At 72.2% G+C, this 219,089-nt stretch carries 199 protein-coding genes, 7 tRNA genes, 1 other RNA gene, 3 pseudogenes and 1 riboswitch (1 of these 211 only partly in view); of the genes and pseudogenes, 67 read left to right on the top strand and 143 right to left on the bottom strand.

All coding sequences use genetic code 11. From position 1 onward, the window contains the following. Positions 1-2: 2 nt before the first annotated feature. Positions 3-470, top strand: a complete 468-nt coding sequence (locus ACIP6W_RS14395) for a GtrA family protein (protein WP_400430127.1) — start codon at positions 3-5, stop codon at positions 468-470. 34 nt (positions 471-504) lie between these two features. Here ACIP6W_RS14395 and ACIP6W_RS14390 read toward each other — a convergent pair whose 3' ends face one another. Then, on the bottom strand, positions 505-1,167 hold the full coding sequence (locus ACIP6W_RS14390; RefSeq protein WP_400430125.1) for a pentapeptide repeat-containing protein: 663 nt from the start codon (positions 1,165-1,167) through the stop codon (positions 505-507). After that, positions 1,164-2,807 carry an ArnT family glycosyltransferase gene (locus ACIP6W_RS14385; RefSeq protein ID WP_400430123.1) on the bottom strand — a complete coding sequence of 548 codons (1,644 nt, stop codon included), beginning with the start codon at positions 2,805-2,807 and terminating at the stop codon, positions 1,164-1,166. The genes ACIP6W_RS14390 and ACIP6W_RS14385 overlap by 4 nt, the downstream gene beginning before the upstream one ends. 224 nt (positions 2,808-3,031) lie before the next feature. Between ACIP6W_RS14385 and ACIP6W_RS14380 the strand changes: the two genes are divergently transcribed. Beyond that, a complete protein-coding gene (locus ACIP6W_RS14380; protein ID WP_400430121.1) occupies positions 3,032-4,810 on the top strand; it encodes a hypothetical protein in 1,779 nt (592 codons plus the stop codon). 110 nt (positions 4,811-4,920) lie between these two features. On the opposite strand, the gene ACIP6W_RS14375 is transcribed toward ACIP6W_RS14380, so the two are convergent. The 3 genes from ACIP6W_RS14375 to ACIP6W_RS14365 are packed head-to-tail and all read right to left on the bottom strand — an operon-like array spanning position 4,921 to position 7,698. Then, a complete protein-coding gene (locus ACIP6W_RS14375; RefSeq protein ID WP_400430119.1) occupies positions 4,921-6,228 on the bottom strand; it encodes a UDP-glucose dehydrogenase family protein in 1,308 nt (435 codons plus the stop codon). A 53-nt stretch (positions 6,229-6,281) separates the two neighbouring features. Beyond that, positions 6,282-6,830 carry a PH domain-containing protein gene (locus ACIP6W_RS14370; protein ID WP_251155541.1) on the bottom strand — a complete coding sequence of 183 codons (549 nt, stop codon included), beginning with the start codon at positions 6,828-6,830 and terminating at the stop codon, positions 6,282-6,284. Positions 6,831-6,834: 4 nt separating this feature from the next. Beyond that, positions 6,835-7,698 (bottom strand): biotin--[acetyl-CoA-carboxylase] ligase, encoded by an 864-nt coding sequence (locus tag ACIP6W_RS14365; protein ID WP_066655066.1) that lies wholly within the window; start codon positions 7,696-7,698, stop codon positions 6,835-6,837. Positions 7,699-7,772: 74 nt separating this feature from the next. Between ACIP6W_RS14365 and ACIP6W_RS14360 the strand changes: the two genes are divergently transcribed. Both ACIP6W_RS14360 and ACIP6W_RS14355 read left to right on the top strand, forming a co-directional pair. Further along, positions 7,773-9,368, top strand: a complete 1,596-nt coding sequence (locus tag ACIP6W_RS14360; protein WP_066655068.1) for an acyl-CoA carboxylase subunit beta — start codon at positions 7,773-7,775, stop codon at positions 9,366-9,368. Next, positions 9,368-9,643: an acyl-CoA carboxylase subunit epsilon gene (locus tag ACIP6W_RS14355; protein ID WP_251159531.1), complete on the top strand. Its 276-nt coding sequence runs from the start codon at positions 9,368-9,370 to the stop codon at positions 9,641-9,643. The genes ACIP6W_RS14360 and ACIP6W_RS14355 overlap by 1 nt, the downstream gene beginning before the upstream one ends. 473 nt (positions 9,644-10,116) lie before the next feature. Here the strand turns inward: ACIP6W_RS14355 and ACIP6W_RS14350 are convergent, their stop codons facing one another. From ACIP6W_RS14350 to ACIP6W_RS14335, 4 genes are all read right to left on the bottom strand, one after another. Next, positions 10,117-11,163 (bottom strand): hypothetical protein, encoded by a 1,047-nt coding sequence (locus ACIP6W_RS14350; RefSeq protein ID WP_400430117.1) that lies wholly within the window; start codon positions 11,161-11,163, stop codon positions 10,117-10,119. After that, positions 11,160-12,461, bottom strand: a complete 1,302-nt coding sequence (locus ACIP6W_RS14345; RefSeq protein ID WP_066655071.1) for a sensor histidine kinase — start codon at positions 12,459-12,461, stop codon at positions 11,160-11,162. The genes ACIP6W_RS14350 and ACIP6W_RS14345 overlap by 4 nt, the downstream gene beginning before the upstream one ends. Positions 12,462-12,466: 5 nt before the next feature. Beyond that, complete coding sequence (locus ACIP6W_RS14340) at positions 12,467-13,183, bottom strand: response regulator transcription factor (RefSeq protein WP_066655072.1); 717 nt, start codon at positions 13,181-13,183, stop codon at positions 12,467-12,469. Between the two features lie 122 nt (positions 13,184-13,305). Further along, a complete protein-coding gene (locus ACIP6W_RS14335) occupies positions 13,306-14,565 on the bottom strand; it encodes a class I SAM-dependent RNA methyltransferase (protein ID WP_400430115.1) in 1,260 nt (419 codons plus the stop codon). A gap of 14 nt (positions 14,566-14,579) precedes the next feature. Here ACIP6W_RS14335 and ACIP6W_RS14330 point away from each other — a divergent pair, with 14 nt between their 5' ends. Together ACIP6W_RS14330 and ACIP6W_RS14325 are read left to right on the top strand one after the other, a co-directional pair. Then, positions 14,580-15,389, top strand: coding sequence for a nucleoside triphosphate pyrophosphatase (locus ACIP6W_RS14330; protein WP_251159535.1), 810 nt, complete (start codon positions 14,580-14,582; stop codon positions 15,387-15,389). 79 nt (positions 15,390-15,468) lie between these two features. Beyond that, the gene (locus ACIP6W_RS14325) at positions 15,469-17,247 is read left to right on the top strand and encodes a biotin carboxylase N-terminal domain-containing protein (RefSeq protein ID WP_209685144.1); all 1,779 of its coding nucleotides are present in this window, start codon (positions 15,469-15,471) and stop codon (positions 17,245-17,247) included. 150 nt (positions 17,248-17,397) lie between these two features. On the opposite strand, the gene ACIP6W_RS14320 is transcribed toward ACIP6W_RS14325, so the two are convergent. The 17 genes from ACIP6W_RS14320 to ACIP6W_RS14240 form a co-directional block, all read right to left on the bottom strand. Then, positions 17,398-18,351, bottom strand: coding sequence for a hypothetical protein (locus ACIP6W_RS14320; RefSeq protein WP_400430112.1), 954 nt, complete (start codon positions 18,349-18,351; stop codon positions 17,398-17,400). A gap of 322 nt (positions 18,352-18,673) precedes the next feature. Beyond that, positions 18,674-20,320, bottom strand: a complete 1,647-nt coding sequence (locus tag ACIP6W_RS14315) for a phospho-sugar mutase (protein WP_400430144.1) — start codon at positions 20,318-20,320, stop codon at positions 18,674-18,676. 71 nt (positions 20,321-20,391) lie between these two features. Further along, positions 20,392-21,219, bottom strand: a complete 828-nt coding sequence (locus ACIP6W_RS14310) for a purine-nucleoside phosphorylase (protein ID WP_400430111.1) — start codon at positions 21,217-21,219, stop codon at positions 20,392-20,394. A gap of 32 nt (positions 21,220-21,251) precedes the next feature. Continuing rightward, a complete protein-coding gene (locus ACIP6W_RS14305; protein ID WP_209685140.1) occupies positions 21,252-21,530 on the bottom strand; it encodes a PTS sugar transporter subunit IIB in 279 nt (92 codons plus the stop codon). After that, positions 21,527-21,973: a PTS sugar transporter subunit IIA gene (locus tag ACIP6W_RS14300; RefSeq protein ID WP_066655083.1), complete on the bottom strand. Its 447-nt coding sequence runs from the start codon at positions 21,971-21,973 to the stop codon at positions 21,527-21,529. Before ACIP6W_RS14300 ends, ACIP6W_RS14305 begins: the two co-directional genes overlap by 4 nt. Before the next feature lie 2 nt (positions 21,974-21,975). After that, positions 21,976-23,088, bottom strand: coding sequence for an adenosine deaminase (locus tag ACIP6W_RS14295; protein ID WP_066655085.1), 1,113 nt, complete (start codon positions 23,086-23,088; stop codon positions 21,976-21,978). Positions 23,089-23,219: 131 nt separating this feature from the next. Continuing rightward, positions 23,220-24,509, bottom strand: coding sequence for a thymidine phosphorylase (locus ACIP6W_RS14290; protein ID WP_400430108.1), 1,290 nt, complete (start codon positions 24,507-24,509; stop codon positions 23,220-23,222). A 1-nt stretch (position 24,510) separates the two neighbouring features. Next, positions 24,511-24,930: a cytidine deaminase gene (locus ACIP6W_RS14285; RefSeq protein ID WP_066658412.1), complete on the bottom strand. Its 420-nt coding sequence runs from the start codon at positions 24,928-24,930 to the stop codon at positions 24,511-24,513. A gap of 127 nt (positions 24,931-25,057) precedes the next feature. Then, a complete protein-coding gene (locus tag ACIP6W_RS14280; RefSeq protein ID WP_066655089.1) occupies positions 25,058-26,344 on the bottom strand; it encodes an ABC transporter permease in 1,287 nt (428 codons plus the stop codon). After that, on the bottom strand, positions 26,341-27,687 hold the full coding sequence (locus ACIP6W_RS14275; protein WP_251159538.1) for an ABC transporter permease: 1,347 nt from the start codon (positions 27,685-27,687) through the stop codon (positions 26,341-26,343). The genes ACIP6W_RS14280 and ACIP6W_RS14275 overlap by 4 nt, the downstream gene beginning before the upstream one ends. Further along, positions 27,684-29,204, bottom strand: coding sequence for an ABC transporter ATP-binding protein (locus ACIP6W_RS14270; RefSeq protein ID WP_066655091.1), 1,521 nt, complete (start codon positions 29,202-29,204; stop codon positions 27,684-27,686). The genes ACIP6W_RS14275 and ACIP6W_RS14270 overlap by 4 nt, the downstream gene beginning before the upstream one ends. A 95-nt stretch (positions 29,205-29,299) precedes the next feature. After that, a complete protein-coding gene (locus ACIP6W_RS14265) occupies positions 29,300-30,370 on the bottom strand; it encodes a BMP family protein (RefSeq protein ID WP_066655092.1) in 1,071 nt (356 codons plus the stop codon). A 268-nt stretch (positions 30,371-30,638) separates the two neighbouring features. Further along, entirely contained in the window at positions 30,639-30,998 is a 360-nt protein-coding gene (locus tag ACIP6W_RS14260; protein WP_311206475.1) for a hypothetical protein, read from the bottom strand. Between the two features lie 286 nt (positions 30,999-31,284). Then, positions 31,285-31,689 (bottom strand): hypothetical protein, encoded by a 405-nt coding sequence (locus ACIP6W_RS14255; protein ID WP_400430105.1) that lies wholly within the window; start codon positions 31,687-31,689, stop codon positions 31,285-31,287. A 177-nt stretch (positions 31,690-31,866) separates the two neighbouring features. Then, entirely contained in the window at positions 31,867-32,262 is a 396-nt protein-coding gene (locus tag ACIP6W_RS14250; RefSeq protein WP_251159539.1) for a hypothetical protein, read from the bottom strand. Positions 32,263-32,423: 161 nt separating this feature from the next. Then, entirely contained in the window at positions 32,424-32,795 is a 372-nt protein-coding gene (locus ACIP6W_RS14245; RefSeq protein ID WP_066655099.1) for a hypothetical protein, read from the bottom strand. Between the two features lie 181 nt (positions 32,796-32,976). After that, positions 32,977-34,263: an alpha/beta hydrolase gene (locus tag ACIP6W_RS14240; RefSeq protein WP_400430103.1), complete on the bottom strand. Its 1,287-nt coding sequence runs from the start codon at positions 34,261-34,263 to the stop codon at positions 32,977-32,979. Positions 34,264-34,303: 40 nt separating this feature from the next. Here ACIP6W_RS14240 and ACIP6W_RS14235 point away from each other — a divergent pair, with 40 nt between their 5' ends. After that, complete coding sequence (locus ACIP6W_RS14235; protein WP_209685128.1) at positions 34,304-34,462, top strand: hypothetical protein; 159 nt, start codon at positions 34,304-34,306, stop codon at positions 34,460-34,462. Positions 34,463-34,735: 273 nt separating this feature from the next. Here ACIP6W_RS14235 and ACIP6W_RS14230 read toward each other — a convergent pair whose 3' ends face one another. Next, on the bottom strand, positions 34,736-35,851 hold the full coding sequence (locus tag ACIP6W_RS14230) for a mannose-1-phosphate guanylyltransferase (RefSeq protein ID WP_066655104.1): 1,116 nt from the start codon (positions 35,849-35,851) through the stop codon (positions 34,736-34,738). A 238-nt stretch (positions 35,852-36,089) separates the two neighbouring features. Between ACIP6W_RS14230 and ACIP6W_RS14225 the strand changes: the two genes are divergently transcribed. The 6 genes from ACIP6W_RS14225 to ACIP6W_RS14200 all read left to right on the top strand — a co-directional run bounded on the left by ACIP6W_RS14225 (position 36,090) and on the right by ACIP6W_RS14200 (position 41,694). Beyond that, complete coding sequence (locus tag ACIP6W_RS14225) at positions 36,090-37,328, top strand: glycosyltransferase family 1 protein (RefSeq protein WP_251159542.1); 1,239 nt, start codon at positions 36,090-36,092, stop codon at positions 37,326-37,328. Between the two features lie 78 nt (positions 37,329-37,406). Further along, positions 37,407-37,856 (top strand): succinate dehydrogenase, cytochrome b556 subunit, encoded by a 450-nt coding sequence (sdhC, locus tag ACIP6W_RS14220; RefSeq protein WP_209685124.1) that lies wholly within the window; start codon positions 37,407-37,409, stop codon positions 37,854-37,856. Positions 37,857-37,874: 18 nt separating this feature from the next. Further along, entirely contained in the window at positions 37,875-38,321 is a 447-nt protein-coding gene (gene sdhD, locus ACIP6W_RS14215; RefSeq protein WP_066655106.1) for a succinate dehydrogenase, hydrophobic membrane anchor protein, read from the top strand. Positions 38,322-38,412: 91 nt separating this feature from the next. Continuing rightward, the gene (gene sdhA / locus ACIP6W_RS14210) at positions 38,413-40,206 is read left to right on the top strand and encodes a succinate dehydrogenase flavoprotein subunit (RefSeq protein WP_066655109.1); all 1,794 of its coding nucleotides are present in this window, start codon (positions 38,413-38,415) and stop codon (positions 40,204-40,206) included. Continuing rightward, a complete protein-coding gene (locus ACIP6W_RS14205; protein ID WP_066655113.1) occupies positions 40,206-40,979 on the top strand; it encodes a succinate dehydrogenase iron-sulfur subunit in 774 nt (257 codons plus the stop codon). Before sdhA ends, ACIP6W_RS14205 begins: the two co-directional genes overlap by 1 nt. A gap of 70 nt (positions 40,980-41,049) precedes the next feature. Next, entirely contained in the window at positions 41,050-41,694 is a 645-nt protein-coding gene (locus tag ACIP6W_RS14200; protein ID WP_066655114.1) for a glycohydrolase toxin TNT-related protein, read from the top strand. A gap of 76 nt (positions 41,695-41,770) precedes the next feature. Here the strand turns inward: ACIP6W_RS14200 and ACIP6W_RS14195 are convergent, their stop codons facing one another. The 7 genes from ACIP6W_RS14195 to ptsP all read right to left on the bottom strand — a co-directional run bounded on the left by ACIP6W_RS14195 (position 41,771) and on the right by ptsP (position 49,244). After that, on the bottom strand, positions 41,771-42,388 hold the full coding sequence (locus ACIP6W_RS14195; protein WP_400430100.1) for a DUF805 domain-containing protein: 618 nt from the start codon (positions 42,386-42,388) through the stop codon (positions 41,771-41,773). Next, entirely contained in the window at positions 42,385-42,999 is a 615-nt protein-coding gene (locus ACIP6W_RS14190) for a DUF805 domain-containing protein (protein WP_400430098.1), read from the bottom strand. The genes ACIP6W_RS14195 and ACIP6W_RS14190 overlap by 4 nt, the downstream gene beginning before the upstream one ends. Before the next feature lie 64 nt (positions 43,000-43,063). Beyond that, positions 43,064-43,996, bottom strand: a complete 933-nt coding sequence (locus ACIP6W_RS14185; RefSeq protein ID WP_400430096.1) for an NADP-dependent oxidoreductase — start codon at positions 43,994-43,996, stop codon at positions 43,064-43,066. A gap of 239 nt (positions 43,997-44,235) precedes the next feature. Then, a complete protein-coding gene (locus tag ACIP6W_RS14180; RefSeq protein ID WP_400430094.1) occupies positions 44,236-45,390 on the bottom strand; it encodes a mannitol-1-phosphate 5-dehydrogenase in 1,155 nt (384 codons plus the stop codon). Further along, positions 45,387-45,824 carry a PTS sugar transporter subunit IIA gene (locus ACIP6W_RS14175; protein ID WP_022907882.1) on the bottom strand — a complete coding sequence of 146 codons (438 nt, stop codon included), beginning with the start codon at positions 45,822-45,824 and terminating at the stop codon, positions 45,387-45,389. The genes ACIP6W_RS14180 and ACIP6W_RS14175 overlap by 4 nt, the downstream gene beginning before the upstream one ends. A gap of 75 nt (positions 45,825-45,899) precedes the next feature. After that, positions 45,900-47,456 (bottom strand): PTS mannitol transporter subunit IICB, encoded by a 1,557-nt coding sequence (locus ACIP6W_RS14170; protein WP_066655119.1) that lies wholly within the window; start codon positions 47,454-47,456, stop codon positions 45,900-45,902. Between the two features lie 132 nt (positions 47,457-47,588). Continuing rightward, entirely contained in the window at positions 47,589-49,244 is a 1,656-nt protein-coding gene (gene ptsP, locus ACIP6W_RS14165) for a phosphoenolpyruvate--protein phosphotransferase (RefSeq protein ID WP_400339069.1), read from the bottom strand. A gap of 261 nt (positions 49,245-49,505) precedes the next feature. Here ptsP and ACIP6W_RS14160 point away from each other — a divergent pair, with 261 nt between their 5' ends. The 9 genes and pseudogenes from ACIP6W_RS14160 to ACIP6W_RS14120 all read left to right on the top strand — a co-directional run bounded on the left by ACIP6W_RS14160 (position 49,506) and on the right by ACIP6W_RS14120 (position 58,882). Further along, complete coding sequence (locus tag ACIP6W_RS14160; protein WP_058728882.1) at positions 49,506-50,276, top strand: DeoR/GlpR family DNA-binding transcription regulator; 771 nt, start codon at positions 49,506-49,508, stop codon at positions 50,274-50,276. Between the two features lie 75 nt (positions 50,277-50,351). After that, the gene (locus ACIP6W_RS14155) at positions 50,352-50,624 is read left to right on the top strand and encodes an HPr family phosphocarrier protein (protein WP_066655121.1); all 273 of its coding nucleotides are present in this window, start codon (positions 50,352-50,354) and stop codon (positions 50,622-50,624) included. A 139-nt stretch (positions 50,625-50,763) separates the two neighbouring features. After that, entirely contained in the window at positions 50,764-51,606 is an 843-nt protein-coding gene (locus tag ACIP6W_RS14150) for an exodeoxyribonuclease III (protein WP_066658424.1), read from the top strand. Positions 51,607-51,640: 34 nt separating this feature from the next. Continuing rightward, the gene (gene trpS / locus ACIP6W_RS14145) at positions 51,641-52,651 is read left to right on the top strand and encodes a tryptophan--tRNA ligase (RefSeq protein ID WP_111227094.1); all 1,011 of its coding nucleotides are present in this window, start codon (positions 51,641-51,643) and stop codon (positions 52,649-52,651) included. Positions 52,652-52,662: 11 nt separating this feature from the next. Next, positions 52,663-53,259 carry a GNAT family N-acetyltransferase gene (locus ACIP6W_RS14140; protein WP_209685114.1) on the top strand — a complete coding sequence of 199 codons (597 nt, stop codon included), beginning with the start codon at positions 52,663-52,665 and terminating at the stop codon, positions 53,257-53,259. A 12-nt stretch (positions 53,260-53,271) separates the two neighbouring features. Next, complete coding sequence (gene ribD, locus ACIP6W_RS14135) at positions 53,272-54,393, top strand: bifunctional diaminohydroxyphosphoribosylaminopyrimidine deaminase/5-amino-6-(5-phosphoribosylamino)uracil reductase RibD (RefSeq protein WP_081984948.1); 1,122 nt, start codon at positions 53,272-53,274, stop codon at positions 54,391-54,393. Positions 54,394-54,422: 29 nt separating this feature from the next. Continuing rightward, positions 54,423-55,046, top strand: a pseudogene (ribA, locus tag ACIP6W_RS14130) (GTP cyclohydrolase II); the annotation flags it as partial. 249 nt (positions 55,047-55,295) lie between these two features. Next, positions 55,296-56,717: an MFS transporter gene (locus ACIP6W_RS14125; RefSeq protein WP_066655129.1), complete on the top strand. Its 1,422-nt coding sequence runs from the start codon at positions 55,296-55,298 to the stop codon at positions 56,715-56,717. A gap of 272 nt (positions 56,718-56,989) precedes the next feature. Continuing rightward, positions 56,990-58,882 (top strand): ABC transporter ATP-binding protein, encoded by a 1,893-nt coding sequence (locus ACIP6W_RS14120; protein WP_066658427.1) that lies wholly within the window; start codon positions 56,990-56,992, stop codon positions 58,880-58,882. An 89-nt stretch (positions 58,883-58,971) separates the two neighbouring features. On the opposite strand, the gene ACIP6W_RS14115 is transcribed toward ACIP6W_RS14120, so the two are convergent. The 4 genes from ACIP6W_RS14115 to ACIP6W_RS14100 form a co-directional block, all read right to left on the bottom strand. Further along, the gene (locus ACIP6W_RS14115; RefSeq protein WP_066658430.1) at positions 58,972-60,393 is read right to left on the bottom strand and encodes an NAD-dependent succinate-semialdehyde dehydrogenase; all 1,422 of its coding nucleotides are present in this window, start codon (positions 60,391-60,393) and stop codon (positions 58,972-58,974) included. A 101-nt stretch (positions 60,394-60,494) separates the two neighbouring features. Further along, positions 60,495-61,115: an isochorismatase family protein gene (locus tag ACIP6W_RS14110; protein ID WP_400430090.1), complete on the bottom strand. Its 621-nt coding sequence runs from the start codon at positions 61,113-61,115 to the stop codon at positions 60,495-60,497. A gap of 40 nt (positions 61,116-61,155) precedes the next feature. Further along, positions 61,156-62,652, bottom strand: coding sequence for a D-alanyl-D-alanine carboxypeptidase/D-alanyl-D-alanine-endopeptidase (dacB, locus tag ACIP6W_RS14105; protein WP_400430089.1), 1,497 nt, complete (start codon positions 62,650-62,652; stop codon positions 61,156-61,158). A 73-nt stretch (positions 62,653-62,725) separates the two neighbouring features. Then, positions 62,726-63,733, bottom strand: coding sequence for a Gfo/Idh/MocA family protein (locus ACIP6W_RS14100; RefSeq protein WP_400430087.1), 1,008 nt, complete (start codon positions 63,731-63,733; stop codon positions 62,726-62,728). A gap of 144 nt (positions 63,734-63,877) precedes the next feature. Here ACIP6W_RS14100 and ACIP6W_RS14095 point away from each other — a divergent pair, with 144 nt between their 5' ends. Next, on the top strand, positions 63,878-65,536 hold the full coding sequence (locus tag ACIP6W_RS14095) for an HAD family acid phosphatase (RefSeq protein ID WP_400430085.1): 1,659 nt from the start codon (positions 63,878-63,880) through the stop codon (positions 65,534-65,536). Between the two features lie 64 nt (positions 65,537-65,600). Here ACIP6W_RS14095 and ACIP6W_RS14090 read toward each other — a convergent pair. From ACIP6W_RS14090 to ACIP6W_RS14050, 9 genes are all read right to left on the bottom strand, one after another. Further along, a tRNA-Thr gene (locus ACIP6W_RS14090) sits at positions 65,601-65,673 on the bottom strand. Between the two features lie 44 nt (positions 65,674-65,717). Further along, complete coding sequence (locus ACIP6W_RS14085; RefSeq protein WP_066655137.1) at positions 65,718-66,353, bottom strand: TetR/AcrR family transcriptional regulator; 636 nt, start codon at positions 66,351-66,353, stop codon at positions 65,718-65,720. A 226-nt stretch (positions 66,354-66,579) separates the two neighbouring features. Then, on the bottom strand, positions 66,580-67,722 hold the full coding sequence (locus ACIP6W_RS14080; protein ID WP_066655138.1) for a DNA polymerase III subunit delta': 1,143 nt from the start codon (positions 67,720-67,722) through the stop codon (positions 66,580-66,582). A 25-nt stretch (positions 67,723-67,747) separates the two neighbouring features. Then, complete coding sequence (gene tmk, locus ACIP6W_RS14075; RefSeq protein WP_066655139.1) at positions 67,748-68,395, bottom strand: dTMP kinase; 648 nt, start codon at positions 68,393-68,395, stop codon at positions 67,748-67,750. Then, positions 68,392-71,169 (bottom strand): type I DNA topoisomerase, encoded by a 2,778-nt coding sequence (topA, locus tag ACIP6W_RS14070; RefSeq protein ID WP_400430141.1) that lies wholly within the window; start codon positions 71,167-71,169, stop codon positions 68,392-68,394. Before topA ends, tmk begins: the two co-directional genes overlap by 4 nt. A 503-nt stretch (positions 71,170-71,672) precedes the next feature. Further along, on the bottom strand, positions 71,673-72,014 hold the full coding sequence (locus ACIP6W_RS14065) for a hypothetical protein (protein WP_400430082.1): 342 nt from the start codon (positions 72,012-72,014) through the stop codon (positions 71,673-71,675). Next, positions 72,011-72,205, bottom strand: a complete 195-nt coding sequence (locus ACIP6W_RS14060) for a DUF4244 domain-containing protein (protein ID WP_251154663.1) — start codon at positions 72,203-72,205, stop codon at positions 72,011-72,013. The genes ACIP6W_RS14065 and ACIP6W_RS14060 overlap by 4 nt, the downstream gene beginning before the upstream one ends. Before the next feature lie 174 nt (positions 72,206-72,379). Continuing rightward, the gene (locus ACIP6W_RS14055) at positions 72,380-73,222 is read right to left on the bottom strand and encodes a hypothetical protein (protein ID WP_400430080.1); all 843 of its coding nucleotides are present in this window, start codon (positions 73,220-73,222) and stop codon (positions 72,380-72,382) included. Continuing rightward, positions 73,219-74,277, bottom strand: a complete 1,059-nt coding sequence (locus ACIP6W_RS14050) for a CpaF family protein (protein ID WP_209685102.1) — start codon at positions 74,275-74,277, stop codon at positions 73,219-73,221. Before ACIP6W_RS14050 ends, ACIP6W_RS14055 begins: the two co-directional genes overlap by 4 nt. Positions 74,278-74,820: 543 nt before the next feature. On the opposite strand from ACIP6W_RS14050, the gene acs reads away from it, so the two are divergent. Beyond that, positions 74,821-76,773 carry an acetate--CoA ligase gene (acs, locus tag ACIP6W_RS14045; RefSeq protein WP_400430078.1) on the top strand — a complete coding sequence of 651 codons (1,953 nt, stop codon included), beginning with the start codon at positions 74,821-74,823 and terminating at the stop codon, positions 76,771-76,773. Between the two features lie 74 nt (positions 76,774-76,847). On the opposite strand, the gene ACIP6W_RS14040 is transcribed toward acs, so the two are convergent. Both ACIP6W_RS14040 and ACIP6W_RS14035 read right to left on the bottom strand, forming a co-directional pair. After that, entirely contained in the window at positions 76,848-77,309 is a 462-nt protein-coding gene (locus tag ACIP6W_RS14040; protein WP_251154643.1) for a RidA family protein, read from the bottom strand. Beyond that, positions 77,306-77,464 (bottom strand): hypothetical protein, encoded by a 159-nt coding sequence (locus ACIP6W_RS14035; protein ID WP_182046010.1) that lies wholly within the window; start codon positions 77,462-77,464, stop codon positions 77,306-77,308. The genes ACIP6W_RS14040 and ACIP6W_RS14035 overlap by 4 nt, the downstream gene beginning before the upstream one ends. Positions 77,465-77,514: 50 nt before the next feature. On the opposite strand from ACIP6W_RS14035, the gene ACIP6W_RS14030 reads away from it, so the two are divergent. From ACIP6W_RS14030 to ACIP6W_RS14010, 5 genes are all read left to right on the top strand, one after another. Then, the gene (locus ACIP6W_RS14030; RefSeq protein ID WP_251159558.1) at positions 77,515-80,076 is read left to right on the top strand and encodes a transglycosylase domain-containing protein; all 2,562 of its coding nucleotides are present in this window, start codon (positions 77,515-77,517) and stop codon (positions 80,074-80,076) included. Beyond that, positions 80,073-81,029 carry a metallophosphoesterase gene (locus ACIP6W_RS14025; protein WP_209685098.1) on the top strand — a complete coding sequence of 319 codons (957 nt, stop codon included), beginning with the start codon at positions 80,073-80,075 and terminating at the stop codon, positions 81,027-81,029. The genes ACIP6W_RS14030 and ACIP6W_RS14025 overlap by 4 nt, the downstream gene beginning before the upstream one ends. A gap of 103 nt (positions 81,030-81,132) precedes the next feature. Then, positions 81,133-81,206, top strand: a tRNA-Pro gene (locus tag ACIP6W_RS14020). 155 nt (positions 81,207-81,361) lie between these two features. After that, positions 81,362-82,390 carry a sensor histidine kinase gene (locus tag ACIP6W_RS14015; protein WP_400430075.1) on the top strand — a complete coding sequence of 343 codons (1,029 nt, stop codon included), beginning with the start codon at positions 81,362-81,364 and terminating at the stop codon, positions 82,388-82,390. Next, entirely contained in the window at positions 82,387-83,007 is a 621-nt protein-coding gene (locus tag ACIP6W_RS14010; protein WP_209685095.1) for a response regulator transcription factor, read from the top strand. The genes ACIP6W_RS14015 and ACIP6W_RS14010 overlap by 4 nt, the downstream gene beginning before the upstream one ends. Positions 83,008-83,047: 40 nt before the next feature. Here the strand turns inward: ACIP6W_RS14010 and ACIP6W_RS14005 are convergent, their stop codons facing one another. From ACIP6W_RS14005 to ACIP6W_RS13975, 7 genes and pseudogenes are all read right to left on the bottom strand, one after another. Next, positions 83,048-84,085: an LLM class flavin-dependent oxidoreductase gene (locus ACIP6W_RS14005; RefSeq protein ID WP_311206491.1), complete on the bottom strand. Its 1,038-nt coding sequence runs from the start codon at positions 84,083-84,085 to the stop codon at positions 83,048-83,050. A 121-nt stretch (positions 84,086-84,206) separates the two neighbouring features. Next, the gene (locus ACIP6W_RS14000) at positions 84,207-84,842 is read right to left on the bottom strand and encodes a thymidine kinase (protein WP_066655166.1); all 636 of its coding nucleotides are present in this window, start codon (positions 84,840-84,842) and stop codon (positions 84,207-84,209) included. Continuing rightward, on the bottom strand, positions 84,842-85,543 hold the full coding sequence (locus tag ACIP6W_RS13995; protein ID WP_235426346.1) for a response regulator transcription factor: 702 nt from the start codon (positions 85,541-85,543) through the stop codon (positions 84,842-84,844). The genes ACIP6W_RS14000 and ACIP6W_RS13995 overlap by 1 nt, the downstream gene beginning before the upstream one ends. Then, complete coding sequence (locus tag ACIP6W_RS13990) at positions 85,530-86,708, bottom strand: hypothetical protein (RefSeq protein ID WP_251154639.1); 1,179 nt, start codon at positions 86,706-86,708, stop codon at positions 85,530-85,532. The genes ACIP6W_RS13995 and ACIP6W_RS13990 overlap by 14 nt, the downstream gene beginning before the upstream one ends. Beyond that, positions 86,705-88,057, bottom strand: coding sequence for a sensor histidine kinase (locus ACIP6W_RS13985; protein ID WP_400430072.1), 1,353 nt, complete (start codon positions 88,055-88,057; stop codon positions 86,705-86,707). The genes ACIP6W_RS13990 and ACIP6W_RS13985 overlap by 4 nt, the downstream gene beginning before the upstream one ends. Positions 88,058-88,407: 350 nt before the next feature. Further along, a pseudogene (locus tag ACIP6W_RS13980) lies at positions 88,408-89,479 on the bottom strand (Rv2578c family radical SAM protein); the annotation flags it as partial. Positions 89,480-89,533: 54 nt separating this feature from the next. Continuing rightward, positions 89,534-91,021, bottom strand: a complete 1,488-nt coding sequence (locus tag ACIP6W_RS13975; RefSeq protein WP_209685089.1) for a malate:quinone oxidoreductase — start codon at positions 91,019-91,021, stop codon at positions 89,534-89,536. 155 nt (positions 91,022-91,176) lie between these two features. On the opposite strand from ACIP6W_RS13975, the gene ACIP6W_RS13970 reads away from it, so the two are divergent. Next, complete coding sequence (locus ACIP6W_RS13970; protein WP_251154636.1) at positions 91,177-92,301, top strand: hypothetical protein; 1,125 nt, start codon at positions 91,177-91,179, stop codon at positions 92,299-92,301. 84 nt (positions 92,302-92,385) lie between these two features. On the opposite strand, the gene ACIP6W_RS13965 is transcribed toward ACIP6W_RS13970, so the two are convergent. From ACIP6W_RS13965 to ffs, 6 genes are all read right to left on the bottom strand, one after another. Beyond that, positions 92,386-93,435, bottom strand: a complete 1,050-nt coding sequence (locus ACIP6W_RS13965; protein WP_251154635.1) for an aspartate-semialdehyde dehydrogenase — start codon at positions 93,433-93,435, stop codon at positions 92,386-92,388. Positions 93,436-93,472: 37 nt separating this feature from the next. Further along, a complete protein-coding gene (locus ACIP6W_RS13960) occupies positions 93,473-94,738 on the bottom strand; it encodes an aspartate kinase (protein ID WP_066655175.1) in 1,266 nt (421 codons plus the stop codon). A 121-nt stretch (positions 94,739-94,859) separates the two neighbouring features. Then, positions 94,860-95,459, bottom strand: coding sequence for a recombination mediator RecR (gene recR / locus ACIP6W_RS13955; protein ID WP_066655176.1), 600 nt, complete (start codon positions 95,457-95,459; stop codon positions 94,860-94,862). Next, positions 95,459-98,488, bottom strand: a complete 3,030-nt coding sequence (locus ACIP6W_RS13950) for a DNA polymerase III subunit gamma and tau (protein ID WP_400430070.1) — start codon at positions 98,486-98,488, stop codon at positions 95,459-95,461. The genes recR and ACIP6W_RS13950 overlap by 1 nt, the downstream gene beginning before the upstream one ends. Positions 98,489-98,633: 145 nt before the next feature. Further along, complete coding sequence (locus ACIP6W_RS13945; RefSeq protein ID WP_400430069.1) at positions 98,634-106,544, bottom strand: choice-of-anchor G family protein; 7,911 nt, start codon at positions 106,542-106,544, stop codon at positions 98,634-98,636. Between the two features lie 533 nt (positions 106,545-107,077). Then, positions 107,078-107,174, bottom strand: an RNA gene (ffs, locus tag ACIP6W_RS13940) — signal recognition particle sRNA small type. Positions 107,175-107,210: 36 nt separating this feature from the next. On the opposite strand from ffs, the gene ACIP6W_RS13935 reads away from it, so the two are divergent. Next, on the top strand, positions 107,211-107,885 hold the full coding sequence (locus ACIP6W_RS13935) for an SDR family oxidoreductase (RefSeq protein WP_066655180.1): 675 nt from the start codon (positions 107,211-107,213) through the stop codon (positions 107,883-107,885). A gap of 237 nt (positions 107,886-108,122) precedes the next feature. Here the strand turns inward: ACIP6W_RS13935 and ACIP6W_RS13930 are convergent, their stop codons facing one another. Both ACIP6W_RS13930 and pta read right to left on the bottom strand, forming a co-directional pair. Beyond that, positions 108,123-109,319: an acetate kinase gene (locus tag ACIP6W_RS13930; protein WP_251154631.1), complete on the bottom strand. Its 1,197-nt coding sequence runs from the start codon at positions 109,317-109,319 to the stop codon at positions 108,123-108,125. Between the two features lie 75 nt (positions 109,320-109,394). Continuing rightward, on the bottom strand, positions 109,395-111,503 hold the full coding sequence (gene pta, locus ACIP6W_RS13925) for a phosphate acetyltransferase (RefSeq protein WP_209685079.1): 2,109 nt from the start codon (positions 111,501-111,503) through the stop codon (positions 109,395-109,397). A 122-nt stretch (positions 111,504-111,625) separates the two neighbouring features. Here pta and ACIP6W_RS13920 point away from each other — a divergent pair. Continuing rightward, positions 111,626-111,713 (top strand) — tRNA-Ser (locus tag ACIP6W_RS13920). Positions 111,714-112,055: 342 nt separating this feature from the next. After that, positions 112,056-112,700 carry a hypothetical protein gene (locus tag ACIP6W_RS13915; RefSeq protein WP_251159564.1) on the top strand — a complete coding sequence of 215 codons (645 nt, stop codon included), beginning with the start codon at positions 112,056-112,058 and terminating at the stop codon, positions 112,698-112,700. 40 nt (positions 112,701-112,740) lie between these two features. Here the strand turns inward: ACIP6W_RS13915 and ACIP6W_RS13910 are convergent, their stop codons facing one another. Next, positions 112,741-114,732 (bottom strand): helicase HerA-like domain-containing protein, encoded by a 1,992-nt coding sequence (locus tag ACIP6W_RS13910; RefSeq protein WP_400430066.1) that lies wholly within the window; start codon positions 114,730-114,732, stop codon positions 112,741-112,743. A 67-nt stretch (positions 114,733-114,799) separates the two neighbouring features. Beyond that, on the bottom strand, positions 114,800-116,056 hold the full coding sequence (locus tag ACIP6W_RS13905) for a multidrug effflux MFS transporter (RefSeq protein WP_200884101.1): 1,257 nt from the start codon (positions 116,054-116,056) through the stop codon (positions 114,800-114,802). 283 nt (positions 116,057-116,339) lie between these two features. On the opposite strand from ACIP6W_RS13905, the gene ACIP6W_RS13900 reads away from it, so the two are divergent. Next, on the top strand, positions 116,340-116,921 hold the full coding sequence (locus ACIP6W_RS13900; RefSeq protein WP_251154626.1) for a TetR/AcrR family transcriptional regulator: 582 nt from the start codon (positions 116,340-116,342) through the stop codon (positions 116,919-116,921). An 87-nt stretch (positions 116,922-117,008) separates the two neighbouring features. On the opposite strand, the gene ACIP6W_RS13895 is transcribed toward ACIP6W_RS13900, so the two are convergent. The 5 genes from ACIP6W_RS13895 to ACIP6W_RS13875 form a co-directional block, all read right to left on the bottom strand. Then, complete coding sequence (locus ACIP6W_RS13895) at positions 117,009-117,578, bottom strand: substrate-binding domain-containing protein (RefSeq protein WP_400430064.1); 570 nt, start codon at positions 117,576-117,578, stop codon at positions 117,009-117,011. Positions 117,579-117,625: 47 nt separating this feature from the next. Further along, the gene (locus ACIP6W_RS13890) at positions 117,626-119,011 is read right to left on the bottom strand and encodes an MFS transporter (RefSeq protein ID WP_400430062.1); all 1,386 of its coding nucleotides are present in this window, start codon (positions 119,009-119,011) and stop codon (positions 117,626-117,628) included. Positions 119,012-119,142: 131 nt separating this feature from the next. Beyond that, positions 119,143-120,288: a cystathionine gamma-synthase gene (locus tag ACIP6W_RS13885; RefSeq protein WP_400430060.1), complete on the bottom strand. Its 1,146-nt coding sequence runs from the start codon at positions 120,286-120,288 to the stop codon at positions 119,143-119,145. Positions 120,289-120,417: 129 nt separating this feature from the next. Beyond that, positions 120,418-121,782, bottom strand: a complete 1,365-nt coding sequence (locus ACIP6W_RS13880; RefSeq protein ID WP_209685071.1) for a cystathionine beta-synthase — start codon at positions 121,780-121,782, stop codon at positions 120,418-120,420. A gap of 10 nt (positions 121,783-121,792) precedes the next feature. Further along, positions 121,793-123,694 carry an ABC transporter ATP-binding protein gene (locus ACIP6W_RS13875; protein ID WP_066658440.1) on the bottom strand — a complete coding sequence of 634 codons (1,902 nt, stop codon included), beginning with the start codon at positions 123,692-123,694 and terminating at the stop codon, positions 121,793-121,795. Between the two features lie 127 nt (positions 123,695-123,821). Between ACIP6W_RS13875 and ACIP6W_RS13870 the strand changes: the two genes are divergently transcribed. Then, entirely contained in the window at positions 123,822-125,246 is a 1,425-nt protein-coding gene (locus ACIP6W_RS13870) for an APC family permease (RefSeq protein ID WP_209685069.1), read from the top strand. A 210-nt stretch (positions 125,247-125,456) separates the two neighbouring features. Then, the gene (locus ACIP6W_RS13865; protein ID WP_400430058.1) at positions 125,457-126,380 is read left to right on the top strand and encodes a hypothetical protein; all 924 of its coding nucleotides are present in this window, start codon (positions 125,457-125,459) and stop codon (positions 126,378-126,380) included. A gap of 184 nt (positions 126,381-126,564) precedes the next feature. On the opposite strand, the gene rplL is transcribed toward ACIP6W_RS13865, so the two are convergent. The 4 genes from rplL to ACIP6W_RS13845 form a co-directional block, all read right to left on the bottom strand. Then, positions 126,565-126,948 (bottom strand): 50S ribosomal protein L7/L12, encoded by a 384-nt coding sequence (rplL, locus tag ACIP6W_RS13860; RefSeq protein ID WP_066655204.1) that lies wholly within the window; start codon positions 126,946-126,948, stop codon positions 126,565-126,567. Between the two features lie 51 nt (positions 126,949-126,999). Next, complete coding sequence (gene rplJ / locus ACIP6W_RS13855) at positions 127,000-127,515, bottom strand: 50S ribosomal protein L10 (protein WP_058727460.1); 516 nt, start codon at positions 127,513-127,515, stop codon at positions 127,000-127,002. A gap of 266 nt (positions 127,516-127,781) precedes the next feature. After that, positions 127,782-129,230, bottom strand: a complete 1,449-nt coding sequence (locus tag ACIP6W_RS13850) for a cell wall metabolism sensor histidine kinase WalK (RefSeq protein WP_066655205.1) — start codon at positions 129,228-129,230, stop codon at positions 127,782-127,784. After that, positions 129,227-129,967, bottom strand: coding sequence for a response regulator transcription factor (locus ACIP6W_RS13845; RefSeq protein WP_144411339.1), 741 nt, complete (start codon positions 129,965-129,967; stop codon positions 129,227-129,229). The genes ACIP6W_RS13850 and ACIP6W_RS13845 overlap by 4 nt, the downstream gene beginning before the upstream one ends. Positions 129,968-130,104: 137 nt before the next feature. Between ACIP6W_RS13845 and ACIP6W_RS13840 the strand changes: the two genes are divergently transcribed. From ACIP6W_RS13840 to ACIP6W_RS13830, 3 genes are read left to right on the top strand one after another with little or no spacing between them, the layout of a single operon-like run. Next, complete coding sequence (locus ACIP6W_RS13840) at positions 130,105-131,145, top strand: acyl-CoA dehydrogenase (protein WP_400430055.1); 1,041 nt, start codon at positions 130,105-130,107, stop codon at positions 131,143-131,145. Continuing rightward, a complete protein-coding gene (locus ACIP6W_RS13835; RefSeq protein ID WP_400430054.1) occupies positions 131,142-132,491 on the top strand; it encodes a PIG-L family deacetylase in 1,350 nt (449 codons plus the stop codon). The genes ACIP6W_RS13840 and ACIP6W_RS13835 overlap by 4 nt, the downstream gene beginning before the upstream one ends. Further along, positions 132,488-133,219: a glycosyltransferase gene (locus ACIP6W_RS13830; protein ID WP_400430052.1), complete on the top strand. Its 732-nt coding sequence runs from the start codon at positions 132,488-132,490 to the stop codon at positions 133,217-133,219. Before ACIP6W_RS13835 ends, ACIP6W_RS13830 begins: the two co-directional genes overlap by 4 nt. Before the next feature lie 145 nt (positions 133,220-133,364). Here ACIP6W_RS13830 and ACIP6W_RS13825 read toward each other — a convergent pair whose 3' ends face one another. From ACIP6W_RS13825 to ACIP6W_RS13800, 6 genes are all read right to left on the bottom strand, one after another. Next, on the bottom strand, positions 133,365-134,351 hold the full coding sequence (locus ACIP6W_RS13825) for a biopolymer transporter Tol (protein WP_400430050.1): 987 nt from the start codon (positions 134,349-134,351) through the stop codon (positions 133,365-133,367). Between the two features lie 151 nt (positions 134,352-134,502). After that, on the bottom strand, positions 134,503-135,342 hold the full coding sequence (locus tag ACIP6W_RS13820) for a carbohydrate ABC transporter permease (RefSeq protein ID WP_400430048.1): 840 nt from the start codon (positions 135,340-135,342) through the stop codon (positions 134,503-134,505). Beyond that, positions 135,335-136,330 carry a carbohydrate ABC transporter permease gene (locus ACIP6W_RS13815; protein ID WP_200884102.1) on the bottom strand — a complete coding sequence of 332 codons (996 nt, stop codon included), beginning with the start codon at positions 136,328-136,330 and terminating at the stop codon, positions 135,335-135,337. The genes ACIP6W_RS13820 and ACIP6W_RS13815 overlap by 8 nt, the downstream gene beginning before the upstream one ends. Before the next feature lie 170 nt (positions 136,331-136,500). Next, positions 136,501-137,802: a sugar ABC transporter substrate-binding protein gene (locus ACIP6W_RS13810; RefSeq protein WP_066655227.1), complete on the bottom strand. Its 1,302-nt coding sequence runs from the start codon at positions 137,800-137,802 to the stop codon at positions 136,501-136,503. A gap of 159 nt (positions 137,803-137,961) precedes the next feature. Further along, positions 137,962-139,119 carry a Gfo/Idh/MocA family protein gene (locus ACIP6W_RS13805; RefSeq protein ID WP_251159573.1) on the bottom strand — a complete coding sequence of 386 codons (1,158 nt, stop codon included), beginning with the start codon at positions 139,117-139,119 and terminating at the stop codon, positions 137,962-137,964. Then, positions 139,116-139,862 carry a sugar phosphate isomerase/epimerase gene (locus tag ACIP6W_RS13800; RefSeq protein WP_066655229.1) on the bottom strand — a complete coding sequence of 249 codons (747 nt, stop codon included), beginning with the start codon at positions 139,860-139,862 and terminating at the stop codon, positions 139,116-139,118. The genes ACIP6W_RS13805 and ACIP6W_RS13800 overlap by 4 nt, the downstream gene beginning before the upstream one ends. A gap of 143 nt (positions 139,863-140,005) precedes the next feature. Here ACIP6W_RS13800 and ACIP6W_RS13795 point away from each other — a divergent pair, with 143 nt between their 5' ends. Both ACIP6W_RS13795 and ACIP6W_RS13790 read left to right on the top strand, forming a co-directional pair. After that, positions 140,006-141,217, top strand: coding sequence for an ROK family transcriptional regulator (locus ACIP6W_RS13795; RefSeq protein ID WP_066655230.1), 1,212 nt, complete (start codon positions 140,006-140,008; stop codon positions 141,215-141,217). A gap of 59 nt (positions 141,218-141,276) precedes the next feature. After that, entirely contained in the window at positions 141,277-142,032 is a 756-nt protein-coding gene (locus tag ACIP6W_RS13790; RefSeq protein WP_066655232.1) for a YqaJ viral recombinase family protein, read from the top strand. Here ACIP6W_RS13790 and ACIP6W_RS13785 read toward each other — a convergent pair. From ACIP6W_RS13785 to ACIP6W_RS13760, 6 genes are all read right to left on the bottom strand, one after another. Further along, the gene (locus ACIP6W_RS13785) at positions 142,029-142,637 is read right to left on the bottom strand and encodes a Pr6Pr family membrane protein (protein ID WP_066655235.1); all 609 of its coding nucleotides are present in this window, start codon (positions 142,635-142,637) and stop codon (positions 142,029-142,031) included. The genes ACIP6W_RS13790 and ACIP6W_RS13785 overlap by 4 nt on opposite strands. An 84-nt stretch (positions 142,638-142,721) precedes the next feature. Next, positions 142,722-143,411: a 50S ribosomal protein L1 gene (gene rplA, locus ACIP6W_RS13780; RefSeq protein WP_066655236.1), complete on the bottom strand. Its 690-nt coding sequence runs from the start codon at positions 143,409-143,411 to the stop codon at positions 142,722-142,724. 84 nt (positions 143,412-143,495) lie between these two features. Continuing rightward, complete coding sequence (rplK, locus tag ACIP6W_RS13775; protein WP_017888638.1) at positions 143,496-143,927, bottom strand: 50S ribosomal protein L11; 432 nt, start codon at positions 143,925-143,927, stop codon at positions 143,496-143,498. A 122-nt stretch (positions 143,928-144,049) separates the two neighbouring features. Then, on the bottom strand, positions 144,050-145,102 hold the full coding sequence (gene nusG, locus ACIP6W_RS13770; RefSeq protein WP_209685055.1) for a transcription termination/antitermination protein NusG: 1,053 nt from the start codon (positions 145,100-145,102) through the stop codon (positions 144,050-144,052). 146 nt (positions 145,103-145,248) lie between these two features. Then, positions 145,249-145,527 (bottom strand): preprotein translocase subunit SecE, encoded by a 279-nt coding sequence (gene secE / locus ACIP6W_RS13765; RefSeq protein WP_066658449.1) that lies wholly within the window; start codon positions 145,525-145,527, stop codon positions 145,249-145,251. 20 nt (positions 145,528-145,547) lie between these two features. Next, a tRNA-Trp gene (locus ACIP6W_RS13760) sits at positions 145,548-145,620 on the bottom strand. Positions 145,621-145,835: 215 nt separating this feature from the next. On the opposite strand from ACIP6W_RS13760, the gene ACIP6W_RS13755 reads away from it, so the two are divergent. After that, positions 145,836-147,020: a pyridoxal phosphate-dependent aminotransferase gene (locus tag ACIP6W_RS13755; RefSeq protein WP_400430138.1), complete on the top strand. Its 1,185-nt coding sequence runs from the start codon at positions 145,836-145,838 to the stop codon at positions 147,018-147,020. 118 nt (positions 147,021-147,138) lie between these two features. Here ACIP6W_RS13755 and ACIP6W_RS13750 read toward each other — a convergent pair whose 3' ends face one another. From ACIP6W_RS13750 to ACIP6W_RS13740, 3 genes are read right to left on the bottom strand one after another with little or no spacing between them, the layout of a single operon-like run. After that, positions 147,139-148,176 (bottom strand): UDP-N-acetylmuramate dehydrogenase, encoded by a 1,038-nt coding sequence (locus ACIP6W_RS13750; protein ID WP_400430136.1) that lies wholly within the window; start codon positions 148,174-148,176, stop codon positions 147,139-147,141. Then, complete coding sequence (locus ACIP6W_RS13745) at positions 148,173-148,598, bottom strand: MaoC/PaaZ C-terminal domain-containing protein (protein ID WP_066655238.1); 426 nt, start codon at positions 148,596-148,598, stop codon at positions 148,173-148,175. The genes ACIP6W_RS13750 and ACIP6W_RS13745 overlap by 4 nt, the downstream gene beginning before the upstream one ends. Then, a complete protein-coding gene (locus ACIP6W_RS13740) occupies positions 148,595-149,044 on the bottom strand; it encodes a MaoC family dehydratase N-terminal domain-containing protein (RefSeq protein WP_081984962.1) in 450 nt (149 codons plus the stop codon). Before ACIP6W_RS13740 ends, ACIP6W_RS13745 begins: the two co-directional genes overlap by 4 nt. 119 nt (positions 149,045-149,163) lie before the next feature. Between ACIP6W_RS13740 and ACIP6W_RS13735 the strand changes: the two genes are divergently transcribed. After that, complete coding sequence (locus tag ACIP6W_RS13735; protein WP_251154616.1) at positions 149,164-149,541, top strand: hypothetical protein; 378 nt, start codon at positions 149,164-149,166, stop codon at positions 149,539-149,541. A 326-nt stretch (positions 149,542-149,867) separates the two neighbouring features. Here ACIP6W_RS13735 and ACIP6W_RS13730 read toward each other — a convergent pair. The 5 genes from ACIP6W_RS13730 to ACIP6W_RS13710 all read right to left on the bottom strand — a co-directional run bounded on the left by ACIP6W_RS13730 (position 149,868) and on the right by ACIP6W_RS13710 (position 152,522). Further along, positions 149,868-149,944 (bottom strand) — tRNA-Met (locus tag ACIP6W_RS13730). 32 nt (positions 149,945-149,976) lie between these two features. Continuing rightward, positions 149,977-150,048: transfer RNA gene (locus ACIP6W_RS13725), tRNA-Thr, on the bottom strand. A gap of 92 nt (positions 150,049-150,140) precedes the next feature. Continuing rightward, positions 150,141-151,352 (bottom strand): peptidoglycan DD-metalloendopeptidase family protein, encoded by a 1,212-nt coding sequence (locus tag ACIP6W_RS13720; RefSeq protein WP_400430044.1) that lies wholly within the window; start codon positions 151,350-151,352, stop codon positions 150,141-150,143. 179 nt (positions 151,353-151,531) lie between these two features. Then, positions 151,532-152,353 (bottom strand): inositol monophosphatase family protein, encoded by an 822-nt coding sequence (locus ACIP6W_RS13715; protein WP_066655248.1) that lies wholly within the window; start codon positions 152,351-152,353, stop codon positions 151,532-151,534. A gap of 87 nt (positions 152,354-152,440) precedes the next feature. Continuing rightward, positions 152,441-152,522 (bottom strand) — tRNA-Tyr (locus tag ACIP6W_RS13710). A 118-nt stretch (positions 152,523-152,640) separates the two neighbouring features. Here ACIP6W_RS13710 and ACIP6W_RS13705 point away from each other — a divergent pair. Together ACIP6W_RS13705 and cls are read left to right on the top strand one after the other, a co-directional pair. Beyond that, positions 152,641-153,129: a YajQ family cyclic di-GMP-binding protein gene (locus ACIP6W_RS13705; RefSeq protein ID WP_066655250.1), complete on the top strand. Its 489-nt coding sequence runs from the start codon at positions 152,641-152,643 to the stop codon at positions 153,127-153,129. An 11-nt stretch (positions 153,130-153,140) separates the two neighbouring features. Then, a complete protein-coding gene (gene cls / locus ACIP6W_RS13700; protein WP_400430042.1) occupies positions 153,141-154,601 on the top strand; it encodes a cardiolipin synthase in 1,461 nt (486 codons plus the stop codon). Between the two features lie 42 nt (positions 154,602-154,643). Here the strand turns inward: cls and ACIP6W_RS13695 are convergent, their stop codons facing one another. From ACIP6W_RS13695 to ACIP6W_RS13680, 4 genes are read right to left on the bottom strand one after another with little or no spacing between them, the layout of a single operon-like run. Next, positions 154,644-155,765, bottom strand: a complete 1,122-nt coding sequence (locus ACIP6W_RS13695) for a heparan-alpha-glucosaminide N-acetyltransferase domain-containing protein (protein WP_271825245.1) — start codon at positions 155,763-155,765, stop codon at positions 154,644-154,646. Positions 155,766-155,775: 10 nt separating this feature from the next. Next, positions 155,776-157,146, bottom strand: coding sequence for an FAD-dependent oxidoreductase (locus tag ACIP6W_RS13690; protein WP_066655254.1), 1,371 nt, complete (start codon positions 157,144-157,146; stop codon positions 155,776-155,778). Between the two features lie 57 nt (positions 157,147-157,203). Beyond that, positions 157,204-158,280, bottom strand: coding sequence for a polyprenyl synthetase family protein (locus ACIP6W_RS13685; RefSeq protein ID WP_066655261.1), 1,077 nt, complete (start codon positions 158,278-158,280; stop codon positions 157,204-157,206). Between the two features lie 32 nt (positions 158,281-158,312). Further along, positions 158,313-159,104 (bottom strand): demethylmenaquinone methyltransferase, encoded by a 792-nt coding sequence (locus tag ACIP6W_RS13680; protein ID WP_066655267.1) that lies wholly within the window; start codon positions 159,102-159,104, stop codon positions 158,313-158,315. An 84-nt stretch (positions 159,105-159,188) separates the two neighbouring features. On the opposite strand from ACIP6W_RS13680, the gene ACIP6W_RS13675 reads away from it, so the two are divergent. Continuing rightward, the gene (locus ACIP6W_RS13675) at positions 159,189-160,448 is read left to right on the top strand and encodes an isochorismate synthase MenF (RefSeq protein ID WP_400430039.1); all 1,260 of its coding nucleotides are present in this window, start codon (positions 159,189-159,191) and stop codon (positions 160,446-160,448) included. 44 nt (positions 160,449-160,492) lie between these two features. Here the strand turns inward: ACIP6W_RS13675 and menD are convergent, their stop codons facing one another. Further along, on the bottom strand, positions 160,493-162,280 hold the full coding sequence (menD, locus tag ACIP6W_RS13670) for a 2-succinyl-5-enolpyruvyl-6-hydroxy-3-cyclohexene-1-carboxylic-acid synthase (protein ID WP_400430037.1): 1,788 nt from the start codon (positions 162,278-162,280) through the stop codon (positions 160,493-160,495). Then, a complete protein-coding gene (locus ACIP6W_RS13665) occupies positions 162,228-162,605 on the bottom strand; it encodes a PLDc N-terminal domain-containing protein (RefSeq protein ID WP_066655273.1) in 378 nt (125 codons plus the stop codon). The genes menD and ACIP6W_RS13665 overlap by 53 nt, the downstream gene beginning before the upstream one ends. A 78-nt stretch (positions 162,606-162,683) precedes the next feature. Between ACIP6W_RS13665 and ACIP6W_RS13660 the strand changes: the two genes are divergently transcribed. Further along, the gene (locus tag ACIP6W_RS13660) at positions 162,684-163,025 is read left to right on the top strand and encodes a DUF4229 domain-containing protein (protein WP_400430035.1); all 342 of its coding nucleotides are present in this window, start codon (positions 162,684-162,686) and stop codon (positions 163,023-163,025) included. Positions 163,026-163,047: 22 nt separating this feature from the next. Here ACIP6W_RS13660 and ACIP6W_RS13655 read toward each other — a convergent pair whose 3' ends face one another. The 4 genes from ACIP6W_RS13655 to ACIP6W_RS13640 all read right to left on the bottom strand — a co-directional run bounded on the left by ACIP6W_RS13655 (position 163,048) and on the right by ACIP6W_RS13640 (position 166,822). Beyond that, positions 163,048-164,043, bottom strand: coding sequence for a 1,4-dihydroxy-2-naphthoate polyprenyltransferase (locus ACIP6W_RS13655; protein ID WP_400430033.1), 996 nt, complete (start codon positions 164,041-164,043; stop codon positions 163,048-163,050). 24 nt (positions 164,044-164,067) lie between these two features. Beyond that, a complete protein-coding gene (locus ACIP6W_RS13650) occupies positions 164,068-165,219 on the bottom strand; it encodes an AMP-binding protein (protein ID WP_400430031.1) in 1,152 nt (383 codons plus the stop codon). A 16-nt stretch (positions 165,220-165,235) separates the two neighbouring features. Next, positions 165,236-166,165 carry a 1,4-dihydroxy-2-naphthoyl-CoA synthase gene (locus ACIP6W_RS13645; protein ID WP_066655279.1) on the bottom strand — a complete coding sequence of 310 codons (930 nt, stop codon included), beginning with the start codon at positions 166,163-166,165 and terminating at the stop codon, positions 165,236-165,238. Between the two features lie 72 nt (positions 166,166-166,237). Next, the gene (locus tag ACIP6W_RS13640) at positions 166,238-166,822 is read right to left on the bottom strand and encodes a hypothetical protein (protein ID WP_400430029.1); all 585 of its coding nucleotides are present in this window, start codon (positions 166,820-166,822) and stop codon (positions 166,238-166,240) included. Positions 166,823-167,020: 198 nt separating this feature from the next. Here ACIP6W_RS13640 and ACIP6W_RS13635 point away from each other — a divergent pair, with 198 nt between their 5' ends. Then, positions 167,021-168,001 carry an o-succinylbenzoate synthase gene (locus ACIP6W_RS13635; RefSeq protein ID WP_066655283.1) on the top strand — a complete coding sequence of 327 codons (981 nt, stop codon included), beginning with the start codon at positions 167,021-167,023 and terminating at the stop codon, positions 167,999-168,001. A gap of 250 nt (positions 168,002-168,251) precedes the next feature. On the opposite strand, the gene ccsB is transcribed toward ACIP6W_RS13635, so the two are convergent. From ccsB to ACIP6W_RS13605, 6 genes are all read right to left on the bottom strand, one after another. Next, positions 168,252-169,232: a c-type cytochrome biogenesis protein CcsB gene (ccsB, locus tag ACIP6W_RS13630; RefSeq protein ID WP_209685265.1), complete on the bottom strand. Its 981-nt coding sequence runs from the start codon at positions 169,230-169,232 to the stop codon at positions 168,252-168,254. Between the two features lie 8 nt (positions 169,233-169,240). Next, positions 169,241-170,869: a cytochrome c biogenesis protein ResB gene (locus ACIP6W_RS13625; RefSeq protein ID WP_251154660.1), complete on the bottom strand. Its 1,629-nt coding sequence runs from the start codon at positions 170,867-170,869 to the stop codon at positions 169,241-169,243. Between the two features lie 73 nt (positions 170,870-170,942). Further along, entirely contained in the window at positions 170,943-171,641 is a 699-nt protein-coding gene (locus ACIP6W_RS13620; protein WP_251159651.1) for a cytochrome c biogenesis CcdA family protein, read from the bottom strand. A gap of 45 nt (positions 171,642-171,686) precedes the next feature. Next, positions 171,687-172,298 carry a TlpA disulfide reductase family protein gene (locus ACIP6W_RS13615; RefSeq protein WP_066655286.1) on the bottom strand — a complete coding sequence of 204 codons (612 nt, stop codon included), beginning with the start codon at positions 172,296-172,298 and terminating at the stop codon, positions 171,687-171,689. Continuing rightward, positions 172,298-172,954, bottom strand: coding sequence for a histidine phosphatase family protein (locus ACIP6W_RS13610; protein WP_251159584.1), 657 nt, complete (start codon positions 172,952-172,954; stop codon positions 172,298-172,300). Before ACIP6W_RS13610 ends, ACIP6W_RS13615 begins: the two co-directional genes overlap by 1 nt. Before the next feature lie 108 nt (positions 172,955-173,062). Beyond that, on the bottom strand, positions 173,063-174,553 hold the full coding sequence (locus ACIP6W_RS13605) for a SulP family inorganic anion transporter (RefSeq protein ID WP_066655289.1): 1,491 nt from the start codon (positions 174,551-174,553) through the stop codon (positions 173,063-173,065). 136 nt (positions 174,554-174,689) lie between these two features. Between ACIP6W_RS13605 and ACIP6W_RS13600 the strand changes: the two genes are divergently transcribed. Next, positions 174,690-175,064 (top strand): MerR family transcriptional regulator, encoded by a 375-nt coding sequence (locus tag ACIP6W_RS13600; RefSeq protein WP_400430134.1) that lies wholly within the window; start codon positions 174,690-174,692, stop codon positions 175,062-175,064. 39 nt (positions 175,065-175,103) lie between these two features. On the opposite strand, the gene ACIP6W_RS13595 is transcribed toward ACIP6W_RS13600, so the two are convergent. Then, complete coding sequence (locus ACIP6W_RS13595) at positions 175,104-175,316, bottom strand: hypothetical protein (RefSeq protein ID WP_251159585.1); 213 nt, start codon at positions 175,314-175,316, stop codon at positions 175,104-175,106. Then, the gene (locus tag ACIP6W_RS13590) at positions 175,306-175,650 is read right to left on the bottom strand and encodes a hypothetical protein (protein WP_251159586.1); all 345 of its coding nucleotides are present in this window, start codon (positions 175,648-175,650) and stop codon (positions 175,306-175,308) included. The genes ACIP6W_RS13595 and ACIP6W_RS13590 overlap by 11 nt, the downstream gene beginning before the upstream one ends. Positions 175,651-175,791: 141 nt before the next feature. Here ACIP6W_RS13590 and aspS point away from each other — a divergent pair, with 141 nt between their 5' ends. Further along, positions 175,792-177,132, top strand: a complete 1,341-nt coding sequence (gene aspS / locus ACIP6W_RS13585; protein ID WP_209685038.1) for an aspartate--tRNA(Asn) ligase — start codon at positions 175,792-175,794, stop codon at positions 177,130-177,132. A gap of 75 nt (positions 177,133-177,207) precedes the next feature. On the opposite strand, the gene ACIP6W_RS13580 is transcribed toward aspS, so the two are convergent. The 5 genes from ACIP6W_RS13580 to ACIP6W_RS13560 form a co-directional block, all read right to left on the bottom strand. Then, complete coding sequence (locus ACIP6W_RS13580) at positions 177,208-177,501, bottom strand: Dabb family protein (RefSeq protein WP_251159587.1); 294 nt, start codon at positions 177,499-177,501, stop codon at positions 177,208-177,210. Continuing rightward, a complete protein-coding gene (locus ACIP6W_RS13575; protein ID WP_251159588.1) occupies positions 177,498-177,770 on the bottom strand; it encodes a glutaredoxin family protein in 273 nt (90 codons plus the stop codon). The genes ACIP6W_RS13580 and ACIP6W_RS13575 overlap by 4 nt, the downstream gene beginning before the upstream one ends. Before the next feature lie 70 nt (positions 177,771-177,840). Further along, the gene (locus ACIP6W_RS13570) at positions 177,841-177,939 is read right to left on the bottom strand and encodes a 30S ribosomal protein bS22 (RefSeq protein WP_003792170.1); all 99 of its coding nucleotides are present in this window, start codon (positions 177,937-177,939) and stop codon (positions 177,841-177,843) included. 125 nt (positions 177,940-178,064) lie between these two features. Further along, the gene (locus ACIP6W_RS13565) at positions 178,065-178,259 is read right to left on the bottom strand and encodes a helix-turn-helix domain-containing protein (RefSeq protein ID WP_058729786.1); all 195 of its coding nucleotides are present in this window, start codon (positions 178,257-178,259) and stop codon (positions 178,065-178,067) included. Between the two features lie 146 nt (positions 178,260-178,405). Beyond that, a complete protein-coding gene (locus tag ACIP6W_RS13560) occupies positions 178,406-178,921 on the bottom strand; it encodes a helix-turn-helix transcriptional regulator (protein WP_066655298.1) in 516 nt (171 codons plus the stop codon). Positions 178,922-178,992: 71 nt separating this feature from the next. Between ACIP6W_RS13560 and ACIP6W_RS13555 the strand changes: the two genes are divergently transcribed. Together ACIP6W_RS13555 and ACIP6W_RS13550 are read left to right on the top strand one after the other, a co-directional pair. Beyond that, on the top strand, positions 178,993-180,432 hold the full coding sequence (locus tag ACIP6W_RS13555; RefSeq protein WP_066655299.1) for a TrkH family potassium uptake protein: 1,440 nt from the start codon (positions 178,993-178,995) through the stop codon (positions 180,430-180,432). A gap of 67 nt (positions 180,433-180,499) precedes the next feature. Further along, entirely contained in the window at positions 180,500-181,138 is a 639-nt protein-coding gene (locus ACIP6W_RS13550) for a TrkA family potassium uptake protein (RefSeq protein ID WP_066655303.1), read from the top strand. Positions 181,139-181,233: 95 nt separating this feature from the next. Here ACIP6W_RS13550 and proC read toward each other — a convergent pair whose 3' ends face one another. Then, positions 181,234-182,064, bottom strand: coding sequence for a pyrroline-5-carboxylate reductase (gene proC, locus ACIP6W_RS13545; protein WP_251159589.1), 831 nt, complete (start codon positions 182,062-182,064; stop codon positions 181,234-181,236). A gap of 95 nt (positions 182,065-182,159) precedes the next feature. Between proC and ACIP6W_RS13540 the strand changes: the two genes are divergently transcribed. Continuing rightward, positions 182,160-183,116 carry a cation diffusion facilitator family transporter gene (locus ACIP6W_RS13540; RefSeq protein WP_066655306.1) on the top strand — a complete coding sequence of 319 codons (957 nt, stop codon included), beginning with the start codon at positions 182,160-182,162 and terminating at the stop codon, positions 183,114-183,116. A 53-nt stretch (positions 183,117-183,169) separates the two neighbouring features. Here the strand turns inward: ACIP6W_RS13540 and ACIP6W_RS13535 are convergent, their stop codons facing one another. Beyond that, positions 183,170-183,601 (bottom strand): nucleoside deaminase, encoded by a 432-nt coding sequence (locus ACIP6W_RS13535; RefSeq protein WP_251159653.1) that lies wholly within the window; start codon positions 183,599-183,601, stop codon positions 183,170-183,172. A 75-nt stretch (positions 183,602-183,676) separates the two neighbouring features. On the opposite strand from ACIP6W_RS13535, the gene upp reads away from it, so the two are divergent. The 6 genes from upp to ACIP6W_RS13505 all read left to right on the top strand — a co-directional run bounded on the left by upp (position 183,677) and on the right by ACIP6W_RS13505 (position 190,095). Next, positions 183,677-184,312, top strand: coding sequence for a uracil phosphoribosyltransferase (gene upp, locus ACIP6W_RS13530; protein ID WP_066655308.1), 636 nt, complete (start codon positions 183,677-183,679; stop codon positions 184,310-184,312). Between the two features lie 709 nt (positions 184,313-185,021). Next, positions 185,022-185,792 carry a winged helix-turn-helix domain-containing protein gene (locus tag ACIP6W_RS13525; RefSeq protein WP_144411342.1) on the top strand — a complete coding sequence of 257 codons (771 nt, stop codon included), beginning with the start codon at positions 185,022-185,024 and terminating at the stop codon, positions 185,790-185,792. Positions 185,793-186,110: 318 nt separating this feature from the next. Then, positions 186,111-186,599 carry a MarR family winged helix-turn-helix transcriptional regulator gene (locus tag ACIP6W_RS13520; RefSeq protein WP_066658477.1) on the top strand — a complete coding sequence of 163 codons (489 nt, stop codon included), beginning with the start codon at positions 186,111-186,113 and terminating at the stop codon, positions 186,597-186,599. Beyond that, a complete protein-coding gene (locus ACIP6W_RS13515; RefSeq protein ID WP_066655310.1) occupies positions 186,596-187,945 on the top strand; it encodes a deoxyribodipyrimidine photo-lyase in 1,350 nt (449 codons plus the stop codon). The genes ACIP6W_RS13520 and ACIP6W_RS13515 overlap by 4 nt, the downstream gene beginning before the upstream one ends. Then, positions 187,942-189,432 carry a serine hydrolase gene (locus ACIP6W_RS13510; protein ID WP_066655312.1) on the top strand — a complete coding sequence of 497 codons (1,491 nt, stop codon included), beginning with the start codon at positions 187,942-187,944 and terminating at the stop codon, positions 189,430-189,432. The genes ACIP6W_RS13515 and ACIP6W_RS13510 overlap by 4 nt, the downstream gene beginning before the upstream one ends. Before the next feature lie 90 nt (positions 189,433-189,522). Next, the gene (locus ACIP6W_RS13505) at positions 189,523-190,095 is read left to right on the top strand and encodes a TetR/AcrR family transcriptional regulator (RefSeq protein ID WP_144411343.1); all 573 of its coding nucleotides are present in this window, start codon (positions 189,523-189,525) and stop codon (positions 190,093-190,095) included. A gap of 203 nt (positions 190,096-190,298) precedes the next feature. Here the strand turns inward: ACIP6W_RS13505 and ACIP6W_RS13500 are convergent, their stop codons facing one another. The 5 genes from ACIP6W_RS13500 to ACIP6W_RS13480 all read right to left on the bottom strand — a co-directional run bounded on the left by ACIP6W_RS13500 (position 190,299) and on the right by ACIP6W_RS13480 (position 196,411). Beyond that, the gene (locus ACIP6W_RS13500; protein WP_251154599.1) at positions 190,299-190,913 is read right to left on the bottom strand and encodes a superoxide dismutase; all 615 of its coding nucleotides are present in this window, start codon (positions 190,911-190,913) and stop codon (positions 190,299-190,301) included. A 44-nt stretch (positions 190,914-190,957) separates the two neighbouring features. Then, positions 190,958-191,467, bottom strand: a complete 510-nt coding sequence (locus tag ACIP6W_RS13495; protein ID WP_066655321.1) for a flavin reductase family protein — start codon at positions 191,465-191,467, stop codon at positions 190,958-190,960. Between the two features lie 131 nt (positions 191,468-191,598). After that, positions 191,599-193,122 (bottom strand): MFS transporter, encoded by a 1,524-nt coding sequence (locus ACIP6W_RS13490; protein WP_066658484.1) that lies wholly within the window; start codon positions 193,120-193,122, stop codon positions 191,599-191,601. 224 nt (positions 193,123-193,346) lie between these two features. Next, the gene (locus ACIP6W_RS13485; protein ID WP_251159594.1) at positions 193,347-194,369 is read right to left on the bottom strand and encodes a LacI family DNA-binding transcriptional regulator; all 1,023 of its coding nucleotides are present in this window, start codon (positions 194,367-194,369) and stop codon (positions 193,347-193,349) included. Beyond that, the gene (locus ACIP6W_RS13480; RefSeq protein WP_400430023.1) at positions 194,348-196,411 is read right to left on the bottom strand and encodes an aldo/keto reductase; all 2,064 of its coding nucleotides are present in this window, start codon (positions 196,409-196,411) and stop codon (positions 194,348-194,350) included. The genes ACIP6W_RS13485 and ACIP6W_RS13480 overlap by 22 nt, the downstream gene beginning before the upstream one ends. Before the next feature lie 136 nt (positions 196,412-196,547). Between ACIP6W_RS13480 and ACIP6W_RS13475 the strand changes: the two genes are divergently transcribed. Together ACIP6W_RS13475 and ACIP6W_RS13470 are read left to right on the top strand one after the other, a co-directional pair. Beyond that, positions 196,548-197,102 (top strand): TetR/AcrR family transcriptional regulator, encoded by a 555-nt coding sequence (locus ACIP6W_RS13475; protein ID WP_066655324.1) that lies wholly within the window; start codon positions 196,548-196,550, stop codon positions 197,100-197,102. A 91-nt stretch (positions 197,103-197,193) separates the two neighbouring features. Continuing rightward, the gene (locus ACIP6W_RS13470) at positions 197,194-197,364 is read left to right on the top strand and encodes a hypothetical protein (protein ID WP_400430021.1); all 171 of its coding nucleotides are present in this window, start codon (positions 197,194-197,196) and stop codon (positions 197,362-197,364) included. 281 nt (positions 197,365-197,645) lie between these two features. On the opposite strand, the gene ribH is transcribed toward ACIP6W_RS13470, so the two are convergent. From ribH to ACIP6W_RS13435, 7 genes and pseudogenes are all read right to left on the bottom strand, one after another. Continuing rightward, positions 197,646-198,125, bottom strand: a complete 480-nt coding sequence (gene ribH / locus ACIP6W_RS13465) for a 6,7-dimethyl-8-ribityllumazine synthase (RefSeq protein ID WP_066655326.1) — start codon at positions 198,123-198,125, stop codon at positions 197,646-197,648. 20 nt (positions 198,126-198,145) lie between these two features. Further along, positions 198,146-198,769: pseudogene (ribB, locus tag ACIP6W_RS13460) on the bottom strand (3,4-dihydroxy-2-butanone-4-phosphate synthase); the annotation flags it as partial. A gap of 44 nt (positions 198,770-198,813) precedes the next feature. Further along, complete coding sequence (locus ACIP6W_RS13455; RefSeq protein ID WP_066655327.1) at positions 198,814-199,455, bottom strand: riboflavin synthase; 642 nt, start codon at positions 199,453-199,455, stop codon at positions 198,814-198,816. A 96-nt stretch (positions 199,456-199,551) separates the two neighbouring features. Next, positions 199,552-199,685, bottom strand: a riboswitch (FMN riboswitch). 182 nt (positions 199,686-199,867) lie between these two features. Next, positions 199,868-202,312: a bifunctional lysylphosphatidylglycerol flippase/synthetase MprF gene (locus ACIP6W_RS13450; protein WP_400430019.1), complete on the bottom strand. Its 2,445-nt coding sequence runs from the start codon at positions 202,310-202,312 to the stop codon at positions 199,868-199,870. Beyond that, entirely contained in the window at positions 202,309-203,637 is a 1,329-nt protein-coding gene (locus ACIP6W_RS13445) for an esterase family protein (protein WP_235426350.1), read from the bottom strand. Before ACIP6W_RS13445 ends, ACIP6W_RS13450 begins: the two co-directional genes overlap by 4 nt. A gap of 171 nt (positions 203,638-203,808) precedes the next feature. Beyond that, on the bottom strand, positions 203,809-205,527 hold the full coding sequence (locus tag ACIP6W_RS13440; RefSeq protein ID WP_400430017.1) for a hypothetical protein: 1,719 nt from the start codon (positions 205,525-205,527) through the stop codon (positions 203,809-203,811). 92 nt (positions 205,528-205,619) lie between these two features. After that, the gene (locus ACIP6W_RS13435) at positions 205,620-207,053 is read right to left on the bottom strand and encodes a hypothetical protein (RefSeq protein WP_400430015.1); all 1,434 of its coding nucleotides are present in this window, start codon (positions 207,051-207,053) and stop codon (positions 205,620-205,622) included. Positions 207,054-207,164: 111 nt separating this feature from the next. Between ACIP6W_RS13435 and ACIP6W_RS13430 the strand changes: the two genes are divergently transcribed. Beyond that, a complete protein-coding gene (locus ACIP6W_RS13430) occupies positions 207,165-207,596 on the top strand; it encodes a GNAT family N-acetyltransferase (protein ID WP_126892230.1) in 432 nt (143 codons plus the stop codon). Between the two features lie 79 nt (positions 207,597-207,675). Here ACIP6W_RS13430 and ACIP6W_RS13425 read toward each other — a convergent pair whose 3' ends face one another. Genes ACIP6W_RS13425 through ACIP6W_RS13415 form a run of 3 tightly spaced genes read right to left on the bottom strand, consistent with a single transcriptional unit; the run spans position 207,676 to position 209,170 of the window. Then, entirely contained in the window at positions 207,676-208,203 is a 528-nt protein-coding gene (locus ACIP6W_RS13425) for an Lrp/AsnC family transcriptional regulator (RefSeq protein ID WP_400430013.1), read from the bottom strand. 31 nt (positions 208,204-208,234) lie between these two features. After that, positions 208,235-208,750 carry a hypothetical protein gene (locus ACIP6W_RS13420; protein WP_400338914.1) on the bottom strand — a complete coding sequence of 172 codons (516 nt, stop codon included), beginning with the start codon at positions 208,748-208,750 and terminating at the stop codon, positions 208,235-208,237. 30 nt (positions 208,751-208,780) lie between these two features. Next, a complete protein-coding gene (locus ACIP6W_RS13415; protein ID WP_066655342.1) occupies positions 208,781-209,170 on the bottom strand; it encodes a DUF5997 family protein in 390 nt (129 codons plus the stop codon). 33 nt (positions 209,171-209,203) lie between these two features. Here ACIP6W_RS13415 and ACIP6W_RS13410 point away from each other — a divergent pair, with 33 nt between their 5' ends. Together ACIP6W_RS13410 and ACIP6W_RS13405 are read left to right on the top strand one after the other, a co-directional pair. Next, positions 209,204-209,986, top strand: coding sequence for a LysR family transcriptional regulator substrate-binding protein (locus tag ACIP6W_RS13410; RefSeq protein WP_251154591.1), 783 nt, complete (start codon positions 209,204-209,206; stop codon positions 209,984-209,986). Then, complete coding sequence (locus ACIP6W_RS13405) at positions 209,983-210,453, top strand: N-acetyltransferase (protein WP_066655347.1); 471 nt, start codon at positions 209,983-209,985, stop codon at positions 210,451-210,453. The genes ACIP6W_RS13410 and ACIP6W_RS13405 overlap by 4 nt, the downstream gene beginning before the upstream one ends. 10 nt (positions 210,454-210,463) lie before the next feature. Here ACIP6W_RS13405 and ACIP6W_RS13400 read toward each other — a convergent pair whose 3' ends face one another. Both ACIP6W_RS13400 and ACIP6W_RS13395 read right to left on the bottom strand, forming a co-directional pair. Further along, positions 210,464-211,060 (bottom strand): DNA-3-methyladenine glycosylase I, encoded by a 597-nt coding sequence (locus tag ACIP6W_RS13400; RefSeq protein ID WP_251154658.1) that lies wholly within the window; start codon positions 211,058-211,060, stop codon positions 210,464-210,466. A gap of 55 nt (positions 211,061-211,115) precedes the next feature. Further along, the gene (locus ACIP6W_RS13395) at positions 211,116-211,523 is read right to left on the bottom strand and encodes a VOC family protein (RefSeq protein ID WP_245172227.1); all 408 of its coding nucleotides are present in this window, start codon (positions 211,521-211,523) and stop codon (positions 211,116-211,118) included. Between the two features lie 104 nt (positions 211,524-211,627). Between ACIP6W_RS13395 and ACIP6W_RS13390 the strand changes: the two genes are divergently transcribed. After that, the gene (locus tag ACIP6W_RS13390; RefSeq protein ID WP_251159600.1) at positions 211,628-212,158 is read left to right on the top strand and encodes a DUF3800 domain-containing protein; all 531 of its coding nucleotides are present in this window, start codon (positions 211,628-211,630) and stop codon (positions 212,156-212,158) included. Positions 212,159-212,487: 329 nt separating this feature from the next. Here the strand turns inward: ACIP6W_RS13390 and ACIP6W_RS13385 are convergent, their stop codons facing one another. Both ACIP6W_RS13385 and ACIP6W_RS13380 read right to left on the bottom strand, forming a co-directional pair. Beyond that, positions 212,488-212,814, bottom strand: coding sequence for a hypothetical protein (locus ACIP6W_RS13385; RefSeq protein ID WP_194074877.1), 327 nt, complete (start codon positions 212,812-212,814; stop codon positions 212,488-212,490). Between the two features lie 24 nt (positions 212,815-212,838). Further along, positions 212,839-214,509, bottom strand: a complete 1,671-nt coding sequence (locus ACIP6W_RS13380; RefSeq protein WP_066655354.1) for a sodium:solute symporter family protein — start codon at positions 214,507-214,509, stop codon at positions 212,839-212,841. 136 nt (positions 214,510-214,645) lie between these two features. On the opposite strand from ACIP6W_RS13380, the gene aroQ reads away from it, so the two are divergent. Continuing rightward, a complete protein-coding gene (gene aroQ / locus ACIP6W_RS13375) occupies positions 214,646-215,125 on the top strand; it encodes a type II 3-dehydroquinate dehydratase (protein ID WP_400430010.1) in 480 nt (159 codons plus the stop codon). A gap of 206 nt (positions 215,126-215,331) precedes the next feature. Here the strand turns inward: aroQ and ACIP6W_RS13370 are convergent, their stop codons facing one another. Beyond that, the gene (locus ACIP6W_RS13370; RefSeq protein WP_209685020.1) at positions 215,332-215,928 is read right to left on the bottom strand and encodes an NAD(P)H-dependent oxidoreductase; all 597 of its coding nucleotides are present in this window, start codon (positions 215,926-215,928) and stop codon (positions 215,332-215,334) included. Positions 215,929-216,015: 87 nt separating this feature from the next. Between ACIP6W_RS13370 and ACIP6W_RS13365 the strand changes: the two genes are divergently transcribed. Further along, positions 216,016-216,477, top strand: a complete 462-nt coding sequence (locus ACIP6W_RS13365; protein WP_400430008.1) for an MSMEG_6728 family protein — start codon at positions 216,016-216,018, stop codon at positions 216,475-216,477. Between the two features lie 285 nt (positions 216,478-216,762). Here ACIP6W_RS13365 and ACIP6W_RS13360 read toward each other — a convergent pair whose 3' ends face one another. From ACIP6W_RS13360 to nadC, 3 genes are all read right to left on the bottom strand, one after another. Beyond that, positions 216,763-217,029, bottom strand: coding sequence for a hypothetical protein (locus ACIP6W_RS13360; RefSeq protein ID WP_066655361.1), 267 nt, complete (start codon positions 217,027-217,029; stop codon positions 216,763-216,765). 79 nt (positions 217,030-217,108) lie between these two features. Beyond that, entirely contained in the window at positions 217,109-218,293 is a 1,185-nt protein-coding gene (locus tag ACIP6W_RS13355; protein WP_400430006.1) for a cysteine desulfurase family protein, read from the bottom strand. Positions 218,294-218,297: 4 nt separating this feature from the next. Then, positions 218,298-219,089, bottom strand: partial view of a carboxylating nicotinate-nucleotide diphosphorylase gene (gene nadC, locus ACIP6W_RS13350; RefSeq protein WP_400430004.1) — the 3' portion only. It continues 96 nt past the right edge of the window; the window shows 792 of its 888 coding nt (coding positions 97-888); its start codon lies beyond the right edge, outside the window — the gene reads right to left on this strand; its stop codon occupies positions 218,298-218,300.

Below are 219,089 nucleotides of genomic sequence, written 5' to 3'. Positions count from 1 at the left end.
TCATCGCCCAGCTCGCCCGCTTCGGCATCGTCGGGGCCGTCGGCTTCGTCGTCGACCTCGGGGTGTTCAACCTGCTGCGGGCGACGGTCCTGTCGCCGGACGAGATCCACTCGGGTCCGTTCTGGGCGAAGGTCGTGTCGACGATCGTCGCGATCTTCGTGAACTGGATGGGCAACCGCTACTGGACCTTCCGGAACCAGCGTCGCTCGGTCGCCGCGAAGGAGGGCCTGGAGTTCGTCGTGGTGTCCCTCGGCGGCATGGTGATCTCGCTCGGCTGCCTCGGGGTTTCCCACTACGTGCTCGGTTTCACGTCGGCGCTCGCGGACAACATCTCCGGCAACGTGATCGGCCTGGTGCTCGGCACCGTGTTCCGCTTCTGGCTCTACAAGGCGTGGGTGTACCACCCGGACCGCGTCGAGCGCGAAACCGACCGTGCCGCCGACGCGGAGGCCCCCGCAGCGCAGCGCTGACCGGATCGGTGCCGTCGGGACCGGTGTCGCGGCCTCAGCCCTCGCCCTGGTCGACCGACATCTCGATCGTGTACTCGAGCGTCTGTTCCGGGGACGGCCCGGTCTTCACGTAGCAGGTCACCGGGGTCGTGCCCGGGTAGAAGAGGCCCTCGCGGTCCACGCAGGTGTTGTCGACGATGCCGGGCTGCGTCCCGGACGTCCACCGGAGCAACACCGGGTCCTGGCCGTCCGTCGTCGCGGATCCGGCGACCGCGGCGAGCGGGGTACCGGAGATCCGCATGCTGCTGATCACGGCATCGGTGAACCGGGTGTCGCCGAGTCGCGCGTCCGTGATCGAGGCCCCGGTCAGGTCGGTCTGCGTGAGGTCGGTCCCCCGCAGGTCCGCGCCGGTCAGGTCGGCACCATACAGGATGGTGCCGGTCAGGTCGGCGCCGGACAGGTCCGCACCACGGAGGTCGGCGAGCCGGAGGTCACGCTGGCGCAGGTCGGCACCGGCGAGGTCCACGCGCGGGCAGTGCGTCCGGTGGTCCACGGACGGCGCGTCGACGACGGCGCAGCCGCCGATCGTCTCGGTGGCCGGATCGGCGGAGGTGCGGTCGAGGACGACCGCACCGGCTGCTGCGAGGAGCACGACCATGCCGACGACCGCCAGGGTCCGTGGCCGGGAACGGCGCCTGGTGCGCTGGACGTCCGTCATGCCCCGCCTCCCGACGATCCGGTGAGCCAGTCCGGCAGCACACGCAGGGCGACGTCCGAGTACCAGCTCGGGTCGCGGGCGTTGGCGAAGAAGGCCACCGGCGTCGAGTACAGGACGAGGACGACGAGCACGACCACCGCCAGTGGGACGCCCGCGACGCGTCGCACCCCGACGGGCAGGGATCGCCACGAGGCCAGCCCCGCTGCCAGGGCGAACGCGTAGACGATCGGCAGGACCGGCAACAGGTAGCGCCCGGAGAAGGCGAGCTCCTGGTCGAGCTGCAGGACCGTCCGCACGTTGAACACGAACATGGCGACCACGTACACCGCGGCGATCGCGAACGCCCAGACCGTGGCCCTGCTCCGCAGCAGCTTCCGGAGGGTGAGGAGCAGGGCGAGGCACGCGGCGACGAACACGACCGTGCCGAGCAGTGCCACGCCGGGATCGAGCACCCAGGCGGAGTTCCGGTCCCGGTAGAAGAAGATCGACTGCAGGTAGGTGGTGCACCAGCGTCCGACGAACTCAAGGGCGTCGACGGACGGCTGCGACTTCCCCGTGACGATGTCGAGGTCGTGCACGCGTTCGAAGGCGTAGTTGCGCGCGTAGATGTCGAAGGTCAGGCACTGCTGGTGCGTGTGCAGCTTGTCGCAGTCCGGGTTGACCTGGCGGTAGCGCACCAGGTTGATCCCGTACCGCTCGACGAGGACGACGGCCGCGACGACGAACGCGACGAGCCGAGCGGTCGTCCTGACGGTCCGGCGACGCAGGTCCGTCGCCAGGTCCGACGCCGCACGGCGGGGGTCGAGCGCGCGGCGGAGACCGTCGCGCTGTGCGACGAGGACGATCGCGAGGACGATCGCGACGACCACGAAGGGCAGGAACGTGTACTTCGTGATGATCGCCCATGCGCCGGCGACGACCGCTCCGCCCAGCGCCGCCGAAGCGGGGTCGCGGACGTACCGGACCGTGAGGAGCAGGCAGACCAGGAACAGGGTCGTGGCCGGGGCGTCGTAGCTGACCGCCGCCGACTGCCAGACGTAGCGGCCGGTGAAGGCCAGGAGCACGGTGGTCAGGACGGCCGTCGGCGCGGAGAACCCGATGGCCTCGACGAGACGCCGGACGGCGACGAGACCGAGCGCGCCGAACACCACGTTGACCAGCCGCAGGGACACGACCACCCAGCCGTACGGCACCGACTCGTGCAGCATCAGCTTCACCGGGAAGCTCATCACGTAGTAGTACGCGTAGCTCGGGAACCGCAGGACCTCACCCATCGCCAGGTCCCGGGTCGGCACGCTGTCGATGATCGGCCCCGCTACGACGGACCGCTGCGCGTAGAAGAGGATGTTCGCGATGTGCCGGTGTTCGTCGGGGGCGATGGTGCCGGCGTAGGGCACGTTGCCGTTCCCGTCGACCACCGGGTAGTGCAGCACCACCGCGAACACCACGCCGAGCAGCACGAAGGCCACGAGCGTCGCCCGGAGGACCCACGGGCGTGTGAGGAGCTCGCCGACCCACGCGAGCCGGTCGCCCGAGCTGCTGCCGGCTCCGGCCGGGCGGCCTCCGCCGTGCGGTCGGACCGCCGTCGCGTGCGCGACCGCACGACTCGACGGCGCGGTGTCGTGCGCGCTTCCGGACATCGGCTCGACGATATCCCGTCCACTCCCCCTCCCGCGACACTGACTGCCCGGCCGCGGCGCACGGGGAGTGCGTCGCCCCTCCCGCCGCGGCCGACCGGTATCGTGGACGACCGTGTGCCGGGACGCCGACCGGTCGCGGAAGAGAGGGTCCGATGAGTCACGCCGCCACCGCGGAATGTCCTGCGCGGAGTGACGCGAGCCCGGTCCCCGATCCGCTCCCGCAGGTGTCGCGGTCCGCGGTCGTGCTGAACGCCGTCCTCGTGGTCCTGCTCGCCGTCCCCGTCGTGTCGATGGCGTACCGGAGCCGACTGTCGATCACGAACATCGACGGCGTCTCCTACATGGGCATCGCGCGGCAGTACGCGGCCGGTGACCTCGGCGACGCCGTGAACGCCTACTGGTCGCCCCTGGTCTCGTGGCTCATGGCCCCGTTCGTCCGCGCCGGCCTCGGTCTCACGACGTCGTACGTGACCGTGAACGCCCTCGCCTGCGTCGCGATCCTGGTCCTCGGCGCCTGGCTCGTCCTCCGGGTGACGCGCAGCGGCTGGGCGGCTGCCTTCACCTCGGCGGCGACCACGCCGGTGCTCCTCGCGAACGTCGCACGGCAGACGCCGGACCTGCTGGTGCTGCTCTGGTTCGTCGCCTTCGTGTGGGTGCTCCTCGTCGCGGACGGCGCACGGAACGGCACGCTCCGGCGGCGGATCGTCGTCGGGGCCGGACTCGGCGCCCTCTGCGCGTTCGGCTTCTTCGCCAAGCTGTTCCTCGTCCCCGTCTTCGTCGTCGTGGTCCCGCTCTGGTTCGCCCTGCGCTGGTGGCAGACCGACCACCGGGACCGTGCCGCCCTCCGTCGCTCCGGCGTCCTGCTCACCGCAGCGCTCGTCGCCCTCGTGGTCGTGGCCGCACCCTGGGTGACCGCGCTGTCGCTCAAGTACCACACGGTCACCGCCGGTTCCTCCCTCGTCGTCAACACCGAGAGCAAGTTCACCGATGCCGCCGACGGGCCCGGCGACGACTACGTGTTCCCCCTGCCCCCGAACGCCACGGCGTTCTCACCCGCCGAGGACCGCACACCCAGCGTCTACGACGGACGCGCCCTGACGGCACCGCGGACGACACAGTCCGCTGACCCAGCCCCGACCGACGGCGCGACGGCGTCGGCGACGACGACGTTGGCCGGCAAGCTCACCTACTACGTCTCACAGCGGCTCGACGCGCTGCCGTACTACCAGATGCGGATCAGCTCGTTCGCGCCCTTCGCCACCTGGATCGGGGTGCTGTTCGCCGTCGGGCTCCTCCTCCGGGTCGTCGACACACGGCGGCACACGCTGGCCGTCGTCGCTGCCGTCGCCACCGGCGTGTACTGGCTCGGGTACGCGGGGATCGCGACCGTGGAGTCCTTCGGCGGGAACGCGCGCTACTACCTGCCGCTGTTCTCCGGCACCGTGATCATCGTGGCCACGCTCCTGCCCGACGTCTGGCGCCGCATCGGTCGGGGACACCTGCTCCGGCGTGTCGTGGCCGTCGCCGGCTGCCTGCTCGTGCTCACCGCCTCGGTGACGCAGAACGCGCTCGGGATCGCCGCGCCGTTCTCGTCAGTGAACGGCGGGTCGATCGGCGCCGAGCCGCTGGCCGTCACCGGGCCGACCCTGCGCCCGGACGAGCCCCTGGTCGACGCGCTGGCGGCGAGGGATGCAGTGCCCGCCGGCAGTCTCATCTCCGGCTCGAACGCGCGCGGCATGGTGCAGCTCGCGTTCCGCTTCGACGCGCAGGTCGCCGGGCGCGACTCCCAGCGGTACGACATCACGGACCCGTCCTTCGTCGGCCTGCTCGAGCGCGCCGGGGTGCAGTACTGGTTGCAGTTCACCCCGCAGGACGCCGTGGCCCCGGACCTCAGCGCCGTCGGGCAGGTGACCGAGGACTTCGTCATCGACAGCACCTGCCAGGACAGCAAGGGCGCCGCCGTCGAGCCGTGCCGCGTGCAGGTCGTGCGCGTCGGCGGCTGACCTGGGCCGTACCCGCCGGGACGGACCGCCCCGAGCGCGGGCAACACGGGGAGCACGGACGACGGACGGCCGGGCGGATCGCGTCCGCCCGGCCGTCCGTCACCGTCGTGCTAGCGCCCCATGCCCCGGTAGGTGAAGCCGGCGGCGGTCCAGGCCTCGCGGTCGAGGCAGTTCCGACCGTCGACCACGACCGGCGACGCGACGAGCGAGGCGACCTCGGCCGCGTCGAGCGCACGGAACACCGACCACTCGGTCAGCACGAGCACGATGTCCGCGCCGGTGACCGCCTCGGTCGGCGATCCGACGTACTCGAGCTCCGGGTGCAGCCGACGGGCGGTCTCGATCGCCTCCGGGTCGTACGCCGCCACCGATGCGCCGAGCTCGTGCAGGCGTGCCGCGATGTCGAGCGCCGGGGAGTCGCGGACGTCGTCCGAGTTCGGCTTGAAGGCCAGGCCCAGCACGGCGACGCGCTTCCCGGTGACCGTCCCACCGAGCATCTCCGTGGCGAGGTCGACCGCGTGCGCGCGTCGACGGAGGTTGGTGGCGTCCACGTCGGCCAGGAAGGCGAGGGACTCCCCCACGCCCAGCTCGTCGGCGCGGGCCTGGAACGCGCGGATGTCCTTCGGCAGGCAGCCGCCGCCGAAGCCGAGACCGGCGTTGAGGAACTTCCGACCGATCCGGTCGTCGTGCCCGATCGCGTCGGCGAGCGCCGTGACGTCGGCGCCGGCGACCTCGGCGATCTCGGCCATCGAGTTGATGAACGAGATCTTCGTCGCGAGGAACGCGTTCGCGCTGATCTTCACGAGCTCCGCCGTGGGCAGGTTCACCACGAGGCGGGGCGTCCCCGCGGCGAGCGCCTGCGCGTACACCTCGTCGAGGGCCGCGACGGCACGCTCGCCGGCCTCGCCCTCCGGGACGCCGTAGACGAAGCGGTCGGGCGAGATGGTGTCCTGCACGGCGAAGCCCTCGCGGAGGAACTCCGGGTTCCACACCAGGGTCGCACCGGGGACCGCCGCCTCGACCTCGGCGGCCAGGCGCGCGGCGGTGCCGACCGGGACGGTCGACTTGCCCACGACGAACTCACCGGCCGACAGGTGCGGCGTGAGCGAGGCGACCGCGGCGTCGACGTACCGCATGTCCGCGGCACCGGTGGGACCCTGCGGGGTGCCGACCGCGAGGAAGTGCACGGCGGACCCGGCGACCTCGGCCATCTCGGTGGTGAAGCGGATGCGACCGGACGCCAGGGCCTCGGTCAGGATCTCGGGCAGCCCGGGCTCGAAGAAGGGGGCCTCGCCGGCGGCGAGACGCTCGATCTTGGTCGGGTCGACGTCGACCGCGACGACCTCGTGTCCGAGCTTGGCCATGGAAGCGGCGTGCACGGCACCGAGGTACCCGCAGCCGATGACGGAGATACGCACGGGACGACGCTACCGGGTAACGAGGAAGACTCCCACTCCGGGCGCTCGGCACCTCACCGACCGGGGTCGCCCCAGGCGGGTCGCGAGGGTCCCCCGACGATCTCGTCCCAGTCCGGCTCGCGGTGCCGTCGGCGGGCCTCGTGCGCCTCGACCAGGTCGTGCAGCACGGCCACCACGAGGTCGGCGTGCGGGACGTCGGCGAGCACCACGGGCGTGTCCTCGCCGGGGAAGACGAGCACGTCACCGGACCGCCACACCCCCTGCAGGCCGCGGCGCCGCACCGTGACGTCGTACCCGCGGGAGTGCAGGAGCTCGCGACGGGTCCGGGTGCCGAGACCACGGACCACCACGAGCCGCCGGGTCGTCACCACGTACCGCTCGGACATCCACCGCAGCAGCGGGACGAGGCCGCCGAGCACGACGAGCAGGACCGTCAGTCCGGCGACGACCGCGTTCAGCCACGCGAGCTGTGCGCGGAACACGCCGAAGCCGAAGCCCCCTGCCAGTGCGACGACCACGACGAAGACGGCCGGACGGACGAGTCGGCGCGCGTGCGGCCGCAGCCGCGCGACCACGCGTTCGGGCGGCGGCTCGGCGGTCATGCCGTCATGCATAGCGCAGGTGGGTGAGGTCCCCCACCGCGACGCCCCTGGTTCGGCCGTCCCGATCCCGGATCGTGATGCGACCGTCGTCGTCGATGCCGGTGGCGTCGACCTCGTCGACGGTGCCGTCGGGCAGTTCCAGACGGACCCGGCGACCGATCGTGCCGCACGCTGCGCGGACGTGTGACCGGACGGCTCCGGCGGCCGCACCCCCGTCCACCAGCGCACGCACCGCCTCCAGGACGGCCGTCGTCCAGGTGGACAGCACCGCGTCCGCCAGGCCGTCGGCGTCACCGGTCGCACCGGCGACCGCCAACGACGTCGCGGTGGGCGTCGGCAGGGCGTCCTCCGGGATCGTCAGGTTCACGCCGGCGCCGACGACGACGCTGCCGTCGGCGGCGACCTGGCAGAGGATGCCGCACACCTTGCGTCCGTCGACGAGCACGTCGTTCGGCCACTTCACCAGGACACGCGGCTCCGGCACGGGCGTCGCGTCGTCGGCGTCGGCGGCCGGACGGGAGGCCCTGGTCGCCGCGTCGACGTCGCCCAGCACGGCGGACACCGCGTCGCGCATCGCGGCGCCGGCGACCAGGGGCAGCCACCCGCGGTCGCGGTCGGCCAGGTCGGCGCGGACGAGCAGGCTCACCGCGAGCGTCTGCCCGGTCGGCGCGCTCCACGACCGGTCGAGCCGCCCGCGCCCCGCCGTCTGGTCGAGCGTGACCACGGCGCTGCCGTGCGCCCGACCGGGAGCGACGTCCAGCAGGTCGGCGTTCGTGGAGCCGGTGCGCCCGACGGCGTCGAACACCCCACCGGCGGCCTCGACGACGGCACGGGCACGCGGCAGGACCGGCGGGACGGGTGTGGACATGCACGCAAATCTACGGGCAGGAACCGTGGGGGTCCTCCAACCGGCCCCGCCGTGGCCGCCGGTAGGGTGAGCGGGTGACCACAGGAGACACCCCCGACCTCTCGACCACGGCCGGTCGCCTCGCGGACCTGCGCGACCGCTACCACGAGGCCGTGACCGCCGCGGGCGAGGCCGCCATCGCGAAGCAGCACGCGAAGGGCAAGGGCACCGCCCGCGAGCGCATCGAGCAGCTCCTCGACGAGAACTCGTTCGTCGAGTTCGACGAGTTCGTGCGCCACCGCACGACGTCGTTCGGCATGGACGCGAAGCGCCCCTACGGCGACGCCGTCGTGACCGGCGTCGGCACGATCCACGGCCGCAACGTCGCGGTCTACGCGCAGGACTTCACGGTCTTCGGTGGCTCCCTCGGCGAGGTCGCCGGCGAGAAGATCGTCAAGGTGATGCAGCACGCGCTGAAGACGGGTGTGCCGATCATCGGCATCCTCGACTCCGGCGGCGCCCGGATCCAGGAGGGCGTCGTCGCCCTGGGCAAGTACGGCGAGATCTTCCGCCTGAACACCCAGGCCTCCGGGGTCATCCCGCAGATCTCCATCGTGATGGGGCCGGCAGCCGGTGGTGCGGTGTACTCCCCCGCGCTCACCGACTTCGTCATCATGGTGGACAAGACGAGCCACATGTTCGTCACCGGTCCGGACGTCATCAAGACCGTCACCGGCGAGGACGTCGGCTTCGAGGAGCTCGGCGGCGCGCAGACGCACAACGCCGTCTCGGGCGTCGCGCACTACCTGGCCGAGGACGAGACCGACGCGCTCGACTACGCGCGCTCCCTCGTCGGCTTCCTGCCGGACAACAACCTGTCCGACCCGCCGGCCTACGACGTCGCCCCGGAACTCGAGACGACCGACGCCGACCACGAGCTCGACGTCGTCATCCCCGACTCGACGAACCAGCCGTACGACGTCACCACGATCGTCGAGCACATCGTCGACGACGGTGAGTTCCTCGAGGTCCAGCCGCTCTTCGCCCCGAACATCATGGTCGGCTTCGGCCGCGTCGAGGGCCGCACCGTCGGCATCATCGCGAACCAGCCGCAGGCGATGGCCGGGACGCTGAACATCGACGCCGGCGAGAAGGCGGCCCGCTTCGTCCGGTTCTGCGACGCGTTCGGCATCCCGATCCTGACCCTCGTCGACGTCCCCGGCTACCTGCCCGGCACCGACCAGGAGTGGACCGGCGTGATCCGCCGCGGTGCGAAGCTGCTGTACGCGTACGCCGAGGCCACCGTGCCGCTCGTCACCGTCATCACGCGGAAGGCCTACGGCGGCGCGTACATCGTGATGGGCTCGAAGCAGCTCGGTGCGGACATCAACCTGGCGTGGCCGACGGCCGAGATCGCGGTGATGGGCGGCCAGGGTGCGGTCAACATCCTGTACCGGGCCGAGATCAAGCGCGCGGAGGAGGCGGGCGAGGACGTCGCCGCGGTGCGCACCAGGCTCGCGAACGAGTACACCTACAACGTGGCGTCACCGTACCTGGCGGCCGAGCGCGGCGAGCTCGACGGCATCATCCAGCCGCACGCGACCCGGGTCTCGGTGATCAAGGCGCTGCGGGCGCTGCGCGGGAAGCGCGCGTCGCTGCCGCCGAAGAAGCACGGGAACATCCCGCTCTGATGGGACGACACGCAGCACACCTCCCGGCGGACGCCGCGGTGCCGGCCGCGGCGGACGGCCCGGTCGGCGCCGACGTCCGGGTCGTCGCGGGCGACCCCTCGCCGGAGGAGCTGGCGGCCGTCGTCGCCGTGCTCCAGCGGCAGGCCGACGAGGTCGCCGCCACCGGTCGCGCCGAGGTCACCGACTCACCACGGACCGGGTGGGACGCGTCCGCCCGTGGCCTCCGCCGGCCGCTCGAGCACGGCTCCGGCGCCTGGGCCCGCTCGTTGCGCTGACCGACGGGCTGCGAGCGGCACGCCGCACGTCCCTCAACGGACCCCCGCCGTTCCCCGGCGGGGGTCTTGCGCGTCCGGGGGTATCGGCGGCACGATGTACCCCTGTCGCACCGCGCGACCCGGTCGTCGACCTTGGGTTGCGGGGTGCAATTCCCGGTCGGTCTCCCCTCGGCCGGGGGACACATCGACCGCGGAACCACCGGGAGGGCGTGGTTTGTCCCCCATAATGACGACTGACACGGCTTCGCGCAGCGGGCATAGTTGTCTGTGTTCGGTGTCCTTCCCAGAAGAACATCGTTGGTCGGTGGCCGACTAGGGTACGACGCCTCCGACCAGCTGCGAGCCAGGGCGACATTCGGGTTGTCGCTCAGGCTCGGGTCGTGAACGGGCCGGCCCCCCGGGACCGGCCCGTTCCCCCTTTCCCGGGTGGCCTTGCGCGCGCGTCACGCTGGACGGCGGCCGCCGGTGCCGCCTCAGACCGTCGCGCGGCGCGGGATCTCGGTCCAGAGCACCACCGAGTCGTCCTCGTCGCCGTCGTCGTCCGATCCGACGCCGAGCGCCGCGGACTCGCTCGCCGCGGTGTCCAGTCGCAGCCCGACGATGGTGACCGCCGCCTCCGACCCCTCGGCCACCGTCCGGACGATCACGTTGTCCGCCTCGCGGGCTCGGCGCAGCGCACCGGCGATCTCGGCGTGCACCCGGCGGAGCTCGTCGATCTCCAGGTCGTCGAGGCCACCGTCGTCGTGCAGCTGTACCGTGGCCCCCCGTCGCCGCAGGCGCATGACCTCGTCACGGACGTCGTCGGACAGCAGCGACCGTCCGCGGATCTCGTCGCGGATCGCCTGCTCGAGGTGCAGGCACTCGGCCCGCTCGGCGTCGGTCAGGTCCCCACCCCGATCGATCACCTGCTGCAGCATCGGCAGCGCCATCCGGGTGGTCTGGCTCAGGCGGAACTGCCGCTCGAACACGTGGGCGTCCTGCGCGGCCTGCCAGTCCGCGGTCTCCTGCTCGGCACGGATGAAGTCGCGCGTGGTGCGGGTCGCCCGGTCCATCGCGACGGCGAAGCCGGTGGCGACGGCGACCCACGTCAGGTTGCCGACCAGTCCGAGCGCCCCGAAGGCACCCGGTCCTGCCCAGACCACACCGAAGACCGTGACGAAGCCGACGCCGACCCACGCGAAGGCGCGTCGGCCCCGCACGACGAGCACGACCATGAGCGTGCCGACCGCGGCGACCCACCAGGTGATCGAGTCGTCCTTCACCGTCAGGTCGACGACCGGGGCGGCGATGACCGGCATGACCAGCGCGGTGGCGAGCGAGAAGCACGCCGCCCAGACCGGGAGGGTCCGACCGGGCAGGAAGATCGCGACGACGCTCGCGGCGGCGTAGAGCACCATGCACGTGAGCACCGGACCGACGTCACGGACGAACGGGAACGACGCCACGCCCAGCACGAGGTGGAAGACGGAGAACAGCGCGGCGAGCCCGATGGCGATCCTCGCCGGCAGGGACACCCTCATGCGGACACCTCCGGGTGCCACTCGAGGCGGACCCGCGTACCCGCCCCGGGGTTGCTCGCGACCACCGCCGTGCCGCCCACGGCCTGCACCCGCTCGATGATCGAGCGGCGGACGCCGAGCCTCGCGGCAGGGACGGCAGCGAGGTCGAACCCGGCGCCGTCGTCACCGACCTCGACGTGCACGGCGCCACCACGTTGCTCGACACGGACCCACCGCTCGACCCCTGCCCCGCCGGCGTGCTGCACGCTGTTGACGCACGCCTGCAACGCCGCGGATGCGAGCGCGTCCGCGATCGTCGCCGGGATGCGCAGCCCGCCGACCGGGGCGTCCCGCAGCCGGACGGGAGCGGCGAGCGCTCCGACGGCGTCGGTGATGCGGACGCGGAGGTCGTGCACCGTCACGGGCGGGGCCTCCCCCGGCAGGTCGGCTGCAGCGGCGCCGAGGTGGTCGATGGCGTTGCGCGCCATGCGGGCGGCGAGGGCCTTCGCCTCGGGCGTGTCCGCGCGTGCCGCCGAGAGCAGCGTGGTCAGGACGCTGTCGTGGACGATCGCGTCGACCTGCACCCGCTCGACCTCGGTCGCGTGCTCGCGGATCGCGAGCGAGTAGCGCCGCACCGCGGTGGCCTGTGCGGCGTCCACCGCAGCGGCGGCCCGACGGAGGAGCACGGCGATGACGAGGACCGCTCCGCTGAGGATCGCCGAGTACACGCCCTGGAGCACCGCGCTGGCCCCGGCGTCGCCACCGAGCGGCGTGAGGCGCACGACGACGTAGACGGCGGGCACGAGCGCGGTGTAGACGGTCGCGCGCCACGGTGCGAAGCCCATCGCCGCCGCCGTCGACCCCACGGTGAGGAACCACCACGGCCAGGGGTACTGACCGTCCGGGATCGGCTCGCGGACGGTGAGCGGCCACGTGACGAGCACGACGAGGAACAGCAGCGCGCACACGATCTGGGCGACCTGCGCGAACCGCTGCGCGAACGCGGACACCCCGACCGCCACGAACGACGCGCCGAGGACCGCCGCGGCGACCGGGCCCCACACGGGATCGAGCCACGTCAGCTGCCGCACGACGGCGGGCGCGTAGACCGCGCCGTACCCGACCGCGGCGACCGCGATGAGGATCGCGAAGAGTCGTTCGACCGATGCCTGCGTCAGCGCGGGTCGCACACCGCGCAGGGGGTCGACGCCGAACGGTGCCGCCTCGGTCGGCGCGACGTCGTCCGTCGCGGAGCCCGACCCGTCGGGCGCCCCGGCCGGGACACCCGCCGACCGTGCCGGTCCGGCCGTGGTGGCCATCGGGGTCAGCGGCCGTCGGTGTCGGGGTCGATGCCCGAGTCGAGCCCGGGCAGGATGCCGTCCTCGACCGCGCGGCGCAGCAGGTCGACCTTCGTCGGCGCCGGACGCCCCACCTCGACGTACTTCACACGGATGCGGTCGAGGTACTCACGCGCCGTCGAGTACCCGATGCCGAGCTGCTGCGCCGCGAGCTTGAGCGGCAGCCCGGAGGCGTAGAGGTGCAGGATCTCGCGCTCGCGGCGTCCGAGCTGCGCCTTGGCGAAGTCGCGGTCGGCGTCGATGGCGCTCGCCCACTCGAGGTTGTTGAGCACGTCGCCGCGGGCGACGGTCGCCACGGCCGCCATCACGGTCTTGGTCGCGGACGACTTGGGGATGACGCCGGCCGCCCCTGCGGCCAGTGCCTCGCGCACGCTCGCGACGCGGTCGGCGATCGAGTGGACGAGCACCGCGGAGCCGGTGCCCTGCACACCCTTGACGTTCGCGGTCACGGTCGAGCCGTCGCCGAGCGACAGGTCGAGCACGACGACGTCGACCTCACGCCCGCCGAGCTGGGCCACGTACTCGGGCACGCTCGCGGCGGTGAGCACCACCTCGAACCCCTCGTTCTGGCACGCCGCCTGGATGCCGAGCCGCACGGACTCGTGGTCGTCGACGATCGCGACGCGGACGGGCCTGGTGGCCAGTCCGGTCGTCCCGCTGCTGGTGTTCGTGTCTGCTGCCACGGTGACCTCTCGTTCCGATGCGCGCCCGGCCCCTGTCGCCGGGAGCGATCACCGACCAAGGATACCCAGGTCGGACCCAGGCTCCGAGTTGTGGGACACCGCGTCACACTGCGGACCCGGGGTCAGGCGATCGGGACCAGCCGCGCGACCGCCTCGAGGTGGTGGGTGTGCGGGAACAGGTCGAACGCACGCAGCGCCTCGAGCCGGTACCCGAGGTCGGCGAAGGTCGCGACGTCGCGCGCCAGGGCGACCGGGTCGCAGGCGACGTAGACGACCTGCGCGGGCTGGAGCGCGGCGACCTGCACGACGACCTCGCGGCCCGCGCCGGACCGCGGCGGGTCGAGCACGACGGTGCCTGCGCGGAAGCGCTGCAGCTCCGGTCGGGACGCGTCGGCGGCCGTCCGGGCGAGCCAGCGGTCCACGCGGCCGGTCTCGGCACGCGCGCCGATCCACTCCGCCAGGTTCTCCTGCGCGTGCTCGGTGGCCCGGGCCGCGCTCTCGACGCTCGTGATGCGGGCCTTCGGGCCGACGACGTCGCCGAGTGCCGCCGCGAGCAGTCCGACGCCGCCGTAGAGGTCGAGGTGCTGCCCCTCCGGGTCGAGCCGGTCACGGTCGACCAGGTCCTGCACGGCCGCGGTGAGCACGGCCGGCGCCTGTCGGTGGACCTGCCAGAAGCCGTTGTCGTCGACGGTGAACGAACGCTCCCCCACGAGCTCGGTCACGACGGTGGGCTTCTGCTCGTCGATGACGAGCCGGGCCCCCTCGGCGCCGCTCGGCGCGAGGACGTCGACGACCGACGCGCCCGGCATCGCACCGCGCCCGAGCGGCGCACTCTCCTGCACGCGCGCGGAGGCGAGCGGGAGCGAGGCCACCGGCACCACCGTGTGGGAGCGCGAGGCGAACGGGCCCGCCGTACCGTCCTCGTCGACGTGCAGCCGGACGCGCGTGCGCCAGCCGAGGCCGTTCGACTCCTCATCGCCGGGGGCGGCCTCGACGGTGATGTCGTGCCCGAGCACCTCGGTGAGGTCCGTGCGGGCGAACCGCGCGAAGGCGTCGACCAGGACGTCGTGCTTGAGGGTGCGCTGGTGCGGCAGGGCGATGTGCCCGAACTCCGCACCGCCGGCGCGCACGGCGGGGTCGCGGTCGAGGGCGGCCTCGGGCCAGACGTGGTCGACCCGGTGCTCGCTCGGCGACAGGACGGACACGGTGTCGGCACGCCAGAACGACTTCTTGCGGTCCTCGGTCACGCGCGCGACGACGCGCTCGCCCGGCACCGCGTCCGAGACGAAGACCACACGCCCCTCGTGCCGTGCCACCGAGATGCCGCCGTGGGCGATCCCGGTGACGTCGAGTTCGAGCAGCGTTCCGACGGATTCACCCATGGTTCGATGTTCCCATGCGTCTGTACCTCGCGAGTACCTCCCCCGCCCGCCGTGCGCTCCTGGCGCAGACCGGCATCGAGCCGGTGCTCGTCGCGCCGGGCGTGGACGAGGACGCCGCCGTCGCCGCCGCGCGGGCCGCGCTCGGCCGGGAGCTCACCGGTCCGGAGCTCGTCGGGCTCCTCGCGGTCGCCAAGGCGGACGCCGTCGCGAACGCCCGCGTCGCCGGGTCCGCCGTGGACGGCTTCGTGTTCGGCGGCGACTCCGCCTTCGAGGTGGACGGCGTCCTGCACGGCAAGCCCCACGACCCGGAGGTCGCGAAGGAACGGTGGCGGCAGATGCTCGCCGCGGGCGGCGGCACCCTGTGGAGCGGCCACTGCGTCGTGGACCGGCGCCTCGACCGCGGTCTCGACACGGCCCCGGACGCGACCGAGGACCGGCCTGGAGGCGCGGGGCGGACCGGCACCGCGCCTCCCGTCCGACGGGTGGACGCGGCAGACGGCGGGCCGCTGGGCATCGCCGGTCACCTCGGTGACGTCGCGCCGGGCGGGTCCACACTGGTCGCCGCCGGAGACCACGTCGTCGCCGTGGACAGCGCCGTGCTGACCTTCGCCGAGGACGTGTCGATCGAGGAGATCGACGCGTACGTCGCGACGGGCGAGCCCCTCGAGGTCGCGGGCGCCTTCACGATCGACGGACGGGCCGCGGCGTACATCACGCGCATCGACGGAGCACCGTCGGCCGTGGTCGGGCTGTCGCTGCCGGTCCTGCGGTCGATGCTGCTCCGTGGCTTCGGCGTCGCCTGGCACGATCTGTGGGCGCTGTAGACATCCACACTGCTGGACGCTGTTTCTTTGTACGTGCCGGTCAAAACCGGTCGCCGCTGCACGAATACGCTGACGTACCATGCCCCGTATCAGCAAGGTCCTCATCGCGAACCGCGGCGAGATCGCCGTCCGCATCATCCGCGCGGCCCGCGACGCTGGCAAGGCCTCGGTCGCGGTGTACGCCGACCAGGACCGCGACGCCCTCCACGCCCGCCTCGCCGACGAGGCCTACGCGCTGAACGGCACCACGAGCGCGGACACCTACCTCGTGATCGACAAGATCATCTCGGTGGCCCGCCGGTCCGGGGCCGACGCCGTGCACCCCGGGTACGGGTTCCTCGCCGAGAACGCCGACTTCGCCCGTGCCGTCATCGACGCCGGGCTCACCTGGATCGGCCCCTCGCCGGAGTCGATCGAGCAGCTCGGGGACAAGGTCTCCGCGCGCCACGTGGCCGAGAAGGTCGGCGCGCCGCTCGCGCCGGGCACCATCGAGCCCGTCGCGGACGCTGCCGAGGTCATCGCGTTCGCGGACGAGGTCGGTCTGCCGGTCGCCATCAAGGCGGCCTTCGGCGGCGGCGGCCGTGGCCTGAAGGTCGCACGCACGCGCGACGAGGTCGCCTCGCAGTTCGAATCGGCGACGCGCGAGGCCATCGCCGCGTTCGGTCGCGGTGAGTGCTTCGTCGAGAAGTACCTCGACAAGCCGCGCCACGTCGAGACCCAGTGCCTGGCCGACGAGCACGGCAACGTCGTCATCGTCTCCACCCGCGACTGCTCGCTGCAGCGTCGGCACCAGAAGCTCGTCGAGGAGGCCCCGGCGCCGTACCTGACGCCCGAGCAGCAGACGCGCCTGTACGAGTCGTCGAAGGCGATCCTCCGCGAGGTCGGCTACGTCGGAGCCGGCACGTGCGAGTTCCTCATCGGCGCGGACGGCACGGTCTCGTTCCTCGAGGTGAACACCCGCCTGCAGGTCGAGCACTGCGTCTCCGAGGAGGTCACGGGCATCGACCTCGTCCGCGAGCAGTTCCGCATCGCCGAGGGCGGCACGCTCGACTACGAGGACCCCACCCCGCGCGGTCACTCGTTCGAGTTCCGCATCAACGGCGAGGACCCGGGTCGGAACTTCTTCCCGGCACCCGGTCCCGTGCACGCGTTCACCGCGCCGTCGGGCCCCGGCGTCCGCGTCGACTCCGGTGTGGTCTCCGGCGACGTCGTCTCCGGCTCGTTCGACTCCATGCTCGCGAAGCTCATCGTCACCGGCGCCACCCGCGAAGAGGCGCTCGAGCGGTCGCGCCGCGCCCTGGCCGAGTTCGAGGTCACCGGACTGCCGACCGTGCTGCCCTTCCACCGTGCGGTCGTGTCGGACCCGGCGTTCGCGACGGACGACGAGACGCCGTTCAGCGTGTACACGCAGTGGATCGAGACGGACTTCCAGAACGACATCCCGGCCTGGAGCGGTTCCCCCGAGGAGCTCCCCGCACCGGCCGCCCGCGAGAGCGTCGTCGTCGAGGTCCAGGGCAAGCGCATCGAGGTCACCATGCCCTCGATCGTCGGCGGTGGCGCTGCCGGCGCCGCCGGTCGGCGTCCGGCCGGTCCCTCCGCTCCCCCGAAGCGCCGGTCGTCCGGCGTGAAGGGCGGGCTCGTGTCCTCGGGCTCGGTGACGTCCCCGATGCAGGCAACCGTCGTGAAGCTCGCGGTCGCCGAGGGTGACACCGTCGTGAAGGGCGACCTGCTCGTCGTCCTCGAGGCCATGAAGATGGAGCAGCCCGTCCAGGCCCCGCGCGACGGGGTCGTGACCGGCCTGAACGCCCCCGTCGGTCAGACGATCTCGTCCGGCCACGTGCTGCTCGAGCTCGCGTAGCGCGCCGCGGGGCGGGCACCGCGGCCGCGCCGCGCGCCGCGCGCCGCGCCGCACAACCGAAAGCACCTCGTACCACGCAGTTCCGTGGCGCGAGGTGCTTCCGGTTGTGTCCGGGCACGTCGCGCCGGCCGCCGTCCGCAAGAGGATCGCTCACCGGACGGTCGTGAAGTGGCCGCGCGCCGTCGGCACCCCGACGGCGCGCAGCACCGAGCGCAGCCGCTCCGTGTCGTCCGTCTCAACGACGCTGATCCGGCCGAGCGCTCGGACGTCAGGGTGGCGACGAAGCCGGTCCTCGCGCCGCTTCTCCGCGACGAGCACGTCCTCGGCCGACATGCCCGCGGCACGCATGGACGGGTCGGCGTACTTCACTCGACCGTCGAACTCGAGGACCACGCCCTGGTCGGCGAACCAGAAGTCGACGACGCCGATCGGCCCCGAGCCGTCACGGAACTCCTGCTGCAGCATCGGCCTCGGCGCCCCGACCTCGTCGAGCGCCACGCGGGCGACGGACTCCCCCGGAGACCCGGAGCGCGCGTCTGCGAGATCCAGAGCCCGCTCCGCCCTCGCTCGGAACTGTACGGCGGTGCTCTCGTCCAGTGTCGCGCGGAGTTCATCGAGGCTGGATCCGCGGGCGAGCGCACGGTCCACCGCAGGCACGCTCGTCCGCAGCGGGTACGCCACGGCGAGGTCGACCACCGTGCTCGCCAGGTCGGTCAGGGCTCGCCCGTTCGCCACCATGTACGACGTCCGGAGTGTGCGCCCCGCGCCGGCCCGCTTGTGCACGGAGCGCAGCGACTGACCGGTGGATCGCAGCGGATCGATCACCTCGACCGGGACCGGGAACTCGCCGGGCCAGGGCAGCCCGTGCAACGCCGCGGCTGAGGCGTGCGAGACGACCAGTCGCGGGGCGAGCCGATCGTGCAACGCCTTGATCCGAGCGATGTGCCGCTCCCCCGGGGTCGCCCGTCGCCAGTCGTCCGCGACGACGAACCGGCCCGGGGCCAGTCGTACGAGCTCTCCCCGCAGCGCGCGATCGCGGTGGTCCCGCCCGCGCCGCCCGGTCTCGTCCGCGCCGCCACCGACCAGGATCTCCAACGTCGCCATGTCCTGAGCGTGGCGCGCGCGCAGACCGGTCACGCGCCTCCCGGCCGTGCCTGTGAGCAGCGAGCGCTCGTCCCCGCTCTGTGCAGGAGGACCGGCCGCCCAACGAGGTCCGCGCTCGTCCTCGGTCCCGTGGTACGCGGATGCCTATCGGTGGTGTCAGCTGCTCGTGCACAACGGAAAGCACCTCGCGCCACGTGATTGCGTGGCGTGAGGTGCTTCCGGTTGTGCAGGTACCGGCGGCATCCGCACAGCGGCACGGGCGGCACCCGCACCGCAGGCGCGGCCGCCAGCGGCGGCAGCGCGGCGGACCAGCGCCGCGCCGCTACGACACGCGGGGCCGCACGTCGGCGGCGAGGGCGTCGACGAGCGCCTGCGCCTCGGCCGGCGAGGCCGCCACCGTGTCGATGTAGACCTTCACCTTGGGCTCGGTGCCGCTCGGGCGGACGATGACCCGCGCGCCGCCCTCGAGGTCGTAGCGCAGGATGTCGGACGGCGGGAAGCCCTCCACGCCGTCCGAGTAGTCCGTCACCCCGGTGACCGTACGGCCGCCGAGCGACGAGGGCGCCGACGACCGCAGCGACGTCATGATCTCCCCGATCCGCGACAGGTCGTCCACGCGGGTCGACACCTGTCCGGAGGCGAACGCCCCGAACTCGGCCGCGAAGGCGTCGAGCTGGTCGGCGACGGTCCTGCCCTCGGCTGCGAGCGAGACGGCGAGGTCGAGCAGCGCCAGGGCCGCCGAGATGCCGTCCTTGTCGCGGACGACGCCGGGGTCGACGAGGTAGCCGAGCGCCTCCTCGTACCCGAACACCAGGTCGGGCACGCGGGAGACCCACTTGAACCCGGTCAGGGTGTCCCGGTACCCGAGCCCGTACCGCTCCGCGACGCGGGCGAGCGCGGGCGAGGACACGATCGACGCCGCGAGCACACCCGACCCGTCCGACGAGCCCGCGGCCTGCGCACGAGCGGCGGCCCGCCAGCCGAGCAACCAACCGACCTCGTTGCCGGACAGGCGACGGAACGAGCCGGCACCGTCGGGGATCGCCAGGGCGAGGCGATCGGCGTCGGGGTCGTTCGCGATGACCAGGTCGGCCCCGACCGCGACACCACGCGCGATCGACAGGTCCATCGCACCCGGCTCCTCCGGGTTCGGGAACGACACCGTCGGGAACGCGCCGTCCGGCTCGATCTGCTCCGGCACGACGGCGGGCTCGGCGAACCCCGCCGCGGCGAACACGGCTCGCGCGGTCTCCCACCCGACGCCGTGCATCGCCGTGTAGACGACCTTCGGTTGCGCGTCGACCGGGAGGGTCGGGGCCGGCACCGTCGCGGCGGTCGCGTCGACGTAGGCCCGGGCGAGCTCCGGACCGGCGACCGTGTAGTCGGTGGAGCGCACGAGGTCGCGGACGTCCCCCGCGGCGACCGCGTCGATCGCCGCGGCGATCTCGCCGTCGACCGGCGGGACGATCTGCGAACCGTCGTCCTCGCCCCCGAGGTACACCTTGTAGCCGTTGTCCCGCGGCGGGTTGTGGCTCGCGGTCACCATGACGCCCGCGCCGACACCGAGGTGGCGCACCGCGAACGCGAGCACCGGCGTCGGGAGCGCGGACGGCAGGAGGGTGACCTCGAGCCCGAGGCCGCGCATGACCTCGGCGGAGTCGCGGGCGAAGACGTCGGAGTTGACCCGGCCGTCGTAGCCGATCACGACGCTGCGGTCACGACCGGTGTCGATCAGGAAGCGCGCGAGCCCCGCCGCGGCCTGCGTGACGACGACGCGGTTCATGCGCTGCGGCCCGGCGCCGAGCTCGGCGCGGAGGCCGGCGGTGCCGAACTGCAGGCGACCGGAGAACCGCGCGGCGAGCTCCTCGGCGTCGCCGCGGTCGATCAGCTGCTGGAGTTCCGCACGGGTCTCGTCGTCCGGGTCCTGCTCCACCCACGCGCGGGCGCGGGACAGGACGTCCTCGTCCACGGCGGCGAGGGCACCGCCGTCACCGAGGTCGCCGTCCGCGATGGCGCCGTCCGAGGCACCCTCGTGCCGGGTCACAGCGCCGCCACCACGCGGGCGAGGAGGTCCGCGATGACCGGCTCGGCCTCGCGCCCGGCCTCGAGCACCTCGGCGTGCGAGAGCGGGGTCTTCTGGATGCCCGCGGCGAGGTTCGTGATGAGCGAGAAGCCGAGGACCTCCATGCCCGCCTGACGGGCGGCGATCGCCTCGAGCGCGGTCGACATGCCGACGATGTGCCCGCCGATGGTCTTCGCCATCTGCACCTCGGCCGGGGTCTCGTAGTGCGGGCCGCGGAACTGCGTGTAGACGCCCTCGTCGAGGGTGGGGTCGATCGACTTCGCGACCTCGCGCAGCCGTGCCGAGTACAGGTCGGTCAGGTCGACGAACGTGGCGCCCTCGAGCGGGCTGTCCGCCGTCAGGTTGATGTGGTCGCTGATGAGGACCGGAGTGCCGGGCGACCAGTGCTCCTTGATGCCACCGGCGCCGTTGGTCAGCACCATGACCGACGCCCCGGTCGCCGCGGCGGTGCGGACGCTGTGCACCACGCGACGGACGCCGTGGTTCTCGTAGTAGTGGGTCCGTGCACCGATGACGAGTGCGTGCCGGCCGTCCTGCAGGCGGATCGACCGGACCGTGCCGGAGTGTCCGGGCACCGCAGAGGCGCTGAAGCCGGGGACCTCGGCCGCGGGGATCTCGGACACCGTCTCGCCGATGATGTCGGCGGCCTTGCCCCAGCCGGAGCCCAGGGTCAGGGCGATGTCGTGCCGCTCGATGCCGGACCGGTCGGCGATGACGGCGGCGGCGTCGCGGGCGACCTCGAACGGGTCGGCGGCGGGGTCGTTCAGCGGGTTCTCCGTGCTCATGCCCCAACTCTAGAGGCAGCGTCGGGAGCTGCTCAGTGCTCCCCGAGCGCCCGGTCGACCGCGGCCGTGATCTCGCCCTGGTCGAAGTGGTTCCGGATCACGATGACCTCGGCGTAGGTCTCCCCGATCGCCTCGACGAACTCCTGGCTGGTCAGGATCACGTTGGCGTCCTCGGCCACGGCGCGCACCGAGGCGACGTCCGCCGCGACGACCGACGCCGACAGCCCGAGCGTGCCGAGGGCCTTCTCCGCGTTCACCTTGAGGATCCCGCTGGACCCGATCCCCGCACCGCAGATCGTCACGATCTTCACGCCGACACCCCCATGATCGTCCGGACCTCGTCCGCGGAGCCCGCCGCCGCGAGCCGCGCGGTCACCGTGGCGTCGTTGAACGTGTTCGCGATGTCGCCGATCGACTCGAGGTGCGTCCCGACCTCGGCGACCGCGAGCCCGAGGACGACCGACACCGGGTCGTTGTGCGGGTGCCCGAACGACACCGGTTCGCGCAGGGTCACGACGGCCAACCCGTCCCGCAGCACCGCCGGTCCCGGCCGGGCGTGCGCGAACGCGAGTCCGGGCGAGATGACGATGTACGGGCCGTGCTCCTCGACCAGGTCGATCATCGCGTCGGTGTACGGCGGCGTCGCCGACCCCGAGGTGACGAGCGCGGCACCGGCGAGCCGGAGCGCGTCGCGCCACGAGGACGCGCTCGCTCCGAGCACGACGGCGTCGTCCGGCAGCGGCGGCAGGGACATCGCTAGGCCTCCTGGTGTCCGGCCGTGATGGTCGCGATGATCTCCTCGCGGTCCTCGAGCGGCAGGAACGAACCGAGCGCGGCGTTGATCTGGAACGCGGCGAGGTCGTCGAGGTCGTAGCCGAAGGTGCCGGCGAGCAGGGCGAGCTCGCGTGACAGCGACGTGCCGCTCATCAGGCGGTTGTCGGTGTTCACCGTCACGCGGAAGCCGAGCTGGTACAGCACGTCGAACGGGTGGTCGGCGAGGTCGTCGCCCCACGCGGCGATCGCACCGGTCTGCAGGTTCGACTGCGGGGCGACCTCGAGGGGGATCTCGCGGTCGCGGACCCACGACGCGATCTCGCCCAGCGACGCCAGCGTGGAGCCGTCACCGGCGTCCGACAGGGTGATGTCCTCGAAGATCCGGACGCCGTGGCCGAGGCGGAGCGCCCGACCGTCCACCAGCGCGGAGCGGATCGACGCCAGCCCGTCGGCCTCGCCGGCGTGGACCGTGACCGGGAACAGCTCGGATGCCAGGTACTCGAACGCCGCACGGTGGTTCGCGGGCGGGAAGCCTGCCTCGGCTCCCGCGATGTCGAAGCCGACCACGCCGCGGTCCCGGTGCCGGACGGCGAGCTCGGCGATCTCGAGCGACCGGTCCGCATGACGCATCGCGGTGACCAGCTGGCCGATCCGGATCGCGCCACCCGCGGCGTCGACCGCCTCCTCGATGCCGGCCTGCACCGCCTCGACCGTCTCGTCGAGCGTCAGCCCACCCCGCAGGTGCTGCTCCGGTGCCCACCTGATCTCGCCGTAGACCACCCCGTCGGCCACGAGGTCCTCGACGAACTCCTTCGCCACACGGTGCAGCTGCGGCGCGGTCTGCATCACCGACGTCGTGACGTCGAAGGTCTTCAGGTACTCGACGAGCGAGCCGCTGTTCGACTGCTCGGCGAACCACGCGCCGAGTGCCTCGGGGTCGGTCGTCGGCAGCTCGATGCCCGCCTCGTCCGCCAGGTCGACGATGGTCGCCGGGCGCAGACCCCCGTCGAGGTGGTCGTGCAGCGAGACCTTGGGCAGGTCGTCGATGACCGCTCCGGCGTCGGGCAGGCGGTAGGTCGGGGCGTCGGCGCTCATGCTCCCAGGCTAGCGGTGGTCGCCGACGCCGCGTCGGCACCTGTGCACAACAGACGGACGGACCGACTGGAGGCTCCCCACAGACGAGTGGGGAGCCTCCGGTCGGTGGGGCCGGGTGGCGGCCGCGGCGCTCAGCCGGTGATGCGCTCCCGCACGATGGGGCCGCGCTCGGGCGCGGACGACCCGATCGCCCACGCACCCTCGAGCGACTCCAGCGCGCGGTCGAAGCGCGCCGGCTCGTCGGTGTGGAGCGTCCAGAGCGGCTGGCCCGCGGTGACGGTGTCGCCGGGCTTGACGTGCAGCTCGATGCCGGCTCCCGCCTGCACCGGGTCCTGCGCGCGGGCCCGGCCGGCGCCGAGACGCCACGCGGCGATGCCGAACGGCAGGGCGTCCTGCTGGACGAGCACACCCGACTCCGTCGCCGTGACCACGTGCTGCTCGCGGGCGACCGGCAGGTCCGCAGCGGGGTCGCCGCCCTGAGCCTCGATCATCCGGCGCCACGTGTCCATCGCCCGACCGTCGGCCAGCGCTGCCGCCGGATCGGCGTCCGGCAGCCCGGCGAGCCGCAGCATCTCAGACGCGAGCTCGACCGTCAGCGAGACCACGTCGGACGGGCCGCCGCCGGCGAGGACCTCGACCGACTCCCGGACCTCGAGCGCGTTGCCGATCGTCAGGCCGAGCGGGACCTCCATGTCGGTGAGCAGCGCCGAGGTCGCCACGCCCGCGTCGTTGCCGAGGTCGACCATCGTCTGCGCGAGCTCCTTCGACGCCTCGTACGTCGGCATGAAGGCACCGGACCCGAACTTGACGTCGAGCACGAGCGCACCCGTGCCCTCGGCGATCTTCTTCGACATGATGCTCGACGCGATGAGCGGGATGCACTCGACGGTGCCGGTGATGTCACGGAGCGCGTAGAGCTTCTTGTCCGCCGGTGCCAGTCCCGAGCCGGCCGCGCAGATGACCGCCCCGACGTCGCGGAGCACCTCCATCATGCGGTCGTTCGAGATCGACGCCTGCCATCCGGCGATCGACTCGAGCTTGTCGAGCGTGCCGCCGGTGTGGCCGAGCCCGCGGCCGGAGAGCTGGGGCACCGCCACCCCGAACGACGCGACGAGCGGCGCGAGCGGCAGCGTGATCTTGTCCCCGACGCCTCCGGTGGAGTGCTTGTCCACCGTGGTCTTGCCGAGGGCGTCGAACGACATCCGCTTCCCCGACGCGATCATCGCGAGCGTCAGGTCCTTGATCTCCCGCCGTTCCATGCCGTTGAGGAAGATCGCCATCGCCAGGGCCGCCATCTGCGGGTCCTCGACGTACCCGCGCGTGTACGCGTCGACGAGCCAGTCGATCTCGGCGGTGGCCAGGGCCTCGCCGGAGCGCTTGGTGCGGATGAGGTCGACGGTGTCGAAGGGCTCGACTGCCATGTCAGTGCTCCTGCTGGTAGGTCGCGAGGGTGCGGGGCCCGAACGCGTCGGGGAGCACCTGGTCGATCGTGCGGATGCCCGAGACCGTCTCGAGGAGCATGCCCTCGGTCGAGTGCTCGAACAGCAGCTGCCGGCACCGGCCGCACGGCATGAGCGTCGCACCGTCGCCGTCCACGCAGGTGAACGCGACGAGCTTGCCGCCGCCGGTCATGTGCAGCTGCGAGACGAGCGAGCACTCGGCGCACAGGGTGACCCCGTACGACGCGTTCTCGATGTTGCAGCCCGAGACGATCCGTCCGTCGTCGGTGAGCGCAGCAGCGCCGACCGGGAACGACGAGTACGGCGCGTAGGCCCGCCGCATCGCGGCGGTCGCAGCGTCCCGCAGGGCGCTCCAGTCGACGTCGACGCTCGCGTCGATCACGGTGTCCGGGTCGGACGGGAGGCTCGTGGCCGGGTCCGTCCAGGACGGCTCGCCGGTCGCGGGGCCGGTGGTGACCCCCTGGCCACCGGAAGGGTTCGTGTCGGTCATGTGCCGCGCCTCCAGGCCGTCAGCTCTTGGTGTACGGCTTGCCGGCGGCCGCCGGTCCGCGCGACTGCCCGACCAGGCCGGCGACCGCGAAGATCGTGACCACGTAGGGCAGCATGAGCAGGAACTCGCTCGGCACCGGGGAGTCGATCGCGCCGAGGATGTTCTGCAGGTTCGACGCGAAGCCGAACAGCAGCGCCGCGAGCGTCGCGCGGATCGGGTCCCAGCGACCGAAGATGACGGCGGCCAGGGCGATGTAGCCCGCGCCCGCGGTCATGTCCTTCGTGAACGGGCCGACCGCGTCGAGCGTGAAGTACGCGCCGCCGAGACCGGCGATCGCGCCGGCGAGCGAGACGTTCCAGAAGCGCGTCCGCGCGACGTTGATGCCCACCGTGTCCGCGGCCTGCGGGTGCTCGCCGACCGCGCGGAGGCGCAGGCCCCAGCGGGTCTTGAACAGCGCGAAGGTGACGACCGCGACCGCGACGTAGGCGAGGTAGACGACGACCGTCTGCTCGAAGAACACCGGGCCGATGACCGGGATCTGGTGCAGGACCGGGATCTCGAGCTTCGGGAAGCGCACGCCGATGTTGAGCGTCTGCTCGTTCGGCGAGAGCACCTGCGAGTAGAGGAAGCCCGTCAGGCCCGAGATGAACGCGTTGATGACGACACCGACGATGACCTGGTCGACCAGGTACTTGATGCTGAACGCCGCCAGGAGGAACGAGACGAGCACGCCGGCGACGAGCGCACCGACGAGGCCGACCCACGCGGAACCGGTCAACGAGGCGATCATCGCCGAGGTGAACGCGCCGGCGAGGAACTGGCCCTCGATGGCGATGTTCACGACGCCGACACGCTCCGAGATGACGCCGCCGAGGGCACCGAACACGAGCGGGACGCTGAGTCCCAGGGCGCCCAGGAGCAGGCCCGGCACGGGGATGGTGTCCCCGGCGGCCGACCAGGCGAGGAAGCCGACGACGAAGACGACCGCGAAGACCGCGGTCAGCCAGAGCGGGATCCGGCGGTTCGCGCGGACCTCGACGACGGCGTACACGGTGGCGAGCGCCAGCAGGACGATGACGACGATGCCGGTACCGGTCGCGGGGAGCGGCACGTTCGGCAGCGCGAAGAAGTCGCCGCCGTTGGCGAGCCGGAACGTGGTGTCGCCGGCACGGTGGAGCACGCCGAAGAACAGCAGCGCGAGCAGGGTGAAGACGCCGAAGCCGATCGGGGCCTTCCAGCTCCGGGTCGTCTCGATCGGGCGGTCGGACAGCGCCGGTGCGGGCGCCGCGGTGGTGGTGGTGCTCATGCGGCGACCGCCTTCCGGGAGTTCTTCGCGGCACGACCGCGACGACGCGCACCCGGCTGCGGGATGCGGAAGATCGCGCGGACGAGCGGCGGTGCGGCGATGAACAGGACGATGAGCGCCTGGATCACGCCGACAATGTCGATCGGGATGTCGTTCGCGGCCTGCATGGCGTAGCCGCCGTTCTTCAGGACGCCGAACAGGATCGCGGCCCAGAACACGCCCCACGGCTTCGAACGGCCGAGGAGGGCGACCGTGATCGCGTCGAAGCCGATGCCGGCGTCGATGCCCGAGGTGAAGCCCGAGGTCACGGCGCCCTGCACCTGGTAGGCGCCGGCGATGCCGACGAGCGCACCGGAGATGACCATCACCCAGATGGTGAGCGCGGGGACGCTCATGCCGGCGACGCGGGCGGCGCGCGGGTTCTCACCGATCGTCCGGAAGCGGAAGCCGAGCGACGACTTGTTGACGAGCCACCACACCACGACCACGGCGATCAGCGCGACGACGAAGCCGAGGTCGATGCCGTACCGGGGACCGAACAGCGCCGGGAAGACCGCGCTCTCCTTCGTGGCGGGCGAGATCGGGTTCGAGCTGCCCGGCGCCTGCAGCAGCCCCGGCGTGCGGAGCAGGTAGCTGACGAGGTAGAGCGCGACGTAGTTGAGCATGATCGTCAGGACGACCTCGTTGGCACCGGTGCGGGCCTTGAGGACCCCGACCAGGCCGCCCCAGACCGCACCGCCGACGATGCCGGCGACGACGGTGAGCGGGATGTGGATCGCGGCGGGGCCGTCGAACGAGAAGCCGACCCAGCCGGCGGCTGCGGCACCGATGAGGATCTGACCCTGGCCGCCGATGTTGAAGAGGCCGGCCCGGAAGGACAGCGCGATGCCGAGGCCCGCGGCGATCAGCGGCACGGCGTAGTCGACCGAGCGCGTGATCGGCGCGATGGCCTGCGCGAAGGAGCTCGCGCCGAAGTTCACGACCGAGCCCTGGAAGAGCGACCGGTACGCGCCACCGACCGCGGTGCCGACGGCCTGGAAGGTGTCGGCGGGGCGGGCGAAGAAGTACCCGGCCGCCGCGCGGACGTTCTCGTCGGTGACGGCGATCAGGATGCCGCAGGCGACGAGGGCGAGGACGACGGCGAGGACGGTCACGAGCACGGAGCCGTTGACGATGCTCTGCAGCGCCGTGCTCCAGCGGTCACCGCCGGCAGCCCGACGCTCGGTGTCGTCCGCCGAGTCCGTCATGAGGTGCGGGGTGCCCTCGACGTCCTGCATGCGGTCGTCGGTGGGTGCCTCGGCCGGGGTCGCCGGCTGCGTGTTGTCTGGCGTGGGGGTGCTCACGCTGCCAGCTCCGTTCCTTCTGGGATCTCCCCGGCCATCATGAGGCCGAGGACGTCGCGCGGGGTGTCCGCGGGGACGATGCCGACGATGCCGCCGCGGTACATGACCGCGATCCGGTCGGCGAGCGCCACGACCTCGTCGAGCTCCGTGGAGACGACGATGACCGGGACGCCGGTGTCGCGGGTGGCGACGATGCGCTTGTGCACGAACTCGATCGAGCCGACGTCGATGCCGCGCGTGGGCTGCGCGGCGACGAACAGCCGCAGCTCGCGGCTCAGCTCGCGGGCGAGGACGATCTTCTGCTGGTTGCCGCCCGACAGCCGACCGGCCGCCGTGGTGCGGGACGGCGTGCGGATGTCGAACTCGGCGATCTTCTCGTCGGCGAACGCGTCGCGCTCGGCGGCGCGGATCGTGCCGGCGCGCACGAACTCGTCGTGGTCGGCGCGGTCGAGCATGAGGTTCTCGGCGATCGTGAACTCCCCGACCAGGCCGTCCTCCTTGCGGTCCTCGGGCACGAAGCCCACCCCCGCGTCGAGGACCTGCTTCACCGTGCGACCGGTGAGCTCCTTGCCGTCGAGCGTGATGCGACCCGCGTGCACGGGCTCGAGGCCGATGATCGCCTCGGTCAGCTCGGTCTGCCCGTTGCCCTGCACACCGGCGATGGCGAGGACCTCGCCGCGGCGGACGGTGAACGAGACGTCGTCGACGAGCACGACGCCCGACGGGTCGGTGACGGTCACGCCCTCGACCACGAGGGCGTCCTCGCCGCCGGACGCGGGCGTCTTGTCGACGACGAGCGAGACGGCCCGGCCGACCATGAGCGCAGCGAGCTCGTTGTTCGTCGCGGTCGGCGAGGCCTCGCCGACGACCTTGCCGAGGCGGATCACCGTGATCCGGTCGGCGACCTCGCGCACCTCGCGCAGCTTGTGCGTGATGAAGACGATCGCGGTGCCGGCCTCGCGGAGCTGGCGCATGATGCCCATCAGCTCGTCGGTCTCCTGCGGCGTCAGGACCGCCGTCGGCTCGTCGAAGACGAGGACCTTCGCGTCGCGGGACAGCGCCTTGATGATCTCGACGCGCTGCTGCACGCCGACGGGCAGGTCCTCGATGCGGGCGTCGGGGTCGACGTCGAACCCGAAACGGTCGCTGATCTCGCGCACGCGCTTGCGGGCGCCGGCGAGGTCGAGACGACCGCCGAAGGTCGTCTGCTCCTGACCGAGCATGACGTTCTCGGCGACGGTGAACACCGGCACGAGCATGAAGTGCTGGTGCACCATGCCGATGCCGGAGCGCATGGCGTCACCGGGGCCGTCGAAGTCCTGGACGACGTCGTCCAGCAGGATCTCGCCCTCGTCCGCCTGGTACAGGCCGTAGAGCACGTTCATCAGGGTGGACTTGCCCGCACCGTTCTCGCCCAGGAGGCAGTGCACCTCACCGGGTTCGACCGTGAGGGAGATGTGGTCGTTCGCGACCAGGGGGCCGAACCGCTTGGTGATTCCGCGGAGCTCGAGCTTCATGTTGTCTACTGCGTTCCTGTTGGTCAGCGCGTCACCCGTCGGTGGACGCGCGGAAACGCGGGCGGAGGATCGATCCCCCGCCCGCGTTCACCCGACTACTTGTCCGACTGCGTCTCGACCGTGATCGAGCCGTCGATGATGCCCGACTTGATCTTGTCGAGCTCGTCCTGCAGACCCGAGTCCACCTTGGACTCGTAGTCGTGGAACGGCGCGATGCCGACGCCGTCGTTCTTCAGGGTGCCGACGTACGGCTCCTTCGAGAACTTGTCGTCCGCCGCCTGCTCGACGACGTCCTTGACCGCCGGGCGCATGCCCTTCATCACCGAGGTGAAGGCGATGTCCTTGTAGCGGGGGTCGGCCTCGTAGAGGTCGCTGTCCGCGCCGATCAGGACCGAACCGTTGTTCGCGTCCTTGATCGCCTCGGCTGCCGACTGGTAGATCGGGCCACCGACGGGCAGGATCACGTCGGCGTCCTGGTCGAGCAGGGTCTGCGCGACCGACTTGGCCTGCGTGCCCGCCTCGAAGCCACCGGTGAAGGAGCCCTTGCCGGTCTCGACGTTCCAGCCGACGACCTTGACGTCCTTCTTCTTCTGCTCGTTGTAGTACTTCACGCCGTCCGCGAAGCCGTCCATGAAGATGGTGACGGTCGGGATCTGCATGCCGCCGAAGGTGCCGACGACGCCGGTCTTCGAGTAGGACGCCGCCGCGTAGCCGGCCAGGAAGGCGGCCTGCGAGGTGTCGAACGTGATCGGCTTGACGTTCTTCGCGTCGATCGAGTTGTCGTCGATGATCGCGAACTCGGTGTCGGGGTTCGCAGCTGCCTGCTTCTTCGTGGCGTCTGCGAGGTTGAAGCCGACCGTGATGATCATGTTGCAGTTCTGGTTGACGAGCTGCTCGATGTTCGAGTCGTAGACCGTGGCGTCCTTGGACTCGGCCTTGTTGTAGTCGGCGCCGAGCTCCTTCGCCGCGTCGACCATGCCGTCGAAGCCGAGCTGGTTGAAGGACTTGTCGTCGAAGCCACCGGCGTCGGAGACCATGCAGGGGCGGAAGTCGGTCTTCTTCGCCGAGGTGGTGTCGGACGGGGCAGCCGAGCAGCCGGCCAGGACGGCCATGGTGCCGGCGAGCGCGAGGCCGCTGAGCAGGACCTTGCGGGTACGAGATGTCACGGGTTGGTTCCTCCGGGGGGCGGTGCCCGGACCACGTGCGTTCCGGGCGATCGTGGCGACAGTACACGACCGTCGGGCCGGTACAGAACGCCCCTGAGGGACTCCTGGGATCAGTTACCCGATCGCGACCCCGACGAAACGCGCTCGTAACGCCGACGTCCCCCGGGGACCCGGTCCGGGGGACGATCCGAGGATTTCGTGGTGGAGCGCTACAGCGAGCGACACCTGCCGTCGTTCGTGCACGGAAGCACCAGACGACGGTCCTGCATCACTCGTCGGCCTGCTGCTCCGCAATGCGGTCGGCGTCGCCGGGGAAGCACAGGGACACTGCCTGGACCGTGGAGTTGCCGGGGGAGGCGTACGCACTGATCGAAGCGATCTGTTCACCGCCGCGCCCGAGCACCGCCGGTCCGTCGTCTGAATCACGGACGATGACCCGCAGCCCCTGCCCACGCCAGTGCTCCGCAATCCGGGCGCCGTCCTCGGACGGGTCACCCGCCAGCGTGCTCCCCGAGAGGTACCGCCACTGCGCACCCTGCTCGCCGTCGGACAGGACGCAGTCCTCGGGGTGGTCAGGTCCGGCTCGCGCCTTCCAGTGCCCGCCGAGGAGTCGGGTTGCATCGTCCACGGCGTCGATCATCTGCTGTTTCGCGGTCGCTGCATCCGGGTAGGACTCCGTTCGTCGGTCCGTCGCTGTGTCGGTCGCGCTGGGGACACAGCCGCGCAGCAGACCCGCGAGCGCGAAGACGACGGCGGAGCTCGCGACGATCCGCTCGCTGCTCCGGCGAACGGAGACCGCCGTGAACGATGCTCCGTGCGTCACCCGTCGGCCTGCTGCTCCTCGACCCGTGGTCGTGGTCAGACGACGCGCGGGCCGTCCTGCGTGCATGCGCATCCTCCTTCGACGGAGCGGATCAGGACCCGCTGCTCTGCTCCTCTTCGATCTCGTCGGCACTCCCCGGGAAGCAGAGCGATTCGGCCTCCAGCGTGTACTTGCCCGGGAACGCGTACAGATCGATCAGCGCGGTCGAGGCTCCACCCCGTCCGACGACGACCGGGCCGTCAGGATCCGCGACTCGTCCGACGGTCATGCCCGCGGACTGCCAGGTCTTCGTGACCGCCGCAGCATCGTCGTCCGGATTGCCCCCTCCGTCCGTCCTGGTGGTCAGGTAGACCCAGTTGGCTCCTTGTCCACCGTCGGGGAGCGTGCAGCTGTCGACGTAGTCCGGACCCTGCGTGGTGACCCATTCGCCCCCGAGCGCCGCAGCGGTCCTGTCGACGAGCTCGGTCATCTTCCGCTGAGCAGTCTCGGGGTCCACCTGGGCCGTCCTTCCATCGTCGGACAGCGTCTCGCCGACCGGAGGGTGTTGCGTGCAACCGCTGATGACGATCAGCAATGCGAGGGGTGTGAGGGCAACGCTCGTCAGGCGCCGCATGGTCAGCTCGGCAGACATTCGTCTCCTCTCGAGACGCTCCGGCGTCTCGTCCTCGGAGGCTCACTCGACCTCGTCGGCGTCGTCCTCGGCCATGCGGTCGGCGTCGCCGGGGAAGCACAGCGAGACGGCCTGGACGGTGTAGTTGCCGGAGACCGCGTAGAAGCTGATGGACGCGATGTCCCCGCCTCCCCCACCGAAGACCACCGGCCCGGTGCTCGTGTCCCGCGCGCTCACGCGCTTGCCCTGCGCACGCCAGTGGTCGGCCATCGCCGAGCCGTCTTCCTCCGGCCGCCCCTCGATCGCGCTCCCCGTCAGGTACCGCCAGTGTGCTCCGCGCTCCCCGTCCGGCAACGAGCACCGCTCCGCTGCGTCCGGTCCGGTCCGCGCCGTCCACACTCCGCCGAGGAGCTCGGTGGCGTCGTCCACAGCGGCGATCATCTGTTGCTTCGCGGTCACTGCGTCCACGATCGGATCCGTTGCGCTGGCCGTCCTCGTCTCGACCGCTCGGGACGCACACCCGGTGCTCAGTCCCGCGAGCGCGAGGACGACGATGAGGCTTGCGAGGTCGCGCGCGCTGATCCGGCACGGCCAGGACACCACGAACCCGGGATCGCGGGTCATTCGTCGGCCTGCTGCTCCTCGATCTCGTCTGCGTCGCCAGCGAAGCACATCGAGAGCGCTTGGATGCTGTAGTTGCCGGGGAAAGCGAAGAAACGGATCATCTCGACGCGATCGCCGCCGCGAGCGACCACCGCCGGCCCCTTGGAGTCAGCGAGTCGGTCCACGGTCAGACCGGCGGACCTCCAGACATCGGAGGCAGCAGCAGCGTCCGCCTCGACGTCGGCGGACTCTGCTCGAGCAACTCGGTACACCCACCGAGCTCCTTCTTCGTCGCTCGACAGCTGGCAGCTCTCGACGTAATCGGGAGACGTCCGCGTCTCCCATTCGCCGCCGAGCGCGGCCGTTGTCTGATCGACGATGTCGATCATGTTTCGCTTCGCAGTGTCTGCGTCCACGGAGGACGTCCTCTCAGTCGGTCGGGTTGCATCATGCTGCTGCCCGGCACATCCGGCGGTCACGACGACGACTGCCAGTAGCGCCGCCGTCGCCGCGAGTGCGCGACGAGCACGGTGTCGTGCGTTCATGTGCCTCCTCCTTCGTCGGACCGGGTCATCGATCTCGCGCCCCGGTCAGCAACTCGTCCTGACCTGTGGTGGCGAGTGCCACGTTGTGCAGTGACTCGGTACCACGGTCCAGGTAACCTCGGTGGTCCTTGAACACCGGGGCGTGATGCAGGACCGACGCAAGGGTCTGCCCCTCGCTCCCAGTCCCGCCGTCGGCGCCGAACACGGTCGCTCCGAAACCCTGCGCGGTCGGGTCGACGCGATGGGCGAGGCTCTTCTCCCGGCCGAACGTCGCCCATTCGTCACCCTGTCCGGACTCGCCGGTGGGGCCGTCCTTCGCCTGAGCCGCGAAGACCTGGTCTGCGTGCAGCTGCTGCGCATCGTCGAGACCATCGGGCAGCCCGGCAGAACCCAGTGCGACGAACCGATCAACGTGGACACCCCGGTCGGCCAGAGCCACAGCGCCCGCGGTCGTGCCGTAGGAGTGCGCCACGACGTTCGTCTGCACGTCATCAGTTCCGCGGACGGCTGAGAACCCGCGGATCGAATCTGCGAGACGCTTGCCGCCGTCCTTCGCCTTGGCCATGAGGAGCACATCCTGTGGTCCCGGGGTGGTGTAGCCGACCCAAGCGACGACTGCTCGATCCGAAGGGTCTGCGACGTCTGTGGTGTCCGCAACGTCCGTTTGCTCATCGGCGATGTTCTGAGCGGCCCTCGCCCACGTCGTCATGTCCGCTGTCGTGGTGTCCATACCAGGGACAGCCCAGGTCGCTGACTTCGCACGGTCCAGATCGCCGATCGAGACGGCAGCGAGCGGCGGTCGATCATCCGTGAGAGCGATGAGGAAGCGCTTCCCGTCGGAGCCCTTCTTCGTCAACGCAGCATTGACGTTCCGGAGGGCCTTGCGGTCCGCGTACAGCGCCGTCAGTTCCCGCGCCAACACCCGTGAGCCGTCACCCGCCGATGCGACCGTCCGCTCCAGCTGCTCGATCTGGCGCTCCACGTCGACCAGTCGCTGGTTCAGCACGAGGGCGTTCGCCGTACTCCGCGCCCAGTACGGGACACCCTCGAGGTTCCCGAGTCGCGCGAGCACGTCCGTCGGGAAACCGTCGAACACGCTGGCGTCGGCCGTCATCAGCCCGAGCGCAGCCCAGCGCTCCGCGACCTCCGTCGGCGTCAGGTGCTCCGCGAACAGCCGTTGGAGGGCAGGCGCCGCCTGTCCGGTCGCCGCGATGTCGAGAGCCGCGTTCGACAGCGACCCACTGCCGCCGGCGGCCTCGAAGGCGTCGGCGATCCTGCCGATCCAGCTCCGATCCTCGTCGTTCTCGCGCACGTAGCGCGCGAAACCCGCCGGCATGCTCGCGCGGTCGACCGTGACCCAGGCGCAGGAGGACCGGAAGGAGGACCACGCCGATCGCACGCGCTCGGACTCGGCCGACGCGGTCGTGTCCGGTCCCGAGGTCGTCGTCACGAAGGCCCGGAGCGCGCTCGGATCGGCAGAACTCCTGCCACGGCTCGCTCCGTCGCCGTAGCGCGCACGCTCCCGACCGCGGAACTCGGCGTCGACCTCCGGCCTCGGCTCGGGTTCGGTCGCCGGCTCGGGATCGGTGAAGCGCTCCAGTGCGTCGACGACCGATCGTCCTGCGGAACCGGCGAAGGCCTCGGCCACGGACGCCGCCCGCTTCCGGTCGGCGTCACGCGCGTTCCAGTCGGCGTGGTCACGCTGGCGCTCCCGTTCGCGCTCCGCAGCAGCGACCGCGGCGTCGATCTGGTCGGCGAGGTCGACCAGCAAGGTCGGCGGACCGTCAGAGCACGTCCCCCCGACCGCTCAGCTTCAGTGCGTCCACCACGCCCTTGACCCGCTGCGCGTTCGCGCTCGTGGTGACGAGCAGCGCGTCCGGGGTGTCGACGACGACGATGTCCTCGACCCCGATGAGCGAGATGAGTCGCTGGCTGTGCGCCACGACGATGCCGCTCGACGAGTCGGCGAGGATCCGCGCGCCGTCCCCGAGCACGGCGAGGTTGTTCGCCCGCCCGCCGGACTGCAGCTTCGCGAGCGAGGCGAAGTCGCCGACGTCGTCCCAGTCGAAGTCGCCGGGCACGACGGCCATGCGCCCCGCGGCGGCGGCGGGCTCGGCCACGGTGTAGTCGATCGCGATCTTCTCGAGCCCCGGCCAGATCGCGTCGACGACCGCGCCGCGCGAGGAGGTGTCCCACGCCGCGGCGAGCTCCTCGATGCCGGCGAGCAGCTCGGGCTTCGTGCGGCCGATCTCGGCGAGCAGCACGTCGGCCCGCGCGATGAACATGCCGGCGTTCCAGAGGTACGAGCCGTCCTCCAGGTAGCCGCGGGCGGTGTCGAGGTCGGGCTTCTCGACGAACGACTTCACCGCGTGCACCGTCGACGCACCCTCGACCGGGAGCGCAGCGCCGTCGGCGTGGATGTAGCCGAAGCCGATCGCCGGCTCGGTCGGGGTGATGCCGATGGTCGTCACGTACCCGGCGCGTGCGGCGGCGACGGCCTCGCGCACCGAGCGGCGGAAGCCCCGGGCGTCACCGATGACGTGGTCCGCCGCGAACGAGCCGATGACCACGTCCGGCTCACGGCGGCGCAGGATGGCGGCGGCGAGCCCGATGGCCGCGGTCGAGTCCTTCGGCTCGCTCTCGAGCACGACGTTGTGGTCGGCCACGCCGGGCAGCTGCGCCTCGACGGCTGCTCGGTGCGCCCGCCCGGTCACGACCATGATCCGCTGCTCGCCGGCGAGCGGTGCGAGCCGGTCCCAGGTCTGCCGCAGGAGCGACGCGCCGGACCCGGTCAGGTCGTGCAGGAACTTGGGCGCGTCGGCGCGCGAGAGCGGCCAGAGGCGGGAACCGATGCCGCCGGCCGGGATGATCGCGTAGAAGTCCTCGAGTGCGTCTGCCACCCGCTCACCGTACCGGTGTCGCCGGACGTGACCTGGACGCCACCCGGACGACCGCCGCACCGCTCCTGCGGGTGCCCGCAGCGGCCGCTCGCACCGGGACGGGCCGCAGCCGACGGGACGGCCGGGCCCCGCGCCTCCCGACCGGCTCGCAGCGCAGCGCGAGTTCACCGGCTGCGCGCCGCCCGTTCACCCGCGCCGCCCCGGCCGGTCACGGCGCGCGCGGACCATGGACAGCACCATGAGCGCACGCAGCGTGGAGCGCGGCACGTCCCAGCGGACCGTCGCCGTCGTGACCGAGAGCTTCCTGCCCACCCTGAACGGCGTCACCACCAGCGTCCTGGCGGTCCTCGACCACCTGGAGCGCCGCGGCCACCGCGCGGTGGTGATCGCCCCGGACACCCCCGGTCTCGCTCGGTTCCGCTCGGGGACCCGGGTCGAGCGCTACCGGTCATTCGACGTGCACCGGGTGCCCGCCGTGGCATACCGGCAGTTCCCGGTCGCGCTCCCCCACCCCGTGCTCGACACGATCCTCGCCGCCTCCGGCGCCGACGTGCTGCACGCTGCGAGTCCGTTCCTGCTGGGCGGTCGCGCGATCACGGCGGCCGGGAGGCTCGGCATCCCCTCCGTCGCCGTCTTCCAGACCGACGTGGCCGGGTTCGCCCGCCGCAACGGGCTGACCGCGACCGTCCCGTTGGTCAGGAGGATCCTGGGCCGCATCCACGCGGGGGCGTCGCTGACGCTCGCCCCGTCCAGCGCGACCGCGGCGATGCTCGCCGAGGACGGCGTGCCCCGCGTCGCCCGCTGGGGCCGCGGTGTCGACACCGACCTGTTCCACCCGGACCGGCGACGCTCGGCGCACGTCCGTGCGGCGCGGCGGCGGATCGCACCGGGTGGCGAGACCATCGTCGGCTACGTCGGTCGACTCGCGCCCGAGAAGGAGGTCGAGCGGCTCGCCGAGCTCGGCGGCGTCCCGGGCATCCGGCTGGTCGTCGCCGGCGGCGGGCCGTCGCGTGCGTCCCTCGAGCGTCGGCTGCGACACCTCGACGTCACGTTCACGGGACCCCTGCGCGGCGACGCCCTGGCCGACGCCTACGCGATGCTCGACGTCTTCGTGCACACGGGTCCGGCCGAGACCTTCGGGCAGACCCTGCAGGAGGCCCACGCGAGTGGCCTGCCGGTCGTCGCGCCGGCATCGGGCGGCCCGATCGACCTCGTCGCGCCCGGCCTCGACGGCGAGCTGTACGACCCCGACGTGCCCCAGGCACTCCGTCACGCCGTGCTCGGGCTCGTGACGGACCCGGCGGCGGCCGCACGGATGGGCTCGGCCGGGCGTCTCCGGGTCGAGGGCACCACGTGGGAGGCCGTCGGCGACCAGCTCCTCGCACACCACGACACCGCCCGCACGATCGGGGCTCCGCCGACCCTGTCCCGGACCCTCCGTGTCGGGTGGGACGAGAGTGTCAGCGCACGCGCATAGGATGGGTCGTGTTCCACACGAACACGAACGGCAAGGGCTCGCCGATCGGACGAGCCCGTCCTATGGGAGGACTCGCTCATGGCCGAGCAGACCGCAGGCGGGACGACGATCGTCGAACCGAGAGTGACGATCGAGGCGCCCCGTGCGTCCCGGAAGCTCGAAGGAACGCTGTACCGCGGGTCCACGGGGATGTGGTCCTGGGTGCTGCACCGCATCACCGGTGTCGCGATCTACTTCTTCCTGCTCGTGCACATCCTCGACACCGCGCTGGTGCGCCTGTCCCCCGAGGCGTACAACGCCGTGATCGGCACCTACAAGACGCCGATCATGAACATCGGTGAGATCGCGCTCGTGATGGCGATCGTCTTCCACGCGCTGAACGGGCTGCGGATCATCCTGGTCGACTTCTGGTCGAAGGGGCCGAAGTACCAGCGCGCCATGTTCTGGATCGTCCTGGTCGTGTGGGCCGTCCTGATCGCGGGCTTCCTGCCCCGTCAGCTCATGAACCTCGTCGCGGACTTCCAGTAGGCGAAGGGACCCACGGACATGACCACGCAGATCGTCGAGCCGCCTCGTTCGGCCGCAGCAGCCCGCCGCACCACCAACTGGGAGAAGTGGGGGTGGATCTACATGCGCGCCTCGGGCGTCCTGCTCGTCGTGCTGATCTTCGGCCACCTCTTCGTCAACATGGTCGCCGGCGAAGGCGTCAAGCAGATCGACTTCGCCTTCGTCGCCGGCAAGTGGGCGAACCCCTTCTGGCAGGTCTGGGACTCCCTGATGCTCGTCCTCGCCCTCGTGCACGGCTCGAACGGCATGCGGACGATCATCAACGACTACGTCGCGAAGCCCGGCATCCGGAAGACCCTGCTGCTCGCGGTGCTCATCGCGTGCGTCGCGCTGGTCGTGCTCGGCCTGCTCGTCTGCTGGACGTTCGACCCGTGCCCGGCCGGCGCCGCCGCTGCCGACCTGCCGTCGTTCTGCCCCGCGCAGTAGCAGCACGGCTCGGCCACGAGCACCGCGCCGTAGACCCACGCGCACGCCGCGACCACCCCGCCGGCGCGCTGACCCACCCCGAAAGGCCCCAGTGAGCGAGACCACCGTCCACCACCACCAGCACGACATCGTCATCATCGGCGCGGGCGGTGCCGGCATGCGTGCCGCCATCGAAGCCGGCCCGAAGGCGAAGACGGCCGTCATCTCGAAGCTCTACCCGACGCGCTCGCACACCGGTGCGGCCCAGGGCGGCATGGCTGCGGCCCTGGCCAACGTCGAGGAGGACTCGTGGGAGTGGCACACCTTCGACACGATCAAGGGCGGTGACTACCTGGTCGACCAGGACGCCGCCGAGATCCTGGCGAAGGAGGCGATCGACGCCGTCATCGACCTCGAGAACATGGGCCTGCCGTTCAACCGCACGCCCGAGGGCAAGATCGACCAGCGGCGCTTCGGCGGGCACACGCGTGACCACGGCAAGGCCCCCGTCCGCCGGGCCTGCTACGCGGCCGACCGCACGGGCCACATGATCCTGCAGACGCTGTTCCAGAACTGCGTGAAGCTCGGCGTCGAGTTCCACAACGAGTTCTACGCGCTGGACCTCGTCATGGTCGACGTCGTCGGCGACGACGGGGTCACCCGCCAGCAGCCCGCCGGCGTCGTCGCCTTCGAACTCGCGACCGGTGAACTGCACGTCTTCCACGCCAAGGCCGTGATCTTCGCGACCGGCGGCTTCGGCAAGATGTACAAGACGACCTCGAACGCCCACACCCTGACCGGTGACGGCGTCGGCATCGTCTGGCGCCAGGGTCTGCCGCTCGAGGACATGGAGTTCTTCCAGTTCCACCCGACCGGCCTCGCCGGCCTCGGCATCCTGCTCACCGAGGGTGCCCGCGGCGAGGGCGCGATCCTCCGCAACGCCTCGGGCGAGCGCTTCATGGAGCGGTACGCCCCGACCATCAAGGACCTCGCGCCCCGCGACATCGTCGCCCGGTGCATGGTGCAGGAGGTCGCCGAGGGGCGCGGTGCCGGTCCGAACAAGGACTACGTCCTCCTCGACTGCACCCACCTCGGTGCCGAGGTGCTCGAGACGAAGCTGCCGGACATCACCGAGTTCGCCCGCACCTACCTCGGTGTCGACCCGGTCGTCGAGCCGGTACCGGTCATGCCGACCGCGCACTACGCGATGGGCGGCATCCCGACGAACACCAACGCCGAGGTGCTCTACGACAACACCACGGTCGTGCCCGGCCTGTACGCCGCCGGCGAGTGCGCCTGCGTGTCCGTGCACGGCTCGAACCGCCTCGGCACCAACTCGCTGCTCGACATCAACGTCTTCGGCAAGCGCTCGGGCAACAACGCGGCCGAGTGGGTGCAGACCGCCGAGTTCCTCCCCCTGCCCGAGGACCCGGCCGCCGGCGTCCGCGGGATGCTCGACCAGCTCCGCGCCTCGACCGGGACCGAGCGCATCGCCGTCCTCCGCAAGGAGCTGCAGGACGAGATGGACAAGAACGCGCAGGTGTTCCGCACCGACGAGTCGCTCGGCAAGATGACCGAGACGATCCACCAGCTCCGCGAGCGGTACCTGAACATCGCCGTGCAGGACAAGGGCAAGCGCTTCAACACCGACCTGCTCGAAGCCGTCGAACTCGGGTTCCTGCTCGACCTGGCCGAGGTGGTCGTGTTCTCCGCGCGGAACCGCAAGGAGAGCCGCGGCGGCCACATGCGCGACGACTACCCGAAGCGCGACGACGAGAACTACATGCAGCACACCATGGCGTACCTGACGGGCGACCCGCACTCGTCACTCGCCGACGACCACATCACACTCGACTGGAAGCCCGTCGTCGTGACGCGGTACGAGCCGATGGAGAGGAAGTACTGATGACCGACACCCTGGTCTCCGACAGCCCGCGCACCGACACCGTGCAGAGCGCTCCTCCCGGATCGTTCCCCGTCACGATCATCGTCCGCCGGTTCGACCCGGACGTCGACGACGAGCCGCGCTGGCAGGACTTCGACGTGATGATGCTGCCGACGGACCGCATCCTCGACGCCCTGCACCAGATCAAGTGGGAGCAGGACGGCTCGCTCACGTTCCGTCGGTCCTGCGCGCACGGCGTGTGCGGCTCGGACGCGATGCGCATCAACGGGCGCAACCGGCTCGCGTGCAAGACCCTGATCAAGGACCTCGACGTGTCGAAGCCGATCTACGTCGAGGCGATCAAGGGCCTGCCCCTCGAGAAGGACCTGGTCGTGGACATGGAGCCGTTCTTCCAGTCCTACCGCGAGGTCCAGCCGTTCCTGCAGGCCTCGAGCAAGCCGGAGAAGGGCAAGGAGCGCGTGCAGTCCGTCGCCGACCGCGCCCGGTTCGACGACACCACGAAGTGCATCCTCTGCGCCGCGTGCACCTCGTCGTGCCCCGTGTTCTGGACCGACGGGCAGTACTTCGGCCCGGCGGCGATCGTCAACGCACACCGCTTCATCTTCGACTCGCGCGACGACTCGGCGAACGTGCGCCTCGACATCCTCAACGACAAGGAGGGCGTGTGGCGGTGCCGCACCACCTTCAACTGCACCGACGCCTGCCCGCGCGGCATCCAGGTGACCAAGGCGATCTCCGAGGTCAAGCAGGCGATCATGCGCGGCGGCGTGTGAGACGTCGACCCACCGGGGGCACGGCGGTGTCTCGGCGAACGGCATGGAAGCGGCCGGTAGGCTCGCGCCCATGACGTTCGCGGAGACCCGCCCCATCCTGGACCAGCTCGGCTACACGATCCGCTACGTGCAGCTCCCCGGTGAGACGCTCGGCGAGCCCCCGGTCGAGGGTGCACTCCGGGTCGTCCCGGCCGAGGCGCACGGCGACTTCGCGCTCGAGGTCGTCGACTACGGCACCGCTCGCCGACTCGCCACCGCGCGTGGTGAGGACGACGCCGTCGAGATGCTCCGCCGCTTCCTCAACCGCGCCTTCCCCGCACCGCGGGACATCCCCCGGCACGAGCTCGACGGGCTGCGTGACCGTGCTGCGTCGACGTACCCGCAGCTCGCACAGCAGGTCGGCCAGGCCGGTCCGCAGGGGCTCACCATCCAGATCCCGGCCGGCGTCCCCGTCGACCGGGTCGGCGGCCCCGACGGCTACCTGCTGCACCCGCTCGACACCCCGCTCCCCCAGCGGTCACTGCCCCCGCACGTCGCGGCGGCACCCGAGGTGCACCGCTACGTCGTCGACCGCCCCTTCATGGTCACGGTCACGTTCGTGCAGCCCTGGTTCGACCAGCCGGGAGGCGCGCTCCGGTTCGCGACGGCCGACCCGTCCGTCACGGTGCGCGACCTCGTCGTGGACGGTTCGCTGGTCCGTCTCCGGGTGGTCTGAGCCGCCGCCCATCTCCCTGACGTGACGAAGCGGCCCACCCCTGCCGGGGTGGGCCGCTTCGTCGTGTCGCGGTCGGTCAGGCCGGCGGGCGGGGTGCGTCCGGCTGGTCGTACTGCGCCCCGGCGGGGCTCGGCTCGAGGCACCCGAAGACGATGCCGGCGACCCCAGCCGCGAAGGAGACCAGCCAGAAGGGGCCGGCGAGACCGGCGTCGTGCACGCGGCGCCAGCCGAGCGCGAGGGACGGGACGAACGTCGCGAGTCCCCACAGCCCGAGCAGCCCGGCGAACAGGAGCGCGACCGCCGGGAAGCCGCCGGTGGAGGTCGTGGTGCCGTACTCGTCCGTCGTGGTGGCACCGGCCGCCCAGACGAGGATCGAGGCGATGTACGCGCTGAACAGGACCGTCACCACGATGGCGTTCGCCAGGTACCACCACCAGAACTCACTGCGGCTCGCGCGTCCGTCGAACCGGGCGTACTTCTTCCAGAACCGGACGAAGGCGTCGAGGAACCCGGCGCCGTACCAGGGAGCCCAGAGCGGCGGGGCGCCGCTGGCGTCCGTCGGGATCGGCGCCTGCTGCTGGTACTGCGGGTACGGCTGGCCGTACGGCTGGTGCTGGGGGTAGGGCTGGCCGTACGGCTGCTGCTGCGGCTGCGGCTGCTCAGGGTTCCGGTCGTGCTGCTCGCCGTTGGTCATCGCGATCCCTCCGGTCGGTCGAAGCGGGCGCCTGCGGGCTTGGAGTCGAGCAGGGTGAAGACGAGGAGCGCGATCCCGCCGAAGAACGGGACCAGGCCGAGGAAGAAGAACGGGCCCGCCAGGTTCGCGTCGTGCAGGCGTCGCCACGCCAGGGCGATCGAGGGCAGCACGATCACGAGCATCCACAGGGTCCCCACGTACCCCATGATGAAGAACAGCGCGGACGGCTCGCTGACGACCGTCTCGACCCCGGACGGCGTCACGTACGTCTCGCGGCCGGACTGCGCGAAGCCGATGCCCCAGATCGCGCCCAGCACGACGGAGATCGCGACGTTCCAGAGGTACACCCACCAGAACTCGCTGCGGCTCGCGCGCCCGTCGAAGCGGACGTACTTCCTCCAGTAGCGCGCGTACGCCTGGACGAAGCCGATGCCGTACCAGGGTGCCCAGAGCGGAGGGCGCCCGTCCGGTCCCACCGGCGCCGAACGCTCGAACAGCGCCTGGCCCTGCGGTCGGAACTGCGGCGGCTGGTCGTACTGCGTCTGCTGGTACTGCGGTGCCGACGGTGGGCCCGTCGGTCCCGGTCGATCGGACGGTCGTTGGTCGCTCACGTGATCCCCCTCGTGGTGTTCGGTCGTGCGACGTACCCGTCGAGTCAACCAGAACCGAGTGCGCTCACGGGATCAGTGCGAGCTTGCCGCCCGGGTGCTGCGACTCGAGCAGCTCCGCCGCGGCCTTCGCCTCGGCCAGCGGGAACGTGCGCGCCACGGGCACCTCGAACTCCCCCGCCGCGGCGAGGTCGACCAGCCGCTGCCGCACGGAGTCCCGGAAGGCCTGGCTCTCCGGCTGCGCACCGCCCACCGCGGGGAAGCCGTCCTGCTGCGCGCGGCCGAAGGCCGCGATGGTCACGATGCGGGAGCGGTCGGCAACGAGTGCCAGCGACACGTCGACCGCCTCGTCCGTCCCGACGCAGTCCAGCGCCACGTCGACACCGGAGGGTGCGAGGTCCCGGACGCGCGCCTCCAGGCCGTCACCGTACGCGACCCACTCGCCCCCGAAGCGGCGGACGGTCTCGGCGTTGCGTTCCGAGGCGGTGCCGATGACGCGTGTGCCGAGCTGGCGGAGGAGCTGCAGGACGGCGACCCCGACCGCACCGGAGGCGCCGTGCACCAGGACCGTGTTGCGCCCCTCGGCACGGGTGACCCGGATCATGTCGGCGGCGGTGGTCCCGGCGAGCAGCAGGTTCGCGGCCTGCGGGTGGTCGAGCGACGCGGGCTTGGCGAAGACGTCCGCGGCCGGGACGGTGATGCGCTCGGCCCAGCCGCCCTCGACCCGGAAGGCGAGGACCTCTTCGCCGACCGCTCCCCCGCCCGAGGCGATCTCGGTGCCGGGGCCGACCGCGCTGATCACGCCGGACACCTCGTACCCGACCGCGATCGGCAGGTCGGACGGGTCGCCCTGCCGGGTGTGCTTCGTGTCGGCGGGGTTCATGCCGGCGGCACGGACGTCGATCGTGACCGCGCCGGTGCCGGGGGCGGGCACCTCGACGTCGACGTACTCGAGGACCTCGCTGCCGCCGAACTCGGGGGCGACCCAGTGCTTCGTCATGGGGTGGACGCTACGCTCCGGGACCGGCCTGCCCTCAGGTCCGGGCGGCGCCGCAGCGTGACGGCGGCGTCTCGTCGAGACGCCGCCGGGTCGGCGAGACACCGTCGGATCCGGCTGCGTCTCGCGGGCAGCACGGCGTCTCGCGGGCAGCGCGGCGTCTCGCGGGCGGCGCGGTACCCGGACGCACGGGAGGCGCGGTGCCGGCCGGCACCGCGCCTCCAGAGCGTCGTGTCGTCGCGTCAGCCGCGCGCCGACCGCACCCGGTCGGTGAACGCCGCGTGCAGCGGGTGCTGCGCGTCGAGCCCGGTGATCTCCGTCGCCACGTCGGCGTCCGAGCGGTCCGAACGCAGCAGCTGCTGCAGCTCGACGCTCTGCTCGTCGTCGGCGGCGTCGAAGCGCAGCGCGGCGCCCATCGCGTCGAGCAGCGCGGTCGGCTCGGTACCGTCCTCGGCGAGGGCGGCCGCGGGCGAGACGAAGCGCTCGTCACGCGACAGCTTGCGGAGCGGCTGCCGACCGACGCGGGTGACCGTGTCGGGCAGGTGCGGGTTCTCGAAGCGGCCGATGATCGCCTGCACGTACGAGCGGTGCACCTCGGGGTCCAGCTCGTGACGACGCACCAGCAGGTCGCTCGTCTCGGCGAGCACCGACTCGAGCTCCGACCGCACGGCCGGGATCGCGATCGCGTCCGAGATCTTGTCGGCGCCGGCGAGGAAGCCGTGGTACGCGACCGTGGCGTGTCCGGTGTTCACCGTGAAGAGCTTGCGCTCGATCGACGCGGCGAGCCCGTCGACGTAGTGCGCACCGGGGATCTCCGGCTCGTTCCCGCCGAAGGGCGTGCGGTCGATGGCCCACTCGAAGTACGTCTCGACCGTCACGTCGAGGCCGGCGCCCTCGGGCTGGGCCGGGACGATCCGGTCGACGGCGGTGTTCGCGAACACGGCCTTGGCCAGGGCCTCGTCGCGCGACTCGGCCGGGAGCGCCTCGACGATGAACTCGCGCAGGCGGTCGGTCGCGTTGATCGCGTTCTCGCACGCCATGACGGCGAGGGGCGCGGCACCCGCGACGCGCTGCTGGAGCGCCTTCGCGATGACCGGGGCGATGAACTTCAGGACGGTCGGCCCGACGGCGCAGGTCACGATGTCGGCGGCGGCGACCTCGGCGACCACGCCGGCCTCGTCCTGCGCGCTGTTCACGGCACGGAAGCCGGTGACCTCGTGGTCCTGTGCGCCCTGGCCGACCTCGTGCACGGTGTACGAGTCGGCGGCGGCGAGGGCGTCGATGAGCGGCGCGGCGACGTCCGCGAAGACGACCTCGTAGCCAGCTTCGTGGAGCAGGAGCCCGACGAAGCCGCGCCCGATGTTGCCGGCGCCGAAGTGGACGGCGGTCCCGGTCACTCGTTGACCTCACCGAGGATCGACAGGATCGCGGCGGTGTCCGGCGCGTCGGTGAGCTTCTGGACCTCGTCCTCGTCCGAGAACACGATCGCGATCTTCGACAGGATGTCGAGGTGCTCGTTGTTCACGCCGGCGATGCCGACGACGAAGCGCACGGGGTTGCCGTCCCAGTCGATCGGGGTGGCGTAGCGGATGAACGACAGGGCCGAGGACTTGATGGCGTCCTTGGCGTCGTTCGTGCCGTGCGGGATGGCGAGGAAGTTCCCCATGTACGTCGAGACGCTCTTCTCACGCTCGAGCATCGCCGGGTAGTAGTCCGCCGTGACCGCGCCCGCAGCCTCGAGGATCTCGGCCGCCTCCTTCATCGCCTCCGACTTGGTCGGGGCGGTGTCCTCGGTGTGGATGCGGATCTGGCTCTCCTGCAGGACGGGCATCGGGGTTCTCCTTGTTCTCGACGGACGTGGTGGAGGGGACGGGTTCGCACCCGTCCCCTCCGATACTGCACTTCGTTACTGGTTCTTGAGCTGGTCGACGACCTGGTCGTACTGCGGCGCGTTCATGAAGTTGCCGACCGACACGTGCTGTGCGTTCGGGTTCTTCTGCTTCGCACGGTCGGTCAGTTCCTCCTGCGTGATGATCAGGTCCTCGGTGCCGTCGAGGTTCGCGATCGCCTTGTTGACGACCGTGACGCCCTCGATGCCCGCCTTCTTGACCTTGTTGCGCAGGACGCTGGCGCCCATGGCGCTCGAGCCCATGCCCGCATCGCAGGCGAATACGACGCTCTCGACCCGGGTCGCCGTCGCGGTGGACGCCGAACCGACGCCACCGAGCGCGGCCTCGGCCTCCTCGTCGTTGGCCGGCGCGTTGTTGCCGAGCAGGCCCGAGGTCGCGGCGTTGACGTCGCGGCCCTTGTTGGCCTGGAGCTTCGCCATCGCGGCGCTCATGTCGCCACCGTTGTTCGCCAGGTCACGCTTGCGGCTGGCGAGCAGGAAGAACGAGGCCACCGCGAACGAGACCGCCGCGGACAGGATCACCGAGAGGATGACGCCGACGTAGCTGTCCTTCGCCGTGGCGGTGAGGACGGCGATGATCGAACCGGGCGAAGCCGGCGCGACCAGGCCGGACTGGAACGCGACGTTGGTCGCGACACCGGTCGCACCGCCGAGGATGACGGCGAGGAACAGGACCGGCTTCTGCAGCACGTACGGGAAGTAGATCTCGTGGATGCCGCCGAAGAACTGGATGAGGATCGCACCGGGAGCGGTCGAGCGGGCGATGCCGACACCGAAGAAGGTGAAGGCGAGCAGGATGCCGAGACCCGGGCCGGGGTTCGCCTCGAGCAGGAACAGGATGCTCTTGCCCGACTCCTGGACCTGCTGCGCACCGAGCTGGTCGAGCACGCCGTGGTTGATCGCGTTGTTCAGGAAGAAGACCTTGGCGGGCTCGATGATGACGCTGGCGAGCGGCAGGAGCGAGCTGTCGACCAGGAACTTCACCGCGGCACCGAGGCCCTCGGCGATGAGCTTGAACAGCGGCGCGAGCCAGAAGAAGCCGACGAGCGCGAGCACGAAGCCGAGGATGCCGGCCGCGTAGTTGTTCACGAGCATCTCGAAGCCGGGCTTGATCTTGCCGTCCCAGATCTTGTCGATCTGCTTGATGAGCCACGCGCCGAGCGGGCCGCAGATCATCGCGCCGAGGATCATGATCGTGCCGTTGGCGCCGATGATCACACCCATCGCCATGATCGACCCGACGACGGCGCCGCGGGTCTCGTAGATCATCCGGCCGCCCTGGAAGGCGATCGCGAGCGGGATGAGGTAGGTCAGGATCGGGCCGACGAGACCGATGTTGGCCACGCCGTCGGTCTCACCGAAACCGCCGAGGACGCCCACGGGCGTCCACCCGGTCTCGATGAAGAAGGCGGTGATGAGGCCCCACGCGATGAAGATCGCGATGTTCGGCATCACCATGCCGGAGAGGAACGTGCCGAACTTCTGGACGGCGACGCGTGCGCCGCCCCGCGACTTCGCGGGTGCGTCGGGCGCTGCAACGGACGACGTTGTCATGTGCCTGGCTTTCTGTGATGGGTGCTGCTGCGGTGTGAAGGGGTGCTGGTGCTGGTGCTGCGGTGGTGCTGGTGCTGCGGTGGTGCTGGTGCTGCGGTGGTGCGGGTGCTGCGTGGGGTGGAGCTGGTCGGGTCAGACGGCGTGCGCGGCAGCCGCGGCGGACTTGGCCGCCGCCGCGGTGCTCGCGGCGAGTGCCGCCTTCGCCATCTCGCGGGCCTGCTCGAGCGAGTGCTTGCCGAGTTCGGCGCGCACGTCGGCCAGGGCCGCGGGGGTCATGGACAGGGTGGTGGCGCCGAGGCCGACGAGCACGACGGCGAGCAGCGGGTCGGCCGCGGCCTCGCCGCAGATGCCCACGGCCTTGCCCGCGTCGGCGCCGGCCGCACCGAGCTGTGCGACGAGGCGCAGCACGGCGGGGTGCCACGGGTCCTGGTAGGACGCGACGGTGCCGAGCATGCGGTCGGCGGCCATCGTGTACTGGGTCAGGTCGTTCGTGCCGATCGACACGAAGTCGGCGTTCGTGAAGACCTGCTCGGCCATGAGTGCGAGCGAGGGCACCTCGGCCATGACACCGGCGGTGCGGATGCCGAGCTCGCGGGCCAGGTCGACGAAGTACTCGGTCTCCTCGGCGTCGGCGACCATCGGCGCCATCACCCAGAGGTCGGCCTCGGTCGCCGCGTCGGCCTGGGCGAGCGCGGTGAGCTGGTCGCGGAGGACCTCCTCGTGGTTCCGCAGCGCGCGCAGTCCGCGACGGCCGAGCGCCGGGTTCTCCTCGTCCTTGTCGGTGAGGAAGGGCAGCGGCTTGTCGGCGCCGGCGTCGAGCGCGCGGACGACGACCTTCTTGCCGGGGAACGCCTCGAGCAGCTGGCGGTAGGACTCGGTCTGTTGCTCGACGGTCGGCGCCTTCGGCGAGTCGAGGAAGAGGAACTCGGTGCGGAAGAGCCCCACGCCCTCCGCACCGAGAGCAACGGCGCCGGCGGCGTCGGCGGGGCTGCCGAGGTTCGCGAGCAGCGGGACGGTGTGGCCGTCGGCGAGTGCACCGGCGGTCAGCGGTGCGGCGGCAGCGGCGAGGCGGTCCGCGATGCGCTGGTCGACGTCGGCCACGAGCTCGGTGGACGGGTCGGTGACGACGGTGCCGGCCGCGGCGTCCACGACGACGTGGGTGCCGTCGGACAGGTCGTCGGCGCCGGTGACGCCGACGATCGCGGTGATGCCCTTGGCACGGGCGAGGATCGCGGTGTGGGAGGTCGGGCCGCCGTCACGGGTGACGAGGGCGAGCACCTTGTCGAGGTCGAGCAGCGCGGTGTCGGCCGGCGCCAGGTCACGGGCGACGAGGACGAAGGGGGTGTCCGACTCGGGGACGCCCGGGGCGGGGACACCGCGGAGCTTCGCGATGATGCGCTGTGCCACGTCGTCGAGGTCGGCCGCGCGCTCCCCCATGTAGCCGCCCATGCCGACGAGGAGGTCACGGAACTGGCCGAACGCCTCGAACACCGCACGCTCGGCGTTGGTGCCGCCGTCGATGCGGGCGTGCACGTCGTCGAGGAGCGTCGGGTCCTGCGCCATGAGCGCCTGCGCCTCGAGCACGGCCTGGGCGTCGCCGCCGGCGAGCTGTCCGCGCTTGTTGAGGTCCTCGGCCACGGCCGCGAGCGCCTCGGCGACGGCGTGCTTCGCATCGTCCGCCGTGCCGGCCAGCGCGTCCTTCGAGGGTTCGCCGAGCGGGTCCGCCATGCGGAGCACGGGGCCGTGGGCGACGCCACGGCCGACGCCGGTGCCGAGCAGTTCGGACATTCGAGACTCCTTCATCTCCACGCGCTCACGGTGGGGGTGGTTCGTTCGGTGCGCAGCGACACGAACGGACCACGCCCGTGCGGCTTGGCAGCACACTACCCCGATCCGCGTTGACAAACAAACACATCCGGGGATAAAAATGCAGAAACAGATGCCCGTTTGCGTCTGGTGGACGAAGTGATCCGGACGGATCCGGCGCCGATCTGCCCGAGCATGCCCGTTCTGTTCCGAGCAGACCGATCGACCGAGACGACGAGGTTCATGTACGCACCAGAGCGCCACCAGCGCATCGTCGAACGCGCCAGGTCGCAGGGACGGGTCGACGTGAAGGACCTCGCCGAGCTGCTCGAGGTCACGCCCGAGACCATCCGTCGTGACCTCACCAGCCTGGAGCGGCGTGGGCTCGTCCGTCGTGCACACGGTGGCGCGATCCCCGTCGAGCGGATCACCCTGCACCCGGGCGTCGGCGACCGCGGCGGCATCAACCAGGCCGAGAAGATGGTCATCGCCGAGGCGGCCCTCGCCGAGCTGCCGGAGAACGGCTCGGTGATGATCGACGCCGGGACCTCGACGATCTGCCTGGCCGAGATGCTCCCCACCGACCGCGGGCTCACCGTCGTGACCCACTCGCTGCCGGTCGCCATGGCCGTCGCGAACCGGTCCGGCATCGACCTGCACCTGCTCGGCGGCAACATCCGGAGCGACTCGCTCGCCGGCGTCGGCACGTGGACGCACCAGCTCATCGGCATGGTGAGCGTCGACGTCGCCTTCATCAGCATCAACGGCATCACGCCCGAGCGCGGGCTGACGACCCACAACATGGCCGAGGCCGCCGTGAAGAGCGCGATGATCAAGTCCGCCCGCCGGAGCATCCTGCTCGCGGACCACACCAAGTTCGGCCGCGAGGAGTTCGGCCGCGTCGCGCCGCTCGCCGCGATCGACACGATCATCACCGACCCCGGCGTGAACGCCGACCTCGTGCGCGAGGTCGAGGCCGCCGGCACCGAGGTCCTCTGGCCCGGTCGCGACTGACCGGCGCCGGTCCCCGGGACCGCCCACCACGCGCTCGCTAGCATGAGCGCACCACCCGTCGACAGGAGTCCATCGATGTCCGAAGCCACCCGCACCGTCACCGTCGCCAGCGCGTCCGGCCTGCACGCCCGCCCCGCGTCCCTCTTCGTCCAGACCGTCACCGCGTCCGGTCACCAGGTGACGATCGCCAAGGGCGACAAGTCCGGCAACGCGGGCAGCATCCTCGCGCTCCTCGGCCTGGGCATCGAGAACGGCGACGAGGTCACCCTCACGGTGACCGGCGACGACGCCGAGACGACGGCCGACAGCCTGGTCGAGTTCCTGCAGACGGACCACGACGCGGCCTGAGCAGGTCGGTCGCGCGACGCGACCACGTGACGGACGGGAGGCACGGTGCCAGCTGGCACCGTGCCTCCCGTCCGTCTGTCGCGACCCACGGCGACGGGCTGCGACGGAGCCGTCGGCCCGCGTCGGTAGGGTGGTCGGCATGACACGCCTGCGCCTCGCATCCGTCAACGTGAACGGCGTCCGCGCCGCGTTCCGGAAGGGCATGGGCGACTGGCTCGCCACCCGCGACGTCGACGTGCTCGCCCTGCAGGAGGTCCGTGCCTCGACCGACGACCTGGCGGGGCTGCTCGGCGACGAGTGGGACATCGTGCACGACCCCGCGACGGCGAAGGGCCGCGCGGGGGTGGCGATCGCCTCGCGGCACCGGGCGCACGTCCACCGCGTCGAGCTCGGGCCGTCCGACTTCGACTCCGCCGGGCGCTGGATCGAGGCCGACTACGAGCTCGACGGCACCACGGTCACGGTGGTGTCCTGCTACGTCCACTCGGGCGAGGTCGACACCCCCAAGCAGGACGAGAAGTGGAAGTTCCTCGACGGGATGACCGAGCGGCTCCCCGCGCTGCGCGAGCACAACCCGCTCGCGGTCGTCGTCGGCGACCTCAACGTCGGGCACGACCAGCGCGACATCAAGAACTGGAAGGGCAACGTCAAGCGCGCCGGCTTCCTGCCGCGGGAGCGCGCCTACTTCTCGCGGTTCTTCGGCGCCGAGGGCGAGCAGGTCGAGGGCGCCGACGGGTCCACCGCGCCGGGTCTCGGCTGGGTCGACGTCGGCCGTGAGCAGGCCGGCGACGTCGACGGTCCCTACACGTGGTGGTCGTGGCGCGGGCAGGCGTTCGACAACGACTCCGGATGGCGCATCGACTACCAGGTGGCCACCCCCGACCTCGCCGCGAAGGTCACGAGCTGCACGGTCGACCGCGCTGCGGCGTACGACCAGCGATGGTCCGACCACGCCCCCGTGGTCGTCGACTACGAGCTCTGACCCCTTCCCCTCCACGCAGTACAGGAACACCCTCATGACCAAGACGCGCATCTTCTCGGGCATCCAGCCGTCGGCCGGATCCCTCCACCTCGGCAACTACGTCGGGGCGCTCATGCAGTGGCGCGACCTGCAGGACGACCACGACGCCATCTACTGCGTGGTCGACATGCACGCGATCACGTCCCCGCAGGACCCCGCGGAGCTCCGCGCGAGCACCCGGGCCACCGCGGCGCAGTACATCGCCTCCGGCATCGACCCGACGAAGTCGACCCTGTTCGTACAGTCGCACGTGCCGGCGCACGCCGAACTCGCCTGGGTGCTGAACACCCTGACGGGGTTCGGCGAGGCGAGCCGCATGACCCAGTTCAAGGACAAGTCGGCACGGCAGGGCGCCGAGGCGGCCTCGGTCGGGCTCTTCACGTACCCGATCCTCATGGCGGCGGACATCCTGCTCTACGACACCGCCGTGGTGCCGGTCGGCGACGACCAGCGACAGCACGTCGAGCTGACGCGGGACCTGGCGACCCGGTTCAACTCCCGCTTCGGCGACACCTTCGTCGTCCCGAAGGCGCAGATCGGCACCGAGACCGCACGCATCTACGACCTGCAGGACCCGACGAGCAAGATGAGCAAGTCCGCCGCGTCGGACAACGGCCTCATCCGCCTGCTCGACGACCCGAAGCGCACCGCGAAGAAGATCCGCTCCGCCGTCACCGACACCGAGCGCGAGATCCGGGCCGACCGCCAGGAGAAGCCCGGCGTGACCAACCTGCTCGCGATCCTGTCGGCGTTCACGCGCACCCCGGTCGCGTCGCTCGAGGAACAGTTCGTCGGCAAGGGCTACGGCGACCTCAAGGGTGCCGTGGCCGACGCCGTCGTCGCCGAGCTCGAGCCCGTGCGCGCCCGGACGCTCGAACTGCTCGACGACCCTGCGGAGCTCGACCGGCTGCTCGCCGTCGGCGCCGAGCGTGCCGAGTCCATCGCGCAGGCCACGCTCGCCCGCGTGTACGACCGCATCGGCTTCGTGCCCCGCTCGCGCGGCTGACGATGCTCCCCGTGACGCTGTCGTCGGACCGGGTGCACCTCACGGTGCCGACCCGGTCCGACACCGCGGCCATCACGCGGGGCTGCCAGGACCCGTCGGTCGTGCGGTGGACGACCGTCCCGACGCCGTACACGGACCGCGACGCGCAGACCTTCGTCGACGCGCTGGTCGGCCCGGGGTGGGCGTCCGACCGCGAGTACACGTGGGGCATCCGGCGCCCGGGGTCGACGTGGCTCGAGGGTGTGGTGTCGTTCCGCACCGAGCACCGCGACCTCGGCTTCTGGCTCGCACCGACGGCCCGAGGCCAGGGCCTGATGCACGCGGCGGTGGAGCTCGTCGTCGCGTGGGCGTTCTCCCAGGGGGCGCCCGACGTGTACTGGGAGTGCTACGAGGGCAACGTCGGCTCCGCCTCGGTGGCCCGCGCCGGCGGCTTCGCGTTCACGGGCACCGGGACCGCCCGGATCCCCGACCGGGACGGCGGGCCGACGACCGCGTGGACCGGCCTCCGTCGCGCCGACGGCGTCCCTGCGTCCGACCTGCCCTGGCCCGCGGCGTCGTTCGCTGACAGGGGACAGCAAGGTGACGCGTCATCGACGCCTCGTCGGTAGTGTCGGAGCGTGATGTCGCCGTCCGACCCGCGCGCCCGCCCCGAGGAACTCCGGGCGATGCGCCGCGCCCTCGAGCTCGCCGCGCTCGGACCGGTCGTCGGTGACCACGCCCGCGTCGGTGCCGTGCTGCTCTCCCCCGCCGGGGACGTCCTCGCCGAGGGCTGGCACAAGGGCGCGGGGACCCCGCACGCCGAGGTCGACGCGATGGCGAAGGTGCCCGCTGAACAGCTGCGGGGCGCCACCGCCGTCGTGACGCTCGAGCCGTGCAACCACGTCGGTCGCACCGGCCCCTGCGCGCTCGCCCTGATCGAGGCCGGCGTCGGCCGCGTCGTCTACGCCGTCGACGACCCGGGTGAGCAGGCGAGCGGCGGGGCCGAGCGGCTGCGGACGTCCGGCGTCGAGGTCGTCAGCGGCGTCCTCGCCGACGAGGCCGAGGCGTTCCTCGAGCGCTGGCTGCTGTCCGTCCGCACCGGGCGCCCGTGGGTGACCGTGAAGTGGGCGTCGAGCCTCGACGGTCGCGCGGCCGCCGCCGACGGCACGAGCAAGTGGATCACCGGCGCGGCAGCCCGACAGCACGTGCACGAGCAGCGTGCCGCCCACGACGCGATCCTGGTCGGCACCGGCACCGTGCTCGCCGACGACCCGAGCCTCACCGCACGCGGCGACGCCGGCGAACTGCTCGCCGACCAGCCGCTCCCCGTCGTCGTCGGCGACCGCCCGGTACCCGACGACGCGGCCGTCCGACGCCACCCACGCGGCCTGCTCGCCCTGCCGGGGCACGACCTCGCCGCCGCGCTGCGCACCCTGCGTGACCACGGCGTGCACAGCGTCCTCGTCGAGGGCGGTCCCACCGTGGCCTCGGCGCTCGTCGCCGCGGGCCTCGTCGACGAGCTGCTCGTGTACCTCGCGCCCGTGCTGCTCGGTGGCCCGCGCGTCGCGATCGGTGACGTCGGCGTGGGAAGCATCGGCGACCGCCACCCGTTGGACATCACATCGACCACCAGCCTGGGACCCGACCTCCTGGTCCGCGCTCGACCCCACCGCGCCCGGACCGCCCGTGCCGACGACGCGACGTCGACGGCCGCGACGACCAGGACCGCCGACCAGGCACAGAACGACCGGAGCACCCCATGACCGACGCCCTCACCTCCCCCACCCCGGGCAGCCCGGTGCAGTTCGAGGTCGCGACCACCGTCCCGACCACCCACGGCACGTTCGAGATGCGGGCCTACCGCGACCTCGTCACGAGCGCCGAGCACGTCGCGATCATCGCCGCGCTGCCCGACGGATCGGCCCCCGGGGACGACGCCCTGGTCCGCGTGCACTCGGAGTGCCTGACCGGCGAGGCGTTCGGGTCGCTGAAGTGCGAGTGCGGGCCGCAGCTCGACGCCGCGCTCGACACCATCGCCACCGAGGGCGGGGTCGTGATCTACCTGCGCGGGCAGGAGGGACGCGGCATCGGGCTGATCAACAAGCTCAAGGCCTACCGCCTGCAGGAGGACGGTCTCGACACGCTCGACGCGAACCTCGCGCTCGGACTGCCGGCCGACTCCCGCGAGTACGGCGGCGCGGCGGGCATCCTCACCGACCTCGGCATCGCCCGCGTCCGACTGCTCTCGAACAACCCCGAGAAGCGTCGGCAGCTCGAGGAGCACGGCATCGCGGTGTCGTCGCTGGTCCCGCTCGTGGTCGGCGTCGTCGCGCAGAACGCCGGGTACCTCGACACCAAGCGCGACCGCATGGGCCACCAGCTGCCCGCGCACCTGGAGACCGGCGCGACCAGCTGACGGGGATGGCCGGCTGACGGCGGTGGCCGGCTGACGGACGCTCCGCGGCGCGCGGACGCTGCCACGGGCCTCCCGGCCGATTTCCAGCTGCGCGACGGGTGTCGTAAGGTGAGGGTTCCGTCACGAGCGGTCCACCACCCACCGAACGCACCCGGTCCGAGCCCGCGCCACCCCGCGCGACCGACCGGTGTCCGCAGCCTCGGTACACCGCCGCGCTCCTCGTGAGTGCTCCCCTCGGAGTCCCCGTACATGACCGCCGCCCCGGCACCCGCCGCCACGACCGACACGAAGGCCACCGGCAACCCGCGCTCCCGCGTGATCATCGCCAGCCTCGTCGGAACCTCCATCGAGTTCTACGACTTCTACGTCTACGCGACCGCCGCCGTCCTCGTCTTCCCCACGCTGTTCTTCCCCAACGAGGACCCGACGGCCTCGCAGCTGTCGTCCTTCGTCACGTTCGCCCTGGCGTTCTTCGCCCGCCCGGTGGGGTCGATCGTCTTCGGCCACTTCGGCGACCGTGTCGGTCGCAAGGCCACCCTCGTCGCGTCGCTGCTCGTGATGGGGACCGCCACGTTCCTGATCGGCTGCCTGCCGACCTTCGCGTCGATCGGCATCTGGGCACCGGTCCTGCTCGCCGTGATGCGCTTCGCCCAGGGCGTCGGGCTCGGCGGCGAGTGGTCCGGCGCGGCGCTGCTCGCGACCGAGAACGCGCCGAAGGGCAAGCGCGGTGTGTTCGGGTCGATGCCGCAGCTCGGCGCCCCGATCGGCTTCCTGCTCGCGAACGGCCTGTTCATCGCGATCAACGCCGCGATGCCCGCCGGCGCGGACGGCACCCCGAACGCCGACTTCCAGGCGTGGGGCTGGCGCATCCCGTTCCTGCTCTCGGCCGTCCTCGTGATCGTCGGCCTCTACGTCCGGTTCAAGCTCGTCGAGTCCACGGTGTTCCGCGGCGTGCAGGAGTCCGGCTCGGTCGCCAAGGTGCCGCTCGGACGGGTGTTCCGCACCTCGTGGAAGGCCCTGATCGTCGGCACCTTCGGCATGGTCGCGACCTACGTGCTCTTCTACTTCATGACGACGTTCACGCTGTCCTACGGCACCACCGCCGCCGAGGCCGGCCCGCTGGTGCCGAAGGTCGGCCTCGGGTACAGCCGGGGCGAGTTCCTCACGCTGCTCATGATCGGCGTCGTGTTCTTCGGCGTCTTCACCCCGATCGCCGGGTGGCTCGCCGACAGGTACGGCCGCCGACGCACGCTGATCCCCACCACGATCGGCATCGCCCTGTTCGGCCTGACGTTCCAGTTCTGGTTCGCCGCGTCGACCGGGCCGATCACCGTCGTCACGTTCCTGGTCGTGGGGCTCTCGCTCATGGGCCTGACGTTCGGTCCGATGGGGGCCCTGCTGCCGGAGCTCTTCCCGACGAACGTCCGCTACACCGGGTCGGCGATCGCCTACAACGTGGCGTCGATCCTCGGGGCGTCGCTCGCGCCGACGATCGCCCTGGCGCTGTGGCAGCCGGACGGCACGATCGTCTGGGTCGGGCTCTACCTGACGCTCGCCGCCGTGGTGACCGTGGTCGCGCTCTTCTTCGTCCGTGAGACGAAGGGTGCGGGGCTCGACGAGGCCGACGCCGCCGGTTCGCCGGACGCTGCTCCGGCAGACGTGCGGGCGTGACCGGCGCGTCCTGACGCGACCACCCGACGGACGGGAGGCGCGGTGCCGGTCCGGCACCGCGCCTCCCGTCCGTCGCGTCCGGCGTCGCGCGCGCGATGTCGCCTGCGCGTGCTGCCGCTGTGGGACGACACCCCCGACGTCGTCCGACAGCGGGGATGTCGTTCAACGGCGAGACGACCAACACGACGCCGCGCACCACGCTCCCACGGGACGGTGCGAAGATGGACGACGGCCGCCAGCACACCCCGCACGGGCGGCAGGAACCAGGAACGATGAGCCTCTTCTCCGCACGCCGCAAGCCGTCCGAGGGCCCACGGGCGAGCTTCGGCCGCCTGCTGACCTACCTGTTCGAGAACAAGCCCGCGATGGCCCTGATCATCGTGCTGAGCGTCCTCGGAGCCGGCGCCTCGCTCGCGCAGCCGTTGCTCGTCAACCAGGTCGTCACCGCCGTGCAGCACGGCGAGACGCTCTCGATCCTGGTCTGGGCGCTCGTCGCCCTCGTGCTCGTCTCGGGCGTGCTGAACGGCGTGCAGCACTTCCTGCTCCAGCGCGCCGGTGAGGGCGTGGTGCTCTCCACCCGCCGCAAGCTCATCGCGCGGATCCTCAACCTGCCGATCTCGGAGTTCGACACCCGCCGCACCGGCGACCTCGTGTCCCGCGTCGGCAGCGACACGACGCTCCTGCGCGCCGTGCTCACGCAGGGACTCATCGAGTCGATCGGTGGCGCCCTGACGTTCGTCGGCGCGATCATCGCCATGGCGGTCATCGACCCCCTGCTCCTCGGCATCACCGTCGTCATCGTCCTCGTCGCGATCGTCGTCGTCGGCGGGCTCAGCCGACGCATCCGCGTCGCGTCGAAGCGTGCCCAGGAGAAGGTCGGCGACCTGACCGCGGCGGTCGAGCGGGGCATCGGTGCCGTCCGCACGATCCGTGCCGCCGGGGCCACCGGCCGCGAGGTCGCCGAGGTCGACGGACACGCCACCGAGGCCTACCGCCGCGGCCTGGACATCGCGAAGATGTCGGCGTTCGTGGTGCCGGTCGCGAGCATCGTGATGCAGGTCGCGTTCATCGCCGTGCTCGGGGTCGGGGGTGCACAGGTCGCCGCGGGGCAGATCACCATCGCCACGCTGATCACCTTCATCCTGCTGCTCTTCATGATGGTCATGCCGCTCGGGCAGGCCCTCGGCGCAGCCGTCGCGGTCGCGCAGGCACTCGGCGCCCTCGGCCGCATCGAGGAGATCCTGCACCTGCCGACGGAGGACCAGGACGACGGTGCCGTCCGGGTCGCCGCGGCGACGGAGACCGACGACGCGATCGCGTTCGAGCACGTGACGTTCCGGTACGCGCGGGCTGCGGATGCGACGGGCGCGGACGGAGCGTCGGGCGCGGACGGCGCGACGGGCGCGGACGGCGCGACGGGCGCGGGCAGCGCGACGGACCGGTCGGGAGGCTCGGGTGCCGTCGACGCCGCACCCTCCGCCGAGGACGTGGTGCTGGACGACGTGTCGTTCCGCGTGCCCCGCGGCGCGCGGGTGGCGCTGGTCGGCCCCTCCGGGGCCGGCAAGTCCACGACGCTCGCGCTCATCGAGCGCTTCTACGACCCGACCTCGGGCGTGATCCGGCTCGGCGGCGTCGACGTCCGCGGGCTCGACCGCGCCGAGCTCCGCGCGCAGATCGGGTACGTCGAGCAGGACGCCCCCGTGCTCGCCGGCACCATCCGGGCGAACCTGCTGCTCGGCTCCCCCGACGCGTCCGAGGCCGAGTGCGTCCGGGTGCTCGAGGCCGTCAACCTCGGCGACGTGCTGCACCGCGACCCCCGCGGGCTCGACGCCCAGGTCGGTGAGGACGGCGTCATGCTGTCCGGCGGTGAGCGGCAACGGCTCGCGATCGCCCGAGCGCTGCTCGCCGCTCCCCCGATCCTGCTGCTCGACGAGTCGACGTCCTCGCTCGACGGGGTGAACGAGCAGAAGATGCGGCTCGCGATCGACGCCGTCGCGGCCGACCGGACGCTGCTCGTCATCGCCCACCGGCTGTCGACCGTCGTCGACTCCGACGTCATCGTCGTGCTCGAGCACGGTCGTGTCGTCGGCACGGGCACGCACTCGGAGCTCGTGCAGTCCACCCCGCTCTACCGCGACCTCGCGAAGCACCAGCTGCTCGTCTGACGTCGATCCCGCGGAACGCAACGTCGGCGGTTCCTCGCAGGGCTGTACCGCTGCGAGGAACCGCCGACGTTGCGTCGTGCGGAGGGGGGTCAGGCGGCGAAGGGGTCCGGCGTGAGGACGTAGACCGACTCCAGGTACTCCTCGAGGCCCTCGTGCGAACCCTCGCGGCCGAGCCCCGAGGACTTCACCCCGCCGAACGGGAACGCCGCGTTCGACACGACGCCCGTGTTCAGCCCGAGCATGCCCGTCTCGAGACGCTCGGCGAGCCGCTGACCGCGCCGGAGGTCGGTCGTGAACGCGTACGCGACGAGCCCGTACTCGGTGTCGTTCGCGAGGCGGATGCCCTCCTCCTCGGTGGCGAACCGCGTGATCGACACGACCGGCCCGAAGATCTCGGTGGTGAGGATGTCCGACCCCGGCGGGACCTCGTCGAGCACCGTCGGTGCGTAGAACGTGCCCGGACGGTCGACCCGCTCCCCGCCGGTCACGAGCCGGGCACCCCGCTGCACGGCGTCGTCGACGAGCCCGGCGGCCTTGTCCACGGCGCGGTCGTCGATCAGCGGACCGATGGTGGTCCCGTCCTCGGTGCCCCGGCCGATCCGCAGTCCGTCGACCTTCGCGGTGAGCGCCGCGGTGAAGGCCTCGGCGATGCCCTCCTGCACGAAGAAGCGGTTCGCCGCCGTGCAGGCCTCGCCGACGTTGCGGAACTTCGCCTGCATGGCCGCCGTGACCGCCTCGTCGAGGTCGGCGTCGTCGAAGACGAGGAGCGGAGCGTTGCCGCCGAGCTCCATGCTCGTCTTGAGGACGTTGTCGGCGGCCTGCTTGAGGAGTGCCGATCCGACCGGCGTCGAACCGGTGAAGGTGAGCTTGCGCAGTCGGCGGTCGGCGATGATCGGCTCCGACAGCGCCTTCGCATCGCGCGAGGGCACCACGTTGAGCACCCCGTCGGGCAGCCCGGCGCGGCGGAACAACTCGACCAGGAAGAGCGTCGTGAGCGGCGTGAGGTCCGCCGGCTTCAGCACGACCGTGCAGCCGGCCGCGAGTGCCGGGCCGATCTTGCGCGTCGCCATCGCGAGGGGGAAGTTCCACGGCGTGATCGCGTAGACGGGACCGACGGGGCGCCGGAGCACGATGCCGCGTCCGGTGCCCTCCGGGTTGGTGCGGTAGTCACCCGAGATGCGGACGGCCTCCTCCGAGAACCACCGGAGGAACTCGCTGCCGTAGGCGACCTCGCCCCGGGACTCGGCGAGGGGCTTCCCCATCTCGAGCGTCATCAGGGCGGCGAGGTCGTCCTCGTGCTCGTGGGCCAGGTCGAACGCCCGGCGGAGGATGTCCGACCGTCGCCGCGGCGCGGTCGAGGCCCAGGCCTCCTGCGCGGCCACGGCGGCGTCGAGGGCGGCGATGCCGTCCTCGGGCGTCGCGTCGGCGACCTCGGCGAGGACCTCGCCCGTGCTGGGGTCGCGGACGGGGAAGGTCGCGCCGCCGCTCGCGGCGCGCCAGGAGCCGCCGATGAGGAGTCCGGTGGGGACGTCGGCGACGGTGACGTGGTCGTCCGAGACGGTGGTGGTCGGGCCGGCCGGGGTGGGTCCGCTGGTCGTGGTGGTGGGTGCGGTCACAGTACTGCTCCTCCGGGGTTCGCGAGCCCCTCGTCCATGTCGCTGTGGTCGACGTGCCCGCCGACCGCGCTGATCTCGTCCAGGGCCCGTGCGCTGCGGTCCGGGTCCACGCCGGCCGAGAGGTCGTCGTAGACGGCGACGTCGTACCCGGCGGCTCGCGCGTCGAGCGCCGTGGCGCGCACGCAGTGGTCGGTGGCGATGCCGACGATGTCCACCGTCGTCACCCGACGGTCGGCGAGGAGGTCCGGCAGCGCGGTGCCGTCGTCCGTGCTCGCCTGGAACGCCGAGTAGTCCGGCCGGCCCCGCCCCTTGAACACGTCGACGTCGATGACGCTCGTGTCGAGGTCCGGGTGGTACGCCGCACCCGGCGTGCCGCCGACGCAGTGCACCGGCCACGTGTCCACGAAGTCCGGCCCCTCGGGTCCGGCGAAGTGTCCGCCGTTGTCGTCGTCGCCGTGGTGCCAGTCGCGGGAGCCGACGATGAGGTCGTACTCGTCCGCGTGCCGACGGAGGAACGCGCTGATGCGCTCCGCGACGGCCGCGCCCCCGGTCACACCGAGCGCGCCGCCCTCCGTGAAGTCGTTCTGGACGTCGACGACGAGCAGTGCCCTGGCCATGCACCCATCCTGCACCCGGCACCCTGCGGCTGCGTGGACGTCAGGACGAGGTCAGGCTCCCACCGCACCGGTACGTCGCCGCGGTGACGGCGTCGAGCGCCGGCAGTGCCGCGGCACGCGGGGACCCGATCGCGTAGAACGCGAAGGTGAGGCGTCGGCCGTCCGCCGCGTCGATGTACCCGCCGAGCGTGTTCGCGCTGTCGATCCACCCGGTCTTCGCGTGCACCTTGCCGCGCGCGACCGCGTTCTCCCCCGTGAACCGGCTCGACAGGGTGCCGGACACGCCGGCGACGGGGAGCACCCCGGACAGCACGCCGAGGCCCTTCTCGCCCGCGGCGACCGCGACCATGAGGTGGGCGACGAAGGACGGCGACACCGCGTTCGCCGCGCTCTCCCCCGAGCCGTCCTTGATCGTGATGCCCGCGGGATCGACGCCGTAGCCGGCGAGTGCCTCCTGGTAGACGCCGGTCAGCGACGCCGCCGACCCGCCTGCACCGGACTCCTTCGACGAGACGCGCGCCAGCATCTCGGCCAGGGTGTTGTCGGAGTTCGGGATCATCTGCCCGATCAGCGTCGACACCGGCTGCGAGGAGACCGAGGCGATCTGGTCCGTGCTCGTGGTCGCGCGCTGCACCACCTGCGCGTTCCCGGCTCCTGCGACGCCCGCGTTCGCCAGTGCCGTGCGGAAGGCTGCTCCGGCGCGACCGACCGGGTCGGTGGAGCGGGGCGAGATCGCAGCGGCCGGGTTCGCCCGGTCGCCGTCGACCATGAGCGCGGTGACCCGGGGCTGGTACCCGATGGTGCGCTCGCTCTCCGGCCAGGTCGGGTCCCACGCGTCGGCGTCGTCCCAGTAGCTGTCGTCGGCGACGATCGTCGTCACCGGGGCGTCACCGAGGGCCGCCTTCACCTGCTGTGCGAGCTGCGCGAGGGTCGGCGCGCCCGGGTACACCGTGCCGTTGCCGGCCGAGAGCGTCGCATCGCCGTGACCGACGAGCGCGACGGTGCCGTCGGCCTCCTTCGTCACCGTGGTCGGGATGCGGTGGTCGCCGCCGAGGACCGCGAGGGCCGTGGCGCTCGTCAGCGTCTTCATCACGCTGCCGGTCTGTGCCGCCTCCTCCCCGTTCCGCGAGAACAGCGTCTCCCCGGACTCCGCGTCCATGACGAAGCCCTCGAAGGACCCGAGGCCGGCTGCCGAGGCCGCGGCGTCGATCGTGCAGGTCCGCAGGGCCGACGGGCCGGCGGCGTCGTCCGGCACCGAGCGGGACTCGTCCGTCGGCGTCGCACTCGGTGTCGCGGAGCTCCGGGGCGTGTCCGACGGCGCGGGCGTCGCGGCGGCCGACCGCGTCGCCGCGGACGGGCGGGACGGCATCGTCGCGGCAGCCACGGCGACCGAGGCGCCCGAGCCCAGCAGGAGGACACCGACGAGACCACCGGCGATCCACGGGACCGGTCGGCGAGCCGCGGAGCGGCGCAGGGACCCGACGGCGCCGCGGAGGCGTGCCGGGACGGACTTCGACGTGGGCTGCTGGTCGGACATCGCGACCGATCCTACGGAACCGCGGGAGGAGCCTCCAGACCGGATCGGTCGCCGGCGCACCCGCCGGCGCACGTCAGTCGTCCGACGGCGCGTCCGATCCGTCGTCGTCGGCCGCGTAGCGGACGCCCACCTGCCGACGGGCCTCGTCCATGACGGCCGTGATCGCGATCGTCTCCTCGGGGTCCATCGGGCCACCCTCGTGCGTCCCGGAGATGACCATCGCCTCGAACGCACGCGCCTCGTGGGCGTAGCCGGCGAGCTCCTCGCGCGAGTCGAACTCCTCGAGGACCGTGCCGTCGCGGTCACGGAGCCGCCACGTGGTGGGCGTGTACCAGGTGTCGTCGAGGTCGATGCGCCCGTCCTCGCCGATGATCGACGCGGTGTTCGGGCTCCGCAGGTCCAGGCTGAAGTGGATCATCGACTGGGCACCGCCCTCGTGGGTGAGCACCAGGCCCATCTGGGTGTCGACGCCCTGGTCGCTCAGCGTGCCCACGGCCGTGACCGCGGTCGGCACACCGAGCACGTCCACCGCGAACGAGATCGGGTACACGCCGAGGTCGAGGATCGCGCCGCCGCCGAGCGCCGGGTCGTTCAGCCGGTGGCGGGGATCGCTGGGCAGGGCCTGGTGGTGGGTGGCCTCGACCAGGCGCGGGCGTCCGATGCGCCCCTCGGCCACGAGCTCGCGGATCATCCGCATCTGCGGCAGGAAGCGGGTCCACATCGCCTCGGTCACGGCGACGTCGGCGCGGCGGGCGGCGTCGACCACCCGACGCGCCTCGGCCGCGGTGATGGTGAACGCCTTCTCGACCAGGACGTGCTTGCCGGCGTCGATCGCGAGCAGGGCGTCCTCGGCGTGACGCGAGTGCGGTGTGGCGACGTAGACGGCGTCGACGTCCGGGTCGGCGACCAGGTCCGCGTAGGAGCCGTGCGCGCGGGCGATGCCGTGCTCGGCGGCGAAGGCCTCGGCGGACTCGCGCGTGCGGCTCCCCACCGCGACGAAGTCGATCCCCGCGGCGGTGCAGTCCGCCACGAACGAGTGGGCGATGCCGCCCGTACCGATGACTCCCCAGCGAACCGTCATGCCACCTGTCTACCAGCCGGTCGCCGGGCGACGACGCGGCGGGCACCTGTACGGACCCACATGGACCACTCGGCTGACCGACAACTAGCGTGCTGCTGTCCCCCGATCGGGGGCGGTCCCCGACTCGAAGGTCACCAGGTCTCCATGCGCCGATCCCTCCGCACCGCCGTCGCCACGAGCGCGGCACTCCTCGTCGTGTCCACCGTCCTCACCGCGGCGCCGGCCGACGCGCACGGCTGGACGCCGCCCGCTCACGGCCCCGACTCCTCGCTCGCCCCGAGGACGCACTTCACGATGGCCGCGGACGGCTCCTCCGGCGCCACCGAGGGCGGCGAGGGCATCCCGAACATCGACTCCGTCAAGAAGACCATCGCCACCTACTACGGCGACCCCGGCACCGGACTCGCGAACCGAACCGACTCCCCCTACGTCCGCGAGGTGCGGTCGATCGTCGACCGCGAGACGCGCCAGCTCCGCCGCATCCACGACCGCGCCGTCCGGCACGGGCAGCGCCCGGCGATCGTCCTCGACGCCGACGACACCACGCTGTGGACCTACGACATGGAGGTCGCGGACATGCACTTCGTCTTCGACCCCGCGCGCCAGGACGAGTGGGTGCAGGACCAGCGCTTCCCCGCGACCCCGTCCATGGTCGGCTTCGTGAACCGCGCGCAGGCGATGGGCTTCACCGTGTTCGGCCTGACCGGCCGCAACGACGACCAGAAGACGGCGACCGTGCAGAACCTGGCGAAGGTGGGCTACACGGCCTTCTCCGAGGACCACTTCTTCACGAAGTGGACCGGGACCGGCGCGTCCCAGCAGCCGTCCTGGATCACCTGCGCAGCCGCGAAGTGCACCACCGTCGAGTACAAGGCACTCACCCGGAAGCACATCGAGCAGGACCTCCGCTACGACATCGCACTGAACGTCGGTGACCAGTGGAGCGACCTGCAGGGCGGGTACGCCGACCGGACGCTGAAGCTGCCGAACCCCACGTACTCCCTGCCCTCGGCGGACCTGCCCGGCGTGCGCGAACCGCGCCTCGCCCCGAGGACCCACTTCACGATGGCCGCCGACGGCTCCTCCGGCGCCACGCAGGGCGGCGAGGGCATCCCGAACATCGACTCCGTCAAGAAGACCATCGCCACCTACTACGGCGACCCCGGCACCGGACTCGCGAACCGCACCGACTCCCCCTACGTCCGCGAGACGGCCCGGCTCGTGGCACGACAGGCCCCCGCGATCGCCCGGCAGTGCTCCGTCGCCCGGCAGCAGCACCGCAACCCGGCGATCGTCCTGGACGCCGACGACACGACGCTGTGGACCTACGACATGGAGGTCGCCGCGATGCACTTCGTGTTCGACCCCGCACTGCAGGACGAGTGGGTGCAGGACCAGCGCTTCCCCGCGACGCCGGGCATGCCGACGCTCGTCGCCGCCGCGCAGCAGGCGGGCTGCACCGTCATCGGCGTGACCGGTCGGAACGAGGCGCAGCAGGACGCCACCATCGCGAACCTGCACGCCGTCGGCTACCCGCAGTTCGCCGCGACCACCGGCGGGAACCGGACCTACTACACGAAGTGGACCGGCACCGGCAGCTCCCAGCAGCCGTCGTACGTGACCTGCGCCGCCGCGAAGTGCACGACGGTCGAGTACAAGGCGCAGACCCGGGCGCACATCGAGTCCCCCGCCGGCGGCGGGTACGACGTGGTCGCGAACCTCGGCGACCAGTACAGCGACCTGCTCGGCGGATCGTCGGACCGGAGCGTCAAGCTGCCGAACCCGACCTACTACCTGCCCTAGCCGAGCGGCCCGACAACGACGGAACCCCCGGTCGGACAGTGTCCGACCGGGGGTTCCGGTGTCGAGCCGCCTGTCGGAATCGAACCGACGACCTATTCATTACGAGTGAATCGCTCTGCCGACTGAGCTAAGGCGGCGGACGCTCCGTTCCCGGAGCGGCACGAGCAATGACTATACAGGTTCAGACGAGCGAACGCGAAACGAGCGCGCCGAGCTCGTCGAACGACCGCTGGAGCTCCTCGGTCAGCTGCGTCTCGGTGGCCCCGTCGGACCACTCCCACCAGGCGTGTCGGAGCGCTGCCAGCGCCACCACCGACGCGAGCCGGGCGCGGCGCCGCAGCGCGTCTGGGTCCGACGCCAGGTCGGGTTCCGTGTCCGCGAGCCGCCCCGCCACGGCCTCCTCGATCTCGGCCTGGAACTCCTTCATCGAGGCCATCCGCCGCGTGAACAGCTCCGGAGCGGCGCGGAGCACCTGCTGCCGTTCCGCGAGCAGCCCGCGTTCCTCCACCAGCTCGCCCGTCGCGTGCACGAGCAGGGTGCCGAGGTCGGACAGGAGCTCGCCGCTCGGTCCCCCGGCGCGGAAGGTGTCGAGCGCCGGTCCCGTCGGCAGCGTCGGGTCGTCCCCGAGGAGCGCCTGTTCCTTGCTCGGGAAGTAGTTGAAGAACGTCCGCGGGGACACGTCCGCTCGTCGGGCGATCTCGTCGACGGTGACGGCGGGCCAGCCGGAGTCGAGTGCGATCCGCAGGGCGGCCTGCTGGATCGCGAGACGGGTGGCGCGGCGCTTGCGCTCACGCAGTCCGGGTGCGGCTTCGGGCATGTCGCGATCTTCTCACGGTGGTCGGGGCGATCGGCTGCGGGATCGCGCAGGGTCCGGTGGGTGGAGGCTGACCGGCCGGGAGGCTCGGCGCACGCCCGCCCCGCGACCCTGGTCGCCAGGGGTCCGGTGTCACGGCGGTCCGGGCCGCGCGGGTCAGGGTGGCGCGGGCCGCACGGGTCAGGGTGGCGCGGGCCAGCGGGTCGCGCGGGTCAGCGGGCCACGCGGGTCAGCGGGTCGCGCGGGCCACGGTCACGAGCAGCGCCTCGAGCGCGAGCAGTGCCGCGACGTTCGCCGCGATCCGCGAGCGGGCGAGCGACACCGCGTCGAGCACCTCGAGCGCCGCGGACGGCGGCACCACCTCGAGCGCCCGGTCCAGCTGGTCGCGCATCGACAGGTTCACCGGCTCTGCCGGCGCACCGAGGCCGAGCAGGAGCAGGTCGCGGTACAGCGACGAGACGTCGACGAGGATCCGGTCGAGTCCGTCGCGCAGGCTGCGGGTCGCCCGGCGCTTCTGGTCCTCCTCCAGCGCCCGCAGCTGCGACCGCAGCGCCGGTGGCACCGTGCCGCCCGGCTCCACGCCGAGTGACCGCAGGGCTGCGTCACGCTCCTCGCCGTCCCGCTGCTGCGTGATCGCCTTGGCGTCCTCGTCGGCGACCGCCAGGAGCTCGGCGGCGGCCATCACGGCGTCGCCGACCGAGCGCACCCCGAGCACGGTCTCGAGTGTCCGGCGTCGGCGTGCGCGGGCGTCCTCGCTCGTCGCCAGTCGCTGCGCCATCCCGATGTGGCTCTGCGCCTGCCGCGCGGCATCGGTCGCGAGGGCCCGGTCGACCCCGGTCCGGGCCACGATGAGCTCCGCGACGGACGCGACGTCGGGCACCCGGAGCCGCACCGAGCGCACGCGGGACCGGATCGTCGGCAGCAGGTCCGCCTCGCTCGGCGCGCACAGGATCCACACCGTCCGCTCCGGCGGCTCCTCGAGTGCCTTGAGCAGCAGGTTGGAGGTGCGCTCCGTCATGCGGTCGGCGTCCTCGATGATCACCACGCGGTACCGACCGACCGAGGGCGAGTAGTACGACGACGTCACCAGCTGACGGATCTCGTCGATCGTGATGATGACGCGTTGTGTGGTGAGCACCGACACGTCGGGGTGCGTGCGCGCGGTGATCTGCCGCAGGGCGTGGTCGTCGTCCGCTCCGGCACCGACCAGGGCGGCAGCGAAGGCGGTGGCGACGTTCGACCGGCCGGACCCGGGCGGCCCGGTGATCAACCACGAGTGGGTCATGCCACCGGTCCCGTCGGGAGCCTCGGCCGCACTGCGCAGGGCCGCGACGGCGTCGTCCTGTCCGGTCAGGCCGTCCCACACGCTCACGAGGACATCCTGTCAGCAGCCACCGTCACGCCGGACCGTCCTCGTCCGCGATCCCGACGACGGCACCGACCGCGGCGCGGACCGCGCGGTGGACCGTGTCGGCAGGCTGCCCGGCGTCCACGACGAGGAAGCGTTCCGGCTCCGCATCGGCAGCGTCCAGGAAGGCCCGTCGGACGGTCTCGTGGAACGACGCCGCCTCGGACTCCAGGCGGTCGAAGACGTCGCCCCGAGCTGCCGCGACCCGGCTCCGCCCGACCGTGACGTCGAGGTCGAGCAGCACCGTCAGGTCCGGGAGCAGGCCGTCGGCCGCCCAGTCGGACACCGAGCGGATGCGCTCGGCACCCAGACCCCGTGCAACGCCCTGGTACGCCACCGACGAGTCGATGTACCGGTCCTGCAGGACGACCTCCCCCCGGGCGAGCGCGGGGCGGACGACCGTCTCGACGTGGTGCGCCCGGTCCGCGGCGTAGAGGAGGGCCTCGGCGCGCGCCGAGACGTGCCCGCGCTCGTGCAGCACCATCTCGCGGATGCGCTGCCCGAGCTCCGTGCCGCCGGGTTCACGCGTGCGGACGACCGTCCGACCGTGCTCCTCGAGCCATCTGCTGAGGAGCTCGGCCTGGGTGGTCTTGCCCGCGCCGTCGCCGCCCTCGAGCGTGATGAAGCGCCCGGTCACTTCTTCTTGGCCGCGGTCTTCCGCGCCGGCGCCTTCTTCTTCACCGGCCCCTTGGCACGCTTGTCCGCGAGCAGCTGCACGGCACGGGCGTGGTCGACGGTCTCGACGTCCTCGCCGCGCGGGATCGTCGCGTTCGTCTCACCGTCGGTGACGTACGGACCGAAGCGGCCGTCCTTCACCTTGATGGGCTTCCCGGACACGGGGTCCGCCTCGAACTCCTTGAGCGCGGCCGTGGCAGCGCGTCGGCCGCCGTACTTGGGCTGCGCGAAGAGCTCCACCGCACCGGGCAGGTCGATCTCGAAGATCGCGTCCTCGCTCGGCAGCGTGCGGGTGTCCGTGCCCTTCTTGATGTACGGGCCGTATCGACCGTTCTGCGCCGTGATGTCGTCGCCGGACTCCGGGTCCTTGCCGACGACGCGGGGCAGGTCGAGGAGCTTGAGCGCGGTCTCGAGGTCCACGGTCTGCGGGTCCATCGACTTGAAGAGCGACGCGGTGCGTTCCTTCGGCGCCGCGGCCTTCTTCGTCGTCTTCTTCGCGGGGGCCTTCGCGCCCTTCGCGGTGGTGGTCGCCTGGTCCGCGGCTGCGGCTGCTGCATCGGCGGCCGGCTCGGTGACCTCGCCCGTCGACGGGTCGACGGTCGGTTCGGGCTCGGGGGTGCGCTCGGTGACGTACGGCCCGAAGCGACCGTCCTTCGCCAGGACCTCCTTGCCCGTCTCGGGGTTGATGCCCACCACGCGGTCGCCCACGACGGGTGCCTCGACGAGCTCGCGGGCCTTGTCGGTCGTCAGCTCGTCGGGCGCCAGGTCCTCGGGCACGTTGACGCGACGGGGCTTCTCGGGGTCGTCGCTCGGCACCTCGATGTAGGGGCCGTACCGCCCGATCCGCAGGGTCAGACCCGGCGCGAGCTCGACGGAGTTGATGTCGCGCGCGTCGATCTCGCCCAGGTTGTCGATGACGGTCCGGAGCCCGCGGTGGTCGTCGCCGCCGAAGTAGAAGCCCTTGAGCCAGTCGGTGCGGTCGGCGTCGCCGCTCGCGATGCGGTCGAGGTCCTCTTCCATGCCGGCGGTGAAGTCGTACTGCACGAGGTCGCCGAAGTGGTCCTCGAGGAGCCGGACCACGCTGAACGCGATCCAGTTCGGGACGAGGGCACTCCCGCGCTGCGTGACGTACCCGCGGTCCATGATCGTCGAGATGATGGCGGCGTAGGTCGACGGACGACCGATGCCGAGTTCCTCGAGCGTCTTCACCAGGCTCGCCTCGGTGTAACGCGGCGGAGCCGACGTGTCGTGGCCCTTGGCCTCGACCTCGGTGACGCCGAGGTGGTCGCCCTCGGCCATCTGCGGGAGCTTGGCATCGCCGTTCTCGCCCCCGCCGTGGCGCTCCTCGTCGCGGCCTTCCTCGTAGGCGTTGAGGAAGCCACGGAAGGTGATCACGGTGCCCGACGCGGTGAACTCGGCGTCCGTCCCGTTCGCCGTCGAGGCGACCCCTGCGACGCTGTCGGTCGACGTGATGCCGAGGACGACCGACGCGGTCGAGCCCTTGGCGTCGGCCATCTGCGAGGCGACAGTCCGCTTCCAGATGAGGTCGTAGAGCTTCCAGTCGTTGCCCCGCAGCACGCCGTTCATCTCGGACGGGGTGCGGAACGTGTCGCCGGCGGGGCGGATGGCCTCGTGGGCCTCCTGCGCGTTCTTGCTCTTGCCGGCGTAGCTGCGTGGCTTGTCGGGGATCGTCTCCGGCCCGTACAGCGCCGAGGCCTGCTTGCGCGCGGCGGTGATCGCCTGCTGCGACAGCGACGAGGAGTCCGTACGCATGTAGGTGATGTGGCCGTTCTCGTACAGCGACTGCGCGACGCTCATCGTCTGCCGAGCGGAGAAGCGGAGCTTGCGGGCCGCCTCCTGCTGCAGGGTCGACGTCGTGAACGGTGCGGCGGGCCGACGGGTGTACGGCTTCGACTCGACGCTGCGGACGACGGCGTCGCCGGCCCGCTCGAGCACGGTGGTGAGCGCCGCGGCCGAGGCCTCGTCCAGGCGGACGGCCTCGCCCTTGAGCGCGCCGCGGTCGTCGAAGTCGCGACCCGAGGCGACACGGGTGCCCTGCAGTCGGGCGAGGCGCGCCGTGAAGGCGGTGTCGCCGACCTTCTCGAACCGAGCCGTCAGGTCCCAGTAGTTCGCCGACACGAACGCCAGGCGCTCGCGCTCCCGGTCGACGACGAGTCGCGTCGCCGCCGACTGCACACGACCGGCGGACAGCCCGGGGCCGACCTTGCGCCACAGCACCGGCGAGACCTCGTACCCGTAGAGACGGTCGAGGATGCGGCGGGTCTCCTGCGCGTCGACCAGGGCGGTGTCGAGCTCACGGGTGGCCTCCTTCGCACGCTGGATGGCCTCCTTGGTGATCTCGTGGAACACCATGCGCTTGACCGGCACCTTCGGCTTGAGCACCTGCAGGAGGTGCCACGCGATCGCCTCGCCCTCGCGGTCCTCATCTGTTGCGAGGAAGAGCTCGTCGGCGTCCTTCAGGGCGCGCTTCAACTCGGTGACGGTCTTCTTCTTCGCGTCGGAGACGACGTAGTAGGGCTCGAAGCCGTTGTCGACGTCGACCGAGAACTTCCCGAGGGAGCCCTTCTTGAGCTCAGCCGGCAGGTTCTTGGGCTCGACGAGGTCGCGGATGTGTCCGACGGACGCCTGGACCTCGTATCCGTCGCCGAGGTATTGCGCGATCGTCTTCGCCTTCGCAGGGCTCTCGACGATCACGAGCTTCTTCGTGCCTGGCACGTGACTCCTTGATCGATGGTGCGCGCCGGCCCAGGACCGCAACGGTGTCCGGGTCGACCGGGACAACGGTGACCGGGGGCCGACGTGCACACCATACACACACTGGTCGGGCAGCCCGCGTGGCGGCCCGGCGACGGCCACTGCGCTCACGGCGAACGGTCCGGAGCCCGCCACCGTCCGGACCCGGGCGGCGGCGCCCGCGGTGGCGCAGGCATCCAGTGCGGCACCGTTGGCGCGTGCCACGCGTCCGGCGACGGCGCAGGGGACGCCGGGGAGACGGTGCACGAGCACCGCAGCGGCGGCGAGCGCTGCGGCGTCGGCGGCGGTGCGCGTCCGTTCGAGCAGCACGCGCGTCCGAGCACCGGCGAGCGCCGCGGAGCCGACGAGCAGGGCGAGCGCCAGCACGGCGACGAGGGCGACGGTCACCGAACCGCGGTCCTGCGCCCTGCGGACCGCGACGGTCCCGGTCGGCCGCACGCGCCGGTCAGGTCCCGACGGCCGCGTCATCCGCCCCCTCCTGCCGCGCAGCCGGTCGCGCGGAGCGGCAGGACCGCGAAGGGACCCGCCGGGGGCCCCTGCACGTCCACGCACACCAGACCGTCCTCGTGGCGGACCCGTGAGGTGGCACCGGGCACGGCGGCGAGTGCCGCGGCGGCCGTCCGCTCGTCGTCGCGCCCGAGCGCCCGTGCCGCCGTGCCGGCGACCGACCCGAGCCGCCCGGCACGGTCGACCAGGACCACGCCGGCGACCAGGGAGACCAGGACGAGGGCGACGACCGGGAGCCCGACGGCGAACTCCACGGTCACACTGCCGCGGTCGGACACGGGCGGACGGAGCCCGGTCACGGGACCAGTGCCCCGCGGACGAGGTCGGTCAGGATCTGCTGGACCTCGCCCGAGCGCATCACGGCGACGAGCACACCGGCGAACGCCACCGCGGCAAGGATGACGACGGCGTACTCGGCGGTGGCCGACCCGTGGTCGTCCCCGGGGCGGCACCGACGACGTCCGGCACCGGGACGAGCGGGGACGTGCACGCTCGCGGCCCACCCCCGGGCCACGCCCGACGCGTGTCCCGGTGACGGCGCCGGTACCCGTGTCGGCTGCGGAGGTGTCGAGTCGGTCATGGGGTTCCCCTCTCTCTGTGGTGGTCCCACGTTCGCCCACCGGGGGGCACCGTCCGACGCTCGGCGGGTCGGTCTGTGGACGGTTCAGCGGAGACCACCGACGGTGGAGGAGAGGACCCCGACCACGACCGGCACGACGCCCACCAGGACGAACGCCGGCAGGACGCACACGCCGAGCGGCAGCACGAGCCGGACGGCCAGTCGCTCCGCCGCAGCGAGGCCCGCCGCAGCGGCGTCGTCCCGGGCGTCCTCGGCAGCGGCGCGCAGCAGCTCCGCGGCGGGCACCCCGGCGCGACGACTCAGGACCAGCACCTCGTGCAGCCGCGCCGCCTCGACCCCGTCACCGGCGGTTGCTCCGAGGGCTCCGCGCACGGCTGCTTCCGCCGACTGCCACGACCCACCACCGGTCAGCGCCACCGCCCACGCGTCGAGCAGGACGCCCGGCACGTGCCCGTCCGGCGTCACGGCGTCGACCAGCCGTCGGGTCCAGCGCTGCCCGACGAGCACGAGTCCGGCCGCCGCTGCGCAGCAGATCCAGCCGACCGGCCGGGTGAGGAGCACGACGAACGCGTCCGCACCCCACACCGAACCGAGTCCGAGCCCGAGGAGCGGCAGCGCCAGCACGACCCGAGCACTCGTGCGCGGTCCGGAGAGGGCGACCCGGACGGCACGGTCGGCCGCGGCTGTCCGACGCATCGCCGCGGCCAGGGCACGCAGGGCACCGGCAGAGGGCGCCCCGGTCCGCTCCGCCACCTGCAGGACGAGACGGACGTCCTGCCAGGCGGGAGCGTCGGGCTCGGGCACGCCACCCACGAGGGCCCAGGCCCGCGGTGGTGGCACCCCCGCACCGACGAGCACCGCGACCCGGTCCAGCACGCGCGCAGCTCCGGCAGCGTCCGGACCGACCCGACCGCGGCGGCGACTCACGGGCCGGCGCGTCCGACCGGGCGGACCTCGAGCCGCCCGTCGCGGTCGATCCCGCACGTCCCGACCGCCGTGATCCCCCGCCACGACGACCGCCGCTCGACGTGCACGACGAGGTCGACCGCGCTGACGACCTGTCGCGCGAGCGCCTGCGGGCCGAGACCGGCCAGTGCCCCGAGGGCCTCGAGCCGCGCTCCGACGTCGGCGAGACCGTTCGCGTGCAGGGTGCCGGCCCCGCCGTCGTGCCCGGTGTTCAGGGCCCCGAGGAGCTCACGGACCTCGGCACCCCGGCACTCCCCCACCACCAACCGGTCCGGGCGCATCCGGAGTGCCTCGCGCACGAGCCGGTCGAGCCCGAGCGCACCGGTGCCCTCGGCGGTCGCCTGTCTCGCCTCGAGCGTGACGACGTGCGGGTGCTCGACCCGGAGCTCCGCGGTGTCCTCGACCGTGACGATCCGCTCGTCGTGCGGCACCGCGCCGAGCATCGCCGCGAGCACGGTCGTCTTCCCGCTGCCGGTGGCGCCCGTGACCAGGACGTTGCGCCTCCGGGCGACCGCGTCCTCGAGCACGGCCCGGGGCACGACCCGGAAGGCACCGAGGCGTTCCAGGCCGGCGAGCGTCGGGCGCTCCGGTCGCGGCAGCCGGACGGACAGCGCGGTGCCGCCGACGGACACCGGCGCGAGGACGACGTGCACGCGCACCCCGTCGCCGTGCCGCACGTCGGCGCACGGCGTGGTCTCGTCGACGTGGCGGCCGCCGAGGGCGACGAGCTCGGCGGCGAGCGCGCGCGCACGCCGCTCCGGGAGCTCGGGGCGGACGCGTTCGAGGCCGCGACCCCGGTCGATCCAGGTGCCCTGCCCGCCGACGACGAGCACGTCGGTCGTCTCCGCGTCCGCGACCAGGGCCGCGAGCTCCTCGAACACCGACGGATCGAGGGTCCGGCGCCGCCGAGCACGCGCGGCGCCCGGCAGGAACGGCACGCCGCCCGGCTCAGCAGGGACGCCGGGACCGGTGGCGTCGTGATCGGCCCCGGGGGCGTCGGCTCGGTGGCGGTGCATGCGGTCGACGCTAGGTCGGTCGGCGGCGGCCACGGCAGGAATCGGTATGTCGTGTGGACGGCTCCCGCTCGACACCCTCGAGGTGCCGTGTTGTACCCCGTTACGCAAAGCCGTACCCCGTTCGGTGTCCGCAGGCGACCGTGCGGAACCGACGGCACCGGGCCGGGCGGCCGGTCGCCCGGGCACCCTCCGAGCGGACGCCGTCGCGAGCGGCCCTGCAACGAGGACGTGGACAAGTCTGTCCACTCTTCGGCACCAGGACGCCGATCGAGCCGTGCCACCCGGACACGCTGCGCAACAGGCGTCGGGGAAAAAGAAGAGGCGGCACCTGTTGGGGGGAACCGGTGCCGCCTTGACATCGGTGGATTGGGGGGAATCCGGCCCGGTGCCACCGGAAACGAGTCCGGCAGGAACCACTGTACCCCATGACGACCCGTGCTCGGCAACCCCTCGGCCGGAATGTCCGCGGGGCCCCGCAGCACGGTCCCGCACCGGGGGTAGTCTCCGACTGCACCCCAGCCGCAACGATGCGAGAGGACACCGATGTCCACACCGACCCAGGCCGACGAACGCCACGAGGACGGCCCGACCTTCGCTCCGCCGGCGGACTTCGTCGCGGACGCCGTCGCGCGGGAGGACCTGCACGAGGCGGCCGCCGCTGACCGCGAGGCGTTCTGGGCGGACCAGGCCCGGACCCTGCTCGACTGGCGCACACCGTTCACCCGGACACTCGACTGGTCGGGCGCGCCGTTCGCGAAGTGGTTCGACGACGGCACCCTCAACGTGGCCGAGAACTGTCTCGACCGGCACGTCCGCGCGGGCAACGGCGACCGGGTCGCGATCCACTTCGAGGGTGCACCCGGCGACACGCGCCGGATCACCTACGCGGAACTCACCGCCGAGGTGCAACGCGCCGCGAACATGCTCACCGACCTCGGCGTCGCGCAGGGCGACCGCGTGGTCGTCTACATGCCGCTGATCCCGGAGGCGGTCGTCACGATGCTCGCCGTCGCCCGGATCGGCGCCGTCCACTCGGTCGTCTTCGGCGGCTTCAGCGCCGAGAGCCTGCGCGCCCGCATCGAGGACGCCGGCGCGAAGCTCGTCGTCACCGCCGACGGGGGCTGGCGGCGCGGCGCGGTCTCCCCGCTGAAGCCCGCGGTGGACGAGGCACTGGCCGGCGAGGGCACCGACTCCGTCGAGCACGTGCTCGTGGTCAGGCGCGGCGGCAACGACATCGCCTGGAACGACCGCGACCTGTGGTGGCACGACGAGCTCGCGAAGGCAGCCCCCGAGCACGAGGCGCGGGCGTTCCCCGCCGAGACGCCCCTGTTCGTCCTCTACACCTCGGGCACCACCGGGAAGCCGAAGGGGATCGTGCACACCTCCGGCGGCTACCTGACACAGGCCGCCTACACGCACCGGAACGTCTTCGACATGCACCCGGAGAAGGACGTCTACTGGTGCACCGCCGACATCGGCTGGATCACCGGGCACTCCTACGTCGTCTACGGCCCGCTCGCGAACGGCGTCACGCAGGTGCTCTACGAGGGCACCCCGGACGAGCCGCAGCCCGGCCGCTGGTGGGACATCGTCGACAGCTACGGCGTCACCGTCCTCTACACCGCGCCGACCGCCGTCCGCGCCGCGATGAAGGCCGGCCGGCAGATCCCCGAGGCGCGGAGCCTCGAGTCCCTCCGCCTGCTCGGCAGCGTCGGGGAGCCGATCAACCCCGAGGCGTGGCAGTGGTACCGGCAGGTCATCGGCCACGACCGGACGCCGATCGTCGACACCTGGTGGCAGACCGAGACCGGCGCGATCATGATCTCGGCGCTGCCCGGCGTGACGAAGCTGAAGCCCGGAGCCGCACAGACCCCGCTGCCGGGCATCGTCGCCGAGATCGTCGACGAGGAGGGCCACCGCGCCGACCCCGGCGAGAGCGGCTACCTGACGATCACGGAGCCGTGGCCGTCGATGGCCCGTGGCATCTGGAACGACCCCGACCGCTTCGTCGAGACCTACTGGAGCCGCTTCCCCGGCCGCTACTTCGCCGGCGACGGCGCGCGGCTGGACGGCCAGGGCGACATCTGGGTGCAGGGTCGCGTCGACGACGTCATAAACGTCTCCGGCCACCGGCTCTCCACCGCCGAGATCGAGTCGGCGCTGGTGGGGCACGAGGGCGTCGCCGAGGCCGCCGTCGTCGGTGCCGCGGACGAGACGACCGGCCAGGCCGTCGTCGCGTTCGTCATCCTGACCGCCGAGGCGGCCGAGGGTGCCGACCGCGACGCGGTCGCGAAGGAACTCCGCGACTGGGTCGGCAAGCGCATCGGTGCGATCGCGAAGCCCCGGCAGGTCGTCGTGGTCCCGGAGCTGCCGAAGACCCGCTCGGGCAAGATCATGCGTCGCCTGCTGCGCGACGCGGCCGAGGGCCGTCGCATCGGCGACACGACGACACTCGCCGACCCGACGATCATGGCGACCATCGCAGAGCTCATGTAGCCGGAACGACGCGAGCCGCGCCTCCCGACCGGTCTGGAGGCGCGGCTCGCGTCAGCTGCGTCGCTGACGGTCCGTCAGTCGGTGAGCTCCACCACCAGCTCGACCTCGACCGGTGCGTCCAGCGGGAGCACGGCCACGCCCACCGCGCTGCGCGCGTGGACGCCGGCGTCCCCGAACACCTCGCCGACGAGCGTCGACGCGCCGTTGGCGACCGCCGGCTGCCCGGTGAAGGACGGGTCCGACGCGACGAACACTGTCACCTTGACGACCCGGGCGACCCGGTCCAGCGAGCCCGCGACCGACTGCACCGCGGCGAGGGCGTTGAGCGCGGCCACGCGCGCCTGGGCGGTGGCGGCGTCCGCGTCGACCGCGGCACCGACCTTGCCCGTGACCGACAGCGCCCCGTCGACGAAGGGCAGCTGCCCGGCCGTGTACACGTACTGCCCGGTGAGGACGGCCGGCACGTAGGCGGCGACGGGCGCAGCCACCTCCGGGATCGTCAGGCCGAGCTCCGCCAGGCGGTCGGCGGTGCTCACGCGTCGGCCTTCGGGCGCTTCAGGTAGGCGACGAGCCCACCCTCGGGGCCGCTGACGACCTGGACCAGCTCCCACCCCTCGGAACCGAAGTTGTTGAGGATCGCGGCCGTGTTGTGGATGAACAACGGAGCGGTGAAGTACTCCCACTGAGTCATGCGGTTCCTTGCCAGCCTTTCAGTCGTGGGCGTCGTTTAGGCTGCATCCTATGTCTGCCCAGAAGTCTGCCTCGCGGACCAAGCCCGTCTCCGCGATCGGCGCCTTCGTCGGTTTCGTCGGTTTCAGTGCGCTCGCTGGTCTGCTGGTCACGATCGGGGTCACCCCGGCGATCGCCGTCGCCGGCGTCACGACGACCTCGACCATCGGCGTGTTCGAGTCCCTGCCGGAGTACATCGAGATCGGTGACCTCCCGCAGCGCAACGAGATCTACGCCTACGCGAACGGGCAACCGGTCAAGCTCGCGACGGTCTACGACCAGAACCGCGAGGAGCTCAAGTACGACCAGATCAGCGACCAGCTGAAGAACGCCGCGATCGACGGCGAGGACAAGCGCTTCTGGGACCACGGTGGCGTCGACATGACCTCGCTCGTCCGCGCCGGCGTCGGCAGCATCGCCGGCGGCCTCGGCGAGTCCGGCGGTGGCTCGACCCTGACGATGCAGCTCGTCCGCAACATCAAGATGCAGCAGGCCCTCGAGCTCCCGTCCGAGGAAGAGCGCCAGAAGGCGTACAACGACGCCGTCGAGCAGACCATCCCCCGCAAGCTCGAGGAGATGAAGCTCGCCATCGGCCTGGCGAAGAAGTACTCGCACAAGGAGATCCTGACCGGGTACCTCAACATCGCCTACTTCGGCGACCAGACGTACGGCGTGCAGGCCGCCGCACAGCACTACTTCAACAAGTCGGCGACCGACCTCACGCCGGCCGAGGCGGCCTCGATCCTCGCGATCGTGCAGTCCCCGAACACGCGCAACCTGGCGAACGAGAAGAACTACGAGGCGAACAAGGCTCGCCGCGACGTCATCCTCAAGTCGATGTACGCGCAGAAGCACCTGACCAAGGACGAGTTCGACCAGGCGATCGCCTCGAACCCCGCGGACTACGTGCACCTGACCGAGCCGAACCAGGGCTGCCAGTCGGCGGCCGGCAACGGCGCGCAGTTCTTCTGCGACTACGCGGTCAAGGTCGTCAAGCAGATGTCGCAGCTGGGCGGGACCCAGAAGGAGCGCGACCAGGCGTGGCGCAACGGCGGGTACAAGATCCAGACGTCGCTCGACATCAATCTGAACGGGCAGCAGAAGGACCTGCTGAACACCTACGACCCGAACACCGAGTCGCGGCTGCAGCTCGGCAGCGCGCTCAACTCGGTCGAGGCATCGACGGGTCGCATCCTCACGATGGCGCAGAACAAGGACTACGACCAGTCCCTGCAGTCCCCGCCGACGGCGACGTCGATCAACTACAGCGTCGACAAGGAGTACGGCGGCTCGATCGGCTTCCAGGTCGGCTCGACCTACAAGGTGTTCACGCTGCTCGACTGGCTCAAGGCCGGGCACGGCCTGAACGAGAGCGTCAACGGCACCCCGCACAACACGTCCCAGTGGACGCAGTGCGGCTCGACGATCACGTCCCCGTGGGCTCCGAAGAACGACTCGGCGGGTGAGCGGGGCCAGTTCACCGTCGCCCGTGCGACCGCCCTGTCCGTGAACGCCGCGTTCGCGTCGATGGCCGCGAAGCTCGACCTGTGCGACATCCGGCAGACGGCCCAGGACCTCGGTGTGCACTCCGCCGACGAGAAGACGGAGCTGAACGCGTACCCGTCGTCCATCCTCGGGACCAACAACATCGCCCCGCTGACGATGGCTTCGGCCTACGCGACCATCGCCAACGGCGGGACCTACTGCGCCCCGATCGCGATCGACCAGGTCACCGACGCCTCCGGCAAGGAGCTCGGCGGCCAGCCGAAGCAGTGCAAGCAGGTGCTCGACCCGAGCGTCGCCGCGACCGCTGCGTTCGCGATGCGTGGCACCATCCAGTACGGCACCGCGCAGGGCGCCCAGACCCCGGACGGCACGCAGCTGTTCGCGAAGACGGGTACCACCGACGACGCCGACCAGATCTGGCTCGTCGGCGCGAGCTCGAAGGTCGCGACCGCCTACTGGCAGGGCAACACCGACGGCGCGAAGAACAACCTGCGTCACTACTACAGCCCGGGTGGCTACGGCTCGTACGCGTCGCAGCGTGCGCACGTGTGGCAGCAGGCGATGATGCCGATCAACCAGCTGCACCCGGCCGACCCGTTCCCGACGCCGTCGCAGACGGCGCTGCGTGGGAACAGCGTCAACGTGCCGGACGTCCGTGGCAAGACCGCGGACGCGGCCCGCGCGACGCTCGCCGGGGCCGGCTTCACCTACGTCGACGGCGGCGCGCAGCCGGGCGGTGGCACGCCGGGCACGGTCTCGTCGACCTCTCCGGGTCCGGGGTCGCTCCTGTCGACCGGATCCAGCGTGACCGTGTACACGACCGACGGCAGCCAGACGACGGTGCCCCAGGTCACCGGCAAGAGCGTCGGGGATGCCCGCAACGTCCTGCAGGAGTCCGGCTTCACGAAGGTCGCCCTGTCCGGCGAGTACGCGAAGGGCGACGACGGCAACAAGTGCACCGTCGCGGCGGTCGACCCGGGCGAGGGCACCGCGGTCGGGAAGGACGCGACCGTCACTCTGCAGCTGTTCGGCAACAAGGACGGCAAGGCACCGAAGGACTGCAAGTGAGTCGCGGTCGCGCCGCGCTGGGAGTGATCGCAGCGGGCGCGGCCGTCGGAGCGGCGACGGCGGCGTGGGGTTCCCTCGTCGAACGTCGCCGCTTCGGCATCCGCTGGGAGACCGTCCCGGTGCTGCCGCCGGGGTCCCGGGACGTCACCGTCCTGCACCTCTCCGACATCCACATGGCGCCCTGGCAGGCCGACAAGCAGCAGTGGCTCCGCGACCTGAGCCTGGTCGAGCCGGACTTCGTCGTGAACACGGGCGACAACCTCGGGCACCCCACGGCCAACACCGCCGTCGAGTACGCACTCGAACCGTTCCGCGGTGTCCCGGGCGCCTTCGCGCACGGCTCGAACGACTTCTACGGCCCCTCGCCGCGGAACCCGTTCAAGTACTTCACCGGCCCGAGCAGCCACCCCACCGGTCGCCGTCCGGTCGAGCTCGACATCGATCGGCAGACCGCGTTCTTCGAGTCGCTCGGGTGGCTCGACGTCAACGACCAGGCCCACGCGATCGAGCTCCGCGGGTCGCGCTTCGAACTGTTCGGCACCTCGGACGCCCACCGCGACTGGGACCGTCTCGACCTGCTGCCGACCAACGTCGACGAGATGCGCAGCGCCGTGCCGTGGACCGAGGACGAGGACGGCCCCTCCCCCGTCGCGATCGGCATCACCCACGCCCCGTACCGGCGCGTCCTCGACGCCTTCGTCGACCAGGGTGCGGACATCGTCTTCGCCGGGCACACGCACGGTGGTCAGGTGCAGGTGCCCGGGGTCGGCGCACTCGTCACGAACTCCGACCTGCCCCGGCAGTACGTCAGCGGTCTGCACCGGTGGCAGCACCGTGGGCACTGGTCGTGGCTCGAGGTCTCGGCGGGCATCGGCACGTCGATCTACGCTCCGGTGCGGTTCTCCTGCCGCCCCGAGGCCGTGGTCGTGACCCTCACCGCGAAGACCTCCTGACCCGAGCGGCCGCGACGCGCCCGGGTGTACCGCGAATGGTCGTGAGCACCCTCGAACGTCCGGTAGACTTTCCTGGTCGCTCCGGTTCGGAGCAACCACACCGCGGGGTGTGGCGCAGCTTGGTAGCGCGCCTCGTTCGGGACGAGGAGGTCGCAGGTTCAAATCCTGTCACCCCGACACTGTGTTGAGACAGTAGAACAGCAGGGCCCTGATCCACTCGGATCGGGGCCCTGCTGCTTTCCCGGGACGCTCCTCCCCGCCTGTGTCCGGCGACACAACGCCCGGCCGTCGAGCACGTCGACGAGACCGGGGCCGCTACGCTCGCAACCGTCATGACGATCCCCGCCCCGCTCGCCACCGTCCTCGCGGAGATCGGCGCGCACTTCCCCGAGCTCGCCGACGACCCGGTCCTCGCACAGAGCCTCCTGGACAACGTGACGTCCATGATCAGCGAAGCCCACGAGCGGTACGCGACCGGCGACGGGGCCGCGAGCGTCGTGAGCGACCGGTACCTCGACCCCGAGCACCTCGCGACCGGCGTCCTGCACGCCGAGCGTGCACAGCACCCCGCCGGCGCCATGCTGGCGGCCGAGATGCTGTTCGACGCCTACCTGCCGGTCTTCGTCGACGAGGTCGGAGCGCGCACCACGGACGAGGTCCTCCGCGCCACCCGGGCACTGCACGCGGGCGTCTGGAGTCGGTTCCCCGCAGGGGCGATCGCGTACACGGAGGCACTCCGGCAACGGGTGACCTCGACGAACCTCGACTCGCGGGAGCAGATCGCCCGCGACCTGCACGACCGTGTCGCACACGGGGTGCTCGCGGGACTGCAGCGCCTCGACCTGGTGCTGCTCACCGACCCCGCGGAGGCAGAGCGGACCGCGCAGCTCGAGTCCGCGGCGCGGCTGCTCCGAGGAGCACTGACCGACGTGCAGGACCTCGCGCTCTCCCTGCACGCCAGGGTCGGCCAGGACCGGCTGGACGACGCCCTGCGGCGGCACGTGGACGACCTGTTCCCGGGGGACGACCGCCTGGTGATCACGACGACGGGCGTCGCCGGCGCCCTGCCGAACTGGAAGGCCGAGGAGGCGCTGACGATCCTCCTCGAAGCGCTGACCAACCGACGGAAGCACGCGCCCGGGTCCGCGGCGTCCGTCGAGTTCGCGTGGTCGCCGGGGACGGTGGTCGTGACGGTGCGGGACGACGGCCCCGGGTTCGCTCCCGACGCCGTCGCCGAGGGACGCCTCGGGCAGCGCACCATGCGTGAGCGGGCCGGTGTGCTCGGCGCCCGACTGGACGTCGAGAGCGCCCCGGGCTCGGGCACCGTCGTCCGGCTGACCGTCCCGAGGGGAGCCATGTGACCGCCGTCACCCACGTCGCGATCGTCGACGACCACCGACTCTTCCGCGAGGGGCTCGCCACGATCCTGGCAGCGGTCCCGACGATCCGGGTCGTCGCGCACGGGGAGCGCCCGTCCGACGTGCTGGACTCCCCCGAGGCGGCCGCGATCGACGTGCTCCTGCTCGACGTCGAGCTCGACGGGCCACCGGCGCGGACCACCATCGCCACCGTCCGCCGCCGACACCCGCACATCAGCGTCGTCGTCCTGACGATGCACCGTGACGCCGTCCTCCGCCGCGCGCTGCTCGACGCCGGAGCCGTGGACTTCGTGACGAAGGACACCCCGAGCCGGGAGCTCGTCGGCCGGATCGTCCGAGCGACCCGCAGGGGTGCGGGTCCCGTGACGTTCCCGGTCGACCTCGTCACCGACGCCCGCGCCGGGTCACCGCTCAGCGACCGCGAGCTCGAGGTGCTCCGTCTCGTCGCCGATGCGCGGTCGAACGCCGAGATCGCCACCGAACTCGGGCTCGCCGTCGGCACGGTGAAGCGGCACGTCTACAACGTCTACCGGAAGCTCGACGTCGGGACGCGTGTCGCCGCGATCACCGCCGCGACGCGCCTCGGGCTCCTGGCCTGACGGCTCCCACGGCCGGACGGCCGCAGCGGGCGTCCGTCCGCTAGACCGTCGCCCCCGCCGGCACCAGGCGGCCCTCGGCCTGCAGGGACGCCACCACGTCGAGCGCCTGGTGCCGGTAGCGCGCCTGGGCAGCACCGGGCGCGACGATCACCCCGTCGGCACCGGTGGATGCGACGAGCTCGTTGATCTTCGTGGCGACGTGCTCGCGGTCGCCGTAGGCCTGCCGCTCCGTCCGCGCGGCGATGAACCGGCGCTCGAGGTCCGAGAACTCGTACGCGCGGGCCTCGTCCATCGACACCGGTTCGGGCTTGGCGCCCTGTCGCATCCGGATGAACGAGATCATCCCCGGAGCGCTCTGCTCCTCGACGACCGCAGGGTCCTCGTCGGTGACGACCTGCACACCGATGAGGGCGTTCGGGGTCTGCCGGAAGCGCGACGGGCGGAACGAGTCGCGGTACAGCGCGAGCGCCGCCTCGGTGTTGTCCGACGCGAAGTGGTGCGCGAAGGCGAACGACACCCCGAGCGCGCCGGCGACCTGCGCGCTGTAGCCCGAGGAGCCGAGCAGCCAGAACTCCGGCACGTCGCCGTAGCCCGGGACCGCGCGGATCCGCGACAGCGGGTTCGACGCGTCCATGCCGGTGAAGAACCCGATCAGGTCGGCGAGCTGCTGGGGGAAGTCGTCGACGTCGAGCCGGTCGGTGCGGCGCAGCGCCATCGCCGTCGCGCCGTCGGTCCCCGGGGCGCGCCCGATGCCGAGGTCGACGCGGTCGCCGTACAGTGCACGCAACGTGCCGAACTGCTCGGCGATCACGAGCGGTGCGTGGTTCGGGAGCATCACCCCGCCGGAACCGATCCGGATGCGTGACGTCGCGGCGCCGACGGCACTGAGCAGCACGGCGGGCGCCGACGAGGTGATGCCCGGCATGCCGTGGTGCTCGGCGACCCAGACACGCTCGTAGCCGAGCTGCTCGGCGTGCACTGCCATGTCGATCGACCCCTGCAGGGCCTCGGTGTTCGACTGGCCGTACTCGCGGGTGGCCAGGTCGAGGACGGACAGGTGCACGGTGGCGTCGCTCATGGGGGTGACAACCGTCGCCGGCGTGCGCGCATTCCGCGCCACGGGCCGGCCTGGAGGCGCGGGGCGGCGCCGCACCGTGCCTCCCGTCCGGCGGTGGCCCACCTGGCGGACGTGGGTCGGATCAGTGGGCGAGCTCGCCGTCGAGCCGCCCGCCCGACTCGCTGAGGTAGCAGTTCGCGCAGAGCGACTCGTAGGTGACGTCGACACCGTCGATCGCGACCTGGGACCCGTCGAAGACGAAGCGGCCGTCGACCTTGCGCGCGTTGAACACGGCCTTGCGACCGCACCGGCAGATGGTCTTGAGCTCCTCGAGCGAGTGCGCGACCTCGAGCAGTCGCGCGCTGCCGGGGAACGCCTCGGTGCGGAAGTCCGTGCGGATGCCGTAGGCGAGCACGGGGACCTCGTCGAGCACGGCGACGCGGAGCAGGTCGTCGACCTGGCGCGGGGTGAGGAACTGCGCCTCGTCGACGAGCACGCAGCTCACCGGACGCACCATGCCGTCGAGCCGGTCCGACTCGGGGTCGGTGGCACCGGCGTCGGCGACCGCGTGCCGGACGTCGTCGTGGGGCGCGAAGACGACGTCCACGGAGCGTGTGACGCCGAGTCGGGAGACGATCTCACGGTCACCCTTGGTGTCCACCGACGGCTTCGCCAGCAGCACGCGTTGCCCGCGTTCCTCGTAGTTGTACGCGGCCTGCAGCAGCCCGGTGCTCTTGCCGCTGTTCATCGCGCCGTACCGGAAGTAGAGCTTCGCCACTACGCGAGGAACCCGTCCTCGGCGGCACGACGGATGAGGTCCGACTTCTTCGACGCGGGACGGCCGACCTTGCTGTACTTCTCGCGGACGCGGCGGAGGTAGGTCTTCGCGGTCTCGTACTGCACGTTCATCTGCGCGGCGACCTCGTTCGTCGAGTAGCCGGACACGTACAGCCGCAGTGCCTCTTCCTCGCCCGCACTGAGCTTCGGCCGCTGGTGCGCGCTCGCGCCGGTCGGCAGCGGGCGCCAGTCGCGCTGCGCCGGGGTCTCCCGCGAGACACCCATGACCTCGCGCGCGACGTCCATGACCTCGCGCATCGGCAGCGACTTCGACAGGAACGCGGCCGCACCGGCAGCCAGGGCACGGTCGCGGGACTCGCGGCTGTCGACGCTCGAGAGCACGATGACCTTCGCCCCGGCAGCACGACAGGTGCGCACGCGGGCCTCGATCGACACCGGCTCCTTGAGCTGGAAGTCGAGGAAGACGAGGTCCGTCGGGAAGTTCTCGCTGTGCACCATCTCGAGCCACGTGTGCGCGGTGAGGGCGAGGTCGAAGTCGAAGGCGTTCACGGCGATCCAGCTCGACAGGCTGTCGAGCAGCACCTCGTGGTCGTCGAGGATCGCCAGCCGCACGCGTCGGGTTCCGGGCTGCGGGAGCGGTGGCACGCCCTCCGTGGTCCGGTTCGGGTCAGTGCTGGTCATAGGAGAACCTTAGTGCGAGGGACGATGGTCGGACGGCGACGTCGAGGTCGGGGAAGGTCACGCGGAGCACCGCGAAGTAGGGGTCGAACGTGCGGTGGATGCCGACGTCCGAGTCGTCGACCGCGAGCTCCGTGCGGACCTCGACGCGGTCGGGTGGGGCACCGGGCTCGCGCGAACGGCGGACCGTGGCACGGAACCGCGCGGGGTCCACCGTCGCTGCGCCGAGCGCCGCACGGAGGAACGTCCGGACGACGGTCCGCTGGTCGGTGTCGAGCGTCGCGATGAGGCCGTCCGGGTCGTCCACCGACTCGGCGGACCCGCCCTCGACGGCGACCGCGTACTCGAGCCACGTCCGGTCGGCGTCCGCGACCATGGCCTGCCGGATGCCGTCCGCGATGGAACGGGCGCGTGCGCGGTCGGCGTCGGTGATCACCTCACGCGTCCGGAGTTCGGCGAAGAACGGGGCGACGTCGCGCGCGAGGATGACGGAGCGGTCCTGCTGCACGCGCGCGGCGATGCCGTCCCGCTCGGCGCGCGCCACCGAGTACGAGCCCGCACGGATCTGCACGCGCTCCGCCAGGCCGCCGAAGGTCCACGCGAACACGACGGACGCCGCGGTGAGGACCAGCGTCGGCGCGGCGGCGAGGAAGGCGGCGACGGACACCGGTACCTGGTGCGGGAACACGGCGGCGGCGGTGCCCCAGGCAGCTGCGTCGACCGCTGCCAGGACGAGCCCGCCGACCGCCAGGTCCCGCCACGGCCGGTAGGGCGCGACCGTCACGATCCCGGTGGCGGTGAGCAGGCACATGAAGTCGTTGAGCGCGTTGCGGTCCGGCCCCCACTGCGCCGCGACGCTCGCGGCCGACGCTGCGCCGAGCAGCACGACGTGGAGCACGTACGCCCAGCGCGGGAACGGCGCCCGGAAGGGCGACGACGACGCGATCACGACCGCGCCCGACGCGCCCAGGAGCAGCACCGTGAGGGCGCTGAGCGTCGGGCTGCCGACCACGTCGCGGTCGAACACCGACACGAGCAGCGCCCACAGCACGCCGGCCGCACCGAGCAGGACGGCGAGGGGGCGGGAACCCATCGCGCCGAGCGGGTCCCACTGCTGTGCGGTCCGAGCGCCCCGGACGGCGGCCCGCACCGCGTCGACGCGACTCACCGGGCGGCTCCGCGGTCGGACTCACCCGTGACGGCGTACGACGCCGCGCCGCCGGTCCGTGCGCCACCGGTGTGCGCGCCGCCGGTGTGCGCTCCGCCGGTGTGCGCGCCGCCGGTGTGCGCGCCGCCGGTGTGCGCGCCGCCGGTGTGCGCTCCGTCGACGCGGGCCGCGTCCTCGCTCGTGTAGGGCACGGTCATCATGACGCTCGTCCCGGATCCCGGCGACGACCACACCTGGACGTCACCGCCGACCCGGCCGATGCGTTCCCGGACCGAGCCGCGCAGCCCCATCCGGTCGCTGCCGGTCTCCTGCTCGTCGAACCCGCGGCCGTCGTCGACCACCATCACCGTGCACGACGAGCCGTCGTCGAAGACGCTGACCTCGGCCTCGTCGGTCCCCGCGTGCTTGCGGACGTTCGCCAGGCACTGCCCGACGGCCCGGAGCAGTGCCGTCGCCGCCGACGGGTCGAGCCGCGCCAGGGCAGCCGGATCACCGGTGACCGCGACCGCGAGCCCCTCCGCCCGGTGCTCGTCCACCATCGCGTCGAACGCGGCACCGGCGAGGGCCGGGTCCGGCTCGGACGTCGGGTCGGACGACGCGAGCCACTGCTTCCCGGTCAGCATCGCGACGTCGGCTTCGACCGTGCGCGCGAGCTGCGGGTCCATGGGGCCGTCGGGAGCGAGCGCGATGGCACCGAGGTGGTTGAGCACCGTGTCGTGCAGGATCGCCGCGGCCTCGGCCTCGACCCCGGCCCGGTAGGCGGACACGTGCTCCTCGCGAGCGGACCGGAGCAGCTCGGGCTGGACGCGCTCGGACCGCGCGGTGTTCCGGCTGGTGAAGAGCACGAGGGCGACCACGAAGCCCAGGGTGACCCAGGCGAGGAGGAGCGGTCGGGGCGGCCCGTCCGCCTGCAGCACCGCGATCCCGGTCGCGAGCCGACCGACCAGGAACCCGCCGAACGACCAGACGACGACGCGACTCGCGACCGCACCGGCCCCGCCCACGAGCACGAGCGGGATCACCGCGAGCGACACCAGGTAGCTCGTCACCCAGCCGGCGGGCACCTCGCGCTGCACGATCGTGGTGAACCACCACGTGCAGACCCCGCCGGTGACGAGGAAGGCCACGGCCGAGCGCCAGGTGCCGAACTGCACGTGCACGCCGATCATCGCGAGCATGGGGAGGAGCGCGAGCACGGCCCCGGCGACCCGCACGTCGGGCTCGGCCAGTCGGTACAGCAGCAGGGTCACGGCGGCGGCGACGACCGATCCGATCGCCGCTGCGTGGAAGGCGCGCACGGTCGACCACGCGTTCACTCGCGGAGCGAGGTGCGTGGGGATGCCGAGCACGGGTCGATGGTCCTTCCGAGAGTCGTCCGGTCGCCGTGTGACGCGACCGTCCCGGGGGCCGGTCGTGTACCCCGAAACGAGCACGATCCGGCGACCCGCTCGATGCTACCGCCGATCACCGACACAGGGTGTCCCCCGAACGCGGAAGGTGGACGCTCCTCAGAACAGGGTCGGTCCGGACGGGCCTCCGATCACGGTCGTCCCGGCACCGCGTCGGTCGAAGTCGGGGTCGGCACGCTTGAGCGGCGACGAGGTCGGGCGGGACTGCTCGTCGAGCGACACCGGGACGCGGTACCCGTTCGTGATGCCCCCGTTCGTGATGACCGACCCGACGAGGGCGCGCGGTCCGGTGTCGCCCGACCCCGGACGCGGTGCACGCGGAGCGGTCGCCGCCGCGGCCCGCTCGCCGGGTACGAGGTGCGCCTGCCGGTCGCTGAACCCCATCGAACCGGTCGCCGGGTCCACCCGGCCGAGTCCGAGACCGTGCGCGGCCAGGATCGGACGCACCCGGTCCGCGAGCCACCGGCGGTAGTCCGCGGGCGCGTAGGTGTTGTCGAGGTACATCGAGCGGTAGCGCGCGACGAGGTCGGGACGGGTCCGCTGCAGCCAGGCCGCCCACCACGGCTTCACGCCAGGACGCAGGTGCAGTGCGGAGTACATGACGCTCGAGGCACCGGCCTCGGCCGCGCGACCGATCGCTTCGTCGAGGTGCGCGCGCGTGTCCGTGATGAACGGGAGCACCGGCATGAGGAACACCGAGCACTCGAGCCCCGCGTCGCGGATCGCCCGGACGGTCGCCAACCGGGCGGCGGTCGTCGGGGTCCCGGGCTCGACCTGCTGCTGCAGCTCGTCGTCGTACACGGCGATCGACATCGCCAGGTCGACCGGGACGCTCCGTGCCGCCTCGACCAACGTGGGCAGGTCACGCCGCAGCAGCGTCCCCTTCGTCAGGATGCTGAACGGGGTGCCCGACTCGGCCAGCGCGCGGATGACCCCGGGCATCAACCGGTAGCGCCCCTCGGCACGCTGGTACGGGTCGGTGTTGGTGCCGAGCGCAACGGGGTGCCGGTCCCACGACGGCTTCCGGAGCTCACGGCGCAGGACGTCCGCAACGTTGGTCTTCACGACGATCTGCTGGTCGAAGTCGGCACCCCCGTCGAACTCCAGGTACGTGTGCGTGGGCCGCGCGAAGCAGTAGACGCACGCGTGACTGCAGCCGCGGTACGGGTTGATCGTCCACCCGTAGGTGCCGCTGCCGTCGGCAGCCGGCACACGGTTCAGGGCACTCTTCGCCAGGACCTCGTGGAAGGTGACCCCGGCGAACTCCGGCGTGGTGACGCTGCGCACCAACCCGCTGTTCGACTCGAGCCCCGGCAGGGCGTCACCGCGCTCCGCTCCGATCGACTGCCCGCTCCACCGCATGCCCTCATTCGAACACACGTTCGAACCAGGGGCAAGTCGCCCGAGCGGCGGGGCTCAGTGGTGCAGACCGAGGACCTTCGCGGTGTGCTCGAGGGTCTCGTCGGCGAGCTGCGGGTCGGCGCCGAGGTCCTTGCCGTACGTGGGCACCATCGTCCGCACCATCGGGGCCCAGGCGTCCCACCGGTCCGGGAAGCACCGCTGCAGCATCGTCAGCATGATCGGCACCGCGGTGGACGCACCGGGGCTCGCGCCGAGCAGGCCGGCGATCGAGCCGTCGGCCGAGGTGATGACCTCGGTGCCGAACTGCAGCACCCCGCCCTTCTCCGGGTCCGGCTTGATGACCTGCACGCGCTGCCCGGCAGTGATGCGGTGCCAGTTCTCCGGTTCGGCGGTCGGCATGAAGTCGCGGAGGGCGTCGAACTTCGTCTGCTTCGACGCCAGGAGCTGCCCGACCAGGTAGCGGACCAGGTCGAAGTTCGAGAACGCCACGCTCAGCATCGGTCGCAGGTTGTGCGGTCGGATCGACCGGAACAGGTCGAGCAGCGAGCCCTGCTTGAGGAACTTCGGGCTGAACCCGGCGTAGGGGCCGAACATCAGCGACGCCCTGCCCTCGACGATCCGGGTGTCGAGGTGCGGCACCGACATCGGCGGAGCGCCGACGCTCGCCTTGCCGTACACCTTCGCCGCGTGCTTCTGCACGACCTCGGGGTCGTCGGTGCGCAGGAACTCGCCGGACACGGGGAACCCGCCGTACCCGCGGATCTCCGGGATGCCCGACTTCTGCAGCAGGCGCAGGGCCCCGCCGCCGGCGCCGACGAAGACGAACTTCGCCGCGATGCGCTGCGTCGACCGACCGATCTCGTTGCGGACGTCGAGCGCCCACCCCTCGGAGACCTTCGACCGCGTGATCTTCTGCACCTGGTGCGACGGCTCGAACTCGACACCGGCGATCTCGAGCTCGTCGAAGAGCTGCTGCGTCAACGAACCGAAGTCGACGTCCGAGCCGGCGGCCGAGTACGTCGCAGCGACCGGCTGGTCCTTCTTGCGCCCCGGGATGAGCGCGGGCGCCCACCGGCGGATCTGCGCCGGGTCGTCCGAGTACTCGATGCCCGCGAAGAGCGGGTGGCCCTTGAGCGCCTCGTACCGCTTGCGCATGTACTCGACGTTGTCCTCGCCCCACACGAAGGAGATGTGCGGGGTCGGGTTGATGAAGTTGGACGGCTGCGGGAGCGCGCCGGTCTCGACCAGGTGCGCCCAGAACTGCCGCGAGACCTGGAACTGCTCGTTGACGGTCACGGCCTTGGCGATGTCGACGTGTCCGTCCGGCATCTCCGGCGTGTAGTTCAGCTCGCACAGCGCGGAGTGACCGGTCCCGGCGTTGTTCCACGGGTTCGAGGACTCCTGCGCGACCGAGCCGAGCCGCTCGTACACGCGGATCTTCCACGTGGGTTCGAGGCGGTGGATGATGGCGCCGAGCGTGGCGCTCATGATCCCTCCCCCGATCAGGACGACGTCGATCGGGTCCACCTGCTTCACTGCCACACGACGATCCTACCCACTGCCGCTGGGTCGCCCGGGGGCATCGTCCGGGTGCGGGGCGCTGGTCGTACCCATCGCACTTGCTAGTGAAGTACGACATTCCGGATGTGGCACCATTTCACGGTCCCGATCGACCGTCCCCTCCCGGAGGCCCCACCGTGAACCACCGCCGGCGCGCCCGTCTCGCCCTCCCGCTCCTGCCCGCGGCCGCGATCGCCCCGCTCCTGCTCGGCCCTGCCGCCCTGGCCGACACGCTCCCCTCGCCGCAGCCCGAGCCACGGGCTGCGCCCGCTGCGACGCTGGAGGGCACCTTCCACGTCGTCGGCACCACCGGCTTCGTCGCCGTCGCCGACCACGACGGCCAGCCCGTGCTCGACACCCGCCCGGTCGCCGCCGACACCGCGCACTACCCCGCGCCCGGCACCACCGGTCCGCTCGTCGTCGGGTCGATGTGCCTGTCCGCCCTCAACGGCCCCGGGCTGCCCTTCGCCGTGCTGGCCGACGCCGCCGTCCCCTCCGGCTGCCTCCAGGTCCGCACCACGAGCCCCGCGCCCCACGTCGTCCGGTTCACCGCCGACGACCCGTCCTCACCGGCGAACGGCCTCGAGCTCGGCCTGCAGGCGAACGGCGCGCTCCTGGCGCTCGGCACCGCGGGGTCCGACATCGAACTCGTCACCGAGGGCCCCGTCGTCGCACCGACGCTCGACCACACCGACCTGGCACCCGGTTCCGCCCTCTCGGGCACCGCCACGCCCGGCGCGCACGTCGTCGTCGTCCGTGACGGGACGGTGGTCTGTGAGACCGATGCCGCCGATCGAGGTGCGGACGACGCCGGACACTGGTCCTGCTCGCCGATCGATGCGCTCACCGAGGGCACGTACACCCTCGAACTGTTCGCCTCGACCCCCGCCGGGCAGCTCGCGCCGCCCGTCCCCGTCGAGGTCGTCGTGTCCGCAGGGACCGGCGCCGGCGACGGTCCGGACCCCGACCCCGGTGACGGCGAGGGCACCGATCCGGGTGACGCACCGTCTCCGGGAGACGGTGCCGGAGGCACGGGCGGCACCGGGACCCCCGGTGAGGCCGACCAGACCGGCGAGCCCGGCGCGGACGGACCGTCGCCAGGACCGGCGACGACCGCCCGGACCGTCGACGCCGCGCCGCAGGGGCGCCTCGCCTGGACCGGCACCGAGGTGACCGGCCCCCTCGCCGTCGCGCTCGCGCTCCTCACCGCCGGGACCGGCGTGCTGCTGCACCGACGACGTCGCACTCGGTCCCGTTCCTGACGGTCGGGACGACGGACGGGAGGCCCGTGGCGGTGTCGCCACGGGCCTCCCGTCCGTCACGTGTCGCGTCGGCGACGGTGCTCGCTAGGCGGCGACCGCGCGCCGTTCGAGGATCGTCTCGGCGATCTGCACCGCGTTGAGCGCAGCGCCCTTCCGCAGGTTGTCGTTGCTGACGAAGAGGACCAGGCCGTGGCCGTCGGGCGCGGACTGGTCCGCGCGGATGCGGCCGACGAAGGACGGGTCCTGACCGGCTGCCTGCAGCGGAGTCGGGACGTCCGCGAGCTCGACGCCCGGGGCCGTGGCGAGGAGCTCCGTCGCCCGCTCGGGCGAGAGCGGCTGCGCGAACTCGGCGTGCACGGAGATCGAGTGCCCGGTGAACACGGGGACGCGCACGCAGGTCCCGGCGACGAGCAGGTCGGGCAGCTCGAGGATCTTGCGGCTCTCGTTGCGGAGCTTCTGCTCCTCGTCGGTCTCCCCCATGCCGTCCTCGACGATGCTGCCCGCGAGCGGGACGACGTCGAAGGCGATCGGTCGGACGTACTTGACCGGCTCCGGGAAGGTCACCGCCGAACCGTCGTGGGTGAGCGCCGCGGTGTCCTGCTCGAGCGCCGCGCGCGCCTGGCCGAGGAGCTCCTCGACTCCGGCGAGGCCCGACCCGGACACGGCCTGGTAGGTGGTCGCGACGAGACGGCGCAGCCCGGCTTCGGTGTCCAGCACCTTGAGGACCGGCATGATCGCCATCGTCGTGCAGTTCGGGTTGGCGACGATGCCCTTCGGGGCGTCGTCGATCGCGTGCGGGTTGACCTCGCTCACGACCAACGGCACCTCGGGGTCCATCCGCCAGGCACTCGAGTTGTCGACGACCACCGCACCCGCCGCCGCGAACTTCGGCGCGAGGGCGCGTGACGCCGTGGCACCGGCCGAGAACAGCGCGATGTCGATGCCCGACGGATCGGCGGTCTCGGAGTCCTCGACGACGATCTCCTCGCCCCGGAACGACAGCGTCGAACCGGCGGACCGGGCACTCGCGAAGAACCGGACGTGGTCGGCCGGGAACGCGCGCTCCTCGAGGAGGCGACGCATCACGGCGCCGACCTGGCCGGTGGCGCCGACGACGGCGACGGTGGTGCTCATGTGGTGCTCCTGCTCGTGGGTCGTGTCGGCGCGGGGCTCAGCGCCCGGTGCCGGCGTAGACGACGGCTTCCTGGTCCGCGTCCAGCCCGAAGGCCTGGTGCACGACGCGCATGGCCTCGTTCAGGGTGTCGGCGCGCGTGACGACCGAGATGCGGATCTCCGAGGTGGAGATCATCTCGATGTTGATGGACGCCTCGTGCAGGGCACGGAAGAGCGCCGCCGAGACACCGGCGTTGGTCCGCATGCCGGCACCGACCAGGGCGAGCTTGCCGATCTGGTCGTCGTACTGGATGCCCGAGTAGCCGATGTCGGCCTTGGCGACCTCGAGCGCGGTCAGGACGCCCTGGCCCTGGTCCTTCGGCAGCGTGAACGAGATGTCCGTGCGGCCCGTGACCGCCTCGGACACGTTCTGCACGATCATGTCGATGTTGGCGCCGGCGCGGGCCACGATCGTGAAGATCTCGGCGGCCTTGCCGGGGGTGTCGGGCACGCCGACGACGGTGATCTTCCCCTCGGAGAGGTCTCCGGCGATGCCGGTGATGATCGGTTCTTCCACGGTTTCCCCCTCTGCAGGGTTGTAGACGATGGTGCCCTCGGCGTTGCTGAACGAGGAGCGGACGTGCAGGGTGACGCCGTGCCGACGGGCGTACTCGACGGCACGGATGTACAGGACCTTGGCGCCGGAGGCGGCGAGCTCGAGCATCTCCTCGCTCGTGATCCGGTCGACCTTCTTGGCCTTCGGCACCACGCGGGGGTCCGCGGTGAAGATGCCGTCGACGTCGGTGTAGATCTCGCAGACGTCGGCGTCGAGCGCGGCGGCGAGCGCGACGGCGGTGGTGTCCGACCCACCGCGCCCGAGCGTGGTGATCTCGCCCGTCGTGCGGTTGAACCCCTGGAACCCGGCCACGATCGCGACGTGCCCGGCGTCGAGCGCCTCGCGCACGCGCTTCGGGGTGACGTCGACGATGCGGGCCTTGCCGTGCTGGGCGTCCGTGAGCATGCCGGCCTGGCTGCCCGTGTACGACGATGCCTCGACCCCGAGGCTCTTGATCGCCATCGCGAGCAGCGCCATCGAGATGCGCTCCCCCGCGGTGAGCAGCATGTCGAGCTCACGACCGGCGGGGATCGGCGTCACGGAGTGCGCGAGGTCGACGAGCTCGTCGGTGGTGTCGCCCATCGCCGAGACGGCCACGACGACGTCGTTGCCCGCCTTCTTCGTCTGGACGATCCGCTTCGCCACGCGCTTGATGCTCTCGGCGTCCGCGACGGACGATCCACCGAACTTCTGCACGATCAGGGCCACTGGCTGGTACTCCCGGGGACGACGGTTCCGCGACGGTCGCGCGGTCTGTCAATCGTAGAGGGTGTTCCGCGGATGTTGCGTGCGAGGCGGACTCGACGCAACGATCCTGCGCGCACGCCCGTCAGTGACCGACCACGCGTCGTCCCTCGAAGGCGCGGCCGAGGGTCACCTCGTCGGCGTACTCGAGGTCACCACCCACCGGCAGCCCGGACGCGAGTCGCGTGGTGCGGATGCCCATCGGGACGAGCAGTCGGCTGAGGTAGGTCGCCGTCGCCTCGCCCTCGAGGTTCGGGTCGGTGGCGATGATGACCTCGTCCACGGTGCCGTCGGCCAGCCGCGTCATCAGCTGCTGGATCCGCAGGTCGTCCGGACCGACACCGTCGATCGGGCTGATCGCTCCGCCGAGCACGTGGTAGAGCCCACGGAACTCGCGGGTGCGCTCGATGGCGGCGACGTCCTTCGCCTCCTCCACGACGCAGATCACCGACGGCGACCGACGGGGGTCACGACAGATGCTGCACCGCACGTTCTCGGTGACGTTGCCGCAGACCTCGCAGAAGCGCACCTTCTCCTTGACCTCGGCCAGGAGCTCGGACAGTCGTGCCGGGTCGAACGACTCGGTCTGCAGGATGTGGAACGCGATGCGCTGCGCCGACTTCGGGCCGATGCCCGGCAGCCGACCGAACTCGTCGATCAGGTCCTGGACGATCCCGTCGTACATCAGGCGCCTTCCTCGTGCAGGGCGGTCTCCTCGATGAACTGCGCGCCGAGGATCTCACGGACGACCGCCTCGCCGTACCGACCAGCGACCGGCGTCCGACGGACCTGGGGTGCAGCGGTCCGTGCCGGAGCTGGCTGCGCAGCCGCCTCCTGGGTCGGTGCTGCCTGCGCAGGTGCTGCCTGCTCGGGTGCTGCCTGCTCGGGCGCGGCCTGTGCTGAGCCGGTTTGCGCCGGTGCTGCCTGCGGTGCTGGTGCCCGCGTCGGTCGCTGGCTCGGAACACCCGAGGACGCGTGCGCTCCCGGATCGGGGAAGGGAGCACCGTCGTCGTAGGGCTCGTCGTCGAGCGGGTAGTCGTCGACCGGGACGTCCGGCCCACCGGAGGGTGCGGCGGCCGCGGTACCCGGCGCGGCGGGCGCTGCCGATGCGGGCGCTGCGGCTGCGGCCGGTGCGGGCGCTGCGCCTGCGGCCGGTGCCGGCGCTCCCGGTGCGTCGGGTGTCGGGTCGCTCGGCGCAGCAGCACGGGCTGGGCGTGTTCCGGCACCGCCGAGCGCGGAGGCCGGACGGAGCTGTGCAGCGAGGGCCGCGTCGGCGGCGGGGTCGGAGACCGGTGCGACGGGCACGACCGGTTCCCCGGTGTCGGTCGTCCCGAACGGTGCCGACCAGCCCGGCTCGAGGTGCTCGGGCACGGCGCCGGCGGTCGGGTCGGTCGCCGGGATCGTGGCGACGGCCCAGTCGGTCACCGGAGCGCTGGGCGTGGCCGGCTGCTGCCGTGTGGTCGGCTGCTGAGATACGCCCTGCTGTTGGTTCGCCTGCTGCTGCTGGCTTGCCTGCTGCTGGCTCGCCTGCTGCTGCTGGCTCGGCTGCTGCGGTGCGGTCGGCTGCTGCTGCTGCGGTGCGGTCGGCTGCTGCTGCGGCGCAGTCGGGTGCTGCTGCTGCTGCTGCGTCGGCCCTTCGGCAGTCGTTGGCTGCGGCGGTGCGGACTGCTGGCGCGCGGCCTGCTGCTGGCTGGTGTCCTCCGACGTCACGTGCGGTCGCGTCGGCTGCTGCTGCGACGTCTGCCGACCCGGCTCCGACGCGGGAGCACCGGCCGAGCGCTGCTGTCCCGGCCCACGGGCGACGAACTTCACCCGCAGGCCGAGGACGTCGATGATCGCCGAGCGGAGCAGTTCGCTGACGCTCGTCGCGGGGTCGGACATCTCCTTGAACGACGCCACGTCCTGCTGGCTGGGGAAGGTGAGCGTCAGCACGTCCTCGCGCAGGGCCGTCACCTGGGCCGTGACCACCACGGACCAGGCCGAACGCCGAGCGCGCTGGACGTGCTCGACGACCTGGGGCCAGGCGTCGCGGAGCTGCTGGAAGCCGACGGCGGCGACCGGTCGGACGACCGCCTCGTCGCCGACGGCCGTCCCCTGCCCGGTGGACGACGCGTTCGCGGTGCCCGACGGATCGTGCTGGTGCTGCTCGGTCGGGTGTGCCGTCGTCGTCGCACTCGACGCGCTCTGCTCCGCCGGTCGGCCCGCAGACCGATCGGTCGGGCCGCCGGCCGGACCTTGGCTCGGGGGCGTCGCCACGGCCGCCCAGGAGGCAGCGGCATCGCGCACGGTCGCGCCGGGGTCCCGCGGCTCGGCGTCACGCGCGGTCGTCGGAGCCTGATCGGCGGGCTCCTGGTCCGGTCGGGTCGGCGCCGCTGCTCGGGTCGGGGTCGCGGTCGACGCAGCGGGCTGCGCAGCCGGGGTCGCCGGCGAGGAGCCGGCCTGCGCCGGGGCGCTGCCCGCTCCCGTGCGCGGAACCGGAGCGCCCGCGGAGGACTGCTGTGCAGCCTGCGGTCGTTCGACCGCGGCGGGAGCCTGGTGTCCGCCGGCGTCGCCGACACCGACGCGACGCTCCAGCCGCTCGACGCGGGCGAGTGCACCGCGCTGGGTGTCGTCGACCTCGGGCACGAGCATGCGCGCCGTCATCAGCTCGAGGTGCAGTCGGGGGGACGTCGCACCGGTCATCTCGGTGAGCGCGCGGTTGGCGATGTCGGCGGACCGCGACAGCGCCGTCGCGCCGAAGACGCCGGCCTGCCGGGTCATGGTGTCGAGTTCCTCGGGAGAGATCCCGCGCAGCACGGCTGCGGCGCTCTCGTTCGTCGCCGCGACGACGATCAGGTCGCGGAGCCGCTCGAGCAGGTCCTCGACGAAGCGACGCGGGTCCTGCCCGGTCTGCACCACGCGGTCGACCGCGGCGAAGGCCGAGGCGGGGTCGGCCACCGCCAGCGCGTCCACGACGTCGTCGAGCAACGCAGCGTCGGTGTAGCCGAGCAGGGCGACCGCGCGTTCGTAGGCGATCGCGCCGTCCTCGCTGCCGGCCATGAGCTGGTCGAGCAGGGACAGCGTGTCTCGCACCGACCCCCCACCGGCACGGACGACGAGCGGGAGGACACCCGGTGCGACGGAGACCGACTCCTGCTCGCACAGCTGCTCGACGTACTCGAGCATCGTGGCCGGCGGGACGAGCCGGAACGGGTAGTGGTGGGTCCGGGAGCGGATGGTGCCGATGACCTTCTCCGGCTCGGTGGTCGCGAAGATGAACTTCACGTGCTCCGGCGGTTCCTCGACCAGCTTGAGCAGGGCGTTGAAGCCCTGCGGCGTCACCATGTGTGCTTCGTCGAGGATGAAGATCTTGTAGCGGTCGCGCGCCGGTGCGAACACGGCGCGGTCGCGCAGGTCGCGCGCGTCGTCGACGCCGTTGTGGCTCGCTGCGTCGATCTCGATGACGTCGAGCGATCCCCCGCCACCCCGGGCGAGCTCCACGCAGCTCGGGCAGACGCCGCACGGTGTGTCCGTCGGGCCCTGCTCGCAGTTCAGGCACCGGGCGAGGATGCGCGCCGAGGTCGTCTTGCCGCACCCGCGCGGCCCGCTGAACAGGTAGGCGTGGTTCACACGGTTCGTCCGCAGGGCGGTCCGCAGCGGGTCGGTGACCTGCGACTGACCGATCAGCTCGGCGAAGTTCTCGGGCCGGTAACGGCGATACAGGGCGGTGACCACGGACCAAGGGTAGCCGGGACGGCCGACACCGCGACGCCCTCGGCGACCACCGGTGGAGGGGGCGAGGAGAGGCGGGACGACACCGCGCCTCCCGGCCGTCGTGACGACGGACGAGAGGCGCGGTGCGGTCGGTGTGGGCGTACGGTCAGGCGCGCCCGCGGCGGATGCGGCGTGCCAGTCGGGAGAGACCGAGCAGCAGGAACCCGAGGACCACCAGGCCGCCGGCGGCACCCGCGAGCGGGGCGACGTCCGCACCGGTGAAGGCGAGGTCGCGACCGGAACCGTTGCCGGATCCGGATCCCGTGCCGGTGCCGTTGCCGTTGCCGTTGCCGTTGCCGTTGCCGGATCCGTTGCCGAGGGAACCGTTGCCGGCAGCGAGACCCGATCCGTTGCCGGCAGCGAGACCCGATCCGTTGCCGGTACCGATCACTCCGGTGCCGGTGCCGGCTCCGTTCCCGGAGCCACCCGGCAGGCCCGGCTGGCCCGGTTCACCGGGCTGACCCGGCTCTCCAGGCTCCCCGGGCTGACCAGGCTGACCAGGCTCCCCGGGCTCCCCGGGCTGACCAGGCTGACCAGGCTGACCAGGCTGACCGGGCTGACCGGGCTCACCGGGCTCACCGGGCTCACCGGGCTCACCGGGCTCACCGGGCTCACCGGGCTCTCCAGGCTCTCCAGGCTCTCCAGGCTCTCCAGGCTCTCCAGGCTCTCCAGGCTCTCCAGGCTCCCCAGGTTCACCGGGCTGCCCAGGCTCACCCGGCTCACCGGGCTGACCCGGCTCCCCAGGCTCTCCAGGCTCACCAGGCTCACCGGGCTCACCAGGCTGACCCGGCTCTCCAGGCTCACCGGGCTGCCCCGGCTCTCCAGGCTCACCGGGCTGCCCCGGCTCCCCCGGCTGCCCGGGCTCACCGGGCTCACCGGGCTCACCGGGCTGCCCCGGCTCACCCGGCTGCCCCGGCTCACCCGGCTGGGCGGCGACCACCACCACGGGCACGGTCTGGGCGGCGGACGTGGCACCCTCGACGGTCTGGGTCACCGTGAAGGTGTGCGAGCCGACCCCGAGCTCCACGGACACCGACCAGGAGCCGTCGGCAGCCGCAGTCGTCACGACGGGGTCTCCCGCGTCGCTGCGGACCGTGACGGTCGCACCCGGGTCCGCCGTCCCGGTGACCTGCCAGGTGGCGGTGCCGTCGGCACCGGCCGTCTGCCGGGCCCCGGGCAGGGGCGAGGTGACCGTCAGGGGGTCCGCGACCCGGACGACGATCGGCACGACCTGCGAGTCGGAGGTGCCCCCGTCCACGGTCTGCGTCGCCTGCAGCGTCCAGTCACCGGCCGGGACCTCCTCGAAGGTGACGCTCCAGCGACCGTCGCCGCCGGCCGTCGTCGTCCGGACCTGCCCGGTCGAGAGCCGGACCTCGACCGCGGCGTCGGCTGCGGCAGTCCCGGAGACGGGCACGGTGGTCGTGCTGTCGAGCCCGGGGGCCTCGAAGAGGCGACCCGGGGTCGGGTCCGTGATGACGACGTCGTCCTCCTGCGCGGCGACCACGCTGATGCCGCTGGTCACCGGGGCCGAGGTGGCCCCGCCGACCGTCTGCGTCGCCGACACGGTGTGGTCGCCGACCGGGACGTCCGGCACGGTCACCGTCCAGGAGCCGTCGGCACCGGCCGTCGTCGACACCGTGGTGCCGTCGATGTCGACCGTCACGGTGGCGCCCGGCTCGGCGGTCCCGCTGACCGGCACGGAGACCGTGTCCTGGTCCGTCGGGAACACCTGGCCGTCCACGGGGGCGGTCACCTGCAGCGGGGCCACGGCGGCGACGGTGAAGGCGACGTCGGGTGCTGCAGTGGTCCGGCCGCCCACGGTCTGCGTGGCGGAGGCGGTGTGGCCGCCGAGCGCGACGTCCGGCACGGTGACCGTCCAGTCGCCCTCGTCGTCGGCCGTGGTCGCGACGGCGGTGCCGTCGTCGATCGTGACCGACACCGTTGCGCCGGGCGCTGCCGTGCCCACGACCCGGACCGGCGTGGTGTCACCGACGATCCGGACGGTGCTGCCGGCCGCCGGCGTCGTGATGACGACGGCGTCCTCGTCGGCGACGTCCACGGTCACGTCCACCACGACGGGGTCGGAGGTGGTGCCACCGACCTCCTGGCCGACGGTCACCGTGTGGTCGCCGGGACCGACGCCCGGTACGACCGTGTCCCAGGTGCCGTCGTCACGGACGGGCACCTCGATCGGGTCGCCGTCGTCGACCACCACGGTGACCGTGCCACCGGGCTCGCCGGTGCCCGCCACGGGCAGGTCGACCGTCGGGTCGGACGCCGGCACCGTGACGACCTGGTCGTCGGTCGGCGTGCTGACCGTCAGGGGCGCACCGGCCTCGACCGTGAACGTGTTGACGACCGGACCCGATGTGGACCCGTCGACCGTCTGCGTCGCCCGGACGGTGTGCTCACCCGTCGCGACGCCGTCGAACCGGACGCTCCAGGTGCCGGCGTCGGTCGCCGTCACGGTCTGCTCGTCGCCGTCGTCCAGGGTCACGCGGACCTCGGCACCGGGCTCGGCCGCCCCGTTCGCGACGATCGTCGCGAGGGAGTCGTCCTGTGCGACCGTGACGGTGGACCCGTCGGCCGGGGTGGCGATCGTCAGCGGTGCCGCGACCACGACCTCGATGGCGACCGTGACCGGCTGCGACGTGGTGCCGCCGACCTGCTGGGTGACGCTGACGGTCGTGGTGCCCGCGGGGACACCGGGGACGTCGACCGCCCAGTCGCCGTCCTCGTCGGCCTCGGTCGTGGCATCACGCCCGCCGCCGAGGTCGAGCACCACGGTGGCGCCGGGCTCCGCGGTGCCGCGCACCGTGACCGTCGTCGTGGCGTCCTCGTCGGCGACCCGCACCTCGTCCCCGTCCGCGGGGGCGGTGATGACGACCGGCGCTGCCGCGACGACCTCGAAGGGACGCTCGACCGGCGTGGTCGAGGTCGAGCCGGCGACGGTCTGCGTCGCCGACACGACGTGCTCACCGACCGCGACGTCGTCGACGTCGACGCTCCACGTGCCGTCGTCGCCCACCGTCACGTCGACCGGGTCTCGGTCGTCGACGGTCACCGTCACGGTGGCGCCGGGCTCGGCGTCACCGGCGACCGTGACGGTCGTCGTGGCGGCGACGTCCGCGACGGTGACGGTGTCCTCCGGCTGCCGGACGACGAGCTCCGCCGCGGCGACGACCGAGACCGGTCGCGTGACGGGGGCGCTCGTGGTGCCGTTCACCGACTGCGTGACCGCCGCCGTCCAGGACCCCACCGGGACGTCCTCGACGGTGGTCGCCCAGGTGCCGTCGTCGCCGACGACCGTCTCGGCGGTGCCGCCGTCACCGAGGTCGACGGTGACCGTCGCCCCCGGCGCGCCGGTGCCGGCGAAGTCCACGTCGGTGGTGGCGTCGTCGTCCGCGACCGTGACGGCCGTGGCGCCGGCCGGCGTGGTGACGGTCAGCGGCGCCCCGGCGCGCACCGACACTCCGGCGCTGACGGGTGCCGAGGTGATCCCGCCGACGACCTGCGTCGCCCGGACGGTGTGGTCACCGGTCGGCACGTCGGTGAACGTGTGGGTCCACCGTCCGTCGTCGTCCGCCTCGACGGTCGCCTGTTCCCCGGTGGAGAGCGTGACGGTCACCGGAGCGCCCGGCTCGGCCGTACCGGCCGCCACGACGTCGGCCGTACCGGTCGCGTCGGCGACCGTGATGACGTCACCGTCGTCGGGGCTGGTGAGCGCGAGCGGTCGGCCTGCGCGCACCGTGAGCGTCTGCTCCGCACTGGAGGCGGTGGTGCCGCCGACCGTCTGCGTCGCCGTGACCGTCTGCTCGCCCACGCCGACGCCGCCGACGGTGACCGTCCAGTCGCCGTCGTCGTCCGCGGTCGTGGCGGCCTCGGCGTCGCCGACACGGACCGTCACCGGTGCGTTCGGCTCTGCCGTGCCGGACACCGTCACGTCGCGTGTGGTGTCCTCGTCCGGGACGAGCAGGACCGCGCCGTCCTCGGGAGACGTGATGAGCACGTCGTCCGCGGCGACGAGCGTGACGTCGCGGGTCACGGGGTCGGACGTCGCCGGGCTGGAGACCCCGCCGGGCAGCGTCTGCGTGACCGACACCGGGTGCGTCCCGACGCCGACGTCCTCGAAGGTGACGGACCAGCTCCCGTCGGCGGCGACCGTGGTCGTCGCTCCGGGCTCCTCGCCGTCGATCGTCGCGACGATCGTCGCGCCGGGCTGCCCGGTGCCGGTGACCGTCACGTCACGGGTCACGTCGTCGCCGGCGACCGTCATCGCCGCCGTGCCTGGAGCCGTGATGGTGAGGGGCGCCGCAGCGTCGACCAGGAAGCCCACGGGCAGGGCGTCCGTGCTCGCGCCGTTCAGCGACTGTGCCGCGTCGATCGTGTAGTCACCGGGGGCGAGCCCGGCTGCGTCGACCGACCAGGTGCCGTCGTCGTCGGCTGCGGTGGTCGAGAGCTCGAGGTCACCGACCGTCACCGTCACGGCTGCGCCGGGTTCGGCGACACCGCTGATCGTCACCGTGGCGGTGGCGTCCCCGTCGACCACGACGAAGCGCGAGCCGGCGGCCGGGCTGTCGATGGTGACGGCGGTGCCCGGGACGACGGTGAAGTCCCGCGTCTCGGTGGGACCGGTCGTGCCGTTCACGGTCTGCACGGCCTCGACGGTGTGCTGGCCGGTCCCGAGCTGCACCGGGTCGAGGACCCAGTTGCCCGCGGGGCCGGTCACGACGGCGACGGGTGCTGCCCCGTCGATGCTGACGGAGACGGTCGCACCCGGCTCCGCGGTCCCGCGGACCACGACCGACGCGTCGCCGGTGCTCGTGGCGGGGATCTCCTGCCCCTCGGTGGGAGCGGTGATCTCGAGGTCGTCGCCGACCTCGATCGAGATGTCCCGCTCGATCGCCGGCGAGGTCTGTCCACCGACGGTCTGGGTGACCGTCACGGTGTGACCGCCGGTCCCGACGTCCGGCAGGGCCACCGACCAGGTGCCGTCGTCGTCCACCGTCGTCGTGACGGGTGCTCGCTCGTCGAGCACGACGTCGATCTCGGCACCGGGCTGCGCCGTCCCGGTCACGTCGACGTCGACCGTGTCGTCGTCGTTCGCGACCACGGTCGTCGCGCCCTGCACCGGTGCGGTCACCTGCAGCGCTGCCGCGGGGACGACCGAGACGATCCGCTGCTGGGCCGGCGACGTCGTGCCGTTCACGGTCTGCGTCGCGGTCAGGGTGTACCGACCGACGGGCACGTCCTCGACCGTCGTCCTCCAGTCACCGTCTCCGTCGGCCGTCGTCGTGGCCGTGAGGCCGCCGCCGAGCGACACCGACACCCGGGCCCGGGGCTCGGCGGTCCCGGTGACGTCGAGGTCGGCGGTCGAGTCGGCGTCGAGGACGGGCACGGTGGCGCCGTCCGCAGGGGTCGCGATCGTCAGCGGGGCACCGACGGCGATCTCGAAGGCCGAGGTGACGGGCGCCGAGGTGGTGCCGGCGACCGTCTGCGTCGCGGTGATCGTGCGCTCACCGACCGGGACCCCCGGGAAGGTGGCGGTCCAGTCGCCGTCGTCGTCCGCCTCGGTGATCGCCGTGAAGGAGCCGCCGAGGTCGACCGCGACGGACGCGTTCGGCGCAGCGGTGCCGGTCACCGTGACCGGGGTGGTCGACGTGGCGTCGGCGACCGTCAGGACGGCTCCGTCGGTCGGCTCCTCGATGGTGATGCCGGGAACGGCGGTGACCGAGAAGTCACGGGTCACCGGAGCGCTCGTCGTGCCGTCGACGGTCTGGGTCGCCGTGGCCGTGTAGTCGCCCGCGGGGACGTCCTCGACCGTGGCGGTCCAGGTGCCGTTCGTGTTCGCCGTGGTGGTGGCGGTCAGACCGTCGCCGAGCGTCACGTCGACGCGGGCACCGCCCTCGGCAGCACCGGTGAGCACGACGGCGCGGGTGTCCCCGACGAGCGGCAGGACCGCATCGGGGGCCGGAGTCTCTATGGTCAGCGTCCGAGCGGCGACGACCTCGAAGTCCCGCGTCACCGCGGCCGAGGTGGTGTCGCCGACGGTCTGCGTCACGCTGGCCGTCTGCAGCCCGACCGGGACCGCGTCGACGGGGACGCTCCAGACGCCGTTGCCGTCCGCCGTGCCGCTCGCCGTGACGTCGTCGCCGATCGTCACGTCGATCCGCGCGTTCGCGGTGGACGTGCCGGTGAGGGTCACCGGGGTCGTGGTCCCGGTCGTGGTGAACTGCTGCCCGGCAGTGGGCGTGTCGATGACCAGCGGACGCTGCGCGACGACCGAGAAGGCCTGCGTCGCGGTGCCCGCGGCGGCGCCGCCGACCGTCTGCGTCGCGGTGACGGTCCGGTCCCCGACCGGGACGTCCGCGAGTGTGGCGGTCCAGGTGCCGTCGGGGGCGACCGTCGCGGGGGCGGTCAGGCCACCGCCCGCGGCGAGCGCGATGCCGGCACCGGGTTCACCGGTCCCGCGCACCGTCACCGAGCGGGTGGAGGTGTCGGTCGGGACGCTGAACTGCTGCCCTGCCGTGGGTGCGGTGATCGTCGGGGCCAGGAACGCCGTGGCGCGCACCGTGGAGGTGGCGAGGTCGACCGTCGCGGCGTTCAGTCCCGGCAGCACCGTGAGGCGCAGGGCGGTCACGCTCTGCGCCCCTGGGTCGTACCCGCGAGGGTCGCGGAAGCGGGGGTCGTCCTGCGCGTTCACCGTCAGGTCGACCACCTGACGGAGCAGGAGCACGACGGGCGAGAGCGCCGTCGCGACCGCGGTCGTGGTGGTGGTGAGCGTGGTGCTGAGCTGGGTGAGGGCGGCGGAGTTCGCCAGCGGCCGCACCGCGGTCTGGAGGGCCGGGACGACGGTGCCGCTGACGAGCGTCCCGAGCACGGGGGCGACGTTGATCCCGAGGATCGTTCCCGTCGACACGGAGACCTGCGGCGTGGCCGCGCCCGACACGGCGAGCGCACCGATGGTCGAGTCGACGGTCACGTTGATCGGCAGGTTGACCGCCCCGGCCGCGCTGAGCGTGGCACTGACCTGGACGCGCACCCGTGCGGCGTCGACCGCGTTCGTGACGGCGGTGCTCAGGGTGGCAGGGAGCTGTGTCCCGAGGATGTTCGTGATGCTGCTGTTGATCGCGGCGACCGCAGCATCGGTGAGCACGGGGGTGTTCGCCGGCTGGTCGTTGAGCCGCGTCAACGTGTCGAGGTCGACGGTGATCGAACCGGTCGACGGGGTGATGGTCACCGCACCGTCCGTGATCGGCTGCGCGAGGACCCCGTCGATGGTCGGCCCGAGATCGAGGTTCGCGGTCGTCTGGACGCTCGTGTTCCGAACGGACACCAGCGGCGAGAGCAGCGATCCCAACGCCCCCGTGACCGCGTCGGTCGTCACCGCTCCGCTCAGCGCGGTGTTCACCGAGGCGGACAGCGGCGCGACGTTCGCCCGCAGGGTCGTCGCGAGTCGGGACACCGCGGGGCTGGTGAGCTGCAGGTTCGCGCCGGCGATGCGGTAGTCGCTCGCGGTGCTCACCGTCGCACCACGTGTGGCGCTGATCGTCGAGGCGAGCGCGCCCACCTGCAGCTGCGCGTTCGACAGCACGGTCGAGTCCGCGCGGACCCGGGTCAGCAGCGGGTTCAGGTTCAGCGTCGACGCACCGGCCCCGGTGCCGCTCCCGACGCCGATCGCCCCGTCGTTGCCGACGAGGCCGGAGGAACCGCGGGCGCCCGTCTGCGAGGTCGTCGCGAACTGCCCGTCGACACCGAGCGTCAGGATGCCGTTCGCGCCGAGCAGGTCGACGTTGTTCGACAGTCGGACGCCCAAGCTGTTCAGCGCGGTGAGGTCGAGCGGCTGGTTCGTCGTCCCGCCGACCGTGCTCGCGCTGCTCGCGGAGTAGGCACCGCGGAGCTGGGCGAGCGCGTCGACGTCGACGATGCCGGAACCGCTGAGCAGGAAGCCCTCGGCCTCGGCGACGTCCGTCTGCGCCGCTGCAGCCGGTTGGATCGCCACGGTGGCGGCGAGCAATGCCGTCACCGTGGCGACGACACCGCCGCGCAGGAGGAGGCTCCGGTCACCGGGAGCTCGTCGTCGAGCCCGGTTCCCGTCGCCGGTGATCCATCGTGTCCAGTTGACCGCTCCTGCGGGCACAGGGGTACCCCGGAGCGACACGTGCCTGCGCATGCGTGTCCCGTTTCCTGGCAGGCTCGCCTGCCACCTGATCCTCGGACTCCCCCGCTGGTGAGACGGGAGAGGGTCGGAACCCTGGTTGGGGGTTCCTGAGGGTGATCTTTACACATGAACAGGAACCGCGCACGAGGTTGCACGAGATTTCGTCGGCGAGTCCGCTCGGCGTACCGGAACCATCGCGGATCTGCCGGAGAACGGCGAAGACTTCCCATGCACAGGACGACACAGCCCCGGAACGAAGAAGACTCCGCACGCACAGGACGACACAGCCCCGGTCGCTCCGGCTGCGTCCTCGCCCCGGAACGAAGAAGACTCCGCACGCACAGGACGACACAGCCCCGGTCGCTCCGGCTGCGTCCTCGCCCCGGAACGAAGAAGACTCCTCACGCACCCGCCAGAGCCCGGTTACCCTTGCTGCGTTTCCGCCCTGGGGGAGTTGGCCTGGATGGCGTCACGTGAGGAGCCTCCGGAAGTCTACCGGATGCTCCGGGCAGTATCGGACACATGAAGATCGCCATCGCCGGAGGACACGGCCAGATCGCACTGCTCCTCGCCCGCCTGATCACCGACGCGGGCCACGACGCCGTCGCGATCATCCGCAACCCTGCCCACGTGACCGACGTCGAGCAGCAGGGCGCGACGGCCCTGGTCGTCGACCTGGAGCAGGTGGACGACGACGAGCTGGCGCTGCGCCTCCGTGGCGTCGACGCCGTGGTCTTCGCCGCGGGTGCCGGGCCGAACAGCGGCGCCGACCGCAAGGAGTCCGTCGACCGCGACGCGGCGATCACCCTGGCGGACGCGGCGGAGCGGATCGGGATCCAGCGGTACGTGATGGTGTCGGCGATGGGTGCCGACGCCTACGACCGCGAGCGTGCCGTGGTCCCTGCCCGGACGGAGGCGGACGTCTTCCAGGTGTACCTCCGGGCGAAGTCGGAGGCCGATGCGAACATCCGGATGCGGAACCTGGCCTGGACGATCATCCGGCCTGGAGCACTGCTCGACACCCCGCCGCAGGGCACGGTGCACGTCGGCCGGACGGTCCCCCGCGGGTCGATCCCCCGTGCGGACGTCGCCGCCCTCGTCCTGCACGCACTGCTCGACGACACCGCCGTCGGGGTGCAGTTCGAGGTGACGAGCGGCAACACCCCGATCCCGGCCGCCCTGCACGCCCTGAGCTGACGCGGGCGGGACGCTGGCGTCAGCGCGAGACGCCGGCGTCAGCGCGAGACGCCGTCCACCGAGCGAGACGCCGTCGGAAGTGGCGGCGTCTCGACGAAGTGGCGGCGTCTCGAGTGGCTGGCGGCGCCTCGGCGACGGCGCAGCACCAGGCGCCACGCTGCGCCGCGCCGTGCCACCAGCCCGACGGCCCGACGGCCCACCAGCCCGACGGCCCGACGGCCCACCAGCCCGACGGCCCTACAGCGCGACCGCCGCCGACTGCCGGGCGATCTCGAGCTCCTCGTTCGTCGGCACGACGAGCACCGCGACCCGCGACGCGTCGGTCGAGATCAGCCGGGCCTCCTTCGAGTGCAGCTCGTTCCGGTCGGCGTCGACCTCGATGCCCAGGTGCTCGAGCCCGGCGAGCACGCGCCGCCGCAGCAGCGCGTTGTTCTCCCCCACCCCGGCGGTGAACACGACGGCGTCCAGCCCGCCGAGCTGCGCCGTGTAGGCCCCGACGTAGCGGCGGATCCGGTGCCGGTACACGGCGAGCGCCGCCTCGGCCTCGTCGTCGCCACCGAGCGCCGCGTCCTGCACGTCGCGCATGTCGCCGTTGCCCGTGAGGCCGAGCAGCCCGGACTGCTTGTTGAGCATCGTGTCGAGGTCGTCGAAGGACATGCCGGCCTCGCGGTGCAGGTGGATGAGCACTGCCGGGTCGAGGTCGCCGGAGCGCGTGCCCATCACGAGGCCCTCGAGCGGCGTGAGACCCATCGACGTCTCGATCGACCGCCCGCCGTCGATCGCCGCGACCGACGCCCCGTTGCCGAGGTGCAGCACGATCGTCTTCAGCTCGGCCAGCGGGCGGCCGAGGAACTCCGCGGTCTGCTCGGACACGTACTTGTGGCTCGTCCCGTGCATGCCGTACCGGCGGATCCGGTACCGCTCGGCGAGGTCGGCCGGGATCGCGTACGTGTAGGCGTGCGGCGGCATGGTCTGGTGGAACGCGGTGTCGAAGACGGCGACGTGCGGCACGTCCGAGAACACCTGCTTCGCCGCGCGGATGCCCTCGAGGTTCGCGGGGTTGTGCAGCGGCGCCAGGCTGTTCAGGTCCTCGATCTGCTGCTCGACCTCGTCGGTGACGACGGTGGCCGCGTCGAAGGTGGTCCCCCCGTGCACGACGCGGTGTCCGACGACCGCCGGCGGGTGCTCGTCGAACGACGGCCCGACCTTGGCGAAGGCGTCGATCATCGCCTGGAAGCCGGCCGCGTGGTCGGGCACGGACGCCGCGTCGTTCGACGACGACTCCCCCGTCAGCGCGTTGGTGTGCTTCCACGCCCCCGACGACTCCCCGATGCGCTCGACGAGCCCGGAGGCGAGCGTGCGCTCGCCCTCGAGTTCGATGAGCTGGTACTTGAACGAACTCGATCCGGAGTTGACGACGAGGGCTGCGGTCACGGTGGGGTGCCTTTCTCGGGACGGTCTGGAGGCGCGGTGCGGGCGGGTGGGCTGGTCGCGGTCGGCGATGGTCGGTCAGGCCGCGTCGGTCGCGGTGCCGGCCTGGATGGCCGTGATGGCGACCGTGTTCACGATGTCGCTGACGAGCGCACCGCGGGACAGGTCGTTGATCGGCTTGCGCAGGCCCTGGAGGACGGGTCCGATCGCGACCGCACCAGCCGAGCGCTGCACGGCCTTGTACGTGTTGTTGCCGGTGTTGAGGTCGGGGAAGATGAACACCGTCGCCCGGCCCGCCACGGGCGAGTCCGGCATCTTCGTGCGGGCGACCGTCGGATCGGCGGCGGCGTCGTACTGGATGGGTCCCTCGACGAGCAGGTCCGGGCGGCGCTCCCGGACGAAGGCCGTCCCGGCGCGCACCTTGTCGACGTCCGCACCGGTGCCGCTGTCGCCGGTCGAGTAGCTCAGCATCGCGACGCGCGGGTCGATGCCGAACTGCGTGGCCGTCTCCGCCGACGAGATCGCGATGTCGGCGAGCTGCTCGCTGCTCGGGTCGGGGATGACCGCGCAGTCACCGTAGACGAGCACGCGGTCGGCGAGCGCCATGAGGAACACGCTCGAGACGATCGAGGTGTCCGGCCGGGTCTTGATGATCTCGAAGGACGGTCGGATGGTGTGCGCGGTGGTGTGCTTCGCCCCGGACACCATGCCGTCGGCGAGTCCGAGCTGCACCATGAGCGTGCCGAAGTAGGACACGTCGGTGACGGTGTCGCGCGCGAGCTCCATCGACATGCCCTTGTGCGCTCGGAGCCGCGTGTACTCCTCGGCGAAGCGCTCGCGCAGCTCGGGGTCGAACGGGCTGACGAGCTGCGCACCGTCGAGGTCGAGGCCGAGCTCGGTGGCGCGTGCCCGGATCGACGTCGGCTCGCCGAGGATCGTGAGCTCGCACACCTGTCGCGCGAGCAGCGTCGACGCCGCGTGCAGGATGCGGTCGTCGTCGCCCTCGGGCAGCACGATCCGCTTGCCGTACCCACGCGCGCGGTCGAGCAGCCCGTGCTCGAACATGAGCGGCGTGACGACCCCGGACGGGGTGAGCTGCAGGCGGTCGCGCAGTGCGTCGGCGTCGACGTGCTGCTCGAAGAGCGCCAGTGCCAGGTCGGCCTTGCGGGGTGAGTCCGCGGCGAGGCGCCCCCGGGTGTGGGTGATGCGGAGCGCGGTGTCGTACGTGCCGAGGTCGTTCCGGGCGATCGGCAGCGAGCTCGACAGGCCCTCGAGCAGCCGGGTGATCTGCGGCGAGGTCTCGAACCCGCCGTTGAGGATCACGCCCGCCAGGCTCGGGAAGGTCTCGGACTGGTTCGCGAGCACGGTCGCGAGGAGCACGTCGCTGCGGTCCCCCGGCACGACGACGATCCCGCCCTCGATGAGCCGCGGCAGCACGTTCTCCATGCTCATGCCGGCGACCACCGTGCCGAGGGCCTCCCGGTCGAGCAGCGCCTCGTCACCGCGGACGAGCGTGGCGCCCGTCGCCTCGAGCAGGGCGCGCACCGTCGGCGCCACGAGCACCCGGTCCTCCGGGATGGCCCACACGGGGGTGTCCGGGTGGTCGTCGCGCACGGCGTGCTCCACGCTCTGGACGATCGCGGCCAGGGCGTCCGGGTCCGCACGGTTCACGACGACGCCGAGCAGCTGGGCGTGCGCCGCCCGGAGTTCGCTCGTGGTGACGTCCGCGACCTGCGCCATCGCCTCGGGCGTGCGGACGCCACGCTCCGAGGAGTCCCGACCGCCGAGCACGAGCAGCACGGGCGCGCCGAGGTTCGCCGCGACCTTGGCGTTGAACGACAGCTCGGTCGGGCTGCCGACGTCGGTGTAGTCGGACCCGAGCACCACGACGGCGTCGCACTGCCGCTCGACCTGGGCGAACCGGTTCAGGATCGTGCCGAGGGCGGCATCCGGGTCGGCGTGCACGTCGTCGTAGGTCACGCCGACGGCCTCGTCGTAGGAGAGCCCCACCGCGCTGTGCTGCAGCAGGAGCTCGAGCACGTAGTCCGGCTCGGCCACCGACCGTGCGACCGGTCGGAACACGCCGACGCGTCCGACGGAGCGTGCGAGGGTCTCGAGGACACCGAGCGCGACGGTGCTCTTGCCCGTGTGTCCTTCTGCTGACGTGATGTAGATGCGGGTCGACACCCCTCCAGGCTAGTCGCGGGCACACCGTGCGCTCTGGGAGCCGACGGGGCCGTGGACGGACGTGGTCGTGACCACCCCCGCGAACCTGTACCATGGGGTGTCGTCACCGCGAGGTGGCACGAGGAGAATTCGCCTAGTGGCCTATGGCGCACGCTTGGAAAGCGTGTTGGGTGCAAGCCCTCGGGGGTTCGAATCCCCCATTCTCCGCCAGCAGTACCGAAGGGCGCGTCCAGCAGGACGCGCCCTTCGTCGTTCCCGGGTGGCGCACGTCCCCGTCGGCACGGCTCCCGACCGGCGCGGCCCCGGCTGCGGCCCCGGGTGCGGCCCGCGGAGTCCCCCACTCGCGGGACACGATCGCACCCCGCTCGGCCCGTCCTGGCCGGGAAACGCCCAACGGGGGTGGAACGGGCTGTCCTCCGCCCCCGCTTCGCCCTATCCTGTGCAGACGGACGACCCCGGGACGGGTCGGACGCGGTGCAGCGGGCGGCAGGGGCGTCGCCCGCGGGGTGGCAGATCGGTCTGCCCGTGCGCCCGAGGGGTGAGGAGACCCAGGTGGGGGAAGCGACGGTGTCAGCTGCCGGGCGTCTGCGGACGCCGGTCCACGACGTGGTCCTCCGCCCGCGGCGCTCCCTCGTCCGGTCGACCGTCCTCAGCGTGGTCTGCTCCGCCGTCCCCCTCGCCGTCGCGCTCGTCTGGGCCTCGCTGCCGGAGCGCTGGTGGGTCCTCGTCGCCGGGCTCGTCGTCGCCGTCGCCGTGCTGGTCGGGGTCCTCTTCGTCCGACTCGGTCAGGCCTTCCTCGGCATCGACGCCGACGTCGTCGCCCTGAACGCGGTCCTCACCCCGAACCGTCGCATCGCCCGCGAGCGGATCGACCGGCTCGTCGTCACCCCGACGTACGGCGCGTCGCCCGACCGCACCACGCGTGAGCTCCTCGCGTTCGACGCCGACGGCACGCACCTCTTCCGGCTGCGCGGCGACGTCTGGGGCGACGACGCCCTCGACCGCGTGGTCGAGGTGCTGGGCGTGCCGGTCGAGCACGAGCGCCGACCGGTCCACGTCCGCGAGGCCACCCGCCGCTGGCCCACGAGCCGCACCTGGTACGAGCGCCGCGGGGGCGTGCTCGCGGTGGGCGCGGCGACCGCGTGCATCGTCGCCGGCCTGCTCGCCGTCGAGACCGTCGGCCTCCTGACCCGCTGAGACCGGCCGGGGCGACGCGCGGCACCGGGCCGGCAGCAGCTCAGCGGCGGCGGCGGAGCGTCGAGAAGATGCCCCGGACGACCTCCTTCGCGATGGTCTGCCCGAGGCCGTTCCCGAGCAGTCCGCCGAGCGGGTCGTCCGCAGTGCGCCCGGCCGAGCGCGACGTCCGTGTCGACGTCGATCGCGACCGGCGACCCGCCGCTGCCCGCTCCGCGCGTTCGAACTCGCGTTGCGTCCGCTCGTACTCCGCCTGTGCGGCCTTCTGCTCGCGCTCGTCCCGCGCAGCCCGCGCGGCCGCCTCCTTCGCCGCCGCGGTGGCGGCGCGGGCAGCCTCCTGCTCGGCGTCCGCCTGCGCCTGCGCTGCGGCGGCGTCCGCGGCGGCGGACTCCATGCGGGCGGCCAGGAGCTCTCGCGCCGACTCGGGGTCGACGGTGGTGCCGTACCGGGCGAGGAGCGGGGACGAGGCGACCAGCGCCTCCAGGACGTCCGACGGCAGCGCGTCCATCGATCCCTGCGGCGCGCGCAGACGGGTCCACGCCACCGGCGTGGGTGCGCCGTCCTCGTTCATCACCGTCACGACCGCCTCGCCGGTCGCCAGCGAGGTCAGGACCTTCCCCAGGTCGTAGTCACTCGTCGGGTACGTCGACACGGTCGCCCGCAGCGCCTTCGCGTCGTCCGGCGTGTGGGCACGGAGCTGGTGCTGCACCCGCGAGCCGAGCTGTGCGAGCACGTCGTCGGGCAGGTCCTTCGGCGTCTGCGTGACGAACACGATGCCGACACCCTTCGAACGGATGAGCCGCACGGTGCGGACGACCTGCTCGCGGAAGTCCTTCGACGACCCCGAGAAGAGCAGGTGTGCCTCGTCGAAGAAGAACACGAGCGCCGGCCGGTCGGTGTCGCCGACCTCGGGGAGTTCGTTGAACAGGTCGGCGAGCAGCCACATCAGGAACGTCGAGAACACCTCGGGCCGGTCCTGCACGCCCGGCACCTCGAGCAGGCTCACGATCCCGCGGCCGTCCGGGGCGGTGCGCAGGAACGCACGGGTGTCGATCTCGGGTGCTCCGAAGAAGCGGTCCGCACCCTGGTCGGCGAAGGTCACCAGCTCGCGCAGGATCACACCGGCGGTCTGCTTCGACAACCCGCCGAGCTCCGCGAGCTCCGCCTTGCCCTGGTCGCTCACCAGGTGGGTCAGCACGGCGCGCAGGTCCGACAGGTCGACGAGCGGCAGTCCGGTGCGTTCGGCATGGTGGAACACCAACCCGAGCGAGGACTCCTGCGTCGCGTTGAGGCCGAGCACCTTGGCCAGCAGGAGCGGGCCGAACCCGGAGACGGTCGCCCGGATCGGCACACCGGTGCCCTGCCCGCCGAGGGAGTAGAACTCCACCGCACTCGCGACGCCGCGCCAGTCCTGACCGATCGCCTCGGTGCGGGCGAGGAGCTTCTCGTCCGGCTGCCCGGCCACGGCGAGTCCGGACAGGTCGCCCTTGACGTCGGCCGCGAACACCGGGACGCCGTTCGCGGCGACCTGCTCCGCGAGCAACTGGAGCGTGCGGGTCTTGCCCGTGCCGGTGGCACCGGCCACGAGGCCGTGCCGGTTGAGCATGCCGAGCGGGATCCGGACCTGGACGTCGGGCAGCGGGCGGCCGTTGACGAGGGCACCGAGCTCCAGGGCGGTGCCCTCGACGGCGTACCCGGTGCGGATCGCGTCGACGGCCTCCGGCCCGAGGGGGCCGGACTGCGGTGCGCTCGGCGGTGTGGTCGACGCGGTCGTCGCCTCCGGCGTGGTGGTCGCGTCGAGCGGCGCGCGGCCCGGAGGCTCGGTGGCTGTCCCCGGTGTCGTCCCGCCTGCGGCCGTGCTCGCGTCGGGCGCCCCGGTCGCCTCCGGTGCCGCGCTCGCGTCGGCCGCCCGGCTGAGCGCCGCCGCGAGCTCCTCGGCCCGCCGAGCCGCCTCGTCCGCAAGCCGACGTGCCTCCTCGGCCGCCGCCTGCGCCGCTGCTGCCGCTGCCCGTGCCTGCTCCACCGCGTCGGTCATGTCCGCAGCATACGGACGCGTCGACCCTCCGGTCCGCTCGTGGGCCGACGTCCGGCTGTGCGACGCGTCAGTGCGAGAGCGCCGGCACCGTCCGCGGCCGGACGACCACCCAGAGGACGACGACCGCGACCGCCGCCGTGCAGGCCATCACGCTCGCCATGGGCGTCGCCGCGGTGATGCCGAGCCACCCGACGATCGGCGAGACGAGCCCGGCGACCCCGAAGTTCAGTGCGCCGAGGAGCGACGCGGCGGTGCCGGCCTCCTTCCCGTGCGCGGCGAGACCGATCACCTGGACGAGCGGGAACGTGAACCCGCAGGCCGCGATGAAGAACCACAGCGGTACGAGGACCCCGACCAGGCCCGCACCGAGCTGGTCGAGCACGACGATCGCGACGGCGGACACGAACAGCGTCGCCGTCGAGCAGGCGAGGATCCACTGCGGGCCGACCCGCTGCGCCAGGCGCGAGGACACCTGCACGCCGACGACGACGCCGATCGAGTTCACGGCGAAGAGCAGGCCGTACTGCTGCGCGTCGAGGCCGTAGACCGTCTGGAACAGGAACGGCGACGCCGACAGGTACGAGAAGAGCCCGCTGAAGACCATCGCCCCGATGAGCGCGACGCCGACGAAGATCCGGTCGGAGAGCAGGGCCTTGTAGCGCTGCCCGATCGTCGAGTGGCCGGCCTCCTTCCGCCGAGCCGGCGGCAGGGTCTCGACGATGAGCAGGGACGACGCGATGACGACGGCTGCGCCGTAGCACGCGAGGAACACGAAGACGCCGCGCCAGCTGACGAACTGCAGCATCTGCGAGCCGATCAGCGGCGCGAGGATCGGCGCGAGGCCGTTCACCATCGCCAGGCGCGAGAGCATCCGGACGAGGGGCTTGCCGCCGAACAGGTCGCGCACGGTTGCCATCGCGACGACACCGCCGGCCGCGGCCCCCATGCCCTGCAGGACGCGGAAGAGCGCGAGCACCTCGACGTTCGGCGCGAGCGCTGCGCCGACCGACGCCGCGACGTGCACCGAGGTCGCGATGATGAGCGGCAGACGCCGGCCGACCTTGTCGCTCCAGGGCCCGACGAGCAGCTGCCCGACCGCGAACCCGAGCGTGGTCGCGGTGAGCGTGAGCTGCACCGCACCCTCGCTGATGCCGAACTCGCGCTCGAGCGACGGGAACGCCGGCAGGTACAGGTCGATGGTGAACGGCCCGAGCGCGGTGAGCGCGCCGAGCACGAAGACGTAGACGAGGCGCTGCCGCCGGGTGAGCGAGTCACCGGGGTGCAGCACGACGCGGAGCGAACCGGTGGTTGCGGGCGCGGTCACGAGCGGTCCTTCACAGGGGGTCGGGTGCAGGAGAGACGGGATCGGGGCCGGTCGCCGTCGACGTGGTGGACGTCAGGACCGACCGAGCAGGACCGGGGCGGATCGACTCGAATCGATTCGGCCCCGGAACCATCCTACGGGCTGCGTGAGCGCTCTCGCGACGCCCCGACCGCAACGCGCCCGTCACACTGCGCTCCTCGTCCAGTCCGCGCGGTCGCCGTGCGGTAACGTCGGACTGCTCGACAGCCGCCTCGTGCGGACGGAACGAAGAGGGGGTGGTGTCGTGGTCGACGCCCGGATCGTGCACACCACGGCAGCACTGCGCGAGGCGGTCCTCCGACTCGCAGCCGACCGCCCGGTCTCCGCCATCACGGTCGCCGACGTCACGCGCGCAGCCGGCATCAACCGCGCCACGTTCTACTCGCACGCCGTCTCCCCCGGGTCGCTCCTGGCCGACGTGCTGACGCCCGAGCTCGACCGCATCCGCGAGGAGGACGTCGAGGCCCGCCGGGCCGCCTCTGCCCGTGGGGCCGGCGAGGACGAGCTCGCCGCCATCACGCGCCGGGGCATCGACGCCGTCGTCGAGCACGTCGTGGCCCACCGCGACATCTACGCCCGCGGGTTGCCGGACACCGAGGACGCCTCCCTCCACCGCCTGCTGGTGCAGCACTTCACGGTGTCGAGCGCGCAGCACATCCGCGAACTCGACCCCGCGTCACGCCCGCCCCTGCTCGACGACGTCGCAGCCGGGTTCGTGGCGCAGGGCTTCGTCGGCGCGATCGAGGCGTGGCTGGCCGGACCCCGACGCTCCCGGAGGTCCCTGGTCGAGACGATCACCCTGTCGTTCCCGGCCTGGTGGCACTGAGCCGAGCCGGCACACGGCCCCGCTCCCGAGCCCGGCCCCTCGCCCGGTCACGCTGATCGCGACGGTCCGCCGGCCCGGGTCCCGACGTCAGTCCCCGGCGCCGCTGCGCCCGCGGCGGTCCCCCGTGTCCGGCTGCTCGCCGCGCTGCAGCGACCGGACGACCTCGACCGCCGCCCGGGCGGTCGTCCCGGCATCCGCTGCCGCCGGCACGCGGTGGTCGACGGAGACACCGTCACCGCCGGTCCCGCTCGCCGGGACCGACGCGCCGACCGACACCACGACCACACCGGCGTCGTGCGCCGTCTGCACCGCCTCCGCGAGCGCGTCGGCGTCGACGGCGTGCACGAGCAGCGCCTTCGCTCCCGCGCGGACGAGCGTGTCGACGGCACGGGCCTGCTCGGCCGCGGCACCGGAGGACGGCACCACCCGGACGTCCGGCGAGAACCCGGCACGGTCGAGCCCGCGCTCGAGGTCCGCGGCGAGCGCGTCGTCCCCGGGCGCGAGCACCGCGCCGACCACGGCGTCGTCGGCGAACCCGCCGTCGGAGCTGGTGAGGTCGGTGCTGCGGACCGGGGTCGGCGCAGCGGTCGTCGGCCCCTGGCACCCGGTCAGGGCGAGGGACGCCGCCACGAGGACGGCGACGACGACGGTGCGCACCCGGTGACCTCCGCTCGATCCGGTGCCCCACGCTACCGCGGGACGGGTCACTCGGCGCCGGGGGTCGGCGGTGCGGGCACGGGACCGAGGCGCCGGACCGCGACGATCCCGACGAGTGCGATCGCGGTCATCGCGACGAAGACGAGCGGGAACGACCAGTCGCCGTCGGCTCCCCCGCTGCCGACGAAGAGCAGGCCCGTGACGGCGAGGCCGACCACGCTGCCCGAGGCGTCGGCGATCGTCAGGGCCGAGCTCGCGAACCCGTCGTCGCCCTCGCCCGAGAAGCGGAGCGTCAGCATCGACAGCCGCGGGTACATCGCGCCCATGCCCGCGCCGCCGACGAACCACCCGGCCACGAGCAGCCACCACGGCAACCCCCACACCGCGACGGCGAGCGCGACGAGCAGGCTGACGAGGACGAGCGTGAGTCCGGCGCCGAAGGTCCGCGCCGCGGTGAGCCGCTGCTCCCCGAGCCGACCGTGCAGCCAGCTCGCCCCGGCCCAGCTCAGGGCGGCCACGGTGAGCGCGAGCCCCGCCGCCGAGGCGCTGAGGCCGTGCCGTGCCTGCAGCAGGAAGGGCACGTAGGCCTCGCTGCCGAAGAACGCCGCCGCGACCAGGCCGCGCAACAGCACCACGGACGGCAGGCCCGCGGCCGCCCGGAAGGTCCCGGCCGGCAGGAGGGGCCGCAGCGCCGCCCAGGCGCCGACGACGCCGATGACGACGGCCACGACCCGTGCCCACGGACCGAGGTCCGGCGCGACGTTGAGCAGCAGGATCGCGAGCGCCGCCGCGACCGACCACGCGATGCGCCCCGCCTGCCACGGGGGTCGGCGCTCGACCGGCGGCGCGTGCAGGCGTGCCAGCGTCGGGACGAGGAGGGCGAACGCGACGACCGCGATGACGAGGGCGCCGGCGAAGACCCAGTGCCACCCCCACACCTCCGTCACGACCCCGGCGAGCGCCGGGCCGACGAGTGCCGGGACGACCCAGGCCGCGGCGAACCCGGCGAAGACCGGACCGTGCAGCTCGGCGGGGAAGATGCGGGCGACGAGCACGTAGAGCACGACGTCGATCGCACCGGCTCCGAAGCCCTCGACCAGGCGACCGGCCAGGAAGACCTCCATCGTCGGCGCGGTCATCACGACGGCCGTCCCGACGGCGAAGAAGAGCGCCGACACCCAGGCAACGACGCGGCCGCCCGAGCGGTCCGTCCAGGTCCCCGCGAGCACCATCCCGGGCACGCCGGCGGCGAGCGGGGCCGCGAACGCGAGCGCGTAGAGCGTCTGCCCGTCGAGGTCGCGGCTGATCTCCGGCATCACCGTCGTCATCGCGAGGTTCTGGAACGCGGCCACCCCGACGATGGCGACCATCCCCAGGGTCGCGAGCGCGTAGCGCCCGCTGAGGATCCCCGACCTCGTCGCCACACTGCTCACCGGGCCAGCCTAGGGGCGCGCACCGACGATCCGTCAGGTCCTGATGACGGACGGGAGGCTCCCCACCGGTCCGGTGGGGAGCCTCCCGTCCGTCACGTCTGCGTCAGCAGGCCGCGGTCACCCGGCCGCGGTCACCGGGACAGTGCCTGCAGCACGTCCGCGACCAGGTCGCCCTGGTCCTCGATGCCGACCGACAGGCGGACGACGTTCTCCGGGACGGCGAGCTCGGTGCCCTTGACCGACGCGTGCGTCATCTCGCTCGGATACCCGATGAGCGACTCGACGCCGCCCAGGGACTCCGCGAGCGTGAAGACCTCGGTGGACTCGACGAAGCGCTTCGCCGCCTCGGGTCCGCCGGACAGGGCGACCGAGAGCATGCCGCCGAAGCCGCGCATCTGCTTCGCGGCGACCTCGTGTCCGGGGTGGTCGGCGAGACCGGGGTAGTACACCCGCTCGACGCCGGGCGCCGAGACGAGCGCCTCCGCCACGGCCTGCGCGTTCGACGAGTGCCGCTCCATCCGGACCGGCAGCGTCTTGATCCCCCGGGTCGTCAGGAAGGCGTCGAACGGCGACGCGATCGCGCCCGCGCCGAACTGCAGGAAACCGACCTGGTCCGCGAACTCGCGGTCCCGCAGGACGACCGCGCCGCCGACGACGTCGGAGTGCCCGCCGAGGTACTTCGTGGTCGAGTACGACACGGCGTCGGCGCCGAGCGACAGCGGCTGCTGCAGGTACGGCGACGCGAACGTGTTGTCGACGACGACCAGGGCGCCTGCGGCGTGACCGACCTCGGAGAGGAGCGCGATGTCCGCGATCTTCATGAGCGGGTTCGTCGGGGTCTCCACCCACAGCACCGTCTTCGCCGGGGCGCCCTCGAGCGCTGCACGGACCCGGTCGACGTCGCTCATGTCGACGACCACGAGGTCCACGCCCCACGGCACGTGCAGGCGGTTCACCAGACGGTGCGTCCCGCCGTACACGTCGTTGCCCATCACGACGCGGGCGCCGGGCTCGAGGTACGCGCGGAGCAGGGCGTCCTCGGCCGCCAGGCCCGATGCGAACGAGTACGCCGCGACGCCGCCGTCGAGGTCGGCGAGCAGGGTCTGCAGCGCGTCGCGCGTGGGGTTGCCGCCGCGGGAGTACTCGTAGCCGTTCCGCATGTTCCCGACGCCGTCCTGCACGTAGGTGCTCGTGACGTGGATGGGCGGGATGACGGCACCGGTCGTGGCGTCGGGGTCCTGGCCGGCGTGGACGGCGCGGGTGGCGAACTCGGTCATGCGCTGGGGTTCCTCGTGGGGTCGGGGTGGGGTCGGGGTGGGGTCGGTGCGGGCGGGCGCTCGGTGTCGGTGCGGGCGGGCGCTCGGTGTCGGTGCGGGCGGGCGCTCGGTGTGGGCGAGCGCTCGGTGTCACTCGGAGAGCGACGTGAGCAGGTCGTGCCGGGTCAGGACGGTGACGGGCTTGCCGTCGTCGACGACGAGCAGCGCGTCGACCGTCTCGAGCGCCCGGCGGGCTGCGGACAGCGATTCACCGATGCCGATGAGGGGCAGTGGGTCACCGACGAAGCCGCTCACCGCGTCGGTCATCGCGGCGGTGCCCGTGAAGACCTGCTCGAGCAGGTCCTTCTCGGCGACCGCACCGACGACCTCGCCGATCACGACGGGCGGTTCGGCGCTCAGCACGGGCATCTGCGAGACGCCGTACGTGGACATGATCTCCACCACGTCGCGCACGGTGTCGGACGGGTGTGCGTGCACGAGGTCGGGCAGTCGGCCGTCCTTGCCGGCGACGACGGAGCCGACCGTGCGGGCGTCGTCGGTCTCGGCGAAGCCGTAGGAGCGCATCCACCGGTCGTTGAAGATCTTGCCGAGGTAGCCACGGCCGCCGTCGGGCAGCAGCACCACGACCACGTCGTCCTCGGTCAGGTCGCGTGCGGCCCGCAGCGCCGCGACGACGGCCATGCCGCTCGACCCGCCGACGAGCAGCCCTTCCTCGCGCGCCAGCCGTCGGGTCATCGCGAAGGACTCGGCGTCGGTGACGGCGAGGATCTCGTCGGGGACGCCGGCGTCGTACGCGCCGGGCCAGAAGTCCTCGCCGACGCCCTCGACCAGGTACGGCCGACCGGTGCCGCCCGAGTAGACGGAGCCCTCGGGGTCGGCGCCGACGATCCGGACGCGTCCGTCGGAGGCCTCCTTCAGGAAGCGGCCGGTGCCCGAGATGGTGCCACCGGTGCCGACGCCGGCGACGAAGTGCGTGAGCCGACCGTCGGTGTCGCGCCAGATCTCCGGACCGGTCGTCTCGTAGTGGCTCCGGGGACCGTTCGGGTTCGCGTACTGGTTCGGCTTGTAGGCGCCGGGGATCTCCCGCACCAGGCGGTCGGACACCGAGTAGTAGGACTCGGGGTGCTCCGGCGGGACCGCCGTCGGCGTCACGACGATCTCGGCGCCGTAGGCCGTGAGCACGTTGCGCTTGTCCTCGCCGACCTTGTCCGGCAGCACGAAGACACAGCGGTACCCGCGCTGCTGGGCGACGAGCGCGAGGCCGACACCGGTGTTGCCGGAGGTCGGCTCGACGATGGTGCCGCCGGGTCGCAGCTCGCCGGAGGCCTCGGCCGCGTCGATGATCCGCGTGGCGATGCGGTCCTTCGACGAGCCGCCCGGGTTGAGGTACTCCACCTTCACCAGGACGGTCGCCCGGATCCCCTCGGTGACACGGTTCAGTCGGACGAGCGGGGTGTCACCGACCAGGTCGACGACGGAGTTCGCGTAACGCACGCGGCCGAGTCTAGGTGGCCGGCTCGGCCGTCGGCTGGGTTGCGACGAACGATGTCGACGTCTGGTCCTGCTGGTGGAACAGCGAGGCGTAGACACCGCCGCGCGCGAGCAGTTCGTCGTGGTCGCCCCGCTCGACGATCCGCCCGTGGTCGAGCACGAAGATGACGTCGGCCTCGCGGATCGTGGACAACCGGTGCGCGATGGCGATGGTGGTGCGCCCGGCTGCCGCGGTGTCGAGCGCGGTCTGCACGACGTGCTCGGAGATCGAGTCGAGCGCGCTCGTGGCCTCGTCGAGCACCAGGACGGGTGGGTCCTTCAGCAGCACGCGGGCGATGGCGATGCGCTGCTTCTCGCCGCCGGACAGTCGGTAGCCCCGCTCCCCCACGACGGTGTCGTACCCGTCCGGGAACGAGGCGATGGTCTCGTGGATGTTTGCCGCGCGTGCGGCGCGCTCGAGCTCCTCGTCGGTCGCGTCCGGCTTCGCGTACCGCAGGTTGTCGCCGATGGAGGCGTGGAACAGGTACGTCTCCTGGCTCACGATGCCGACGTGGCGCATCAGGTCCTCGTGCTCCAGGTCGCGCACGTCGGCTCCGGCGAAGCGCACGGTGCCCGAGGACGCCTCGTACAGGCGCGGCACCAGGTACGAGATGGTCGTCTTCCCCGCACCCGACGGCCCGACGAACGCGGCGAACTGCCCGGGCTCGAGCTCGAACGAGACCCCGCGGAGCGTCGGCTTGTCCGGTTCGCCGTCCGGGTAGGTGAAGGAGACGTCCTCGAACGCGACGTGCCCCACGCGCGACGCGTCGACACGCTGCGCGTCGGGGGCGTCGGTGATCGCCGGGCGCAGGTCGAAGTACTCGAAGATCCGCGCGAACAGCGCGCCGGACGTCTGCAGGTCGAGCACGACGCGGAGCAGTCCGACGGTCGGGAAGAGCAGGCGCGACTGCACCGTGGTGAACGCGACGATCGTGCCGGCCGTGATCGGGACGTCGCCGACGATCAGGAGGGCCGCGACCACGTAGATGACCGCGGGGATGATCGACAGGAAGACCTGGACGATGGCGAAGAACCACTGCCCGGACATCTGCTGCCGGACCTGCAGCTGGATCTGGTTGCGGTTCTCGTCCCCGTAGCGCCGGGTCTCGCTGCGCTGCTGGGTGAAGCTCTTGGCGAGCAGGATGCCGGAGACGCTCAGGGCCTCCTGGGTGATCGCGGTCATGTCCGACAGCGACTCCTGCGTCTGCGCGGCGATCCGGGCGCGGACCTGGCCGACCCGGCGCTGGGCGATGACGAGCAGCGGCAGGAGCACGACCGCCACCAGGGTCATCTGCCAGCTGAGCAGCAGCATCGCCACGACCGCCGCGATGACCGTGACGGTGTTGCCGAGCACCGACGAGATCGTGTTGTTGAGGACGCTCGCGACGCCGCCGACGTCGTTCTGCAGGCGCGACTGGATCACGCCCGTCTTCGTCCTCGTGAAGAACGCGAGCTCCATCCGCTGCAGGTGCGCGAACAACCGCATGCGCATGGCGCCCATGACCTCGTTGCCCACCGTCGCCGTCAGGTACGTCTGCCAGATCCCGACGCCGGCGCTCGCGATCCAGAGCGCGATCATCGCGCCGACGAGCTCGAGGAGCACGGGCAGGTCCGGGCGACCCGAGGGCGGGAAGAGCCCCCGGTCGAACGCCTGCTGGGTGAGGAGCGGCGGGATCACCGAGAGTGCCGCACCGACGAGCACGAGCACGACGGTCACCACGATCGCGCGGCGGTGCGGCACGAACAGCCCCGCGATGCGCCGGAGCAGGTGCGGGATCCGTGGCGCCTCGGCGTTGGCGGCCCGCTGCGCGGCGGCGTCGCCGCTCGAGATCCGCCCGCCACCGCGGGGCCCACCCCCGCGCATCCCGTGGCCCATGCTCATGGCACCAACGTATCCCCGGCGGCGGACACGGGCGGCGGGCTCCGCCGTGGGCGTATTTGACCCCGTTCAGGGGCCGTGCGACCATCGTCCGTCCCCTTCCCCGCGCCGATCACGAGGTCCCATGACGTCCGCGCCCTCCCGCCCCACGTCCCTCCGTCACCAGCTCGCTCGCCGGAAGCCGATCGAGCAGCTGCAGGCCGAGGCCGCGGCGGGCGTCGACGGCGAGCCGCTCCGCCGCTCGCTCGGCGTCTGGCACCTGACGATGATCAGCGTCGGGGCGACGCTCGGCACCGGCATCCTCGTCGTGCTCGGGACGGCCGTGCCGCTCGCCGGTCCGGCCGTCTGGATCTCGTTCGTGCTCGCGGGCGTGGCCGCACTGCTCTCCGCGCTGTCGTACGCCGAGATGGCCGGCGCCGTGCCGACCTCGGGGTCGAGCTACTCGTACACCTACGCCACGATGGGCGAGGGCATCGCGTGGGTCTGCGGCTGGTGCCTCGTGCTCGAGTACGCGGTCTCGGTCGCCGCGGTCGCGGTCGGCGCCAGCGAGTACGTCGACGAAACCCTGCGCGTCTTCGGGCTGCACCTGCCGGCCGCGATCGCCGCTCCCCCCGGCGACGGTGGTGTGGTGAACCTGCCGGCGGCGGTGCTCGTCCTCCTCGCGATGGCCGTGCTGCTGCCCGGTGCCCGCGAGAGCGCCTGGGTGAACACGCTCATGGTCGTGGTGAAGATCGCCCTGCTCGTGTTCTTCGTGGTCGTCGCGTTCACGGCCTTCTCGTCCCAGAACTTCGCGCCCCTCGCGCCGATGGGGGCCGCCGGTGTGACCGCCGCCGCGTCGCGGTTGTTCTTCTCGTACATCGGCTTCGACGCCGCATCGACCGCCGGCGAGGAGGCGAAGGACCCCCGCCGCGACCTGCCCCGCGCGATCATCGGGTCCATCGTGATCGTCACGACGCTGTACATCCTGGTCGCGATCGCCGCGATCGGTGCCCGCCCGTGGACGTCGTTCTCGTCCGACGAGGCCTCGCTCGTCCGCATCGTGGTCGACGTCACCGGGCAGCCGGTCGTCGCGCTCGTCTTCTCGATCGGTGCGGTGATCGCCATCGCGAGCGTGGTGCTCACGGTGCTCTACGGCCAGACCCGCATCCTGCTGACCATGGCGCGCGACGGCATGGTGCCGCCGGTGTTCGGTCGGGTCTCGCCCCGGACGGGCACCCCCGTGCCGAACACGCTCATCGTGGGTGTGGTCGTCGCCGTCGGCGCAGCGCTCGTCCCCCTCGGCGAGCTGGCCGACGCGACGAGCATCGGCACCCTGGTGGCCTTCGCCCTCGTCAACGTCTCCGTGATCGTGCTCCGACGCACCCGCCCGGAGCTCGAGCGGTCGTACCGGGTCCCGCTGTTCCCGGTCGTCCCGGTCCTCGGCACGCTCTGCTGCGTGCTCCTCGCGGTCTTCCTCGGCGCCGGCACCTGGATCGCGTTCGGCCTGTGGATGCTCGCCGGCGCGGTGCTCTACCTGGCCTACGGCCGCCGCCGCAGCACCCTGCGCTGACGCGCCCGCGCCCGCGCCGGCCTGCGCCCGCGCCCGCCCGCGCCCGCGCCCCGAGACTCGGCTCCGCGGACACTTTCGCACCCGATCACCCACGAACGTGTCCGCAGGAGCGAGTCTCACGCTCCATCCACACGTCCACACGAACACAGCAGGACCCACAGATCGCCTCCCGCGCCGCTTGTTCCGCAGTGGGAGCCCGACAGTGGAGGTGTGCGACACCACCGAGAACGACCCACCCTGCTGCGCGCCGACGGTGACGACTCACGCGCGCGGACCCTCCGCCGACAGCACCGCGCTGGCCTCCTCGTCCGGCTCCGCGCCGGCACGTACCTGCCTCGCACGTCCTGGGTCGAGCTCGATGAAGCCGACCGGCACCTCGTCCGCATCTGGGCGGTCGCGCCGGCCGTACCCACCGGAGCTGCGTTCTCGCACGTGTCCGCCGCACTCGTGCACGGCTGGCCCCTGGTCGGCCCGGCACCCGAGCGCGTCCACGTGACGGTACCGGGGGCCGAGCGCACCGTCCACCGGGCCGGCCTCGTCCTCCACGCGACCGGTGGCACGCAGGTGCGCCTGACCCCGGCTCGCCTCGACGGCGTCCCGGTCACGGACCTGGTGACCACGGCATCGACGGTCGCGACCTCGCTGCCCGTGCACGTGGCTGCCGTGGCGATCGACGGGGCGGTGCGCGCCGGTGCGCTGACGCCGTCCGAGCTCGCCACGGCACTCCCGGCCGGCCCTGCGCGCGGATCTCGACGAGCGCAGACCGTGCTGCGGGCACTCGACGCTCGGCACGAGACCGCCGGTGAGTCCTACACGGCCGTCCGGCTGGTCGAGAGCGGCATCGACCGGGTGGTACCGCAGCACGAGTTCCGCCACGACCACGACGTCGACCGCGTCGACTTCTGGCTCCCGGACAGCGGCACGGTCATCGAGTTCGACGGCAAGGTCAAGTACACCGACCCGACGATGCTCGCGGGCAGGGACCCGGGTGAGGTCGCCTGGGCGGAGAAGCGCCGGGAGGACCGACTCCGGCAGCGGAGCGAGGTGCGGACCGTCATCCGCGTGACGTGGTGGCACCTGGAACGACTGGATCGTTTCCAGGGCCTCCTCCGGGCGCACGGGCTGGTGCTGTGAGACGAGACTCGGCCCCGCGGACAACTTCGCGGCAGGTGAACCACGAATGTGTCCGCGAGGCCGAGTCTCGCGAAGCGGACCGCCCGCCGGACCGCCCGGGCCGGCAGCGCGCCCCGCGCACGACGAAGGCCGCCGCCCCGAGGGGCAGCGACCTTCGCGAAGAGCAGTACGCAGTACGCAGTACTTACGCGAGCTCGATCGTGGCGCCGGCGGCCTCGAGGGCCTCCTTCGCCTTGTCGGCCGTCTCCTTGTTGACACCCTCGAGGATCTTGGCGTCGGCGGTCTCGACGAGCGCCTTGGCCTCGCCCAGGCCGAGCGACGTGAGGCCACGGACCTCCTTGATGACCTGGATCTTCTTGTCACCGGCCGACTTGAGCACGACGTCGAACTCGGTCTTCTCCTCGACCTCCTCGGCGGGGGCAGCAGCGCCACCGGCCGCGGCGACCGCGACGGGGGCAGCAGCGGTGACCTCGAAGACCTCCTCGAACTTCTTCACGAAGTCCGAGAGCTCGATGAGCGTGAGCTCCTTGAAGGCCTCGATGAGCTCGTCCTGCGAAAGCTTCGCCATGATTTTCTCCTACTACTAGCTAGTACGTGTGGTTGATGAACGCGTGCCTGGTCAGGCCGCGGACTCCTGCTTCTCGCGGAGGGCGTCCACGGTGCGGACGGCCTGCGAGAGGGGTGCCTGGAACAGGTACGCAGCACCGAACAGCGAGGCCTTGAAGGCGCCGGCGAGCTTGCCGAGCAGCACTTCGCGGGACTCGAGGTCAGCGAGCTTGTCCACCTCGGTCGCGGTGAGCGGGTTACCGTCGAAGTAACCGCCCTTGACCACGAGCTGAGGGTTCGCCTTGGCGAATGCACGCAGCGACTTCGCGACGGCGACGGTGTCACCGTGGACGAAGGCGAGAGCGGACGGACCGGCGAGCTCGTCGTCGAACGAGGTGATGCCGGAGTTGTTCGCCGCGATCTTGGTCAGCGTGTTCTTCACCACGGCGTACGTGGCGTGCTCACGGATCGAGTTGCGGAGCTCCTTGAGCTGCGCCACCGTGAGACCGCGGTACTCGGTGAGCAGAACGGCGTTCGAGCTCTGGAATGCTTCCGTGAGCTCGGCGACCGCAGCTTCCTTGTTCGCCATGGTTCTCCTTGGGGTTCTTGCCGGCTAGCCCCTGGTCACCACACGAAAAAAGCTCCGGCGCAGAGGCTCGGAGCTGCTCCCCCGCGAACGGGAGGAGTGGATCTGAACACCTGCGCTGGCTGCCCCACGAGTGAGGACCTTCGGTCTGTGCGCGAGCGCACAGACGACCGGCGGTCTTTGGCTTCGACGAAGGTACCACAGGATCCGACGGTGACCAAGCGCCGGACGGGAGGCGCGGGGCGGCGCCGCCACGTTCCTCCAGACCGTCAGGCGGTCGGCGTCACCGTGCCGGACGCGACCGCCGGCCGCGTGGCCGGCAGGTGCACCGTGAACACCGTGTCGCCGGGTCGGCTCGTGACCGCCACGCTGCCGCCGTGCGCCTGCACGACCGCGTCGACGATGGCCAGGCCGAGGCCCGTCGACCCGGCGCTCCGCGACCGTGAGCTGTCCGCCCGGGCGAACCGTTCGAAGAGCTTCGGCAGGAACTCCGGGTCGATGCCCTGCCCGTCGTCGCGCACGGTCAGGTCGACGCCGTCGGCGCCGGGTGCGAGTCCGACCGTGATGCGGGTCCCCTCCGGGGTGTGCGTCCGCGCGTTCGTCACGAGGTTCACGACCACCTGGTGGAGTCGGGCGGCGTCGCCGGGCACGACCACCGGTTCGTCCGGCACGTCCACCGCGATGACGTGGTCCGGCGACGCGGCGTGGGCGTCGTTGACCGCGTCGAGCACCAGACCGGTCAGGTCGACGTCGGCGAACTGGACCTCGCGGCCCTCGTCGAGGCGGGCGAGCAGGAGCAGGTCCTCGACCATGCTCGTCATGCGCTCCGACTCCGACTCGATCCGGCTCATGGCGTACACGACGTCCGGCGGCAGGTCGGCGCCCATCCGTCGGGTCAGCTCGGCGTACCCGCGGACCGACGCGAGCGGGGTGCGGAGCTCGTGCGAGGCGTCGGCGACGAACTGCCGGACCTTCTGCTCCGAGCGCTCCCGGGCCTGCATGGCGCCCGCGATGTGTCCGAGCATGCGGTTGAAGGCGGTCCCGACCCGGCCGACCTCCGTCCGTGGGTCGGTGTCGGGGACGCGGACGCCGTCGAGTGCGTCGCTCCGTTCGAGCGGCATCCGGGCGACGGACGACGCGGTCTCGGCCACGCGCTCGAGCGGGCGGAGCGAGCGGCGCACCACGACCGCGGCGACCCCGGTCGCTGCGAGCAGGGCGAGGGCGGTGACCACGAGCACCACGCCGAAGAGCTTCCAGACGCTCTCGTACACGGGCGCCATCGGCAGGCCGACGACGAGGACCGCGGACCCGAGCGACACCGCGGTGACCCGGTAGCGGCCGAGGTCGGTGCCCAGGTCGACGGTCTGGGCCGAGCCGTCGACGGTGACGTCCCCGAGCGGCCGCACGGCGGAGGACGCCAGCCGGTCGACGTCGCCGGCGTTGTCGAGCACGCTGCCGACGACGGCGTTGCCGTTCAGGAAGTAGGCCGTCAACGTGCCGGCCGACTGCCCGCTCGGTCGACCGATCTCGAGCCCGGGGCCGCCCGGTCCCTGCTGCTCGACCGACCGCTGGGCGCGCGTCGTCGCGAACGAGAGCTGCTCGTCGATCGCCGCCCGCTGGATCGAGAACAGCGCGATGATGCTGCCCGCCCCGATCACCGTGCTGAGCGCGACGACGATCGCGACGATGCTCAGGACGAGTCGTCGTCGGAGCGTCACGAGGTCGGCTTGATGACGTACCCGACGCCGCGCACCGTGTGGATCATCGGGGTCTCGCCGGCGTCGATCTTCTTGCGCAGGTAGGAGATGTAGATCTCCACGACGGAGCTCTTGCCGCCGAAGTCGTACGACCACACCCGGTCCAGGATCTGCGCCTTGGAGAGCACCCGCCGGGGGTTGCGCATGAGGAAGCGGAGCAGCTCGAACTCGGTCGCCGTGAGCTCGATGGACCGACCGGCGCGGGACACCTCGTACGACTCCTCGTCGAGCACCAGGTCGCCGACGACGATGCGGGAGTCACCGGCCTCCGACACCGAGATCTGCGAGCGACGGATGAGCCCACGGAGGCGCGCCACGACCTCCTCGAGGGAGAACGGCTTGGTCACGTAGTCGTCGCCGCCGGCGGTCAACCCGGTGACCCGGTCCTCCACGGAGTCCTTCGCGGTGAGGAACAGCACCGGGGTGTCGTCGTTGTTCTGCCGGAGCCGACCGAGCACCTGCAACCCGTCGAGGTCGGGCATCATCACGTCGAGCACCATCGCGTCGGGCTGCCACTCACGGGCCGTGGCGAGGGCCTGCTGACCGCCGTTCGCGCTCCTGACGTCCCAGCCCTCGTAGCGCAGCGCCATCGACAGCAGGTCGGTGAGGCTGGCCTCGTCGTCCACGACGAGGATGCGCAACGGCGTGCCGTCGGCGCGGGTGAGGCGGGGGGCTGCTGCGGGCTGGGAGATCGTCACGTCATCGAGGATCGGTGTGGTTCCTATGAGCCGTCTGTGGCCCAGCCCTCCTCGTCCTGTGGATCGTCCCACCGGTCCCGGGGCTCGTCGACGCTTCCCGAGCAGCCGCCCGGGGAGTCGCCCGTAGCGTCGGCACCATGCTGCGATCCCCGGCCTGGCCCCCGTCCGTGACGGACGTCGACACCGCGGACGTCGAGGCGGCGGCCGGGAGGACCGGCTCGTCCCCGCAGGACCGGCTCGCCTTCGCACGGTGGCTGGCCGACACCGCTCCGCCCCTGTCCGCAGGATCCGCCGGCGGCGCGTTCGCGGCCCTCGCCGCGGTCGCCGCCGCCGACGTCGCGCTCGCCCGCACCGTCGAACCGCACCTCGACGCGCTCGGCATCCTCGCCCAGGCCGGTTCGGCCGCCCCGGAGGGCTCGACCTGGGGCGTCTTCGCGGCCGAGGCGCCGGGGACGACGCTCACCGCGACCCCTGACCCCGCCGCCGGTCCCGACGCCGTCCGGCTCGACGGGACGAAGCCCTGGTGCTCGCTCGCGTCGACGCTCTCGCACGCGCTCGTCACCGCGCACGTCGGTGACGACCGGCAGCTGTTCGCGGTCGACCTGCGACAGGACGGTGTCACGGCGCACGACGATGCCTGGGTCGCGCGCGGGATGCCCGACGTCCCGAGCGGCCCGGTCGACTGCACCGGCGTCCGGGCGACCGCGGTCGGCGCACCCGGCTGGTACCTCACCCGCCCGGGCTTCGCCTGGGGCGGCATCGGCGTCGCGGCCTGCTGGTGGGGCGGAGCCGTCGGCCTCGCCCGGCTGCTGCGGTCCGCCGCGGCGGCCCGACCCGACGCCGAACTGCTCCGGGCAGCGCTCGGCGCGACGGTCCTCGACCTCGCCGACGCCGAGGACGCCCTGGCGACCGCCGCCGCCCGGATCGACGCAGCCGGGTCGGACGACGACACCGACTGGTCGCTCGTGGCGCAGGTCACGCGGTCGCGGGTCCGTCGCGCGGTCGACGCCGTGTCGCAGCGCGTCGTCGCGACGCTCGGCCCCGCCCCGCTGACGAGCGACCCCGCGGTCGCCGCACGGGTCGCCGACCTCGGGCTCTACGTGCTGCAGGACCACGGGGAGCGCGACCTCGCCCGGGTCGGACGCATCGTCACCGAACGCGGCGGTGTCGCGTGGTGAGCTTCGACCACCGCGAACCCGGGACCGATCCCGCGGCGTGGACGGCGTTCCTCCGCTCGGCGCCCGCGGTGCCGGTCGACCTGCGCGGTGTCGGCTCGGTGGTCGTCGTCGCGCCGCACCCCGACGACGAGACCCTCGGCGCCGGTGGCCTGATCGCGACGGCCGCGGACGCCGGCATCCCCGTCCACGTGCTGCTCGTCACCCGCGGCGAGCGCTCGCACCCGGACTCCCCCACGGTGACACCCGCCGAGCTCGCGCCCCGTCGCGCCGCCGAGTTCCGGGCCGCGCTGCGCGTGCTGCACCCGACGGCCGGCGCGACCGAGCTCGACGTGCCCGACGGCGCGGTGCGGGAACACGTCGACGTGCTGCGCGCCGCACTCGAGCACCGTCTCGCCGGGGCGCCGCGTCCGACGCTCGTCGTCGCGCCCTGGCGCGGGGACGGACACCGCGACCACCGGATCGCCGGCGAGGTCGCGGAGCAGGTGGTCGACGCGACGCCGGGCACCGACCTGCTCGCGTACCCGGTGTGGGCCTGGCACTGGGACGACCCGGCTGCTCCGACCGCACCGTGGGACCGGGCCCGCACGCTCACCCTCGACGCGGACGTCCGTGACCGGAAGGCCCGGGCGCTGGCCGCCTACCCGTCGCAGACGCTGCCGTTGTCGGCAGCACCCGGGGACGAGGCGATCGTCGACGACCGTCACGCGGCGCACCACCTGCGGGTCGAGGAGTGGCTGTTCGCGCCGGTGCGGTCGCGCTCCGGGGACTCCTTCGACGCGCACTACGCGCGGAAGCCCGAGGGGTGGGACTTCGACGGCTCCTGGTACGAGCAACGGAAGCGCGCCGTCACCCTGGCCGCACTCCCCCGCCCCCGCTTCCGGTCGGCGCTCGAGCTCGGCTGCGCGACCGGCGTGCTCACCGCGGCCCTCACCGAGCGCGCGGACGCGGTCCTCGGCACGGACGTCGCTGCCGCCGCGATCGAGCGGGCGGAGCGACGGGCACCGGGCGCCCGGTTCGAGACCGCCGCGTTCCCCGCCGAGTGGCCGGACGGCCGGTGGGACCTGGTGGTGCTCTCGGAGGTCGGCTACTACCTGTCGCCGGACGACCTCGACCGCACCGTCGACCGGGTGCTCGAGACGCTCGACGACGACGGCGTGCTCGTCGCCTGCCACTGGCGCCACCCGGACGACGACGCGGTGACCGACGGCGACACGGTGGACGCGCGGCTGGCCGCCCGCTGGCCGCGACCCGCACTCGTCCGGCACGTCGAGGAGGACTTCGTGCTCAGTGTGCTGCCGGGACCCGCCGTCACCTCGGTCGCCCGGGCCGAGGGGCTCGTCCGGTGAGCGCCACCCGCATCGACGTCGTCGTCCCCGTGCACGACGAGGAGACCTCCGTCCGCGCCGCCCTCGACGCACTGGCGACCGCCGTCACGTCACTCCACGACGCGCACCCGTCGACCCGGGCCGCCGTGACGCTCGTCCTCGACGGCTGCACGGACGGCACGGCCGGCATCGTCGGGACGGCGCGGCAGGCGGACCCCGTGTGGCGGACGGGTCGCCTGCACGTCAGGACCTCGTCGCGCGTCGGCGTGGGTCGCGCGCGGGCACTCGGCACCGCGCACGCGAGGACCCTCGCCCGGGCGACCCCGCCCGGCCGGCACTGGTTCGCGCACACCGACGCCGACTCGCGCGTCCACCCGGACTGGCTCGTGCAGCAGGTGGACGCCCTGCTCGCCGGGGCGCACCTGCTCGTCGGCGCGGTCGTCCCCGACCCGGACGACCTCGACCCCGCGGTGCTCGACCGCTGGCGGGCGGCGCACCCGCCCGGGGCGACCCTCGGGCACGTGCACGGCGCGAACCTCGGCGTGCGGGCGGACGCCGACACCGCGTTGGGCGGCTTCGACCCCGTGCCCGAGCACGAGGACGTCCGACTGGTGGACCGGGCACGGGCACTCGGGCTCGACGTCCGGGCGACGACCGAGCTCCCGGTGGTCACGAGCGGACGCTTCGCCGGCCGGACCCCCGGTGGGTACGCGGAGCACCTCCGTCGCACCTACGGCGACGCCGGCTGACCCGCCGCTCCGGCCCCCGCCCGCCCCTTCCGCGGAACGCAACGTCGGCGGCTGCCCGCACGGCGACACCGCTGCGAGCAGTCGCCGACGTTGCGTCGTGCGGTGAGGGTCTGCGCGGACACTCCCGCGGAGCGGCCCGACGCGCTCAGGTGACGGGGTAGTCGCAGTACGCGAACCAGCGCGAGTCGGGCGACCACGGCGGGACGTTGACGGTCCCCTGGCCGCCGTCGAGCGCGACGAGGGTCTCGGGCACGACGGCGATCCGCGCGCCCCGGGCCAGGACCCCGGGCAGCAGCCGCAGCTCGACCCGGTGGTCGGCGGGGTGCCCCTGCACGCCGGGGCCGTACGACAGGTAGAGCAGGTGCGCGCCGTCCGGGGACAGGTGCGGGAACCAGTTCACGCGGTCGTCGGCGGTGATCTGCACGGGACCGCCCGCACCGCCGTCGCCCGCAGCGCCGTCGCCCGCTGCGCCGTCGCGGGCCCCGAGCCGGAGCGACGCGAGCTGCGCGGTGCCCGGTGTGAAGCGCTCGGTGTTGAACAGGACGGTGGCGCCGTCCGGCGTGATCGCGCACCCGTCGTCCGGGTGGGGGTCCCGCGTGAGGAAGGTCGTGTCGCCGGACGCTGCGTCGACGAGGGCGACGTCGGTCGTCCAGACCCCCTCCGGCGTGCGCTCCCCCACGATCGCCGCGAGGGTCGAACCGTCGGGCGCGATGCCGTGCAGGTAGTACTTCCGGACCACCGGCAGCACCGCGGCGGTGTCGGTGATGCGGACCGCCGACCCGCCCTCGGGCAACGGGACCCGGTACAGCTCGCCGTCGCGGGCGCTCACCACCACGGAGTCGCCGCCGGGGTCGAGCACGTGGTCGTTGTTGATCTCGTCGACGCCCGGCATCGGCACGCGGACGAGAGCGGTCTCGTCGAGCACCGTGTCGCTGCCCGTCGCCGGCGGGGTCAGGAGCCAGAGGTCCCCGTCCCCGTTCAGCACGAGCGTGCCGTCGTCGCGCACGTTCGGCGCCTCGGCGAGCACCCGGTCCGACGAGAACACGAGCCTCGACGTCCGGGTCTCGACGTCGTACACGTGCACCCGGCTGCTCTGCCCCGGCAGCAGCTGCCGTCCTCGCGTCCCCGTCATCTGTCCATCCTGTCGCATCGGACCACGCACCGACGAGACTCGGCCCGGCGGACAGTTCCACGGGCGAAGTCCCGCGAAACTGTCCGCCGAGCCGAGTCTCGGGTAGGCCGGCCGGGCCCGCCAGCCGAGCCTGGCCGGGCCAGCCGGGCGCCTACTTCACCGCACCCGCGGTCAGACCGGCCACGAACTGACGCTGCACGACGAGGAACGCCACCACGACCGGGATCGAGACGACGAGCGACGCCGCCATGATCTGGTTCCAGTACACGTTCGTCTGCGTGGAGTACTGCTGCAGACCGTTCGCGAGCAGCTGCCCGTCGCCGTTCGTCATCACCGAGGCGAAGAGGACCTCGCCCCACGCGGTCATGAACGAGTAGATGCCGACCGCGACGAGACCGGGTCGCGCCGAGGGCAGGATGACCCGGAACAGCGCGCCCATCGGGCCGGAGCCGTCGACCATCGCGGCCTCGTCGAGCTCCCGCGGGATCGTCTCGAAGTACCCGGACAGCATCCAGATCGAGAACGGCAGCGTGAACGTCAGGTAGGTGATGATCAGGCCGAGCCACGACCCGACGAGCTGGATGCCGAGCGCGTTGCCGAGGTTCGTGAAGATGAGGAACAGCGGCAGCAGGAACAGCACGCCCGGGAACATCTGGGTGGAGAGCACCGCCGTGGTGAAGGTGCTCTTGCCCTTGAAGTTCCAGCGCGAGACACCGTACGCGGCGAACGTGGCGATGATCAGCGAGAACAGCGTCGCGATCGTGCAGACCACGAGCGAGTTCACGAAGTACTTCGCCAGCGGCACCGTCGACCACATGTCGATGAACGGCTGGAGGGTGATGTTGGTCGGGATCCACGTGAAGTTGTCCTGCACGTCGCCGAGCGGCTTCATCGCCGTGGTGATCATCACGTAGAGCGGGACGACCGTGAACAACGTCAACAGGACGATCGTGACGACCTTGAAGGACTTGGCGCCCATTGTTTCACGCACGGACGGACCTCCGGTTGGTCACGGCCAGGTAGATGCCCGTGACGATGAGCAGGAAGATGAGGAGCAGCACGCTCATCGCGGCGCCGGAACCGAAGTTCCAGGTGATGAACGACGCGTTGTAGATGTGGAAGCTGAGCAGGTCGGCGGCCGGCGGTTGCGCGGTCGAGCCGAACAGCACGTACGGCGTGTTGAAGTCGTTGAACGTCCAGAGGAACATCACGAGCACGAGCGTCACGTTGACCGGACGGACCATCGGCAGCGTGATGGAGCGCCACTGGCGGAAGGGCTTCGCACCGTCCACCGACGCGGCCTCGTACACGTCGTTCGGCACCGACTGCAGGCCCGCCATGAGCATGAGGAACGCGAACGGCCAGGTCTTCCAGATCGCGACGACGACGACCGAGACGAACGCGTTCGAGCCGATCAGCCAGAACGGTCCCTGCCCACCGAAGAGTCCGAGCTGGTCGACGAGGACGTGGTTCACGGCACCCGAGTCCCGCTGGAACATGAACTTCCAGGTGATGATGCCGGCGTACATCGGCAGCGCGTACGGCACGAGGAAGAGCGTGCGGAAGAGCCCGCGGCCCTTGAAGGGCTTCTGCAGCGCGACCGCCGCAGCCATGCCGAAGGTCCACGCCAGCGCGACGACGATGACCGTGTAGCCGCAGGTGATGAGGAACGAGTTGAGGACGCCCTTGCCGATGGCCTGGTCGAAGTCGATGGCGACCGAGTAGTTCCGCAGCCCGGCGAAGGGCGCGGCTCCCCAGTTCGCGATGAAGTACTTGGTGAGCTGCACGAACGAGATCCAGATGCCGGTGAGCATCGGCACGATGTGGATGAGCAGCTCGAAGAGGACCGCCGGCGCGACGAGCGCGTACGGCAGCCAGTGGCGCTTCGGCTTCCGACCCGGCTGCGGCCCCGACAGGGTCGGTGCCTTCGTGTGGGTCAGGTCGATGCGCTCGGAGTCGGGCAGGACCGAGGTGGTCATGGGTGGGGGCCTTCCGGCAGGAGGGGGATCGGTGCTTCGCGCGGGTCCGTGGCAGCGGACGGGAGGCGCGGCGTGCGTGAGCCGATGCGCTCACTCCCGGCGCGGGGCCGGGTGTGGAGGGGCGAGGCCCGGGGCGCGTCCTGCGGACGCACCCCGGGCCTCCCGGCCGACTAGCCGACCGACTGCGAGACCTGGTCCTGCGCGGTCTGCAGGGCCGTCTTGATGTCGCTGTCGGACACCGTGCCGCCGGTGGCGATCTTGGCGAACATGTCGTTCATCGCCTTGCCGACCGTCGACTCGAACTGGTCCTCGGCGGGCACCAGCGGGAGCGGCTTCGCCTTGTTGTTGTAGATGTCGAGGAACGTCTTCGTCTGCTCGTCGGAGACCGAGTCGGCAGCCGAGGCGAGCACCGGCAGGGCCGAGTACGGCTTGTCGAGCGTCGTCTGGGTGTCCTCGCTCGTCATGTACTTGACGAACTTCAGCGCACCGTCCTTGTTCTTCGTGTTCTTGAAGACCGACAGGTTGATGCCGGCGGGGAAGGAGGCGATGTCCTTCGCGCCCTCGGGTGCCGGGAAGGGCACCACGCCGAAGTCGTCGGCGGACATGCCGTTCGACGTGATCGTGGCGTTGGCGTTGTTCTGCGTCAGCATCATCGCGGCCTTCTTGTTCGCGAAGTCCGACACCGCCTGCGTGCCGTTGTCGTACTGCGCGTTCGAGGTGTTGACCGCCTTGTCGGACTGCATCAGGTCGAGGTAGCGCTTGATGCCGTCGACGTTCGCCTTCTGGGTGAAGGTCGGGTTGCCGTCCTCGTCGAACCACTCGCCGCCGTTCTGCGCCGAGTTGATGAAGGCGAAGTGCGCGTTCTCGGTGTACGAGCCACCGGCGATGGTGAAGCCGTACTTGCCGTCGGTGGTGAGCTTCTTCGCGTCGGCGGTCAGCTCCTCCCACGTGGTGGGTGCCTCGAGGCCGGCGTCCTTGAACATCTGCTTGTTGTAGTACAGGCCGTAGGCGAGGCCGTAGAGCGGGACGCTCGTGACGGTCTTGCCCGGAGCACCACCGGTGGACAGCGCGACCTTGCCGAACTTGTCGGCACCGCCGATCGCCTCCATCTCCGAGTCACCGAACTCCTGGAAGGCGCCGGTGGCCTGGAGCGACGTCGCCCAGGTGTTGCCGATGTTGACCACGTCCGGGCCCTGGCCCGAGGTGACGGCGGTGGTGATCTTCGTCTGCAGGTCGTTCCAGCCGATGACCTGGAGGTCCACCTTGATCCCGGTCTCCTTGGTGAACTTCTCGAGGACGGGGGTGAGCACCTCCTTGTCGTTCTGCAGGGACGTGCCCTGGTTGGACGCCCAGTACGTGAGCGTCTTCGAGTCGCCGGAGGAACCGGACGACCCGGAGGAGCAGGCCGCCAGGCCGGTCACGGTGAGTGCCGCGGCCGCGGTGATGGCCAGTGCGCGGATGGCAGTGCGCATGACTCTCTACTTTCTCGTCGTTGAGATGGTGCGAAGGGGTGTACGTGTCGGGTGCTGCTGTGTGCGTGCCGGTCGACGTCGCCGTCACCGGCGTGCGGGGTCGTCCCGATGCCCTGCCCGGGTGTGCCGTCGTCCGCGGACGGACGCCGGCGCGTCCGGTCAGGACAGGGTCGACTCCGCCGGGTCCCAGCCCTCGGGGAGGGTCGGGGAGGGTGCGACGGTGCTCTCCACGAGCACCGTCTCACCACGTTCTGCCGCCTCGGCGATGGAGACCATCACGTCGAGGACGTGGAAGGCGAGGTCGCCGGGGACCCGGTTCTCCTCACCCGCACGGAGGGAGCGGGCCAGGTCGACCACGCCCGTCCCCCGCGAGTAGGTGGACCCGACGGCGGGGATCGTCTCGGGCTCGTCGGCACCGAGCACGTACAGCTCGGTGTCGCCGTCGAAGTCGTTCGGGTCCGGGAACACGACGGTCCCCGTCTCCCCCGCGATCTCGACGAAGCCGGTGCGGCCACGGTCGGACTCGAACGAGAACACGCTCTGCGCGCTCCCGCCGTCCTCGAACTGGATCAGCGCCGAGTGGTTCGTCGGCACGTCGACGGGGAACTCCGTCCCGGCCTTCGGACCCGAGCCGATCGTGCGGGTGGCACGGGACCTCGACGCGGTGGCGGTGACCTTCGCGACGGGGCCGAACGCCTGCACGAGCGTGGTGATGTAGTACGGGCCGATGTCGAACAACGGGCCGGCGCCGTCCGCGAACAGGAACTCGGGGCTCGGGTGCCACGACTCGGGCCCGGGGCTCTGGAAGAGGGTCAGACCGTTCAGCGGCGTGCCGATCCGACCGTCGCGGATCGTCCGGAGGGCGGTCTGCAGTCCGGCGCCGAGGAACGTGTCCGGCGCGACGCTGACGGTCCTGCCGGCGGCGCGCGCCGCGTCCCGGAGCTCGGCCGCGCTGGAGCGGTCGAGCGCGTAGGGCTTCTCGCCCCAGACGTGCTTGCCCGCGGCGAGGGCGCGGAGGGCGACCTCGACGTGCGCGGCCGGGATGGTCAGGTTCACGACGATCTCGACGTCGTCGTCGGCGAGGAGCTCCTCCACCGATCCCGATCCGGCGACGCCCCACTTCTCGGCCTGGGCGGCGGCACGTGCCTCGTCGATGTCGGCGATGAACCGGACCTCGACGTCGGGGAAGACCGTGAGGTTCGACAGGTACTGGTCGGAGATGACCCCGGCCCCGATGACGCCGACCCCGACCGGGCCGGTGCGGTGCGCGGCGTCGTCGGACTGCTGCGCGCCCGCCGCGGTCGTCGTGTCGGTCATGCGCGGACCCCCTGCAGGAACGTGTACGAGTCGGCGACGGCCTGGAACACGTCGCCCTCGTGGCCGTCGAGCTCGACGACGTGCTGGGCGTCCGGCGCCGCGGCGACGATGTCGCGGATCGGCATGACGCCGTTGCCCACCGCGACCTGCTTCTCGTCGTCGTGCGAGCCGTCGCCGTCCTTGACGTGCAGGAACTGCACCTTGTCGCCGTACTTGCCGAGGATCGCGACCGGGTCGTCGCCACCGACCGTCACCCAGTAGGTGTCGAGCTCGAGGACAACGTCGTCGGACAGCGCGTCGGCGAAGACCTCGTAGGCGCTCACGCCGTCGATGCGGTTCGAGAACTCGAACGCGTGGTTGTGGTAGCCGAGCACGAGTCCGTGGTCGGCGGCGCGGGGAGCCAGTGCGCTGAGTTCGCGGGCGACGGCCTCGACGTCCTCGCGGGTCGTCCAGCGGGCCTCGTCGATGTGCGGGTCGATGAGCGTCCCCAGCCCGACCGTGACGCTGGCGTGGAGGATGCGCTCGAGGTCCTGCTCCCCGGCGTCCAGCAGACGGGCGTGGCCGCTCGGTGCCTGCAGGCCAGCGGCCGCCAGGGCGTCGCGCAGTTCCTCGGCGCGGTCGACGAAGCCGAAGGCCTCGACGTTCGTGTAGCCGATGGACGCGATGCGCTGGAGCGTGCCCGGCAGGTCCGCCGAGAGGGCGTCCCGCACCGTGTAGAGCTGGACCGACAGGGGTTGTGTCACCAGGGGTTCTCCTCGTCGAGATGGTGGATCGTCAGTGATCGAGCGTCACACTATGGCCGCTTCTGTCGGCGGTCAAGCAGAAGTTGCGAAGTCCTCGACAGTCTTCGTTGCGTGGCGCGTTCGATGTGTGCTTCACTCCCGACATGATCGACTTCACCCGGACGGCAGCGTCGCCGCCGGTCGGAGCGAGCGAACTCTTCCAGATCCTCCGCGACGGTGTGCCGCGGACCCGGGCGGAGCTCGCCGCCCTGACGGGACTCGCGCGCTCGACGATCGCCGTGCGCCTGGACGCCCTCGTCGACGTGGGGCTCGTGGGCCCCGTGGAGACCGCCGCGTCGACCGGCGGCCGTCCCCCCGCCCAGGTCGCCCTCGTCCCGCGCGCACGCCTCGTCGTGGCCGCCGACCTCGGTGCCTCGCACGGGCGGGTCGCCGTGACCGACCTCGTCGGGGCCCCGCTGGCGACGCGGGAGGCCGCGATCGACATCGCCGCCGGCCCGGTCCCCACCCTCACGTGGCTGGTCGAGACCGTCGACGAACTGCTCGACGAGGTCGGTCGGCGGCGCGACGACGTCGTCGCGATCGGCATCGGCGTCCCCGGCCCGGTCGAGTTCTCCACCGGGCGCCCGGCGAACCCGCCGATCATGCCGGGCTGGGACGGCTTCGACGTCCCCGGATGGTTGCGCGGCCACGTCGCCGCGCACGTGCTGGTCGACAACGACGTGAACATCGCCGCGCTCGGCGAACGGGCGTACGGCTGGCCGGACCTGGACCACCTGTTGTTCGTGAAGGTCGCGACCGGCATCGGCTCGGGCATCGTCTCCGACGGGCAGCTCCGCCGGGGCGCGCAGGGCACCGCGGGCGACATCGGTCACGTGCGCGTGTCCCGCGCGGGCGACGTGCCGTGCCACTGCGGCAACACCGGCTGCCTCGAGGCCGTCGCCTCCGGCCCGGCCATCGCCCGCGCCCTGCGGGCGAAGGGTCACGACGTGCACACCAGCGGCGACGTCATCGACCTGGTGAACCGTTCGGAACTCGACGCGATCGGGGCCGTCCGACAGGCCGGCCGGGACATCGGCGAGGTCCTCGCGACCTGTGTCTCGCTCGTCAACCCGTCCGTGATCACGCTCGGCGGCTCCATCACCCGTGCCGGGGAGCACCTGCTCGCCGGTGTCCGCGAGGTCGTCTACGCCCGCTCGATGCCCCTCGCCACCGAGCACCTCGTGATCGCGCAGTCCCGTGCGGGCTCCGTCGCCGCACTGCAGGGCGCAGCCGTGCTCGCCCTCGACTACGCGCTCTCCCCCGCCGGCGTCGACGAGCTCGTCGCCCCCGCCGAGGGCCGTCAGCTCGTCTCCTGAGGGCGGACGCCGCGCGCGTCGGTTCGCGCCGTGTCGGCCCGCGGGGTGACAATCGTCCGGTGACGATCGTGCAGCCCACCCTGTGGGGCGACCTGGACCCCGGTCTGGAGGCCCTCCCCGCCTCCGCCGCGCCGGCCACGTCCGCCGTGCGGTCGGCTGCACGCGACGCTGCTCCCGTCGGTCGTCCTGCCGCGGGCCCGCGGTCCGCGCCCGGTGGCCACGACGCGTTCACCGCGCTCCGCGGGCACACCGAGCGGATCGTCGCGCACTCGTCCGACCGGGTGGCGTGGCTCCGCGCCCGCGCGATGGGCATCACCGCGACCGACGTCGCACGGCTCGCGTCGCTGCGCGCGGTCGAGACCGTCGTCGCCGAGAAGCGGTACGGCTCCCGGTTCTCGGGCAACGCCTGGACCGAGCACGGCAAGGACCGTGAGCCCGTGATCGCCGCCTGGGTCGCGGCCACGCACGGCATCGAGCCGTCGGCCCACCTCTTCCACGCGAGCACGAACCGCGCGCACCTGGCGACCCCCGACGGCGTCGGCCACGACGCGTCGGACCGACTCGTGCTCGCCGAGATCAAGACCACGGGCAAGGGCTGGCGGAGCATCCCCCGGCACTACCTGCGCCAGGTCTGGTGGCAGCAGTACGTCCTGGGGGCCGACCGCACCCTGTTCGTGTGGGAGCGCCACGACGACTTCGTGCCCGTCGCCGACGAACCCGAGTGCCGGTGGGTCGACCGCGACGACGACCAGATCCGCGGGCTCGTCCAGCTCGCGGACCTCGTGCTCGACAAGCTCCGGACGTTCCGGGTCTAGACCCGCAGCAGACGCAGCCGGCTCATCCCCACCACGAGGATCCCCATGAGCCCGATGAACACCGCGACGCCGAGGCAGTACAGCGCCACGACGCCGTAGCCCTGCGCAGGGTCCAGGAACGGGTACGGGACCCACCCGTCGGTCGCGCCGCGGACGAGCACCACGACGAGCCAGACCGCCGGGTAGACCAGGAACCACCAGACGTGCCGGAGGAGCAGCCGCGCCCGGTCGGAGAACACCAGCCAGTCGAGCACGGCGTACAGCGGGATCACCTTGTGCAGCACGTCGTTCGACCACGGCACCGTGTTCGACACCGAGGCCCCGACGAGCAGCGTGTTGTAGACGACGCCCGTCGTGGCGATGTACACCGTCGCCGCACCCCGGAACCCGGTGAGCAGCAGGTTGCTGCGCTGCCGTCGCGCTGCTGCCACGAGGGTCAGCGCGAAAGCCACCGCGACGATGAGGTTCGACTGGATCGTGAAGTAGCCGAAGAAGTTCCAGAACAGGTAGTCCGGCGTCCGGGAGGTCACGAGCCACTGCGCGAGGACCGCGGCGACGACCGCGATCACGGCGACGAGCCGGAGGGAGTTCACGAGGGTCCGCACGAGGCCACGGTATCCGGTCGGACCCCCGGGAACGCAGGAGGACCCGCACCGATCGGTGCGGGTCCTCCTGAGCTGATCAGTCGATCAGATGGCGTTGACGTCGAGCGGGATGCCCGGTCCGAACGTCGTCGAGACGGCGCCCTTCATGATGTAGCGGCCCTTCGACGCGGACGGCTTGAGGCGGACGATCTCCTCGAGCGCGGCCGAGATGTTCTCGTCGAGCTGCTCCGGCGTGAACGAGGCCTTGCCGACGACGAAGTGCACGTTGGCGTGCTTGTCGACGCGGAACTCGATCTTGCCGCCCTTGATGTCGTTGACGGCCTGCGCCACGTTCGGGGTCACGGTGCCGGTCTTCGGGTTGGGCATGAGGCCACGCGGGCCGAGCACCTTGCCGAGACGACCGACCTTGCCCATGAGCTCCGGCGTCGCGACGGCGGAGTCGAACGCGGTGTAGCCCTCGGCCACCTTCGCGATGAGCTCGTCGCCACCGACCTCGTCGGCACCGGCGGCGATGGCGGCCTCGGCCGCAGCGCCCACGGCGAAGACGATGACGCGGGCGGTCTTGCCCGTGCCGTGCGGCAGGATGACCGTGCCGCGGACCATCTGGTCGGCCTTGCGCGGGTCGACGCCGAGCTTCAGCGCGACCTCGACCGTGGAGTCGGTCTTCGCCGAGCCGGTCTCCTTCGCGAGGGCGACTGCCTCGGTCGGGGTGTAGAACTTGTCGGCCTCGATCTTCGCGGCCGCGGCCTGGTAGGCCTTGGACTTCTTCGCCATGGTGTTCTCCTCAGGAGCTACGTGGTTGACGAGCCGGCGAGGCTCTCCCACGGAAAGGGGTCGGGGTGTGTGGGGCGCTGAGGCTTACGCCTCGACCGTGATGCCCATCGAACGAGCGGTGCCGGCGATGATCTTCGCGGCCTGCTCGATGTCGTTGGCGTTCAGGTCGGCCTGCTTGGTCTCGGCGATCTGACGGACCTGGTCCATCGAGATCTTCGCGACCTTGACCGTGTGCGGGGTCGAGGACCCCTTCTGCACACCCGCGGCCTTCTTGATCAGCTCTGCGGCCGGCGGGGTCTTGAGGACGAACGTGAACGAACGGTCCTCGTAGACGGTGATCTCGACCGGCACGACGTTCCCGCGCTGCGACTCGGTCGCGGCGTTGTACGCCTTGCAGAACTCCATGATGTTCACGCCGTGCTGACCGAGCGCAGGACCGATCGGCGGGGCCGGGTTGGCGGCGCCCGCGTTGATCTGCAGCTTGATGAGGCCCGTGACCTTCTTCTTCGGTGCCATGTTGTGCTTCCTCCTGGAATCGAACGCACGGGGATCCGTGCACTCTCCCGCTGGCCCGGCGGATCCGGACCGCGGTGAAGCCCCGCATGCCACAGCACGCGGGGCCAAACCTCAGTAGCTTACTACAGCTTGGTGACCTGGTCGAAGCTGAGCTCGACCGGGGTCTCGCGCTCGAACAGCGAGACGAGGACGGTGAGCTTGCCGCTCTCCGGCTTGATCTCGGAGATCGAACCCGGCAGGCCCGCGAACGAGCCTTCCTTGATGGTGATCGTCTCGCCGATCTCGAAGTCGACCTCGGCCTGCGGCTGCGCCTGTGCGGCACCGCCGGACTTCGCGCCACCCTTGGTCGGTGCGGCCTCGGCGACCTGCACGAGCGACTTCAGCATGCCGAACGCCTCGTCGAAGCGGAGCGGCGTCGGGTTGTGGGCGTTGCCGACGAAGCCGGTGACACCGGGGGTGTGGCGGACGACCGACCACGAGTCCTCGTTGAGGTCCATGCGGACGAGCACGTACGAGGGGATCCGGACGCGGGTGACCAGCTTGCGCTGCCCGTTCTTGATCTCGACGACGTCCTCCATCGGGACCTCGACCTGGTAGATCGAGTCCTCCATCGACATCGAGATCATGCGGTTCTCGATGTTCGACTTCACGCGGCGCTCGAAGCCCGCGTAGGAGTGGATGACGTACCACTTGCCCGGCTTCATCCGCAGTTCGGCCTTGAAGGCGTCGTACGGGTCGACCTCGGCGGGCTCGTCGTCGACCTCGTCGGCGTCGAGGGCCTCGTCCGCGGCGAGCGTCTCGTTCGCCTCGGCTGCGGAGGCGTCCTCGAGCTCGGTCTCCTCCTCGTCCTCGACCGCCTCGACGGCGGCCTCGGCCTCGTCGGCGGAGTCGATGTCGAGCGCGTCGTCGACGACGGCGTCGGCCTCGGGGTCGCGGGACTCGGCCAGCGCCGTGAGCGCCTCGTCGATGGAGGTGTCCACCGTGCCGTCGTCCGGCTCGTCGCTCGTCCCGAGGGACTCGGCGTCCTCGTCCTCGACGGAGATCGCACGCTCCTCGGCGGACTCGACCGAACGGCCCTCGGCGGTCTCGACGTCGCCTTCCTGGTTCTCCTCGACCTCGGAGGACTGCTCGGCAGCCGTGGCGAGGTCGATGTCGTCGCGGGAGTAGTCAGACACTGCGGTTCTTTCCGTTCGGTGGTGCGGATCGGGTGAGTGGCCGGAGCGGTTCGCGTCCGTCGCCGTCTCGGGCGACCGTACTCCTGTCGGGGTCCGGCCAGGTGAACGGACGCAGCAGACCAGCCGTCAGGCCGGTCGACGACGGGTCAGGCCGTGGGACCGTTGCCGAAGACGTAACCGACGCCGAGACCGAAGACGAAGTCGAGGATCGACACCAGGATCATCATCACGACGACGAAGACGAGCACGACGCCGGTGTAGCTGAAGAGCTCCTTGCGGGTCGGCGTGACGACCTTGCGGAGTTCGCCGATGACCTGGCGGATGAAGAGGACGACGGCAGCGATCGGGCCACCACGCTGAGCACGGTCGGCCTTGGCCTTCGCGACGACGTCGTCCGCCGTCGTCTCCATGTCCTTGCTCGCCACCTTCACACCTTCCAGACTTGCAGGGCGGACAGGACTCGAACCTGCAACCTGCGGTTTTGGAGACCGCTGCTCTACCAATTGAGCCACCGCCCTGTAGGGGTCGGAACCCCCTGGGGCACGTCCCGTCACCGTTCCGTGCGCCGGTGGTCGAGTGTACGGGAGTCCGTCACACGCTGTCCACTCGGCCGCTCCCCCCGGCGTGCCGCGCCGGTAGGCTGGCGGCCGTGAGCACCGCAGCCCCCGGCCCCGAGTCCACCGCCCCCGAGACCGCGACGGACTCCGTCGCCGCGACCTCCGACCGTCCGCGCATCGCGTCGCGCATCGCCGCGATCGCCGAGTCCGCGACGCTCAAGGTCGATGCGAAGGCCAAGGCGCTCAAGGCCGCCGGTCGTCCGGTGATCTCGTTCGCGGCGGGCGAGCCGGACTTCGCGACGCCGCAGCACGTGGTCGACGCCGCCGTCCTGGCCGTCCAGGACCCCGCGAACCACCGCTACACGCCGGCGACGGGCCTGCCCGAGCTCAAGCGGGCGATCGCCGAGAAGACCGCTCGCGAGTCCGGCGTCACCGTCGACCCGTCGCAGGTCATCGTCACCAACGGCGGGAAGCAGGCCGTCTACCAGGCCTTCCAGACCATCGTGGACGAGGGCGACGAGGTCCTGCTGCCCGCTCCCTACTGGACCACCTACCCCGAGGCGATCCGCCTGGCCGGCGGCGTCCCGGTCGAGGTCTTCGCGGGCAGCGACCAGGACTACCTCGTCACGGTCGAGCAGCTCGAGGCAGCGCGCACGCCGAGTACCAAGGCGCTGCTGTTCTGCTCGCCGTCGAACCCCACCGGCTCGGTGTACTCGGCCGAGCAGACGAAGGCCATCGGCGAGTGGGCGCTCGAGCACGGCATCTGGGTGGTCAGCGACGAGATCTACCAGGACCTGGTCTACGACGACGTCGCCTTCACGGGCATCCTCGACGCGGTGCCGGCCCTCGCCGACACCACGATCCTCGTCAACGGCGTCGCGAAGACGTACGCCATGACCGGGTGGCGCGTCGGGTGGTCCATCGGCCCGGCCGACGCCGTGAAGGCCGCGTCCAACCTGCAGTCGCACCTGTCGTCGAACGTGGCGAACGTGTCGCAGCGTGCCGCGATCGCAGCCCTCACCGGCCCGCAGGAGCCCGTCGCGGCGATGCGCGAGGCGTTCGACCGCCGCCGTCGCGCCATCGTCGAGGGGCTCAACGCGATCCCGGGCTTCGTCACCCCGACCCCGAAGGGCGCCTTCTACGTCTACCCCGACGTCACGGCGCTCCTCGGCCGCGAGTGGGCGGGGTCGACCCCGACGACCACGCTCGAGCTCGCGGACCTGATCCTCGAGCACGCCGAGGTCGCGGTCGTCCCGGGCGAGGCCTTCGGTCCCTCCGGCTACATCCGGATGTCCTACGCGCTCGGCGACGACGACATCGCCGAGGGCGTCCGGCGGCTGGCGGCGTTCTTCTCCGCGTAGCCCCCTCCGCAGCACGCAACGTGGGCGGTTCCGCGCAGCGCTTGACCGCTGCGCGGAGCCGCCCACGTTGCGTCTCGCGAGACTGCGACGGCCGGGAGGCGCGGCGACCGTCCGGTGGTCAGCTCGCGCCGAGCAGGTCCCCCACCACGACCGGCTCCGGGACCAGCGAGACGCCGAAGCGGTTCAGGACGGTCACCTGGACGTACCGCGCGAGCTCGGCGACCTGGGCTGCGGTGGCACCCCCACGGTTGGTCAGCGCCAGGGTGTGCTTCGACGAGATCGCGGCGTGCGACCCGGGGACCGTGTACCCGCGGTGCACCCCCGCGTGCTCGATGAGCCACGCGGCGCTGAGCTTCACGTCGTCGCCGGCCGGCCAACGAGGGGCCTCCGGCGGCAGCGTCTCGGCGAACCCGGCCGACACGATCGGGTTCGTGAAGAACGAGCCGGCGCTCCACGTGTCCGGGTCGGCGTCGTCGAGCACCATCCCCTTGGACGACCGCAGGCGCAGCACCGTCGTCCGGATGGTCATCGGGTCGACCGGGGTGCCGAGCTCGACGCCGAGCGAGCCGGCCAGCTGGGCGTAGCGGACGGGCACGCCTTCGTCCACGGTGGCGCCGAGGCGGAACTCGACCGTCAGCACCACGCCTCGTCGCCCGTGCTTGAGCGTCGAGGTGCGGTAGCCGAGCGCCAGCTCGGCCGCGTCCACCCACGCGCGTTCCCCCGTCGACGCGTCGAGGAACTCGATGCGGGAGAGCACGTCGGAGAGCTCGACCCCGTAGGCGCCGATGTTCTGCACGGGGGCGGCACCGACCGTGCCCGGGATGCCGCTGAGGGCCTCCAGGCCGGTCCAACCGTTCTCGACGGTCGTCGCGACGAACCGGTCCCACGGTTCACCGGCCGCGACGCGGACGGTGACGCCGTCCTCGTCGGGCTCGGCGTCGACACCGCGCGTCCGGACGAGCACGACGGTGCCGGCGAAGCCGTCGTCGGCGACGAGCAGGTTGCTGCCGCCACCGACGACGAGCCACTCGTCGTCCTGCCACGCGGTGTGCGCGTGCGCGACGAGCTCGTCGGTCGTGTCCGCGACCAGGAGCGTCGCCGCAGGACCTCCGACGCGGAACGTGGTGAGGTCGGCGAGTCGCGTCGACACGGTCAGCGGAACACCACCGTGACCTGCGCCTTGCCGAGCACGGTCTGCCCGGCGGCGGTCACGGTGAGGTCGATGCGCTGCGGACGCCCCTGGTCGTCGACGGTGCCGACCTTCGCGACGACGCCGACGGTCGCGCCCTGCTCGGGGTCGACGACGACGGGGCGGGTGAATCGGACGCCGTAGCGCTGGACCCAGCCGCGGTCGCCGAGCCACTCGGCGACGGGCTGGACGGCGAGCCCCATCGTCAGCATGCCGTGCGCGAGCACGCCGGGGAGCCCGACGGAGGCGGCGACGTCGTCGCGGTAGTGGATCGGGTTGAAGTCGCCCGAGGCACCGGCGTAGCGGACGAGCGCGTCGCGGGTGAGGTGGACCTCGCGCTCGGCGACGACGGTGCCGACCTCGAGCGCGGTGGCGGGTGCGGTGGTCATGCGTCGTCTCCTCGGACCACGAGGGTGGAGGTCGCGGTGACGACGTGCTCCCCCGAGGCGTCCTGCATCGTGCTCTCGGCGGTCACCATGGCGTTGCCGCCGAGGGTCTTCACGCTGGTGACGGTGAGCGTGGCGGTCAGCTCGTCGCCCGCGACGATCGGCCGGTCGTAGGTGAAGGACTGCTCACCGTGCACGACGCGGGAGAAGTCGATGCCGGCGTCCGGCTCGGCCAGGAGCTGGGCGAGCGTCGCCTCCTGCACGACGACGGCGAAGGTCGGCGGGGCGACCACGTCGGTGTAGCCGGCGGCGCGGGCGGCGTCGGGCTCGTGGTGGATCGGGTTCGTCGCGAACACGGCGCGCGAGAACTCGCGCACCTTCTCACGACCGACCAGGTAGGGCTGGGCCGGCGGGAACGTCCTGCCGACGAGCTCGGGGTTCACTGACACGCGTGGGAGTCTACCGAGCACGCTCGACACACGCCCTCTCCCTGAGCATGCATCGGCTATGCTCGCCGCACGGTGTCCGGGGGGACGCCGGGTACGACTCCGGGGACGGGGAGGGACTCATGGAGCACACGACGCAGTACGCGGTCCACACGGGCGACCGGTGCACCGCCATGGAGGTCGCCGGCGCGGCACTCCGACAGACCGGGCACCGGGTCGAGTCGACCGGGGGCACGATCACCGCGACGATCGGCAACCGGCTGCTGACGATCCTGCTCGGCGCCCTCGTGCACCCGGCGCGGGAGTTCCGGCGGTACGAGCTCTCGACGACCGTCACGGGGACGTCGACCACGATCACGCTCCGGCACGCCCAGCACGCCACGGCGGTGTCCGGGGGCGGCATCGGCGCGGGGCGTCGGCGGAGCGCCCGGCAGCAGGTGGAGGCGACGCTCGAACGGGCCCTCCGGGCGGCGGGTGTGCTGACCACTCCCCCGCGTTGAGGCGCGACCGCGGAGCGTCACAGCGCGGCAGGGGCGGGCACACCCGGCGAGAACGGGCGCGCCTGATGAGGACAGTCGTACCTGGCGAGAACAGTCGTACCTGGCGAGAACGGGCGTACCTGGTCTGCCAGGAACCCTCGGCATGCTCGATCCCACTCGGTACAGCGCCCGCGATGGGAAGGATCGGGCGGAACGACGGGCCTCGGATCAGACCGATGACGCCCCGAGCCGACGCGCCCCGAGCCGACGTGCCTCGAGACCGACGCAGCCCGGGAACGACGCGCCCCGGGAACGACGAAAGCCCGGCGATCTGGCCGCCGGGCCTGTGGTAGCGAGGACGGGACTTGAACCCGTGACCCCACGATTATGAGTCGTGTGCTCTAACCAACTGAGCTACCCCGCCGGAGATCCGGAGCGACAACAGCTCCGGGTCGGAGCCCCGAGTCAGGATTGAACTGACGACCCCTTCCTTACCATGGAAGTGCTCTACCACTGAGCTATCGGGGCGAGTGCCGCTCGGCGGCACCAGACGAGCGTAGCAGACGTGCGACGGTGGTCGGGAACCGGACGTGTCGCCCGGGCGTGCCGCCGCTCCTCCGCTAGTTCGCGTTGGCGCGGAGCCAGGTCAGCGGGTCCACCGGGACGCCACCGACGTGGATCTCCAGGTGCAGGTGCGGACCGGTCGAGTTGCCGGTCGACCCGACCTCGCCGAGTTCGTCGCCGACGGCGACCTCCTGCCCGGTGACGACCTTGAACGTGCCGTCCTTCATGTGGCCGTACACGCTGACGAACTGCTTGCCGTCGACGTCGTGCTGCACCCACACGTCGTTGCCGAAGCCGCCGTCGTGCGCCTGCACCTTGATGACCGTGCCCGCGGCGACGGAGCGGATCGGGGTCCCCTCGCCCGGGGCGAAGTCGACGCCCATGTGGTTCGTCGAGCAGAACGAGCAGCCCTCGACCTGACGACCGCCGAAGCCCGACGTGATCGGCACCCCGGTCAGGAACGGCCACTGGATCGAGCCGTTCGGGTCGTTCGAGAAGGACGACGCGTCGACGTTCTTGTACTGCGTGGCGGACGTCACCGAGTACTGGTCGCGGGTGGTCTCGGCCTCCACGGCACCGTTGCCCACGCTGAGGGACTGTGCTCCGCCGGTGGCGGTGGCGCGAGCCGCGGTGGTGTCCGCCGGCGGCACCCAGAGCGCCTGCGCCGGCAGCGACGTCGACACGACCAGCCCGGCGGCGAACAGCAGTGCGCCGACGGCGGTGACCCGCGAGGCGTTCCGGCGGAAGGCGTCACCGCGCGTGCTGCCCGTGGACACCGACGACGCCGAGGCGCTGCTGATGTGTCGGGTCGCACGGTCGACGCGGACGGCCGCGGCGGTGCGCCGTGCACGGCCGCGGCCGGCCTCCGGAGCCCTGCCGCCGGACGTCGGGGCGGTCGCGGGACGTCGCGCTCCCGACGGACGGACCGCATCGACGACCGGGGTCGGGGCGCGCGAGGCGTCCGCCGCCGGCGCGACGTCGGGCGAGACCGGCGCGGGCGGCGTGACCGCTCCGGCGGACGGTGCCGGCCGGACCGGTGAGGCCGGCGCGAGGTCGATCGGTGAGACCGGGGCTGCGGGCGTCGTCGGGGCGACGAGCTCGTCGAACGACGGCACGTCGACCGGGGACTGCGGAGCCGCTGCGGAGCGCGGGGTGCTGGTCGCAGCCGCTCGACGCTCGGCCTCGATGCGTGCGCGTCGCGTCAGGTGCACGACCGGCTCGGTCTCGGTGCGGGTGGGCGTCTGCGCAGTCGTGGAGGCGTGGGGCATGTGTTCGAGGCTGATCCTGATCGGGGCACGGGGCGCTCGTGTGTAACGAGCAGATAACGGGACTGGAGCACGCTAGCAGGGGCCGTCGCGCACCGCCAGTCGTCTGCACGACCGTGCACCGTCCGCGAGCGGTGCCCCACCGGACCCTGCCGGCGCCCGGCGAGTGCGCCTCCGGGCCGTCAGTCGGCGAGCACCTCGGACTCGAGCCGACGGACCAGGGACTCCAGCTGGTCGGCGACGGCGGGGGCCGCGAACAGGAAGGAGCGCGTGCCGCCGGCCTCCCAGATCCGGACGCTCGCTCCGGCCTCGGCGGCGACGAGCGACCCCGCCGCCATGTCCCACGGGTTGATGCCGCGCTCGTAGTACGCGTCGACGGTGCCGGCCCCGACCGCGCAGCAGTCGAGCGACGCCGCTCCCGCGCGACGGACGTCCCGCACCTCGCCGATCAGGCCGGCCAGCACCGCGACCTGCTCACGCCGACGGTCGGCGGTGTAGCCGAAGCCCGTCGCGACGAGCGTCTCCGCGAGGGACGACGGGGTCGACACGCGGAGCGGGACGCCGTCGCGTGTCGCGCCCTCGCCGGACACCGCCCGGAACACGGTGCCGGTCGCCGGCGCCACGACGATCCCCGCGAGCGCCTCCCACTGCGTCGGGTCCGCGCTCCCCCGCACGACGCCGATGCTCACCCCGTACTGCTCACTGCCGTAGAGGTAGTTGACCGTGCCGTCGATCGGGTCGACCACCCAGGTGATCCCCGTGGACCCGGCACCGGAGCCGGACTCCTCGCCGTGGAAGGCGTCGTCGGGACGCGCCTCGGCGATCCGCGTGCGGACGAGGTCCTCGACCTCCCGGTCGGCAGCCGTGACGACGTCGACGATGCTCGACTTCCGGTCGGCGACCTCGACCCCCTCCGCTCGTCGGCGGGCCGCGAGCGCTGCTGCCTCACGGGCGATCGACTCGGCGAGGTCGGCGAACTGGGCGGGAGCGAGGCTGTCGGGCATGGCACCAGCCTGCCGGATCACGCCCCGGAAGGACGCCAGGCCGGGAACGGCAACAGCCCCGTCCGGATCGGACGGGGCTGTTCGCTGTGGCAAGTGAGGGATTCGAACCCCCGAAGGCTACGCCGGCTGATTTACAGTCAGATCCCTTTGGCCGCTTGGGTAACTTGCCGTGTGCGCACCCGACCGGTGTGGTCACCAACCGAAGGCGCGCTGAAGAGCATACCGGACGTCGGAGGGTGCTCGTGACCACCGAACCGGGATCCCGTCGCGCCGTTAGGCTGTCCCGCATGGCAGACAGTTCCTTCGACGTGGTCAGCAAGGTCGACAAGATGGAGGCGGAGAACGCCCTCAACCAGGCCGCCAAGGAGATCGAGCAGCGGTACGACTTCAAGGGCGCCGACGCCTCGATCGCGTTCAGCGGCGAGGACGTCCTCATCAAGGCGAACTCCGAGGAGCGCGCCAAGGCCGTCCTCGACGTGCTGCAGACCAAGGCGATCAAGCGGAACATCTCGCTGAAGAGCCTGGACGCCGGAGACCCCTACCCCTCGGGCAAGGAGTACCGCATCGAGGTGAAGTTCAAGAACGGCATCGAGCAGGACGTCGCCAAGAAGATCGGCGCGTTCCTCCGCGCGAACGCCCCGAAGAGCGTGAAGAGCCAGATCCAGGGCGACGAGCTCCGCGTCTCCTCCAAGAGCCGCGACGACCTGCAGAACACGATCCAGCTCCTCAAGGGTGAAGAGTTCGACGTGCCGCTGCAGTTCATCAACTTCCGCTAGCGCCGCGCCCCGTGGAGCACTGGCTCGGCGTCGCGGTCACCGTCCTCCTGGTCCTGCTGGACCTGGCGATCCGCGTCTTCTCGATCATCTACGTCCCCTACAACCGGAAGCCGCAGACCGCGACGGCCTGGCTGCTCGCGATCTTCCTGATCCCCTACATCGGGTTCATCGTCTTCATGGTGATCGGGTCGACGAAGCTGCCGAAGGCACGGCGCGAGAAGCAGACCGAGATCAACGCGTACATCCTCGAGCAGACCGAGGGCATCGAGCGTGTGCGCCGCGACCACCCGTGGCCGCTGTGGCTCGAGTCCGTGACGAAGCTGAACCGCGAGCTGGGCGCCATGCCCCTGGTCGGCGGCAACTCCGCCGAGCTCTACCCCGACTCGTACGAGTCGGTGCAGGAGATGACGCGGGCGATCGACCAGTCTCGGCGCTTCGTGCACGTCGAGTTCTACATCGCGACGATCGACGACACCACCCGGCCGTACTTCGAGGCGCTGGCCCGTGCCCAGGCACGCGGTGTCACCGTGCGGTTCCTGCTCGACCACTGGGCGAGCCGCGGGTACCCGGGCTACAAGGACACGCTCGCGTTCCTCGACCGGGCGAACATCGAGTGGCACCTCATGCTGCCGCTGCAGCCGCTGCAGGGGAAGTTCCAGCGGCCCGACCTGCGCAACCACCGGAAGATCATGGTCATCGACGGCTCGGTGGCCTTCACGGGCTCGCAGAACCTCATCGACCCGTCGTACGACCTGCAGTCGCACTTCGAGAAGGGCATGGTCTACAAGGACCTGTTCGCCCGGTTCGAGGGTCCCGTCGTCGCGGGACTCAACGCCCTGTTCGTGACGGACTGGTACAGCGAGACCGACGAGCTCCTGCTCCGCGAGAGCGACCCCGTCCAGCGCGCCGACCGCGGCGACGCGCTCGACTGCCAGGTCGTACCGTCCGGGCCCGGCTTCGACGGTGAGAACAACCTGCGCCTGTTCAACGCGCTGCTGTACTCCGCACAGGAGAAGGTGTCCATCACCTCGCCCTACTTCGTCCCCGACGACTCGATGCTCTACGCGATCACCACGACCGCCCAGCGCGGGGTCGAGGTCGAGCTCTTCGTCGGCGAGATGGGTGACCACGCGATGACGTGGCACGCACAGCGCTCCTACTACGAGGAGCTCCTGCGCGCCGGTGTCCGGATCTGGCTCTACCGGGCGCCGACGATCCTGCACGCGAAGCACTTCACCATCGACGACGACGTCTCCGTCATCGGGTCGAGCAACATGGACATGCGGTCGTTCAGCCTCAACCTCGAGGTCTCGGTGATGGTGCGCGGCAGCCGGTTCGTCGATGCGCTCCGCGGTGTGCAGGCCGCGTACAAGGACGCGTCGTTCGAGCTCACCCTGGACGCGTGGCTCGAGCGCCCGCGCCGGTCCCAGGTCCTCGACAACGTCGCGCGGCTCACCGCCGCCCTGCAGTAGGGACCCACGGCCGGGAGGATCGGCGACCGCCCGCCTCCCCGGTCAGGGCGCTGCCGGCACCAGACGGGTGAGGCGAGCGACCACGCGCTCGAGCGGTCCACTCCCGAGGAACGTGCGCCACAGCATCGCGAACAGCACCGAGCCGATCGCGAACCCCGCCCACACCGTGCCCGACTCCGGGTACTCCGGCAGCAGCGCGATCACGACGAGGTGCCCGGCGTAGACCGTCAGCGGCATCGACCCCACCGCGGCGAGCGGGAACGCGATCCGCGAGACCGTCCGGCCGCGGCCGTCGAACACCAGGGTGCACAGGGCGAGCACCGCCACCGCGACCCCGGCGGTCCCGACGACGTCGACGACCGACGACGAGTGGTCGCGCGGGGACAGCAGCAGCTGCGCGAGCGCCACGGCTCCCCCGCTGCCGTCCGGCGCCCACGGGACCCCGGGGAACGCCTCGACCCCGGCGTCGACCGGGACCGGCGCCAGGACGTTGCCGACCACGTAGGCCGCGACGGCGACCAGCAGCCCGGACGCGAGGAGCGCGACCTGCGCACGCCGCGCCTCCAGTCCGACCCTGGCGACCGCGAGACCGACCAGGACGTACGCCAGGAAGGTGACCACCGGGTAGACGAGCCCGAGTTGCACCTCCCACATGCCGGCGCCGGCGTAGAACGGTGCCGACGCGAGCGCGACCACGGGCGACAGCAGCGCGCACACCGCCGCGGCGACGAGCAACCAGCCCGGTCGCCACCGGAGCGCCGGCAGCACCAGCAGGAAGAGCGCGCCGTACGTGGGCAGGATGACGTAGACGGGTGTGCCGAGCGCCATGAGCAGGAGCCCGACCGCGACCACCGCCACGGCCCGGATCGCCAGCCGTGCCCGGATCCGCCCGATGGCCGGTGGTCCTGGCGGATCCGTCCGTCCGCTCGTCAGACCGATCGAGACGCCCGCGAGCACCGCGAACAGGGTGGAGGGCCGTCCGTGCGCCACGGCGGACCACGTGCCGGGGTCACCCCAGTCCACGGCCTCGGCGATGCCGCCGACGTGGGCCGCCATCATGCCGAGGAGCGCGAGCGCCCGCGCCACGTCGACGCCCTGCAGACGACCGGGCGCGACGAGCACGCCCCGCATCGCGGCGGGCGGTGCGGGGCGTGACGCGGTCATCGTGCTGCGGTCAGCTCGTGGGCGAGGGCGTGCGTCGGAGCGAGACGTCGACCATCTCGTCGCGCGGGACGACCTTGATGCGCTCGCGACCCTCCGCGGCGCCCAGGGCCTGCTCGTGCTCGTCGAGGGCGTGCCAGCCGTCGAGGTCGGTGTAGTCCACGCCGCGCTCGCGGAGCAGTGCCGGGACCGCCTCGGGCGACGGGTCGGCCGGCGTCCACCACGAGGCCTGGTCGTTGACGATGTGCTGGACGGTCTCCATCGCGTCGGACTTGGTGTGCCCGATCAGGCCGACCGGGCCTCGCTTGATCCACCCGGTCGCGTAGACGCCCGGGAGCGGCGAGCCGTCCTCGTCGAGCACCTGGCCCTCGCGGTTCGGGATGACGCCGGTCTTCTCGTCGAAGGGCACACCGGGCAGCGGGGAGCCGAAGTAGCCCACCGCTCGGTACACGGCCTGCACGGGGAGCTCGCGGACCTCGCCGGTGCCCTCGACGCCGCCCTCGCCGTTCGGCCGGGTGCGCTCGTACCGCAGTGCCGTGACGTGGCCGTCCTCGCCGACGATCTCGACGGGCTTCGCCCAGAAGTGCAGGTGGAGCCGGCGACTGGCCTGCCCGACCTCACGCGTGCGCCACTGCTCCAGGACACGGTTCATCACCATGACCTGCTTGTTGGTCTGGATCGCGGTGAGCGATGCCTCGTCGTGGTCGAAGTCCTCGTCGTACACGACCATGTCGACGTCGCGGAGCTCACCGAGCTCGCGGAGCTCCAGCGGCGTGAACTTCACCTGCGCCGGACCGCGTCGTCCGAACACGTGCACGTCGGTGACCGGGCTCGCCTGCAGCCCCTCGTACACGTTCGCCGGGATCTCGGTGGGCAGCAGGTCGTCGGCGTGCTTCGCGAGGATGCGGGACACGTCGAGCGCGACGTTGCCGTTGCCGATCACCGCGACGCTCGACGCCGTGAGCGGCCACGTGCGCGGCACGTCCGGGTGCCCGTCGAACCAGCTGACGAAGTCCGCGGCACCGTGGGAGCCGTCGAGGTCGACCCCGGGGACGTCGAGCTCGGCGTCCTTGATCGCGCCGGTCGAGAACAGCACGGCGTTGTAGTGCTGCTTGAGGTCGTCGAGGGTGATGTCCTCCCCGAAGCGCACGTTGCCGAAGAGTCGGACGACTCCGCGGTCGAGGACGTCCCGCAGGGCGTTGACGATGCCCTTGATGCGCGGGTGGTCCGGTGCGACGCCGTAGCGGACCAGGCCGTAGGGCGCGGGGAGCTGCTCGAAGAGGTCGATCGACACGTCGGTGCCGTGCGCCTCGCGCAGCAGGATGTCCGCGGCGTAGATGCCGGCGGGACCGGCGCCGACGATGGCGATTCGCAGGGTGGGCACTGATGTCTCCAGTTCGTTCGGGCGGGTGCTCCCGATGGGCCTCGGTGGGCCCTCGTGTCAGCGGCTGCGTTCGACGACGGACTCGGCGAAGCGGGTCAGCGCGCGCTTCACGGTGCCGTCGGGCAGCGGTTCCAGGGCCTCGACCGCCTCCTCCGCCCAACGGACGGCGACGGCGCGGGTGGCGGTGGTGGCTTCGTGCTCGCGCAGCGCGGCGACGGCCGACCGGTACGGCGCGGAGTCCACGGCGTCGTCGGGGGCGTCCTTCACGTCGTGCTCGATCCGGGCGAGCAGGTCGGCCGCGCCGTCGTCGGCGGCGGCCAGGCGACGCAGCTGCAGCAGCGGCAGGGTGTCCACGCCGGCGCGCAGGTCGTTGCCGGCGATCTTGCCGGTGCGGTCCTTCGCCGGGGCGAGGTCGATGACGTCGTCGACGAGCTGGAAGGCGACGCCGACCTTCTCGCCGAAGGTCCCGACGGCGTGCAGGTAGGCGCGGTCGGCTCCGGAGAACATCACGCCGGCGCGGGCCGCCGTGGCGATCAGCGAGCCCGTCTTGTCGCTGAGCACCTGGATGTAGTGCTCGACCGGGTCGTCCCCGGGCTGCGGGCCCGTCGTCTCGTGCAGCTGCCCCATGCAGAGGCGCTGGAAGGTCTCCGCCTGCATCCGGATGCCCTCGGTCCCGAGGTCGGCGGTGATCAGGCTGGCACGTGCGAAGAGCAGGTCGCCGGTCAGGATCGCGACGTTGTTGCCGTAGGTCACGTGCGCCGCCGGGACCCCCCGGCGGACCGGGGCCTCGTCCATGACGTCGTCGTGGTACAGCGACGCCAGGTGGGTGGTCTCGATGCTCACCGCGGCCTTGACCACCGCGTCGGTCACCCCGTTGCCCAGCTGCGCGATGAGCAGCGTCAGCGTCGGCCGGATGCGCTTGCCGCCCGCCGAGAGCAGGTAGCGGCTCGTGGTGTCCGCCAGGGTGTCGGTCGAGCGCATGGCCTCCTCGAGGCCCTGCTCGACGAGCTCGAGCCCGTCGTCGACCGCGCTGATGAAGCGGCGCTCGGACGGGGTCGCGAACAACCGCTCGCCGATGCCCAGCGAGGCGCGGAGGCTCGGTGCGCGGCGTGCGACCGGGACGCTCGGGTTCAAGTGCTGCTCCGTGTTCGGGGTCGGGTGACCGGTCAGGCGTCGCCGGGTTCGACGCTCGGCTGCTCGCCGGTGTGCTGGTGCTCGCGACGGGCCTTCGCCCGGCGGGCGACGGACTCGCGGACCGTGCCCGCGACGGGCTTGCGGCCGCGGTGCAGCGCCACGATGCCCGCGGTCAGGTTGCGGTGGGCGACCATCGTGAAGCCGACGCCGCGCAGCCACTGGCTGAGGACCTGCTGGTCGGGCCACGCCTCGATCGACTCGGCCAGGTAGCGGTAGGCCGCCGGGTTGCTGCTCGACAGCCGCGCGATGCCCGGGAGCACGCGCTTGAGGTACGCGCCGTAGCCGAAGCGCAGGAGCGCCACGGGCGGCGTGGAGAACTCGCAGATGACCAGTCGGCCCCCGGGCTTGAGCACCCGGAGCATCTCGGTGATCGCCTGCATCGGGTCGTTGACGTTGCGCAGGCCGAAGGAGATCGTCACCGCGTCGAACGAGTCGTCGTCGAACGGCAGGTGCTCTGCGTCACCCTCGACGAACGTGATCTCCGGGTGCCGCTCGCGCCCGACCGCGATCATGCCCGCCGACAGGTCGAGCGCCGTGACGTCGGCGCCCTTCTTCGCGAACGCCGCTGCGCTCGTGCCCGTCCCGGCCGCGATGTCGAGCACCCGCTCGCCCGGCTGGGGGTCGACCGCACGGACCGTCGCGACGCGCCACAGCGGGGCGTTGCCCGCCGAGAGGATGTCGTTCGTGAGGTCGTACTTCGCGGCGACGTCGTCGAACATGGCCGCCACCTCGTCCGGCCGCTTGCTCAGGTCCGCTCTGCTCACCGCACCATCCTAGAGGTCGCGGCCCCGGGCTGCCCGGACGCCCGGCCGGGGTCCGGCGGGTCGCCGCACGCGTACGATCGGTCCGTGACCCGAACCACCACGGCGGCCCCCTCGCTCACGGTCTCGACCCGGATCCTCGACGACCCGGGGGACGTCCTGCGCCACACCCTGCGGGACGCGCCGCTGGCGTTCGTCCGGAGCGGTGACGGCATCGTCGGGATCGGCGAAGCGCTCCGGTTCACGTTCTCCGGAGCCGACCGCATGCGGCAGGCGTCGGCGGTGTGGCGTGACCTGGTGCAGGGCGCCACGGTGGACGACCCCGTGCAGCTGCGCGGCACCGGGCTGGTCGCGTTCGGGTCCTTCGCGTTCGCCGACGACTCCGCCGAGCAGAGCGTGCTCGTCGTGCCGCGCGTGGTGATCGGCAAGCGCCGCGGCAAGGCCTGGCTCACCGCCGTCGACACGACACCGGACCCGCAGCCCCTCGCGTTCTCGCGGACCTCGGTGCCGGTGCCGGCCGTCGGCGGGCACGTCTCGGTCGCCTTCGGCCCCGGCCGGGTCGACGAGGACGCCTACGCCGCGTCCGTCGCGGACGCCGTCCGTCGGATCACCGCAGGCGAGGCCGAGAAGGTCGTCCTGGCGCGCGACCTGGTCGGCACGCTGCCCGCCGGTGCCGACCGACGGGCGGTCCTGCTCGACCTGGCGGCGGCCTACCCGCAGTGCGTCACCTTCGCCGTCGACGGACTCGTCGGAGCGACCCCGGAGACCCTTGCCCGGACCGACGGCACGGAGCTCTCGGCGCGGGTGCTCGCCGGGAGCGCCGCGCGCGGCGACGACCCGGTGTCCGACCGGGCCGCGGCCGAGGCCCTCGCGTCGAGCGCGAAGGACGTCGAGGAGCACGGCTTCGCGATCACCAGCCTGCTGCAGGCGCTCCGGACCGTCGCCACCGACGTCCGCGCGGACCCCGAGCCGTTCCGGCTCCAGCTGCCGAACCTGTGGCACCTGGCCACCGACGTCCGCGCGATCCTGCCGGTCGGCACCACCTCGCTCGACGTCGCCGACGCCCTGCACCCGACCGCGGCCGTGGCGGGCACCCCCACCGACGTCGCCGTCCGACTGGTCGCCGAGCTCGAGGGCGTCGACCGCGGTCGCTACGCGGGGCCGGTCGGCTGGCTCGGCGCGAACGGCGACGGCGAGTGGATGCTCGCGCTGCGCAGCGCCCGGATCGACGACGACGGGACCGTGCGCGCGTGGGCCGGCGCGGGGATCGTCGCGGGGTCGGACCCGGCGCGCGAGGTCGCCGAGACCGCCCTGAAGTTCCGTCCGATCCGCGACGCGCTCGCCTGACCCCCGACCCCTGACCCCTGGCCTTCGGTCCCTGGCCCCCGTGGTCAGTCGGTCAGCGGCACCTCGACCACCAGGCGCTGGGCCGGATCGGTGAGTGCACCCTCGAGGTCGCCCCACGTCCCGGCCCGTCGGTAGGACCAGCCGAGACCGGTCACGACACGCTCGACGTCGACGTGCTGCGGCGTCGTCATCATGCGGCGCATGTCCTGCTCCGGGGTGGTCGCGGCGACCTCCAGCCCGCGGAAGATCGCACCGCCACCGTCGTTGCCGACGACGACCTGGACGCGGTGCGTCGGCTCCTCGGTCCCGGTGACGAACGCCCCGAGGTCGTGCAGGAAGGTCAGGTCGCCGACGAGCACCCGCGTGGTGCCGACGGAGTCGGGCGTCCGTTCGAGCGCGGCCGCGATGCCGAGTGCGGTCGAGACCGTGCCGTCGATGCCGGCGAGACCGCGGTTGGCGTGCACCTGGACCTTCTTGCCCGGGACGTGCGCGTCGGCGACACGGATGAGCTGCGAGGCACCGAGGACGAGCCGGTCGTGCGGCCAGGTGGCGCCCCAGACGGCGTCGACCAGCATGGTGCGGTCGACGGGCCTGCGACGCAGGGCGACCTCGTTGCGCAGGTACCGGTTGCGCTCGGCGCGGTCCCCCGAGCGCTTCGCGTCGAGGTCCGGACCGGCGTCACCGTCCCCGAGGAGCGCGCGACTGGTCGTCACCCACCGCCCGACCCACGCGCGGTGGTCCGGGGTGGTGCGGCCCGTCACGCGCACGTCGGACACGAAGGTGGTCGCGGCGTCCGGCCGGGAGGCACGGGCCGGGTCGAACGGGTCGGCCCCGGGTCCGCGGACCACGATCGTCTCGACGTCGGCCCGCTGCAGCAGGGCCGGGACCTCGCGACTGAGCGTCGGGTGTCCGAGGACGACGGCTCGACGGACCGCTCCGCCGAGCTCGGGGTCGCGCAGCAGCTCGCGGTAGGCGACGACCAGGTTGCGCCCGAACCGCGCGCCGCTCGACACCTCGGCCAGCAGCGGCGCACCGAGCTCCCAGGCGATCCGTTCGGCGTCCTCGCCGGCGTCGTGTCCGGCGATGACGACCGTCGCGGGTGCGTCGTCCGGCGCGAGTTCGACGACCGGCAGTCCGGCGTGCACCCGACGACGGGCGTGGTCGGTGTCGACCTCGTCGTGGGGCACGGCGGCGACGTCCTCGGCACGCAGCCCGGCGGAGAGCGGTTCGCGGAACGCGACGTTCAGCTGGACGGGACCGGGCTGCCCGGTGTGCCCGGCGGCGACGGCGACGGCCTCCCGGGCGAGCGTCCGGACGGCGTCCGCGTCGACAGCGCCGTCCGCGGTGGGCGCCTGCACGTCGCGCACGAAGGACACGGCAGGGCCGAACATGCCCGGCTGGACCGTGGTCTGGTTGCTGCCGATGCCCCGCAGCTCGTCCGGCCGGTCGGCGGAGAGGACGACCATCGGCACGCCGGAGTGGTGCGCCTCGAGCACGGCCGGGTGCAGGTTGGCGACGGCGGTGCCCGAGGTCGTGACGACCGCGGCCGGACGGCCGGACTCGACGGCGAGCCCGAGGGCGAAGAACCCGGCGGTCCGCTCGTCGAGCCGGACGTGCACCGTCGTGCCGCCCGCGCGCTCGAGCGCGACCGCCGCGAGGGCGAGCGCCTGCGACCGGGAGCCCGGGCTGACGACGACGTCGGTCACCCCGGCACGGGCGAGTTCCCGCAGGAGTGCCAGGGCGAAGTCGGTGGCAGCGCTGCCGGACCCCGCGGACCCGTCAGCGATCGGCGGGGCGGTCGTCGTCTCGTTCGTCGCGGTCGCGTCGTTCATCGCGGAACTGGTCCTCGAGGTCTCGGAGGGTTTCGTCGTCCTGGTCCGTTCCGGTGCGGAGTGTCCCGGGGCCGCGCGGGCCGCCGAGGAAGTCGGGGTCGTCTTCGGGTCCACGGTACCGGGGCGCCGGCCCCGGGGTGGCGGGCGCCCGGCCGAGCACGAACCACAGCAGGCCACCGAGCACCGGGAGGACGAGCACGAGGAGGATCCACCACCCACGCCGCAGGGAGCGGATGCGCTGCCGCGGCATGGTCGCGCAGTCGATGACCGCGTAGACCGTGAAGGCCACGGCGGCGACGGCGATGATCAACCACAGACGGACCATGCGACGACTCTAGGCAGCGCGCCTGGGACCGGGCTGCCCGTCAGCCGGTGCACGAACGACGCCACGTAGGATCATCGGGTGAAAGCGTGGCTCGTCTACACCCTTGCCCGACTCGGCATCTTCGCCGCGGCGCTGGCGGTCCTGTTCGTCATCGGCCTGCGGTGGTACTGGGCGGCGATCGGCGCCGCGCTGATCGGTCTGCTCGTGTCGTACATCGCGCTGCCCGGGCTCCGCGGTCGGGTGACCTCGGACATCGCCGCTCGCCGGGGTCGACCGGAGCGGGACGCCGACTCGGACTTCGAGGACGACTTCGTCGACGCCGCCGACACCGACGCCGCGGACACCGACGCGCCCGTCGCCGACCAGCCGGTCTCGGACGCCGACCGGCACCGCAGGCTCCGCGAGCACGACGAGGAGTAGTCCGGGCCGCTCCCCCGCCGCCCTACGGCAGGAGGACGAGCGTCAGTCCGAGGACCACGCCGTACGCGAGCGACGCGAACGACGACAGCTGCAGCGCCGTGATGAGCTCCCGCGGCTTCCGCGACGAGACACCGATCGCGAGTGCCGGCAGCGCCAGCAGCAGCGAGAAGTACGCGAACCCGGTGCGGAAGTACAGCAGCACGAACCAGAGCAGCACCACGTACGGCAGCATCAGGAACAGGCCGAACAGGACCCGTGCGACGGGTCGGCCGACCACGACGGCGAGCGTGCGCTTGCCGGCCTGTCGGTCCTCGTCCACGTCGCGGATGTTGTTGACCATGAGCACGGCGCAGGCGAAGAACCCGGCGGCGACCGCAGCCGCCCAGCCGCTCGTGGTGACCGCCTGGATCTGCACGCACTGGGTGCCGAGCACGGCGACCAACCCGAAGAACACGAAGACGAAGACCTCGCCGAGGGCGTTGTAGCCGTAGGGCTTCTTCCCGCCCGTGTAGTACCAGGCCGCGACGATCGCCGCCGCCCCGACGAGGAGCAGCCACCACGTGCCGGTGAGCAGCACGATCACCAGTCCGGCGACCGCAGCCAGTCCGAAGAACGTGAGCGCGACCGTGAGCACGGTGCGCGGCTTCGCCAGCCCCGCTCCGGTGAGCCGGGCCGGGCCGACGCGGAACTCGTCGGTGCCCCGGACGCCGTCCGAGTAGTCGTTGCTGTAGTTCACGCCGATCTGCAGGAACAGCGCGACCGCGAGCGCGAGCAGGGCGACCGCCAGGTGGTGGTCGCGGCCGAGGTACGACCCGAAGTCGCCCGGTTCACCGGAGTCGACGAACGCGACGCCGGTGCCGAGCACGACCGGCACGACGCCGAGCGTGAGGGTCCGGAGCCGGGCGCCGCCGATCCAGTCGCTCGCGGTCGCCCGCTGCTTCGTGCGCTGCGGTGCCGCGGCCTTCGCCGGGTTGCCGCTGCGGCCCTTGACCGGGGTCCTGTTCTTCGTACGTGCCACGGCCGACCATCGTATCCGTGACCGCTAGGGGGTCGGTGCGCCCCCGCGGTCCGCGAGTGCCCGGACGGCCCGGCGGTCGGGCTTGCCGGACGCGAGCATCGGCACCGCGTCGACGACCAGGACCTCCGCGGGACGGGCCGCACGGCCCAGGGTCTCCGCGACGTGGGCGCGGACCTCGTCGAGGTCGAGCGGACGTTCCGTGACGACGACGGGCACCTCGCCCCACTCCCCGGACGTGCGCCGCGTGACGACCGCGGCGTCCTGGCCCGCGAGCTCGCGCACGCGCCGTTCCACCGCCCCGAGCGGGACCTTCTCGCCACCGGACACGATGACGTCGTCGAGCCGCCCGAGCACCCGCAGCCGTCCGTCGTCGTCGGTGGTCGCAGCGTCGCCGGTCCGGTACCAGCGGTGGCCGTCGCGCTCGACGAAGGTCCGGGCCGTGCGCTCGGGGTCCTCGAGGTACCCCTCGGCGAGCATCGGGCCGGCCAGTTCGAGGGCGCCGTCGACGAGTTCCGCGCGGACCGTCCCGAACGGCGTGCCGTCGTACACGCAGCCACCGCTCGTCTCGCTCGCGCCGTACGTCGTGACGACCCGGACACCGGCGTCGAGGGCGCGCTGCCGGAGCGGTGCGGGCGTGGCCTGGCCCCCGACGAGCACGGCGTCGAAGCGGGTCGCGGCGGCGGTGGCGCGGGGGTCGTCGAGCACGCGGGCGAGCTGCACCGGGACGAGCGAGGTGTAGCGCCGCGGCGCCTCGGGACCGACGTCGAGCCGGTCCACCGCGTCGGCGAACGCCCGGCCGTCGAAGTGTCCCGGCGGGAGGACGACGGGCGTCGTGCCCGCCGTGACCGATCGGGTCAGCACGTTGAGCCCGGCGATGTAGTGCGTCGGCAGCGCGAGCAGCCACCGGCCGGGCCCGCCGAGCGTCGCGTCGGCGGACGCGGCGCCCGCGAGCAGCGCCTCCGACGACAGTGCCACGCGCTTGCCGGTCCCGGTGGAACCGCTCGTCTCGACCACCAGGGCGACCCGGCGGGCGACGTGCGACGGCGGGCGCGTGGGCAGCGCCGGGCCGTCCTCGGCGACGGGGAGCAGCGCGGGTCCGCCGGCGAGGGCAGCCTCCAGGCCGCGCAGCACCGCCGACGGGTCGGACGCGCCGACGGCGACCAGCGCGCGGTTCACCGGTGGGCCCGCGGGGTCAGTAGTGCCACGGGAAGGACGTCCACTCCGGCGGGCGCTTCTCGAGGAAGGCATCCCGGCCCTCGACCGCCTCGTCGGAGGCGTAGGCGAGGCGCGTCGCCTCGCCCGCGAAGACCTGCTGGCCGACCATGCCGTCGTCCACGGCGTTGAACGCGTACTTGAGCATGCGGATGGCTGTCGGGGACTTGCCGAGGATCGTCTCGCCCCACCGGATCGCCTCGCGTTCGAGGTCCTCGTGCCGGACCACCCTGTTCACCGCGCCCATCTCGTACGCGCGCTGCGCCGAGTACTCCTCAGCGAGGAAGAAGACCTCGCGCGCGAGCTTCTGGCCGATCTGGCGGGCGTAGTAGGCGCTGCCGTACCCGCCGTCGAAGGACCCCACGTCGGCGTCGGTCTGCTTGAACCGGCCGTGCTCCGCGCTCGCGATCGTCAGGTCCGCGACGGCGTGCAGCGAGTGCCCGCCGCCGGCGGCCCACCCGGGCACGACGGCGATGACGACCTTCGGCATCATGCGGATGAGGCGCTGGACCTCGAGGATGTGGAGCCGCCCCATCGACGCCTGGGCGGCAGCGGGGTCGACGCCCTCCGGCGGGGCGCCCTCGTCGCCGACGTACTGGTAGCCGCTGCGGCCGCGGATGCGCTGGTCACCGCCGGAGCAGAAGGCCCAGCCCCCGTCCTTCGGGCTCGGGCCGTTGCCCGTGAGCAGGACGACACCGACGCGGGGGTCCTGTCGCGCGTCGTCGAGGGCGCGGTACAGCTCGTCGACGGTGCGGGGGCGGAAGGCGTTGCGGACCTCGGGCCGGTCGAACGCGACGCGGACGATGCCCTGCGAGACGTGCTTGTGGTACGTGATGTCGGTGAAGTGCTCAGCGACCGGTGCGGCGGTCCAGACGTCGGGGTCGAACAGGTCGGAGACGGGAGCAGCCATGTGCCCACCGTATCGCCGGCGCCCGGCGCCGGCCCGCGCCCGAGGCGGGCCGTGGTGCGGTGCCGTCCCGCGCTAGGTGCCCGAGAGGGCCTCGGGCACGAGGACGACGAGCAGCACGATGAGGATGACCGGGTTCACGAAGAAGGCGAGCACGACCCCGATCGCGCCGTACCAACGGCCGAACGACCCGACCGCGGCGATGAAGCCGAGCACCGCAGCGATGAGGGTGAGGAAGACCACCACGAAGCAGATGCCGAACGCGAAGGTGGTGTCGCCGCCCATGAAGACCGCGAACGCACTCGCGTCGACCGCGGCGGAGACGACGGCGAGCCCGAGGGCGATCTTGCCGACGATCGGGTTCCGACGCCGCCGGGCGGACCGTTCGAGGGCCCGGGCGTCGACGGTGTTCCGCTGCATCAGCCGCTCGAAGTCGCCGGTGTCACCGGACCGGCTCCCGGCGCTCGCTGTCGGCCGTGTCGTCCCGGGGGCGGCGGCGCGCTGCGGCGCCGCCGGTCGCGCGGCACCGGAGCGCTGCACTGCCGAGCGCTGGGCTGCGGCACGTTGGGCCGCCGCGCGCTGGGCCGCGGTCGGCTGCGCGGCCGCACGCTGCGCTGCTGCACGCTGCGCGGCTGCGCGCTGCTGCGGATCCGACGCCACCGGCCCTCCCTCTCCTCGGTCCCCTCACGGACGCGCCACGGTGGTTCGTGGCGACGCCGGCGCTGGGCCGACCGGTGCATGCTAGTGCCCGGCCCTGGCGGTCGGCTCCGAGGAACCGGCGGGAGCGCTGGACGCGCGACCAGCCCCTGCCGCCCACCGCGTCCGGGCACCGCACCTGCCCGTGCGCGAGGATGGGGTGTGCTCCCCGACCTCGCCGACCTGACCGCCGACGCCCACGTCGTCGCACTCCCGATGCGCGTCCGCTTCCGCGGCATCACCGTCCGCGAGGCCCTGGTGCTCCGCGGACCCACCGGGTGGACCGAGTTCTCGCCCTTCGTCGAGTACGACGACCGGGAGGCGACCGCGTGGCTCCGGAGCACGATCGACTTCGGGTGGACCGAGCACGACCCCGCCGCCGACGCCGTGCCCGTCAACGCCACGGTGCCCGCCGTCGGACCGGACGCGGTCGCCGACCTCCTGGCCCGCTACCCCGGCTGCACGACCGCGAAGGTCAAGGTCGCCGAGCCCGGCACGAGCACCGACGACGACGTCGCCCGCGTCGCCGAGGTCCGTCGGGTGATGGGGCCGGGAGCGGCCGTCCGGGTGGACGCCAACGGGCTCTGGTCCGTCGACCAGGCCGTCGAGGCCCTCGAACGACTCGCGCCGTACGGACTCCAGTACGCCGAACAGCCGTGCCGGTCGGTGCCGGAACTCGCCGAGCTCCGACGCCGGATCGCGGGACTCGACGTGCCCGTGGCCGCGGACGAGAGCGTGCGCCGGGCCTCGGACCCGCTCGCCGTCGCCCGTGCGGGGGCGGCGGACGTGCTCGTCGTGAAGGCCCAGCCCCTCGGCGGGGTCACCGCGGCACGGGCGATCGTGGCCGAGGCGGGGCTGCCGTGCGTCGTGTCGAGTGCGCTCGACACGTCCGTGGGGCTCGGGACCGGGGCGTTCCTCGCGGCGGCGGCGATGAGCCCCGGCTACGCCGCCGGGCTCGGGACGGCGGCCATGTTCGAGACGGACGTCACCGACACGCCACTGCTGCCGGTCGACGGTCGGGTGCCGGTCCGCCGTGCGGAGGTGTCGCGGGAGCTGCTGGAGCGGAACGCGGCATCGCCGGAGCGGACGGCGTGGTGGCTCGCGCGGCTGGAGCGCGTCCACGCCCTGCTCGCCGCCGCGTAGACCGGGCTGCCGCGGGACGACGAGGGAGCAACCGACCGAACGGTGTCCGGGCGGCGACGAGCGCGCAGGACGTGCCGCTCACGTCCGCCGGACGGGCGAGACTCGTCGGCCTCGACCCCGAGCGTGACAGATCGTGCGCATTCACGCGAGGCAGGAACGCCCGGACACGACGGACGGGAGGCGCGGTGCCCGATGGCACCGCGCCACCCGTCCGTCCCGGGGTCGCCGCCGCAGCGACGCCCGGTCGGCCTCACAGGCCGGAGTAGCTGTGCAAGCCCTTGAAGAAGACGTTGACGACCGAGAAGTTGAACATCACCGCGGCGAACCCGATGAGCGCCAGCCACGACGACCGCGCACCGCGCCACCCGCGGGTCGCACGCGCGTGGATGTACCCGGCGTAGACCACCCAGATGATGAAGGTCCAGACCTCCTTGGTGTCCCACCCCCAGTACCGGCCCCAGGCGCGCTCGGCCCAGACCGCACCCGCGATGAGCGTGAAGGTCCACAGCACGAAGCCGACGAGCAGCACGCGGTAGGTCAGGACCTCGAGCCGTTCGGCGTCGGGGAGCGTCTCCATGAAGCGGAGCTGCTTCGACGCGGGACGACCCTGGCGGTACGTCTGCACGAGCTGCGCCACGGCGAGCCCGGCGCCGAGGGCGAAGAAGCCCGTCCCGGCGATCGCGACGAAGACGTGGATGACCAACCAGTACGACTGCAGCGCGGGCTGGAGCGGCACGACGGGCACCCAGTAGTTCACGGTCGCGATGCCGAGCAGGATGATCGTCAGACCGGTGATGAACACACCGAGGAACTTCAGGTTCTGCCAGAGCTGCACGAGCAGGAAGATCAGCGTGATGAGCGCCGTGCCCGTGAGCGAGAACTCGAACATGTTGCCCCACGGGACACGGTCGGCCGCGATGCCGCGCAGGACCGTGGCACCGACGTGCAGCACGAGCGCGAGGATCGTCATCGCCATGCCGACCCGCTCGAACTTCGTCCCGCCGCCGCCGGGGCGACCCCGGTCGGCCTCGACCTTCTCGAGCACGACCGTCCCGCCCTGCACCGTCGCGACGGTGCGCGCGGCGGGCGCTGCCGGCGCAGCAGCCGAGGCGGACGCCACCTGACCCGACCGCTTCGCCATGTCGAGCGCGAACGAGATGAACGCGATGACGTAGACCGCCATCGCGGAGTACGTCAGGACGACCGAGTAGGTCGCGAGGTTGGTCGTCATGTCCGGGTTCACGCAGGGATCCTAACTCCGAGGTCCGACAGGTGCCTCTTGGCGATGTCGTCGACGGCGCGCTCGAGGTTGGGGTCCTCGCCGCGCGCCAGACCGGCGTACTCGAGGTCGTACTCGCCGTGCTCGGCTCCCCGGCGCGGGACCGCCTTCACCCACACGCGGCGGCGGGGCACGAACAGCGAGGTGAGCAGGCCGAGCACCGCGAGCACCGCGAACCCGGCGACGAACGCCTGCGAGGGGTCGTGGTGCACGTCGAGCGAGACGTAGCGCTTCACGCCGTCGAAGGTGATCGAGCCGGTACCGTCCGGCAGGGTCTTCGTCTGACCGGGCTTCAGCTCGATGCTCGGGGTCGTCGACTGCCGCCCGGCGATCTGCTCGAGACCGCTGGTGTCGAGCGAGTACACGCTCTGCGGGACGCCGCTGTCGAGACCGAGGTCGCCGCGGTACACCTGCAGGGTCAGGAGCGGGTTCTGCGCGTCCGGGTAGGCACTGGCGAACGCGCCGGTCGACAGCTTCGACGCCGTCGGGTAGAAGAACCCGACGAGCCCGAGCTGCGACGGCGAGGCGTCGGGCACCTTGATGACGCCGGTGGACGTGTAGTTCGCGTCCTCGGGCAGGAACGGCACGACGTCCTGGAACGCCACGTTCCCCTTGCCGTCGCGGATCGTGACCTGCATCGCGTAGCCGTTGCCGAGCAGGTAGACGTTCGTGCCACCGACCGACAGCGGGTCGTTCACGCCGATGCGACCGGTCTTCGGCTCCTGGCCCTTCTCGCGGCTCGTCACCGTCGCCGAGTAGTCCAGTGCCTGGCCGAGGGCGTCGAGGTTCTTCTCCTCGTACGTCGTGGTGAACTTGTCGAGCGTCAGGTTGTAGCCCTGCAGGTCGGTCTGCCGGAACCAGCGGCCGGGGTTGAACGAGTCGTAGGAGCCGAGGACGTTCGAGAACGTCTGCCCCTCGACCAGGAGTCGCTGCCCGGTGTAGCTGAAGCCACCGCCGAGGCCGACCGCCACGAGCACGCCGACGAGCGCCGCGTGGAAGACGAGGTTGCCGGTCTCGCGCAGGTACCCGCGCTCCGCGCTCACGGAGTCGCCGAACCGCTCGACCCGGTAGCCGGACCGCTTGAGCAGTGCCGCCGCGCGGGTCACGGCGTCGTCGACGGACGGGAGGCTCGTGGTCGCGTCCGCCTCGACCGGTACGGACCGGTAGCCGGCGAGTCGGCCGAGACGCACCGGCGTCCTCGGCGGTCGCGTCCGGAGCGCCTGCCAGTGGTGCTTCGTGCGCGGGACGATGCACCCGATGAGCGAGACGAACAGCAGCAGGTAGATCGCCGAGAACCACACCGAGGTGTAGGTGTCGAAGACCTGCAGTGTGTCGAGCACGGGGAAGAGCTGCGGGTGGTCCGCCTTGTACTGCACGACGCCGTTCGGGTCGGCGGTGCGCTGCGGCACGAGGGATCCCGGGATCGCCGCGAGCGCCAGGAGCATGAGCAGGAAGAGCGCCGTGCGCATGCTCGTCAGCTGCCGCCAGAAGAAGCGGACGTAGCCGACGAACCCGAGCTTCGGCTGCGTCGGGCCGTCGTCCGCTCCGGGGGCCGGTGCGGCACTGTCGACGTGGTCGGACGGCCGCATCGGGTCGGCGCCCGCGGACACGTCGTCCGCGGACCCCGGTCCGCTACCCGACTGCTCGGGGGTGGTGTCGCGCTCAGACCGCGGGGACAAAGCTCTGGATCACCGCCCCGAGGCTCGACATGACGGCCGACCAGATGCCGGTGACCATGAGCAGACCGATGACGATCAGGATCGCTCCTCCGATGATGTTGACGGTGCGCATGTGACGCTTCACGATGCGGATCGCGCCGGTCGCCCACCCGGCGCCGAGCGCGACGAGGACGAACGGGATGCCGAGCCCGAGGCAGTACGCGACGCCGAGCCACATGCCCTGCCACGCGCTGCCGGACTGCACGCTGAGCAGGTTGATCGCTGCGAGCGTCGGCCCGAGGCACGGGGTCCAGCCGAGGCCGAACACGATGCCGAGCAGCGGCGCCCCGACCAGGCCCGTCGCGGGGGTCCACGACGGCTTGATCGAGCGCTGCAGGAAGGTGAAGCGTCCGATGAACACCAGGCCCATCGCGATCACGACGACACCGAGGACCTGCGTGATGAGGTCACGCCACCGGACGAGCCAGAAGCCGAGCGCACCGAAGACCGTCGTGTATGCGACGAACACCGCGGTGAAGCCGAGCACGAAGAGCACGACGCCGAGCACGACCCGACCGCGGCGCTGCCCACCCTCGGCGATCCCGCCGACGTACCCGAGGTAGCCCGGTACGAGCGGGAGCACGCACGGGGAGAGGAACGACACGAGCCCGGCCAGTGCTGCCACGGGCAACGCGACCAGCATCTGGCCGCTCAGGATCGCGTCCGCGAAGGGGTTGCCGGGCACGGGTCAGGACGCCTTGCCGTCGAGCTCGTCGCTGACCAGGGTCTGCAGGATGCTCTTGCCGTCGATCGCGCCGAGGACGCGGGCGGCGACGCGGCCCTGCTTGTCGAGGACGATCGTGGCGGGCACGGCGTTCGGAGCGATCTGCCCGGACAACGCGAGCTGCACGGTGCCGTCGCGGGCGTCGAGGACGGTCGGGTAGTCGACGCCGAAGGTGCGCTCGAACGCCGCCGCCGTGCCCTCCTCGTCACGCACGTTGACGCCCACGAAGACCACGTCGTCGTCGGCGTACTGGTCGTGCACCTGGTTGAGGTACTTCGCCTCGGCCCGGCACGGCGGGCAGCCGGCGTACCAGAAGTTGAGCACGACGACCTTGCCGCGGAGCTCCTCCGCCGAGACGGTGTCGCCGTCGGTGTCCTTCGTCGTGAAGTCGACCGGGGCGCTCCGCTCGTCCGTCGCGACTTCGGTCACCGCACCGGTGCCGGAGATGTAGTTCTGGGTGGTGCCGCTGCCGTACTGGCGGGACAGGTCGTCGTTCGACGACGAGCACCCGGCGAGCGCCAGGGCTGCGATCACCGCCGAGGCCGCGACGGCGGCGATCCGGCTGCGTGCGGACATCAGACTGCTCCTTCGTCGACCGCGGACGCACGCAGGGACTGCGCGGGGTCCGCGTACCCGACCTCGGCGAAGCGACCGGACGAGGTGGCGGGCACACGCTCGAGGGTCGTGATGCTGGACAGGTCGCACCGACGCTTGCGCGGGTCGTGCCAGAGCGGCTCCCCCGCGAGCTTGCGGTGCACGGTCCAGATGGGGAGCTGGTGGCTGACGAGGACGACGTCGCCGCCGTCGACGCTCTCCCAGGCGGAGGCGACCGCGGCGAGCATGCGGTTCGCGATGGACTCGTAGGCCTCGCCCCAGCTCGGCCGGAACGGGTTCGCGATCCAGGGCCACTCCGCAGGGCGTCCGATGGAGCGCTTCGTGAAGCCGGGGCGCTGGCCCTCGTAGCGGTTCGTGGGCTCGATCAGGCGCTCGTCGAGCGAGACCTCGAGCCCGTAGGCGGCGGCCCAGGGCGCCGCGGACTCCTGCGTGCGCTGCAAGGGCGACGCGACGATCCGTCGGACGTCGACCCCGGCGTCGTGCCAGGCGGTCGCCGACGCACCGGCCATCCGGGCGCCGAGTTCGCTGAGCCCGAAGCCGGGCAACCGGCCGTAGAGCACGCGCCCCGGGTTGTGGACCTCGCCGTGCCGGACGAGGTGGATCCGTGTCGCGGGCATGGGTTCCAGTCTAGGTCGCTCCACCGTCATCACCCGCCCCACAGCGGATTCACCGGATGTGCGACCGTTCAGCCCCTGCGACCGTTCGGCTCTGCCCGGTCGCTGCCGTCAGCCCAGCCGTCCGGTCAGTCGGCCGTGCAGTGCCACCGACCCGGTGTTCAGGTTCACGACCTCGACGGTCGAGCCGTGCCGCGCGTACCGCTGCTCCACGCCGTCGAGTGCCGCGACGGTGCTGGCGTCGAACACGTGCGCGCCCGACATGTCCACGATCACCCGCTCCGGGTCCTCGGCGTAGGAGAACCGCGTCACCAGGTCGTTGGACGACGCGAAGAACAGGGCACCGTGCACGCGGTACCGCACGGTGCGCTCGTCGACCGGCTCGCGCACCACGGACACGACGTGCGCCGCGCGACGGGCGAAGACGAGGGCCGCGACGACCACGCCCACCAGCACACCCGTCGCGAGGTTCTGGGTGACGACGACCACCACGACGGTCACGACCATGACCGCCGTCTCGCCGAGCGGCATCCGCCCGAGCGTGCGGGGCCGGACGCTGTGCCAGTCGAAGGTCGCGACGCAGACCATGAGCATCACGGCCGTCAGGGCCGCCATCGGGATCTGCGCGACGAGGTCGTGCAGCACGATGGTCAGGACGAGCACCGCCGCGCCCGCCGTGAAGGTCGACACCCGGGTCCGGGCGCCGGCGGTCTTCACGTTGATCACGGTCTGGCCGATCATCGCGCAGCCACCCGTGCCGCCGAAGAACGCCGAGGCGATGTTGGCGATGCCCTGGCCCCACGACTCGCGCCAGCCGCTGGACCGGGTCTCGGTCAGGGAGTCGACGAGCTGCGCGGTCAGGAGCGTCTCGATGAGGCCGACGATCGCGACCCCGAACGCGTACGGCGCGATGATCTGCAGGGTCTCGAGCGACAGCGGGACCGTGATGCCGCCGAACCCGGGCAGCGCGGTCGGCAGGGAGCCCTCGTCGCCGACCGTCGGCACCGCGACCCCGAACACGATCGTGATCGCCGTGACCACGACGACCGCGATCAACGGCGCGGGGACGGCCTTGGTCAGGAAGGGGAACGCGACGATGATGCCGATGCCGAGCGCCGTCAGCGGCCAGACCACGAACGGGACGTCGTCGCCGAGGAGGTTGGGCAACTGCGCCGTGAAGATCAGGATCGCCAGCGCGTTGACGAAGGCCACGTTGACGCTGCGCGGGATGAAGCGCATCAGTCGGGCCACCCCGAGGAAGCCGAGCACCAGCTGGACCACACCGCCGAGCACCACCGCGGGGACGAGGTAGGCGACGCCGTGGTCGCGCACGAGCGGAGCGATCACGAGCGCGACCGATCCGGCGGCGGCCGAGATCATCGCGGGTCGCCCGCCGACGATCGAGATGACCACCGCGATGACGACGCTCGAGAAGAGGCCGACGGCCGGGTCGACCCCGGCGACGACCGAGAAGGAGATGGCTTCGGGGATGAGGGCGAGCGCCGTGACCACGCCGGCCAGGACCTCACGGGTGAGGAGCCGGGGCGACCGGAGCGCGGTGAGGACGGTGGGTGCCGCGGGGGCGAGCGGTGCGAGGGACATCGCCAGCGACCATACCCTGACGTGAGGGGAGGGTTGCGCCGGGCAGACGTGCACTCCGAGCGATCTCGCGCGGCGGTCTGCCACCATGGCTCCCGTGCACGCGATCGACTCCCCCGCCCCGACGCCGGGCGACACCATGCACATCGGTGAGCTCGCCGAGCGCGCCGGGATGTCCCTGCGGACGATCCGGCACTACGACGAGGTCGGGCTGCTCGTGCCGAGCGGACGGACCACCGGAGGGTTCCGGGTCTACACGGCGCAGGACCTCGAGCGACTGCTCGTCATCCGTCGGATGAAGCCGCTCGGGTTCTCGCTGGACGAGATGGCGGAGCTCCTGCACGTCGTCGACGCCCTCGCCGACGCCGGACCCGAGGACCAGCCGGCACTCGCCGCCCGCCTCGACGCGTCGCTCGAGGACGCCCGCACCCGGCACGCGAAGCTCGTCGAACGGGCCGGCATGGCTGAGGAGTTCATCGGCACGCTCAGCACGCTGCGCGCCACGCTCCCCTGAGCCCCGGACGACACCCGGCAAGCGGACGACACCAGCCGGTCACCGCTCGACCTGCAGCTCCCCGGCCTCGATCAGCCGTGCCCGCTCACGCCGAGCCGCTCGCCACTCCTCCTGACGACGCAGCAACTCGTCGTGCTCCCAGATGAGACGCCGCGCCTTCCACGGGCGGAACCGGTACCGACGGCGCACCCGCTGCCGCCACTCCTCCCGACGTCGTCCGACCAGCGCCAGGACCGGGTCCTCAATCGTCATGCCTCCCCCTTCCGGTGATGAGTCCGAGTACCAGCGTTCCGAAGACGGCGTCGTCCCCGCGAAGGATCTGCATGTCGTACATCGCGTTCGCCCCGACGTCACCGACCTCCGACCGGCCGACGTCGCCGTCGCACACCTGGTCGACCGTCCACACGAACCGCGCCCAGGCCCGGTCGCGTTCCTCGCGCCCGACGTCCCGCCGCCACCGCACCAGCGCCCAGACGCCTCCCACGGCCGCGCCGACCAACGTCAGCACCGACCCGACCGCAGCCGCGACCACCGCCGCCACCGCGACGGGCGGCCAGGCCGCGAGCCCCGCTCCCGTTGCCGTCATCCGGGATCCCCTCTCGACTCGCGACCCGACCACACGGACGACGCTACGGACGTGCCGGGGCCGAACCGCGCCTCCCGGCCGACGCTGTGGAGAGAACGGACCGGGACCCCACCTGTGGAGGAGGCCGTAGACTCGACGACCGTGATCGAACGCACCCGCATCGCCGACCTCGCCGCCCTCCCCGACGGCCCCGTTGCCGTCGCCGGCTGGGTGGAGACCGTCCGCGACCAGAAGAAGGTCCAGTTCGTCGTCCTCCGCGACGAGACCGGCGCCGCGCAGCTGGTGAACCCCGCCACGCGCGAGGCCGAGGACGGCGACGACGACGCCCAGGCCCGGCTCACCGTCACGAACGAGGTCTCCGGGCTCGCGCACGGCACCTTCGTGCACGTCCGCGGCACCCTGAAGCACGACGAGCGCGTGAAGCTCGGCGGGCTCGAGGTCAAGGTCGGCTCGCTCGAGGTGGTCAGCGCCGCGAAGCCGGAGACGCCCATCGCGGACGACTCCTCGCTCGACAAGCGTCTCGACTGGCGCTTCCTCGACCTGCGCAACCGCAAGCAGAACCTGATCTTCCGCATCCAGACGACGCTGGAGCACGCGTTCCGCACCTACTGGGTCGAGCGCGACTACATCGAGATCCACACCCCGAAGCTGATGGCGTCGGCGTCCGAGTCGCGCGCCGAGCTCTTCCAGCTCGAGTACTTCGAGACCACCGCCTACCTGGCGCAGTCCCCGCAGAACTTCAAGCAGATGGCGCAGCCCGCCGGCTTCGGCGCGGTGTTCGAGATCGCGGACGCGTTCCGTGCGGACCCGTCCTTCACGAGCCGTCACGCCACCGAGTTCACGAGCGTCGACGCCGAGATCTCGTGGGTCGAGTCGCACGCCGACGTCATGGCGATGCACGAGGAGCTCCTCGTCGCGGGCTTCACCGCCGTCAAGGACAAGTACGGCAAGGAGATCGAGGAGGTCTTCGGCTTCGAGTTCGTCGTCCCGACCGCTCCGTTCCCCCGCGTCACCCTGGCCGAGGCCCGGAAGATCGTCGCCGACAGCGGACACGACGTCGTGCGGGCGGACGGCGACCTGGACCCCGAGGGCGAGCGTCGCGTCAGCGCCTGGGCGAAGGAGACGCACGGCTCGGAGTTCGTGTTCGTCACGGACTACGACGCCTCGATCCGCCCGTACTACCACATGCGTCACGCCGACGACCCGACGCTCACGAACAGCTACGACCTGCTGTTCAACGGCGCCGAGATCTCCACGGGTGCCCAGCGTGAGCACCGCGTCGACGTGCTCGAGGCGCAGGCCGTCGAGAAGGGCCTCGACCCCGAGGAGCTCGGCTGGTACCTCGACTTCTTCCGCTACGGCGTCCCGCCGCACGGCGGCTTCGGCATGGGCCTCGCCCGCGTGCTCATGCTCGCCCTGCACGAGCCGTCCATCCGCGAGGTCACCTACCTGTTCCGCGGACCGACGCGCCTGACCCCGTAGTCACCACCGACGACGACGACGGCCACCCTCCGACAGGAGGGTGGCCGTCGTCACGTGCGGGCAGGGAGGCGCGGGTCAGCTCTCCCAGTCGATGGCCGCCCGCCCCGTGACGAGCTCGCGGATCTCCGCTGCCGCCGCCTGGTGCTCCGGGTGGAACTGGTACTCGTCGAGACCGGCGAGGTCGTCGAAGGTCGCCACGACGGCCAGGTCCTGGTTCTTCCCCGGGTAGGCCACGTTGTCGACGACCTCGAGCGACCGGATCGAGCCGATCGTGCCGACGAGCCCGGTCAGGAGCTCGCGGACGTGCTCGATCGTCGCGGTGCGGTCGAGGTCCTCGCGGACGGTCCAGGAGACGACATGGTGGATCATGCGCTGGCCTCGGCCTTCTCTGCCTTCTCTGCCTTCTCGAGGGCACCGTGCAGCCGGTCGGCGTCCACGTGCCAGTTGCTGTGGACCCGGCCGTCGACGAGGACGACCGGGATGTCCTCGGCGTACTCCTCGCGCAGCGCGTCGTCGTCGAGGATCGACCGCTCCTCGAGGGTCACACCGGGGTGGGCGGCCACGACCTGCTCCACCACCGGACGGGCGTCGTCGCAGAGGTGGCAGCCGGGCTTCGTCAGGAACGTCACGGCGGGCATGTCCCCACGATAACGCGCCCGGGAACACGAAAGCCCCGGCGGACCGGGGCTTCGGGTGCAAGTACTGGACTTACTTCTTGTTGCGACGCTGGTGACGCGTCTTGCGAAGGAGCTTGCGGTGCTTCTTCTTCGCCATGCGCTTGCGACGCTTCTTGATGACAGAACCCATAGTGGACCTCGCTCGGAACGATGCAGATGTGTGGACACCGGGCCCGAAGAGACCGCGGAAAATCAACCCGGCCGAGTCTAGCGGAGCGCAGCGGTCCTGTCGAACGGGCGCGCGCCGGGCCGACCTCAGCCGACGTCGGCGATGCCGCCGCGCAGGAGTTCGGCGACCGCCGACTCCGGGACGCGGAAGGACCGGCCGAACCGGATCGCGGGGAGCTCCCCCGCGTGCACCATGCGGTACACCGTCATCTTCGAGACGCGCATCATCTCGGCCACCTCAGCGACGGTGAGGAAGCGCACGTCGTCGAAACTGCCGGTCATGGTCCGCCTTCGGGTTCCCGCGGATCGCGCGGGGTCGGTGTGACCAGTGTGGTCAAGGGCGAGTGTAGGGGCGCGTGGGACCACGTGTCCAGGAGACTCCGAGCGGACGCTCGACCGTGCTGCGCGAGGGGTCTCCCACCCGTCGGTCAGTCGTCCTCACCGCGGCGCGTGAAGCGCTTCCGGCTGCGGTCGACGACACGCTCCCAGCCCTGCTGCGCACCCGAGAACGCGGCGGTCGCTCGGTGCGAGGCCTCCGCCATGACGCGACCCAGCTCGGTGCCGACCTCGACGGTGGACCGCGCTGCGGTGCCGGTCCGGCGGAACGAGACCGGCTGCCCGTCGAGCGTCCACGAGGTCGTCGCCGGGGTACCGTCCGCGTCGACCGCTCCCGTGAAGGGGACGACCCACTCCTCGAGCCGGACGAGCGGCTCCGGGTCGAGCCGGTAGAAGCGGTGCTGGCCCTCCTCACGGCTGGAGACGAGACCGTGGTCGCGCAGGACGCGGAGGTGCTTCGACACGGTCGGCTGGCTGACGCCGATCTTCTCGACGAGCTGCCCGACGCTGAGTTCGCCGCCGGTGGCGTCCGAGCCGTACGCCGTCAGCAGCGCCCCGAGCAGCTCGCGCCGGGTCGGGTCCGCCACGACGGTGAAGATGTCGGCCATGCGGCAAGGCTAGCCGGACCCGTACGCATGTACCATGACCGCTGACCTGCCCACGGCTCCGGAGGCACAGGATGCTCGACCGCACCGAGCCGCTCAACCGGCACACGCCGACGAGCGGGGTGAGACGGCGTCTGGACGGTGCCCTCGGCGTCCTCCGGTCGTCGCCGTCGCGACTCGCGATCCTGGTGTTCGTCGCGCTGATCCTCATCTTCACGACCCTGTTCATGACGCCCTGGGCGGCTGCGGACCGGACCCCGACGCACTTCGCGGACGCACTGTTCACGGCGGCGTCGGTCGTCTGCGTGACCGGGCTGGCGACGGTCGACATGGCCACGCACTGGTCGGTCTTCGGCAAGGTGCTCATCGTCGTCGGGACCCAGATCGGCGCCGTCGGCGTCCTCACCTTCGCCTCGATCCTCGGCCTGGTCGTGACACGACGGCTGGGGCTCCGCGCCAAGCTCATCGCCGCCGGCGACTCGAACCCGCTCCGCACGCACTCCGGCGCCGTCCCCGAGGGGCAGGCCGTGCGGCTCGGGGAGGTCGGCACGCTCCTGCTCACCGTGGCGGTGAGCACCCTGACGATCGAGATCGCGATCGGCGTGCTCCTGCTGCCGTCCACGCTCGCCGCCGGCTACCCGTTCTGGACCGCCGTCGGGGACGCCTTCTACTACTCGGCGATGGCCTTCACGAACACGGGCTTCTCGCCGAACGCCGAGGGGCTCACCCCCTTCGCGAACGACTACTGGTTCCTGTCGCTCCTCATGGTCGCGGTCGTGGCGGGCTCGATCGGGTTCCCGGTGATCCGGGCCGTCACCAAGCAGTTCCGCACCCCGCGGCGGTGGCCCATCCACGTGAAGCTCACGCTGGCCACCAGCGCGGTGCTGCTCGTCCTCGGCGCGGTCGTCTACACGGCGCTCGAGGCCTCGAACCCCCGCACGCTCGGGGACGCCGGCGCCGGACACACCGCGTTCCAGGCGCTGTTCTTCTCGACGATGACGCGGTCCGGCGGGTTCGCCACGATCGACGTCGAGCAGATGCACGGCGCCAGCCTGCTCGTCACCGACATGCTCATGTTCATCGGTGGCGGTTCGGCGTCGACCGCCGGCGGCATCAAGGTGACGACGCTGGCGGTGCTCTTCCTGGCCGCGGTCGCCGAGGCCCGCGGGCGCCAGGGCATGGAGGCGTTCGGGCGCCGCATCCCCGGTGACGTCCTGCGCGTCGCCGTCGCGGTCGTGCTCTGGGGGGCGACGATCGTCGCCGTCATGACCGTGGTCCTGCTGCAGATCACCGGCGACTCGCTCGACCGCGTGCTCTTCGAGGTCATCTCCGCCTTCGCGACCTGCGGCCTGAGCTCCGGCATCTCCGCCGAGCTCCCGGAGGCGGGCAAGTACGTCCTCGCCGCCACGATGTTCCTGGGCCGGGTCGGTACAGTGACCATCGCCGCCGCGCTGGCCGCAAGCCAGAGCCGGCAGTTGTTCCGCCGCCCCGAGGAGAGGCCGATCGTTGGCTGACCGCCGTCCCCGCGCCGACCGTCGCGCACCCCACCCCGTCACCGGGGCCGTCAGCCACGACGCCCCCGTGCTCGTCCTCGGCCTCGGCCGCTTCGGCGCCGCCACCGCCGGTCAGCTCGAGCGCCAGCACCGCGAGGTCCTGGTCGTCGACACCGACGCCGGCCTCGTCCAGAAGTGGTCGGACCGCGTCACCCACGCCGTGCAGGCGGACGCGACGGACATCGACGCCCTGCGGCAGATCGGCGCGCAGGACTTCGCGATCGCGGTCGTGGCCGTCGGGTCGCACCTCGAGTCGAGCGTGCTCATCACCTCGAACCTCGTCGACCTCGGCATCCCGCAGATCTGGGCGAAGGCCGTCAGCCGCTCGCACGGCACGATCCTGTCCCGCATCGGGGCGAACCACGTCGTGTACCCGGAGCGCGAGGCCGGCGAACGGACCGCGCACCTGGTGTCCGGTCGGATGCTCGACTTCATCGAGTTCGACGACGACTTCGCGGTCGTCAAGATGTTCCCGCCGCGCGCCGTGCGCGGCAAGGACCTCGCCACGACCGTCATCCGGACCCGGCACGGCCTCACGGTGCTCGGCATCAAGTCGCCGGGCAGGGCGTTCGTGCCGGCAACCCCGGACAGCGTCATCGGCGAGGACGACGTCATCATCGTCTCGGGGACCGAGACCGACCTGGAGCGCTTCGCCGCGCTCGAGTAGCGACCCGACGTCGGACGGGAGGCCCGTGGCGGACACGGCCACGGGCCTCCCGTCCGTCCCGTGGTCACGCCGGACGGACCGACCGGCACCCGCGGTCAGGACGCGGCGATCTCCTCGGCCCGGGCGATCGCGGCGCGCGACGCGCGGGTGAAGGTGCCGGCGAGGTCGGCCTCCTGCAGGACGGCGACCGCGCGCTCGGTGGTGCCCTTCGGACTGGTGACGGCGCGGCGCAGGTCGGCGGGCTCCCGCCCGGACGCGGCGAGGAGTTCGACGGCTCCCCGCACGGTCCCCTGCACCATCGTCGCGGCCTGCTCCGGGGTGAACCCGAGCGCCTCGGCGGCCTGCTGCCACTGCTCGACGAGCAGGAACACGTACGCGGGCCCCGATCCGGAGACGGCGGACAGGGCGTCGAGCTGCGACTCCGGCACCTCGATGACCTGTCCGGACGCGGCGAACACGCTCGAGGCGATCCCGACCGCGTCGTCGTCGGCCGTGGACCCGGCGCTGATACCGGTGACCCCGTGGCCGACGCCGATCGGGGTGTTCGGCAGCGCCCGGACCACACGGACGCCCGCCGGGACACGCGCCTCCATCGAGGCGAGCGTGGTGCCGACCGCGACGCTCACGACCACCGCACCGGGGTGGAGCGACGCGGCGACCTCGTCGAGGACCTCGCCGATCATGTAGGGCTTGACCCCGAGGACGACGAGCCCGGCCCCGCGGACGGCCTGCCGGTTCGCGTCCGGGTCGGTCTCCGTCGCCGACGCCTCGAGCCCACGCTCGCGCCATGCCGCCGCCGACGCTCCGGACCGGGTGGTGAGCGTCACGGTCGCGGGGTCGAGGCCGGCGGCGAGCAGTCCCTCGAGGACGCTGCCGGACATGGAGCCGACGCCGAGCATGGCGGTGCGGGGCAGTTCGATCGTCATGGTCCCGACCCTACCCAGCGCCCACGCCTAGGATCGGTCCGTCAGGGGGCCGCCTGCGGTGCGGGCCCGGTGCACGGCAGGGAGAAGGGACACCCGTGAGCGCTTCGGGAGGCACGAGGGCGATCGTCGCCGCACTCGCCGCGAACGTCGGCATCGCGATCGTGAAGTTCGTCGCGGCCGCGATCAGCGGGTCCGCCGCGATGCTCGCCGAGGGCGTGCACTCCCTCGCCGACTCCGCGAACCAGCTCCTGCTCCTGCTCGGCGGCCGCCGTGCCCGCCGCGCAGCCGACCAGGAGCACCCGTTCGGCCACGGCCGCGAACGGTACGTGTACGCGTTCGTCGTCTCGATCATCCTGTTCACCATCGGCGGCGTGTTCTCGTTGTACGAGGGCATCGAGAAGCTCGCCGACCCGCACCCGATCACGAACTGGTGGCTCCCCGTCGCCGTGCTCGTCGTCGCGATCGGCCTCGAGGGCTTCTCGCTCCGCACCGCCCTGCGCGAGGCCCGTCCGCACAAGGGCTCGCAGTCGTGGGTGCAGTTCGTGCGTCGGGCGAAGGCCCCGGAGCTCCCCGTGGTCATGCTGGAGGACACCGCGGCGCTGACCGGTCTCGTGTTCGCACTGCTCGGCGTCGGGCTCACCGTGCTCACCGGCAACGGGGTGTTCGACGCGATCGGCACGGTCCTCATCGCCCTGCTCCTCATCGCGGTCGCCGTCGTGCTCGGCATCGAGACGAAGAGCCTGCTCGTCGGCGAGGGCGCGAGCGTCGCCGACGTGGAGCGCATCAGGGCCGCCGTGCTCGACGGTCCCGAGGTCGAGTCGATCGTGCACCTCAAGACGCTGTACCTCGGGCCGGACGAGCTCATGGTCGGCATGAAGGTCGCGGTCGACGGGGACCGTCGGCTCGGCGACGTGGCCGCGGGCATCGACACCGTCGAGCAGCGCATCCGCGCCGCGGTGCCGGTCGCCCGCGTGATCTACGTCGAGCCGGACGTCCTCCGGACCGGGCCGCGGCCGCCCACCGAAGCGATCGTCATCCGCGCCGCCGACTGAGCGCAGGCCCGTCGAGGCAGGCCTGTCCGGACAGAGCCGTCCGGGCAGGGCCGTCAGCGGCGCTCGTGGAAGAACGCATCGAGCAGGTCGGCACAGGCCTGCTCGCGCACGCCCGCGACGACCTCGGCACGGTGCGGCAACCGCCGGTCCCGCGCGATGTCGTAGACGCTGCCGCTCGCCCCGGCCTTCGGGTCCCAGGCACCGAACACGATCCTCGGCACGCGCGCGGCCAGTGCGGCACCGGCGCACATCGGGCACGGCTCGAGCGTGACGACCAGGGTGTGCTCGGCGAGGTGCCAGTCCCCCGTCGCCTCGGCCGCCGCCCGCAGCGCGAGCACCTCGGCGTGGGCGGTCGGGTCCTGCCGGGCCTCGCGTTCGTTCCGGCCGACCGCGACGACCTCGCCCGCAGCGTCGAGGACGACGGCACCGACCGGCACGTCCCCGGTCGACAGGCAGGCACGCGCCTCGTCGAGCGCTCGGTCCATCGCCGCGGTGAACGGTCGTCCGGCTGGGTGCTCCACGCGTCGATCCTGCCCCATCGGCACGGTACGCTCGACACCATGCGAGTCCACGTCGCCGACCACCCGCTCATCACCCACAAGCTCTCGGTGCTCCGCGACCGGACCACACCCTCCCCGACCTTCCGTGCGTTGACGGAGGAGCTCGTGACGCTGCTCGCCTACGAGGCCACGCGCAGCGTCCGGGTCACCGCCACGCCGATCGACACCCCCGTCGCGCACACGATGGGTGTCGCGATCGCGAAGCCCCGTCCGCTCGTCGTGCCGATCCTGCGCGCCGGGCTCGGCATGCTCGAGGGCATGGTCAAGCTCGTCCCCACCGCCGAGGTCGGCTTCCTCGGCATGGCCCGCAACGAGGACACGCTCGAGCCGCAGACCTACGCGGAGCGCCTGCCCGACGACCTGTCCGGTCGGCAGTGCTTCGTGCTCGACCCGATGCTGGCGACCGGTGGCACGCTGGCCGCCGCCATCGACTTCCTCTTCGACCGCGGCGCGGAGGAGGTCACGTGCGTCTGCATCCTCGGCGCACCCGAGGGCCTGGCCGCCGTCGAGCAGGCCGTCGGTGACCGCAACGTGAGCATCGTCCTCGGCGCCCTCGACGAGAAGCTCGACGAGAACGGCTACATCGTCCCGGGTCTCGGCGACGCGGGCGACCGCCTGTACGGCCTGGCCGAGTAGCACCCGCTCCCCCGACGCCCCCGTCGACCCGGCTCCGGCCGTGTCGACGGGGGCGTTCCACGTCTTCGGCGCTCGCGCGGGACGGTGTCGTCGTCGCGAGACGCCGCCGACTCGACGAGACACCGCCACTTCCGGGTGCGTCTCGCGCGAAGGGCGGCGTCTCGCGCGAGAAGCGGCGTCTCGCGCGCAGACCGCGTCACGCGCACCGCGCCCCGCCCACGCGACGGCGGACGGGAGGCCCGTGGCGGGCCGGCAGCGCGCCTCCCGTCCGGCAGCGGGGTCCGCCCGACCACCGCCTGTCCGCTCTCGTCACCGTCCGTGCGGACGGTTGACAGCGCCTTGGTATACCGCGGATACTCGTCCCATGACTGCAACCGTGTCCTCCCGAGTCCTCTCCGAGGCCCTGGGGAACGCCGGCACCATGATGCCGGCGTCGGCGGTCATGCGTTGTCGAATGTGTGCCTGATCGGTACCCGTTCCAGCCGGATCCCCCGCGACACCACCCCGGTCGCGCGCGTGTGATCCCCGGGTGACAGCACCTCGGCGACGCCCCCACACCGCGTCCCGTCGGAGCGCAGACCACCCGTACCTCCCGGGAGGCCCCGGTCCACCGCAGGACCGCTGGGCGACACGGCGATCAGCCGTACCCGGACCGACGCACTCGACACCGCACGGTGCACCGCACCGCAGCCCCGCCCGGAGAACCGCCATGTCGCTCACGATCCCCCAGCCCCGCACCGCCCTCCGTCCCGCCACCACGGTGCCGACCGACCTCGGCACGGTCACGCCGATCCGTCCGCGTCGCACGCCCGTCGCCCCGCCGGTACCGAGCGGGATCCCGACGAGCCCGGTCGTCGCACCGCAGCGGAACCGGGCGCTCCCCGAGGGCACCGAGGCGCGTGGCTTCGCGCTCTACGTCGGCATCGACGAGGCCGCGGCCGCTGCCGCCGGGACGAGCCTCGCGGCCGTGGTCGAGCAGCTCAAGGCCCTCACCGCCCAGCTCGTCCCGTCGTCGGAGACCTACGCCGCCGTCGCCGTCGCCGCCGAGGGGTCCGGGGGCCGCGACGTGGACGTGGTCCGTCTCGCGCTGCAGGACCGCTCCGCCGTGGCCGCCCGCAAGCAGGCCGAGAAGCCCGAGCCCGAGGAGACCGGTGTCGTCATCGACATCTCCCGGAAGCGCGTGACGCTCGACGGCGAAGCCGCTCCCCTGACCTACAAGGAGTTCGAGCTCCTGCAGTTCCTCGTGCTGCGCGAGGGCCAGACCGTCGACCGTGCCGCGATCATCGAGGGCCTGTGGTCCGACGACGAGGACGAGACCCCGAACGAGCGCACCATCGACGTGCACGTGCGTCGGCTGCGCTCGAAGCTCGGTGCGTTCGAGGAGATCGTGCGGACCGTGCGCGGCGTCGGCTACCGCTTCGACCGGCACGCCGACGTCGCGGTGCGCTACGCCTCGACGCCGTCGCCCGACCTCTTCTGATCTGCTCCGACGACGTTCGGCGAACTCGCAGCGAACGGAGCCCGGACACGCTGGCGCGCCGTTACCTCGCCGTTATACAGTCGGAGTCGCAGGCAGTGTTTGCTGTGGCACCGCCTGCGGAATGTGATTGCAGGACACTCTTGGTGCAAGGGAGAGGGCCGGTCGCTCAGAAGGCGACCGGCCCTCGTCACGTCCCGGCCCTCGTCACATCCCGGCCCTCGTCACATCCCGGCCCGGTCCGCTGTCCCCCGCGACCCGACCGGTGTCGCACGCCCCTCGGTAGTGTGGACCGACCGTACGACCGGAGGGACGACGACCGTGGACGACGTACGCCGCAGCGACAAGGCGACCGCCGTCGCGGCCTGGGAAGCCCTGTTCCGGGCACAGGTGACCGTGATGCGCGCACTCAACACCGACTTCCCGGGCGGTGAGATCTCCTTCAACGAGTACGACGTCTGCTTCAACCTGTCGACGCAGCCCGGACGACGCTGCCGGATGCGCGACCTGACCGGTCACCTGCTCCTGACACAGCCGAGCGTGAGCCGCCTGGTCGACCGCCTCGCCTCGCGCGGCATCGTCGAGAAGCAACCCGACCCGTCGGATGCGCGCGGCGTGATCGTCGCCCTCACGGCACACGGCTTCGACGTCTACCGCTCGGTGGCGGTGCAGCACGCGCAGACCATCGCCGACCAGGTCGGAGCCGGACTCGACGACGACGAACTCCGCACCCTCACGGAGCTGTGCACGAAGCTGCGCACCGCAGCCGGCGGTACCGGTCCCCGTCCGTCCGAGGCGGTGTCCGCGTGAGCGGCGCGGTCGTCTGGCTGCGCGAGGATCTCCGGCTCGGCGACAACCCGGCGCTCCGTGCCGCGATCGACCACGGCGGCCCGGTCACCGTCGTGGTCGTGCTCGACGAGGAGTCCGCGGGCATCCGTCCCGTCGGCGCCGCGAGCCGCTGGTGGCTCCACCACTCCCTCGCCGCTCTCGACGCCGAACTGCGGTCCCGGCACTCGCGGCTCGTCCTGCGCCGTGGCAGTGCCGCGCGGGTGATCCCCGAGGTGGTCGCGCAGGCCGGGGCGGACGCCGTCTACTGGAACCGTCGGTACGGCAGGGTCGAGCGCGATCTCGATGCGGGGATCAAGAGCGCCCTGACGGACGACGGCACGGAGGCCCACAGCTTCGCGGCGAACCTGCTCTGGGAGCCGTGGACGGTGCTCACCGGTCAGGGCGAGCCGTTCAAGGTGTTCACCCCGTTCTGGCGAGCGGCACAGGCCATGCCCGAACCGCGGCACCCGCTGCCGAAGCCGCGCGACCTGCCCGCTCCTGCGGACGTGGACTCCGACGACCTCGACGACTGGGCCCTGCTGCCGACGGAGCCGGACTGGGCCGGCGGCCTCCGCGACGCGTGGGAGCCCGGCGAGGCGGGGGCGCACCGCAAGCTCGAGCAGTTCGTGCACGACGCGCTCGAGGACTACGACCAGCGTGACGAGCCCGCGATGGCGGCGACCAGCGACCTGTCGCCGCACCTGCGCTGGGGCGAGGTCAGCCCGTACCAGGTGTGGCACCGCCTGCACGGCGAGCTCGAGCCCGAGCAGCGCCGCCAGGCCCCGGCGTTCCTCCGCCAGCTCGCGTGGCGGGAGTTCAACTGGAACGAGTACTTCCACTGCGACGACATCGCGACCGTGAACGTCCGCCGCGAGTTCGACGCGTTCCCGTGGCGTGACGTCGACGACGACGAGCTCGACCGCTGGCGGTACGGGCGGACGGGCTTCGACCTCGTCGACGCCGGCATGCGGGAACTCTGGCACTCGGGGGCGATGCACAACCGCGTCCGGCTGGCCGCGGCGAGCTTCCTCGTGAAGAACCTGCTCGTCGACTGGCGCATCGGCGAGCAGTGGTTCTGGGACACCCTGGTCGACGCCGACCCGGCGAACAACGCGGGCAACTGGCAGTGGGTCGCGGGCTCGGGCTTCGACGCCGCGCCGTACTTCCGCGTGTTCAACCCCGACCGGCAGATGGAACGCTTCGACCCGCACAAGGAGTACGTGCGGCGCTGGGTCCCCGCGGACGAGGAACGCCCCGAGCCGATGGTGGACCTCAAGGCCTCCCGGCAACGTGCACTGGACGCCTACGACCAGATGCGTCGCGCATGACGGTCCCGCGCGACGTGCTCGCCGAGGTCGACGCCCTGTTCGCCGCGCGGGTCGCCGACCGGGTCGCGCCGAGCAGCGTCTGGGGCGTGTTCGACCGGGAGGGCCTGGTCGCGTCCGGAGGACACGGTGACCGAGGCGACGGGAGCGCGCCCGACGCCGACACCGTCTACCGGATCGCGTCGTGCACCAAGAGCGTGACCGCGGCGACGCTGCTCACCCTGGTCGCCGAGGGGTCCGTCGCCCTCGACGACCCGATCACCACCGCCGTACCCGCGTTCGCCGAGGTCGCCCTCCCGTCGCCGGACGCCCCGGTGCCGACGCTCCGGATGCTCCTGACGATGTCCGGCGGGCTGCCGACCGACGACCCGTGGGCGGACCGGCAGGAGTCGATCGACGACGACGCCCTCGATGCCGTCCTCCGGGCAGGGCTGCTGTTCGACTCCGTCCCGGGCACCCGGTTCGCGTACTCGAACACCGGTTACGCCCTGCTCGGGCGCGCGATCGCCCGAGCAGCCGGCACGCCCTACGCCCGGGCGGTGACGGACCGCGTGCTCCGGCCGCTCGGACTGACCGACACCGTGTTCAGCGCCGCCGAGGCGCGCGGTTTCGTCGTCGTCGGCCAGCGCGACGACGACGGGTCGTGGACCCCGCAGCCGATGACCGGGCCGGGCGCGTTCTCGCCCATCGGCGGACTCTTCTCGACCGTCCGCGACCTGGCGCGGTGGGCCCGGTACCTCGCGTCGGCGTCCACCGCAGCGCCGGAGGACGGGCCGGTCTCCCCCGCGGACCGTCGCGCGATGCAGCAGGCGATGCGGATCGTGCCGTCCTCGGTGGTGCCCGCGGCGAAGCGACCGACGGCGTACGGGTTCGGACTGTTCGTGGAGCAGGACGACCGCGCGGGTGAGATCGTGTCGCACTCCGGCGGCTACCCCGGCTTCTCCGCGCACGTCCGGTGGTCGGTGGAGCACGGCCTCGGCGTGGTCGCGTTCGAGAACGCCACGCAGGCGAAGGTCTCAGCGCCGGCCGAGCGGGCGCTCGACCTGCTGCTCGCCGCGGCGCTCGACGCCGATTCGGCGGCGCCGGCGGCCGCCACCACCACGAGCGGATCAGCAGCCGCGCCGGGCGTCCGTCAGACCACGGAGGCCACGCACACCGCGCGTCGGGCCGTCACCACGCTGCTGCAGGCCTGGGCCGACCCGGCCGTCGACGACGACAGCGCGGCAGACCTGGGCGCCGCCGTCTGCACGCCGAACGTCCCCCTCGACCGCCCGTGGACCGCTCGACGGCGCGCCCTGCTCGAGTCCGCGCACGCCGTCGGTGCAGACCTCGCCGCCGCACCGGTCGACGAGCAGTCCTCGGTGCCGTCGCACCTGCGCTGGTGGCTGCCCGGCAACGCCGGCCGTCTGCGGATCGAGATCCGGCTCGCCCCCCTCGCGGCGGGTCGGGTGCAGAGCCTGACGGTGACGCCGGAGCGTGCCGAGGACTGAACCACGCGGACCGGCCGGTGATCGGCTAACATTTCAGGTGATCGTGTGCGCACGGTCGCCGACCGATCACTCGACCTCGCGGGAGACGCCATGCCCAGGAGACCCGACCCGACCCTGAAGCCCGCGATCGTCGCGAAGGTCGCCCGGCACCTGCAGGACACCAAGCTCGAGGACGCCTCCGTCCGCAGCCTCGGCCGGGTGCTCGGCACGAGCGCGTACCCGATCGTGTACCACTTCGGTTCGCGGGAGTCCCTGATCGACGCCGTGGTCGACCACCTGTCCGTCGACCAGGACCGGGCGCTCGACCCCGCCGCCGAGCCGTGCGCGCTCACCGACCACCTGCTCGCCGTCTTCGGCGGGCTCGACACCCCGGAGCGGCGACTCGCAGCCCGTCTGACGTTCGAGCTCGGCTGCGTCGAGGGCCTCGACGGCCGTGACCGCCAGCAGCGACTCCACCGACGACGGGTCGACGAGCTCGCGGCCTGGTGCCGTGCGCACGGCCGGTGCGGCACGGACGCCGAGCGGACCGCCCGGGCGGTGGTCGCTGCGGCACGCGGTGCCCAGTGGAGCGCACTCGTCGACCCCGACCGCTCGGACGTGGACGGGGCGCTGCGGGCGATCGCCGAGGAGCTCGCGTCGTCCGTCCGCCTGGCGGCCGCCTGACCGCCGCACGGCACGACGCACGGACCGGCACCGTCGGATCGAGCGGCACCGTCGGACGGACCGGCACCGTCGGACGGACCGGCACCGACGGACCGACCGGCACCGTCGGACGGATCGGCACCGACAGACGGACGGGAGGCGCGGTGCCAGCCGGCACCGCGCCTCCCGTCCGTCAGCCGGTCAGCACGTGACCGGCAGCCGCGTCACAGGGTGATGAACGACTGCGACTTGGCGTTCGCGAAGCGAGCCGCGACGTTCTCCCAGTCGACGATGTTCCACACGGCCTTGACGTAGTCGGCCTTGACGTTGAGGTAGTCGAGGTAGAAGGCGTGCTCCCACATGTCGAGCATGAAGATCGGCACGACGCCCAGCGGCACGTTGGCCTGCTGGTCGAAGAGCTGGAAGGTCACGAGCTTCTGACCGACCTGGTCCCACGCGAGCACCGACCAGCCGGAGCCCTGGATGCCGTTGGCGACGGCGGCGAACTGCGCCTGGAACTGCTCGAACGAGCCGAAGAACTCGTCGATGGCGGCGGCGAGCTCGCCCTCCGGGACCTTCGTGTCGGGGCCGAGGTTGGTCCAGAAGATCGAGTGGTTGACGTGGCCGCCGAGGTGGAACGCGAGGTCCTTCTCGAGCTTGTTGATCGCACCGAAGTTGCCGGACTCGCGCGCCTCGCCGAGCTGCTGCAGCGCGGTGTTCGCACCGGTCACGTAGGCCTGGTGGTGCTTGTCGTGGTGCAGCTGCATGATCTTGCCGCTGATGTGCGGCTCGAGGGCGGCGTAGTCGTACGGCAGCTCGGGCAGGGTGTACTCGGCCATTCGAGGTCCTTTCGATCTGGGGTTGGTGGAGCGGGCTCCGCGGCTCAGGAGAGCCGGGAACGTTCGGAGAGGGAGTGGAACTCCCGGTTGTGGTAGACGAGCGGCTCACCGTGCGCCTGACCCACCACGATGTCGAGCACCTCGGCGACGACGACGGTGGACGAGCCGATCTCGGTCGTCGATCGCGGTCGGCACCGCAGCGCCGTCGCGGCGGCGGGCAGGTACCGGTCCCCGGTCGGCAACGTGCCCCACATCGGGTCGTCCGCTGCGGGGCTGCCGGTCGCGGCGAACCGCTTGGCGAGGCCCACGCTGAGCGAGTCCACGAGGTGCACGACGAAGACGTCTGCGCCGAGCACGACGCCGGCCGAGCCGGACTTGGTCGACAGCGAGAAGACGAGCACGGGTGGGTCGACCGCGACGCTCGCGACGCTGGAGGCGGTCAGGCCCGTGGGACCGTCCGGCCCCTCGGCGGTGATGACCGCGACACCGGCGGGGTGTCCGCGGAAGGCGGCCTTGTACGCGTCGGCGGTCGTGGCCGGGGCTTCGTCGGGCATGGCAGTCGTGGTGTTCCTCCGGGTGGGATCGGCCGCGGCTGCGCGGCCACCTCCCAACGTAGGACCTCGACCGGGTTTCCGGTCAACGATTCCCAACTTCGTCCGATCCCGGGCGCGCCGGACGACCCGGCTCAGTCGCGCTTGAGCATGACCACGGAGGCCGCCGCGGCAACGAGCATGAGCACCGCCGCCACGGCGCCGGTGATCGTCACACCGGAGTCGAACGCCGCACGAGCGCTCTCGAGCAGCGCCTGACCGGCCGAGCCTCCGAGGTCGGCGGCGGCCGACACGGCACCGCCGAGGGTCTCCTGCGCCGCTGTCCGGGCCGAGCCGGCGAGGGCGTCCGGCACCACCACGTGCGACCGGTACGCGGTCGCGAGGATCGTCCCGAGCACCGCCGTGCCGAGCACCGCGCCGATCTCGTACGCGGTCTCGGACACCGCCGACGCGGCACCGGCCTTGTCCGCGGGGGCCGTCGAGATGATGAGGTCGTTCGTGACGGTCTCGGACGCCCCGATGCCGATGCCGAGCAGCACGAAGGCGAACGCCAGCGCGACGATCGACGCGTGGTGTCCGAGGACCGACACCATCGCGTACGCGGCGGCCGAGAACGTCAGGGAGACGGCCACGACCCAGCGGGGGGCCACCCGCGCGACGATCGGCACGACGACGAGTCCGGCGACGATGGTGAGCACCGAACCGGGCACGAGCACCAGACCGGACGCGAAGGGGTCGAGCCCGGCGACGAGCTGCAGGTGCTGCGCGATGAAGAACAGGAAGCCGGTGAGCGAGAACATCGCGGCCATGTTCATGAGCACGCTGCCCGTGAACGCGGTGCTGCGGAACAACCGCAGGTCGAGCATGGGCGCGCGGGAGCGGAGCTGGCGGCGGACGAAGGCGATCCCGCAGAGCACGCCGACGGCGAGCAGCGCGATCGCGAACCCGCGCTCCTCGGGGTGCACGACCGACTTGATCGCCCAGGCGGTCGGGGCGAGGGCGCCGAGCGACAGGAGCATGCTCGGGACGTCGACGGGGCCGGGCTGCGGGTCGCGCGACTCCGGCACGGTGAACGGCACCGCGACGAGCATGACGACGAGGATCGGCACCGCGACGAGGAACACCGCACCCCAGTGGAAGTGCGCGAGCAGGACGCCGCCGACGAGCGGACCGAGTGCGTTGCCGGCCGCGAACATCGTCGACCAGACGGCGAGCGCCATCCGCCGTTCCCCGGCGTCGACGAAGACGTTGCGGATGATGGAGAGCGTCGCCGGCATGAGCATCGCACCGAAGACCCCCATGACGGCGCGGGCTGCGACGAGCATCCAGGCCTCGGTCGCGAAGGCCGCCGCGACGGACAGCAGTGCGAACCCGGTCGCGCCGATCACGAGGATCCGGCGTCGCCCGATGCGGTCGCCGATGCTGCCCATCACGACGAGCAGGCCGGCGAGCACGAGGGGGTAGGCGTCGACGATCCAGAGCTGGGTCGTCGCGCTCGGGTCGAGGGCGCGCGCGATGGTCGGCAGCGCGAAGCTCAGCACGGTGTTGTCGACGGAGATGAGCAGCACCGGCAGCATCAGGACGGCGAGCGCCGCGAACCGTCGGGCGCGGCTGCCGGTGACGGCGGTGGCGACGGGGCTGGTGAGCAGAGTGGACACGGTGACTCCCTGGGGAACGAGCCGGACCAGGTCGACGGCGGACACTTTCGGTGGGGCAGACGAGACGGGACGCGGAAGTGGTCACGCGCCCCGTCAGGACTCCATGAGTGTACCGTCTGGACGGTTGTGGTTGCAAGTGCAACCAACGGGCGGACGGGAGGCCCGTGGCCGGACCGCCACGAGCCTCCCGTCCGCCCTCCGCTCCCGTCGGCGACCGTGCGCGCTCAGGCGGACTCGCGCACCAGCAGCCGGTGGCGGACCGTGCGCTGCACCGCCGCGCCGGAGCGCGGCAGGTCACCGGCCAGCATGCCGATGGCGAGGTCGAGGGCCTCGCGCGCGACCGCGTCGAGGTCGACCGCGAGCGTCGTGAGGGTCGGCGCGACGAGCGTGCCGATCGCCAGGCCGTCGACCCCGACCACCCGCACGTCGCCCGGCACGTCCACCCCGGCCCGGCGGCAGGCACCCAGGACCCCGAGCGCCATGAGGTCGTTGAAGGCCAGCACCGCGTCGACGCGACGGAAGCGCTCGAGCGCCCTGGTCGTCATCGCCGCGCCCAGCTCCGAGGTCGGGGCGTCGGCGATCGCGATCTCGGGCAGGTACCCACGGCGCCGGAGGGCGTCGAGCATGAGCCGGCCACGACCGCTCGGACGGCCGGTGTCCGACGCATCGACGATCACCGGGTGCCGGACCCCCGTGTGCACGAGGTGGTCGGCGAGGTCCTCGACCGCCTCGGCGGGGTCGATGCGGACGGCACCGCGGAGGACCTCGCCGGCAGGGTCGAGCTCCACCACGGGGACGGTGCCCAGACGCTCGATGAGCTCGGGCGCCCGGGCACCGAGGTAGCCGAGCACCACGTCCGTCTGGACCCCGAGCGCCTGGACCGCGCGGTCCGAGTCGCCTGCGAGCCCCGCGTCGGCCAGCATGACGTCCCACCCACGACCCGCAGCGAGCCGGAGCACCGCCGCCGCGAGCTCCGGCGAGTACGGGTTCCGGAGGTCGTCGACGACGAGACCGAGCTGGCGGTCGCCACCCGTGACGAGCCCACGGCCGAATCGCGACGGGCGGTAGTCGAGCGCCGCCGCCGCCGCGAGCACACGCTCCTTCGTCGCCGGGCTGATGCCGTACAGGCCGTTCACCGCGCGGGTGACCGTCTGGCGCGAGACCCCGGCCGCGGCCGCGACGTCGTGGATCGTGGCGCGCGCCGGGGTCCGGCCGACGGTGCGGCTCAGCCGCGCAGGTCCAGCCACGCGACCTGCTCCGCGCTGAGCTCGACCGACAGCCCCGTCATCGAGGAGCGGGCCTCGGCGATCGTGCGCGGCCCGAACAGCGGGAACGTCGGGAACGGCTGGTGCAGCACGTACGCCAGGGCGATCGCCGTCGCCGGCACGCCGTACTGCTCGCCGAGCTCACGGGCGCGACGCAGCCGCTCGAAGTTGTCGTCCGAGTAGTAGCAGCGCACCAGTTCGGCGTCGCTCGTGTCGTCCGGGGCGGCGCGGCCGGTGAAGAACCCGCGGGCCTGCGACGACCACGGCAGCAGCGGCACCTGGCGCTCCTCGAGCCAGCGCTTCGACGCCGGGTCCGTGGCGTGCTCGCAGCCGTCCCACGGCACGTCGTACGCCTCGGCCAGGCCGAAGTGGTTGCTGAGGACCTCGAAGCCGTGCTTCCCGTTCGCCGCCGCGTAGGCGTTCGCCTCGTCGAAGCGCGCCGGCGTCCAGTTCGATCCGCCGAAGACGCGGATCCGGCCGGCGCGACGGTGCTCGTCGAGGACGTCGACGAACTCCCCCACCGGCACGTCCGGGTTGTCGCGGTGCATCATGTAGATGTCCGCGTGGTCGGTGCCCTGACGCTCCAGGCTCTCCAGCAGCTGCCGGGTCAACGACTCCGGGTCGCAGTACGGCGTGTGCGCACCCTTCGTGATGACCACGACGTCGTCGCGGATGCCGCGGTTCTGGATCCACTGGCCGAGTCGTCCCTCGAGCACCCCGCCGCCGTAGACGTAGCCGGTGTCGAAGACGTTGCCGCCCTGCTCGACGAACATGTCGAAGATCGCGCTCGCGTGGGCGAGGTCGGGCTGGTTGTCGACACCCATCACCAGGCGGGACATGCGCTTGCCGACGCCGGGGACCTCGCCGTAGCGCATCGGGGCGTCGTCGCGGACGCGCAGCGGACGGCCGCTCACCGTCGGGACGTCGGCGGTCTCGGCCTCGAACGGGTAGCGCAGGCCGATCGCGGCGCGCCAGCGGTCGAGCGTGCGGGCGGTGGCGAGGCTCTCGTCCAGGGTCATCTGCGCCGCCTCGACCGCGTTCGACGCCAGCGCCGCCGTGGTCGCGTCGGCCTCGAGCGCGTAGGGCTGCGCACCGGCGAAGGAGAGCGTGCGGGGCTCCTCGTCGACCGTGTGGACGGTGATCGTCGGGTCGGCGGAGAGCGTCCACGGGTCGGTCAGCACGATGCGGCCGCGCGAGCCGTGCACCGTGACGGCGTTCTCGTCCTGCACGCGGACGCCGGTGCGGACGCTGGCGGTGGTGCCGTCGCGGTAGGTCAGGTGCGCGACCGTCCACTCGTCGACGCCGGTCGGCCCGAGGGTGCCGGTGGCGGTCAGCTCGACGGGCTCGGCGACAGCGACGCCCGTGGCGGCCTGCACGACCGCGGCGGCCATGGTCACCGGGTACCCGCCGACGTCGAGGATCCCGCCGCCGGCCGTGGCGACGTCGAACAGCCGACCGGTGCGCTCCTCGCTGCGGAACGCGAAGGACGCGTCGACGTGCACGACGTCACCCACGACGCCCTCGCGCACGAGGTCGAGCAGTGCGGCGGTCTGCGGGTGGAAGCGGTACATGTACGCCTCGACCAGCGGCAGTCCGGCCTGGCGGGCGGCGTCGGCCAGGGCCATCGCCGTGCCGTGGTTCGGGGCGAGGGGCTTCTCGCAGAGCACGGCCTTGCCGGCGTCGAGGGCGCGGAGCACCAGGTCGGCGTGGCCGGTGTGCACGGTCGAGACGTACACCGCGTCCACGGCGGTGTCGGCGAGCACGGCGTCGTACTCCCCCGCTCGGACGTCGGTGAAGCCGTGGTCGGCCGCCTCGTCCGCGAACGCCTGCGCCCGGTCGGTCGAGGAGCTGCCGGCGGCCACGAGGGTACCGGTGCTCGCAGGCAGCTGGGAGAGGAAGCGGCGGGCGATGCCACCCGGACCGAGGACGGCCCAGCCCGCTCTGGTCGGGGCCGGGGTCGCCGAGCCGTCCGTCCCGGGGCCGTCGGCGGGCGTGCTGGAGGGGGTCGCGGTCTGCGCTGACATGCGGATCCTGTTCGTGTCGTGAACCTTCACGGTCACGGCGACGCTAGCCGCGCAGATGCTGCGGGACAACCCGTTCGTGAACGTTCACGGAACCCGGCGGTCGTCACGGTCCGGACGGTTCCCTAGACTCGTCCGCATGGCAAGTGCCCGAGACCGTGTCCTGGACAGCTTCGTCGCCATCGTGTGCGAGGAGGGCGAGCGTCCGGCGACCCTCGACGCCGTCGCCGCGCGGGCCGGTGTCTCGAAGGGCGGGCTGCTCTACCACTTCGGGTCGAAGGCAGCGCTGGTCGAGGGGCTGTGCGAGCGCCTGTCCGACCTGTCCGCCATCGACGTCGACCGCATGCGCGACGCCGAGGACGGCGCTGCGCGGTACTTCGTGCGCAACTGCCTCTTCGTGGGCAGCGAGCTCGACCTCGCCCTGCTCGCGGCCAGCCGGCTGCAGCAGGCCGGGTACGAGGAGGCCGGGCGCACCCTCGACGAGACCGAGAACGCGTGGCTGGAGACCCTGGTCGACGCACTCGGGGACGTCCCCACGGCGCAGGCGGTCAAGTTGCTCGGCGACGGGCTCTACCACCAGGCGTCCCTCGGCGCCGCGATCGCGACCGACGTCCGCCCGAACCGCGGCACCGTCGACATGGACGCCCTGCTCGCGGTCGTCGACCGGCTCATCGCGACCCGGCCGGCAGCCTGACGTCGGCGTCTCCCGGACGTCCGTGAACCGGTCCGCTCCTTCCTGGGGATAGACTGGTCCCGATCCACCCGCTCGAACCGGAGGTACCACCGTGGGCCGCGTCATCGCCGCTTTCTTCTCGATCCTGCTGCTGCTGGTGTCGGTGTACCTGTTCGGGTTCGCGTTCCAGGTGCAGTCGGGCCAGGCGTTCGTCTTCATGGGCGGCCTCGTCCTCATGAGCCTCTCGTTCTTCCTGCCGATCCACGTCTTCGGCAAGAAGTAACCACAGCCGTACCGCGACGGCCCCGCACCTCTCCGGAGGGTGCGGGGCCGTCGTCGTCCGTGCGGGCGCCGTGGCGGACGGACGGGCGGTCGGGACGACGGTCGGACGGGCGGTCGGACGGGCACGAGCACGTCGTGGTTGCAACTGCTCCAGCACAACGGGAAGCACCTCGCGCCACGCAACTGCGTGGCGCGAGGTGCTTCCCGTTGCGCGGTGGGCGCGAGGAGGTGACCCTGACGCCCCGCAGGGCTCGTGCCCGCTCGGCCGCTCCTCGTCGCGGGTCAGGCCATCTGGCGCAGGCTCCGCAACGAGAGGGCCGTGGCGATCGCCGCGTGCGCGGCCTCGGCGCCCTTGTCCTCCTTCGACCCGGGCAGACCGGCGCGGTCGATGCCCTGCTGCTCGTCGTCCAGCGTCAGCACGCCGAAGCCGACGGGCTTGCCGGTCTGCAGCGCGACGCTCGTCAGACCGTCCGTCGCCGCACTCGACACGTACTCGAAGTGCGGGGTGCCCCCGCGGATGATCACCCCGAGGGCGACGACCGCGTCGAACCCGCTCTCGAGCGCCGCCTTCGCGACGACCGGCAGCTCGAAGCTCCCCGGCACCGGGACGACCTGTGCGGTCGCGCCGAGGCGCTGCACCTCCCGCTGGGCTCCGGCGAGGAGGCCCCCGGCGATCGTCTCGTGCCACTGCCCGGTCACGATCGCCACCCGGACGCCCGTCCCGTCGACGTGGTCGCGCTCCGCCGCTCCTGCTCCGCTCATCGTGTCGTTCCCTCCTGGGGTGCGGACTCCGCCGCCGCCCGGTCTGCCGCCTCGAGCCACTCGACGAGTGCGGCGATGGTGATGACGGGCACGCCCTCGCGCGCCCCGAGTTCGACGAGGCCCGGCAGACGCATCATCTCGCCGTCCTCGCCGACGATCTCGCAGATCGCCGCCGCGGGCCGGAGCCCGGCTGCGGTGACCAGTTCGATCGCGGCTTCGGTGTGCCCGGCGCGTTCACGGACGCCGCCGGGTCGGGCCCGCAGTGGGACGACGTGTCCCGGGCGGTGCAGGTCGTCCCGGACCGAGGTCGGGTCGGCGAGCACCCGCAGCGTCCGTGCCCGGTCGTGCGCGCTGATGCCGGTCGTCACACCGACCGCAGCGTCGACCGTCACCGTGTACGCGGTGCCGCGGACGTCCTCGTTGTGCGCGACCATCGGGGGCAGGTCGAGCGCATCGGCGATCTCGGCGCTGACCGGGGCGCAGATGAAGCCCGACGAGTGCGCGACCGTCCACGCGATCCACTCCGGCGAGGCCGTCTCGGCGGCGAGGATCACGTCGCCCTCGTTCTCACGGTGCTCGTCGTCGGCCACGATCACCGGACGCCCGGCGGCGATCGCCGCGACCGCGTCGGCGATGCTCGACAGGTGCGGCCCGACCGCCTGCTCGGCGTGCGGGGCGTCGAGGGCGCTCACCGTGCCTCCGGGACGGGAGCCGTGGCGGCGTCGAGCCGGAGCATGCGGCGGACGTGTCGCGCGAGGACGTCGGTCTCGATGTTGACCCGGTCGCCGGGCACCCGGGTACCGAGCGTCGTGGCCTCGAGTGTCTCCGGGATGAGGCTGACCTCGAACCAGGCATCGGTCGGCGGGACGTCCTCGGCGGAGACGGCGCTGACCGTGAGCGAGACGCCGTCGATCGCGACCGACCCCTTGTCGACGACGAGCGGGCTGAGGTCGGGGGCGAGCGAGAACCGGACGCGCCGCCAGCCGTCACCGTCGGCGGTCTCGAGCACCGTGGCGGTGCCGTCGACGTGCCCCTGGACGATGTGGCCGCCCAGTCGGTCGCCGACCGAGGCCGCTCGCTCCAGGTTGAGTCGATCACCCACGTCGAGCGCGCCGTGCGCGCTCATGTCGAGCGTCTGCTTCATGACGAAGGCGGTGAAGGTCTCGTCCGTCTGCTCGACCACGGTCAGGCAGACGCCGCTCGTGGCGATGGAGTCGCCGTGCCGCGCGTCGGCGACGACCTTCGGGCCGCGGACGGTGAGCGCGACGGAGTCGCCGTGCTGCTCGACGGCGGTGACGGTGCCGAGTTCCTCGATGATGCCGGTGAACACTGGTGTCCTCTCAACGGGACTCCGGGGGTGCTCGACGATCGTCGGCATGGACGGACGGGTCGTGGCACCCCGGGTACGAGGGCACGTCCTGTCCGCCTGCGCTTCCTCCCGTCCGGACTCTCACCGTCGGTCCCGGAGTTCCGCCGGGTCAACATCGGCGGGGTTCGCACCCTGCGTCAGCTCGTGGACTGTCACCACCGGTTCGGAATTGCACCGACCCCGGAGCGCTTGCGTGACTGAAATGATACCCCACACACCGGGCGCCCGTCCGGGGCCGTTGCCCCGTGTGACGCGGAGATGCCTGCCGGGCACGGGACGGACGGGAGGCGCGGGGCGGCGCCGCCACGGGCCTCCCGTCCGTCCCGTGGTGCGTGCGGGACGCCGGCGTCGGTCCGACACGGCCGGACCGGTCTCAGCTCCGCCCGCGGACCAGCGCCACCGCCTGCCGCAGGGACAGGTCCGGCAGGTAGGCCCGCACGACGGCGACACCGATCGCCGGGAGCGCCACCGGGTCCGGGTAGGCGAGCACCAGCGGGTGCAACTCCGGCCCGAACTTCGCCTTGAAGCGCAGCAGCGAGCGGAACCCGTAGACCGGTTCGAGCACGCCGCCCACCAGGTCGAGCAGGTCCTGCACACCCTCGCCCGTGGGGGCACCCTCCGCGGACTGCGCAAGCGGTGCGGCGGACAGGCTGAGCCGCTCGACGCCGTCCTCGCGCATCCGCTGCGCCGCACTCGCGACGAGGAACTCCATCACCCCGTTCGGGGCCGCGCCCGTGCGCCGCATCACGTCGAGCGTCCACCCCACGACCCTGCCGGCCCGGTGGCTCGGCAGCCAGCTCGTGACGGCGAGGACGGTGCCCTCGGGGTCGAGCGCGACGAGCGTGCGCACCGCCGGGTCCCGCATCTCGTCGACGCCACCGAGCGTGAAGCCCATCTCGGGCAGCTCGCGCTCCGAGACCCACTCCTCGGAGATCGCCTCGATCTGCCGGACCGTCGCCGGGGGCAGGTCCTGCCAGGAGGACCACAGGGCGGTGATGCCCTCGCGGTCCGCCTTGTTCACGGCGGTGCGGACGTCCTGCTTCTTCTTGCCGCTCGTGGTCCACGTGCGGGGGTCGAGGTCGGCGTCCTCCGCGACCGGCAGCGTCTCCCACCCCTGCGCGGTGAGGGTCCCGGCGGCCTCGGTCCCGATGCCGTAGAAGACGGCGGTCCAGCCGTTGTCGTCACACCACCGCGCGAACGCGACCATCGCCGCGTCGCGGGCGTCCGGCCACCCGAAGGGACCGCCGACCGTCACCGCGACCCGCCCGTTGCGGCGGAACGCGACACCGGCGCGGCCGTCCTCGCTGAACCAGTACGCGTTGCCCTGCCAGGTGGTCATCCACCCGAAGGTGTCGCCGCCGGCGGCCTCGAGCAGCGTGCGGGCGCGGAGTCGGCTCTCGCGGAGTCCGTCGACGTCGGCGTCCGGCTCGACGGCGCCCGTGGGACGGACGGCGGCACCGGCCACGACCAGCCAGAGCACCGGGCCAGCGGCGCCGAGCACGAAGCGCAGCGCCGGGTCGAGGGACGCCAGCCGGTCCCAGAACACCACGGGCGACAGCGGGCCGAGCGCCGCGACGACGAGCCGCAGCGGGTCCGCGACCGTCTCGCGCGTGGACGCCGCGGTGACGAGCACGACGGTCGTCACCACGCCGAGTGCGACGAGGACGACCACGGCGAAGGTCACGACGCGTCGCCGTGCGGGCAGCACCGTGAACGAACGGCGGAGCAGCACGAGCACGAGCGCGGTGGCGAGCGGCACGACGACGGAGGCGGTCACCGAGACGGTGACCACGAAGCGGTTCTCGGCCCCGTGCAGCTCCGCCGCCCCGGCGGGCAGGAGCCCGTAGGTCACGGCGGCAGCGACGGCGAGCACGACGTCGACGACCACGGCGAGCCAGACCGCGAAGCGACTCCCCCGGAACAGCCCGAGGCCGGCGACGAGGAGCACGAGGAGTGGTGCGACCGCGAGCACGAGCGTCCACGGGTCGGTGGCCCGGTACGCCAGCAGCCCCCGCAGGCACTCGCCCGACGCGCTGTCCGCGTGGCAGCCGTGGACGGGGGTGACCGGCCCGGTGCCGACGACGGCCGCGAGCGGGGCCAGGAGCCCGACGCGGGCACGGGAGAGGAGCGCGATGACCGGACCCACGGCCGACACGAGGACCACGGTGCCGAGCAGGACCCGGGTCTCGCGGTGCGAGCTCCTGGTCCAGCCGATCCGGGCGGGGCCTCGGCGGAGCAGGTCGCCGAGCAGCCACCCGGCCGCCGCCGCGAGCGATGCGTAGAGGTCCGAGGCGTGTCCGGCGTACAGCAGCAGCGCGGCGACGACGGCGACGACGTTGACCCGGATCCGTCGGCGCCACAGCGGACCGGCGAACGCGCTCGCGGTGACGATCGTCCCGACGATGGCCGTCCACGGGTCGAAGCTCGTCGCGCGTCCGAGCAGCAGCGCGCCGGCCGCGCGGCCGTCCTGGTCGACGAGGGCCGTGAGGGCGCCGAGCCCCGTGCCGACGACGGTGGTCAGGACGAACGCGAGGGCCGTCCGCCTGCTGCCCATCAGTCGCTCCGACGCCCCGACGAGCGCCACCACACCAACGAGGGTGAGGGCGAGCGCCAGCGCCCCGGTGGTGACGGCGAAGACCCGGAAGGGTCCGAAGTGCACGGTGTCCAGGGAGCCGGTGTGCCCGACGACGCGGACGACGAGGCCCGCGATCGAGGTGAGGAGCACGAGGACGACGACGACCGCCGTGACCGGGTGCCGCCGGGTCGACCTGACGATCCGCGACCCGAGGGCGGCCGCTCCTGACGTGGTCCTGCTCACAGCGCACCGTCCTCCTGCGGGAGACCGAGGTGTGCCAGGACGACCGGCAGTCCGTGGGCCAGCACGTACCGCACGGTGTTCCAGTCGTGCGCCGAACCCGGCGACACGATGACCTGCGTCTGCATGCCCGCACGGACCGCTGCGGCGTGCAGGGTCTCGGTCGACGCCCGGTAGGGGGCGTCGTCCTGACCGTAGCCGAAGACGGTGAGGTGGTCGTGGTACGGCCCGTGCGCCGCCATGATCGCGACGGGCGCCGCGGCACGGTAGGCGGCAGCCGAACCACCGAACGCCAGCGCGGTGCTCCGCTGCGCGTCGCCGGTCACCGGGGCGAGCTCGCTCGAGATCGCCAGGGCCGCACCGAAGACGTCGGGGTGCTCGGTGGAGAACTGCATCGTGCACGTCGCGCCCTGCGAGAACCCGAGGATGCCCCAGGCTCCTGCTCCGCTGGCGACCGGCAGGTGCCGCTCGATCCAGTGCACCGTGTCGGTCATCACGTAGGTGGCGCTCCTGCCGAGGCGCCGGGAGTCCACGCACATCGGGTTCCGGTTCGGCGCCGCGAGCTGGTCCGGCGACACGACGATCGGGGCGAGGCCGTGGTGTGCGGCGGCGTAGCGGTCGAGGAAGCTGCCGAGGTCGCCGGTCTGGAACATGTCGGCCGGTTGCCCGGGCTGCCCGGAGAGCGCGACGAGGACGGGCAGCCGCGGCGGGTGGGCCACCTGTGCGGCCGGCGGGAGCCAGACCACCGCCTTGCGCGCCCGGAAGTGCGACACCGTCCCCGGGATCGTCACGCTGATGGTCTCGCCCTTCGACGGCATGCCCGCCGGCGCGTGCCAGTCCGCCGCGTCGACCTCGAGGTGCGACCCCGGGTCCGACAGCGGCGGCAGGTCCCGGCTCCGGTAGGGGTTGGTCGCGACGGCCTGCTCGATGTTCTTGTAGAACCCGAAGTCCACGTTGACGCCGAGGCCCGCCGACAGCAGGAGCGCACCGGCCGCGGCGACGGCGAGGACCCGTGCGAGCCACCCGCCCTGCACCGCCACGACGAGCAGGAGCGCCACGCCCGCGAACGCGAACGCCACCCACATCCGGGTGACCGGGGTGAACTGCACGCCGAAGTCGTCCTGCACGTCGCCGGTCCACCACACGGCGACGAGGCCGATCGCCGCTCCGACCGCCGCTCCCCCGACCCGGACCGCGGCACGGCGCAGCCGGTGCCGCTCGTGCACCGGACCGACCAGGACCCACCCGGCGAGGAGGGCTGCGAGGACGTACACCGGGACGAGCAGGCGGCTGCCGGTGATCGGGACGCGGAGGAGTTCGTGGAGCACGGGTTCATCGTGGCCCCGCACCGCTGCCGCACAGCCTCGGAAGCGCTTCCACTGCGCACAGGTTGGGCACTGATCGCTCCCAGGGATGCTCCAGGCGCTCCACAGCGGCATCCGGTTCGCGGACACGGGTCGGAGGGGCGCCGCGGACGACGCCCCTCCGACTCCCTGGTGTCAGGCGGTGCGCCTGCGGAGCACGAGCACGCCGGCTCCGAGGAGCAGGAGCAGGAACGCGATGCCCGCCGGGACCGTCTGCGAGCCGGCTCCGGTGTACGCGAGCTCCGGCTGCGCCGCCGGCGCAGCAGCGGCGGTCGTCCCCGTCGAGGACGCCACGGTCGACCGGGAGGCGCTGGTCGCCGTGACCGCGCCGGCCGCGGTGACCTCCGTGCTCGCGACCGGGACGGTGGTCGCCTCCGGCACCGAGGTGCCGGGGGTCGTCCCGCCCGTGGTGTCACCGGGCGTCACGCCCGGGTCCGTACCGGGGTCCGTACCCGGGTCCGTACCGGGGTCCGTACCCGGGTCCGTACCGGGGTCAGTGCCCGGGACCGTACCGGGGTCGGTACCGGGGTCCGTCCCCGGGTCCGTACCGGGATCGGTGCCCGGGTCCGTACCGGGATCGGTGCCCGGGTCCGTCCCCGGGTTCGTGCCCGGGGTCGTGGTGCTGGTGCCGTCACCGACGATGCCGATGCCGTTCCCGCCGACGGTGATCGGCACGCTGATCACGGGGATCACCTGCGTCCCGCCGAGCAGACCGCCGTCACCGGAGGTCGTGCCACCCGCGACCGGGGTCGAACCCGAACCCGAGCCGGTGCCGGTCGTGCCGGTGCCGGTGCTGGTGCCGTCACCGACGACGCCGATGCCGTTCCCACCGACGGTCACCGGGATCGCGACCACCGGGGCGACCTGCGTCCCGGAGCCCACGCCGTCGTCACCCGACGTCGTGCCACCCGCGACCGGGGTCGAACCCGAACCCGAACCGGTGCCGGTCGTGCCGGTGCCGGTGCTGGTGCCGTCACCGACGACGCCGATGCCGTTCCCGCCGATCGTGATCGGCAGATCGACGATCGGTGACACCTGCGTGCCGCCGAGCACAGCGTCGTCACCGGACGTCGTGCCACCCGCGACCGGGGTCGAACCCGAACCCGAACCCGGGGCAGCGGTCGGCGCCGTCCCCGTCGCGGAGCCGTCACCGAGCACCCCGATGCCGTTGCCGCCGACGGTCACGGGGACGGACACGACCGGGGCGACCTGCGTCCCGGACGCGATGCCGTCCGAACCGGACGTCACCGGCTCGGCTGCCGGTTCCGGGACCGCCGGGCTGCTCGTCGCCGCGGCCGGAGCGGACGCCGGAGCGGCTTCCGCGTCACCCGCGACACCGACGGCGTTGCCGGTGACCGACACCGGAGCGGTGACGTCACCGACGACCTGCGTCCCCGACGCGACAGCGTCCGAGCCGGTCGTCGTCGGAGCAGGAGCAGGAGCCGGGGCGGGCACGGGAGCCGAAGCGGGCGCCGGAGCGGTCGCCACGGCGTCGCCCGCCACGGCGACCGCGTTGCCGGTCGCCTGCACCGGTGCCGTCACGACGGGCGCGACCTGGGTACCGGACGCGATGCCGTCGTCACCCGAGGTGGCCGGGGCAGGGGCAGGAGCCGGAGCCGGAGCAGCCGGAGCGGGAGCCGGAGCCGAGCCGGTCGTGGACACGGCGTCGCCGAGCACCCCGAGGGCGTTCCCGGAGACGGACACCGGGGCACTGATCGACGGTGCCACCTGGGTGCCGGACAGGAGGCCGTCGTCACCGGAGGTCGTGGCGGCGTTCGCCACCGCGGTCCCCCCGAGCGTCAGGCCGCCGACGAAGAGGGTGAACCAGAGCCCTCTCGAGACGTACTTGTTCATGGTCGTTCGTTCCTCACTGATCGAGATCTGTCACCCGACCGCGATCGCGGTCGGGTGGTGCATGCCTGCCGTGCTGGACAGGCGCACCGATCTCAGTCAGGAGCGACGTCGTGGTCGCCGACGACGGACGCGGGGACCACGTCGTCGGCGAGGCTGCCGCGTGACCCCACGGCGAGGGAGAACCGGACACCGGAGGTGCCGTCGAGCCCGACGGGCGCGGCGCCCGCGGAGCCGGAGGTGGCACCGCCCGCGGCACCGGAGACGCCCGGGCCGGACGGGAGGCCTTCGTGGCCGTCGCCGTCCGCCGGGACGAGCAGCGCCGCCCCGCCGACGGTCGCCGCGGCCGGCACCGGAGCGGCCGGGGCGGCAGCACCGACGACGGTGGCGACCGCCACGTGCTCGGTGGCCGGAGCGCCGTCGCGTGCGACGTCACCCGGTGGTGTCGGGACACCGGCCACCGTCGGTGGGCCGCTGGCGCCGTCCACGGCGACGGCGGAGGCTGGGGTGGGCGCGTCGTGCCGGACGCGCACCGGCTGCTCGTCCGTGCCGCCCACCGGGGTCGGCGCGGTCCCGGGGACGGGCGCCGTGCCTCCCGGCAGGAGGGGCGGCAGCGGGGCCGGCGTGACGGGGAGCGGCAGGACCGGCGTCACCGGGAGCGGCAGGACCGGGAGCGCGTCCTCGACGGGCGGGAGGACCTGCTCGACCGTGCCGGGCAGCGATCCGACGGTCGTCCCGACACGGTCGACCACGTCGTCGACCGCTCCGGTGACCGGCGCGGTGACGGTGCCGACGGTGTCGTCACCGAGCAGGTCGCGGGTCACCGGGAGGGCGCCGACCACGCTGTCGACCGTGTCGACGACGCCCGTGACGGGCCGTGCTCCCGTGACCGTCTGCACCGTCTCGGTGACGGGGCGGAGGGCGCCGGTGAGGGTGTCGGTGAGCGGCCGGGAGGCACTGCTCGCCACGTCCTCACCACCGGCGGTCGTCGGCGTGGCCGGGATCGCGGCGGTGCCGGTCGGCGGAGTCGGCGACGCCTGCGGCGTGGTCGGGGCCTGCTGGGCCGCCGGCGTCTGCTGCGCGGTCGGCGTCTGCGTGCTGGTGTGCTGCGCGATCGCCGTCGCCGGGGCCGTCGGTGCGGTGTGCTGCGCGACCGGGGGTGCCGGCGGGGCGGGACGCGCCGGGGCGGGAGCCGCGGCGGCAGGAGCCGGAGCGACGGGAGCCGGAGCAGCGGGGGCGGGAGCTGCGGGAGCCGGAGCCGCTGGCACCGGGGCAGCGGCGGGCGGTGCGACGGCCTGCCGCACGGGGGCGACCGCACTGTCGACGGCCTGCGTCGCTCCCTGCACGGTGTCGCCGACGTCCTGGACCAGCCCGCTGACCAGCCCGCGCTGCTGCGGAGCCCCCTCGGCTGCTGCGGCCGGACGGGCACCGAGGAGCAGCGAGAGCAGCACGAGCGCAGCGGCGACCCCGACGCCCACGAGGGCGGTCCGGAGCAGCGCGCGCCAGGGGTCGCGCAACGGCTGGTCCATGCGCTCACCTCCTGATCTCGGCTGCGCACGTAGAGTGGTTGACCGGCACTGTACGCCGATCGATCCCGGACCGGAACCGGTCACGGAAGAAATTCTCAGGAAAGGCCGCACGTGGTCTCGATCTTCTCCGCCCCGACGCGCAACCTCGACATCGTGACGCTGCACGAGATCCTGCGGCTCCGACAGGACGTGTTCGTCGTCGAGCAGGAGTGCGCCTACCCGGACATCGACGGCCGCGACCTCGAGCCGGGCACGGTGCAGTTCTGGGCAGGGCAGGGCTCGGTGGACGCCACGCTCCGGCTGCTCCGCGAGGACGACGGCACCGAGCGCATCGGCCGCGTCGCCACCGCCCGGCACGCGCGGTCGCAGGGGCTCGGGGCGCAGCTCATGGAGGCGGCGATCGCCGAGTCCCGCTCGTCGTCGATCGCGATCAACGCGCAGGCGCACCTCGAGCAGTGGTACGGCCGGTTCGGCTTCGTGCGGTCCGGCGACGACTTCCTCGAGGACGCCATCCCGCACGTCCCGATGACGCGCACCCGCTGAGCGCCCTGTCGTCCGCGTCCCGGGTCGGTGCGACGTCGGCCCGGGTCAGGCTCGCCGGCGCCGCAGCTCGTCGCCCGGGTCAGGCGCACCAGCGGCGGAGCTCGTCGAACGACCGTCCCTGGTGCGCGCGGTCCGCGACGAGCCGCTCGAACACGATGTTCGTCTGCGTCGTCGCGACGGCGGGGTCCCCGCTCAGCTCGTCGGCGACGAAGTCCCGCAGCTGCTCCGTCGACGTGCAGGCGATGTGCACGAGGAAGTCCTTGTCGCCGGCGAGGAACGCCACGTCCTGCACGACGGGCACCCGGAGCAGGCGCTTCGCGAAGTCGCGCAGTTCGTGCCGGGCCGCGGCGTGCACCCGGACGGACACCATCGCCTCGATCGCGAACCCGAGCTTCGCGACGTCGACGTCGGCCCGGTAGCCGCGGATCACCCCGGCGTCCTCGAGCGCGCGCACCCGCGTCAGGCACGTGGACGGCGCGACCCCGACCGCGGCGGCCAGCCGGTTGTTCGGCATCCGGGCGTCGCCGGCGAGGGTCCAGAGGATGCGCTCGTCGACCTCGTCGAGGCGCGGTGCGGGATCGGGGCGGCGGACGGTTCGGTCGGACACGCCCCGACGTTACCGCTGGTCGACCCCCGCGCTACATCGCCAGCGTCATCCCGACCACGGCGACCGTCATCGCGAAGACCTCACCGCTGCGGACGGCTCGACGGTCCTCGCGCGCCCACTCGTACCGGAGCAGCCACCCGCTGAACGCGCAGTAGCCGACCACACCGGCTCCGAGGACCGCGGAGAGCGCGATCCCGTGTCCGGCGTGCCCGTCGGACAGCCCGGTCGCGTGCCCCATCAGGAGCATGCCGGCCATCACGACCGACGACAGTGCCCGGTGCACGTCCATCGGCTCCGCCCGACGCCCGTCCGGCCGACGGCGCCGCAGCACGGGCAGCGGCGCGAGGAGCAGCAGCGTCGCCGCGGCCAGCAGCGTCCACGAGGCGCCCGCCTGCACGACGGGGAGCACCATCGCCACGAGCATCACCGCGGCGGGGACGATCACACCCGGTCGGGGCCGGTAGCGGTCCCCCACGATGCAGCAGACCGATGCGAACTGCGGCACGACGAGCATCGCGTCGGCGACGGTCTCGTGCACGGCGGTCACGGCGAGCGGCGTCCGGGTCGGTCCGGTCGGTCAGTCCTGGGCGCGCGCAGCGGCCTTGTCGGCACGCTCCTGCTTCACGCGGGCGTTCTCGGCGTGCACCTCGGCCTGCGTCGCACGCTCACGCACGAGCCACTCGGGCATCTCCTGCAGGAGGGCCTTGACCTCGGCGGTGGTCAGGGGCTCCTCGACCCCGGCACGCACCAGGCCGGAGATCGACACGCCGAGCTTCTGCGCGACGACCGGACGCGGGTGCGGCCCTTCGCGACGGAGTTCCTCGAGCCACGCCGGCGGCTGCGTGCGGAGCTCGTCGAAGGCGGTCCGGGTGACCGGCTCCGCGCGGAACGACTCCGGGGCTGCCGCCAGCAGGATGCCGAGCTTCTTCGCAGCCGTCTCGGGCTTCATCGTCTGTTCCTGCGCCATGCGTACCAGGGTACGGCCCCTACACTCGGTTGCATGACCGCGGCCCTCACCATCGCCTTCGTCCCGGGGGTCTCCCCCGCGAAGTGGGTCCGGGTCTGGCGGGAACGCTTCCCGGACGCCGAGCTCGGCCTGCTGCCGATCGGACCGACCGAGGTCGACGACGCGCTCACCGGCGAGGCCGACATGGCCTTCGCCCGGATGCCCGTCGGCGCCCACCTCAACGCCATCCCGCTCTGGACCGAGACGGCCGTCGTCGCGATGCCGAAGGACGCGTCCCTCGCCTCCTCCGACGTGGTGACCGAGGCCGACCTGGCCGACGTGCACGTCGTCGACGCCGGGCCCGTGCCGGAGGACGTGTCCGCCGCCCTCGACCTGGTCGAGGCGAACGTCGGAGTCGTCGTGCTCCCCCAGTCCCTCTTCCGCGCGTCCAGCCGCAAGGACCTGGTGGCGAAGCCCCTCGACGGCGCAGCGGGCACCCGGATCGCCCTCGTCTGGCGCGACGCGGACGCCTCCGACACCACCGAGGAGTTCATCGGTGTCGTGCGCGGTCGCACCGCCAACAGCTCGCGGAACGCCGCCGACCGACCGGGAGGCACGACGAACGCCGACGACGCCGGCTCGCGCGGCACGCGGGACGGCTCCGGAGCCGGTCGCGGCAGCACCGCCCGCGCCGGTGGTGGCAAGGCCACCGCGAAGCAGGCCGCCGGCGGCAAGGCGGGCGGCAAGGGCGCGCGCAAGCCGCGCGGGACCGGACGACCGGGCACCCAGCGACTCGGCAACGGCAAGCCGAAACGCGGGTCCAAGGGCAACCGGTGACGGACACGCGGCTCGTCCCGATGCCGGCCACGCGCCTCCCGGCCTGGCTGGACCGCACGATGGCGGAGTACGTCGGATCGCGCATGCGGGCCGGTGAGACCCGCGAGCAGGCCGAGGCGAACAAGCAGCGTTCGCTCGACCAGTGGTTCCCGGACGGGGCACCCCTGCCCGACCACTTCGTCTGGGACCTGGTCGACGACGCGGACGCCGTCGTGGGGTACCTCTGGATCGGACCGTTCTCGTCGGGCAGCACCGAGTGGTGGGTGTTCGACGTCGAGGTCGACGAGCCGTTCCGTCGCCGCGGTCACGCCCGACGGGCGCTGGAGGCCGGGCAGCGGGTCGCCCGTGAGCACGGCGCCACGAGCATCGGGCTCAACGTGTTCGGGTACAACACGGGCGCGCAGGACCTGTACGCCGCGCTCGGCTACCGCGTCACCGCGACGCAGATGCAGCTCCCGCTCGACTGATCGCGGCCTGTCAGGCCCAGACGCCGGACGTGCCGCGTCGGTGACTGCCGACCAGGTGCGTGTCGACGATGCCGAGTGCCTCCATCAGGGCGTGCATCGTCGTGGGCCCGACGAACGCGAACCCGCGCTTCCGCAGGGCCGTCGACAGCGCCACGGACGCCTCGCTCGTCGTCGGGACCTCGGCGATCGTCCGCGGCGCCGGTGTCGCGTCCGGCCGGAAGGACCACACGAGGTCGGCGAGCCCACCGTCGGCGCGCAGGGCGATCGTCGCGTTCGCGTTCGTGATCGTCGCGCGGATCTTCGCCCGGTTCCGGACGATGCCGGCGTCCGCAATCAGGCGCTCGACGTCGTCGTCCCCGAAGACCGCGACCACGTCCGGGTCGAAGTCCGCGAAGGCCGCGCGGAACGCGGGGCGCTTGGACAGGATCGTGCGCCAGGACAGCCCGGACTGGAACGCCTCGAGCGACAACCGCTCGAACACCCCGCGCTCGTCGCGGACCGGCATGCCCCACTCGGTGTCGTAGTACTCGCGGAGCATCGGGTCGGTCGCGGCCCAGACCGGGCGCGCGAGGCCGTCCTCTCCGGTCACCAGGCCGTCGGGGATCATCGTCGGGTCGTCGCTCACGCGTCCATCCTGGCCGACCGCACCGACGACCCCGGGGTCACCGGTCGGTGCCGTCGCCCGTCATCGCGGCCTGGTCCATCCAGACGTACTCCCACCGGTGGCCGTCCGGGTCGGTGAAGCTGCGCTGGTACATGAAGCCGAGGTCGGTCTCCGGGCGGTCCTCGTTCCCGCCGCTCATGACGGCGGCGTCGACGATGCGGTGCACCTCGTCCTTCGAGGCTGCGCTCAGCGAGTTGATCACCTCGACCGTCCCGGGGGCGGCGATCGTCCCGTCGGTGAACTCCTGGAACTTCGCATGCGTGAGGAGCATCACGTACACGGTGCTGCTCACGACGATGCACGCGGCGGTCTCGTCGGTGAACTCCGGGTTCACCGTGTAGCCGAGCGCCTCGTAGAAGCCGACTGCCCGGTCCAGGTCGGTGACCGGCAGGTTGATGAACACCATCTGCTCCACGGTGGTTCCCTTCGTCGAGCACCAACCTGGCGCAGCCGCCCGTCGAGCGCAACCGTTCCTCTCTGCAATCGACTGGTACGTCATACTCTGGTCACATGGAGCGGGCCTACGTCGACGAGTCAGAGCCCGGCGGTGGGCTCGATCACACCAGCTACGTCCTCGCGGCGGTGGTGGTCGTTCAGTGCCGAGCCGAGACTGCGCGTGCGGCGGTCCGGTCAGCCAAGCCCTCCCGCATGCGGAAGCTGCACTGGTACGAGGCGCTCCGGACACAGCGCATCTCCTGGCTGGACCTGCTCGCCGTCGCGGCAGCGGTCTTGGTCGTTCGCTACGACGGTGCCCCTGCGCGAGCGGAGCGGCGACGTCGGTCGTGCTTGGAGCGCCTCGTGTGGGAGCTCGAGGTCCGCGGGGTGCAGCACGTCGTGCTCGAGTCGCGAGGAGCCTCCTGTGATGCTGCCGATCGGTCGATGTTCGATGCGCTCCGTCGACGAGGCGTCGGTCGATCGGTCCGGTACGAGCACGTCCGAGGGACGGACGAGCCCCTTGTCGCCCTCGCAGACCTGGCCTGCGGCGCGTACGCGTCCGGGATGCACGAGGAGATCGGCGCAGAGATCGTCGTCGTGCGCTGAAGCAACTCGTCGTGCGATGGAGCGAACCGACGTGTCGTGACACCGGGGCCCCGAGGCCCGGACAGCGCGAAGCCCCGGGCCCGCGCTGGCTGCAGGCGTATCCGGGGCTCACTTCCGGTCGAGCAACACGCGACCGACATGTCAATGCTAGGAACGATGACCGACGCCGTCAACCGCCCCGTGCCTCCTGGCCGCCCGGTGTTTCCCAGAACGCTCGAAGCGCGAAGCGAGAACGGGCGTACCAGGTCGGATCGACCGACCAGGTACGCCCGTTCGTGCCGGGTACGCCCGTTCGTGTCAGGCGGGCCGTGCAGCCGCGCGCAGCGGGGTCAGACCCGCTCGCGCCCCTCGCCTGCGGCGCGCTGGTCGGCCTCGGCCTCGGCCTGCCCGACGATGTCCTCGGCAGGCACCGGGTTCAGCCGGTCCCACAGGAAGAAGAGCAGCCCGCCGACGAGCAGCGACAGCCCGACCCACAGGTTGATGTGGATGCCGCCGGTCTTCTCGGGGTCGGTGTCCCAGTGGACGATGCCGACGATGGTGGTGATCACGCCGTAGAGCACGAACAGGCCGCCGAGGATGCGGCGCAGGTCGAGTCGGCGGGTGGAGCGGACGAGCGCCGCCTGCTCCTCGGTGAGCTTCGTGGTGTCCTCACGCATGGGAGTACTCCTTCGGGTCCGGGCCTAGAGGAACGGCAGGTAGAGGGCGACGCACAGCACGAGCGCGACGGTGCCGAGCAGCGCGGGCGAGCGGTACCAGGCGGTGTCCGTCGCGACGGCTCCGGCGGTCATGTCGATCTTGCCGACGCCGTACACCAGGCCGCCGAGCTCCGACACGTCCTTCGGCTTCGTGGCGAGCGAGACGAGCACGCCGACGACGAGCACCGTGACGAACGAGATGATCGCGCCGTACATCGTCTCGGCGGTCGCCGTCGAGAACAGCGACGGGTTCACGAGGTACGCGATCCAGGTGATCGTCGGCGTCACGATGCCGAGCACGTAGCCCCAGAGCGCGCCCTGGGTGGTCATCCGCTTCCACAGGAGTCCGAGGATGAAGACGCCGAAGAGCGGTGCGTTGAAGAACGAGAACAGCGTCTGCATGTAGGTCATGATGTTGCCGGCCTGCGCGGCGAGGAACGCCGTGCCGATGCCGACGACCACGCCGACGACCGTGACCCAGCGACCGGTCTTCAGGTAGTGCAGGTCGGGCATGTTCGGCTTGATGTACCGCTGCCAGATGTCGTACGTGAAGACGGTGTTGAACGAGGAGACGTTCGCCGCCATGCCCGCCATGAACGAGGCGAGCAGACCCGTCACCGCGATGCCGAGCACGCCGGTCGGCAGGTACATCTGGATGAGCTTCGGGATCGCGTCGTTGTAGGTCAGCTCCCCCGAGGCGAACTGGTTGCCCACGACGGCCGCGGCGATGAGCCCCGGCACGACGACGATGAACGGGATGAAGAGCTTCGGGATCGCCGCGATGAGCGGGGTCCGGCGGGCTGCCGACATGTTCTTCGCCGAGAACGCGCGCTGCACCTCGGTGAAGTTCGTCGTCCAGTAGCCGAAGGAGAGCACGAAGCCGAGGCCGAGCACGATGGCGAGCCAGTTCGCCCCGATCGGGTTCGTGACGTCGCCGATGCCGGTACCCGTCCAGGCCTGCAGGTGCTGCACGCCCTGGGTCTGCTTGATGGCCTCGGTGAGACCGCCCCACCCGCCGACACGGTGCAGGCCGACGATCGTCAGCGGCACGAGGCCCGCGATGATCACGAAGAACTGCATGACCTCGTTGTAGATCGCGCTGCTCAGGCCACCGAGGGTGATGTAGGCGAGCACGAACGCGGCGGACACCAGGATCGCGAGCCACTCCGGCCAACCGAGCATCGCCTCGATGACGATCGCCATGGCGTAGAGGTTGATGCCGGCGATGAGCACGTTCGACACCGCGAACGCGATCGAGTTCACCAGGTGCGGCGCCTTGCCGAAGCGGCGGAGCATGAACTCCGGCACCGACCGGACCTTGGACCCGTAGTAGAAGGGCATCATCACGAGCCCGAGGAACACCATCGCGGGCACGGCACCGATGAGGTAGTAGTGCAGCGTCGCCATGCCGATCTGTGCGCCGTTCGCGGCCATGCCGAGGATCTCGGTCGCGCCGAGGTTCGCGGACACGAAGGCGAGGCCCGTGATCCAGGCCGGCATCGAGCGGCCGGACAGGAAGAAGTCCATGCTCGTCCGCACCTGCTTGCGGGCGGTGAACCCGATGCCGATGACCACCGCGAAGTACACGATGATCATCAAGTAGTCGACCCAGCCCAGTTCGAGCCGGATCCCGTTGGTCGCCGCAGCGAGAACCATGCGATCTCCACATCAGTGTGTTGCAGTCGGCAACTGCGCCGACCCGAGCGGGAACGTTACACCGCGATGTGACCGTTCACATAGCTCGCGCATCCGTCGCCGTCGCTGCAGCCCCGCCGCTCGGTAGGCTCTCCCCATGAGCGAGCCGGTCACCGACACCACGACACGCCCCCGGCGGATCCTCGTCCTGAACGGGCCGAACCTCGACATCCTCGGGCGTCGCGACCCGGCACAGTACGGCACCGTGACGCTCGCCGAGCTCGAGGCGATCGTGCACACCGAGGCGGCGGTCCACGAGCTCGAGGCGGACTTCCGGCAGACCAACCGCGAGGGCGAGCTCGTCGAGTGGCTGCACGAGGCGCTCGACGACTTCGTCGCGGTGGTCATCAACCCCGCCGCCTACGCGCACACCTCGGTCGCGCTGCACGACGCAGTCGAGGCACTGAGCATCCCGGTCGTCGAGGTGCACCTCTCGAACACGTGGAAGCGCGAGCCGTTCCGGCACGTCGACCACGTCGCGACGGCGGCGACCGCGGTCATCGCCGGTGCGGGCGCCGACGGCTACCGCCTGGCGGTCGCCCACGTCGCGTCACTGGTGGCCGACCCGACCGACTGACGGCCTGGAGGCGCGGCACCCGCCCGCCACGCGCCTCCCGTCCGCCCCGCGTCCAGACGTCCCGTCCCGGTGAGGTTCCGAACGGGCGATGTACGTCACGGTCGCGCTCGACCGTGACGTACATCGCCCCCTCGGCGGACGACGCGCGGCGTGTCGTGCCCGCTCGGCGGCGCGTCGTGCGAGGGCGAGCGGCGGGCGGGCGGCGGCTAGAAGTCGGCGGGACGGCGGACGTCGTCGGCGCCGACGGCGGCGAACCCTCCGCGGACGATCGGCAGCGCGCGCCGGACCGCCTGGTCGATGCGCAGCTCGAGGTCGACGCTGGCGATGTCGTACCCGCCCTCGCGCTTGGTGAAGTCGCGCTCGTTCCCGAACACGCCGAGCGGCAGGGTCGTCGACTGGAAGAAGCCGAACAGCGGCCGCATCTGGTGCTCGACGAGCAGTGCGTGCCGGTCACTGCCGCCCGTGGCGGTCAGGAGCACCGGGGTGTCGACGAGGTCGTACTGCCCCACCCAGTCGAAGAAGAGCTTGAAGGCACCGGAGTAGGCGGCCCGGAACGCCGGGCTGCCGACGACGAGCACGTCCGCTGCCTCGACGGTCTCGAGCGCTCGCCGGGTGCGGTCCGACATCGCCTCGCGGGAGGGCGCGGCACCGAGGTCCGCGAGCAGGGGTCCGATCTCGACCTGTGCGGTCCGGGCGTCCGGCAGGTCCTCCGCCATGCGCGCCACGGTCGCCCCGACCAGGGTCGAGGTGCGCGAGGGGTCCGATGGGCTGCCGCTGACGCCGACGACGAGTGCTCCGTCCATGCGGTCGATGCTCACACGTCGTCCGAGGGCCCGTCCGGGTGTGACGACTTGTGTCGCCCACCAGCACGCACGGGTACCGTCCGGGTGATGCAGACGTTCCTGCCGTACGCCGACTTCCGCGCCTCGGCCGAGGTCCTCGACGACAAGCGACTCGGCAAGCAGCGCGTCGAGACCCTGCAGGTGATGCGGGCGTTGACCCTGCCGGACTACGGCTGGCAGCACCACCCCGTCGTCGCCATGTGGCGCGGGTACCGCCCGGCGCTGATGGCCTACCAGGACGCGACGTGCCGGGTGTGGCTCGAGCGCGGGCATGCCGACACCTGCCTGGAGAAGACCCTGGCCGACCTCGGGCTGGTCCCCGAGGACCTGGTCGCGTACGAGCGCGGCGACTTCGCGGTGCCCGCGTGGAACGCCGACCCGGCGGTGCACGCGTCGCACCGGTCGAAGCTCGTGCAGAAGGCGCCGGAGCACTACCGACCGTTGTTCCCCGACGTGCCCGACGACCTGGACTACGTCTGGCCGGGCGTCCCCGCGCCGGCGGCACACTGACACGCTCACCCCCGGGCACGACGACCGGGCGGCCGCCGCTCGACGGCGGGACGGCAGCTGCGCGGCCGTTCGACGCCACCGCGACCCGTCGTGGACTGACAGGGGGTGCGGCGCCGGTCAGGGTCCGGCGCCGCGTCCACGACGGGCGCGGCGGCCGCTCGGGCACGACGACAGGGGATGTCGTGTCCGGCGCCGGACGCGGTCAGGGGTGCTGCGTCCGGTCATGAGCACCGCGGGCCCCGGGGTGACGGGACCGCGCGGTGCTGGCCTCGGGTGGTGGGTTCCTCAGAGGTGTTCGGTGTCTCCTCGGTACCGGTCCGTCTCGCTGGGCGCGGGCATGGCCCGACGGAGTGCCGCGGTGCCGACCGTCGGGAGCAGGGCACTCACGACGGTGGCGAGTGCCCCCACGGTCGCGATGGCGCCGAGCGGGGCGGTGCCGAGGTCGTGCTGCGCGGCGAGTGCGATGGCGACCACGGTCGCGGGTGCCGGCAGGAGCTGGACCGCACGGAAGGGGACCTCCTGTCGGTCCCGGGTGGTGATCGCGTTCGCCATGGCTCCATCGTGACGGACGATCGCTGTCCGCAGAAGGGGGGACATCACCCCCAACTGTGGAGTAGAACGTCTAGTACACTCAGCTCAGGCGCCGGACCGCGGCGACCGACTCGGCGACCGCCCGCACCACGACGGCCACGTCCTCGTCCGTGAGCCCGTCGTCGAACGTCAGTCGCAGGGCCGTGCGCGCGGTGTCCTCCGACAGCCCGAGGGCGGTGAGGACGTGTGAGGCCTCGGTGCTCCCCGCGGCACAGGCGCTCCCGGAGGAGGTCACGACGTCGCGCTCCTCGAGTTCGAGCAGCACGGTCTCGCCGTTGACCGCCGGCGGACCACCCGGCACCGCCGGGAAGCAGAACGACGCGTGCCCCGGGAGCCGACCCGCCCCGCCCTGCGCCGACCCGACCGGCGCCGCCCCGGTCAGCACGGCACCGGGCACCGACGCCAGCACGCCCTCGACCACGGCGTCCCGGGTCACGGTCGCACGGGCGGCAGCGGCGCCCCGGGCCCCCTCGACGAGCGACACCGCGGTGGCGAGGGCGACCGCTCCGGCGACGTCCTCGGTCCCCGACCGTCTCCCCCGCTCCTGTCCCCCGCCGTGCAGCAGCGGCTCGAGCGGTACCCCACCCCGGACCGCGAGTGCGCCGGTGCCCTTCGGTGCGCCGAGCTTGTGCCCGGAGAACGACAGCGCGTCGACGCCGAGCCGGTCGAGCCCGAGGGGCAGCCACGGAGCGCTCTGCACGGCGTCGGTGTGGAACCGGGCGCCGACGCGGTGCGCGACCGCCGCGAGGGCCGGGAGGTCCTGCACGGTGCCGACCTCGTTGTCGGCGTGTGCCACCGAGACGAGCGTGGTGTCCGGACGGACGACCCGCGCGAGCGCCTCGGGCGTCACGGTCCCGTCGCGTTCGACCGGCACGAGCGTGACGGTGAACCCGTGGTGGCGCTCCAGGTACCGGCAGCTCTCGAGCACCGCCTCGTGCTCGATCGCGCTCGTGACGACGTGCCGGCCGCGGGGTGCCGCGAGCGCGATGCCCTTGACCGCGGTGTTCGCACCCTCGGTGCCGCCGGTGGTGAGGACGACCTCGCCCGGACGGCACCCGAGGAACCGGGCGATCGTCGCCCGGGCGTCAGCGAGTCCCCGGGCGGCCGCCTCGCCCACCCCGTGCGTGGACGACGGGTTGCCGAAGACGCCGGTGAGGTACGGCCACATCGCCTCGAGCACCTCGCGGCGGACCGGGGTGGTCGCGGCGCGGTCGAGGTAGAACACCGGGTCAGCCGCCGGTCACGTCGACGTCGAGCCCGAGGTCGAGCGCCCGCGCCGAGTGGGTGAGTGCGCCGACGGAGACGACGTCGACCCCGGTGCGCGCGATCGCGCCCACCGTGTCGAGCGCGACCCCGCCGGAGGCCTCGACGAGCGCGCGGCCCGCGACCAGCCGCACGCCCTCGACGAGCTGCTCCGGCGTGAAGTTGTCGAGCATGATCGTGTCGACACCGGCCGCGACGACGGGTTCGACCTGGTCGAGCCGGTCGACCTCGACCTCCAGGTGGACCGTGTGCCCGAGCCGACCACGGGCTCCGCGGACGGCGTCGCCGATCGCGGTGCCGCCGGCGAGCAGCACGGCCAGGTGGTTGTCCTTGGCGAGGACGGCGTCGGACAGCGAGTTCCGGTGGTTGTGGCCACCGCCGCAGCGCACGGCGTACCGCTCGACGGCCCGGAGGCCCGGAGTGGTCTTGCGGGTGTCGACGATCCGTGCGCCCGTCCCCGAGACGGCCGCGACGTACCGCGCGGTGACGGTCGCGATGCCGGACATCCGCTGCACCAGGTTGAGCCCGACCCGCTCGGCGCGCAGGACCGAGCGCGCAGGGCCGTGCACCGTGGCGAGGACCTGTCCGGCGTCGAAGGGCTCGCCGTCGGCCAGGTGCAGCTCCGTGCGCACCGTGGGGTCGACGGCGTGCATCACGGCGGCGAACACCGCGCCGCCCGACAGCACGCCGGGTTCGCGGGCGGCCATGGTCGCGGTCGCGCGGGCGTCGACGGGGATGAGCGTCTCGCTCGTGACGTC

It is taken from the genome of Curtobacterium sp. NPDC088465, from assembly GCF_044753165.1.
Taxonomy (GTDB): domain Bacteria; phylum Actinomycetota; class Actinomycetes; order Actinomycetales; family Microbacteriaceae; genus Curtobacterium.
This window is presented reverse-complemented; position numbering and strand designations above follow the sequence as displayed.

What these genes read in the sequence shown, in the direction of transcription:
- ACIP6W_RS14295 (WP_066655085.1), bottom strand. Translation starts at nt 23,088, where the DNA reads ATGAGCGCCGACGCCCCGACCTACCGCCTGCCCGACGCCGGAGCGGTC.
- ACIP6W_RS14335 (WP_400430115.1), bottom strand. Translation starts at nt 14,565, where the DNA reads ATGGGTGAATCCGTCGGAACGCTGCTCGAACTCGACGTCACCGGGATC.
- ACIP6W_RS14015 (WP_400430075.1), top strand. Translation starts at nt 81,362, where the DNA reads ATGACGATCCCCGCCCCGCTCGCCACCGTCCTCGCGGAGATCGGCGCG.
- ACIP6W_RS14280 (WP_066655089.1), bottom strand. Translation starts at nt 26,344, where the DNA reads ATGAGCACCACCACCACCGCGGCGCCCGCACCGGCGCTGTCCGACCGC.
- ACIP6W_RS13810 (WP_066655227.1), bottom strand. Translation starts at nt 137,802, where the DNA reads ATGCGCACTGCCATCCGCGCACTGGCCATCACCGCGGCCGCGGCACTC.
- ACIP6W_RS14325 (WP_209685144.1), top strand. Translation starts at nt 15,469, where the DNA reads ATGCCCCGTATCAGCAAGGTCCTCATCGCGAACCGCGGCGAGATCGCC.
- ACIP6W_RS13695 (WP_271825245.1), bottom strand. Translation starts at nt 155,765, where the DNA reads ATGACCGCGTCACGCCCCGCACCGCCCGCCGCGATGCGGGGCGTGCTC.
- acs (WP_400430078.1), top strand. Translation starts at nt 74,821, where the DNA reads ATGTCCACACCGACCCAGGCCGACGAACGCCACGAGGACGGCCCGACC.
- ACIP6W_RS14350 (WP_400430117.1), bottom strand. Translation starts at nt 11,163, where the DNA reads ATGAGGGTGTCCCTGCCGGCGAGGATCGCCATCGGGCTCGCCGCGCTG.
- ACIP6W_RS13590 (WP_251159586.1), bottom strand. Translation starts at nt 175,650, where the DNA reads ATGACGGCAACGGGAGCGGGGCTCGCGGCCTGGCCGCCCGTCGCGGTG.
- ACIP6W_RS14185 (WP_400430096.1), bottom strand. Translation starts at nt 43,996, where the DNA reads ATGACGAAGCACTGGGTCGCCCCCGAGTTCGGCGGCAGCGAGGTCCTC.
- upp (WP_066655308.1), top strand. Translation starts at nt 183,677, where the DNA reads ATGCGAGTCCACGTCGCCGACCACCCGCTCATCACCCACAAGCTCTCG.
- sdhC (WP_209685124.1), top strand. Translation starts at nt 37,407, where the DNA reads ATGGCCGAGCAGACCGCAGGCGGGACGACGATCGTCGAACCGAGAGTG.
- rplJ (WP_058727460.1), bottom strand. Translation starts at nt 127,515, where the DNA reads ATGGCGAACAAGGAAGCTGCGGTCGCCGAGCTCACGGAAGCATTCCAG.
- ACIP6W_RS13380 (WP_066655354.1), bottom strand. Translation starts at nt 214,509, where the DNA reads ATGGTTCTCGCTGCGGCGACCAACGGGATCCGGCTCGAACTGGGCTGG.
- ACIP6W_RS14155 (WP_066655121.1), top strand. Translation starts at nt 50,352, where the DNA reads ATGTCCGAAGCCACCCGCACCGTCACCGTCGCCAGCGCGTCCGGCCTG.
- ACIP6W_RS14120 (WP_066658427.1), top strand. Translation starts at nt 56,990, where the DNA reads ATGAGCCTCTTCTCCGCACGCCGCAAGCCGTCCGAGGGCCCACGGGCG.
- ACIP6W_RS14160 (WP_058728882.1), top strand. Translation starts at nt 49,506, where the DNA reads ATGTACGCACCAGAGCGCCACCAGCGCATCGTCGAACGCGCCAGGTCG.
- proC (WP_251159589.1), bottom strand. Translation starts at nt 182,064, where the DNA reads ATGACGATCGAACTGCCCCGCACCGCCATGCTCGGCGTCGGCTCCATG.
- ACIP6W_RS13565 (WP_058729786.1), bottom strand. Translation starts at nt 178,259, where the DNA reads ATGACCGGCAGTTTCGACGACGTGCGCTTCCTCACCGTCGCTGAGGTG.
- ACIP6W_RS13840 (WP_400430055.1), top strand. Translation starts at nt 130,105, where the DNA reads ATGCTGCGATCCCCGGCCTGGCCCCCGTCCGTGACGGACGTCGACACC.
- ptsP (WP_400339069.1), bottom strand. Translation starts at nt 49,244, where the DNA reads ATGTCCGAACTGCTCGGCACCGGCGTCGGCCGTGGCGTCGCCCACGGC.
- ribH (WP_066655326.1), bottom strand. Translation starts at nt 198,125, where the DNA reads ATGAGCGGAGCAGGAGCGGCGGAGCGCGACCACGTCGACGGGACGGGC.
- ACIP6W_RS13440 (WP_400430017.1), bottom strand. Translation starts at nt 205,527, where the DNA reads ATGAACAAGTACGTCTCGAGAGGGCTCTGGTTCACCCTCTTCGTCGGC.
- ACIP6W_RS14385 (WP_400430123.1), bottom strand. Translation starts at nt 2,807, where the DNA reads ATGTCCGGAAGCGCGCACGACACCGCGCCGTCGAGTCGTGCGGTCGCG.
- rplA (WP_066655236.1), bottom strand. Translation starts at nt 143,411, where the DNA reads ATGGCGAAGAAGTCCAAGGCCTACCAGGCCGCGGCCGCGAAGATCGAG.
- ACIP6W_RS14195 (WP_400430100.1), bottom strand. Translation starts at nt 42,388, where the DNA reads ATGACCAACGGCGAGCAGCACGACCGGAACCCTGAGCAGCCGCAGCCG.
- ACIP6W_RS13645 (WP_066655279.1), bottom strand. Translation starts at nt 166,165, where the DNA reads ATGGCTGCTCCCGTCTCCGACCTGTTCGACCCCGACGTCTGGACCGCC.
- ACIP6W_RS13415 (WP_066655342.1), bottom strand. Translation starts at nt 209,170, where the DNA reads ATGGCGCAGGAACAGACGATGAAGCCCGAGACGGCTGCGAAGAAGCTC.
- ACIP6W_RS13495 (WP_066655321.1), bottom strand. Translation starts at nt 191,467, where the DNA reads ATGCCCGACGAAGCCCCGGCCACGACCGCCGACGCGTACAAGGCCGCC.
- ACIP6W_RS13580 (WP_251159587.1), bottom strand. Translation starts at nt 177,501, where the DNA reads ATGATCCACCATGTCGTCTCCTGGACCGTCCGCGAGGACCTCGACCGC.
- ACIP6W_RS13435 (WP_400430015.1), bottom strand. Translation starts at nt 207,053, where the DNA reads ATGGACCAGCCGTTGCGCGACCCCTGGCGCGCGCTGCTCCGGACCGCC.
- ACIP6W_RS13615 (WP_066655286.1), bottom strand. Translation starts at nt 172,298, where the DNA reads ATGTCCGCACGCAGCCGGATCGCCGCCGTCGCGGCCTCGGCGGTGATC.
- ACIP6W_RS14125 (WP_066655129.1), top strand. Translation starts at nt 55,296, where the DNA reads ATGACCGCCGCCCCGGCACCCGCCGCCACGACCGACACGAAGGCCACC.
- ACIP6W_RS13365 (WP_400430008.1), top strand. Translation starts at nt 216,016, where the DNA reads ATGCAGACGTTCCTGCCGTACGCCGACTTCCGCGCCTCGGCCGAGGTC.
- ACIP6W_RS14085 (WP_066655137.1), bottom strand. Translation starts at nt 66,353, where the DNA reads ATGCCCGAAGCCGCACCCGGACTGCGTGAGCGCAAGCGCCGCGCCACC.
- ACIP6W_RS13535 (WP_251159653.1), bottom strand. Translation starts at nt 183,601, where the DNA reads ATGGACCGAGCGCTCGACGAGGCGCGTGCCTGCCTGTCGACCGGGGAC.
- recR (WP_066655176.1), bottom strand. Translation starts at nt 95,459, where the DNA reads ATGTACGACGGGATCGTCCAGGACCTGATCGACGAGTTCGGTCGGCTG.
- trpS (WP_111227094.1), top strand. Translation starts at nt 51,641, where the DNA reads ATGACCAAGACGCGCATCTTCTCGGGCATCCAGCCGTCGGCCGGATCC.
- ACIP6W_RS13715 (WP_066655248.1), bottom strand. Translation starts at nt 152,353, where the DNA reads ATGCCCGACAGCCTCGCTCCCGCCCAGTTCGCCGACCTCGCCGAGTCG.
- ACIP6W_RS14100 (WP_400430087.1), bottom strand. Translation starts at nt 63,733, where the DNA reads ATGACGGTTCGCTGGGGAGTCATCGGTACGGGCGGCATCGCCCACTCG.
- ACIP6W_RS13395 (WP_245172227.1), bottom strand. Translation starts at nt 211,523, where the DNA reads ATGGTGTTCATCAACCTGCCGGTCACCGACCTGGACCGGGCAGTCGGC.
- ACIP6W_RS13870 (WP_209685069.1), top strand. Translation starts at nt 123,822, where the DNA reads ATGACGTCCGCGCCCTCCCGCCCCACGTCCCTCCGTCACCAGCTCGCT.
- ACIP6W_RS14150 (WP_066658424.1), top strand. Translation starts at nt 50,764, where the DNA reads ATGACACGCCTGCGCCTCGCATCCGTCAACGTGAACGGCGTCCGCGCC.
- ACIP6W_RS13475 (WP_066655324.1), top strand. Translation starts at nt 196,548, where the DNA reads ATGGCAAGTGCCCGAGACCGTGTCCTGGACAGCTTCGTCGCCATCGTG.
- ACIP6W_RS14200 (WP_066655114.1), top strand. Translation starts at nt 41,050, where the DNA reads ATGACGTTCGCGGAGACCCGCCCCATCCTGGACCAGCTCGGCTACACG.
- ACIP6W_RS13745 (WP_066655238.1), bottom strand. Translation starts at nt 148,598, where the DNA reads ATGACCACCGCACCCGCCACCGCGCTCGAGGTCGGCACCGTCGTCGCC.
- dacB (WP_400430089.1), bottom strand. Translation starts at nt 62,652, where the DNA reads ATGTCCGACCAGCAGCCCACGTCGAAGTCCGTCCCGGCACGCCTCCGC.
- ACIP6W_RS14355 (WP_251159531.1), top strand. Translation starts at nt 9,368, where the DNA reads ATGGGACGACACGCAGCACACCTCCCGGCGGACGCCGCGGTGCCGGCC.
- ACIP6W_RS13370 (WP_209685020.1), bottom strand. Translation starts at nt 215,928, where the DNA reads ATGGACGGAGCACTCGTCGTCGGCGTCAGCGGCAGCCCATCGGACCCC.
- ACIP6W_RS13500 (WP_251154599.1), bottom strand. Translation starts at nt 190,913, where the DNA reads ATGGCCGAGTACACCCTGCCCGAGCTGCCGTACGACTACGCCGCCCTC.
- ACIP6W_RS13795 (WP_066655230.1), top strand. Translation starts at nt 140,006, where the DNA reads ATGATCGACTTCACCCGGACGGCAGCGTCGCCGCCGGTCGGAGCGAGC.
- ACIP6W_RS13595 (WP_251159585.1), bottom strand. Translation starts at nt 175,316, where the DNA reads ATGACGATTGAGGACCCGGTCCTGGCGCTGGTCGGACGACGTCGGGAG.
- ACIP6W_RS13575 (WP_251159588.1), bottom strand. Translation starts at nt 177,770, where the DNA reads ATGCCCGCCGTGACGTTCCTGACGAAGCCCGGCTGCCACCTCTGCGAC.
- ACIP6W_RS13525 (WP_144411342.1), top strand. Translation starts at nt 185,022, where the DNA reads ATGTCGCTCACGATCCCCCAGCCCCGCACCGCCCTCCGTCCCGCCACC.
- ACIP6W_RS14050 (WP_209685102.1), bottom strand. Translation starts at nt 74,277, where the DNA reads ATGCACCGCCACCGAGCCGACGCCCCCGGGGCCGATCACGACGCCACC.
- sdhD (WP_066655106.1), top strand. Translation starts at nt 37,875, where the DNA reads ATGACCACGCAGATCGTCGAGCCGCCTCGTTCGGCCGCAGCAGCCCGC.
- ACIP6W_RS13570 (WP_003792170.1), bottom strand. Translation starts at nt 177,939, where the DNA reads ATGGGTTCTGTCATCAAGAAGCGTCGCAAGCGCATGGCGAAGAAGAAG.
- ACIP6W_RS13815 (WP_200884102.1), bottom strand. Translation starts at nt 136,330, where the DNA reads ATGACCACCTCGGTCCTGCCCGACTCCGAGCGCATCGACCTGACCCAC.
- ACIP6W_RS14300 (WP_066655083.1), bottom strand. Translation starts at nt 21,973, where the DNA reads ATGTCCCTGCCGCCGCTGCCGGACGACGCCGTCGTGCTCGGAGCGAGC.
- rplK (WP_017888638.1), bottom strand. Translation starts at nt 143,927, where the DNA reads ATGGCACCGAAGAAGAAGGTCACGGGCCTCATCAAGCTGCAGATCAAC.
- ACIP6W_RS13875 (WP_066658440.1), bottom strand. Translation starts at nt 123,694, where the DNA reads ATGGGCCACGGGATGCGCGGGGGTGGGCCCCGCGGTGGCGGGCGGATC.
- ACIP6W_RS13610 (WP_251159584.1), bottom strand. Translation starts at nt 172,954, where the DNA reads ATGCCCGCGACACGGATCCACCTCGTCCGGCACGGCGAGGTCCACAAC.
- ACIP6W_RS14390 (WP_400430125.1), bottom strand. Translation starts at nt 1,167, where the DNA reads ATGACGGACGTCCAGCGCACCAGGCGCCGTTCCCGGCCACGGACCCTG.
- ribD (WP_081984948.1), top strand. Translation starts at nt 53,272, where the DNA reads ATGTCGCCGTCCGACCCGCGCGCCCGCCCCGAGGAACTCCGGGCGATG.
- ACIP6W_RS14095 (WP_400430085.1), top strand. Translation starts at nt 63,878, where the DNA reads ATGCGCCGATCCCTCCGCACCGCCGTCGCCACGAGCGCGGCACTCCTC.
- ACIP6W_RS13555 (WP_066655299.1), top strand. Translation starts at nt 178,993, where the DNA reads ATGCTCGACCGCACCGAGCCGCTCAACCGGCACACGCCGACGAGCGGG.
- ACIP6W_RS14110 (WP_400430090.1), bottom strand. Translation starts at nt 61,115, where the DNA reads ATGGCCAGGGCACTGCTCGTCGTCGACGTCCAGAACGACTTCACGGAG.
- ACIP6W_RS13510 (WP_066655312.1), top strand. Translation starts at nt 187,942, where the DNA reads ATGACGGTCCCGCGCGACGTGCTCGCCGAGGTCGACGCCCTGTTCGCC.
- ACIP6W_RS13665 (WP_066655273.1), bottom strand. Translation starts at nt 162,605, where the DNA reads ATGGTCCGTCTGTGGTTGATCATCGCCGTCGCCGCCGTGGCCTTCACG.
- ACIP6W_RS14030 (WP_251159558.1), top strand. Translation starts at nt 77,515, where the DNA reads ATGTCTGCCCAGAAGTCTGCCTCGCGGACCAAGCCCGTCTCCGCGATC.
- ACIP6W_RS13965 (WP_251154635.1), bottom strand. Translation starts at nt 93,435, where the DNA reads ATGAGCACCACCGTCGCCGTCGTCGGCGCCACCGGCCAGGTCGGCGCC.
- ACIP6W_RS13935 (WP_066655180.1), top strand. Translation starts at nt 107,211, where the DNA reads ATGAAGATCGCCATCGCCGGAGGACACGGCCAGATCGCACTGCTCCTC.
- ACIP6W_RS14370 (WP_251155541.1), bottom strand. Translation starts at nt 6,830, where the DNA reads ATGACCGCCGAGCCGCCGCCCGAACGCGTGGTCGCGCGGCTGCGGCCG.
- ACIP6W_RS14270 (WP_066655091.1), bottom strand. Translation starts at nt 29,204, where the DNA reads ATGAAGCTCGAGCTCCGCGGAATCACCAAGCGGTTCGGCCCCCTGGTC.
- ACIP6W_RS14175 (WP_022907882.1), bottom strand. Translation starts at nt 45,824, where the DNA reads ATGCCCGTCCTGCAGGAGAGCCAGATCCGCATCCACACCGAGGACACC.
- ACIP6W_RS14205 (WP_066655113.1), top strand. Translation starts at nt 40,206, where the DNA reads ATGACCGACACCCTGGTCTCCGACAGCCCGCGCACCGACACCGTGCAG.
- aroQ (WP_400430010.1), top strand. Translation starts at nt 214,646, where the DNA reads ATGAGCGAGCCGGTCACCGACACCACGACACGCCCCCGGCGGATCCTC.
- ACIP6W_RS14330 (WP_251159535.1), top strand. Translation starts at nt 14,580, where the DNA reads ATGCGTCTGTACCTCGCGAGTACCTCCCCCGCCCGCCGTGCGCTCCTG.
- ACIP6W_RS13410 (WP_251154591.1), top strand. Translation starts at nt 209,204, where the DNA reads ATGACCGCGGCCCTCACCATCGCCTTCGTCCCGGGGGTCTCCCCCGCG.
- ACIP6W_RS14310 (WP_400430111.1), bottom strand. Translation starts at nt 21,219, where the DNA reads ATGAGCACGGAGAACCCGCTGAACGACCCCGCCGCCGACCCGTTCGAG.
- ACIP6W_RS13400 (WP_251154658.1), bottom strand. Translation starts at nt 211,060, where the DNA reads ATGATCCCCGACGGCCTGGTGACCGGAGAGGACGGCCTCGCGCGCCCG.
- ACIP6W_RS13735 (WP_251154616.1), top strand. Translation starts at nt 149,164, where the DNA reads ATGGAGCACACGACGCAGTACGCGGTCCACACGGGCGACCGGTGCACC.
- ACIP6W_RS14365 (WP_066655066.1), bottom strand. Translation starts at nt 7,698, where the DNA reads ATGTCCACACCCGTCCCGCCGGTCCTGCCGCGTGCCCGTGCCGTCGTC.
- ACIP6W_RS13605 (WP_066655289.1), bottom strand. Translation starts at nt 174,553, where the DNA reads ATGTCCCTCGCACCGCTCGCCCCCGCGGCACCCACCGTCCTCACCGCG.
- ccsB (WP_209685265.1), bottom strand. Translation starts at nt 169,232, where the DNA reads ATGACGACCAACCTCGCGACCTACTCGGTCGTCCTGACGTACTCCGCG.
- ACIP6W_RS14170 (WP_066655119.1), bottom strand. Translation starts at nt 47,456, where the DNA reads ATGACAACGTCGTCCGTTGCAGCGCCCGACGCACCCGCGAAGTCGCGG.
- ACIP6W_RS13885 (WP_400430060.1), bottom strand. Translation starts at nt 120,288, where the DNA reads ATGACCGAGTTCGCCACCCGCGCCGTCCACGCCGGCCAGGACCCCGAC.
- menD (WP_400430037.1), bottom strand. Translation starts at nt 162,280, where the DNA reads ATGAACGACGCGACCGCGACGAACGAGACGACGACCGCCCCGCCGATC.
- ACIP6W_RS14005 (WP_311206491.1), bottom strand. Translation starts at nt 84,085, where the DNA reads ATGAGCGACGCCACCGTGCACCTGTCCGTCCTCGACCTGGCCACCCGC.
- ACIP6W_RS13480 (WP_400430023.1), bottom strand. Translation starts at nt 196,411, where the DNA reads ATGTCAGCGCAGACCGCGACCCCCTCCAGCACGCCCGCCGACGGCCCC.
- ACIP6W_RS13805 (WP_251159573.1), bottom strand. Translation starts at nt 139,119, where the DNA reads ATGACCGACACGACGACCGCGGCGGGCGCGCAGCAGTCCGACGACGCC.
- ACIP6W_RS13825 (WP_400430050.1), bottom strand. Translation starts at nt 134,351, where the DNA reads ATGACGGGGACGCGAGGACGGCAGCTGCTGCCGGGGCAGAGCAGCCGG.
- ACIP6W_RS14345 (WP_066655071.1), bottom strand. Translation starts at nt 12,461, where the DNA reads ATGGCCACCACGGCCGGACCGGCACGGTCGGCGGGTGTCCCGGCCGGG.
- ACIP6W_RS13620 (WP_251159651.1), bottom strand. Translation starts at nt 171,641, where the DNA reads ATGCTGGTCGCGTTGCCCGTGGCAGCACTGGCCGGGCTCGTGTCGTTC.
- rplL (WP_066655204.1), bottom strand. Translation starts at nt 126,948, where the DNA reads ATGGCGAAGCTTTCGCAGGACGAGCTCATCGAGGCCTTCAAGGAGCTC.
- ACIP6W_RS14245 (WP_066655099.1), bottom strand. Translation starts at nt 32,795, where the DNA reads ATGATCGACATCGTCGATCAGACAACGGCCGCGCTCGGCGGCGAATGG.
- ACIP6W_RS13505 (WP_144411343.1), top strand. Translation starts at nt 189,523, where the DNA reads ATGCCCAGGAGACCCGACCCGACCCTGAAGCCCGCGATCGTCGCGAAG.
- ACIP6W_RS13625 (WP_251154660.1), bottom strand. Translation starts at nt 170,869, where the DNA reads ATGCGGCCGTCCGACCACGTCGACAGTGCCGCACCGGCCCCCGGAGCG.
- ACIP6W_RS13560 (WP_066655298.1), bottom strand. Translation starts at nt 178,921, where the DNA reads ATGGCCGACATCTTCACCGTCGTGGCGGACCCGACCCGGCGCGAGCTG.
- ACIP6W_RS13995 (WP_235426346.1), bottom strand. Translation starts at nt 85,543, where the DNA reads ATGACCAGCACTGACCCGAACCGGACCACGGAGGGCGTGCCACCGCTC.
- ACIP6W_RS13705 (WP_066655250.1), top strand. Translation starts at nt 152,641, where the DNA reads ATGGCAGACAGTTCCTTCGACGTGGTCAGCAAGGTCGACAAGATGGAG.
- ACIP6W_RS13360 (WP_066655361.1), bottom strand. Translation starts at nt 217,029, where the DNA reads ATGGCGAACGCGATCACCACCCGGGACCGACAGGAGGTCCCCTTCCGT.
- ACIP6W_RS13390 (WP_251159600.1), top strand. Translation starts at nt 211,628, where the DNA reads ATGGAGCGGGCCTACGTCGACGAGTCAGAGCCCGGCGGTGGGCTCGAT.
- ACIP6W_RS13385 (WP_194074877.1), bottom strand. Translation starts at nt 212,814, where the DNA reads ATGCGTGAGGACACCACGAAGCTCACCGAGGAGCAGGCGGCGCTCGTC.
- ACIP6W_RS13600 (WP_400430134.1), top strand. Translation starts at nt 174,690, where the DNA reads ATGCACATCGGTGAGCTCGCCGAGCGCGCCGGGATGTCCCTGCGGACG.
- ACIP6W_RS14035 (WP_182046010.1), bottom strand. Translation starts at nt 77,464, where the DNA reads ATGACTCAGTGGGAGTACTTCACCGCTCCGTTGTTCATCCACAACACG.
- ACIP6W_RS13720 (WP_400430044.1), bottom strand. Translation starts at nt 151,352, where the DNA reads ATGCCCCACGCCTCCACGACTGCGCAGACGCCCACCCGCACCGAGACC.
- ACIP6W_RS14225 (WP_251159542.1), top strand. Translation starts at nt 36,090, where the DNA reads ATGAGCGCACGCAGCGTGGAGCGCGGCACGTCCCAGCGGACCGTCGCC.
- ACIP6W_RS14320 (WP_400430112.1), bottom strand. Translation starts at nt 18,351, where the DNA reads ATGGCGACGTTGGAGATCCTGGTCGGTGGCGGCGCGGACGAGACCGGG.
- ACIP6W_RS14290 (WP_400430108.1), bottom strand. Translation starts at nt 24,509, where the DNA reads ATGGCAGTCGAGCCCTTCGACACCGTCGACCTCATCCGCACCAAGCGC.
- ACIP6W_RS13910 (WP_400430066.1), bottom strand. Translation starts at nt 114,732, where the DNA reads ATGACCGACGCGGTGGAGCAGGCACGGGCAGCGGCAGCAGCGGCGCAG.